Below are 230,686 nucleotides of genomic sequence, written 5' to 3' on the forward strand. Positions count from 1 at the left end.
CGTCTTGTGCAGCCCCCATGTGAGCGCTCACATCAGTTAAAACAGTCGGTTGATAAAACTGACCACCCAAACCATCCACAGACAGCGGTCCACCGCCCAAGACAACTTTCGCACCGGCGGCCTGTGCGGCCTCCACATGTTGGTGAATCTGCGCGTTATGCGCTTCTGTCACAATTGCGCCGACTTGAGTGGCCTCATCCATCGGGTCCCCAAAGCGCACGTTGCGAGACTGAGCGACAACACGGGCAACGAATTCCTCAGCAATGTCCTTGTGCACAATCACGCGGCTGGAGCCGTTGCAGCACTGCCCAACATTGAAGTAGGTGCCGAACACCACCGCGTCCACGGCTTCTTCCAGATCACAATCTGGGAAGATGACCTGCGCGTTTTTCCCACCCAGTTCCAGCGCCACCTTCTTAAGTGTATCCGCGGCCACTTTGCTGATCAGCTTACCCACACGGGTGGACCCGGTGAAGCTGACCATGTCCACGTCCTTATGTGCAGCCATCACGCTGCCAACCGGCTCGCCGTGCCCCAACACGATGTTGCACACACCCGCAGGCAAGCCCGCTTCAATCAGAAGCTCGCCCAACATAACCGTTGTGCTTGGCGTCATCTCCGAGGGTTTAACGACACAAGTACAGCCCGCCGCGAGCGCAAAAGGCAGTTTCTGGCTCAGGATCCAGAAGGGGAAGTTCCAAGGTGTGATAATCGACACAACCCCAATCGGCTGCTTCAAAACCATCGCCACCATGTCTTCGCCAAGCGTATCGTGGCTGTCGCCGTGAACACTCCGCGCGAGACTTGCCGCGTAGCGCCACAAATCCGCAGCCCCGGTCACTTCGCCCCGCGCTTGCGCAATCGGCTTGCCGCTTTCCAGTACTTCAAGCTCAATCATGCGATCAGCATTGGCTTCAATCAGGTCCGCCACTTTAAGCAAAACGGTGGCGCGCTCCTTGCCGGAAATACGGCTCCAGACACCTGCGTCAAAAGCCTTACGTGCCGCCTTGATCGCCGCCTCCGCTTCGGCTTCGCCACCCATCGCGGAACGGCTCACCACAACACCGTGGCTCGGAGACACCCGCTCAAACGTCCCACCATCTGCGCTGGTCTGCCAGGTGCCATCAATCAGATGACGCCCCTCAAAAGGATCCGCTGCGGGCACAAAGCCAACCGAATGCCGTATTGCAAGCTCGTTCATTCTCTATTTCCCTGTAAACTGCGCGGCGCGTTTTTCCATAAACGCCGCCACGCCTTCGTCTCTGTCGTCACTCGCGGCAATGGCGGCGCTGCCCAGCGCCTCAATCATCGCACCGCTGTCCTCACCGCTTCCCGCCAAAATCATGGATTTTGTGATCTCAACCGCACGCGGCGACAGCGCCATCTGCTCTTCTGCCAATGCCTGCGCCGCTTGCAGCGGATCCTCGGAAATCTCCGCCAAAAACCCGGCCTGCTGAGCGCGTTCAGCACTGATCCGACATCCAAACAACGCCATTTCCTTAACCAGCACTTCGCCAATCAACCGCACCAGCCTCTGGGTGCCCGACCAGCCGGGAACAATCCCAACACGCGCCTCAGGCAACGCCAGCAGCGCTTTGGGCGCCGCGATCCGCAGATCACAGGCCGTTGCCAACTCTAAGCCGCCACCAAAGGCATGACCGTTGATTGCAGAGATTGTTGGTTTGGATAGTCTCGCAATGCGATCGAACAGGCGATGCCCGTCCCGCACCCAATGGCGCGCAAATTCAGCCGGGCTCAGGCTGCCCCAGGCCGCAATGTCGGCACCGCTGCAAAAGGCCTTTTGCCCCGCGCCTGTCAAAATCAGCACACGCACGGCGCTGTCCCGCTCAATCGCGTCAATATGGGTCTCAAGAGCCTCCAGCATGGGCACATCCAACGCGTTGTATTTCGCTTCATTCTGAAGCGTCAGCGTGGCGACCCCGCCTTTGACCTCAAGCGCGACCCCGCTCACAGCGACAGCCCCATAGGTGCTTGGCTCAACAGTTTTTTGTCCATGACAACAGCGTTCTCTGCCACGGTCACACGGCCCTCGGTTGGCCCCACGATGTCCGCCTGAGCGTCAATGCCGGGCATAATCTCGGTGGCGACAAGCCCCTGATCGGTCAGCCGGATCACACAGCGCTCGGTGATGTAAAGCACCTCCTGACCCGTCTCGCGTGCCCGTGCACCGGAGAATGTCACATGTTCGACCTGGTCCACCATCTTGGTAAACTTGCCCGGCGTTGCCACCTTCAGCGCATCCTCAGACAGATCCATCTGCGCCCCGGCCTCAAACCAGCCCGAGAAGACGATCTTCTTCGCGCGCGCGGTGATATCAACAAAGCCGCCGCAACCCGCTGTCAAATAAGGCTTCTTACCCAGTTTGGAGACATTCACATTGCCTTCCAAATCAACCTCAAGGAAGGAGAGGAAGGACATGTCAAACCCGCCCCCTTGGAAGTAGATGAACTGCTGCGGGCTCGGCACAAACGCATCCGCATTGGACGCGCAGCCAAAGGCAAAACCAGTCAGCGGTACGCCACCAACAGCACCCTGTTCAATCGCCCAGGTCACCGCCTCCGGGTGGCCTTCTTCAAGCAGGATACGCGGCACCATCGCGCTGATGCCAAAGCCAAGATTGGCCGTCTGCCCCTTGGCGAGCTCCATTGCCGCCCGGCGCGCGATCACTTTCTCAACGCCATAGTCTGCCAAAGCAAAGCTGTCCCACGGGCGCATAATCTGCCCGCTGATCGCTGGATCGTAAGGAGTCTCACAGGTCTGCTTCTGGTCCGCGTCAATCACCACCAGATCAACCAAATGTCCCGGCACCCGCACATCATGTGGCCGCAGGCTCCCGCGCGCGGTCATCCGCTGCACCTGTGCAATCACCAGCCCGCCATTGTTACGCGCGGCAATCGCCTGCTCAAGCCCGCCAAGATAGGCCCCTTCGTGCTCATAGGTCAGGTTTCCGCGCTCATCCGCAGTGGTCGCCCGCAAGATACAAACATCCGGTGTGATATTTGGGAAATGCAGCCATGTTTGCCCGCCGAAGTCTTCCCGGGTCACAATCGGTGCCGCCGCGCCTGTGCCGTTCATCGCGCAGCCTTCGCGCACAGGATCGACAAAGGTCTGCAATCCAACCTGCGTAAGCACCCCGGGCCGTTTCGCCGCCGCTTCGCGGTGCATGTCAAACAGGATACCCGATGGCACATTGTAGGCCGCCACCCGATCTTCAACGATCATTTTCCAGATCGCAGGCATCTCAAGGCTTGAGGGACCAGACGGATAAGACCCTGCAATCACACGCGAAAGCAAACCGTCCTGCGCCAGATAGTCCATTCCCTTGATGCCATACATATCACCGGCAGCAATCGGATGGATTGACGTGATGCTCTGCGGATGTCCCTCGGCTTCAAACCGCGCTCGGATGGCTTTCAAAACAAGATCGGGACAGCCAAGCGACGAGCTCGAGGACACCGTAACAACAGCGCCATCTTTGATACGTGCGACTGCATCGCTTGCGGAAACCAGTTTGCTCATGCCAGATCTCCGTAGTCCACATCCACGGCCTGACCCGTCTGTGCTGCGTCGCGCACCGCCATGGCAACCGCCAAAGACTTCACGCCATCCTGCCCATCCGCTGCGGCGCCCCCGGTCCCGGCGACAGCGCTGTAGAAATCTGCAAGCCCCTGTTCATAAAGGTTGTGTCGAGACACCTCGACAGCTGCACGTCCTGCAGCAGTAACCAGCTCCACATCGCCAACCGGCTCCTGTGTCATCACGTCCTTTGCGAAAATCGACCCTTCGGTGCCATGCACCTCCAATCCGCTGCCCGCAAAAGGATGGGTAAAACTCTCATGGCTCATCACCATGGCACCACTTGGCATGGTCCAGACGGACATGGCGCTGTCCTCCACACCCTCGCCCATGCCCGAGGCCGCCATCTGCGCCACGACGCGCTGAGGGTCTTCACCCAGCAAGAACCGCGCCACATCCGCATCATGTACCGTAATGTCGGGGATCACACCGCCACCCGCAGTGGCGTCATTGATCCGCCACCCCTGCAAATGCGGCGGCAAATGCACCGCATGGAAAATCCTTAGCGACAGCGCTTTGCCAATCTTGCCCTCCGCAATCAGCGCTTGCATCGCACGATGCGTGCCGGAGCAACGCAGGTGGTGGTTCGTTGCAAAGGTAACGCCTGCCGTCTCAGCGGCCTTCACCATATCCGCCGCATCCGCAACGCTCATCGCGAGAGGCTTTTCGCAAAGCACATGTTTGCCCGCAGCAATGGCCGCCATGGCCTGAGGCAAGTGTTTCTCGTTGGTGGAGGAGATATAAACCGCATCGCAGCTCTCATCAGCCAGCGCCTCGGCAAGATCCGACGTGGATTTCGGCACATTGTGGGCCGACGCCCAGTCAGCGCCATGCTGCGCCGAACCGCTCACAACCCAAGCGACGTCACCGCCCTTTTGAGCGCGCACCGCTCCTAACATGTATTGAGATGCGATCGTGCTCGCCCCGACAAAAACCCAACGCATAAGAAACTTTGCCTCCCTGTCAGATCATTCTCAATCGAATTGGAACGATCTAATTTCCGAGTCACACCATAATTGGAACGTTCTAAATTTGACAATCCCCTTTTTCGGACTTTTCTCAGCCAGCAGCAAAGCCCTCAAAAACCCCATTGCTTTCCACGCAGTTTGCGCGGCACTAAGTTCCACAAGAACATGCCGACAGGACACCCACGTGGCTCAGATCAGCTTCAAACAGCTCCAGGCCTTCGTGGCCGTGGCCGACCTGCAAAGCTTCCGCCGCGCAGCGGACAAACTCAACACAACACAGCCCAATATATCCAGCCGTATCACCACGCTTGAGGCGCAAATCGGCCACCGCCTGATGTCGCGCGATGCAGGCTCCGTGCGCCTCTCGCCAATGGGGGAAAAACTGCTCATACAAGCGCGCGCAGTTTTGCAGTCGATGGATGGATTTTTACTGACTGCAGAAGACGATAGCCTGTTTGATGGCACCCTGCGCATTGGTGTCACCGAAATGATCGTACACACGTGGCTGGGCGCTTTCTTCGCCGCCCTCAAGGCCCGCTTCCCCAACATTGACGTCGACCTCACCGTCGATCTCTCCCTCAATCTGTCTGATGCCCTGCTGGAGCGACGCATTGATCTTGCTCTGCAGAATGGTCCCTTTCACCACGAGACAACGGGCAACACGGATCTTGGCCCGCTGCCCATGATGTGGGTGGGCGCGCCAAAGCTGGAGATGGGCACCAAAGTGCTCTCGCTGCGTGACCTTGCGCAACATCCCGTCCTGACCCACGCCCGCGGCACCATTCCCTACCGCCAGATGCAGGAGCACTTTGCCGCCTTCCCCGACATCTCGGTCCGCCATGTATCGTCATCCAACCTTGCGGCATGCCACCAGATGACGCGCGACGGCCTTGGCGTGGCCTGCCTGCCCGAAGCGATGGTGCGCGATGATCTCGCTCAAGGCACGCTCGTGCCCTTGCGCTATCTCTGGGTGCCTGACGCCCTGCAGTTCTTTGCCCGCTTTGATGCGGACACCTGCCCCAGCTTTGTCAGCGCCGCTGCAGAGCTCGCCCAGATTGAGGCCCAAACTCACGCGAGCACCACCAAAGGATAAATTTCCTTTATCCTTCATATTCAATCTAATAATTGGATTCCATGACCCGCCTGCCACTAGGCTGATCTTATTAAGACAGCAAAGAGGCGCATCATGCCCACACCAGCGGCCCGCTTGGGCGTAGATATTGGCGGCACATTCACCGACGTGGTGCTCGAGATCGGCGAAGATCGGCACTCCACAAAGGTGCTGACCACCTACGCCGCCCCGGAAAACGCCATTGTGGACGGGATGCACAAGGTCTGCGCCAAAGCAGGTGTCACCCCAGCGGTTATCACGCAGATCATCCATGGCACCACGCTGGCCACCAATGCTCTGATCGAACGGCGCGGCGCAAAGACGGCTTTGATCACAACCAAGGGCTTTCGCGACGTCATCGAAATGCGCACCGAAAGCCGCTTTGAGCAATATGACCTCAATCTCACGCTCCCCGAACCGCTGCTGCCGCGCAATCGCCGCTATGTGGTCAACGAGCGCATGGACGCCACCGGCACCGCTCTGATCCCGCTGGATCGTGCAGAGATCGAGCAACTGGCCGATGAGCTTGCGGAAGCGGAATATGAAAGCATCGCGGTGGGCTTGCTGCATTCCTACGTGAACGATGCCCACGAGCGCCTGATTGCCAAAGTTCTGGCGGAAAAGCTGCCCGGCGTGATGGTCTCGCTCTCCTGCGAAGTGTCGCCACAGATGCGCGAATACGAGCGTTTCAACACCACCATCGCCAACGCCTACATCAAACCGCTGATGAAGTCCTACCTCGGCCGCTTGAAATCCCGCCTGGCAGACGAGGGCGCGGCTTGCCCTGTCTTTTTGATGCACTCAGGTGGCGGCATCATGTCTCTGGAAAGCGCGGCTGACTTCCCTGTGCGGCTGGTGGAAAGCGGCCCGGCGGGTGGCGCGATCTTCGCCGCAGACATCGCCGCCAACCACGGGCTTTCCAAAGTCCTGAGTTTCGATATGGGCGGCACCACTGCCAAAATCTGCCTGATTAAAGACCAGACCCCAAAAACCGCCCGCGTGTTTGAAGTGGCCCGCACCTATCGTTTCAAAAAGGGATCCGGCATGCCCATCTCTATCCCTGTGATCGACATGGTGGAAATCGGCGCGGGCGGCGGCTCGCTTGCCCATGTCGACGGCATGAACCAGATCCGCGTCGGCCCCGAGAGCGCAGGGTCAGAGCCCGGCCCGGCCTGCTATGGGCGTGGCGGTGAAAACCCAGCTGTGACCGATGCGGATCTGATCCTTGGCAAGCTTGATCCCAACAATTTCGCCGGCGGCTCAATCCCGCTACACCCCGACAATTCTGCAAAGGCTCTGGACACTGTCATCGGCAATACTCTGAACATGGACGCCATGGAGGCCGCCTTTGGGCTGGCCGAAGTTGTCGATGAAAACATGGCCAATGCCACCCGTGTCCATGCTGTCGAAAACGGCGAAGACCTCAGCGAATATACCATGATCGCCTTTGGAGGCGCAGCCCCGCTTCACGCGGCAAGGCTTTGCGAAAAGCTCGGCGTTGCCCGCTGCCTCGTCCCCCAAGGCGCCGGTGTTGGATCGGCCATCGGTTTCCTGCGCGCGCCATTTAGTTTTGAAGCCAACCGCTCTGTGTTCATGCGCCTCAACGCATTTGATCCGGCGCAGGTCAAAACCCTCTTTGCCGAAATGTCTGAAGAAGCCACAGGATTTGTGCGCTCCTGCGATGCAGATGCCGAAATCCTGCGCGACCACAAGATATACATGCGCTATGCGGGTCAGGGCTGGGAAATTCCAATCTCTCTAACCGCCGAACAGGCCGCGGCACCTGACGCCGCCACCTTCCTCCGCCATTTTGAAGCGGACTACGAAGCCCTCTTTGGTCGCGCGGTCGAGGGGATGGAGGTCGAAATCACGGTCTGGAGCGTCAACGCCTACACCGCGCAAACTGCCACAACACCGCTCAATGAACTTGGCGCACTGAACAAAGTTGACGCAACCACAACACGCCCGCTCTTTGATCCGGCACGCGCCGCAACGGTAGAGGCCGCCGCGCTTGCGCGTGCTGATCTGCCTGCAGGCCACATGGCACACGGCCCCGCCCTGATTACAGAGGATGAAACCACCGTTGTTGTCCCAAGCAGCCGCGATGTCTGCACCCACAGCGACGGCACGTTGGATGTCCACCTGAAGGAGACCGCCCAATGAACCGTCCAGAAACCGGGCACAGCAAAGTCGCCTATCAGGTCATGTGGAACCGCTTGATCTCCGTCGTCGAAGAACAGGCACAAGCGCTGGTGCGCACAGCCTTTTCCACATCGGTGCGTGAGGCGGGCGACCTATCCGCCGGTGTCTACAACGCCGCCGGAGATATGCTCGCTCAGGCCGTCACCGGCACCCCGGGTCATGTGAACGCAATGGCAGATGCTGTGGGGCACTTTATCCGCCGCATCGGGCGCGACAACATGCGCGAAAGCGATGTTTACCTCACCAATGATCCCTGGGAGGGCACGGGCCACAAACACGACATCACGGTAGTCACCCCTTCGTTTTATGCAGGCCAGCTCATCGGCTTCTTTGCCTGCACGGCCCATGTCACCGATATTGGCGGTCGTGGCTTTGGCGCAGATGCCAATGATGTCCACGAAGAAGGTCTCTATATCCCGATCATGAAATTCGCCAATCGCGGCGAAGTCGATCAGACCTTGATCGCGCTCATTCGCGGCAATGTGCGCGAACCGGATCAGCTGGTCGGCGACATCTACGCTTTGGCCAATTGCAACGATATCGGCCACCGTCGCTTGATCGACATGGTGCAGGAGTTTGATCTGCCAGATCTGACCGGCATCTCGGATTTCATCCTGACCAATTCGCGCAAAGCCACACTAGAGCGCATCAATGCCCTCGCCCCCGGCACCGCCTCCGGACATCTGCGCATCGACGGCTACGACAAACCGATTGATCTGCACGTCACGCTGACCATCGAGAAAGACCGCATTGTCAGCGATTGGGGCGGCACGTCCGGCCTCGACAAAAAAGGCATCAACGTCCCTCTGGTCTACACCAAGGCCTACGCCTGCTACGCACTCAAATGCGCCATCGCGCCGGAAATCCCGAACAATGCCGCGTCTTTGGCTCCATTTGAAATCAGCGCGCCGGAAAACAGCATTGTGAATGCCAAGTTCCCGGCCCCCGTGGCCCTGCGCCATGTGATTGGCCATATGGTGCCTGACACGGTTTACAACGCGCTCGACAAACTCCTGCCCGGTGTGGTTCCCGCCGAGGGCGCCGGGTGCCTGTGCAATTTCCAACTGTCCCTCCGGCCCCGAATGGACGCCCCTGCCCCGCCAGACGCCACACGCGCCGAAGTGCTCACTTTCAATTCCGGCGGCTCCGGTGCACGCCCGGCTCTGGATGGCATGAGCGCCACGGCCTTCCCATCCGGTGTAATGACCATGCCCGTGGAGGCCACCGAACAGGTCGGCCCGGTGATCATCTGGCGCAAAGAGCTGCGCCCGGACAGCGGCGGTGCCGGTCAGTATCGCGGCGGTCTCGGGCAATATATGGACGTTGGTGCCCGCGAAGGACACGAATTTGATATTTCTCTGATGCTGGATCGTGTGGACCACCCGGCGCTTGGACGCCGCGACGGTCTTGCAGGAGGTGCAACCACCATCCAACGCAATGACGGAACCCCGATCCCGGGAAAAGGCAAGCATTTCATCTCACACGGTGAAGTTGTACAAATGGCCTTCCCCGGCGGCGCAGGCTACGGTAACCCTCAGGCGCGCGATGCCGACATGGTGAAACGCGATCTGGCCCTTGGCTACATCACACCAGAGCACGCCGCACAGCACTACAACCTTTCGGCAGATGACATCGCCGAGGCCCTAGCGCGGGCAAAACTGGGGGACACTCTGTAAATGGCAGCAAGCACTTGGGCGACCAAACCGACCAAAAACTCATATGATGTGGTGATCATCGGGGGCGCCATCATGGGGTCTTCAACCGCATGGTTCCTCTCTGACAATCCGGATTTCACCGGCTCGGTGCTCGTGGTTGAAAAGGACCCAAGCTACGAGTTCAGCTCTACGGCCCACACCAATTCCTGCATGCGTCAGCAGTTCTCCAATCAGCTGAACGTCGAGATTTCACAATTCGCGGCTGATTTTGTAAAGAACCTGCGCAGCTACATGGGCGGGGATGATCGCGTTCCTGCACTCGACATTCAGAGCTACGGCTATCTCTATCTCGCCGACAATGACGCCTTTGCCCAAACACTGCGCGAAAACCAGAAAATCCAACGCGCCGCAGGTGCTGAAACCGAGCTGCTCACAGCCGAAGAGATTGCCGCACGCTACCCGTTTTACAACGTCGAAGACATCAAACTCGGCTCCATCAACACCAAAGATGAAGGCTATTGGGATGGCGGCGTGGTGTTTGACTGGTTCCGCCGCTCAGCACGTGAACGCGGCGTGGAATATGTGCAGGGTGAAGTTGTCGCCATGGCACGCGAAGCAGGCAAAATCACATCCGTGACGCTGGCCTCCGGCGATGTGATCTCATGTGGTCAGGTTGTCAACGCTTCAGGGCCGCGCGCCGCGCGCACCGCTGAAATGGCAGGCATCGCGCTCCCGGTTGAGCCACGCAAGCGCTTCACCTGGATTTTCTCCGCAGAACAGCCTCTGCCAATGGAACTGCCGCTCACAATCGATCCAAGCGGGGTTCACTTCCGCCAAGATGGCCCAGAGACCTATCTCGCAGGCTGCGCTGCCGACCCTGACCCAGCCGTTGCCTATGATGACTTCCACATGGATCACAACCGCTGGCAGGATCATGTCTGGCCGATCATTGCCACCCGCATCCCCCAGTTTGAGGCCATCAAAGTGGTTACCGAGTGGGCCGGGCACTACGCCTTTAACACGCTGGATCAAAACGCCATTCTCGGCCCCCATCCAGAAATCAGCAACTTCCTTTTCCAAAACGGTTTCTCCGGCCACGGGCTACAGCAAAGCCCCGCAATGGGCCGCGCCATGGCGGAATGGCTCACCTACGGCGAATACCGCGCTCTGGACATGTCGCCTTTTGCGTTTGAACGTGTGCTCACCAACACACCAATCGTCGAAAAGGCCGTGATCTGATGGTAGCTCCCAATCCCTTCCTCGCCGAAATTCGCGCAGGCAATGCGCAAATCGGCATCTGGCTCAGCATGGCCAACGCACAGGCCACAGAAATCGTGGCGCATTCCGGCTATGACTGGGCGCTCATTGATATGGAGCATTCCCCCAATGAGCTTTCCACAGTGATGGATCAGCTGCGGGTGCTGGAAGGATTTGAGACCACAGCACTTGTCCGCCCGGATTGGAACGACCCCGTGAAGGTCAAGCGCCTGCTTGATATGGGCGCGCCCGGATTGCTTTTTCCCATGGTCAACACCGTCGAAGAGGCAGAGGCTGCTGTTGCGGCCACGCGCTATCCGCCGCGCGGCGTGCGCGGTGTGGGCGGCACAACCCGCGCCACCGCCTATGGCCGGGATAAGAGCTATTTTGCTGAGGTCGAAAGCCAAACTGCGGTGCTTGTGCAGGTCGAAACCCTTGAAGCGCTGGACAACATCGAAGCCATTGCCGCCGTTGACGGTGTGGACGGGATCTTCTTTGGCCCGGCTGACATCGCCGCAGATATGGGCCATCTCGGTCAGCCGATGCATGATCAGGTTTGGGCAAAAATCCTGCCCGCCGCCATGCGCCTGATTGGCAAGAAGATCCCGGTTGGCACTGTGATCTCTGATATGGCCTTTGCCCGCCGCCTGCTTGGCGCAGGCTTCACCTTTGTCGCCTGCGGATCTGACACGGGCCTTCTTGCCCAGGCCGCAGACCAGCGGCTCGCCGACCTCAAAGCTCCAAACACAGGATCCTGACCATGAAAAAGCTCGTCCTCACCGGTGCCGCTGGCCGCCTAGGCTCCTATCTGCGCGAACCGCTCAGCAAAATGGCGGACGAGCTTGTCTCCACCGATATCGCCGAGGACATCGGAACCCTATACCCCGGCGAGAGCTACATGCAGGCCGATCTTGCCTCTCTGGAGCAAATCGGCGCAGTTTTGGAAGGCGCTGATATGGTTGTCCATTTTGGCGCAATCGTGGATGAAGCCCCTTTTGATGAGATCCTCGGCCCTAACATCATCGGTGCCTACAACGTCTGGGAAGCCGCCCATCGGCACGGCGTGCGGCGCGTGGTTTACGCCAGCTCGGTTCATGCGGTTGGCATGTACCCGTCCGCCGATTGCATTGGCATTGATGCCCCCCACCGCCCCGACAGCTTCTACGGTCTCGCCAAGTGCTTCGCCGAAGACCTCGGACGCCTCTATTGGGAGAAACGCGGGCTGGAAAGCGTGCACATGCGCATCTTCTCCTGCGCAAAAGTGGTCAGCACCCGCTCCCTCGCGACATGGCTCAGCTATGACGACCTGATCAGGCTAGTGACCCGTGCAATTGACACGCCCACAACGGGCTTCTCCATCGTGTACGGCATCTCCAACAACGACCGCATGCCCGTCAACAACGCCGGCGCGTCCCACCTTGGGTATCGGCCACAGGACAATGCCGAACAATTTGCGCCCGAAATCCTCGCTGCCGCGCCACCTGCGGACCCAAGCGATCCGGCTCAGATGTGCATTGGCGGCCCGTTCACCACCATTGAGCTAGGGGAAAGCGGGCTGGCGAAAATGACCATCGTGGATGACCGCAAAAAACTCTAACAACAACGAAGGGCGCATCTCGCGCCCTTTTGTATTCCCAATCTGCGTTGATGCTTAAATAGCGCTAAGCGGCTCTTATGCTTGCAAAAATCTCTACAGGCATTTCTTCATGTGACATGCGGGTCTCAAACCCTTTCACCATGTCTGCCACCTGTGATGTGTCGCGCCGCATATTGTCCACCACGGCGACCACCTCTTCCACCAGCGCAGCGTTCTGCTGTGTGGCCTCATCCAGAAGCCCCAGGCCCTGCGCGATCTCCGAAAGCCCGTCTGACTGGGCACTGGTCGATTGCGCGACTTCAGAGCTTAGCGCTGAGACATTTTCCACGTCTTCCACGATTTCTTCGAGCACATGCCCCGCTCTGTCCACCAGCGTCACACCAGTCTCAACCAGCTCTGACGATGTCTTGATCAACTCGCTGATCTCTTTCGCCGCATCCCCTGCCTTCTGCGCAAGCCCGCGCACTTCAGAGGCCACAACCGCAAAGCCGCGCCCCGCGTCTCCCGCACGCGCCGCTTCAACACCGGCGTTCAAGGCCAAGAGGTTCGTCTGAAAGGCGATGTCATCAATCACACCTGTGATTTGGGAAATCTGGGCCGAGCTCTGGGCAATTTCCTGCATCTTGCCGACCGTCTCCCCCATCACTTCCTGACCGGTTTTGGCCTGCGCATGGGTTTGACGCATCATCACATCAGTCTTTTGCGTCGCCTCAGAAGACGATTGCAGCCGCGTGCTGATCTCCGAGATGGACGACGCGGTACGCTCGAGCGTCGCAGCCTGCGTTTCCGTGCGCCGCGCCAGATCGCCCGCGCTGGAATTCATTTCTGACGCGGTCAGGTTCAGGTCATCTGTTGCGTATTTGATGGTCTTCATCACCGACCGCAGCCCGCGCTGCAGCTCATTAAACGCCACCCGAAGCCCGTCAAAGGCTTCCGGGAATTCACTCTCGTCCGGAGCAGGAATGTCTTCTGACAAATCCTTACGCGCCACCCGCTGCATTCCCGCCTCAAGATAGGCAAATGCCTGCGTCTGCTGTTTTTTTTTCGCAACGGTATAAGCCGCCGCTGCCGCCGCCTGATCCATCTGCATGATGTACAACAAGAGGGCTGCCCGCTTGGCGAGACGCTTTTTGCCGCCCCCAAAAATCATCAGGCCTGCCTTTTGGATCAAGACTTTTTGCAAATAGGACGATGCCCGCGCATGCGCCGCCAAGTAAGCGTCAAGGCTCAGCCCCATTTGCTCAAAATGCAGGGCGCACAGTCGCTCTACAGACGTTGCAAAAGAGGCCTCGGCATCTTTGCTAAACAAGCGCTGCCAATGGTCTTTCATGGCCGCTTTGGCCGCCGCAATCACGGTCAATTCCGCATCGGTCTGGCGATAGAAAATCTCAAGCGCTGCATCCCACTCAGGCGCCAACTTGGCACCAATGCTTTCCAGCAGAGCCAGATCATCCTTATCCAAACGCATATTTGTTGTGAATTCTTCCAACGCGTTGGCCATATCGGCGAGCCCCTTCTTCCCGGACGCTTTTTCTCTTCTCTCTCAGTAGAAGAGAGTTGGTTAACAGAAACCTTAACCAAACCGAAAAGAGGGAGAGCTGGGCAAAAAATCGCAAATGCAATAAAGGCGCTGCAATAAAAAACACCGCCTGCAAAAGCTGCAAGCGGTGTTCTGAAATCTCAGTCTTCGCAGACGAGTGTCTCTTAAGCGGTGGTCTCGATGCGCGCGCCGGCAAACTGGGCCACCATGGCATGTGCGGTGGCTTCATCCACGAGGCACAGCGCTGTGGACAGGCCGTCGGCAACTGCTGCGGATGGCGCAGACACAGATGCCAGCTCAAGCGCGCCTTCCTGGCCGTCGGGGCGGAAGATATGTGCGTCGCTGCCGGAGAGAACGGTCGCCATCGGTGCAGAGGTTGCCAGCGCGCGGTCGGTCAGCTTGACACGTGCAACAACGTCGCCCGCCGGAGTGCTCACGCCTGCGGTCCACTTGGCGCCATCTGCGCGGTGACCCAGCGCTGCAACTTCGCCCATATCCAGCAGAACGTCTTTCAGGCCAGCATCGCGCAGGATCGCGGCAACACGGTCGGTCACATAGCCCTGTGCCACACCGTTCAGCGTAAGCGCCATGCCTTCTGCGCCAAAACGCACTTCATTGGCGTCAAAGGCAACCTTGTCCCAGCCAACACGTGCCTTGGCATCGGTCACATCGCCCTGACCACCTTTCGCCAGCCAAAGCGGCTGAACGGTTGGGTCAAACGCGCCACCGCTGGCTTTGTTCAGCGCATCGCTCAGCTCAAGAACGTTCAGCAGATCAGCGGAAGGCGCGGAAAGCACACCGTCACGGTTCAGCTGGGTCAGCTCGCTGTCACGGTACAGTGAGAAGATGCCTTCAAGACGATCAAGCTCTGCGGTGACAGCTGCCACGATCGGCGCGGCTTGCACTTCGGTCAGGCCGACCAGAGACATCTGAGCAGGCGCGCCCAGCGCCACACCCTGCCATTTGGCGGTTTCGGTAACGGTAGCAGCGTGGCTCAGGCCAGCAGGCACAGCAGCACTGGCTGCGGCGATGGTCAGAAAACGGCGGCGATGCATCCGGGTCATGAAAAGGTCTCCAGAATCGGGTCAAAATCGAGGTGCGCCATGCGCGGTTGGCGGGGGCATATCATCCAATTCCCGGACTGCCCACCCCACCAACCCGCAAAATTCGCGGGAAAACGGCCTTCTTGGCCGCTTTCGTCGGATAATGTAGAATATTAAAGCAAAGGTATAGATGCTGAATGAAAACAAGCAGACGACTGCACGCTCTTCAATAAGAGGCTGCTCTGCCTAGTCAGGCATGCAATGCACAGCATCTGCTGCTTAGTCAGGGAAAAACATGCCCAACCAAAGCACCTTCGAAGACATGGAGTTTAAGGGTTGGACAGACCCCAAGATCGCACGCGGCTACGCCGACGGTTTCGCCACAGCCACCCGATTGACTGCGCGCCATCTTGCGGCTTCGGTTGCGGCTGGACCTGACACACATATTCTCGATCTTTGCACCGGTCACGGTATTGTTGCCGCTGAACTCCTCGCAGCCAGAGCATCCGTCGTGGCGCTGGATTTTTCTGAAGCCATGCTTGCACTCGCCAAAGAAACTGCGCCCGGCGCAACCTTTGTCCGAGGCAACGCAATGGAGATGGCGTTTTCCGATCACTCCTTTGACGCGGTCACTGTCGGTTTCGGGGTTCCCCATTTCCCCGACCCGGCGCGCGGCTTTGCAGAGATCGCGCGCGTTCTCAGACCCGGCGGTCGCCTCGCGTTCTCGATCTGGTGCGGCCAAGGTTCTGCAGGTGCCTTCGGGTGGTTGTTTGACGCTTATGGCCGATTGGCCGACACTTCCATCAAACTGCCTGACGGCCCAGACGCCCACCAATTCACCGATCATGGCCTGGTCAGAGAAACGCTGGAAGCGGCAGGCTTTGAAGACATCACATCACAAGATGTTCCTTCAGAGCTGTTGGTAAAATCGCCCACGGATCTGTTTGACGTTTTCGACAAAGGGGCCGTGCGCGCCGCGGTGCTCTTGAGCGAACAATCCGAAGACACCCGCAACGCCATTCGAGCCACACTTGCAGAACGCGTCCAGATGCTGGGCCGGCACGAGGCCGATGGATACCATGTCCAAGCCCCCTGTGTGATGGTCTCGGCCACCCGCTGTTGACACCAGCGATGAGCCGCCACGCCCTAATTGGTTAACGCGAAAATCCACCGCCGCGATAACGTCGCAATACCGACGCGATACAGACCCTCCATTTTGGCAAGTGTTAACGCTAATCACCTACCCGCTGACCGTCGCCATCAAAGAAATGACACGCCGCTTCTGGGAAGCTCAGCCCCACCTGATCTCCGACACCATGAGGCACATCCCCACCTGTCACGCGCACTACAATCTTCTCTTCCTGACCAACGTCCAGAATAAGGAACATGTCCGCACCGAGGTATTCGACCACCTCAATGGTGCCATCACACTGACCAGCGCCCGTCGCGCAAACCTCAATGTGTTCAGGGCGCACGCCGACCTTGGCCGCCGCTTTGGCTTTGCCAAAGGGTCCGCTGCCAGCGATCGCCAACTGATACTGTGCATCTCCTGCGGCGGCGCGGCAGTCCAGAATGTTCATTTTCGGACTACCGATGAACTGCGCCACGAACAAATTCCCAGGCTTTTCATAGAGTTCGCGCGGGGTGCCCACCTGCGCGATATGTCCATACTCCAGCACCACAATGCGATCCGCCAGCGTCATCGCTTCGACCTGATCATGGGTCACATAGATCATCGTACGCTTCAGACTTTGGTGCAGCTTGGCGATCTCATAGCGCATCTCGACCCGCAGAGCAGCGTCAAGGTTTGACAATGGCTCATCAAACAAAAAGGCTGTTGGATCCCGAACAATCGAACGTCCAATCGCAACCCGCTGTCGCTGCCCCCCAGAGAGGTCTTTCGGGCGCCGCTCGAGATAATCTGTAAGCTTCAGGATCTCTGCCGCCTGCCCAACCTGACGCGCGATTTCATCCCTGCTAACTCCCGCTACTTTCAGGGAAAAACCCATATTCTCGGCAACGGTCAGATGCGGATAAAGCGCATAAGACTGAAACACCATGGTCAGACCACGCTTGCTTGGCGGATGATCGGTGACATCATTTCCATCGATCTCCAGCGCGCCGCGACTGATATCCTCCAGGCCACCAATCATGCGCAGCAAAGTCGACTTGCCGCAGCCTGACGGCCCCACGAAAACCACGAACTCACCGTCCTGAATGTCCAGATCGATCCCTTTGATGACCTGAATGTCACCAAACCACTTTTCTACAGCTTTTAGATGGATACTCCCCATCAGTCTCTCCCCGCCCATGCAAGCCAAACCGCTGCGGTCCAGGTGAAGGACCCGCCGCCCGCAGCATCGCCGCTAAATGGATCAAAATATTCAGCAAATCCGTGTTCCGCAATCAAATCGGCGGTCTTCTTCGCCAAGGCCTGCGCTTCTTTTTCGTGCCCCATGTCCTTCAGGCCAAGGCCAATCAGCATGTTCACAATGGCCCAAGTCGGGCCACGCCAATACCGCCGCACATCAAAGGTTTCGGCGTCGGGATCATTGCTTGGCACCGGATACGGCACCCGTTCCATAACATCACGCAACCGCGCCAGCATCGCCGGGTTCTCGACGCCTGCAAACCAGCAAAGATACGACGCGTTTGATACACACCCCGCCCATTCGCCGCTGTGCACATCTCGGCTGTCAAACCCGCCAAGTTCCTTGTTCCACAACGTGGAGACACCAGCCTCCAACCGCTTGATATCCGCCGCGATCTGCGACACGTCCTTGCCGAGCGCTTCGCCGACTGCATGCAAGTCACGCGCTGCACGTAAAGTGGTAAACGTCATGGTCGGATCTGCCACACGGAACGGGCTTTCCGCCATCATCGCCGCCTGATCCCACTTCAACCGCCGGCCAAGCTGTACCAGCTTGATATAGCGGTCATAATCAAACTTGGTGGGGCGATCTTCGCTGTTCACATGGGCGGTGTCGCGCCGGGTGTATTCCCCCACATCAGACGCATCCATGCGCGCCATGGTCTTGTCCCAGTCAGGCGCATTGTCACGTCCGGTTTCCCAAGGATGCGTTGTGCAAACCGCGCCCATATGCAGACGCCAGCGCATGATCCAATTGTGCCAGGCCAGCATCTTTGGATAGAGGGCGCCCATGCGCGTCTGCCCCATCTCCCGATCCTGCTCCCAGACAAATCTCGCCATTGTGGCCGCGATTGGTGGCTGAATGATACCAGACGAAGGGATCGGCCCCTCACAGGCCCAGACATCCGGGCCTGGGAAATAGCCGGGATCATTCTTGTGAAACAGGATATGCGGCACCATGCCATCGGCCCATTGACCTTGAAACAGGGTCTCGAGCTCGACCCAAGCGCGCTCGACATCAAACTGTGCAAATCCAAACGCTGCCACGGCACTGTCCCAGTTCCACTGGTAGGGGTAGAGCCCCGCCGTCGGCACGGTGTAGCCGCCCCGATCGTTGTCGATCAGGATCTGCTGGGCCTGATCTGTGAGTGTGTTTTCGGAAGTCATTGTCTTATCCTTTGACTGACCCGGCTGTTAGGCCTTTGGTCATGAAGCGTTCGAGCCCTAGGAACAGCACCATGATTGGCAAGGTCGCGATCACCGCCCCCGCCATCAGGTGTTGTCTGGGAATTTCAGAAGAGTTGAGCATCGCCACACCGCGTGTGAGCGTGAATTTCGACGGATCATCCAGCAGCATGAAAGCGAGCAGGAACTCGTTCCACGCAATCATGAAAACGTAGAGCGACACGGAGGCCAGCGCCGGCAGACTGAGCGGCAGCGTGATCTTCCAGATCACCGCGAGACGCGACAGCCCATCCATCAGACCGGCTTCTTCGACTTCGGTTGGCAGTCCCCGGAAGTACCCCTGCAACATATAAAGCGCGACTGGGATCGTGGTGACCGGATAGATCATCACAATGCCAAGGATCGAATTGCGCAGCCCCGTCATCGAAAAGGCGATGTAAATCGGCAGCGCCAAAACGATCATCGGCACCATGTAGATCAGCAGGATCGAGCGCGAGAATGCCTTCTGCCCTTTGAACCGGAACCGCGCCACCGCATATGCCCCAGGCACGCTGAACGCCAAGGTGATGAACACTGTCAGCACCGACACATAGAAAGACGTCCAGAGATAAGTCCCAAAGTTGAAGTCCCGGAACAGCTCCACATAACTCCGGAACAGCTCTGCACCTTTGCTGATTTCAATCGAGAAATCGAGCGGGTTTTGCAGCAAGGCCTGTTGCGACTTCAGGCTGGTCATCACCATCACATAGAATGGGATCAGCACAATCGCGGTGAAAAAGATATAGCCAAAGCCGGTGAGGAAACGGATCACCGCCGCCTCATATTCATGCCGTGTCAGCGCGCCAAACGGCGTGTCCTGCAAGATCGCGGCCATCGCAAAATGCATACCTGCCGCAAGAGCGACCATCGCCACGATGATGGCTGAAAAGGATACACCCTCGCCGGTCACAACCGGTCCAACCGGCGATGCCATGGCAATCGCCATAAGCGCGCTGATCGCAAGCCGCGCGGGCGCATGCTGCGCCGGAAAGCGCACATAGATCAGCCCCGCCGCCGCACCCCACACCAGACAGAGCAACAGCTGCGGACGAAAAGCCGCCCCGGTGGCAAATGACATCGCCACCGCAACCGTTGTTGCTATAACGATCAGCCAAAGTGCCCCAAGCACGGGGCCAGTGATAAACCCTTTGCGCATTTAGAGGCCCTCCTCGCGGCTGATGAATTTGAAGAAGAAGAAGGAGAAACACAGCAGACACAGCAGGATCACCACCGCCACCGCCGCACCCGCGCCGATGTTGGAAATCGCAAACGCCTGCTCATAAACGTTCACCGTCAAAGTGCGCGTACCTGCGTTCCCGCCGGTCAGCAGGAAGATGTCGTCAAACTTGTTGAACGTCCAAATGAACCGCAGCAGGAACAGCACCGACAGAATGCCCAACAGCTGTGGCAAGCTCAGCAACCAGAACTTCTGGAACGGAGACGCGCCATCCATATCCGCTGCCTCATACATCGAGGAATCGATGCTCTGCATCCGTGCAAGAATGAACAGGAACGACAGCGGGAAGTAACGCCAGATCTCAAACACCGTCACCATAATCAGCGCCAGCGGGCGCTCGCCAAAGAAGTTGATCGCACTTTCCGTGACGCCCATCTGAATGAGCAGCGCATTTGCCGATCCGGAGAATGGGTCAAACAACGTCACCCAGGTGAAAGCGACCGCAATCACAGGTGCCACATAAGGGAATAAGTAAAGCCCTCGAATGATGCCCTGTCCGGTACAGCTCTTGTTCAGCAGAAGCGCTGCAAACAGCCCCATCACCAATGCGCCAACCGTGCCAAAAACGGTGTAGAACATGGTCACGCCAAAAACCGTCCAGAACTCACCACCATCAAACAGCCGCTGATAGTTCTCCATCGACAGCTGCGGTGATGCCAGGACACTTTTGCCTGCGCCGGTCATGTCCGGCTCACTGTCTTCCACAGCCGCTTCCAGCGCGTCTTCATCCAGATTGGATGTGATGGGCAAACGAAGCCGTTCCCGCTCTCCACCTTCCAAATCGCCAAAGTCACAGAACAGATCCCGACCAGTCAGCGTACAGGTGTCAGGCAGATCCCCAACAAGCGCAACACCTTCTGGCAGCCGATCGGACAGGGTTACCCCTTTGAGTGTCTCTGCTTGCGACGAGTTCCGCACACGGTACTCAATCCGCAAGTCATCGCCACTGCCGCGCAGGCTCTCACGCACAATCGGCGCAGGCGGGCGCAGGTCAGACAGCGCAAACGGTTTGAAACTGATCCAAATGACAGCCAGCAGGGGCAGCACGACAACCAAAGCAACACTGATCAGCGTCGGAGCCAATAAGCCCCAAGCCAGCCGTGCCTCGCGTTTGGCCAATGCGCCCGTGCCTGTCGGCGGGAGAGCCGTGGACATGGGAAACCTCAAAAGAAAAGAGTGCTTGCGGCCCACCCACTAGGAGCGGGCCGCGGCAAAAACATCTTTGTTTATTGCACCTTGGACAGCTCGTCGTTGATGGCCGCAACCGCAGCAGCTGCATCGATCTCATCATCGATATACTGACGCACAACGCGGTTGATCGCTTGGCTGTTGATGATTTTGGACGCGAGCGACAGCTGGCCTTCCGCAACACCCCAACGCTGCGCCACATCAAGGCCGCCAACGATCTCGTCGATCATCGCCTGATCGTAAAGCTCACCAAGCGGTGCCTTGCGATCTACACCAACCGGCAATTTGGACCAAGCATCCGCAAATGCGGTTGGATTGTCCGCCGTACCACGACGCACAGGGAACTTGCCTTCTGGCGCAATCGACAGCGTCTGGGTGTAGCCGTCATCCATTGCGAACTTCACAAAATCCATCGCCTCATCGGTGTCTGCGTCAGAGGTAATGCCGAAATAACGCACGTCGCCCCAGGCAGCCCCATCCGGATTGGAAGGCCCGGAGAAGTTGGTCACAATACCGGTCATCCCCGCCAGCTTGTTGGAGGTTGGATCGTCGGTAATGGTGGGCGGAGCACTGTCACGCAGACCGGCCAGCTCATCCAAGATGAACGGGGACCAGATGATCATAGCAGCCTTGCCCGCAAAATAGAGCTCGCGGGATTGCTTCCAATAGAGCTCACCCGGAGGCGAAGCTTTGGCGATCGCTTTGTAGAAGTCGAGCACTTCGGTTGTCGCTGCTTCATCCAGCGCTTTGAAACCGTTTTCGTCAACCGGGCTCACGCCATTGGCCAGGAACACATGCTCCAGAACTTGGCTCATGAAGTTTTCGTCCACCTTGGTGGCAGCAACGAAGCCATACATTTCTGGTGGATTGTGGAGTTTTTCCAGTGCGGCCAACACGTTGGCATAGCTGTTTGGCGCTTCAAGACCTGCCGCATCAAACAGATCTTTGCGGTAAACCACCATCTGCGTCCAGCCATCAACCGGCACCGAAGCGGTTTCGCCATTGAAATCTGCCATCGCCACCGCGCCAGGCGCAAAGGTGCCAACACCCAGATCTTCCACGACTTCAGAAGCCGCTTCTGTGTCAAGGATGCCCGCTTCCGCCCAAGGCAGCGCATATTGCAGCGTGTGATAGATCACATCCGGCAGATCGCCCGCAGCAAAAGCGGCCGTCGCACGTGTGCCCAGATCGCTCTCGCTGACCGGGATCACTTCAACAGATGTCCCGGTTGCAGATTTGAACTGCTCCGCCATTTCCTGCTGCTTGGCCAGCCGCTCTGGCTGTTCTTCAGTCGTCCAGAAACGGATCGTGTCGGCCTGTACCGACATCGCCGTCAAGGCCAGGGCAAGCGAGGTGCTTACCATCAGTTTCGAAGTAAAGTGACGTGACATGATTGTCCTCCCGTGTTGTCGTTATTGCGTATTTTTAATCTTTTCAGCGAGTTGATCAGGGCGCAGCGCCGGTGGCCCATCTGACAGCCGCTCCACCAGAATGGCGTCAGATACCTCTCGTAGTGTCTCCGGAGACTCCCCCCGAATCTGGCGGATCAGCAACTCCGCAAGCCGCGCGCCAGCTTTTCGCGTATCAACGTGATAGGTGGTCAAGCCAGGGCGCACATAATCCGCTTCAGGTACCCCATCATAGCCGATGACCGAAACATCCCGCCCGACCTGAAGACCCAAATCGCTGAGTGCATCATAACCGCCAAGCGCCGCCATATCGGTGGCAAACACCACGCCTGTCGGGGGGCGCTCAAGCCGCATCAACGCATGGACTTCTTCAGCCCCTTCTTCGCGCGTCCGCGCTCCTTCTCGCAGAAGCTCGGCGTCATACGTCAGCCCTGCAGCTGCGAGCCCGGCCTTGAACCCTTCTCGGCGCAGATGGGTGTAGTTAAAGTTTGCGGTGCTGCCGACATAGCCGATGCGCTCGTGGCCCAGCCCGGCAAGCCGCGTCACTGCGCTGCACATCGCCGCCTCTCCAAGAATATCATACCAGGAGCTTTTTTGCTGCGCAGTAGGCACGCCATGTTCGGTGCGCCCGAATAAAACGTGCGGCACGCCCCGCGCCTGCAACAGCGAAATCCGCGCGTCCTTCACTTCGGTACGGGGTAGAATAAATCCGTCTGCTTTACGCTCATCAACCAGCCGCCCGAGCACGTTTTGCATATCTGCGTCAGAGGTCGCCGTCGAAACAGTCACTGTCCAGCCAAAACCGCTTGCCGTTTCGCAAGCCCCCATCAGGAACTCTTGCAAAAACGGATTGTGCCGGTCCGGCTCGTCCATTTGCAGGACCAAAGCCAGCGCACGCACCCGCCCGGTGCGGATCGCCTGCGCATGGCTCAGTGGTTGATATCCAAGTTTCTGCGCCGTGCTCGCAACGCGCTTCCGGGTGCTTTCAGAGATATCCGCATAGCCGTTCATGGCGCGCGAAACCGTGCTTTTGGACATGCCCAGATGCGCTGCAAGATCATTGATCGTAACCCGACGCCCCGCGCGGTTCTGCGGCGCGCGCATATCTTTTTCGGAAGGGTGTCGAATCGCTGACATGGCATGACTATTTTTTCCGAAACCGGTTTCGGCAAGCAATATCAGGGCAAGATCTTATGCGCTCAGCCCAAGTTTTGGCCGCAAAAGGCGCAACGCGTCCTGTTTTTCAGGCGCTCTAAAAATCTCCTAACTCAGCGAAACCACCCCGAATGGACCGCAAAACTCTTGCCATCTCAGCGGTTGCACGTAGCGTTCACACAGCCTCACTTTGTCGCGCAGGGACCACTCATGCTCACAGATCACCGCCCGATCCGGTCCATCGCCTGTGTTGGAGAGTGATGATTGAAATGGCCCTGCAAGATCAAGCCACTGCGCGCCTCGGCGTGGCAGGAGACACGTTTAACACGGCCTATTATCTCAACCGGCTTCTTGCAGATTCAGGAGTACCGACCACCTATGTCACGGCTCTGGGGGATGATGCCTTCTCAGATCGCATCCGCAGCACCATCGCAGGGCATGGCATCAAAACCGATTGCATCGAAACCCGCAAAAACCGGATGCCAGGACTCTATGCCATCGAAACCGATGAAACCGGAGAGCGTAGTTTCAGCTATTGGCGCTCCGCCTCCGCCGCCCGCACGCTTTTCTCCGAGCCTTGTGACGTGCCGCTTTCCGCCCTCAATCGCTTTGATCTGGTGCTTCTCACCGGCATCAGCATGGCGATCCTGCCGCCTGAGACTCGCACCGCGATCCTCGACTGGATCGATACCTTTCGCGAGAAAGGCGGACTCGTTGCCTATGACAGCAACCACCGCCCTCGCCTTTGGGAAAGCACCGAGGTCGCCCGCGACATCAACACACAAATGTGGAAACGCACGGACATCGCCCTGCCTTCCGTGGATGACGAAATCGCGCTCTTTGAGGACACCTCCGAAGATGCAGCCCTCGCCCGCCTGCGGTCTTATGGACTCACCTATGGCGCCCTCAAGCGTGGCCCCGACGGTCCATGTGATATCGCAACAGGCGCTCCACTCACAAACTCCGGCCCCGCTTCCAAAATGGAGGACAGCACCGCGGCAGGCGACAGTTTCAACGCAGGCTTTCTCGCCGCCACCTGTCTTGGTAAGGACATCCAAGCCGCCATGCGCGCGGGCCACCAACTCGCCGCCCATGTGGTCACCCAACCCGGCGCGATTGTGGATATTCCTGATCGTTACGTCGTCGTTTTGACCTGATCTATGCAACCCAAAAGCCCCTGCGCCATGGCACCGGGGCTTCTGAAGTGTTTAGGCAGAAAGCTTAAACCGTGCCGCCCAGACTGTCTTCCAGCGCCACTAGTTCCTGACCACCGGCCATCATATCTTGCAGCTCATCCGGCGTGATCTGGCCCCTCTGCGAAGTGCCAAGCGTCTGACCACGATTGAGCACCGTAAAGCGATCCCCTACCGCCAGCGCATGGCGCACATTGTGCGTGATAAACACCACCGCGACCCCCTGCTTGCGCACCTTGTCGATGGTGGCGAGCACATTGGCCGTCTGACGCACCCCCAGCGCAGAAGTCGGTTCGTCTAGGATCAGAACTTTCGCGCCAAAATGCACCGCCCTCGCGATGGCAACCGTCTGCCGCTCACCGCCTGAAAGCGTCCCAACAGCCTGATCCGGTCCACGCAGGTTGATGCCCATCTTGCGCATCTCTTCCATCGTCACCTGATTGGCATAATCGTGATCAAAGAACTTCATCGGACCGATCTGCTTCACCGGCTCATTGCCCATAAAAAAGTTCCGGCTCACCGACATCAGCGGGATCATCGCCAGATGCTGGTGAACAGTCGCGATACCCGCCGCAATTGCATCGCGCGGATCGGCAAAATGCATTTCCTTGCCGTCAAAAAGGATCTGCCCTTTGGTCGGCTTGTGTACGCCGGACATGGTCTTGATGAAGGTGGATTTCCCCGCGCCATTGTCACCAAGCAGGCAATGACATTCACCGGGGTAAACATCGACGGACACACCGGCGAGCGCAATCACGCGACCAAAGTGCTTGGCGATGTTTTGCATCTGAATGATGGGGGCTTTTTCCGGGTTCATATCAACGCTCCCCCGTAATTATGCGACGAATATAGGTGTTCAGGATCACGGCTCCCAGCAAGATAACTCCGAGGAACACGCGGAACAGCGAGCTCTCAACGCCTGCAAAGAACAGCCCCTGCTGGACCACACCAAAGATCAGCGCCCCCAAAGCTGCCCCGATCACGGAGCCATAGCCCCCGGTCAGCAAGGCGCCGCCAATCACCACAGCAATGATAGCTTCAAACTCTTTCAGGAGGCCGCGATCAGAGCCGGCACCGCCAAACTCCATTACCTGACATGTGGCAAAGACGGTTGCGCAGAAAGCGGTGAACATGAACATCAGGATCTTCACCTTGTCGACAGGCACACCAGAGTTGCGCGCTGCTTCTGCATCGCCGCCAGCGGCATAGATCCAGTTCCCAAAGCGGGTCTTGGTCAGGATGATGTGGCCAACAATCACAAGCAGGATCGCCCAGACAATAAGCATCGGCAAACCGTCCACCACGGGTTGGCCCTTGCGGGTGCCACGCTCAAACACGGCAATGATCCCCGCATCGCCCATCCACTGGAAGAATCCAGTGAAGATCTTGCCCCCAAACACGGCCGCCAGCCAATCGCCTTCTGCCGCCTCACCGACACCACCAATGATGGTTTTACGCTCAATGGTCTGCGGCAGATAGATCGCAAAGCCGCGCAAAATAAACAGAAACGCCAGCGTCACGATGAAACTCGGCAGTCCGGTGCGCACCACGATGAAACCGTTCAACGCGCCGATAGAGACCGCAATCGCAAAGGTCACGATAATGGCCATCCAGACCGGCCAGCCCAACGTGACGCTGAAAATCGCAATCAACATCCCGGCAAAACCAATCATCGACCCGACGGAGAGGTCAAACTCACCAGCGATCATCAGCAGACAGGCCCCCACCGCAATGATCATGAACTGTGCCGAGATCTGGCTCCAGTTCATAATGCCCTGGCTGTTGAACATGCCGCTGTCAAAAGCGAACAAAAGGAAAAAGGTGAACACGGCAACGGTGCCGACGATCCCGCCCAGTTCCGGGCGGATCAGCGCTTTGCGGAAACGCGAGATTTCCTTGATGCGCTCATCGGCATTGGCCGCGGGTTGCGTCGCGTTTGTCATGCGACATCTCCCATCTGCTGTGAATTTTGGATTGGTTGTCAGGGTGGGAAAAGGGCACCAGATGTGGCGGCGCCCCTCGCCTATTTTCACTTATCAAGCCAGTGGCTTAGCGGTACTCGCCCGCAAATTCTTCAACTTTTTCAAGACCATCGGCAGTTACAAAACCCGGGCCGGAGTTGATGTTGTTGCCTGGCAGCACGCCATAACGGTGATAGTTGGTCAGGACCACAACTGGCAGGTACGCCTGCAAGAACGGTTGCTGATCGATGCCCCAATTGATCACGCCTGCTTTGATGCCTTTCACGATCTCTTCACCGAGATCGAAGGTGCCAAAGTAGATGTCGCCGGCCATGCCGTTTTCATCCAGCGCCAGCAGAGTCGGGTCAGCAGATGTTGGGCCAAGCGTCAGAACCGCGTCGGTTTCTGGATTTGCGTTCAGATAAGCCAGCACGCGGTTTTTGATCTCCGCAGGGTCTTGGCCGCTGTCGATCATCTGGTCGCCCAGATCAATGCCCAGACCATCCGCAAAACCTTGGCAGCGCTCCGTTGAGGACGGCGAGGAGATGTAGTGGTTCACACAAAGGAAGCTGCCAACACCGTCACCTTTGGCGCGCAGACCTGCAGCGTAACCGGCGTCATACTCTGGCTGACCAACATACATCAGCGCGCCAACTTCGCGCGCCTGATCTGGCGTGCCGGAGTTCATGATGATCACATCCACACCGCTGTCCACAGCCGCTTTGATCGGGCCGGAAAGCACATCATAGTCGCTCAGTGTGGTGATGATTCCATTTGGCCCAGAAGCCGCCGCCTGCTCGATGATCCGCGCCATATCCGCCAGGTCGCCGGTTGGCGGATTGCGATACTCGACGTCGACACCCATCTGGTCGCCCGCCAGCGCGATGCCGTTTTTAATGGTGTTCCACCAGCTGTCACTGTCTGGTGCGTGGCTAACCAGAATATATTTTTCGCCATCTGCGGCAGCAGTGTTGGCCAGCGCAAAGGGCGCAGTCACAACGGCAGCCGCCAAAGCCAGCTTCTTGGTAAATGAAGTCATGTTTTCCTCCCAAAATTACGTCTTCATGGCACGCAGGCGGCTCCAATCCGCCTTCTCCGACCCAAGTTTAAGCACATCCCAATTCACTTTGCAACCGGTTGCAAAAAGTGAATTTCCATTTCATGCTGCATTCACTGAGGAAACAGAGTAGACACGCCAAAACGCAGATTTAAGATCGGAACATTATGGCCGTGACATTGAAAGAGGTTGCAGAACGCGCCGGGGTCTCCCGCTCCGCGGTGTCACGCACCTTCACGGACGGCGCTTCCGTTTCTGACAAGATGCGCCGCAAGGTGGAAAAGGCAGCGCGCGAGCTGGGCTACAGCCCAAATGCGCTGGCATCCTCACTCACCACAGGCCGGACAAAGCTCATCGGTCTTGTTTCCAACAACTTCCACAACCCGATTTTTCTGGAGGTTTTCGATCTCTTCACACGCGGCCTTCAAGATCGCGGTCTGCGCCCCCTGCTGGTGAACCTCACAGACGAAACCGACCCGGAAAATTCCGTGCGTATGCTGCGTCAGTATTCTGTGGATGGGGTCGTGGTGGCCTCCTCCACCCTACCCCCGGGATTTGCCAAAGCGTTCCGTGACGCTGGTGTGCCGGTGGTGCACTCCTTTGGCCGCGCCTCTTCATCCCCCCAAGTGCATGTGGTGGGAATCGACAACGCAGAATGCGGCCGCATGGCCGCCCGAGAGCTTGTTGAACGCGGCTACACCCATGTTGGCTTTATGGGCGGCCCAGAAGGCGCGACCTCGACCCAAGATCGCTACACCGGCTTCATGTCAGAGATGTCAGCGCACCCAAATGTGAAGGTCAGCTATTCATTTGCCGACCAATATTCCTTTGATGCCGGAAGGCGTGAAATGCTTCGCCTGCTCAAGAATAGCCCCGCGCAAGCCTACTTTTGCGGGGATGACGTTCTCTCAATCGGCGCGCTTTCAGCTATTGACGACAGCGGCTTGAGCTGCCCGGAAGATATCGGCCTCATTGGCCTCAATGACATGGAAATGTCGCGCTGGGAGAACATCGACCTCACAACCATCCACCAACCAATCCGGCAAATTGTAACGTCTTCAATTGAGCTGATGGTCGCAATGCTCGATGACCCAGAGCGCTACCCGGAAACGCGGATCTTCCCTTGTTCGATTGTGGAAAGAGGCACCTTAAGACGCCCCCATTAGATCAGCCGCAATGCAGGAAACACGATCAAACACCTAAGCAGGATTTAAACGCGACAACCTGCTGCTCGGAGAAGACACCGCCAGGCACCACACCAACCGCCTGCTGCGGGGTCATGTATCGATATAGATCCCCTTTTACACCAGCCTGCTTCCAGCAGCGCTCAATATCGGCCTCTGTCACACCGGAGACTTCCTTTGACGACGAGCCGGATCCGCAGCCAGCCAACACTGTCGCGCCCAACACCAAGGCGACATGAATCTTCATTTGACTTTCCTTCTTAAGTATACGTCTGCGATCAACCTAACAGAGTTTCTCAGATCAAGAGGGGTACAATAAGAAGAATTTTCAAAACTCCCGAGCACCGCAGGATCACTCAATGCGAGCCCCGCAATGCCCGTTTATCATGGAGCTTACTGAAACATCGGTGGCCGCGCATCCATCCAGGCGCCACCGTCTTTGGCAGAGGCCACGGCGGTATAAACCGCCGCCATGGAGCGCACACCTGCGGCAGCATCCGGCAAACCGTCACGCGCCTCACCCGCAATCGCATCGGCCAAATCGCAGTAGATGTTGGCAACGGCCAACGGGAAGCCTTCAGGATGGGCAATTGCCACACGGCTCAGCCGTTGCGCATCCTCACAGAGCCCTGCCTCACCCTTTTCGATCACCTGCGTGCGGCCACCAACAGGCGTGTAGATCAACTGGTTCGGCTGCTCAGACTCCCAGCGCAGCCCGCCGGTTTCACCAAACACCTGAATATCAAAGCCATGCTGCCGCCCGATGGCCACCGAAGAAGTCCACAGCCGTCCCACGGTGCCACCGCTCATGCGGAAATTGACCATCGCGTCATCTTCCAACTTGCGGCTTGCAATGGTCGACGCGAAATCTGCCGACAGGCTTTCCACTTCATCATCCGCAATGAAGCTCGCCATATGCAGCGCGTGAATCCCGCAATCTGCGAACTGTCCCGACACACCCGCCATCGCAGGATCATAGCGCCAACGCACTCTTGGATTGTCAGCATCCGTGGCATCCCCATGGTGGCCATGACTGAAGTTTGTCACCACCAATCGCACCTTGCCGATCTCACCTGCACGCACCATTGCGCGGGCCTGTCGCACCATCGGATAGGCAGAATAGCAATAGTTCACCGCACAGATCCTGCCCGAGGCAGCGGCAATCTTCACAATCTCCTCCCCCTCCTCCACAGTCATGGTCATAGGCTTTTCGCAAAGAACGTTAAAACCCGCTTCCAGAAACGACTTGGTGATCTCAAAATGAGTGGAGTTTGGTGTGGCCACCGTGACCAGATCGACGCGATCCTCTCGACCCCGCTCTCCCGCCAGCATTTCAGCCCAATCGCCATACGCACGATCTTCAGCCACACCGAGGCGCTGCGCATATTCCCTGCCCACGTCAGGCCGATGATCCAACGCGCCAGCGGTAAACTCAAAGCGCCCATCCGCCAGCGCCCCCAATCGGTGAGCCGGTCCGATCTGACTGCCTTCGCCGCCACCAATCATGCCCCATTTCAGCTTTTTCATGAGCTCTCTCCTCCCCATGATCTCAGCGGAGATGCACCGACATCGCACCCCCGCAATACTGTTACGATACCGCCGCTTTACTGACGCGATACCGACGTCACATTTTAGGTGAAACCAATGGTTTCCAGATACTCTCGGTTCTTACGCGCATCTCCGACAGGGTCTGGATCCAAGAGCGGATCACAATCCTGCTCCACTGTGCACCACCCCTCAAATCCAGCATCCAACAGAACCTGGCGAACAGCCTTGAAATCCACATCCCCATCACCAAGGTTGCAGAAAATTCCTTGCCCGCAAGCGTCATAGAAACCCGTGCGATTGGCGATCACCTCAGCTTTGACCTTCGGGTCTATGTCTTTGAAGTGCATGTAAGAAATGCGCCCCACGTGTTTTTTCATGAAGGCAACCGGATCAAAACCCGCGTAAGAATGATGCCCCGTGTCAAAACAGATCTTCAGAAGACTCTCATCTACTTCATCCAGAAGACGCTCAAGTTCCGGCTCAAAATCCATAAACCCAGCGGCATGCGCGTGAATACCAACTGTGAGCCCATATTCCTCAGAGCCGATACGCGCCGTTTCCGCAATACGGTCACGATAAGCGCTCCACTCAGCCTGATCCATCTGCTCCGCTTCACCCGCACGCCCAGCAGTTGGCGCCCGACGTGGAGAGATTGAGTCAATTAAAACAAGATGTTGGGCACCATGCGCCTTCAGAGCCTTAGCTGTCCGATGGGTGGCGTCGAGCACACCTTCCCAAGCGCTTGGATCATGATAGGCGCGAAACACCACGCCGCCAATCAACTCCAGCTCATGCTCCGCCAAAGCATCCGACAACACGGCAGGATCTTCCGGCATAAAGCCCACCGGGCCCAGCTCAATCCCCTTATATCCCGCTTCAGCGCATTGCTTTAAAACAGTTTTCCAGCTTGGATTGCGGTCATCCTCCGCAAATTCAACACCCCAAGAGCAGGGCGCATTGCCAATTCGCATCGTCATTGCTTGTCACTCCGAAAATTCAGAAGCTGTTGATATCTTTCCAGCTCTTGGCCTCACTTGACGCCAAAGCTGCCGCGATCACGCGGTTTACCTCATGCCCATCGCGGAAGGTCGGCCAGACCGCTTCCCCGGTTTCAATCGCGCGCAGGAAGTCCCGCGCCTCGATGATGATCTGATCCTGATAACCGGTACCGTGCCCCGGCCCTTGGCAGAAGGGCTCATAATCCGGATGTGCGGGACCGGTTAGGATTTTCACAAATCCGCGCGTCTCTTCAGGGCCGTCCATGCGATAAAGCCAAAGCGCATTCTGATCTTCCTGATCAAAACGGATCGCCCCTTTTGTCCCCGTGATTTCATAGGCGTAGCCCATCTTGCGACCCGTTGCGATCCGCGAGAAATACATATGACCCATGGCGCCATTCTGAAACCGACACATGATCTGCGCATGATCGTCGTTGGTCACACGACCACCCGGGCGCTCTGCATGAACCGTCTCGACCTCTCCCATAACTTTTGCAATCGGTCCCGACAAAGCGAGTGCGGCATTCACCATATGCGGCGCCAAATCGCCCATGGTGCCATTGGCCATGCCTTGTGTGCGCCAGCTCGCGGACGCCTCCGGGTCTGCATAGAAATCCTCGGTGTGCTCCCCACGAAACCAGGTCACTTTCCCAATCGCGCCATCCGCAATCAGCTTGCGCGCAAATTGCGTTGCAGGCGTGCGCACATAGTTGAAACCGACCATATTGGCGACACCGGCCGCCTCAGCAGCAGAGACCATAGCCGCCCCATCCGCAATCGACGCCCCCAAGGGCTTTTCACAGAGAACAGGTTTGCCCAGCGCGAAAGCGGCTTCAGCAATGTCACGATGAGTGTCTTGCGGCGTCGCAATGACAATTGCTTCCACCTTCGGATCCGCCACCAGCGCCCGCCAATCCGCCGTCGCCCGCGCAAACCCAAACGCAGCACGATATCGCTCTGCACTCTCAGACCGCGAGGCACAGACCATCTCAAGCCGCGGCCGCAATGCCGTATTAAACACAGCGCCGACTGCGGACATCGCAACCGCATGGGCTTTTCCCATGTAGCCACCGCCACATATGCCTATGCCAATCTCTGTCACCTTTGGCGCTCCGTTTTGAAATTCAGTTTGCAACCGGTTGCAAAACTTGTATCGTGAGAATCGAAAGCTCGCAAGCTGCATTCGAGGGAGGTCGCAAAATTCTCCCCGAAAACTCCAAAGGGTTCGTGCTCAAATGACGACAGAAAACTCCACGATCCGCCTCACAACGGCGCAAGCCATTATTCGCTGGCTCTCCAATCAGTTCATCGAAATTGACGGGCAGGAAATGCGCGTCTGCGGTGGTGGTTTTGGCATCTTTGGGCACGGCAATGTGACTTGCCTTGGTGAAGCCCTGAACGAGGTCCGTGAAGAGTTACCCCTGTATCGCGGACAAAACGAGCAGAGCATGGGATTTGCCGCAGCTGGCTACGCCAAACAATGGCTGCGCCAACGCTTTATGTTCTGCACCGCCTCTGCCGGCCCTGGCACCGCAAACCTGCTCACCGCATCTGGGCTTGCCCACGCCAACCGCTTGCCCATGCTCATGCTCTGCGGTGACACGTTCCTGACCCGCCTGCCCGACCCCGTGCTGCAGCAGATGGAAAACTTCAACGACCCGACTTTCGGGGTGAATGATGCCTTCAAACCGGTTGTGCGCTACTGGGATCGCATCACGCACCCTGCGCAGGTCATTCAATCACTGCCAAATGCCCTAGCCACCATGCTGGACCCGGCCGATTGCGGCCCCGCCTTCCTTGGCTTACCTCAGGACGTACAGGGGTGGACTTACGACTACCCGGCAAAGTTCTTTAAGAAAAAAGTGCATCGCATCCGACGGCAGGCTGCTGACAGCGCGGAGGTTGCAGATGCCGCCGCCGTACTGTCAAAAGCGGAGCGCCCAATGATCATCGCAGGTGGCGGCGTGCAATACGCGCAAGCCACGACAGAACTCGCCGCTTTTGCCGAAAAACACAAAATCCCGGTGGTCGAGACCATCGCTGGCCGCGCCAATATGACGGCAACACACCCGCTCAACTGCGGCCCCATCGGCGTGACCGGCTCTGACAGCGCCAATGCGCTTGCGGCGCAGGCTGATGTGATCCTCGCAGTCGGCACGCGCCTTCAGGACTTCACGACCGGCAGCTGGACAGCATTTGCTCAGGACGCGCAATTCATCTCAATCAACGCCGCCCGCCACGACGCTGGAAAACACATGTCATTGCCTGTTGTCGGCGATGCCAAACTGGCTCTTGAGACACTTGACGCAGCACTCACTGTATCTACCCCCCAAAGCTGGCTGGACCTCGCACAGGAAGAGCGCGCCAAATGGGACGCCTATGTGAAAGACAATGTCTCCTACGGGAACCGCCCCAATTCCTATGCCCAAGCCATTGGTGTGGTGAACGACCTCTGTGACCCACGCGACCGCATTGTTGCCGCCGCAGGTGGCCTACCGGCCGAAGTCACCGCCAATTGGCGGACACTCGACATTGGCACAGTAGACGTAGAATTCGGCTTCTCCTGCATGGGTTATGAAATCGCAGGCGCCTGGGGTGCCCGCATTGCGCAGTCCGAGCGTGAGCCGGATCAAGACACCATCACCTTCTGCGGCGACGGCTCTTATTTGATGCTGAACTCAGACATCTATTCCTCGGTGCTGAGCCGCAAAAAGATGATTGTGCTGGTGTTGGACAACGGCGGCTTTGCGGTGATCAACAAGCTTCAGAACAACACCGGCAACGAGAGCTTCAACAATCTGCTGGAAGACTGCCCCACAATCCCCGAAGCCTTCGGCGTCGACTTCACGGCTCACGCCGCATCGATGGGCGCCACGTCAGAAAAAGTCTCCAACCCTGCTGAGCTGGGCGAAGCCTTCAAGCGCGCCAAGGCCAGCGACAAAACCTATGTGATTGTCATGGGTGTGGACGCCTACGAAGGGTGGACAACGGAAGGACACGCTTGGTGGGAAGTTGGCACGCCACATGTAACCGAAAACGCAAAGGTCCGCGAGAAACATCTGGAGATCGAAGCTGAACGCGCCAAACAGCGCAGAGGTGTCTGATGCGCCGCTTCACCAAAGATAACGCGGACCCCGCGGCAATTGTTGAAGAGCTTCTGCATGGCGGGGGAGCAGTCGGGATCTCTGGCCTGTTCTCGCCAGAAGACATCGCAGAGGCACGTGCCATCGTTATGGCGCACTCAGAGCAAGAGGCGCCAAAGGTCACACATTTTCAAGGTGCTGCCGAAGACGATGGCAAGATCAACTTGCAGCGGCGGGTTTGGAATCTTCTGGCCAAAGGAGAGGTTTTCTCCCGCATGGCCGCGCACCCAACCCTGATGACCATCCTACGCCAATTCCTCGGCTCTGAATTCATTATGGGGTCCATCGCGGCCAACCGTATCCTGCCCGGCGGGCCGGGTCAGGAGCCGCATGTGGACTACCCCTACTGGGATTTTCACAAACCTGAGACCCACCCTATTGGTCTGAACGGCTCTTTTCCTATGAACGCGCAGGTCTCTGTGTTGCTGGATCCCTTCACTGAAGAAAGCGGCGCAACCGCCTATATGCCCGGCTCCCAAAAAGAGCTGCGCTACCCAACGCCTGAAGACAGGTTTTACGACACCTGCGCCCGTATGACCGGAGAGCCAGGGGATGTAGCGCTGTTTTACGGTGTCACCTGGCACTGCGCCATGCCCAACAACGCAGATCACGACCGCAGCGCAATCCTGATCCAATATCTGCCCAAATGGGTGAAACCGATGGAGGACATGCCCGCAGCTTTGTCGCAGTCGTTCATCGACGCCGCGAGCCCGGACATGCGCCAACTTTTGGGCCTCAACTACCCCTACCCCGAAGTGCTGGACGCGGCCAAAGCAGGCAATACCGAGGGTCGCACATGAACTTGATCGACGCCATCACCTCCCGCAAATTTGTGGTCTTTGGCCGCGCGGGGATGGATATGTTTGCCGACCCCGTGGGCACAAAATCGGAACTGGCAGAGACCTTTCGCGCCGACCTTGGCGGCTCCTCCGCCAATATTTGCGCCGGCCTCGTAAAACTTGGGTGCGAGGCCGCCTTGGTGACCTCCATCTCTGATGATGCTGTGGGTCGCTTTGCTCAAAATCGATTAGAGCACTACGGCGTCAACACCCAGTATTTACGGACAGTCGGAGGCGAGCATCGCCTCTCCCTTGCCGTGTATGAAAGCTGCATCGACGACTTTCAAAATGTCATCTACCGCAACGGCGCTGTCGACTTTCAAGTCACCAATGAAGACGTAGACCGCGTGGATTACAATGCCTTTGGCGCGTTGATCACCGCAGGAACCGTCTTTGCCTCCGAGCCGTCCCGCAGCTCCACCTTCCGTGCCTTTGAGAACGCACGCGCCGCTGGCCTGCCCATGATCTTTGACATCGACTACCGCCCCTATTCTTGGCCCTCACCGGAGGTCGCGGCCGAGGTGCTTTCGCGCGCTGGTGACGCCAGCGACTTGATCGTCGGCAATGACGAAGAGTTCGGCTTTATGGCAGGTAGCATCGAAAAAGGGTTGGACAAAGCCCGAGAGCTCGCCGCCTCCGGCAAAATGGTGATCTACAAAATGGGCCAAGAAGGCGCGATCACCCTCGCAGATGGCGAAGAAATCCGCACCGGCATCTACCCGGTCACAGCGGTCAAACCAAACGGTGCGGGCGACAGCTTCATGGCAGGCCTGCTGGCAGGTATCGCTGACGGTCTATCCCTGCGAGACGCCGTCCTGCAAGGCTCTGCCTGCGCGTCCATCGTTGTTTCTCAGCCGGGCTGCGCCCCGGCAATGCCCACACCAGCCGAGCTTGAGGCGTTTCTCGCCGCGCACGCCGGCCCCACGCATCCCTGAAGGAGAGGCCCATGCATATCGCGCCTTATGACAATGAAAACAAACCCATCGTGGACGCAGAACACGATCTGGTGCCGCTGAACTATTTCAACATCGTCAAACTCAAAAAAGGTGAGAGCTTTGAATATGCCGTGCCGGGCTATGAAACCTGCATCGTTCCGGCCACCGGTACCGTGCATGTGGACGTCGAAGGCGCCGTCTATGAAAACCTCGGCAACCGTACGGTTGATGTCTGGGATGGCGAACCGGAAGGCGTTTACGTTCCAACCGGCGCCAAAGTGCGCATCACTTGTGTAACGGACACCACCGAAACTTTCATCGCCGGGGCAAAATACGACAAGGTTCTAGAACCTTTTGACGTGCGCGTGCCAGAGCTGGACCTCGTGCAATACGGCTCTGACGACACCAAAACGCATCGCAAAATCAAGCACATCCTGGGCGCGAACCACCACGACAAAGTGGGCCGCCTTCTGGTAAGTGAGCTCTACACAGTTGGACAAGGCGGCTGGTCCGGTTTCCCAAGCCACAAACATGACACCGACCGCAAAGGCGAAGATGGCGAGATGATCGAAACTCGCCATGACGAAACCTACAACTTCCGCTTCAAGCCCAACTATGGCTCTGGCGTGCAAATGCTTCAGCGTGAAGACAACAAGCCGGGCGATGCCTATCACATCATGGATGGTTCCACGATCCTGCTGGACAAAGGCTATCACCCCTGTGCGGTTCTGCCGGGCTATGAGATGTATTACTTCACCATCCTTGGTGGCCTGTCCCAGCGCAGCCTGAAGCAATACTTCCAGCCGACACACGCGGAACAGCTGCACACCATCCCCGGCATCATGGACATGGTGGCCAAGTTCAAATGAGCCTCGTTACACTCTCTGAAGTGCTTCAACCGGCGTTGAAGCAGGGCCATGCTGTGGCTGGTCTCGTGACACTTGGTTGGGAAGACATGCGCGCCTATGTGGCAGCTGCCGAGGCAGAAAACGTCCCTGTGATTTTGCAAGCGGGCCCGTCCTGTCGCGAGCACACACCTTTGCCGGTCTTAGGCAAAATGTTCACCCACCTTGCAGAGCGCGCCTCCGTGCCTGTGGTCGCGCATCTAGATCATGGCTACACGACCGAAGAATGCCGGATTGCCATCGACAGCGGATTTTCCTCTGTGATGTTTGATGGCTCACGCAAACCACTGGCGGAAAACATCGCTGAAACGGCCGCAATTGTGGAAATGGCCCATGCGGCGGGTGTCTCCTGCGAAGGCGAAATCGGCTTTGTTGGCTATTCAGGCGGTGAAAACTCCGACGGCACCGATCCCGAAGAGGCCGCTCAGTTTGCCCGTGAAACCGGCGTGGACGCCATGGCCATCTCGGTTGGCAATGTGCACCTGCAACAGGACAAAGAGGGCGGCCTCGATGAGCCGCGCATCCGCGCCATCGAAGCCCTAACGGAGATCCCCTTGGTCATTCACGGAGGCTCCGGCGTGCCTGTCGCCCAGCGCACATCGCTGGCGCGGGGCTCCAAGATCTGCAAGTTCAACATCGGCACAGAACTCCGTATGGCCTTTGGCAACGCGATGCGCGAGGCTGTGAATGCTGATCCGGCACGCTTTGACCGCGTTCAAATCCTCAAGGACACCCATGACCCGCTTGTCACGGCCACTCGGACTGTGCTGCGGGCATTCAAAGGGGCTTAACATGCTCAAAATCGGACTTCTGGGGTGCGGCCGCATCGGCCAGGTACACGCCCGCTCCGTTTCTCAACTCGACGGCGTCGCCGTCACCGCGGTGGCGGACGCCTTTGACGCACCTGCCGCCGATCTGGCCTCCAAAGCCAATGCCAAGGTGTTGCCGTCTGAGGATCTGATCCAAAGTGCAGATGTGGATGCTGTTGTGATCGGCACCCCCACCGACACCCACTACGATCTGATCCATGCGGCGTGTGACGCTGGCAAAGCGATTTTCTGCGAAAAACCGGTCGACATGTCTGCCGATCGTATCCGCGAATGCATGACCGCGGTGGAAACATCAGGCGTTGCTTTCATGACCGCCTTCAACCGCCGGTTTGATCCCAACTTCGCGCAGGTTCAGGCGCGGATTTCGGCTGGCGAAATCGGTGGCGTCGAGCTGGTAACCATCCAGTCACGCGACCCCTCCCCACCCCCGGTGTCTTACATCAAAACCTCGGGCGGCCTGTTCCGCGACATGATGATCCACGACCTCGACATGGCTCGCTTCCTGCTTGGCGAAGAGCCATTCAGCGTGTTCGCAGTAGGCTCTTCTCTGGTGGAACCGGAAATCGGCGCAGCTGGTGATGTGGACACGGCGGCTGTCACGCTTACCACCGCAAGCGGTAAGATCTGTCAGATATCCAACTCCCGCCGCGCGACCTATGGCTATGATCAGCGCATCGAAGTGCATGGCGCAAAAGGTATGTTGCGGGCGGAAAACATGCTGGAAACCACCGTGGAAGTGGCAACAGAAAGCGGCTTCCGCCGCGCTCCTGCCCAGCACTTCTTCCTGGAGCGCTACGAAGCTGCCTACCGCGCTGAGATGGCCCATTTTGTGAAAGCCGTTTCAGAGGGAACCGCACCCTCTCCCAACATCACGGACGGGCTCCGCGCTCAGGTTCTTGCAGACGCCGCTGCGCAGTCTCTGGAGAGTGGCGCACCGGTCGCGGTCTAATCACGCTCCTTCGGGGTCTCCCAAAATTTCAAACGCCCGGCAGCATCGCCGGGCGTTTCTGCGTCACTTGCCAAAAAGCTTTGGACGCTCAGAAACACATTTTCGCAAGCACGTCTCACGCTCTCGCCAATGATCCGGCAAAACAGGCGCATCCTCTTTTGCAGCGTCCTGCCCACTCCAAGATTGTTCCCGTGTCGCCACACGCAGCGTATTTGAAAGAATTCCCAACATATCATGCACTCCTAGAGTTCTCCTGCATCCGATATTGCTGGACATTCGCAATTCATGCGATTCAATATGATTTCCATATTGTAAGCTGGAATTACACATGGACTGGTCCACGCTCCCCTCTCTCTCCGCCCTACGCGCATTTGAAGCCGCCGCGCGCCATCAAAGCTTCAGCGCCGCAGCACGCGAACTCAACGTCACCCATGCGGCCATTGCCCAACACGTGCGCCAATTGGAGGCTGAGCTTTCAGAACCGCTGCTCTACAGGTCAGGTCGCGGGGTGGCCACTACAGAGGCTGGCCAACAACTGGCCCGCCAGCTCAGCGAGGGATTTTCCATCATTTCGGAGGGCGTAGACGCCCTGCGCCAACAAACCAACGCGCGCCCACTTGCCGTCAGCCTCACCCCGTCTTTCGCGATCAACTGGCTGATGCCGCGCATGGGCGGCTTCTGGCAGGCGCACCCCGAGGTCACCGTCAGCCTAACCCCCAACTCTGCGCTGATTGACCTCCGCCGCGACGGGTTTGACATGGCGATACGCTTTGGTGATGGCCAATGGCCAGGACTGGAGAGCACGCTGCTTACACGAGGCGAATTCTGGGTCGTCGCATCACCGACACTACTCTCAGGCCAAACACCCCAAACCATGCGGGGTGTCAGCCATCTTCCATGGCTGATGGAAAACCACATGCTGGAGCTGCGCCGCGTCATCGAAGATGCGGATCTCGACCTCTCGACAATCGACCTTACCGTTCTGGAAACCAACGAACTTGTCATCTCCGCCTCCCTGGCGGGTCTTGGCGTTTCAGTACACCCCAGATCACTGGTCGAGCGCGACGTCGCCGCAGGCACGCTCACGCATATTTGCTCCTTGATGCGCGAGGAGCTGGGCTATCACATCGTCACCCTTCCCGGCCGCGACAGCCCAAACCTACGCATTTTTCGCAATTGGCTGATGAAGGCCGCGAAAAGCTGACCATCCGCAAATTGTTCTTTCTTTGTTCCGGTCAGCACGCTAGCGTCCTGCCATGGTTCTACGCATCTCAAACCGCGACGCCCGCCGTATCTGGCTCTCCTTGCAGGGGTTGGCTGAAACGCCGACAGGCCCCGCTGCTCCGCGCGCCACGATCCGCAAGCTTGGCTTTGTGCAGCTCGACAGCATTCAGGTTTTGTCCCGCGCACATCACCACATCTTGTGGTCGCGCAACCAGAACTACCGGGAGCCAATGCTTAACACGCTTCTCGCCGAGGATCGCGCCGTGTTTGAACATTTCACCCATGACGCCTCTGTTTTGCCGATTGAAACATATCCGTACTGGCGCGCGCAATTTGCCCGGCGAAAGGCAAAGATGGATGCAAAAGGCTGGTATGCTGATGCGCTGACCAGCTGTGCCGATCTTGGCATCAAAGACCGCATCACAGCCGAAGGCGCGCTTTCCACCGAGGCATTTGACACCAAAATCGAAGGCCCAAAGGAGATGTGGTCCCGCCCACCACACAAACGCGCTCTCGACTACATGTGGTATGCAGGAGAACTCGCCACCTGCTATCGGCAGAGTTTCAAAAAGTTCTACAACCTACCTGAACGGGTCATTCCCGAAGCCTTTCGCACCCACGACATCCCGCGCACAGACCAAATTGACTGGCTTTGCCGCGAGGCCGTTGCGCGATTGGGCTTTGCCACTTCTGGCGACATCAAGCGCTTTTGGGAAGCCGTTGATACGCCCGATGTCCGCGCCTGGGTCGAAGCATCTGATCTGATCCCCATAGAAATCCAGACGGCCAACCGTGATTGGATCCCCATGCTCGCCACGCCGAATATAGAGGCACAACTGGATAGCGCACCAGCCCCCACCAGCCGCCTGCGCCTCCTTAACCCGTTTGATCCGGTCATCAGGGACCGCGACAGGCTCTCTCGCCTCTTTGGCTTTGACTACCGCATCGAAATCTTCGTTCCCGCCGCCAAACGCATCTGGGGCTACTATGTCTATCCCCTATTGGAAGGCGACCGCTTCGTGGGCCGGATCGAATGCAAGGCTGACCGAAAGAAAGGCGTGTTGACTGTGACGCAGCTTTGGGCAGAACCCGGCGTGCGCTGGACGGAAGCGAGAGCGCGCAAATTGGACGCAGAGCTCGCGCGCATGGGTCGGTTTATAGGAACATCAGACATTCAATGGATGTGCCAAAGGCCCAACGCCCAAACCTCCTAAAGCACCCCATGCCAGCGCAAGAACACGATCAGGCAAGCCGCAAAAAGGATCAGGTTGAAGCTCACAGAACCCAGCACATCCAAAATGCGATCAATGCGCCGTTCACGCACGTCCACCGCTTTCAAATGCGCTTCAATCTCAGCAAAGGCCCGTTTCACCGCCGCGCCATCAACCTGCATCATAAGCTTGGGGTGCTGACCCCGCTTATGAGCCTCCGCGATTACACCGGCTTGTCGATGCAGGCGTGCCGGTGCGCGGCGGCCAATTTTGCGCATGGCGCGCTCAAGTGATTTGGCCCGAACGCCATATTTTTCGCGCGCCAGCTCCAAGAGACGGGCCACTTTTGCTTCGATTTCATCACCTGTCATCATCGGCTTAGCCTAAATCGCAATTCCCGAAGGGGAAACCGATTTTCAGCGTGGATCCGACAAGCGCGTGAGATCGCGACGCCTTGGCAACAGCGCTCTCAACAAACAATATCCAAGCTTTGCACCACCACACTCAGCGCTGGCACCCGCGACCAAGCCGCGCTATCACGCGGTTATGTTGAATTTGATCACCCATGGCACCGCCACCGACGAACCTGATTTGCTGATCGTACACGGCCTCTTCGGCTCAGGCCGCAATTGGGGCGCGGTCGCCAAACGGCTTTCTGCCACACGTCGTGTGGTCTGCGTCGATCAGCGCAACCATGGGCAAAGCCCATGGCACGACAGCCATTCTTACGAAGACATGGCCGCGGATCTGGCTGAGGTGATCAAAGCCCAAGGCGCACCAATGGATGTGCTCGGCCATTCTATGGGCGGCAAAGCGGCCATGGTGCTTGCCCTGAGCCAGCCCACGCTCGTGAACCGGTTGATCGTGGCCGACATCGCACCTGTGGCTTATGCCCATGATCAGAACCAGAACATTGCAGCCATGCGCGCTGTAGATCTTTCTGTGGTCACAAAACGCGCGGACGCGATCGCACAGCTGGCCGAGCACCTTGAAGACACAACGCTGCAGACCTTTTTTACCCAGTCGCTGGACGTAAAGGAACAGCGGTGGCGCTTAAATCTCGATGTTCTGGACAGTGAAATGCCAAAAATCCTCAGCTTTCCAGACATCCCCGGCGCCTTTGAGGGCCCCACTCTTTTTTTGAGCGGCGCAGACTCCGACTATGTCGCAACCGAGTATCGCCCAACCATCCGGGAGAAATTCCCCAAAGCCCGCTTCGCAAAAATTCGCGATGCGGGCCATTGGTTGCACGCGGAAAAACCCCGCGAGTTTATTGCTTCAGTGCAAGCTTGGCTGGATCTTTGACCCGCGACACGCTTGCCCTTACCTCAGCGGGCGTAAAGCGCCTGCGCAACTTTCCAGCTCACCGGGAAAGCCACGAGAAAGCCGATCAGCGCGGCGCCAAAGAGGCCTAGGCCGGTGTTCATGCCAGCAACCAGCGCGGCAATAACGGCTACGCCTGCACAGGTCGAGCCAATGAAAATGTGCAAAATAGTGGCCAATCTCAGCATCGGGAAAGCTCCTTCTCTTGTTCCCCGATGACCTATCACAGGCAGCCCTCAAATCCTTGATTTGGATCAGCTTTGAGCCGCTATTAACAGTTCACTCTGCCAAAAACCGCATCACAACCGCGCCCTGCCCATCCATGAGCACCGTGCCACCATCCATGATACCGACAGAGGAGACTTGTGTCAGTGTTTTGAAGAAAGCCGTTTCCTGCGAGTTCAGCTCATCACTGCACGCCATTCGCGTGCTCGCCAGAGGCCCAAAGCTCAAACGATCACCCGAGCGCGTGTAGCTGCCGGTAAACCGATTGCAGCCGCTGCTCCCGCTCACGCGACCATCTGCGTCAAATTCAATCTGGGGCACACGCTCACTTTGCACGACCTCGCCGTTCATCACGACCACCAGCCAGCTGCCGATGGTCAGGTCCACATCTCCACGAGACGGCATTCGCTCCACCATGACCTCCACCTCCTCCGGCGCATTTTGGGTCAGGGCCGCAAAGCTCTGCGTACTGCGCCACAGCACATCCTCTCCGACCCGGATAATTGCTCTCACCGAATACCGCCCGTTCTCAGCGACCATCCCATCATCATAGGCCAGTCGAAAGGCAATCGGCACCTGCCCCTCCGGCTTCAAGACCTGTCGTGCCAAAACGACGGAGGCCACATCCATCTTGCTCACATCCTCAAGCGTGACTTCCACCAAAGCTTCCGGCGGCAGCGCCACCCGCTCTCGATAGGAAACGCTGCCGAGCAAATCCTGAATTTCGGCCCCCGCGCTCCCGGCGATCAGTGGCAGCGCTAGCCCAGCACCTAAAATCAACTTTGCGACTGTTTGACCAAACAGCATGAAATATGCCCTCCTAGCGCAACACGGCCTCAGGTTTCCATGAGAGAAATCAACCTCTTCCACCACAACCTAAGCACAGCCCCCTCCGCTTTCCAAGCCAACGGGGGCCGAGCGGCGAACCGCCGCCCATCACGCCAAGTCAACGCAGCACATTTTACCTTTTACGACCTTTGGCCCTCTTGGCCTTCTGCATGTCTCTGCTACGCTACCCCCATGCTCCATTCTGACGCGACAACCACGCAAACCCGCTTCTCCAGCGCCCTTGTGGTGGACGATCACCCGCTCTTTTGCGACGCACTTGTGATGACGCTGCAGGCCATCTCGCCAATCAAACAGGTTGCCACAGCTCCGTGCCTCACCGATGCGATCACTTGGCTTTCAACGAACCCAGCACCGGACCTTGTTGTGCTTGACCTCAACCTGCCAGATGTTGACGGTTTTGACGGCCTGCTCCGTCTCGGCAAAGCCACCTCAGCACGGGTTCTGGTGGTCTCCTCAATGGCCGACAGCCGTACGGTCAACGCCGCCCTTCAGGCAGGGGCCGCTGGGTTTGTCCCCAAACACAGCCAGCGCGATATGTTCCGCCGCGCTCTTGAAGCGATTGGATCCGGGCAGACTTTCACCCCGGAAGGCCACGTAAACAGCTCAGAAACAGAGGACGCCACCCAGGACGCCGTGGCCCGCCTCGCCTCTCTGACCACCCAGCAATCGCGTATCCTTGACCTTATCTGCGAAGGCAGGCTCAACAAGCAAATCGCCTATGAGCTCTCCATCGCAGAAACCACAGTGAAAGCACATGTCACGGCAATCATGCGCAAACTTGGGGTCCACAGCCGCACCCAAGCCGTGCTCATCGCCAAAGAAGCCAGTTTTGACGAACACTTGCGCAGCAGCGGTTAGCATGGCTACGTTGTGGAGGTGACCGGGGGAGCGGTCACGGGAGGACATTGCCAGCTATGGACGCCAGCACGCCATTTACGGACGCCACAATTGTGCGCACGGGCTTTGCGGATTGCCGCGCGTCCGATGCCATGGCGCAACTGGCCAACGCACTTGGATCAGACCCTTTGGCACTGGTCATCCTCTTTGTGTCACCCGAAACAAACCTGCCTGAGTTCGTTGCCCAAGCAGAGACCCACTTCAAAGAAACAAAAGTTGTGGGCTGCACCACCGCAGGAGAACTGGGCGCGAAGGGCTACACAGAGGGTGAAATTGTCGCCGTCGGCCTGCCCACCGCGCATTTCGCCATCAAAGCGCTTTTCATTGATGATCTCTCTGAACTGCAGGCTCAGGAGCGGATCAGTGAGATAATCCAAAACCGCAATGCGCTCGCAGCCGATCACCCACGCTGGGCATCAGAATTTGCGTTTCTGCTCGTAGACGGGCTTTCCACCCGCGAAGACGCACTGGCCGCCGAGCTGGCGATGGGCTTGGGGCCAGTGCCGCTTTTTGGTGGCTCTGCAGGTGACGGAGAGGATTTTGGCGTAACGCATGTTTTATATGAAGGTGCCTTTCACACCAACGCGGCCGTTCTCATCCAAATTCGGTCCAACTGCCCCGTGCATGTATTTAAAACCGATCATCTGCGGCCCACCGAGCAAAAGATGGTGGTCACCGCAGCAGACCCTACGACGCGCTTGGTGCATGAAATCAACGCGGAGCCCGCGGCACGGGAATACGCCCGCATTCTTGGCAAAGATCCGGAACAGCTTTCCACATTCACTTTTGCTGCCCATCCCGTTGTGGTCCGGATCGGTGATCAAACCCACGTCCGCGCCATTCAACGTGTGGCGGACAACGGCGATCTGGTTTTTTTCTCAGCCATTGACGAAGGGGTTGTTCTCACCCTCGCGGAACCAGAAGACATGGTCTCCCATCTAGAGCGCGAACTTTCTGCGCTGTCCGACCAGCGCCCCCCCGATATGATCCTCGGCTGCGACTGCCTACTTCGACGCGTCGAAGCCACGCAAAAGCAGATCACCACAGAGATTTCCCGCGTGCTGGCAAAACACAAAGTGGTTGGCTTTTCGACCTACGGTGAACAGATTAATTCCATGCACGTGAACCAAACCTTCACTGGTGTCGCCATCTATCCGCCACTGGACGACTAAACCAATGGCGCCTCAGTCCTTAATCGATCCCGCCGACACACTTGAGCGGCAAAATCAGAAACTGCTGACCATCGTTGACACACTGATGCGGCGGGCAGAAGCCAGCCCGGACAGCACAGGCGTGGCATATGCGCAATTTGAACGCGCTGTAATGCTCGAAGAAGAGGTCCGCGCCCGCACGCTTGAGCTTGAGCGCGCGTTGGATCTTCTGAACACCTCCAACGCATCCCTTGCGCAAGCCAACGCCGAGGCCGAGGCCGCGCGCGCCAACCTCGCCAACGCCATTGAAACGGTGCAGGAAGGATTTGCACTCTTTGATGCGAACGAGAATTTGGTGATGTGCAACAGTCGCTTTGGCAAACACATGCGCGATGTGCACCACCTTTTCAAACCTGGCCTGCCCTTTGCCGAATATGTGCGCATCGTTTCCGAAAGCCCCTATTTGGAACTGCCCCAAGGCACCACCTCGGAGGAGTGGCAGGAACGCCGCATGATCCGCCACCGCGAACAGCACGTGGTCTTCAACGCCCGCATGGCGGGCGACCGCTGGCTGCAGGTGTCGGAGCACCGCACCCGCGACGGCGGCACCGTCGTGCTGCAAACCGATGTCACCGACATGATGCTGATCGAACGTCAGGAACGCGAACGCCTGTTGGACGATCAGGCCCGGCTGGTGAAAGCAACCCTTGAGCACCTCAATCAGGGTGTGGGCATCTTTGATCGCGAAGCCAGACTGGTCGGCTGGAACCGCCGTCTGGGCGAACTTCTGTCGATCCCGCTACGCCGCTTCCGCTTGGGCCTGCCTTTTCGCACGGTCTATGATCAACTCTCCCGCATCGTGACTTTTCGCAATGCTACCGACGCGGTGGACCTCTTTGAATGGTCCGCCCATCAGGGCCGCCGCGCACCACTTTCTTTTGAAGTCGCATTGGGGGAAGACCGCACACTGGCCGTATTTGCCCAGCACATGCCTGATGGTGGCTTCGTGATTTCCTTCACAGACATCACAACCGAACGTCGGGCATTGCGCGCAATCTCTCAGGTGAATGAAACGCTGGAGCGCCGCGTACAGGAACGCACTCTGGAACTGCGCGACGCCCTGGCTGAGGCCGAACGCGCCAACGCATCCAAATCACGGTTCGTGGCCGCCGCCAGTCACGATTTGCTGCAACCGCTTTCTGCGGCGAAGCTATACCTCTCCTCACTGGAAAACGACCTTGAAGCGCCAGATCAGCGCGAACGCCTCGTGAAAGCGACCGGCGCGCTGCAAAGTGTTGAAGACATACTCGGAGCACTTCTGGACATCTCCAAACTTGATTCCGGACGTGTCGCTGTTCATGAGAGCCGCATCCCGCTCAATGAACTGCTGCAGCAACTTCATAGCGAACTGACCCCTGCTGCAGCTGAAAAGGGATTGCGATTTGACCTGCGAACCGCCGACCTCTCCGTCACCTCAGATGCCACTTATTTGCGTCGCATCCTCCAGAACCTGATGGGCAACGCGCTGCGCTACACCAATGTTGGCCGCGTTCTGGTCGGCACAAGGCAGCGGGGCGAAACCGTCGTTGTGGAAATCTGGGACACCGGCCCCGGCATTCCGCCTGAACAACACCAAAAGGTCTTTGACGAGTTCCACCGCGTCAACGCAGCCGCCAGCCCCGCCGAAGGTTTGGGACTTGGCCTTGCAATTGTTGAACGTGCATGCCGTCTTCTAAAACACCCTTTGGAACTTCACTCCACACCCGGCCGCGGCACACGGTTTTGTGTCACACTGCCTCTGGCCGCCGTACATGAAAGCCCTCCTCCTACAGAGGTCCTGCCAGCTCAGTCGAGCGAGCCACTGACCCACCGGATCGTCTTGCTTGTCGAAAATGACGAAGCTCTTAGGCAGGCGATCAGCATGACACTTGAAAACTGGGGCGCCGATGTTTTGTCCTGCGGCAGCGATGTAGAAGCCCTCGATTTGCTGCGGGAAATCGACATCGCCCCCGATGTCGTTTTGGCAGACTACCAACTCGACAATGGTGCGACAGGGACTGATCTCATTTCCATCCTGCGCGAGCTGTTCGGACCTTTGCCAGCCTGCGTTATCTCTGCAAACCGTTCCCCCGATCTGTCCGCGCTCTGTGCCGCCCTGCAGGCGCCACTTCTGCACAAACCACTGGAGCTGGAAGCCCTGCGAGACGCCCTTCAGAACGCCCCAACTCCGTCGACTTAGACACCGACAATACACACCCGCGATACAGACGCGATATTGACGCAATACAGACGTGATACCGACGCGCAAATTTGCCCCTTTCCGCGCCCTGTTTCACCGCCTAAATAAACAATATTGCAGCAGCTCGGAGCCAGCCATGACCCGCCTTCAAACCGCCTTGGACGCCATTGACGAAGCCAACGCAAAAGATCCCAGACTGGATGAAGGCCAACCCGAAGCTCTGCTCTATGGGACGCGGATGTCGGATGAAACCAACCGACTTTTTCCCAATGCTTCCGAAAGCTTACAGATTGCAGCACGGGGTCAGCACATCGAGCGCTGGGTCTTGAAACGGGCCGACTATCCGGAAGGACGCGCAGGTTATCTCAAATGGCGTCGCGACCTCGCAGTGCACCACGCGGATCGTGTTTCGACCATAATGGGCGATGCAGGTTTCTCGGAAGATGAGATATCTGAGACCGGAGCGATGCTGCGCAAAGAAGGCATCAAACGCAACGATCAAGTTCAAGCTCTTGAAGACATTATCTGTTTTGTCTTTTTGAAGTGGTACTTCGCACCTTTCGCAGCCAAGCATCCTGAAGAAAAAGTGCTCGATATCGTGGTCAAAACGGCGCGAAAAATGTCCGCCGACGCCCGCGCCCGCGTGCTCGCTGAATTCAACCTGCCTGCGGATCTTGCCGCAGCCTTCGAAGCCCCCAACGCATGAGCACTCCGCAACGGGAAGCTCTCATCGTAGCACATGGACAGCCGTCTGTGCCCGTCCCTCCCGAACTGTGGCTACAAGGGTTTGCCGCAGCGGTTGGCAAGCATCTGCCCGGCTGGAACATTCGCGCAGCCACTCTCGCAATGCCCGAAGCTCTGGAGCGGCAAGTGGCTGAAATGCCAGCAGGTTCTCCAATTTTCCCTATGTTCATGGCGGACGGTTGGTTTGTCTCGAAGATCCTTCCCCGGCGGCTCAACGGCGCTGATCTCAGCATTCTTCCCCCGCTCGGATTTCACCCTGCTCTACCCGACGTAGCAGCCGCAAGCATCCGAAAGAAGCTCATCTCGTTAGGTTGGGAGAACACCAAGAGTCACTTGCTTTTGGCGGCTCATGGCTCGGCCAAAGGTCCGAAAGCTGCAGCCTCAGCCAATGCCTTTGCTCAACTGCTCAGAGACCGCCTCCAGGACCTGAAAATCACCACAGGTTTTGTCGAAGAAGCGCCCTTCATAGCCGACGCCGCGCGGAACCTACCAAAGCAGAGCCTTTGCTTGCCGTTCTTCGCGCTGGAAGGAGAACATTGCCGGGAGGACATCCCAGAAGCGCTTGAAGAAGCAAATTTTTCTGGACACCTCATGCCCCCGCTCGGCACATGGGACGAAGCGGCAAAAATGGTTGCTGACACCTTCCGCAATTGTGCCTAAAGCGACCCGCCCCGTGTGACTTGTGGCTCCAATTTTACAGTTTGGGCCGGCGAATTCGGCCCCTGTGACGCCAAAATGATCTCCGCCGCCTTCTGGCCGATCTCAAATCGATGGGCGTCCGTGGTTGCCAAGGTCATCGGCAAACCACGCAACAGTTTCAAATTGTTGAACCCAGCCAGCGCCAACTCATCGGGAACCGAAATGCCCTTGGCCAAACAGTGCATATAGGCACCGACACTCAATACATCGCTTGAAAAATAGATACACTCCAACTCCGGCGTTCGCGCCCGCAACATTTCGGTCAACTCATGACCCGTCTCAATCGAAGACACCCCGGAATAAAGCTCTTGATCAACCAATGAAATGCCTGCGTCTTCAAGTGCTTGCTCAAAACCTTTCAGGCGTTTCTCTGCCCGATAATCCTGCGGCATCTTCGTGCCGATAAAGCCGATTTTCTGATAACCCGCATCCAAAATGGTGCGCGCCATCACGCGTCCGGCTTCAAGATGCGAGATCCCAACGCAGTGTTTGACGGGATCTCCATCCACATCCATCACTTCGACAACTGGACAGTCGGCATTCGCCAACATCTTGCGTGCAGCATCATTGTGCTCAAGCCCCGCAACCACCACACCAGTGGGGCGCCAACTCAGCATCTCACGAATGACCTCTTCCTCTTCAAGCAGATCATACCCTGTGACACCAATCACCGGCTTCAGCGGCGTGTCTTTCAGCGTTGAGCTAATGCCCGAGAGAACCTCTGGAAAAACAGAGGAATTGAGGCTCGGCACCACCACGCCCACAAGATTCACTTTGCTCGAAGCCAAAGCTCCGGCAATTCGATTCGGCACATATCCGACTTCACGCGCGATCTGTTCGACCTTTTGACGCGTGGCTTCAGATACGTCCTGAGCACCACGCATGGCGCGCGACGCAGTCATTTCACTCACGCCCGCGAGCTTGGCGATGTCTTTGAGAAGTAGCTTTTTTCCCATGCCCAGATCGTCTGACACAACCACCGCCAACGCAACCCTGAAAGCGCACCTCGCAGAAGTTCGTGAGACCCCTTGATTCCAGAAAGATTAGAGTATACCGATAGCGCTAACGGTGGCGCTACCACAAGCGCTATTTAGGGTGTTGGGAGAAAGACATGACCACCAAGATAGCCATCAACGGATTTGGCCGCATCGGGCGCGGTGTACTGCGTGCCCTGATCGAAAGCGGCGCAGACGATATTGAAGTCGTAGCCATTAACGATCTGTCACCGAACGACCACCTCGTTCACCTGCTGAAGTACGACAGCGTACACGGCCGCTTGAACGCGGATGTGTCGCTGGAAGGCGACGTGATGAAAGTCGCGGGCCAGTCAATCCGCCTTACCGCGATCCGCGACCCGCAGGAACTGCCTTGGTCAGACGTGGACGTAGCCTATGAGTGCACAGGCATTTTCACTGCACGCGATAAGGCGGCTCTGCTGTTGGAAAGCGGTGCCAAGCGCGTATTGATCTCCGCTCCCGGCGCAAATGCTGACAAAACAGTTGTGTTCGGAGTCAACGATGATGCGCTAACCGTTGAAGATGTGATTGTCTCAAACGCGTCCTGCACCACCAACTGTCTTGCCCCCGTGGCCAAAGTGCTCGACGATGCTTTCGGCATCAAAACCGGCTACATGACAACGATCCACGCCTACACCGGCGATCAGCCAACCCATGACACAAACCACAAAGATCTATACCGCGCGCGTGCCGCCGCCCTGTCTATGATCCCAACTTCGACCGGCGCCGCCCGTGCGATCTCTCTCGTATTGCCGCACCTGAAAGACAAACTGGAAGGTTCCGCCGTTCGTGTGCCAACCGCCAATGTCTCTATGGTTGATCTGGTATTTGTGCCTTCTAAAGAAGCTTCTGTGGAAAGCGTGAACGCCGCCGTCAAAGCTGCTGCCGAAGGCCCGCTCAAAGGCGTGCTCGGCTATGAGGAAGCACCGCTTGTCTCCGCGGATTTCAACCATGACAGCCATTCTTCGGTCTTTGCTCCGGCTCAGACCAGCGTAACCGAAGAAGGTCTGGTGCGCGTGGTCAGCTGGTATGACAATGAATGGGGCTTCTCCAACCGTATGCTCGACACAAGCCGCCGGATGGGCGCGCTTCTGAAGGGTTAAATCAGATGGTCGCGCGCGTTATCCCCGTTGCTCCGTTTGATCTGGTGATCTTTGGAGCCACCGGTGATCTGGCCCGTCGCAAAATTTTGCCGGGGCTGTTTCACAGATTTCGCGCGGGCCAAATGCCTGCTGAGGCACGCATCATTGGTGCGGCGCGATCCGATATGGACAACGCCGCATTCCGCGCCTTGATCAAAGAAGCGATTGTTGAATTTGTCGACGAAAGCCTCCGTCCGGGCGACACGGTTGACACGTTTGTTGAGCGGCTCGCTTACTTTCACGTCGACGCAACCGGCGAAGACGGCTGGCAGGCGCTGAATGACTATCTGCGGGATGACACCATCCGCACCTTCTATCTCTCTGTCAGTCCATCACTCTTTGGCGCTATCGCCCAACGGCTGAGCCAGCATAGCATCGCCACGCCCGACAGCCGTATTGTGGTGGAAAAGCCCTTTGGGCACGATCTGGCAAGCGCCCAGGCGCTGAATAAGGATCTGCTGTCGCATTTTGACGAACAACAGATTTACCGCATCGACCATTACCTTGGCAAAGAGACCGTGCAGAACCTCATGGCGCTGCGCTTCGCCAACTCACTGTTTGAACCGCTGTGGAATTCAACCCACATCGACCACGTTCAGATCACGGTTGCAGAGAGCATCGGGGTGGCTGGTCGCGGCGGATACTATGACCAATCCGGCGCCATGCGCGACATGGTGCAGAACCACCTGATGCAGCTGCTGTGCCTGATCGCGATGGAGCCGCCTTCCAAGTTCACGCCCAATTCCGTGCGCGATGAGAAGGTCAAGGTGATCGAAGCGCTGGAACCAGTTGAGCTCAGCGACATCGTGCGCGGCCAATATCTCGCTGGCCGCGATGGCAGAAGCTACCTCGAAGACGTCGAAAACACCGACAGCCGCACCGAAAGCTTTATCGCGATGGAGCTCGCTGTAGGAAACTGGCGGTGGGCTGGGGCGCCTTTCTATCTGCGCACCGGTAAGCGTCTGCGCGGCCGCAGCTCTGAAATCGCCGTTGTCTTCCGCGACCCGCCTCACAACATCTTCCCCAATAAGATGGAAGGACGCAAAGGCAATGCGCTGATCATTCGGTTGCAACCGGACGAAGGCATCACCCTGCGTACCACCATCAAAGAGCCCGGCCCCGGCGGTATGCGCCTGACCGAGGTGGCGATGGACATGTCCTTTGCAGAGGCTCTTGGTGAAAATCTTATCTCACAAGACGCCTATGAGCGGCTTATTATGGATGTCATCCGCGGCGACCAAACGCTATTCATGCGGGGTGATGAAGTGGAAGCCGCTTGGGCTTGGGCCGATCCTCTGATTTCCGCGTGGGAAGAGGCAGGACAGCGCCCGGTGCCATATGATCCGGGCAGTTCCGGCCCCGAAGAGGCACTCATGTTGATGCATCAGGGCGGGCGTCGCTGGCGCCCGATCGGTAACTAAGGCCAATTGGCCCAAGATAGGAAGGATGGCTCCTATGCCGCTCCACCCAACCGTTGAAAAAGTCACCGAGCGCATCATTGCGCGCAGCAAACCACACCGTGGCACCTATCTGGAACGCATGACACAAGCGGCCAGCCAAGGCCCGGCCCGCGCCCATCTCAGCTGCTCGGGCCAGGCCCATGCCTATGCAGGCGCGGGCGCAGATCAATCTGCACTGGCCACCGGCACCGCTGGCAACCTCGGCATCATCACCGCCTACAATGACATGCTCTCAGCGCACCAGCCCTTTGAGCGCTATCCCACGCTGATCCGCGATGCCGCACGTGCGGCCGGTGGCACAGCCCAGGTGGCTGGGGGTGTTCCCGCCATGTGTGATGGCGTCACGCAGGGCGAAGCTGGCATGGAGCTTTCCCTGTTTTCCCGAGATGTGATTGCCCTCGCCGCCGGGGTTGCCCTAAGCCACAACACCTTTGATGCCTCCGTCTACCTTGGTGTGTGCGACAAAATCGTGCCCGGTCTTGTGATCGCGGCACAAAGCTTTGGCCATCTCCCAGCGGTCTTCCTGCCAGCAGGTCCCATGACCTCTGGCATCTCAAACGACGAGAAAGCCAAAGTCCGTCAACGCTTCGCGGCAGGCGAGGCTGACCGTGCGGAGCTGATGGCCTCCGAAATGGCGGCGTATCACGGCCCCGGCACATGCACCTTCTATGGGACCGCCAACACCAACCAGATGCTGATGGAATTCATGGGGCTGCACCTGCCGGGTTCCAGTTTCGTCTCCCCCAACACCGATCTGCGTGATGCGCTCACAGAAGAAGGTGCACGACGCGCGCTCTCTCTTTCGGCGCTCGGCAACAACTACACCCCAACCTGCGATATCCTGGACGAAAAAGCCTTTGTGAATGGCATGATCGGCCTCAATGCCACCGGCGGCTCGACCAATCTGCTGATCCACCTGATCGCCATGGCCCGCGCAGGCGGCATCGTTCTGACATGGGAAGATTTTGCAGAATTGTCTGACGTGACCCCTCTGCTGGCGCGTGTCTATCCCAACGGCCTTGCTGACGTGAACCATTTCCACGCGGCAGGTGGACTTGGATACATGATTGGAGAACTTCTCTCCGCGGGTCTTCTGCACAGCGACACCAAAACCGTCGCCGGCGAAGGAATGAAAAACTACACGCAAGAACCGAAACTGATAGACGGTGCCTTGATCTGGCAACCGGGGACAAAGGTTTCGCTCAACGACAAAATCGTCCGCCCGGCGACTGATCCCTTCCAACCAACGGGCGGTCTTGCACGGCTTACAGGCAATCTCGGCACCTCTGTGATGAAGATCTCCGCCGTCGCCCCTGAACATCGCTTGGTCGAAGCTCCAGTCCGCGTGTTCCATGACCAGGACGAAGTGAAAGCCGCGTTCCAAGCGGGCGAATTGACCGAAGACGTGGTGATTGTTGTGCGGTTCCAGGGCCCCAAGGCCAACGGCATGCCTGAACTTCACAGCCTGACACCGTTGATGTCGATCATGCAGGGCAAAGGTCTCAAGGTCGCATTTGTCACCGATGGGCGTATGTCGGGTGCATCTGGCAAGATCCCCGCCGCAATTCATGTGAGCCCAGAAGCGCTCGACGGCGGCACCATCGCCAAACTCAAAGACGGCGATATCGTGCGTGTGGACGCCGAGGCGGGAGTCCTAGAAGTGCTCACAGAGGGTGTCGAAGAACGCCCCGCTGTTGTCGCAGATCTCACTGCTTATCAATCCGGCACAGGCCGCGATCTTTTTGCCACTTTCCGCAATGCCGTTGGCTCTGCCACGACCGGCGCCTCTATCTTTGAAGGATCACATTGATGCCTATCACCCCAAAGGATGCCAGTGCTCAGGCCCGCGATATCTGCAATGCGGCCCCGATTGTGCCTGTGCTCGTTGTTGAAAATGCCTCTGATGCCAAACCTTTGGCCGAGGCACTGGTTGCGGGTGGCCTGCCCGCACTTGAAGTGACTTTGCGCACACCGGCCGCACTGGATGTGATCCGCGCGATGGCCGAGGTGCCTGGCGGTATGGTTGGTGCTGGTACCCTGCTGACACCGGCAGATGTGAAAGCTGCGAAAGAAGCTGGCGCCACATTTGGCGTCTCCCCGGGCGCCACCGACACGCTGATTGCCGCATGTGAGGCCGAGGGGCTTCCCCTCTTGCCAGGTGCAGCCTCCGCCAGTGAGGCCATGGCGCTTTTGGAACGCGGCTATGACATGCTGAAATTCTTCCCAGCGGAGGCCGCAGGTGGCGCAAAATTCCTCGGTTCCCTGGCAAGCCCGTTGCCGCAAGTTTCCTTCTGCCCTACTGGTGGTGTGAACCCGCAAAACGCTGGTGATTACCTGTCCTTGCCCAACGTGGTTTGCGCAGGCGGCAGTTGGGTCGCCCCCTCAAAGCTTGTCAAAGCAGGCGCATGGGACGAAATCGAAGCGCTGGCCAAAGAAGCATCGCAACTACCGCGCTAGCCCTCTTCACCAGTTCCGACGACCGCTCACATGATGCAGCGTGCTTTCTTCAGCAAACGGATCAACCTGCGCAGGTACACTGAGCCGGTTGATTGTCTTTGAGGCCGCGATCAGCCCAACAAAGGCAAACACTGCGCCCCCAAAGGCCTGACCGAGCAACACCCCTGACGCTCCCCAAAACGCACCGCCAGCGATCACAAAGGGGTAAGTCCCCAATGTATGCCGCCCCCAATTCACATAGGTTGAATAAATCGGATGGCCGAGATTGTTGAAACAGGCATTACACACAAAGATCACACCGTTGAAAAACTGCAGAAGCGCAAGCGGCCCGCAGAAGAGGAAGATCAGCGTACGCATCTCTCCCTCAGCGTCAAAGATATCTGCGATCGGCGCGCGCAGCACAAAAAGGATCAGCGCCGCAAACAGCGTATAGGCGCTCAGAAACTGCAAGCCGGCCTTCAACGTGCCGCGCACCCTGTCAAACTGGCTCGCTCCGAAGTTCTGACCAACGATTGGCCCGATTGCGCCTGAAAGCGCAAATACCACTGCAAAGGCCACCGGCAGCAACCGCCCAATCACCGCCATCGCAGCCACCGCATCGGTGCCATAGCGCGCCATTTCACGGGTTACGATGGCAGTTCCCAAAGGCGAAGCCACATTGGTCAACACAGCAGGCCCTGCAATCCCGCCAATCGCCTTGGCGTCGCGCACAAGAAGACGTGCCGCAGGCCGCGCATAGCCATTGTGAATACGGATCACGCAAAAGAGCGCGTAGCCACACATCACCATCCGCGCCACAACTGAGGCATAAGCAGCCCCATCAAGTCCAAGCCCGACGCCAAAGATCAGAATTGGATCCAGCGTGGCATTCACGAGGCCGCCAAACACCGTTCCCATCATCGACCGGCGGGCATCGCCATATGCCCGCAGCACTGCCATGCTTGCCATCGCTATGCCCATCAGCGGCATGGTTGGCAGTACGATGCTGACGTATCGCTTTGCCAGCGCTAATGTCTCCGCCTCAGCGCCCAGCCAGGAAATGATTGGATCAAGCGAACTCAATACGCCAATCGGCACAAGCACGCCGATCATTGCGACAACGACAGCAACCGAAGTGGCATATTCGCGTGCCATCTGCGGCTGATCCGCGCCCACCGAGCGCGCCACCAGAGAGCCTGAAGAGATCGAGAGCCCGATATTGATCGCGTTGGTGAAGAACAGCAATGTACCGGCATAACCTACGGCAGCCGCAAGTGCTTTGTTGCCAAGCATTGAGATGAAAATCATGTCAACAAAATCGACTGCGAAAATCGCCATCAAGCCGACGGACGAGGTGAGCGACATCACGGTGACATGCCGCATCAAAGCGCCCTGAAGGAAAACTGCCTTAGCCAAATTTATCGCCCCTGTTCCGGTTCATCTGTCTTCAGGTTCGCCGGTGGCGGCACCCACCCGTCCGAGGCTTGAACCCCAAAACCTGTGCTGGCATTGCGCAGCTCTTCTTCCATCTGCTCATTCAGCTCACGCGCCAAGGCTACAAACTCAGGATTGTCGCCTGCCCGCACCCCCGGTTTATGAACAGAAGCCGTGTCCACAAGCAGTTTCCTGTCAGCCTTGGTGAACCTTCGCGCCAAGCGCTCCGCTTGGTAAGGATGAATCCCAAGAGCTTCATAGGCAGAGCGCCCGGCCCGCACCGCACTGTCAAACGTTTCCCGCACGATGTCATTTGCGCCAGCCTGGTACAGGTCATAGACATGCTCCCGGTCGACCGCACGCGCTACGATATGCACGTGCGGGTGATGGCGCGACACATACTCCACCAGATGCGTAATTTGCTCTTTACCGTCGATGGCCACAACCAGCATCTTTGCGTCATCAATGCCCGCAGCATGAAGCATGTCCGGCCTGGTACCGTCGCCAAAAAACACTTTGGTGCCAAACCGGCGAACCATTTCAAGTTGTGTTGCGGAGTAATCCACCAGCACGGGCTGCTCCCCGATCTGCCGCAGCATACGCGCTACCACGCCACCGAAGCGTCCATAACCGACAACAATAATGGGGCTGCTATGATCAATCTCGTCGGCCTCAGCTTCCTGATCATGGGCAAACTTAGACGCAACCACCCGATCGTAGAAAATGAACAACGCCGGCGTCAGCAGCATGGAGAGTGTCACCACAAGCAATGCAATCTGGGCGATCTCCTGAGGCAGCACATTGTTGGCAACAGTGAAACTCAACAGCACAAAGCCAAATTCACCCGCCTGAGCGAGCCCCAAGGTGAAAAGCCAGCGATCAGCGCCTTGCAGCCTAAAGAGCAGGGTCAAAATGTAGAGAACGAAGGCTTTGATCAGCATCACACCAAGCGTGATGCCCACCACCATCCAGAGGTTCTCAGCAAGCAAACTGAAGTTGATCGCCGCCCCGACGGTCATAAAAAACAGCCCTAGCAGAAGTCCTCGAAATGGATCGATGTCGCTCTCTAGTTCGTGTCTGTATTCACTATTGGCCAGAACCACGCCTGCCAAGAAAGTACCCAATGCAGGTGATAGCCCGACGAGGCTCATCAACAGAGCAATACCAATCACCAGCGCGAGCGCGGTTGCCACAAACACCTCCCGCAGGTTCGCCAGCGCCACAAAGCGGAACAGAGGGCGTGTCAAAAAGCTACCGATCACGCCAATTGAGCCTATTGCCGCCAAAGTGATCAGCCCTACCTGCCAGCTCGGGCGTCCATCAACCAGACTGATCGCTGCATGACCATCGCCATGCCCACCCTCATGTCCATCATCGTGACCTCCGCCATGGGCGACATCTGCCCCGAGCCCTGCCAATTCCGGCAACGCCAAGAGTGGTAACAAAGCCAGCATTGGGATCACGGCAATGTCCTGAAACAACAGCACTTGGAATGACGATTTCCCGCCCTGTGCCTGCATCAAGCCCTTTTCGTTGAGGGTCTGCAAAACTATGGCCGTAGAGGACAGCGCAAAAACCATCCCAAGCGCCAATGCGACGGTGGGCTGCAGCCCCAAAAGCATCGCAATTGCTGCAATCAATGCAATGCTCAACCCCACTTGCAAGCCGCCCAGCCCCAACAAGCGCCGCCGCATGGCCCAAAGCATCTTCGGATCAAGCTCCAGGCCCACCAGAAACAGCATCATCACCACGCCAAACTCGGCGAAATGCTGGACCTGAATGATGTCCACATCAAGCCAATGGAGAATGGGTGAAATCGCGATACCTGCCAACAGGTAGCCTAAGACAGATCCCAATCCGAGCTTGGACGCCAGAGGCACAGCAATGACACCCGCAATCAAAATGACGGTGGCAAGCAATAAGAAGCTGGTCATTGGATCACCTCATTCAGGTTTTCGGCTTGTACCACGCCGAGCGCATTGGTCGCTTCAAACGACACTTGATCATCGCGCAACGCGACCAGCCAACGCCGCCATCCTTCCGCATGTGGGCTTAATCCGTGCCCCTCACGCTTGGCCAAAGCGCCGTAAAGCACATAGGGCGAAAGGAATTGCATATGGCACAGCCGTGCCGTTTGCTCCATCGGCGTAAGCAAAGTGCGCAGTGCAAAACCGTTATAGCCATTTGCTCCGTAGGCGTCCTCAGGCGCGCCGCAGGTGATGCCCATCGACCAGATTTTACCCGCCAGTTTGTCTCCGCCCGTTCCATAGGCGAACCCATGTTCCAGCACCAAATCCTGCCATTCCTTGATGATCGAGGGCGTAGAGTACCAAAACAAAGGATATTGAAAGAGGATAACATCGCTGCGAAGCAGCCTCTCCTGCTCCGCCGCTACATCGATATCAAACCGAGGATACTTGGCGTAAAGATCGACAAATTCGATGCCTTCCACTGACTGAGTTGCGGCATTCATAGCCTTGTTTGCCATCGAATGCTGCGCACCCGGATGCGCCTGATAGACCAATACGCGCATATTAGGCGCCTCCCCACGTCAATGCTGTTACGCCACATTGCCACCGCTTGTGGTCAAGACCAACCCAACACAGTCCGCCGAATGCCGAATTCCGTTTTCTCCACACAAAGAAAAACGCCGTCCCAAGGGACGGCGTTTTTGATGTCTCATAGCGTTTGGCTTAGCCACCGAAGTCATCAAGCATGATGTCTTCGCGATCCACACCTAGATCCAACAGCATATTGATCACGGATTGGTTCATGATGGGCGGACCACACATGTAGAACTCACAATCCTCAGGTGCTGGGTGGTTCTTGAGGTATTCTTCAAACAGAACGTTGTGAATAAAGCCGGTGTAGCCCTTCCAATCGTCCTCAGGCAGCGCATCAGAGAGCGCCACGTGCCATTCGAAGTTATCAAACTCCTCAGCCAAACCGTCGAAGTCCTCAACAAAGAACATCTCGCGCTTGGAACGTGCACCGTACCAGAAAGTGATCTTGCGATCGCGGTTTTCCAGACGCTTGAGCTGATCGAAGATGTGGCTCCGCATTGGGGCCATACCCGCACCACCACCGATAAAGACCATCTCTTTGTTGGTATCACGTGCGAAGAACTCACCAAACGGACCCGAAATCGTCACCTTGTCACCTGGCTTCAGGTTGAAGATGTAAGATGACATTTGACCCGGGGGGATGCCTTGGCTGCCCGGAGGTGGCGAGGCCACACGCACGTTCAGCATGATGAGGCCTTTTTCATCCGGGTAGTTCGCCATGGAGTAAGCACGTTCGATTGGCTCGCTCACCGTGGATTCATACTGCCACAGGTTAAACTTGTCCCAATCTTCGTGGTACTCTTCTTCAATCGCGAAGTCTTTGTAAGACAGCTTATGCGCCGGCGCTTCGATCTGAATATAACCACCTGCGCGGAAATTCACATCTTCGCCTTCTGGCAGTTCCAGAACGAGGTTCTTGATGAAGGTCGCAACGTTTTCGTTGGAGCGCACAGTACACTCCCACTTTTTCACGCCGAACACCTCTTCAGGCACTTCGATGTTCATGTCCTGCTTCACAGCCACCTGACACGACAGGCGATCACCGCAAGCCGCTTCACGTTTGGTGATGTGGCTTTCCTCGGTTGGCAAGATCGAACCGCCGCCGGAGTGAATGCGCACACGGCACTGAGCACAGGTACCACCACCACCACAGGCAGAAGGAACGAACAGTTTGTGTTCCGCCAGCGTTTGCAGCAGCTTGCCACCCGCAGGCACAGAGATCGTTTTCTCGCCGTTGATTGTGATGTTCACATCACCGGTAGACACGAGCTTGGAGCGCGCGGCCAAAATGATGGTCACAAGCGCCAGAACGATCAGCGTGAAAAGAATGACGCCTAGTGTAAATGTTTCCATGTCCTTTTCCCCTTCAGAGTTTCACGCCGGAGAAGGACATGAAGGCCAAAGCCATCAGACCTGCGGTGATGAAGGTAATTCCAAGGCCTTGCAGACCGTCAGGAATATCGGAGTACTTCAGCTTCTCGCGCACACCCGCCATCGCAGTGATCGCCAGTGCCCAACCAAAGCCGGAAGACAGACCGTATGTGGTGGCTTCGGCAAAGTTGTAGTCACGTTCCACCATGAAGAGCGAGCCACCGAGGATGGCGCAGTTCACGGTGATCAGTGGCAAGAACACACCCAGCGCGTTGTAGAGCGGTGGGAAGAACTTATCGAGTACCATTTCCAGGATCTGAACCATCGCCGCAATCACGCCGATGTAGCAGATCAGACCAAGGAAGGTGAGGTCCACATTCGGGAAGCCTGCCCATGCCAGCGCACCAGGCGCCAGCAGGTATGTCAGAAGCAGGTTGTTGGTAGGAACCGTGATCGCTTGAACCAGCATCACAGAAATACCCAGACCAAGCGCGGTCGAAATCTTCTTGGACACGGCGATAAAGGTACACATGCCAAGGAAGAAAGAAAGCGCAAGGTTCTCAACAAAGACGGCCTTTACGGCCAGAGAGAGAAGCCCTTCCATTAGTGGCCCTCCACAACTTGAATTTTGTATTCACGCTCTTCCACTTGTTCCGGCTTCCAGCTGCGCACAGCCCAGATCAGCAAGCCGATGATGAAGAACGCCGAAGGTGGCAGCAGCAGCATGCCGTTGGGCACATACCAGCCACCGTTGTTCACGGTAGGCAGGATGGTGAAACCAAACAGGCTACCCGCGCCAAACAGTTCTCGAATGAAGCCAACAACCAGAAGCAATGCCCCATAGCCAAGGCCGTTGCCCGCGCCATCGATGAAACTATCGATAGGCGTGTTTTTCATGGCGAAAGCTTCGGCGCGGCCCATCACGATACAGTTGGTGATGATCAGGCCCACGAACACCGAAAGTGTTTTGGACACATCATAGGCGTAAGCTTTGAGCACCTGGTCCACGATGATCACGAGCGATGCGATGATCACCATCTGCACGATGATACGGATCGAGCCCGGGATCTGGTTGCGCAGCACCGAGATGAACATGGAGCTGAACGCGGTCACAGAGGTCACCGCCAGCGCCATCACAAAGGCCACCTGCAGCGAGGAGGTCACGGCGAGGGCAGAACAAATGCCCAGAACCTGAAGCGTGATCGGGTTGTTGTCGACCAACGGGTCGATCAGAAGGTCTCTCTTGGTTTGCGCCATCAGATCTCTCCCGCTTTGAGGTTTTCAAGGAACGGTGCGAAGCCAGCTTCCCCCATCCAGAAGCGCACGAGGTTGTCCACACCAACCGAAGTCAGTGTCGCACCTGCGAGTGCATCTACATGGTGATCGGCACCCGCAGCCGAGGCAGATTTGGCAACTGTGATCTGCAGCTCACCCGCGTCATCAGCCAGCTTTTTGCCGTTCCACAGCGATTTCCAGCGTGGGTTGTCCACCTCGGCACCAAGGCCAGGGGTTTCCGCGTGGCTGTAGAACTGCAGACCAAAGATGTCGTTGCCGTTCTCTTCCAGCGCGATGAAGCCGTAAAGTGTCGACCACAGGCCATAACCATGGATCGGCAGGATCACCTTATCGAGCGAGCCATCGTCGTTGCGCAGCAGATAAACTGTCACGAACTTGGATTGGCGGCCAATGCCCGCGGGGTCATCGCTCAGCGCCACAGAAAGTTCTGGGTCCGAAGCAGCAGCGCGATCGTCAAAAGTCGCGGCATCAAATGCATCGGTGAAAGTGCCAGTTTCCAGCTCCAGAACATGGGGCTCAAATACGCTGAAACCTTCCAGCACATCCATACCCGGCTCATAGAGACCCGCCACCTGAAGAACGTTGGCTTGTTTGTCCTTGAGCTTGTTTTGCTCCTGCAGCGGGCGCAGCGCAACAGAGACCGCAGATACGATCATCGAAGCCACCAGACACAGGGTCACAGCGATAAAGACTGTTTTACCCACGCTGTCAGGCGGTGCCGCGAGAAAGCGTGCAATCGCGCCTTTGTTTTCGTTGGAAGCGTCAGACATGTTGACGGGCCCTCCGTTTGATATTGGCCTGCACAACGAAGTAGTCGATCAGAGGCGCAAAAACGTTACCGAATAGGATTGCGAGCATCATGCCTTCTGGGAAGGCCGGGTTGATCACACGGATCATGACCACCATGAAGCCGATGAGCGCACCGTAAATGTAGCGGCCAACATTGGTGTGGCTGGCAGAGACCGGCTCGGTCACCATGAACACCATGCCAAAGGCAAAACCGCCCACAACAAAGTGCCAGTACCAAGGCATCGCAAACATCGGGTTGGTATCAGAGCCAATCAGGTTCAGGAGCAGTGAGAAGCCGATCATTCCACCCATGCAGCCAACAACCAGTCGCCAGTTGGCAATCTTGGTGATTAGCAAGAACGCCAGACCAATCAGACACGCCAGCGCCGATGTCTCACCGATGGAGCCCTGAACGGTGCCCACAAAGGAGTTCATCCAGTTCATGCCCTGCGCGGCCAGTTGCTCGTAGCCCTGAGAAGCAGAAACAGACAGGGCTGTCGCGCCGGAGAAACCGTCAACCGGGGTCCAGATCGTGTCACCGGACATGTTGGCCGGATAGGCGAAGTAAAGGAATGCACGGCCTGTCAATGCAGGGTTCAGGAAGTTTTTACCTGTACCGCCGAACACTTCTTTGCCGATCACCACACCAAAGGAAATCCCGAGGGCTACCTGCCAGAGTGGTGCAGACGGCGGCATGATCAGCGCAAACAGCATGGAGCTTACAAGGAAGCCTTCGTTCACTTCGTGGCCGCGAACGGTCGCGAAAATCACTTCCCAGATACCACCCACGACCAATGTCGTGATGTAGATGGGCAGAAAGTACAGCAAACCATGCGCAAAGTTGGCCAGCGGATTGCTCGCATCAAAACCAATGCCCAGTGCAGAGATGATGCTCGCGCGCCAACCGGAAGGCTCGAAGGTCCCGTAAGCAGAGTTGACCTGCAGACCGACGTTATAAAGCCCCATGATGATGCATGGGATGGTCGCGATCACCACATAGGTCATAATCCGCTTCATATCCACGTAAGAACGTGCATGCGGCGCAGCAGTCGTGACAGTCTTAGGCGTGTAGATGAAGCTTTCCACCATCTCATAGAGAGGGAAATACTTCTCGTACTTACCGCCTTTCACAAAATTCGGTTCGATCCGATCAAAGAAGTTACGCAACCCCATTATCAGCCCTCCCGTTCGATTTTGGTCAGGCTGTCACGCAGCGCTTCACCGTATTCGTATTTCGCGGGGCACGCGAAGCCGACCAAACCAAGGTCTTCTTCGTCCAGCTCCAGCGCGCCCAATTTCTGCGCTTCATCGGTGTCCATCACCAGCAGAGCACGCAGAAGCTGCGTTGGCAGGTAGTCCTGCGGCATCAGCTCTTCGAAAGTGCCCAGCGGCACCATCGCGCGACGGCCACCGTTCAGGTTGGACGTCAGCGGGTAGAGCTTCTTGGAGAAAGCAGACCCCAGAACCGGCAAGAAAGAGAACTTGCTTGGCATTGGGCGAATCCAGCCCATTGGAATTTGCTTATGATCTTCCTCGATGATCGTGACCTGGCGCGCGTAGCGGCCAAGGAAAGCCTCGACGCTTTCGCCTACATAGCCGCTCAGGATCGAGCCGGAGACCAAACGCACAGGCGCGTCACCGGCGATCTCGCCTTCGGTCAGCTCTGTCAGAGAGGCACCCTCAATCGTGCGTACAAGACGCGGAGTTTTGCTCAGCGGACCGGTCAGCGCGATCACGCGTGACGAATCGATCTTGCCAGTCTCCAGCAGGCGGCCAATTGCGATCACATCGTGATAACCGATGGTCCAGACAGTCTTGGATGCGCTGGGAGGCTCAAGGAAGTGCATGTGCGTCCCCGCTAGACCGGCCGGGTGCGGACCGGAGAAGGTTGCAACGGTTACACCAGCAACATCGGCACCAGAAATCTGCGCACCATTGGCGTGACACAGATAGGTTTTGCCATCTGTCAGCGCTGTGATTGCAGCCAGACCTTTGGCAAACGCTTCACCAGCATCTGCAATCACAACAGCAGGATCGCCAGCCAAAGGCTCTGTGTCCATTGCATTGACATAGATCGCTGCAGGCTGTGCGTCGCTCGCGGGAACCTTGGAGTAAGGCCGTGTGCGGAAAGAGGTCCAGAGGCCCGCGGCACACAGGCGTTCAACCAGACCTTCGCGTGTGGCGACGTCTCCAACAGCCGAGAAGTCCATCGGTTCTGCCGCGGATGCGTCCACCTCGATCTCAACGCTGAGCAACACTCGGCGCGGACCGCGGTTGATCGCCTTCACACGACCAGAAACCGGTGAAACCACTTTGGCTTCCGGCGAATCTTTATGCGCCATGATCGGCGCTCCTGCAGCCACAACGTCGCCTTCTGCGACGGCAATGCGTGGCTTCAATCCTATATAATCGGCCCCGAGGACAGCCACGGTCTTGACCGCCGCTCCCTCATGTATTCCTTCGCCGGGAGCCCCGGTGACTGGAAGATTCAGGCCTTTTCGTAGCGCAAAATGCTGCACGCCAATGTCATCCTGTCGTTGCTGGTTAGTGTTGCGAATGTCGCGACTGATTGCGGCTGCGTATACGCGGAGTCTCGCCAGACAGCCAGTGCAATTCGACCATTTTTCTATTGTTTCTCGTCCCTCAGAGCAATAATGTGCCGCCGACAAAAAAAAGAGCTCGTTTTTGCCGCGATGCGTCATCGACGACACGTCTCATACCTCCAAGCTCACAACGAAGTGTTAGCAATGCCCTCTCTTTCTCGTCGCAGTTTCATTTTTATGGCGCTGGCCGTTGCGGCATGTAAGCGCGGGGCTGCAGATATTCTGCTCAGCGGACAGACTATGGGGACAAGCTATTCAATTGTCGGCGTGAATTCTTCCGGCATCGCCGAAGCAGAACTCAAAGACGCAATCAACGAGACCTTATTGGATGTCGACACCAAGATGTCCAATTGGAACAGCGCATCAGAGGTCTCCACAATCAACGCGCACTCCTTGAAAACGCCGCTGCCACTCTCTCCGGACATGTCATCGCTTCTGGAAGCAGCCCATCACGTGCACGCAGCGAGCGAAGGTCAGTTCGACATTACACTCGGCCCACTGATTGACCTCTGGGGATTCGGCGCGGCGCGCCCACCCGGCATCATCCCTGCCGATGCGGAGATCACCGCCGCCATGCGCAGCGTAGGTCAAAAGGAGATGCTGCAAGTCAAAGACGGCCAACTTTACAAAGGCCACCCTGACGCAGCCATGTATCTCTCGGCCATTGGCAAAGGATTTGGCGTAGACCGCCTTGGCGATACACTCGCGCAGTTTGGGCTCACCAACTACATGGTCGAAATTGGTGGCGACATCGTCACATCAGGTACCAACGCGCAAGGCCAGCTCTGGCAGATCGCCATCGAGACACCTGACGCCCTTACCCGCAGCATTCATCAAGTGGTTGGTGTGGCAGATTTGGGCATGGCCACATCAGGCGATTACCGCAATTATTTTGAAAAGGACGGCGTTCGCTATTCCCACATCATCGATCGCGACACTGGACGCCCTGTTACCCATGCAACCGCATCAGTGACGGTGCTCGCGGAAAACGCGATGCTGGCAGATGCCTGGGCGACCGCTTTGCTCGCGCTTGGGCAAGAGCGTGGCCTTGATGTCGCAGAAAAACACAAGATCGCGGCTTTGTTTATTGAACGTTCAGCAAAGACAGACCATGTAACCTTCAACGCGACGCCGAGCACAGAGTTCGACGCCATAATCGCTGGCTAAAAGGCACTACTCTTATGGAAACTTTCCTCTTCGCATTTGTACTTTTGATGCTCGTCACGCTGGGCATGTCCCTTGGCGTGATCATGATGGGCCGCACGATCAAAGGCTCCTGCGGCGGGTTGAACGCCATCAGCGGTGCGGACAAATGCGTGGTGTGCAGCAAGGATATCGATCCAGACAGCCCCTTGCGTGAGCGCCTTCAGTGCCCACGCGCGCGCAAAATGCTTGAGCAGATGGAAACTGAGAAAACTGCTGACAGCTGAGCGCTTGGCAAATACCGCCCCCCACAAGCCGCACATTATGTGCGGCTTTTTTGTGACCAGCTTAGCCTGTGGAGACTGGTAGCAAAGCCACCAGTAGCAGGCAGGACGCAGCAACAAGCCCAAAGAGCCAAAGTTGCCACCTTGGCCCCTCTTCTTTCCAAACACGCCGATAGCGGTGCCCCGCCAAACAGGCGAGCACAAACAGAACCGTTGCAACAGCGGGCGAAAGAATCAAATCAGGCAAAGAAAAGTCCCCAAAACGCGGATCTTGCGTATAGGCTGGTGGCATATCGTTAGAATATTGAACACGCAAGGAGCCCAAACATGCCAAGTTCCTATCAGGCCCCAAACCGCCAATCCGAAGAAAAACAGCGGACGCTCAGCCAGACCGCAAGCACGAATACCTCGGCCACGACGGCCACCGTGCAGATGGTACTCGACCAAAAAGGCAAAGACGTCTTCTCGATCCGTCCGCAAGACACTTTGGGAGCAACGGTAAAGGTCCTGAAAGAGCGCCGCATTGGCGCTTTGCTCGTGACGGATGCGAATGGAGCGTTGATCGGCATTTTATCTGAGCGCGATATCGTCCGCAAACTCGCGGAAACTCCCGGCCAAACGCTTCCACAAAAGGTCGAAGATGTAATGACGACAAACGTCCAAACCTGCACGATTGACGACTCGCTGGTCGACGTGCTGCGGCGCATGACAGAGGGCCGTTTCCGCCACATGCCGGTGATGGACAAGACCGGTCTGGCCGGAATGGTCACCATCGGGGATGTGGTCAATTACCGTCTTGTAGAGCTGGAACACGAAGCGCTCCAACTCAAACAGCTTATCGTCGGCTGATAAGCCTACGGAGCCTGCGTATCTGCCGGTTTCAGGTGGTTCCCCTGCCCTTTGGGGAACTGCCGATCGTGTAAAACATATGCGATGCACCAATACCCAACAGCCAACGCCAATTGCAGACGGATGGTCGACAGTACGTCCTGAACAGACGCTCCCATCTGATCCACACGCAAGAACGCATCAATCGCTGACGTGGACGGCACGATATGGGCGGCCCAAGCGATCCACCATGGAATGCTCTCCATCGGCCAGGCAACACCGGCAATGAAGAAAAGCGGCATTCCCTGCACGACAAGGAAGAAGACCACGCTTTCTCGATTTCGGATCAAATGGGTCAACGCGAATCCCATAGCATTCACCGCAATCAAAAAGGGGACCGCGACGGCAAACAGCGTCCAGAGGTTGCCAATCCAGGGAATGCCATAGATCGCAGGCAATGCCAGCTGCGTCACAACGATCCAAACAAGATACAAAAGTATATAGGCGACAGGAGTCGCAACTCGCTGGATACCGGGGCGGGCCGGTTGGCCGGCGTGCATGATGGCGATGCCCATCAACAGGGTCTGCTGCAAAATCAGAACGAATGCTGCTGGCACAACATAGCTGCCAAAACCGCCTTGCGGATTGAATAGCGCCACAGATGTCTGATTAATCGGCGAAATAAGCGTCTGTGCCGTATCCGTATCCAATCCTGCGGATGTCAGCCTCTGCTGTCGAATTTCAGCGCCGAGGCTTTGCGCTGCGTTGTTCGCCGCAGCCACAAATGCGCCATAGATCAAAAAGTAGCCACCATCGCCATAAACGGCCACCGGCGCATTTTGCCCTTTCAGAAGATCATGCTCAAATGACGGAGGCACAATCACAACACCATAAGCCTGGCGATCAAAGAACATTGCCTCTGCCACAGGCAGCCCGTCGACTGTGGCAATGATATCGACGCTATCGCTGTTGTGTATCCGGCGCAAAAACTCACGGCTCGCGGTGGATCCGTCCTGATCAACCGCCACAATCGGCACATCGCGCACCACTTCGCCTCGATAAGGCTGCGGGTACAGGCAAGCATAAATTAGAATGGACACCACCATGGTCATCCGGGCGCCCTTGTTTGCGAAAAGTCGCTTAAGGGCATCCATCATAGCCAACACAAACATCTTCATGTGGCAGCCTCCTTGGACGGCTCAGGACGCGAAGCTTTGCGCTTTAGCAGTAACAGCGCCAATCCGCCGTACACCAGCATTTGTAGCGCCAACCATCCCAAGGTTGGAAGCGACGTCTCAATTGGGGTTCCGCGCAAAACCTGATCGACCCGCAATTGTAGATATGGAATCAAGGGCAGAAAACCGCCCCAGGCCCAGGCAAAGTTGTTCATCATAATGCGTGGAAAGCTGATCCCGGCGAAACCAAAGGCAGGGCCAGTCATGACGCCGGTCATGCCAAGTGCAGCAACCGTATCGCCAGCAACCGTCGCAATGAATGCCCCCAAGCAAAGGGAACTTGCGATGAACAGCAATGAGTACGCCACATGCAGCAGCATACTCCCCTGAAACGGGGCATCAAAGTAGCCAAATAGAATGGCGTCGCCAAAGATGAGCGTCAGCAAAAACGCCAATAGGTAGGGTGTCAGTTTGCCCGCCAAAGCAGGCAGCGCCGAGCCTCCCAAACGCACCAAATTCCGCGCGCCATTGTGCTGTTGAAGATCCCGCGCGACATTCAGCGCGGCTCCCGCGCTGATAAAAATCAAAAGAACCGTCGGCATAAGCGCCGCAAGCAGAAACTGAGTGTAATCCAGCGCCGGGTTGAACAGCGGGCTTTGTTGCAAGGGGATTGGGCGAATAGCTTCAAGCGCCGCCTCTTGGGTCAAGCCATTGCTTGTCAACACACGCACTGAGACACCGGCGGAAAAGGTAGAAAGCGCTTGCCGCGTTGCGCGGGAGACAATGCCACCAATCGTCAAAAGCTGATTGTTATAGAAGGTAACGACTTCTGGCTGACGGGCGCTCAGCAAATCTCTCTCCATGTTTTCGGGAAAGAGGATGACCGCATAGACATCGCCGCGAATGATCGCCTGTTTGCCTTCTGCCAGGTTTGCCAACTGCAGTGTCACCGTGACATCCGGTGTTGCATCCACCATACGGATCGCCTGTCGCGACAACGACGTGCCATCGTTGTCGACAACAGCCACCGACAGATTGCGCGGCAACCCCGCGGAAAAAACCGCGGATAACAGCAGCATCAGAAACAGGGGGAACGGCCCCAGCATAAACGCCAGGTTGGGGCGTGCCTGTATCCGTCTGAGTTCTCTGCGAAAAACGCGCCAGAAACCGGCAGGGAGTGGGTGAGCCATGTCTCAGCGTCTCTTCCAGGCAATCAGTGCACTCATGCCAGGGCGCAACTCCACATCACGCTCAATCGGCTCCAGACGAATAGAGAACGTGCGCAGATCAAAATCACCCGTGGCTTTGGTAGCGCGCCAGTTTGCATAGTTGCCCTCGGCATTGACGGCGGTGACCTTCGCGGGGATCACCCGATTGTTGAGTGCAGGAATTTGAACGTCGAGTTCTTGCCCAACGTTAAGCCCGCTCAACAGATCTTCGCGCAGGTTAAAGGTGAACCAGGCATTATCAATATCCACAATCGACATCAAAATCGCGCCGGAAGAAAACAGCTCGCCAGGTTCCGCAAGACGCGCGGTGACTTGCCCGTTGATCGGTGCCGAAATGGTTAGTTCGGCAATATCCGTCTTTGTGCGCGACACACTCGCATCCGCCTGCAGAACTTGCGCCTCTGCCGCCGCCTTCTGCTCCACGCTGTTACCGTTTTGCGCAAGGCGCAGATTGGCCTCTGTGGCCAGAACATTCTGCTTTGCGGCACTTAGAGTATTGGATGCCTCATCAAGACGCTGAATAGACGCTGTTGAATGCTCTGTCAGCTGGCGGATACGTTCATAGACTTTCTCGGCGAGCACCAGATCCGCTTTCGCACGCTCAAACTCGGCTGCTCGCGCATCAATCGTCTCTGGCCGGGTGGCAAAGATAAGATCTCGATTCGCGACCGCCACACGCTGTGCAGCCTTTGCACTGGCAAGCGAAGCTTCGAGCTGAGGGCTGTTCAAAACAACCACGACATCTCCGGCAGCAACGCGATCACCAAAGTCAGCGTTCACCTCCGCGACACGGCCGGAAACCTTCCCCGCCAAATCGATGCGCGTGGCTTCAACTTCACCCTGCACCACCAAGGCGGCAGGCCCTTGCGTCTCATAATAAAAATATCCGCCAATGGCGGCTGCAAGGATTAGAAAAACTGCAAGAAGTTTTTTTACCGACATGTGATCGTTCCGTCTGTGTTTGCTGCCCCCTGAGCAGCAAACCACCCTACGAGCCAATGAAAGAGGCTGCCGCATGCTCGGGTAGCCTGAAATTAGAGCCCCGATCACCCACGTGGAAGGAAGAGAGAGAGGGTACGTGGATAATCGGGGCGCGGAAGTAAAAAGCTACTGCCGCAAAAGGTGAATTTGGGAAGCTGGTTGAAACGCCCATATTTTTTTGGTGCGATTACAACGAAACACAGCAGATCATTATAGCTCCGCTACGTCGCTCGCTAAGATCAACAGCGTTCTGTGTTGGTACACTCCTTCAGACAAATGCGGTTCGACCCGGCTCAGATCCCCACTTTAAGTTACAGCAAATATGGGCAATTCCATTCACACCGCACATGATTAGGACGGACAAGAGATTAGCACTTTCGGACAGAGCAACTTTGAGATTCGGACCGAACAGAGGTCACCAAATCAAGACACCAGCTCTTCACCGCAGCCCTATGAAGTGGCTGCTACGAACGCGCGCCAAAGTTCAAATATCGCGACACGGTGACTGGCGCGACATACGACACCCAAGTTGCCTTCAGGCGCTTCCAGTAGAACAAGCACGCGATCGTCCGCAACTGATAGCATGTTGAGGGTCGCATTCGCAGGTTTCCAGAGCTTTTGTTGGCTGGTGTTTTCGGAAGCGCGCGAGAGACAGCGGTCAATCAGCCCAAGATCCTCAGGGTTGCCACCTGAGAGTGACTGCCCAGCCACAGGAGCAACATCACGCCAAGACAGAGCTATGGCCTTTAGCTTATCTCTGAGTGTCTCCAAGATTTGCCTCTGCCCGTCTAGTTCCCTCTCCTCATGCACAGCTTTCAAAAGTGACGCATGCGACCAAGAGCGGCCTGTTTCAGGCAGCTCCGGGCTGCGCTCAACGATCTCAAACTTCAGCGCTGCGCATCCGGCGAAAGCTTGGCTCAAAAGCTCCATAACCGCCGCGCTATTCGCATCGTCAAGCTGCGGGCCAACGCCCTCGACATCAACAAGATGGCGGTTGCTCGCGGTCAGAAGCACCCGCACATTTTGCTCTTTCCCAAACACAGCGATGCGACGTGCGAGAACCGTTTCACCTATCTCAGCGACAATTGCCGCCAAAAGATCTTGAGTGCTTTCAAAGGCATGCCACGTGCCATAGTAACCGTCCCGATCATGTGCAAACAATCGGATCGCATCGGCAAAGCCATCGTCGACTTGACTCACCCCAGCCTTATGCCCCTTCCGCGCGGCCATCATGACGGGACCGTCAAAGAAGTAAGCACCTTACGCCCCATAGCCACGACCTGATCAGGGTCGCTCTCTAGGCCACAAACAAAACACAACAAATCGGACGTGCCCGCCGCATCACGCATAAAAATACGCATGTCCTCGGGCGACAATGCAAACGCGTCTTCCGGAATGGAAACGCCCTCACCCGACAACAGACCAAAGCTCTGCGCTGCCTGGATGCAGAGCTGATCAAGCGTTTCACGCCGCACATCAGGTTGGTGAGAGGCCTTGAGCACAAGGCGTGTTTTTAGGTCCGCGAAAGCCACCACACGGCATCCTGGAATTTCTGCGCGTAACACATCAATTTGTGCTGCAATATTCACGCTTGTCGCCCACCTTTCCTCTCACACGACGCACCCGAGACAGTTGATCTTCCCCCGCCAAACAAATCAGTGATCCTCCAATGGCGTGACCACGCTCAAGGGCGGCAGCTCCTTTGGCGGCGCTGGCGGTCGCTCTGGGTTGCTGATTTTCGGGCGCACGCGGCGTGGCACAACACGGTTTTGCGACACAGCTTCTGCGGTTGCCTGCTCTTCGTCTGGAGCATCCTCAATCGCACTGTCAGCATCGAGCGGATGTTCTTCATCCTGCAGCTTACCGCCTGAGTGGACTTCACTCCCTAAATCTCTCTCAGGCTGTGTCAGCGCCACCAACGCTTGCACGATCTGCGCCACCAAATCGGCACCACCGCTTGCTTTCCAGGCCTCTTCATCCTGCCCTGCATTCACTGCGTCTAATGTCGCAATCGGAAGTATGGCTGCAAAAAGCCCTTCTGTTTCCGCATTGAGCCGTGCAAGAACCCGCGCTCGGTCACGCTCGGCACGCAATTTGTCATACTGTGTGACCACCAGATAGTTCGGCCCTTTTACGGCAGCGGAAACCTGTTCCCACAACGCGGCTTCCGACTGTCTCCAAGCCTGCGTTGCATGGGTACACCAAAGGACACAGTCCACCTCATCCAGCAACCCCATCCAGTCTTCGTGCTTCATGTTCGGATCGGAAATTCCGGGAATATCGATGAGATCACAGAGTTGAAGAATGTCCGCATCCATTGCCAGTTGGATCAACCGCGTCCCTTCAACCGGTGCTTCCGCAAACTCCTCCACTTCAAGTGCCTCAGAGGAGCCATCATCAAGAATTCGGGTCGCGGCCTCAGTGCCAAAAGTCACCCAAACGGGCGGAACGCGTGTCGCCGTAATACGCACAGGCAGAGGCTCTCCGCCAAGAAGGAGATTCATCAGCGTGCTCTTACCGGCACTGAATTCGCCCATCAAAGCAATCCGCGGCTTACGGTCAGACACGGCGTCAGTCTGGGTTAGATGGTCGGAATTCGGCTGTGTCATGCGTAGTGTCCCTCAAGCCCAGTCCTGCTTTTATCTCGCAATTCCTCGAATTCTGTTATCAACCGCTCAAGTTTTTCGCGTTTTTGGCCCTCTTCTCCACTGTGGAACAGTTTCTGCAGGTCACCCCCGCGCGGGTCCACGCTAATTTCCTTCATGATGTCCCGGTGTTGCGCAAAGAAATCTTGCAAGGTGACCGCTGCCATCTCACGCACTTGAGCAGTTTGAATTTCCTTGGACTGGCGCATGAAGTCCTCAGTCTCGCGCGCAATGAGGTTCTGGAACCGCTTGGCAAAAGCCTTGTGTCCGCGGATCCGGTTCCACCAGGAAATCCACCAACCATCATTGAAATCAAGCGCGATGGTTTGACCAAACGCAACCGGGGCAGGCATGTTTGGCAGAGCTGGTGGCGCCATCTGTATGCCCTGCACCGCGCTGCCAAACGCATCGGCATAGAGCATGGCAATATCCGTCATGGCCGCCTCAAACCGCCCCTCAGACGCAGATCGTACGTTCGCACCAAACACGGTGTAAGCGGATCTCAACAACATCCGCAGCCCAACGGGGTCGTAGTCCCAGACGATATGATTGCCGTAGTTTTCCAAGTGGCTCAGGAGAGATCGCAAGGCCCGGTCTATAAATTTGGCATGGGCTCGGTCTGCTCTCATATGAAACTCAGCTATCGCCGCACCCAACTCCTTCTGAAACGCATCGGCATGGAAGGCCGCGAGTTTTTCAAAGGCCTGAATTGCATCATATGTCGTCAGCGTTTGCGCACGACTCCCGTCGCTTGAGATATTGAGCATGCCAGCCGCCATTTGGCTGGTCGCAATCGTCAGCGCGGCACTCGTAGTTTTCTCCAGAAAGGGCACGCCCTGCTCTTCTAGTATCCTCTCGGAAACGGCGCGAAACAGCGCGCTCACACCTGAAAGTTCCCACACCATTTCATTGGGATCGGTCTGGCTGTATTGCGGGTCAAGCGCAACTTCGGCCCACTCAAACAGCGCCCGGCTCGACACCTCAGGCATTCCCTCAATGCTGCCGGTCAACACCTTGTTGGCCCAATAAGCGCTGCCAAAGAGAATCTGCGCATCTTCCGGCCCCTGCTTGTCGCGCAGCGTTTGCCGGATGCTCGCTTCGATCTCCGGGATCTGCTGCGCAGGATTGGAGAGTTCGTCAATGCGGTTCACAAAGATCAGAACATTGCGCGATTTAAGGTTCGAAATCAGGCGGATGAGGCCCATGTCCACGGATGTCAGAGCCTGCCCCGCAGACAATACAACCACGCACATCTTGCTGTCGCGAATAGCTTGAATGGTGACCTGCTCACGCATCATAAAGGTGTCATTCACACCTGGCGTATCCCGCAGGCACAAGGGCACCGGCACGGTTTCACAATTCAGGAACAGATCAGCAGAGGAGACAATGTCAGCAAAGCGCCCTTGCTCGGCCTGCGCGTCATCTTCTACGCTAAAGTCATCTCCCATAACGATATAACGCTCGAGCAGATTTTTGTCGAAATAGCCGTAGTCATGGGTTTCCCCAAGCAGCAAATCAAACTTCTTCCCAAGACGGTTTTGCGCTTTGCTCCGCACCTTCTCGATTTGCTCGCCGATCTTTTTGAGCTCACTCTCTGCACCCGCACGGCTGGCCATCTCGCCAATCCGTCCGCCCTGATTGAGGAGTCGGTCCCAATCCGTTTCCTTCATGAAACGAAAGGACGCACCGGTTTCAGATGGTTTTGAAGCTGGCTTCAAATGCAACGACGTTACAACAGAGGTCCAGGGGTTCACATCAGACGGCAGGAGATCGGACCAGCCTGCCAAAGCGTTGACCAGCGTTGTTTTGCCGGATTTCACCTGCCCCAGCACAGTGATCGTAGGTTCGAACCCAGCAATATCTTTACACAAACGCTCCACCGCACGTGTCGCGTTGTCTCCGGTCATTTGCGACAAGTCTTTCAGCAGCTCATCCAAAACGCAAAGATTTGCTCCGAAATTTTCCAGTGTTTCCAGGCCAGAGCGCAGGTTTACAAGCCGTTTTGGAGTGCGCACCTCAGTTTCAGGGGCCTGTCTCAGTTGAACGTTCATGCCTGTGCCCTCGCTCCGATTTCTTTTTTCAGCTGCAACATCAGGAAGATCGCGTCCTCGGCAGCAGTGGGACCTTGCTCCACTTGCAACAGCATCAGCATGTCTTCTCCATCTCTCGCGTCATCAAGCAGAGACGCAAAATCAGCGCTTTGCCCAACCTGAGGTTCCAATGTCCCCACAATCTCACGCACCGCATTTGTGCATTGCTGCAGCACGATCTTGGCATCTGGCGTCTTGCCTTCATCCAGCTCTGCCATGAGACCCTTAGCAAAAGAGACCAGTTGCCCCTGCAACTGCTCCAGCATCTCTGCCTGCTGTTCAGCCGCCGGATCTAAAATCTCGGTTGAGCAGGTAGGGGCGTCAAACGAGGCCTTGGCAGAGCTTCCATTTTCAGACGCCAATTGCGCGAGCAACAAAGCCGCACGATCCAACTCGGCCGCTCTGCCGGAATTCACCTGTGCCTGAACCGCTTCAAACAAATCTTTCCCGCCAGACGCTTCCCAAAGCTCCGGCTGTTCACATTCAGGCATCCGTGCCGTCAGTCCGTGCAGCGCGGCTACAGGATAGAGGCCAAGGAATTCATCCTCGGTGACGGCTTCGAGATCCGCTATTTTCTGAGCCAGATCACCTTTCATGATCTGGCGATCCGCTTTCGTCAGAGCGAGCACACTATGATCTTTGACAGCATCCGGCGCCTTTGCCCAAATGGCTTGCTCAGTCTCATCAAAAGCCTCACTGCACCAGATAAACACCTGGCCTTTTTGCAACGCGTAATCGAACAAATCCGCCTGTTTACTGACGTCTTCTGGCAGGCTCACTTCACAAAAACTGTGTGTTTTTAGCAGCGAGTGCGGAACCGTGGCGATCAGACGGCGCGCATCCCTCTGATGTGCTTGGTTGCCATCTAAGGGCCGTACCGTGCCATCATTCCATTCCGCAGAGACTTGCCTAGTCTCTCCATAAGACACTTCGGTCACAGATGCCCGCGGCAAGCTACCCAACAGGTCCTCACCCAGCATCATATTCACAACAGAAGATTTCCCACTACCAGGTCTTCCGAGCAGCACAACGCGCACGGCATCGGATAGATGATCAATCAGTTGAGCGCCGATGGCTTGATGCCGTCCACCAATACGGCCCTGATCAAGCGCTTCACGCAACTCCTGTACAACGCGTTGCTGTTGACCCCTCATGCGTTTCTCACTTTCCGCGAAAGACTTAAGACAGTGTGGACACGGCCAGCGCGCGCCGTTCGGTCGATATGCATGACTTCGCTGGCCAATTGGCTCTCATCTTCTGAGCGGTCCTCAACAGCACATACCTCAGCATCTTCATCAGGTTTGCGCGTAAGCATGGCCTCGCGGCTTTGCACCTTGATCAAACAAATTGAGAGATTGTCCTGTTCAGGATCTCCAGCTGCATGAACGGCCAGCATAAGAGCCGCGCCGACCTGCTGGCTGGAGGCATCGCTTTGATCGCTCAATACCTCACTGATTTCCTTCTCTGTCAGGGAGAGAAGCCCATCGCTGGCAGCCAGCAGTATGTCCCCTTCCTGCAATCGCATCGGCTCCGTGCGGTAGTCGACCTTGGCAATTTGCCCGCCAGACATCACCGAAATCAGGCAGCTGCGGTCTGGGTGGTTCAGAGCTTCTTCCAATGGGATGACCCCGCGCGCATGAAGCTCATCTATTTGCGCCGCGTAAGAGTGATCTTCGTTCAGCCGGAAAAGCCGCCCGCCTCTAAACAAAAACAGAGGTGAATCCCCAATCGACACCCAATACAGACGATTGCCAAAGAGGATCGGCGCCACAAGGGTTGCCCCCATCCCGCGCGCGTTCGGATTCTCTTTTTCATAGAGCCGAATGCAGTCATTGGCGCCCACCACTGCGGCCTGCAAGGCATCACCGATGTTGGCTTCAAGTGCCACCGGATTTTCAGCGAGCATTTTCAGCTCGCTAAACAGTTCTGTCACCACGATGCCGCTGGCCACGTCACCTGAAGCGTGACCCCCCATCCCATCAGAAAGCACAGCAAAGCCTAGAGGCGACCCAAGAGGAAAATCGGCAATCACCGCATCCTCCTGACGCTCGCGCTTACCGATATTCAGACCGGTTACGACATCAAAGCAAACATCATCCAAATTGGGCATGTCCAGGAACTTCCATATCTTGGGCCACCCAAGAGAACTCTTCGCCGCACAGTGCCACAAAGCGTAGTGTGGTTTCGCCGATGCGGATCACGCTGTTGGTCGCCAAATCTTCTGTGCTCAGAACAGGACGGCCGTTCAGTCGCACCAGATTGGCCTTGCCGCCATGCCCAAAAAAGAACCGACGCTGTTCGCCATCAAAAGCAATGGCCGCATGATTTTCGCGAGAGATCGTATTGTCGCCAAAATCCAATCGGACTGTCTGGCCTTCGCCACGGCCGATTTGGGTCAGCCCGTCAAACAAAGCAAAAGACGCGCCTCTTCCGGGGCCATCGACCACAACAAGCCATCCAACCGGGAATTGCGCCTGCACCGCAGGAGCCGCTTCACGCGATTGGGTCATGGGATCATGAACTGTGCTTTGTGGACCGCTAAACCCGAGCAAGCGCGTTTTGACACGCCCTTTGGAACCACGACCGCCACCGGTGCGATGCGCAGTCACCGAAGACGGCAAGGGAGCCATTTCCGGAGACGGCTTCTGCTCAGATACACTTGGGATCTCCTGCGTTATTACAGTGTCCTGAGAACGCTCAAGTGAGGGGCGTACCACAGCAGGTATTTCTGCCACTGGTTCTGCGACGTGTGGCGCGACATCCTCTGGAGCTTTCTGCAGTACTCGGCCTGGCTCCTCTGCCGCACTCGCAGTCGACGGTTTCTGGGCTGCCCAATTGAACGCATCTGCTTCAACCAGTTTAGGAATCTCGCTTGGCTGCGAAACGCTATCTTCAACATCTGAGAAAACGTCGGGCTCAGCGGTTTCAAGATTCAAACCTTCTAAAGCCCCTTCCTCGATAGAGAGCGCTGCCTCCTGATGCTCCTGAACCGGGGTCTGGACGCTTCCTTGAACCATAGAGGTCTGCGGGCCCAGCGCATCAGCAATGGAAGAGAAATCAATAGAAGGCTCCTCCGAGGGAGCCTCGAACTCGTCTGCCACTGGAGTCGCCTCAGGGACATCAAAAAAGGCGCCATGTTCCAGCTCGGTCTCTGATGTGGACAACTCTTCTTCGACCAACTCCGGCTCTGGTGAGAGGTCAGTGCGATCCTCTTCTCTCAAGCGCAGCGGATAGCGCAGTGCTGAAGCATCACCACTGCTGGCGGCCTGCGTCTTTTCATTGATGATATCTCGAATGAACCTCATGTGCTGTTCCTTCAGGTTTGGAGAATACGGGTTTCGGGGACGTCATGGCGTGCTCTGAAGCGGTCGCAGAAACGGTGGAACAAAGAGGCTTTGCCTGACCTATTTCTTGGAGCTTTCCGGCCGCCAGCAGCGGCGGTCAGCATATCGCCATGTTTTAACGGCGCTTCTGACTGCGGCGCGCGCGCGCTGCACAGTTTGTCTTGCTCAGCCAGATAGGCTTCAACGTCTTCAATCGGATCACCAAAGACATCGACATACTGCTTTTGCTTCAGAGGTTGCGGCGCTATCGGCTGGTCGATCTTCCGCTGCGCTTTGAGCGCCTGCGGCAAGCCAGGTTGCAGCACGCGATTTGTATCACTCACAAGGTCTTTGATGACGCCAACCACTTCGGGGTCAAACGCTGCCAAAGGTTTGGGAACCGGTCCATCCATCACGCGGATCCAGTCATCCGCGCTCCGCAGGCGCTCTGTAGCGTCCAAAGTCAAAGCACGATCTGTTGCGATCAACAGCCGAATATCCAGATCAGAGTTTGTCTTTTCCAATGCCGCATAAGGATCACCCTGATCGGCTTCGATCATCTCAACCCGGGTCTGCGCATCCGGCGGGGGATCCCCCACAAACATCAGATGACAGAGCGCTCCTAGCGAGTAGATGTCACTATATGATCCCTGACTGCCCTCTGCCGAATAGAACTCAGGCGGGGAATAGCCGTCTTTCACCGCCAACATCCGACGCTTTTGACCGTCGTCGTGTTCACTAGAAGCATAGGCCGCACCAAAATCGATCAAGGTGACTTGGCCTGTCTCGCTGAGAATGAGATTGTCTGGCGCTATGTCGCGATGCAAAATGCCTCGATCATGCAAATACCGAAGCGCGTCTAAAACCTGTCGCAAAACGCTGTCGATGGTGCTCCGGGTCAACCGCCCAGGTGCCCGTTCGACCAAATCCAGCAGGTCAACGCCCTCCACAAAATCCATTGCGGTATAAGCCGTGCCGTTTTCGGCAAAGGTCTGGTGGACGCCGACGATACCTGGATGATCGAGTTCCGCGAGACGTAAGGCCTCTCCTTGAAACTGTTCCAAAATGGCGCTGAAATACGGGGCATCCTGCGCCTCAAACGGCTGCACGAAGATGCCATTTCGCCCACAAATCTGAGACGGGAAACACTCTTTGATAACCACCGTGCGGTTCAGGCTGTCATGCGCCAAGTAAGTAAGCCCAAAGCCCCCCTGACCAAGCGGGCGAATGATCTTGTACTGACCACGCAGTAACTCGGTGCCTGACGCCAACGCAGCATATATTTCTTCAGCGTCGTGCATGCACGCTCATCCCCTTGGCTCCTGTGGCTGTTGGCTCAGAAATGCGAGTGCAGATCCCCACCGACAGGGCCAAGTTGTGAACGAAATGTGTTTTGATCGTGTCATCACCGCGCAATGGGTGTGACACTCCATTCAGGTTTGATGCGAATATTTAGAGGCTAGCTCAAAAGCCGCCCAAAGGGAGAGTACCCCCCTGTCGTCGCCCTCAAAGGTGGAACTCACAAAAGAGAGCGTTAACATATACCCAACGGGGCTATTAAAATCGTAACAATCGCAAGTCACAGCTTCTTTAGAAGCGCGTCCTGAACCCGAACAGAATGGCCGTTTCACGCTCTCCGGCGATGTTGCCCCGATTCTGAGCATGCGCGAGTGACACACCAAAATTCGTATGATCGGTGAGCGGCCGCACATAGTTCAGCGCGATCCGCATTTCGCGCTCTTCTGGTGCCAGATCAATCGCAACACTTCGGGTCGAGGCAACACCATTGGCGGACAGCACCGGCAAAGCAACAGAGGTGGAGCCAGATGAAATCGCCGCAGGCAACGACACCGCCACACTCAGCCGGTCATTGTGTGCCCACACCCCATGATGTGACAACCTGAGCGCTCCGGCATTCATAAGAACATCCGCAGCTTGACCAAGGCCAGAGTTCTCCTCGCCCAAGGCATAGCCGAACTCAAAACTAAGCTGCGCCGCCTCAGTGATATCCGCAGACAAGGCCATATCGACTGCAAAGATCGAAGAGTTGGTACCGCCATTCCAGTCCGACAGGAGGGTTGCGGTGTCATCACCGTAGGTCGCGCTGACGTGCAAGCTGGCAAGGCCCAGATCAAACCCGCGCGTGACGCCAAACCCCATATTGTCTTGGCCGTCGCCGGTCGACTGGAAAAGCCGAATGTCAAGGTCTGTGTTGTTTGTGAAGAGCGGGATGCTGCGCCGATCTCCGAAGAACGCAGCGCCACCAGACTGGCGCGTCTCGATCCGGTCAAAAGCTGCGATGTCAGCGAGCGAAAACAGCGGTGCCGACTGGCGCTCCGCCACGAATTGCGCAGCGTTTACCACAAAGTTGGCAGACAACGCATCGCGGCTGACAAGGTCGACATTGCGAAGTGCCCGTGACACCGCATCCCCGCTCGCGCCACCCGCCACAACGAGGGGTTTATCCATATTTAAGACCGTGCCGTTCCCTGTCGTGACGGTGGATTGTCCAATCGGCAAAAGCGCTGCGCCAACATTGAGAAACCCGTGTCCCCATTCGCTGCTATAGGCGTGCTCAAAACCGGGGACCAGTTCCACGGTGCCATCTTGGGAAAAGCCGTCAAACTCGTTGTCGGCGGTGGCGAGCAGCCGAACACGCAGCTCTTTGTTTGTCATCGTTGGAAAGGCTTCTGCCAAAAGCGCCAGTGCCCCTGCTACGGTTGGCGCAGCAAAAGAAGTTCCTGTGCCAAACCCATAGCTGCTGGTTGAATTCGCATTGGCTCCTGTCCAACTGCCGTTGGCAGAAATACACCAGGCTGCAGCTTCAAGGCAGGCTCCCGACACGCGCTCTGCTGCCACGATGTCGTCTCCATTCAAGACGGGAACGCCGTTGACCACTGCGATCCAGCTGTCCTGCAACGTAGGCTCAAAAATAGGCAACCCCGGAAGCAAACCTACATTTGAAATTGTCGAATCATTGGATATCGCAAACAACACGATCCCGTCTTGGGCATACCGCGACAACGCATCCACGTAGTCAGACCCCGCTGACGTACTCACAAGACTATTGTAGTTCGATAGGCTCGCGCGACGGCTAGCAAATCCCCAGGAATTGTTGAGAGCGACCGCACGCGCGTTGCGGGCGGCGTTTGCGGTCTCGGTCAGTTGCCCAAACGTATCAAAGCTCCCAAAGATCACATCAGCGCCCGGCGCAACGCCGATCATATCCGAAGAATTCCCAGTCGCCACCGACGCCACAAATGTCCCGTGATCATCAACAGACAGGCTGGATCCTGTTGTTATCGATTTGCCGGAGAAGGCCTCATGTGAGGTCAGGAACCCATTGTCCGAGAAGGCGATGATCTGGCCTGCCCCGGTGAGCCCGGCGGCATGGGCATAATGAATGCCCGCCGTTTCGATAGGATTGCCCTTCAGCTCAACATCGATACCCGCATCCAGGCGGTTATTGCCATTCCGATCCACATAAACACCCGCAGGAGCATTTTGCAGGCGGTAACGCGCATCGCGGGTCAAAAGCCGATTGGCAGTTCCGCGCACCGCGTCCAAATTGTCAATGAAGGACGCCAGCAATGTCGGGCTGTTTGTAAATGGGAGCGAAGAGCCAGATCCCGCGCTCCCCCCGCCACTGGTGCTGGAGGAGTCGTCCTCTCCGCCACCGCATCCGGCCACGAGTGCCGGTAGCAAAGCAAATGCGATCAGTTTGGACGTGGATATTTTCACTTTGCTCGACCTTCAGTTCAGTAAAATCTGCCGCGCAACAATGCGCCAAAAAAACTAGCCAATGCTTAAACAGAAATACAATCTTAAGACGATCAAAAATCACCATGTGTGGACTTCGTGCACATGCTGGCCTACGTCCTAAAATCGCACATTTCCGACCAAAGCGCGATTGACAGGCTACAGGCTGTGGTCCGACCCTAACGATATGCTCCGCTTCGCTCTTTCCTTCTGTCTGATCACCTCAGCCGCCGCAGCTCAAAATCACTGCCCCGAAGACGCCATGATCGTATTTGACGGCTCTGGCTCTATGGCTGAGATGGGCTTTAACAACATCTCCGAGCCGCGCATCTTCGAAGCTCGCCGTGCGATCAAACGGGCTGTCCCCGACATCGCCCGAACGCGCCGCCTCGGCCTGATTGTCTATGGCCCCGGCGGAGAAAACACTTGCTCCGGCCTCGATCTGCGCTTTCCCCCGACGAGGAATGCCGCTGGGCCTATCATCACAGCCATCGAACGCTTGCAGCCCGCTGGCGAAACGGCGATTGCTGACGCAGTGAGCCTTGCGGCCAAGACGCTCAATGGCAAGGGCACAATTGTTCTTGTGACCGACGGGAAAGAAACCTGCGGAGGCGCGCCATGCCAAGTGGCTGCCGAATTGGCCGCAACCACTGATCTCACCGTGCATGTCATCGGCTTTAAAGTACGCGGGGATCGGTTTAGCTGGGCGGAAGACAGTGACTACGACCAAAAAATCAGCGTGGCACAATGTCTGTCAGAGCGCACAGGCGGATACTATGTCGGGACCGAAACCGTCGATGAATTGGTGAGCGCGCTGCAACGCACACTTGGGTGTCCGCTGCTGTTCTGAATGCGAACGAACTGCCAGAACACTACTTCACCTCTGCGCCCCGCCACAGGCGCGCGCGGGTCTCCCCCGTCTGAACCAGCAAGTACTCAATCAGCAACATCACCGCAACGAAGCTCAAGGAATAGGCCATCACATGCGCTGTCTCAAAGAGCTGGAAATAGAGATGGATCTGAAATCCAACACCGTTCCCACGCCCCAAAAATTCGACCACCAGTACGATCTTCCAGATCATCGCCAAACCGTTGCGCACAGATGTCGAGACATAGGGTGCCAACTGCGGCCAAATCACATGGCGTAACCTCTTCCACAACGACATGCGAAACACCTGTGCCATCTCTGCAATCGCACGGTCTCGCGCCAGCACACCTTCGCGAATGGTCACAATCACCATGGCCGTCTTATTCACAGACACCGCCAAAATGGCTGCAAACTCGTTTAAACCCAACCAGAGATAGGCCAAAACGATCACCACCAAAGCAGGCAGGTTCAAGAACACCACAACCCATGGATCGGCCCATTGGTTCAACCGCGGCATCAGCCCAAGTGCTATCCCGATCACGGTGCCAAAGAGCATGGCGCATGTGAAAGCTGCGGCCACACGCAAGAGTGTCGCGCTCATGTGGTGCCACAAATCGCCGGCACTGGCCTCCGCGACCATCACCTTCATCACCTCCACGGGGGATGGCAGGACCGTTGGGTCCGCCATCCCCAGGGCGCAAGCCCACCAAAGTGTAATCAAACCGCAAAGCGAAATCGCCACCACGACGGGACGTCGCGCGGTGCCTGATGCGCCTGCGTTTTGAAAAGCCTTCGCCATAAGTGCCATCCAGTCCAGAAAGGGCGCCGCTTTGGAATTTAGACAAAGGTCGCATTTAGAGTTGTCCCACCAGAGTTTAGCGTCTCCGACATGCGGGTTCTCGTCACAATTTTCATGCTACTAGTTACCGCCGCTCAGGCCGAAGTTCTAACCAAGGAAGAGCTCTCGGAACTTGTTATTCCCCCTTACAGTCTGGGCGATCAGGTGAACGACAAAGGACTGTGGGAGCTCGATAATTCAGGCGGTCAGCACGCAGGCTACATCTTTGAAACAGAGCCGCTCGCGCCTCTCCCCGGTTTCGCGGGCGCGCCAATCAACGTGTTGGTGACGCTCGATCTTGAGGGCAACTATCTGGATATGCGGCTCTTGCAGCACAACGAGCCCATATTTGTGTCTGGCCTCGGCAACGCGGCTTTCCACAAGTTCTTTGAGCAATACCGCGGTCACAACATCGCATCCTCTCTTGTGGTTGGGACACCCTATGGTGATGCAGGAAGCGCAAGTGGTTCGCTGGTCTATCTTGATGGGGTGACCAAAGCGACGGCAAGCGTGCGGATCGCCCATGAATCCATTCTGGCGGCAACCACACAAATTGCGCGCGAGAAAATGCAGGGTGTCGCCGCCGGTCCGCCTGCCCATCCAACACGGGATTATGTCGAAGACCTGTCTTGGAACGATCTGGTTGAACAGGGCCTCGCCCAGCGCTTTCTGGTCACCAACGCTGAAATCGAAGCTGTGTTTGAAGGCACCCTCTGGGCCGATGACGATCCCGAAGCGCAAGATGATCCAGACGGGGCCTATCTTGACCTCTGGATCGTCGATGTCGGCCCCCCTTCCATTGCGCGTGCAATTCTGGACGAAGACACCTTCGCAGAGCTTCAGGGATTTCTTGAAATCTCAGACTTTGACGAACCGCTGCTTTTGCTGGAAGCGGGCCGTCATGGATTGGTTTCAGAAGACTTCATCCGCAACACCTCGCCGGACTGGCTATCAGCGGAGCAATTTGGCCTGCCAGTCGCCTTGCGAGACAGCGACCTGTTTGTCGATCTCCACCGTGATGTGCCCAATCACCTGCACGACGCCACCGCGATGATCCTGCGCACGGACAGAAGGCTTGGCTTTGACCCCACTTCAGAATGGCAGCTTAATGTGCTGGCATTGCGCGAACACGGCTCCTTCATGCCTCAGATCGGCAGCGAAACACTCTCTATCACACATTCCACCGACGCGCGGTTTTTCACACGCCCCGAAATCCCCAAGCCGTTGCCGCCATGGCGCGAAGCACTTCGCAATCGGCAGACCGACCTTATTGTTCTTGGCGTCAGCCTCATCGCTCTGTTCGCCGCTCTGTTTTCCAAAATGCACGCGCTCGCCAGCTGGCGCTGGTTCACCCCGGCGCGGCTGACATTTCTCGCCGTCATGACCGGCTTTGTCGGGCTCTGGGGACAAGGACAGCTGTCGATTGTCACTGTCATCGGAGTGCTGCGTACCGCTTGGGAAGGAGGCACTTACGCCTTTCTGCTCTACGACCCCTTCTCGCTTCTGGTTTGGGGCGCGGCCATTGTCGGGTTTATCCTATGGGGACGTGCTCTTTTCTGCGGCTGGCTTTGCCCCTTTGGCGCGTTACAGGAATTCGCGCACCATATTGGCCGCGCATTGCATTTGCCAGAAATTGAACCCTCAGCCCTCTGGGACAAACGCCTGAAGGCTCTAAAATATGTCATTCTTGCCAGCTTGGTGGGGTTGATAGTCTTATCCCCTCAACACATCGACAAAGCCGCAGAAGTCGAGCCGTTCAAAACTGCGATCACCACCTTCTTCATTCGCGAATGGTACTACGTTGCCTACGCTGTCGGGCTGCTACTGCTCTCAACCGTGCTTTTCAAAGGCTTCTGCCGCTATGTCTGCCCATTGGGGGCCTGCATGGCGATTGGCGGCCTTCTGCGCGGACGCGACTGGATTGCGCGCCGCGAAGAATGCGGCTCCCCCTGCCAACTCTGCAAAGTACGCTGCAACTACAAATCCATCGCCCCCAAAGGACAGATCCAATATTCAGAGTGCTTCGGCTGTTTGGATTGCGTAACCATCCACGACGACGCTCAGACGTGTGTGCCGCTGGTCCTCGCGGCACGGGCACGCGAACGTATGTCCGCATGACGCGGCGCTCGTTTGCACTTAAATCCTAGCGTTCAGGCGGCAAATGGGTCAGTCCGTAGCCCGCAAAGATCTCTGCGATCCGCCCATCCTGCAAGGCCGCATAAATTGCATCATCAACCGAATAGCTAAGCGGTCGATAGCGGAAGTTCACGCCCAGCCCGATGGTCCATTTGCCAACAGCAAAGCCCGGCAACGGCGGCTGATGCACGCCAACACCGTCCCCTGCTCCGTATTCCAGCTGCGCCAGCGGCCCCATCGCCGCCATCACCTCACCGGCCTGCAAGGCCGCCATCGCCTCGGTCATAGAGGGAAAGCGGTGGATCTTGTCACCACCGCCCCGACCGCCAATCAGGCTCGTCAGGTAGAAGTCCGCGATCGAGTCATTTTCGACCGCCACAGTGTCAAATCGGAAATATGCCGGAACCGGCTTGTCATCGGGATACTTGGCCTCATCATAAGCAATCGCAATTGTTTCCGAGGCATACTGCCCTGTGAACACCACCTGCTCGACGCGGCAAGTGAATTCGCTGTCATAAGGCACCCGCAACATCACATTGGAAACTGCGCCCCCGACAATCGGCCCCTTCCACAGCGTGTTACGCAGATCGGCCTCAAGGTTTTCATCAGGCGACACAAATTTGAACCTGGCTTTGACGCCGAGGTCCTCAGCGATCAGCTCGCCAATCTTAATATCAATCCCGGCAGGCGCGCCATTTTCCTCAAAGGAATAGGGCGGGAAATCCTCGTAGACCGCGAACTCGATCCACCCCCGCTCCTGGATGGTGTCCAGATCTACGCCCACAATATCCCGGCTCGCGTTTTGCGGCTTGGGTTGGGGGACATGGTTCTCACAACGCGCCTGCGCCAACCCGGGAAAGGCCAGCGCAGCACATATCAAAACATGGGAATATTTCTTCACTTACTGTGCCGCCGATAGTCCAATGGTGAGTGCTTCATGAGCACTTTTGACGTCAACGGCCTCTGCCGCAAGATATTTTGCCGCCCGAAACGGCGCGCTGTCGGCCACCGGCGCCCCTGAGCCCGTTTCAACACCAGAAGCAATCTGCGCCAGCTCCACCTGCAACGCACTGACGTCTCCCGCACCACCAGTCTCAATCGATACCAACGCGTCGCGAATTTCCTTGAGTCTTGGCGTCACATCATCAAGCGCGCCATCGTCAGGACGGGCCTCGATATAGGTCCGGATTGCCCAGGCCGCTTTCTGCCCCAGCAACTCGTCAAAAGCAGGCATCTTGGTGATCCCGTTCTGCGTATAGCCATATCGGAACCGCTCAACGTACCACTCATCCCCGTATTCTTCGGCTTCCAGATAGCGCAGATCCGGAGCCAAACCGCCAGAAATCACCTCCAGGCCATGACAGCGCGCACAATTCTGATTGTAGCCTGACGCTCCAATCCGGACGGCCTCAGACCACACCTCTTCGCCCATGGCCCGATACGGGTTTTCGATCAGCCACTCGTCCCCCACATCCGGCAATGCCTCCGTGTTCACCGGCTGCGGGGCCACATCTCCATGCCCAAAAACAGACGTCGCGCTCAGCGCCACCACTGAAAATGCCATCACAACCCGATTTGCCATGAGACCCTCCATAGACAGTTTACACAAGTTGCTCATGTTCTAGAGCGGGGTTTGGGCATGCGGCTATTAGACCAAAGTTTCGATTAGGCACCTCTTTCGACTAAAGTCCTATGGTGCCGCAAATGCGTCTAGATAGCCTGCAGCCATGAGTATTTTGAAACCCATTGCTTTTGGAGCACTGCTAGCCTTTGGATTGAGCGCCACCGCCTCGGCCGAGATCAATGTGAACGTGCATTATCTGAAGATCGAACGCGCGTTGCCCCCGACCTTATCAAACCTCGACCCTGTGCCAGAAGACCTTGGTGTTTCCGGAGCAGAGCTGGCGCTCAAAGACAATGCCACCACAGGTCGCTTTCTCGGTCATGACTACGCCTTGGAAACCACCGAGGTCTATCTGGGAGAAGACCCGCTCGCCAGCGCGAAGCAGGCTCTTGAAACAACCCCGCTCCTCCTCATCGACGCCCCAGCAGGAATCGTCACGGCAATTGCAGATCTACCTGAAGCACAATCCGCGCTGCTTTTTAACGTCGCCGCCCCTGACAATCCGCTTCGCCGCGAAAATTGCCGCCGCAATGTGCTGCACACCGCGCCCAGCCTCGCCATGCGCACCGATGCATTGGCACAGTTCTTCGTCAAACGCCGCTGGGACCGGCTCGCATTAATCGAAGGCACCTATGCGCAAGATCAATCCTACGCAAACGCGCTGCGCGAAAGCCTTACCAAATTTGGCCTCGGTCTGAGATCATCAAAGACATGGGCCTTTGACGCTGACATGCGCCGCAATGCAGCCCAAGAAGTGCCCCTCTTCACACAAGAGCTGAAAGACCATGATGTTCTGCTCGTGGCCGATGAGGTCCATGATTTTGGCCGCTACATTGCCTTCAACACCTGGGAGCCACGCCCCATTGCCGGCTCAGAAGGCATGACCGCCACCGCTTGGGCACCCGTAGTAGAGCAATGGGGGGCTGCCCAGCTCCAGTCGCGTTTTGAAAAGGCGGCAGAGCGTAAAATGCTCCCCCGGGACTACGCAGCCTGGGCAGCTGTGCGCGCGATTGGGGAGGCTGTTACTCGCACTAGCTCCGCAGACTTACAAACCCTACGCGCGTTTATTCTCAGCCCCGAGTTTGAATTGGCGGGTTTCAAAGGTCGCCCCCTGTCCTTCCGCCCGTGGAACGGCCAGCTGCGCCAACCGATCCCGCTGACACATCCCCGCGCCTTGGTGGCCATGGCGCCACTTGAAGGCTTCCTGCACCCTGTCTCCGAGCTCGACACTTTGGGGCAGGACCAGCCCGAAACCACTTGCAAGGCTTTTGAATAGGAGGCCCGCCATGCCTTTGCTGTCCAACATCACCAAAACAACCGCCTTGGCCCTTTGCCTTGCGCTGCCTTTCAGCCATGCACAGGCCGAAGAGATTTGGATCTCCAACGAAAAGGACGACACGATATCGGTCATAGATGTCGCCACTCTAGAGGTCGTCCGCACCATCGAAACCGGAGAGCGCCCCCGCGGTATCACCTTCAGCCATGACCACAAGGTCCTCTACATCTGCGCCTCAGACAGCGATGCCGTACAGGTGATGGACCCTGAAACTGGAAAGATCCTGCACGACCTGCCTTCTGGTGAGGACCCGGAACAGTTCGTGCTGCACCCAGACAACCGCCACCTCTATATCGCGAACGAAGACGACGCGATCACAACAGTGGTGGACGTAGAGACCCGTAAGGTTGTAGCCCAAATTGATGTGGGGATTGAACCCGAAGGCATGGCTGTCTCACCTGATGGCAAATACGCGATCACCACATCGGAAACGACAAATATGACGCATTGGATCGACACCGAAACGCAGGAACTCGTGGCCAATACCCTTGTCGATTCACGCCCACGTCATGCCGAATTTGCGGCTGGCGGCTCCGAACTTTGGGTAAGTGCTGAGATTGGAGGCACCCTCTCTGTCTTTGATGTGGAGAGTAAAGCCGAGAAGGCCAAAATCGAGTTTGAAGTACAAGGCGTTCATCCGGACCGTGTGCAGCCTGTTGGCTTTGAATTTACCGGCGACGAAAAAACAGCCTTCGTCGCGCTTGGCCCTTCCAATCACGTCGCCGTCGTGAATGCCGAAACCTTCGAGGTTGAAGAGTACATTCTGGTTGGACGTCGTGTCTGGCACATGGCTTTCAACACGGACAAATCTCTCTTGTTCACGACAAACGGTGTCTCCGGCGATGTGACCGTGATTGACGTAGCCGAGCGCGCCGCAGTGAAGACCATTAAGGTTGGTCGCTTCCCTTGGGGCGCGGCGCTACGGCCCTAAGCAAAAAACCGACAATGCACCGACGCGATAACGACGCAATACATACGCAATACCGACCATAAAATGAGGACAAAATGACTTTCTTACGCACATTGATTTCCGTGACCGCTATGACCTGCGTGGCTGCAACCGGTGCCTTTGCTGATGACGACGATGATGACGGCTTTGGGCTTGCTGGCATCCTCTCTGCCAAAAACAAAGAGGACTTATCCCCCATCACTCTCAGCGCGGGTGTGCCTCTCTCTGAAGAGAATTGGGAACTAAAATCAGGTACTTATTATGAATTTGAGATCGAGGCCGACGGCAGTCAGGAGCTTGCACTTGTCGGGGCGGAGTTCTTTCGCGCCATTTGGATCGATGAAATCGTGATCGAGGGTTTGGAAATCCGCCCGCTGGGACTGGACTCGGTAGAGTTTGACGAAGCAGGCACAATGGAGATAGGATTTTTGGCAATAAAACCAGGCAATTACCACATGAAAATCCCCGGATCGACTGGCGAAACCCAACGCATTGAAATCGAAATCAAGTGAGCCTGAGTGTAAAAGGACTGTCTTACGCCTACGGCGCAAAAAAAGCGCTGGATGACGTGTCCTTTGACGTCGCATCTGGCACATTCTGCGCTTTACTCGGCCCTAACGGGGCCGGAAAAACCACTCTTTTTTCGATACTTACCAGATTGTTCATAGCACAGTCAGGCACGATTGAAATCGCTGGCCAAGACCTCTCCAATAAGCCTCTTTCAGCGCTGAAACAGATCGGTGTGGTTTTTCAACAGCCAACGCTGGATCTTGATCTGACCGTCTACCGCAACCTCAAGTATTTCGCCGCTCTTCAAGGACTTTCCGGCACCTACGCCGAGAATAAGATCATGGAATCCCTTGAGAAAATGTCGATGATGGAACGTGCAGGAGAGACTGTTCGTAAACTCAATGGAGGGCACCGCAGACGCGCTGAGATCGCCAGATCGCTAATACACGACCCGAAGGTCCTGCTCTTTGACGAACCCACCGTGGGCCTCGACGCTGCCAGTCGCTCAGCAATCACCAAACATGCACACGCGCTGGCGGAAGAGGGCTACACCGTACTTTGGGCAACACATCTAACGGACGAAATGTCTCCAAAAGATCAATTGGTTATCCTCCACCAAGGTGCCATCTTAGCCAACGACAAGGCCAAGAACATAACGGGAGACAGCTCCCTCACCCAAACCTTTCTTGAACTTACCGGAGCTGAAGCGTGAAACCATATTTCATCGCGCTTCAAGCCATCGTCACGCGCGAAGCTCTGCGATTCATACAACAACGCGGGCGTTTTATTGCAGCGCTCGTGCGCCCCCTCGTTTGGCTCTTCGTTTTTGCCGCTGGCTTTCGCGCTGCACTCGGTCTCTCCATCACGCCACCGTACCAAACCTACATCCAATATGAGACCTACATTGTTCCCGGCTTGTGCGGAATGATTATGCTTTTCAATGGGATGCAATCTTCCCTCAGCTTGGTATACGACCGAGAAATGGGGTCCATGCGATTACTTTTAACCGCACCTTTGCCCCGCTGGTGGTTGCTCTTCTGCAGGCTCTTAGGCTCCACAATCATCTCGATTGCGCAGGTCTACACCTTCCTACTAATCGCCGATCTCTACGGGCTGCGCTGGCCCACCTTGGGATACCTTACTGTCTTACCAGCGCTGATCTTGACCGGCCTGATGCTTGGCGCACTGGGGTTGGCATTATCCAGCTTTATCAAGCAGCTAGAGAACTTCGCAGGTGTAATGAACTTCGTCATCTTCCCGATGTTCTTCTTGTCATCGGCATTGTATCCGCTTTGGAAAATGGCCGAGAGCTCGGAGCTTTTGCATGATATCTGCGCCGTAAATCCGTTTACACATGGGGTCGAATTGATCCGATTTGCCCTGCACCAACAGATCAACCTCCAATCGACGCTTTGGGTTTTACTCGCAACGCTCTGTTTTGGCGCCCTCGCGATATGGGGATATGATCCCGCGCGCGGGATGAAACGTCCAAGAGGCTAGCGGAAGGTCGCTGGGCGTCCCTCCAAGCGCAAGATACGATCAGCCAATCGCTCTGCCTCCTTTGGGACATGGGTTACGAGAACCGTCGCCACATCGGTGCCACTGCGCAGTTCCTCAAATAGGCCCATCATCTCTTCCGCCAACGCTTCATCAAGCGAGACAAATGGCTCATCCATAAGCAAAATTTGCGGATCAGCGACAAAAGCGCGAGCAAGCGAAAGTCGCCTTTGCTGTCCGAGGGACAATTGCCCGGGAAAGCGATCTCCTAGCCCCTTCAGGCCGACATCAATGAGCTTTGCTTCAGCCTTTTGCGCACTGACTCCGGTTGCGAGGCACAAATTATCCCGCACGTTACGCCAAGGCAGCAACGTAGGCTCCTGAAAAACCATTGCGACACGCTCAGACCTTTGGACTGTTCCGGAAAACCCTGTTCCCAGCCCAGCCAATATTCGCAATATGCTGGTCTTTCCGATACCCGAAGGCCCCGTTATTGCGACAGTTTCGCCTGCTGAAAGGGTCAAGGACAGATCTGCCAAAATGGGCTGACCAGATAAGGACAGCCCAAGCAGATCTAGGTTAAGAACAGTCTCTGGCACTAGTTGGTGAGCTGCGCGAATAGACCGGGCGGGAGGCTTTTGGCCTCACCAACAAGATCGTCTCCGCCAAATTCAGCCATCAAGCGAAGCATTTTATCGGCAGCGATTTCATCCACAGCGACGCCAGAGGGAATGCCCGCTCGAAACCCTGCTTTCAACGCCTCAAATTGCGCATCCGTTTTGGCGTTCATGCGAGGGCGCAAGCGCTCCCACTCTCCCTCGTCGGCTACCAAAAGCTCTTTCGCACCACGCGACGCGGCCGCTAGCCCATTCACCAGGTCCGGCTGCTCGCGCAGCATCTCACCCCGCACGACGTAACCGAGCAGAGGGGTTTTCGGATCAAGCCCCAGCGCCTGAGCAGCATCAGATACATCGATCAGCTTGCGCATCCCGCCAGCTTCCATCTTTGCCATAAAATGCCAAAAGTTGATCGCCCCACCAAGGTCGCCAGACAACGCGGTCTTAAAGATCAGCGGTGGTGCTCCGAAGACTTGTTCCGTATCTGCGGCAAGATCGACCCCATATTCTTGCTGCGCATAAGCTCTTAGGATCAGCCAGCTTTTATCGAGCGGGCCACCAGCAATACCAATTTTTTGGCCACTGAGGTCCGCAAGGGACTGTGCTGAACTGCGTTCAGGGACCATCAATCCGCCAACTGCAGTTGAGTAAGGAATGAAGACGTAGTCTTTGCCTGCCGCACGCTGCCTCGCGACCCAGATCCAGTCAGACACGATCACATCTGTCTCACCACCTTGGAATGCCACCTTGGCGGCAGAGCCACCGGCCACGCCACTGACTTGAAGCTCAAATCCGTTCGCGGTGTCTAATCCGTGATGCTGGATCGTATCCAACTCCCAGTTCACCGTCCCAAACTTAAGAACTGCCGCGCGTAGAACCTCCGTCTCCGCGATCACCGCACTTGCCGTCATTCCAACGCTCAAACAAGCGCCAGCGACCAAGCCAACCATTCTGTCAAAATATGACATCACATCCTCCCGTTTGCGGCATACTAGCATCCGGGCCTTTCTCCGGAATACGACCAAAGCATGGGCTTTGCCTGTAGAAGACCGAGCGCCCTCAACCCTCCAAACTACATTCATTGCTGCCTTTTCAGATCATTTCACAATGTCTCCAAAGTACCTCCTGAGCTTTACGACCATTGTGCAATTTCACGAACGGGTGATCTCAAAGATAGTGACACCAGAATTTGCGCGGGCATGGACCGTTTCAGCGCATTCTACAGGGAGGACATTATGAGAAGTCTATTGCTGGCCACGACGGCTGCGGTATTTTCGTTCGGCTACGCCTCAGCAGAGGTGACCGATGATGACATCGCCAATGATTCAACGATCACCAACCAGATTGTCACCAATGGTATGGGGCGCGCGCTCCAGCGTTATTCTCCGTTGGATATTCTGAACAAAGACAACGTCAAGAACCTTGTCCCTGCTTGGGCATTTTCGCTCGGCGGCGAGAAGCAACGTGGGCAGGAGACCCAGCCGCTTGTCTACGACGGGGTGATGTATATCACCGGTTCCTACAGCCGGATGTACGCAATTGACATCGAATCCGGTGAAGAGCTTTGGCAATATGATGCGCGTCTCCCTGAAGGTATTCTCCCTTGTTGTGACGTCGTCAATCGCGGCGCTGCACTCTATAAGGACCTCGTGATCTTCGGCACACTCGACGCACGCATTGTGGCGCTCAACAAAGACACAGGTGATGTGGTCTGGCGCGACAAAATCGAAGACTACAAGGCAGGGTATTCTTACACTGCGGCACCAATGATTGTGAACGGATTGGTGGTAACCGGCAATTCGGGTGGCGAATTTGGCATTGTAGGCGCAGTGCAAGCCCGGGATGCAGAAACCGGTGAGATGGTTTGGGAACGCCCTGTCATCGAAGGGCACATGGGGACGCTCAACGGCGAAGAAAGCACCATGACCGGTACACTTAATGCCACGTGGCCCGGCGACATGTGGAAGACGGGTGGTGGCGCCACCTGGCTTGGTGGGTCCTATGATGCCCGCACCGACACCATCATCATGGGTGCGGGGAACCCGGCGCCGTGGAACTCCTGGCTGCGTGATGCCGGACAGAAAAACGATGGCTCTGGCGATAACCTCTATGCAGCTTCCCGCATCGGCATCGACCCGGCAACTGGCGACATCAAATGGCACTTCCAAACCACCCCGCGTGAGGGATGGGACTATGACGGTGTGAATGAGGTTGTCGCCTATGACAATCGCGCCGGTGAGCAGCGATTGGCGACCGCAGATCGCAATGGTTATTTCTACGTACTGGATGCCGCAGACGGCGATTTTGTGCGCGGTGTACCGTTTGTGAAGGACATCAGTTGGTCATCCGGCCTTGATGAAAACGGCCGTCCGATCTGGGTTGAGGAAAATCGCCCGGGCGATCCAGCCGCGGCAGCTGATGGCCAAAAAGGTGAGGTGATTTTCGCAAGCCCCTCTTTCTTGGGCGGAAAAAATTGGATGCCAATGGCGTTTAGCCAAAATACCGGCAACTTCTATGTGCCTTCCAATGAATGGGGAATGGACATTTGGAATGAGCCGATCACCTACAAAAAAGGTGCAGCCTATCTTGGCGCCGGCTTCACGATCAAACCCAACTACGAAGATCACATCGGTAGCCTGAAAGCGATCGACCCGGATACAGGCGAACTGGTTTGGGAATTCAAGAACGATGCACCGTTGTGGGGCGGTGTTATGACCACTGCAGGCGGGTTGGTCTTCACCGGCACTCCTGAAGGCAAATTTATCGCCTTCGATGATGCCACAGGTGAAATTCTCTGGTCGTTCCAAACCGGTTCCGGCATCGTTGGTCAGCCCGTCACATGGGAACAAAACGGCGAACAATATGTCTCAATCATTTCCGGTTGGGGCGGCGCTGTTCCACTTTGGGGCGGAGAAGTTGCCAAGAAGGTGAACTATCTGAACCAAGGCGGCATGCTTTGGACGTTCCGCCTGCCCAAGCAACTGGCCTCTGCGGACTAATTAAGCAAACCTTTACGAAATCTAGACGGCGCGCGTTTGGCGCGCCGTTTGCTTTAAAGAAGTTCACGCGGCGAATGCACCAGCGAAATCTCTAGCCTTCACCAGGCTTCGTCCTTCGCAAATTACCTTACCATCCGGAGTAAGGCAGCTGGCCCACAAGTCCACAAGATGCTTTTCTGGCCGCAAGCGCGTTATCTCCACCTTGGCTTGCAACGCGACCTCAAGTGGAGCTGGCGCTTTAAATACTAGCTCTTGCTTCAGATAGTTTGTCCCAGAACCTGGTAGCTTTAGGCCTAATAAATAGGAAAACAGAGCGGCAATCCGCGGCTCCCGTACGCACTTTGACTGCGCGCCACTCGGCGTCTCGTAGAGCGCAAGATCATCGCGCGTATAAGTGCGTGTGATTTCGGCAGATTGCCCAACACTCAACATGCGATTTCTGCCTCCCCGATCAGGCACTCTGCGCCATCAGCTTCTCTGGTCACTCGCATTTGCAAGTACCTTGCCCTCTCTTCGACTATCCGTAGGCTCAAGGCTGCACCCGCGAAGGCAGGGTTGGGAAACATCATGCTCTGGCTTCCCTGTGCAATCTTTGGGTCATAGCGTTTCAGCATGCCCCAAAGATTGCTGTAGATCAGCATCCCATGGCTCACCGTGCGCCCAAAGGCCGTTGTGGCGCAAAAGTCGGGGTCCACATGGATTGCATTGTCATCACCGGACACTTCGGTAAAGGCATCAAATTCCGCCTGCGTCGGTACCCAACGTTCGAGCAGATCAATCATGGTGAAACATCTCCCTGAGGTCTGGTTTACAGACCTTGCCCGCCGCGGTGCGTGGGAAGTCCCCCACGATGCGGACATGCACAGGAACCTTGTAGCCTGCCAATCGCTCGCGGCACCAAGGGCGCAGCGTCTCCGGCTCAAGTCTCTCCTGAGGGCGCGACATCACAAAAGCGGCCCCTACCTCGCCCCACTTGTTATCCGCGATACCTACGACTGCGGTTTCCAGAATGGCTGGGCGCGCGTTCAACACCCGCTCCACTTCCGCCGGATAGACGCTTTCTCCACCTGAGATGAACATGTCTTTGATGCGGTCTACGATATAGTAGTAACCGTCTCCATCGCGCCGCGCGACATCACCCGTTGCCAGCCAACCATCCTCAGTGAAAGTCTTTGCAGTGGCCTCCGGATTGCCAAAACAACCCGGCGTGATACCCGGACCGCGCAGCTGTAATTCGCCCGCACCGGTCTTGCCATCCGACACGCCAGCAAGCCGCACATCGACCAGGCTCTGCGGTCGCCCCACCGAGCCAATTTTCTTTGCCGCATGAACCTGATCCATCAAAAACACCGTTGGCCCGGTTTCAGTCATCCCCAAACCGTTCAGCACCTTCGCGCCTTTTGCGGCAAAGAAACGGATCAACGGTTCCGGCAAAGGCGCGCCACCACAACCACAGCGGATCGACGCCCAATCCAACGTACCCGCCTCGGGCATTGGCGACAGCGCCTGATAAACCGCGGGGACGCCAAAAAATTGATTGATCCGGTCAGAGACCAGCAGCTCAAACACCCCCTGTTCTTCAAATTTGGGCAGGATTGTCGAACTGCCACCATAGAGAAACACAGGTAGTGTATAGAGATTGATCCCCGCCGTATGAAACAGCGGCAGGAAACACACCGCGCGATCTGTGGACGCAATATCGATGGCTTGCCCGATATTGATCGCATTTGCCCAAGCCATCCGAGCGGTCTGGATCACCGTTTTCGGGAGCCCAGTGGTGCCAGATGTGAAGAGCAGATACCAAGGCCGCTCCATCGGAACCGGCGCATTTAACGGTATACAGCCGGCCTCTATCCATTCTGCGAAGTCACCTTCAATTTTTACTAGCGCCGCGCCGCATTCTGCAGCTACCTCACGCGCGATGCTCTCAAATTCCGCATCCGTGATTATAAGCTTGATGCCAATACCATCCAGCGTTTCGACAAGTTCCGGCATCGGTTGCCGCCAATTGAGTGGGCACAGGATGATCCCAGTTTTCTGACAGGCAAACAGTGTGATAAAAAACTCCGCGCGGTTAAGGCAGATGATTCCCCTTCATTCAGGCCTTGCGCAATAAATCCCGCCGCGACCGCATTGGCCGCTGAATTGATCTGCTCAAAGGTCCAGTCTCGGCCTGTGGTGGTGTCATGAAATGCAAGCGCATTAGGACTTAACTCCGCCCGTTTGGTTGCCATATCTAGGATCACATCAAACATCGCTCTTACCCGGTTGGTTGGGGAAATTTCTGCATGCGCGTCAGGGTTTCCTGCCGCCCAATCAACTGGTGAAAGGCTTCGGCCTCAGCGGTGAGTCCCGCCCGGACGGTGGCCAGGCGCGCGTCGTTCCAGAACATCGCCTTTGTTGCCAATGCAGTGCCAGTATCAACGGCCGACAGCAAAGCCGGCGCGCGCTCCTCGGCTGCCTCATCGGCCGCCTGTACTAGGCCAATCCGCGCCAATTCGACTGCCACGCGTTCGATGTCAACCTTTTCCTCCCAAAGCACGAAGCGTTCCCCAAGGGTCTTTGCAATCCCCATCAGGACCCAAGCGCGCACTTCCGCATCACCCGCGGAAATCTTACCCTTCTGTAGCGCCTGTTCAAGCTGCTCTGCATACGCCTGCACAAACGCCATGTAGTAATCGCCGTAGGCTTTCGGATCGACAAAGCGCGCCTCCTCCACGATGCGGCTGCATCAGGCGGTACCGCACGACGATAAGATAAGCCGCAAGCCCTGCGCGCTCCGCTTCAAGTCGATTGGCGGCACCAGCGATCCGCTCCGCCGCAGCAAGGATCCTGGTGCGGCGCTCGACACCTAGTTTAGTTTTGGGCTGTGCATTGGCTGGTTTGGTCTTCAGATTTCTTCTCGGTATTTCAACGGTGTCGTCAGGTCCTCAACAGCGACAAAACCTCGGATGGCATCAGAAAAAGTTTCTAGCTCTTCCAAATGCGGCGAATGCCCGGGGTGTTCAAAACGTGCCACAGCCGCCCACGGTGCCTTTGCAGTGATCCAATGTGCTACCGCCTCACTGTAAAGTCGGCTCTGCGCCCCCGTGAAAACAAGATAAGGCACATCAATCTGCGAAATCACCTCGCGCTCATCCATCGCCACCAGATCGCCCCAAAGCAGGCGCAACCCGGCTGGGTCTTGCACGCGCAAAAGCGCCTGTGCTGGCTCCCGGCTAAGGGTCCGGGTACTGCCGCGGGCAAACATATTGCGCGAAATACTCTGAGAAAGCCGTGGCCAGGTCGGGATGATCTTCTCGGAGGTTGCAAGGATCGCCTCTGCGCTCTGCCCAATCAGTCCCAAATCCCAAGCCGCATCCGGCAACATGCGCGGGCTCATGTCCATGGTAACAAGCGCGCGTAAAGCCGACGTGCCGTGTCGCGTAACATAACGCCACGCCGCGCCGGCTCCCACCGACAAGCCCACAAGAATAGGTCGATCCAACCGCGCGTCCCACTGCTCTGCAACTGAGCCACAGTCCTCAAGTCTCGCAATGCCATCGCCCCCTTATCAAATCCGGTGCATGGCAGGTGAAATCTGGCCCCAGACGCGCGGCTACATCGTCAAACACCGCCCCATTCATGACCCATCCATGCAGAAATAATACCGGAATACTCATGATGCGCACCGTTCACGCAGGCGATCCACAATGCCCGTCGGGAAGACGGTAGACGCTCAGAATGAACAGAATGCCCAGCCACATGAGCCAGCGATCCGGGTCCAACAGATACGGGATCAACGGCAGGGAAGCGGTGGCCTCGGACGCGCTGCCCATCAGATTTTGCAAATAGGTCTGCGCCCGAATAAACAGCGTTGCGCCCAACACAGCCCCGTACATCATGCCCATGTCGCCAAACACAAGCGTCAACCCAGAGGACATCACAAAAATCATCATGCCCATAGCAAGGCCCGAAACTGTCAACTTCAGCCAGGAGGATGGCACACCAATGGCCTCAAAGCCAAAGACCACCAGCTTCTGGATAAACAGAAGCGGCGTCGCCTCGCTCAGCCTTTCCAAAAGATCTTTGTTTTCTGCCAGTACCGCCATCTCGTCGGTTCAATTGGCGCGTTCGTCACCCATCACCGCCGCTCGATCACCCAGCGCTTTCGCCACCGAAAATTTTGCTCGACCAACAGGATGTAGGCTCTTTGCACCTTCAACTGCCGCAATGCCTGCGCCATAGTCGAGACAATCGCCGGGGCCGAACCATTGGTTGGCTCATCAATCAGACAAAACCCGCGATCCCCTGTCGTCTCCCGCGCGATGGAGAGCATCTATTTCTGCTCGCCAGAAAGGTTTCCCGCCTCGTTTTGCCAAAAGCTCTCAAGCGCCGGCAAAGCGGTTAGCAGCTACTCTTTGCGCTTTGGATCAAGCTGGCCAGGGGTGCAGCCCAGCACCATATATTCTTCCACGGTCATATCGCTGAAAACGCCCATATCCTCAGGCACAAAGCCAATCCCAGCCCGCGCCCGTCTAGAGGACGGCAGGCGGGTGATGTCTGGTCCGTCGTAGAGAATATCGCCAGATTTGGCGGTCCACTGCCCAATGATCGCTTTGCGCGTCGTGGTCTTGCCCCCCCGTTGCGCCTCCAAAGCATGGTCACTTGCCCACCTGGCACTTCCAAATCAACGCCCTGCAGAATGTGATACTGCGCGATATCTGTGTGCACAGCGTTTAGAGAAAAGATCGGATCAGACATCCACCAACTCCTTCCCCAAATAGGCCTCCTGTACCACCGATGACGCCATTACCTCCGCAGGAGGCCCATCTGCGGCCGACGCGCCGTTGTGCAAACAATGATCCGATCTGCGAGACTGCGGATTAAATCAAGCTTATGCTCGATAAGCAGCACAGTGCGCTCCCGATCCACTTTGATCTCTGCAATCAGATCCAGAATGACTGGCGTTTCATCCACGCTCATGACCGCAGTTGGCTCATCAAACATGTAGACCATCGGATCGAACCCGATCAGCAAAGCAACCTCCAGCTTGCGCTGATCCCCGCAGGACAATTCCGACACCAATTGATCTTGCCGCCGATCCGGCCGCACGCATTCCAGAATCGATTTGGCCGCAATCGTCAGTTCCGGGTGGCTGTCCTCCATCGAGAACAGACCAAAGCCCTTGTGCGGGCGCGATTGGATCACCAGCCGCACATTCTCCAAAACCGACAAGCCCGGAAAAAGATTAGTCAGCTGAAACGCACCTCCAAGCCCACGAAGACAACGCTCCGCCGCCCCAAGGCGCGTGATGTCCTCGACCATCAGCTTCACAGTGCCCGCGCTCGCCGGAATTTGCCCTGAAATAATCAAGTTGAAATAGGTGGTCTTCACCGCGCCATTAGGCCACACGATGGCGGTCAGCTCTCCGACATGAAAGCTGAAGGAAACAGCATCCACCGCCACATGGCCGCCAAAGCGGCCAGTCAGCGCCTCTGTTTGCAAAAGTGTCTGGGTCATCTTTCTTTCCCCTGACCACGGGGCGGCACACAGCGGCCCCGTGTTGTGATTGGGCAATACTCCACCGCTTAATTGTTGCGCACCGGAATTTTCATTTCAGCCATGCCAATTTCGCGCACGAGCACCGGCACGCCATAGTCCTGGCCGTCCTGAATTTCCGTGCGGAAATGATTCATGGTGTGCATCGCCTGATGATCCTCAGCGCGGAATTGCATGGTGCCTTTGGGGGTCTCCCATGCCATGCCTTCCATGTCGGCAACCAGCGCATTGGTATCTTCTGCACCACCGGCTTTCTTGATTGCCTCGACAATAGCCAAGCCAGATGCCATGCCACCCGCGGTGAAAAAGTCCGGCGGGCTGTCAAAACGCTCAAAATTGTTCTTCACAAGCCCTTCGTTTACAGGGTTCTTTGGGATTTCATAGTAGTAGTAGGTCGCGCCTTCCATGCCTGGCTGCTCTTTGTAAGCTTTCAGAGCTGCAAGGATGTTGCCTCCAGTCGCATTCTTAATGCCAAAGCGCTCAGGTTCCACGGCGCTGATCTTGCCCATTGGGTTGCCGCCACCGGCCCAGATGATGAAGAGCTTCTTGTCACCTTCCAATTTCCTATCTTGGTGAAAATCCGCTCCGCCGCCGCGGTGAAATCCGTGGTGTCAGTGGGCACATATTCTTCATGCGCAACCTTCGCACCAGTGGGTTCCAGCGCCTTCTTGAAAGCGGCCACGCCATCGCGTCCAAAAGCATAGTCTTGCGCCAGTGTGGCCCTGGTCGCCCCTTCGCCGCCCAGCGTGACCGCATTGGCAATTGCGTCCTGCGAAGAGTTGCGCCCAGTGCGGAAAACATAGGGTTTCCTAGTTGGCCTCGGTGATCGAGTCGGCAACCGCAGTCTCAACAATCGGCAACCGCTCATATTCCTCAGCCACCGGCAACATCGCCAGGGCGACGCCAGAGCTCACTGGCCCCACTGCAATATGCGCGTCATCATCGCCATAAGCTTCTTCAAGCTGCGCCCGACCAATTTCCGGCTTCAGCTGCGTGTCCTTTTTGATCACGACGATCTTCTCGCCGTTGATCGCCATCGTGCCATTGGTGGCATATTCCAGCCCCAACATCAGCCCATTGTGTGGTTAAGCCGCATAAGCCTCAAATGGGTCGATTTAGCCTTAGACATGAGCAATCCGAACTTCTGCAGAGGCCACAGACGTCATCGACGCACCAGCCGCCGTCAACGCAAAAAAGCACAGCATAGGAACACCTCCCTATTTCTCCTCTACGAAATATGAAACATTATTCATATCAATATTCTCCCAAGAACGATGCTAACGACCTGTGCCACCGGACAAAACAAGAAACGAAAAAGGGGGGCTCTCCGATAGCGGAAGCCCCCAATAAATACCGCACCAGCCTAGCCAGTATCGGACGATATTATCTTTCGTTAGGCGGGTACATCAGCGATCGTCTCGCTTTTGGAAGGCCAATGACAAGAGGCCCAGAATTGCCGACGCCACTATAAGCAACAACGAGACCGCGTTGAGAACCGGCGTGGAGCCCTGTTTGAGCTTATCAAACATGGTGATCGTCAGAGGACTGTCAGAACCAACCAAGATCAGCGTCGTATTGAAGTTTTCAAAGCTCATCAGCACGGAGACCACAGCACTGGCAACAATGGCAGGCAGAAGAAAGGGCAACGTTATCTGCCGGATCGCGCCCCACTTGCTGGCCCCAAGATTAAGTGCGGCCTCCTCCAAGCTGGGGTCAAACTTCTGCAGTCGGGCAGAAATCACCAATGTGGCAAAGGTGGTGATAAAAGAAAACTGCCCTAGTATAACCAGCGGCAAACCCGGGCGCAAACCGTCAAACCAAAGCCCTGTGGCGTCCTCAAGCGTGTTGGCGATTGAGCTTGAGAAAACAAGGATCGAAATGCCCAGGATCACGCCGGGAATAATCAGCGGCAGAAGCATCAGCATGTAAAGCAGCGCTTTGCCGCGGAACTCGTGGCGCACAAACAGGAAGGCGTTGCAGGTGCCCACCGCGACCGCAAGGGCAGAGACCCATGCGGCCACAAAGGCGGAGGTGCCAATGGAGCGCAGGATGGCGCGTTCATGGAAGACGCCGACAAAAGGCGCTTCGGTGCCAAAGAACCACGCCAGTGTGAAGCCTTCCCATGGCAGCGACGGGAAGACGCTGTTGTTGAAAGCAAAGACACAGACCACGGCGAGCGGCAGGGCCAGATAGACAAAGAACAGCGCTACATAAGCACGGTAGGCCCAGAGGGTGAAGCGGGATTGGGAAATTGTTGGAATCATGACCGCCCCATCGTTTCAGAAAGCGACTGGCCGGATAGCTTCAGGCCAACAAACACCACCAGCGAGGACAGGCCCAGCAGCAGGAAGCCAAAGGCCGCGCCCAGTTCCCAGTTAAAGCGGGTGATGAACTGGGTGTAGATCATGCCGGTGAACCACAGGCTGTCTTTGCCCCCCAGCAGGATCGGGGTGAGGTAATTGCCGAGTGACAGCATGAACACCACGATGCAGCCTGACACGATGCCGGGCATGGCGTGGGGGATGACGATCTCGCGCATGATGGCGCTGCTGTTGGCGCCAAGGTCATAGCCAGCCTCAATAAGGCTGTCGTCGAGACTGTCCAGCGTGGTCACCAGCGGCACCACCATAAAGAGGATGGAGGTGTAAACCAGACCGACCATGATGGCGGCATCGTTATAGAGCATCTCAACCCCACCGCTTGCCAAACCTAGCGATTGCAGCAGGTTGGAGAACACGCCTGTTTCGCGCAGCAGGATCATCCAGCCAAAGGTGCGCACCAGTTCTGACACCCAGAAGGGGATCATACACATCAAAAACAGCGTGGTTTTGGTGCGCCCTTTGGTGAGTTTTGCGATGTAATAGGCAATCGGAAAGCCCAAGATCAGCGTCAGCGCGGTGGCGAGGATCGACATGATCGCCGTGCGCGCAAAGGTGCGCCAATAAAGCGGCTCGCCAAAGAAAGCGGCATAGTTGCCAAGCCCATATTCATATTCGCGCGGGCCGACTTTCTCGCTGATCGACACAATGAAAAGCCCAACATGGGGCAGGATGATCAGCAGGACCAACCATAACATGATGGGAGCCAGCAAGAGGTAGAACCCAAGCCGGGAGGCGTCAGAACTCATGGCTTAGACCTCCCCGGCGGCATAGCACCGCGCCTGTTCAGCGCTCCAGCTTGTCATCAGGCGGTCACCTTTTTTCAGGTTCGCCAGCGCGCCGGTTTGTGGCAGCGCCGCGCTGATCACACCGCCTGCGGTATCACGCAGGGAGACGGTGCTGTTCGCGCCATTAAACAGAACGGTTTCCACCACCGCTTCGGTGGCATTGCTGCCAGCGGCCTGCTCAGAGCCGAGCGGTAAAAGGTCAATGGCTTCGGGCCGCAAGAAGATTTGCGCCTTTTCGCCAACGGCCAACCCGGCGCTGAGCGCAGAAACCTGCACCTCGCTACCTGCCTCGGTCACAAGCGACAGCATGGCGCCATTTGTGGCGGTCACTTTTGCGGTAAGCTTGTTGGCCTCGCCCACAAACCCCGCCACAAAGGCGGTTTGCGGTGCGTGGTAAACCTCATGCGGCGTGCCGATCTGCTCAAAGCGGCCATGGTTCATCACCGCGATATTGTCGCTCATCACCAGCGCCTCTGATTGGTCGTGGGTGATGTAGACAAAGGTGGTGTCAAAGGCGGCCTGAAGCGCCTTTAGCTCTACTTTCATATGTTCGCGCAGCTTCAGATCGAGCGCGCCAAGCGGTTCATCCAGCAGCAAAACATCCGGCTCCAGCACCATACAGCGGGCAATCGCCACGCGCTGTTTCTGGCCACCAGAGAGCTGATCAACACGGCGTTTGGACACACCGGGAAGCCCGACGCGCTCCAGCGCCTCATCCACCCGCTTGCCAATCTCTTTTTTGCCGACACCGCGCTGGCGCAGCCCAAAGCCCACATTGTCGCCGATGTTCATCGTCGGGAAGAGCGCGAGGTGTTGAAACACCATCGACACCGGGCGTTTGTTGGGCGGTACGCCAATCATGGAGGTGTCTTTGATCCGCAAATCCCCACTGGTGGGTGACTGGAACCCCGCGATCATGCGCAGCAGCGTGGTCTTGCCGCAGCCAGAGGGGCCGAGGATGGAAAAGAACGATCCTTTGGGCACATCAAAGCTGATGCCATCAACGGCGCGGAAATCGGTGAAATCTTTCACCAGATTGCTGCAGGAAAGATCGGGGGTGCTGTTGCTCACTTGGGGGCCTCAAAATTGGTGAAAGGGCGCCCACAAGGGGCACCCTTTGCTTGGATTTAGAATGGTTTACTTGGCTGCGTTCACGCGATCCAGAGTGGCGCCTTCCAGCGCTTCAAGACCGGCTGGCACAGGCGGGTACCATTTGATGTTGTCGATGGCGGCCTGATCAAAGCTGCCCTGATAGCGCGCTTTCAGGTCGGCGTTCACGCCCGCGTCGCCGTCCACAGCCGCGGTGAAGTTGCCCGCGGTGTTGGTGATCATTGCGGCGATGTCAGGACGCATCACAAAGTTGATCCAATCGTATGCTGCGTCATCCGCACGGCCACGCGCGGGCAGCACAAAAGTGTCGATCCAGCCAAGCGCACCAGCTTCTGGGGCAACAAAGGTGATGTCCGCGTCATCCGCGTTCAACTGCCATCCGCCGGTGTCCCAGGCCATGGAGGCGACCACTTCGCCGGAGCGCAGCAGCTGTTTGATTTCATCGCCGCCACCCCAGTAGGTTTTGACGTTTGGCTTACAGTCGATCAGCTTGGCTTCGACCTGATCCAGGATCTCCTGATAGGCGTCTGCATCGCCATAGGCACCAAAGGGATCAAGGCCCATGGAATAGGCAAAGCCGATCAGGGTCGGGCGCTTCAGGCGGTAGGAGACTTTGCCTGCTACGGAAGCTTCGCAGAGATCAACATAGTCGGTCACGTCGCCCGCTTTGGCGGTGTTTACAACCAGACCGCTGGTGCCCCAGACATGTGGCAGACCATAGACTTCGCCGTCAAAGGTGGTGTTGTCTGCGGTGGCGGACAGCATGGACGGGATGAACAGGTCTGCTTCGATGCGCGACATGTCGATGGGTTTGTAGATGCCAAACTCTTCCTGCGCGCTAGTAATGCGGTCTTGGCTTGGCTGCGCCAGATCAAAGCCGCCGCCGTTGGTGGCGCGCAGTTTTGCGATCATTTCTTCGTTGTTGGAGGTGGTCACCTCAACGGTGTGGCCGGTCTCGGCTTCAAATTTCGCGATCACCTCTTCTGGTGCATAGCCGCCCCAGGTCAGCAGGCGCAGCGTGTCAGCACCGGCTGCAATTGGCATTGTATAGATGGCGGTCGCGGTAAAGGCGACGGCTCCAAATTTTCCAAAGTTATCAAACATCATGTCATTTCCCTGTGTTGCTAGCGAGGTACCAACGTGTTGCGGTCTTTCACCGACCTTCTCTTAGCGCATCAGCATTGTGTCATGCCGACCCAAACCAACAGCCCGTGTGAACGCGTTGCACTCCCTTAATACGCCTCAGGTGTGAATCACGCCGACACCTGACTGGACGGGCAAAACGTGCCGCAGCTAGATCTATAATTCAACATTATTATTTCTGTTACATATAGCATAAAGTTATAGTAGCAATTCCGCGTCAAAGCCAAAAGAGAAAGCCAACCTCATGAGCGCCATCGAGCCACTGCGCATTCGACAATTGCAGGCCCTGGGCTTGCTGGGTGAAAGTGGCACCATCAGCCTCACAGCCAAGGCCATGAACATATCTCAACCGGCCGTCAGCAGATTGCTCTCAGACCTCTCTAAAGAGCTGGGCTATCCGCTCTTCAAACGATCGGGGCGCAGGATGGTGCTCACGCGAGAGGCACAATATTTGCTACCGGAAATTGAACGCATTTTCAGCTCGATGGAGCAAATTCGCAGTCTGGGCCACAACGTTCAGGGCGGCACCAGCGGCCATCTCAAGGTGGCTTGTCTACCGGGGTTTTCCACGAGCCATCTGCCCTCGGTGATTGCAGACTTCCTCAAAGCTCGACCAGATGTCACCGTGACAATCGAGCCAGACAGACCAGAGCGCATCTTGGATTGGGTGATTGGGGAGCAATACGACTGCGGGATCACCGACACCTTTCGCACCCACCATGCCCTCAACAGCAAAACCATCCCGATCCGTTGCGTCTGTGTATTTCCGGAAGGCCACCGACTTGAACAACTGGATGTAGTGACCCCCAGCGACCTTGCCGGAGAACGTATCGCCCACGACCGCATAGGTAGTGAGTTCTATTTACGTCTACGCGAATCTCTAAAGAGCCAAGACGTCCCAATGGACAGTTTTATTGAGACCCGACAGTTCACCTGCGCCTGCGAGCTTGCAGCGAAGGGGGTTTGTGTCTCCGTATTGAGCGAACTTGATGCGCGAGAATACGTCGGCCGCGGCGTCTCTTATCGACCCTACTCGGCCAATCTCACCCATCAACTTTCGCTGATCTGGCCAAATCACAAAGCCACATCCGTTCTTACTCTGGAATTCTTGTCCAACTTTGAGAAGAGCTTGCAACCCTTCTCGGTGTGCTAATGAGTAAGGTCGATCAGCGCCTCTCACGCTCGCATCCAACTCGCGGCAATGGCGACCATATAACCTTCCCCGCATGAGGCCTCTACCTACGAAACAAACCCGACATGTCCGTAAGGGTTGCGCGCGACAATCATGCATTTTCTTCGAATCTTACCTTGTCTGAGTGGGAGCTTCAGACAAATTTAAATCCCACTCTGCTATCAACCAATAAGTGTGATTATTAGAGAATAGGCTCCTCTTATGAAACTGCGCGTTGTTATGCTGCTTGTGATCGGCCCAATTTTCGCCCTCGCGGGTTTTTTGATGTTTGACGACATCACTCGACAGAAAGCCTTCGTGGAAAGCGCTCACGATACCACCTTACGGGCAAATGAGGGCGCTGTTGTTGGAGAGGTGATTCATGAGCTTCAAAAGGAGCGTGGGTATTCCGCTGGCTTTATAGCCTCGAAAGGTGCCAACTTCCCTAGCGAGCTCACTGAGCAGCGCATTCTGACTCTGCAAACCCTTAATCAGTTCCAGCAAGGGATCTCCCTTCTCGCGACGCAACGACCAGGACGTCTTGAAGATATCGAAAAACAGCTCTCGCAGCTGAACGGCATGAGGGAGCGGGTCGACGCCCTTGAACTTTCTGTCCCCGAAATGGCGAAGTTCTATACAGCGACGATCAATAACTTGATTGAATTCTCTCGGCCATCAGGCATTCAAGACAAAGACAGCAGGGTCCAAGCCTTACTGAGCGCACGTGCCTTGATTGGCTCAGCCAAAGAGAATGCCGGCCTGGAGCGCGCCATGGGCGCTACGGGACTGGGCGGCGGCTTCTCAACGGTTGTGCATGACCGTTTTATCTATTTGGGTGGCGCTCAGATGGCCTTGATTGGCGAAACTGCCGGCGCGCTGGACGAGCCCGCGTGGCTCGAAGGGCTCAAAGCCACCAGTGAATACAAAGCTGTGCAGTCTGCGCGAGAGATAATCCGCTCTGGATATGAAGCACAGAACTACGGAAACCTCACCGCACCCGAATGGTTCAAGATCTCCACAGCTTGGATCAACCAACTCCGATCCCAAGAACTCGCCTTTGTTGCGGATGTTGCCGAATTGACTCAGCAAATTGAAGCAGAAGCTGATGCAAGTTTTTACAGGCTGATGTGGCTCGGATCCGCTGTGACCGTGCTGGTTCTATCGTTCGCGATCTTCTCCTTTGAGCGCATGGTTGCTCGGATTAAATACCTGATTTCAGTCATCAATGAATTCACCAGCGGCAATTTCGAAGTGTTCGTCGAAGGCATCGAAGGCAAAGACGAACTCAGCAAAATGGCCAAAGCGGTCTATCACTTCAAGCAAGATACATTGCAAATGCGGCGCGACGCAGAGGCGTTGAAGGCGGAACAAGAACGTCTTAAATCGGAACAGGATTATGTGGTCGGCGAAATTCGCCAGGGCCTCGGAGAGATGGCAGATGGCAATCTGGCACATTTCTTCGAAAAGCCTTTCCCGGAAGAATACGAAGGCCTGCGCACAGACTTCAACAAGACTGTCGGTAAGTTGAATGAAACACTCGTCAATGTTGTTGAAGTGACATCCAGCATTCGCTCGGGCACCATCAAGTTCAGCCAATCCTCCGAAGATCTGTCGCGCCGCACTGAAAATCAGGCCAGCACAATTGAACAAACGGCCTTGGCACTGGAAGGCATCACCACAAGCGTTCAATCTGCGGCGTCAGGCGCGCGAGATGTTCAAGATACCACGAATTCTGCAAAAACAGACGCAACTGAAAGCGGCAAAGTGGTCAAAGAGGCGGTAAACGCTATGGCCAAGATATCAGAATCCTCAAGCCAGATTGCTCAAATCATCAGTGTGATTGACGACATCGCCTTTCAAACGAACCTGCTGGCGCTGAACGCCGGGGTTGAAGCAGCAAGAGCTGGAGATGCCGGAAGCGGATTTGCAGTTGTAGCCTCAGAAGTGCGTGCATTGGCGCAAAAATCCTCTGACGCCGCACGTGAAATCCAAGAGCTGATCGGTGAAAGCACCACGAGCGTAAGCAATGGCGTAGGTTTGGTGAATGAAACCGGCGAAGCTCTCGAAGTCATCGTCAACCGGGTCAGTCATGTGTCTTCTTTGGTCTCCAACATGGCTGAAGGCACGGCACAGCAGGCCGAAACCCTGGGCGAAATCAATACGGGCGTCTCACAGCTAGAAGAGGCGACACAGAGAAATGCGGTGATGGCCCAAGATGTCAGCGACACCTGCGCAACCCTTAAAGAAGAAGCCAATGAACTCGAGCGTTTGGTGGCTCAATTCAAGCTGAAGTACGGCAAAGAAATCGGCTCTACTCAAGAAGAAGCCGCATAATCGTCCGAGATCACGCTTGCCCCATCCTGCGTAGCCGTTTTTAGGCTGCGCAGAAACTACAGGACTTCGTTGCGAGCGGGCCGCCAAGCGGACAGCACGTTGATTTTCAAATCGAAAGTTACCCCTAGGAGCTTAGCGTGCAACCCACGTTACTTAACGCTTTCTCCTGCTGAAATTCCTAGAAGGACTGTCGGCACCCTCCCCTCAAATCGCTAACCAGATTTTGAATAGCATTACTTTACATGATGTCGCAGTATACCGCGCAGACCAAGCCATCCCATAAATGGCAGTGCGAAATAGGTAGCCGTGTGACGTCACTTAAATCATCAGTTTTCCGAACCTGGCTGCTCGCCATATGCGCCCTTAGTGCCCTGCAAGCCACCGCCCAACCCGACATATTGGTCTTAGGTGACAGCCAGATCTCCTTTGGAGCAGGCAAAGAATATCTCCGGTTCTTCGAACAACTCCCCGAAAGATGCGAGATGACGCCCAAGCGTAAAAGGGCTTTGGCCGCGCTGGGGAACCGAAAAACCGCAGCTATAGGTGTCCGCTCAACGTCTCTGCAATCCTGGACAACCCCCAAGGGAGCTGCCAAAGGCGCAATTTGCGATGTCGACAAAAAATTTGGTGTAAACGCCGGCGCCTACGGCATTGATGGAAACGACAAGCGGGTTTTCATTCAAATCGGCAAAGGAAAGGCCTACCAGTTTTGCAAGCCAAAGCAGACAGCCTTCGAAGCGATGTTCGCCGACGGCTACTACGCGCCGGAACTGCTTGTGCTAACCTTTCTCGGAAACTCCGCAGATCGCTGGGCAAATTCACCTGAACTCGCCTTAGAGGACGCTCGTCGGACGCTGCAACAAATACCGGATGATGTGCCCTGCGTGTTCATCTCAAGCGTGCCAGTTTACCTCAAGAAAACAAACGACAAGCGCATGAAAGGCCAAACCGAAATCGCGCGCGCATTTCAGAAAGCAGGCAAACAATGCGCAGTGGTGGAAGGCTTCAACGCACGCACCCGCAACGCCATAGAGGGTCAACCAGTCTATTTCCGGCGAAATGATGCTGGAAAGGTCAAGGATCCGCACCATCCGAAACCCGCTGCGATCCGAGCGTTTTTGGACATTAACACAATAGACATTTGCGATGCGGTATTTCGGGTCTTGAAGTAAGACCACTCGCCTGAGGAAGAGGAAACCAATGATCAAGAAGATTGTCGCAACCATTGGCGCTCTCACGATTGGCGTTTCTGCAGCAATGGCTGACAGCTTTACGTCTCCCGAAATTCTTATCATTGGCGATAGCCAAATCTCATTTGGATCGGGGCCTGCGTTTCTGGAATTTTTCAGCGACATCAAAGAACATTGTCACCCCGATAGCGAACAGAAGAAACACCTCAAACGTCTTGGTGAAATGCGCGTTGGTGTGATCGGCGTCAGATCCAGCTCAATTGACTCTTGGACCGCACGGTCGGGTCGCGCAAAAGACACGATCTGCAAAGTGGATCCAAAATGGAAGGTAAACGCCGGAACATATGGGTTTGTGAACAAGTCCGGCAACAAATACGTGCAAATCGGCCAGGGTAAAGAATATCAATTCTGCGCGCCCAGCACCTCACCGCTCGAGGAGATGCTGAGAGAAGGGTACTACGACCCGAAACTGATCCTGATGACGTTTCTTGGCAATTCGGCAAAGCGTTGGGCGAACAGCCCGGAAGCTGCAGTCAGAGATGTGGAGCGTTTGCAGGCGCAATTACCAGCAGATTTGCCCTGCATTTTCATGACCACTGCGCCCGCCTATAAGAAAAAGATCGTAGATTTGCGCTTGCGCGCGCAAAAGAACCTTATGGACGCTTTTAAGACCACTGGGCTGCGATGCTCTTTTGTGCCCGGCGCCACACCAGAGACAGTTGCTGCCAATCAAGGAAACAAAGACTATTTCCGCCTCAATAAGAACGGCATGGTGAAGGACCCCTATCATCCAAATGCTGCCGCTGCGAAGAACTTCTTCGCACTGGAAATGGATCAAATTTGCACAGCGATTTTCGACCAGATCGAACCGTCAAAAGAACAGAGCTAAAGATAGACGCTCCACGTCCGGTAACAATCGATAAACTAGAGCCTGCTTTGTACAGCTCCTGAGTAGTCGGTAATTCTAAGCATAGAATAGATGTCAGCTTCGCAAAGTTTGGACATTCAAGTACAAAAAAACTCAGCTCGTTGCTATCTGAGGTTTGTAGCTCGTCCTCCCCAACCCTTCTTCGAGAAGCTCCAAACCAAGAAAACGCTCAAGTCGCCCGTTCAAAGACGGCGAGAAGCGTGAGTTTTGCACAGATCGCCTCCACGGTTTCTTTCAGCGCAGCCACCACCGCACCGACCTCATTGGGCCGATCTGCCCCCTGTATCATCGGCACACTCAACGCACCGACAACACCGGCGCTTCCTTTCGAAGTGAGCGGCGCCGATACCTCGACGATTCCGGCATTTTCTGCATTTGAAAGCACACAAACGCCATTGGCAGCGCAACGTTCGATCTCCAGATCAAAAGCTGAAAACGCATCCTCGCTGACAAACTCTTCCATCTGCACGAGCAGATCAAAGCGGGCCTCGCGACTTGGCAACCCCGCTAAGAAACATGCTCCGGCAGAGGCGCCAAACATCGGTGCTTGAACACCTTCGCCTAAGGCAAGGCTATAGGATCCGGCAGCCCGAGCAGCGGCACCCACACGCATTTTGTTCTCATCAACGATCCAAAGATGATTGGATTGCTCCGTTTTCTGGGACAGTTGCGCCATGAAAGGTCGGGCAATCTCGATCATTTGCCCCGTCGGGTTGCGCGCGCCGCCAAGCTCGCCGAGCTTCGGTGTTAGAAAGAAAACATCCCCTTCACCACGCCGTATATAGCCGCGCTCCTCCAAGACCACCATCATCCGGAAGATTTCGTTTTTAGACCGGCCAATCCCTTTGGCGATATCCGCATGGGTCAGCGCCACCCCTGGCCTCAGTGACAACAGCTCCAAAATATCCAACCCTTTCTCAAGGGCAGGTGCAGAGTATTTCTGAAGTCTTGTGATCGGTTCGGTCAAGAGGATCGCTAAGCTCTGGAATTTAAAGCAAGTTGCGCAGGAGGCTTAAGCTCCTGCGCAGCTGTTGTCGACCCTTGGGGGAGGGCAAGGGTCGCACTGGGATCACTTCAAGCCATTACGCTTGAGAATATCATCCGCATTTTCTGACGTTACAGCTTCTGTCCCCATAACCACGGACTTCTCAACGCTCGCACCACCCAGATATGCCAGAGCCTGACGCAGCCCTTCTGCGCCCGGGGTCGGATAGAGGAAGGTTGCCGCAAGTTCGCCATTGGCCACCCATGTCACACCTTCACCAGGGAGCGCATCCACACCGATGAACAAGATGTCATCTGCGCGCCCCGCATCTTTGGCGGCCAGATAGGCGCCATAGGCCATTGGGTCGTTGTGGCCATAAACCATGGAGATGTCTTCATAGTTGCGCAGGGCCGTGGACATGATGTCATACGCCGTGTCCTGCTTCCAATCGCCGGATTGCTGATCCAGCAGGAACGTCACACCATCCTCACCCTCAAAAGCCTCATGGAAACCGTTGGCGCGGTCATGCGCCGCCTGAGTACCCAAACCACCCCAGATTTCAACGATGGTGCCAGATGCGCTGCCCGCTCCGCCGAGTTTCTCAAGCGCGAACTGGCCTGCGGCGCGACCGATCAGCTCGTTGTCGCCGCCAACCCACTGCACAAACTTGTCAGTATCTACATTGCGGTCCAGCACAAACACAGGAATTCCCGCGTCGGTGGCTTGCTCAACAACACCGGTCAGACCTGCAGATTCCTTCGGAGAAATCAGGATCGCGTCCACCTCCTGACGGATGAAGTTTTCTACATCCGCCACCTGCTTCTCGGTGCGGTCATTGGCATCGGCAATCAACAACTCCACATTATCATGCAGCGCCGCTTCTGCCCGCAGGTCTTTGTTAAACTGCACACGCCATGGCTCAACAGTTGTTACCTGCGAAAACCCGATAACGTAGTTGTCCGCCGCCAGCAGGGCCGTTGCGCTGGTTGTGAGTGCGAGTGCAGCCACACAAAGGCTCTTGCCGAAAGTTCTTCTTTGCATAATCTTCTCCCTTGTCATGTTTCAGCCATTTGGCTGTTTGGCAAATGCCCTGATCTCCGGTCCTCCAAACTGCGAGGTCAGGGCTATTTCTCTCCACGGATCTTGCGTTTCACCGCAGAGAGGAATTCTTCTATCCGGCCTTCCTGCAACAGGACGGCGGCAATAATGATCACACCTTTCAGAATAAGCTGGGTGTTGCTGTCGATGTTGTTGAGCTGCAAAATATTGCTTAGGAAGCCAAAGATGAGCACACCTACAAAGGTGCCCAAAATCGCGCCTCTGCCCCCCATCAGGCTGGTTCCACCAATCACCACCGCTGCAATCGCATCGAGTTCCAATCCAAGCCCGGCATCAGGTTTCCCCTGGCGGAACTGCGCCACATAGAGGATGCCCGCCAGTGCCGACAACCCACCCGCAATTGCATAGGTCACAATCGTATTGCGCTTTACATTGATCCCGGCCAGACGCGCGGCTTCCGCATTGCCCCCGATTGCCAGCAAATAGCTGCCAAAGGTGGTGAACCGAGTCAGCACAAAGAATATTGCAAGGATTGCGAGAAAGAACAGCCCGGGCACCGGCACCACGCCCCATAGCAAGCTACGCAGCACGTCAAATTCCTGCACCGCATTGCTGCCGGTATAGACCGGATAAACCGCTGTATCCTGCCCTGCGATCACTCGCGCCAGTCCCAAAGCACCCACCATCATTGCAAGCGTCACAATGAACGGCTGCAGGCGACCATACACAATGAGCGCGCCATTGAGTGTCCCCATGATGATGCCCACACAAGGCACTGCAATGAGCACACCCATCACGCCAAACTTGTCATCTACCTGCAAACCCAGCCACAACATCGCTGCAAGCGCCACCACCAATCCAATCGCCATAGATGGCAACTTGGAAGGTGCACTTGGCTGGTCCTTGGTGCCTGCGGCACGCATCTGAGATTGCACAAAGAAGATCAGTGCGGCCACAGCGACAAACAGGATCACTCCTGCGGCGGGTACCGAAAACATGCTCGCTGCGGTCCAACCCGATTGGGTCAACAACATCGCGCAGATCACCGTCCCCAGCGCCATGATCGAGCCGACCGACAGGTCAATCCCGGCAATGAAGATCACCAGCGTCATACCCACAGCCACAATGCCTGTCACGGAGACCTGCCGAAGAATGTCTGTCAGATTCCCTATCGACAGAAAGATATTGTTACCCTTTGACGAAAGCGGCGAGGTCAACGCACCAAAGACAATTAGTGCGACCAGCCCCCAATAGAGCTTGGTTTTGTCCAAAATCTGCAACAACCAGTTGCGGTCAGCCTTATGGCCAGAGCCAGATTTGGAGGCAGCGGGTGGTCGGGCGTCTGTCATACTCATGTCTCGGCTCACGCTTGGTCAAATTGCATCGAAAGGTCTTTGATCGCTTCAACGGTCATTTCGTCCCGCGTCAGATCTCCTGCGACATGCCCGTCACAGAGTACGATCATGCGATCGCAGACCGCCATAAATTCCGGTATTTCTGAGCTCGCAAACAGCACGGAAATCCCTTGATCCGCCAGTTGTCCGATCAGATCGTAGATTTCGTCTTTGGCACCAATATCGATCCCGCGGGTGGGCTCATCCAGAAGCAGGATACTCGGCCCTGTGGCCAGCCATTTGCCAATTACGACCTTCTGTTGGTTGCCCCCGCTCAAGCGTCCAACAACATGCTCGACACCAGTGGCAGCGACGCGTAGTCGCGCAATCGCACTCTGCGCTTCTGCATCTCGCTGCGTCTTAGAAAGCAAACCAAATCGCGATTTCAAGGGCAGGAGCGGCAAGATCACATTGTCTGCGATAGACCTGTCCAGCAGCAGCCCGTTGCCTTTGCGATCCTCGGTGATCAGGGCCAAACCATGGCGCACAGCGTCAGAGGGGGTGGAAAGCCGTACACTCTCACCATGCACCACAATCTCCCCAGAGAAGGTATCCCCCCGCGCGCCGAAAATCGTTTCCAACAGCTCCGTCCGGCCCGCACCCAGCAGTCCGCCAACACCCAGAACTTCTCCGCGACGCAGATCAAAGGAAACATCCTGCAGCACTTTGCGGCCACCAGCTTCAGCTGTCAGGTCACGCACCGACAATACCGTCTCAGCAGACGCTGGCGTTTCGCGGACGACCGGTTTGATTTCAACCGAACGCCCCACCATCATTTGCACCAGTTCCTCCGGCGTCGTATCTGCCGCCAACGTTGTGCCAATCATGTCCCCATCCCGCAGTACTGTCACACGGTCTGAGATCTCAAAGACCTCATCCATACGGTGGGAAATATACACAATCGCTACGCCTTGCTGCGCCAGATCGCGAACCACTTCCATCAGAATATCCGCCTCCGCTTGCGACAGCGCGCTTGTAGGCTCATCCATGATCAGCAAGCGCGCATCCATCAAAAGTGCCCGCGCAATCTCAACCAGCTGCTGTTCTCCCACACGCAAGTCTTTCACCAAGGTGTCAACTTCCAGAGAAAAGCCAAATTTCTTCAGCGCATTTTGCGCTGTCTCGCGCAACGCGTGCTGATCCACCATCACGCCGCCAATCATGGGCTCTTGCCCAAGCATCACATTCTGCGCGACCGTCATCTCCGGGATCAGGCTCAACTCCTGATGCATGATCACGATGCCATTGTCGTTGGCTTCTGCGGGAGAGTTGAACTGCACCTCCTGCCCATCGATCTCAAGTGTACCGAAGCTCTGCCCCTGCACACCGCTGATGATTTTCACAAGCGTGCTTTTTCCGGCGCCATTCTCCCCCATCAGCGTATGGATCTCACCACCGGAAATCTGGAGCGTTACATCACGCAGTACACTCACTCCGGAAAACGATTTTCCGATCCCGTGAAGCTGCATTGTGATCTTGCTGTTCTGCGCAAGAAAATCCTCTTGCGCCAGCGTGGATGCTGGAATCATCCTCCTCCTCCCAAAGGCTGACGTTTCATATATAAAGCCGCTTCAAATATGAAGTGTCAACAAAATTTTGGGAGTTCGGAACACAAATAGGCGGCTTGGATCACGCTTTCCCCAGCTCTCATCAATGGGAAGACGTCACCTTCGAACTGCCAATCAAGGTGAAATCAAGCCGCTAAATAACGGCGCGGCCAGCACAAAGACGCGGCAAGAGCACACGCCACCCAAGCGCCCCAAAGGCGCTTCATCACAACGCTGATTAAGACCTATGTCACGCCAAGCTTACTAACAGCCGATCGCAGCGCAAATCCTTGCACGGTAAGCTGAATTGGCAGCACTTTCTGGTGCAGCAGGCGCCCCTTGTGATGGGCATTCCATCACATAGTTCGCAGCCACGCCTCGATTGACACAATTGGCTACATCCCAACCGGGAGGAATGTCGTTGAGATCCACTTGTTGCCATTTTGAATGGCCATTTTGGCGCAGCTCAGAAAACCGAGTCAAAACCGTATGCGCCACGTCAGAAACAGCTCTACAACTGGCACGGTGGTAACCGTTGCGGCGCGGCTCGTACTCAAAAGTCATCAAAACCGCTTTGACCGCCACCGCGGGAATTGCGCCCCTTTGAAACGGATAGGTCTGTGCTGGAATTTCTGTTGGCACATAGACGGACCGCAAAACAGGGTCTTCAATGGGTACGAGGTGAAAGCGCTCAGGATCGATCTGACCGTTCAGAAAGATCTTTGTGGGCGCTCCAGCAACATAGAAAAATGCATCAAGCTCCCCCGCCAGCAATTGCGTCATCGACTCATCGGGGCCGATTTTTCGCAGCTCTCCGGCATCTATGCCCAACAGGTCCATAAACAACGATGCGGTGAGAAAGGTCCCACTGTCCTCAACGCCGATCGCGATACGTTTGCCATTCAGATCGGATGCTGACGCGATTTCACGCGTCGCAATCAGATGCACCTCCTCATTATAGAGTGGAAATGCGATACGAACGCCGGCGATGGCTCTCGCAATACCACTGTCGCTGGCCGAATAGGTTTTTAGATATTCAAGCACATCACTTTGGACGATACCGAACTGCGTAGCACGTCGCGTCCGAACGCCCAGAAAATTCTCCAACGAACCGGCACTCTCTCGCACATTCAGGGTCTGTCCGCATTCTGAAAGCAAATTTGCAATGTCTTGGCCAAACTGAATGTATGTGCCAGTCGGCCCGCCGGTAAGAATGTTCTTCTCAAACTCTTGCGCCGAGAGCGGCGCCACTTTGCCCACCAAAAGAAGCGAAGCACACAGAACCTGAAACGCAAATACCGCTAAAAACTTCATTTTAACCCCTAAAAAACGTACCAATTAACTCAACACCGCCCAAGACTTCGCACCAGCGACAACAAAGTTTGTCGATTAATGACGTCCATCACCGTTTCAAGGGCCTCATGGACACACATCCCCTCCTGCAAAACCGTCTGAAGCTTCTCAAGATCTTCCGAACGAAGCACTTCCAAGCCAGGAGCTTGGCGCAAAGCTGAGGCAACCAGGCTGGCGGGTTTGGAAGTGCCGTACGCGGCAGGTTCGGATGATGGCACCGGGGGGATCTCGGGAGCGGGCGTAGGCACAGTCTGCATCGAAGCCTTCAACTCCTCCAATTCGACTTTGGCACCTTCAATCCGGCTATAAACTGCTGCAAGCGTATCTTCCGCCTTAACTTGCTCTAGCTCCAGATCGAGAAGGACTTCCCTCTTCAACCGCTCTTCTGCGGCCAGCTGCGCCCGCGCCTCCCCAACGGAGCTGGCAACGGCACTGGCTTCAAAAGCCATTTCACTCGCCATTTTTTCAGCCGCGAGCAAATCCAAATTGGCCGCGACGAGCTGTTGACTTGCGCGCTCCAAACGATCCTGAACATCAACATATTCAGCTCTCGCGACCTTTAAATCCGTTTGGAGAGCCTCGACCTCGATGAGCAGGCTATCTTTGCTTGCACCTACACTTTCGAGGTCAAGGTGGGCCGCGGACTGTAATGCGGCAAGTTCCGAAACCTGCTGCTGCAAATCTTGCTTTTGGCTTTCCAACATTTGCATTTCAGCCTCAGCACGCTTCTGAAATTGACCGAGCTTGTTTTGACGATCCAGAAATTCAGAATTTAGCAAGGCAAGCTCTTCTGTCTTCTCGCGCTTGCGCGCCTCTAAAGCCTCGTGCTCTCTTCGAAGTTGCTCGATCAAACCCTGTCGCTCAGATATTTCCGCGCGCGCCTGATCAAGCTCTGCTCTCAGCGCTGCCGCCTCACTCCGAAGCTTGCCTGAAGATTCTTGCATAGCGGACTCAACAAGCGTACCCGCCCCTGCTGAAACAGCGCTCTGAGCATTCTCTTCTTGCGCACTGACCGGTTCGAACAACAAAACAAACGAAAGGGCCGCAAGCATCAAATTAACCGAGTGACCCACAACCATCACCTGACGCTAACTAGCTAAATAAGCATCAGTATCATTTAGACACGGTTTAAAATCAAGGCGCTGCTGATTTTCCAACTAAAAGATCAAAACAAATCTCTCGTGTTTACAGCGCGGTTTTCGGTGTCTCATCGCATACGAATAACTGGATACCCGCAAAGCCCGTCCAAGCAGTCAAAAAGCCTACCCACTATTTCGTGCCAGTGGGTGGTCACCAAATACACGTGCATTTTGCAGAAAACCGGTCTGGACGCGCAGATGTGCTTTGCAACCAATCTGCTGTTCAGATGCGGCCACTCTAGCGCCTAGCACGGACAGTCAATCCTCTCGTCCGAGCGGGAGGAAACCGATTACATAGGTAGCAAGCAGACTTCAGCACCAGCACTTCGAAGAAAAAGGCTATAGTGGCGGAGGAGGTGTCCGCCATATGTATGTATCGGAACGTTTTTTCAGTTCTCGGATTTTGAGAAAAGGTTCATATTTTTTAATATATTGCAAGCATACCTCATCTCAAATCTTCTCACTAAAGCTCTTGCATTCTTTTGGTTTAGGGGGACAGATAAGGGGGCACTAGAGTATTTTCTATGGGATGCAATACCAATGCCCACTCAATCCTTTCCCCCAGCCTTCACTCTCCGCCCTGCCGCAGCAAACGCATCGGCGCTGGAAGACCCAATCATCCAGACGGCCCAGCACGGCGGCGGCGGCCCGGACAGGATTGTTGGAATTCGGGTGGACGAAACAAATCTTTGTGCGCAGATCGAATGGGCTTCGTCTGTCGCGGACGCGGAGCAGATTATCCTTTCCCCGCGTCAGGCGCTTCACATGCCTCATGGCGCAATGCCTTCAACTTCGATTCATTAAACCGAGACAAAGGCCCTCTACATGTCAGCTAACACTCGCAGCCGCTCCAAGGACCGCCTGTCTGCCCGGAAAGTCGAAACAGCCACGGAACCCGGCTACTACTTTGACGGCGGTGGCCTTCTCCTGCACATCTCCAAAAACGGGGGCAAGCGGTGGCTACTGCGGTTTGTTTCGCCTCTCACCGGCAAGCGCCGTGAAATGGGCCTTGGCCCAGCCGGAAAAGGCGCTGTGAGCCTCGCGGACGCGCGATCCAAAGCAGACGACGCACGGCGTTTGGCGCGTGACGGCACTGACCCAATTGAGCGCCGGAACGCCGAGGCAGAGCGGCTGCGCGCCGAGGGGCTGCAAAAAAAGCCTCAGACCTTTGGTGAATTCTCAGACGATTGGATGCGGGACAACCTAAAGCAATTCAGCAACCCAAAACATCGTGCTCAGTGGCGTATGACACTCACGAAATACGCCGCTCCCCTGCGTCCGATGGCACTGGAGGATATTCAGACGCCTGACGTGGTTGCCGTCTTACGGCCAATCTGGGAAGGCAAGCACGAAACTGCCAAGCGTACTCAGGGGCGGATTGAAAGGGTATTTGACGCTGCAATCGCACAGGGCGCACGGTCCGGTTCCAATCCCGCGCGTTGGCGGGGCCACCTTTCCATGCTCCTCCCCAAAGTGCAGCCGACAGACCGCAACGGAAATCTTGGTGTCGGCCACCATGCCGCGATGAATTGGAAGGACTTGCCGGACTTCATCCCTGCTCTGCGGCAGCGCGCGGGCGTTGCGGCGCGAGCGTTGGAATTCGCCATTTTGACAGCGGCGCGATCCGGGGAGGTTCGAGGAGCAACATGGGCCGAGATTGACTTAGAGGTACGGCGCTGGATCGTTCCAGGCTGGCGCATGAAGGCGCGGCAGGAGCATCGCGTGCCCCTGAGCGCGCGCGCGGTGGAAATTCTGTTGGAAATGGAAACCTACCGCCCTGAAAACGACGAGAACGGAGCCACACTTGTTTTTCCCGGAGCCAAGCCGGGAACCAGCATGTCGGACATGACCCTTTCCGCAGTGCTGAAACGCATGGAAATAAAAGGCGCAACGCCGCACGGGTTCCGTTCCGCGTTCCGCGATTGGGCAGAGGACACCGAGGCCGCGCCCTATGGGGCGATCAAGTCTGCACTGGCGCACACCCTAGGCGACAAGGTGGATGCGGCCTACCGGCGGGGTGACGGTTTTGAGCGTCGCGCTGTACTGATGGAGCACTGGGCAAAGTTCCTAGAGGGCGAGCGATGACAAGATTCCCGCAGTGGCGACGTCGAGCGACGTCAAGGCTGCGGCGACGCCTAGTCGTCGCCTGTGTCATTTTTGTGTCAACCCCTTGATACTTCACTGATTTCTCAATCCGCGCTATAAAGTAAGAAGAATTCTTATCCGCCATCTTACCGGTTCACACAACCGGCCTTGGCGTCAAATCGGAGACTTGAATTGCAGATACGTGACCGCCTCCTGCCGCGCGACGAAGTTGTCCAGATCGTTGGGGCATCCGTGCCCACAATTTACCGCTGGATGGCCGCTGGGCTTTTTCCGCGCCCCATCCCTGTTGGCCCCCGTGCCGTCCGCTGGATGGAAAGCGAAGTTTATGAATGGATCGAAAACCGCAAGCTGTCTCGGGCCGCGTGAAACCGATTGTGGAACAGCCCAGCGGTTCGACAGCGCCTCAAAGGCAAAAAAGGTCTACGGTCCCTCTGCGCGGCATCACCTTTGGTGTGAAAAAGGGGGCGAGCGCATTGGGCCGAGGTTTTCCTGTCCAGATTGTATTTTAAAGCAAATCGCCAACCGGGGAGGCCCTGAAATATATTGCCAAATACTGGGACGGGCTGATCCTGTTCCTCAGTGACGGCCGCATCGAGCTCGACAACAATCCCGTCGAGCGAACCATCCGTCCTGTCGCCCTGAACCGCAAAAACGCGCTCTTCGCCGGGCACGACGCTGGCGCACAGAACTGGGCCGTCATCGCGTCACTGATCGAGACCTGCAAACTCAACGGGATCGAGCCACATGCCTATCTGTCAGGCGTGCTGACAGCCATTGCTGGCGGGCACAAACAAACCAACATCAACGAACTACTGCCCTGGAACTACGACAGACCCGTGTGATCGGCGCACCGCTTACCTTCCAAGTCAACATAGCTGAACAGCGACCCGCTCGTCTCGTCCATCCCGCGCATCATCACCCCCACCATGGCCGTGGGAATGGTGAATCATGTTCTCAAATCGTTGTCGAGACAGGACTATTTCAGTAGCCTGTTAGATATTTGTCGCAGCGGATAACACCCGTCAATTGACAGAGAAACCTTCATCAAATGCCTTTAGGAACTTTATATTCCCTGCAGTCAAAGCACTGTCTCTTAACGCATTAATCTCTGCCTCTTCTTGGGCAAAACGCTTGACCATTCTATGGCATGGGTGAACGGCATTGGCGATATTCCCGTCAATAATGAAGCGAGCAAAAGCGGGATCGTTTTCAAAGAAATAGGTCAAGAGAGGGAAATTTGGCGAGTACGATGCGAGTTTATCGGAGTTGGCAATCTCGCAGTAGGCCCAAAGAAGCCCAGCATCTCCTCCGAAGTCTATTCTGGATGTGAGATGATCAGAGTAATTATACCCACCCGACGAAGTGGTAATTGATTGTATGCCTCGAGGAATGTGCCCATTAAATGTATGCGAGTACTTTACATCGAATTCTACAACTCTACTAACCACGTATAAGAACACTTTGTTTATTGCTCGGGAACCATTTGACTGGACTTCGTAAGGCACGATTGTATGCAGAACGATCAAAGGTACCAAACCTGAACCGACTGCATTGCCAACATCACCATTGATTTCTGCGCCAAGTTTGCTCAACCAGAGCAAATCGTCCTTGGATGTTATACCTCTGTAAGAGACCTCCAATAAAGTGCAACCTTTTCTGAAAGCGTTCATGCTCTCCAATGCTAGTGGTATATGGCCGCTATCGTTACTTAGCCCTCGTGATCTGACCAAGCAAAGAAGATCATCTCTCGAAAGGTCCAATGGTCGGATCTTAGATAAGAGTTTTAGCGCTTCGGGACCGCGTTTGAAGAACGAACTTTCAGATGCGCGTCCAAGAGAAGAATTAGGGTTTCGAGGAGCATGTGAAGCCAACACGAAAACGCTTTCCCAGTCGTAGTCCGTTGGCAATAAGCCGTTGTCAATGTAGTATTCTGCAGAAGAAAAATCGATATCGTCATTATACCAATACGAAAATGCCTTATCTATTTCGGCGATGAACCCATTAATATACTTGGTATCCGATGTAGCCGAATGAGCCACACCCGAAGAAAACAAATACAGCATAGAAATAATAGAAAAAAAACGCTTCACAATTACAACTCCTAAAATTAACCGCGTCGATTCTGTGCCACGCAATGGATTTACGTAATATTGGTTGCATCTCAAGATTGTTAACCCGACATTCCCCAAGTAGCGTGCCGTCTGACGTCAAGATCGCCTGATTTTGCCAGTTGAACAAGCGTTTTTCACCCTGAGCGGTGTCTGTGGTCGCGCAAACGCCTTGAGCTTCGCGGATTGGGCCGCGAACCCGCCTCTTCCTGGCCAGGTGGTGCCGTTTTTCAGCGCTGCGGACAGACCTGTCCTGCGGCTTTCGTTCAGTTTGGGTCGGGATGGTTGTCACGCACATGACGGAGGCGCTCGAAGGCGGCCGATGGCGGCGAGGATGGCGCGCTCCATCGGGCCGGTGACGGCCACCTCGGCCAGCTGGAAGGTTATGGCACGGGCGTGGCGGACAACGCGAGCACCGATTTTGATCAGTTTCAGCTGGAGGCTGGTAAGTGACCAGTCGGCCATCGCCTCGGGCAACTCGATGCAGCGCAGGAAGGTCGCCAGATTGTAGGCCAGCGCATGCAGTTGCAGCCGGACCTCGTTGTCGCGGAACCGCTTGCACGAAAGCCGTGTCCATCGGAAGGCATACTTTCCTTCTTTGATGTGCTGCTCTGCCGTGCCGCGCTGGTTGTAAAACCGCACGACCCAGTCGGGCTCCATTGGTAGGTTGGTAACGATGAAGCCCACGCGGGGAAACAACTCGCCCGGATGCCATTCGATCTTCGCGATCACGCGGCGTGGCTTGTCCCAACTCTGAGCCTGATACTGGAAGTCCTCATAGAACCGCTTCACCTTGGTCAGTGAAGGCCGCCCCACTGGCCGCGTCAGCCGATGCACGATCTTCTCGCGCAGGACAGTGTTGGCGGGCAGCCGGATAGCGTAGAAGTAGCCCGCCTCTTCCAGCCGCGCATAGATCGAAGGGATCGCGTAGGCGGCGTCGGCCCGGAAGAACCGCCCCCCAAGCTCGCGCTCAGCATATCTGGCAATGACGGGGTCGAGGACGTCCCTCCAGCCATCGGCACTGTGGACGTTGCCATTGCGCAGGGCGCAGCGTTCCAGCATGCCGAACTGGTTGAACAGGAAGTTAGGGTGATAGCAGGTGCAGTCGAAATGCCCGTTCCATGCTGACCCTTCCTAATCACCGTGGGTGGGGCTGACCGAGCTGTCCATGTCCAGCACGATATACTTGAGCCCGCTGCGGTCATGGAACCGGTCGATCCATTGACCGTTCAGATCGGCCAGCGCGGCCCGGTTCTCGGGCAAGGCCAGCGTCTCGGTCTCGAACCGCCCCATCTGCGATGTCGAGGCAGCCTGCGCATCGACGGCGCGCCCACCCACGACCTGGCGCATGACCGGATCGACGGCGAGACGGTCGGCGTCGTTGACGTCCTCGTAGCCCGCCAGCCGCCCGAACACCGACTGCCGAAACAGCCCGTCGAGCCGATGGACGGTGTTCTTGCCCCTGCGGTTGTCGCACAGCGCAGCAGACGCCAGATCGGACAGTCCAAGCGCGTCATCCAACTCGCGCATCACCAGAAGGCCGCCGTCGGAACTGAGCTGAGTGCCGCGAAATTCCAGTCGCACGCGAAGGCCAAAATCCACCCGATCTACCCGCTGCAATCCCGCACCCTCTGGGTGATCCATGAAGCACGCCCCTCGCAGCCATCAACACTATGATTTATATGGGTAATGTCGAGTTCAGGACAGCGAAATCAGCGATTTACTTGGGGAAGGCGGGTTTAAGCTAATTGTTTCAGCGGGGTTAAGTTGAAATGTCGTCACAGTCACCACACTCAGGAGGCCATGCGCTCCATTCCGCTTTCTGGCTTTTGCCTGCCGCAATGCTTGTTGTGGCCATCTTCCCTCTGCCCTACGGGTACTACCAGCTCCTGCGCTTGGTCGTCTACCTATGCGCAATTGCGCTTTCAATTTCCCAGTTTCGCGACAAGGGGCGAATATCCGTTCCGCTCATTCTGTTCGTTTTTTTGGCGACACTCTTTAACCCTGTTTTGCCTATCCATCTTAACCGCGCGATTTGGCTGCCGGTCGATTTGATTGCGGCGGCCGTCTTTATTCTTAACTGGCGAAGTGTAAGAAGTAGCAAATTTTGATCTTGCCCGATGCCTCAGCACGTTTGCGGGCCGAAGCCTTCACCCCCCGACGATAGCTCCAACTCGGCCAATAGGAGGCGTTGTGTGCCGACCTGTCCAAGTTCATCGCCTATGCGGTCCCTGCGGCGGCTGCGGACAGTAAGACCATGATGCTGGTGGAGAACCTGCCAGACGGCGCGGCGTGGGTATTTGACCAGTGCGGGGAGGCCAGCGCGTTTGCGGAACGCAAGTATCTGACGATTGCCGAAGTCGCAGATGCAGCGCAAATGTCGGGTCAAGGCCGGTTGTCGGCCAACGTGGTACGCGAGGGCCTGAAAGCGGCGGGTTGTCATAACCACGCGCAAGTCCGGGCAGGGCGGGGCCGCATGTCGGTTTGGTTTGGTCCCGGCATGGATCAGGCGGAGCGCGACGTGGCGAAAGGGCTCAAACCGGCAGAGATCGGACGACAGGCCCAGAAGGAACGCGAGGCGGCGGCGGCTGTTGCCGAGGCCGTAGGCTGATAATCCCGCGCCGCCCCGGTCGATCTGGGGCGGTGCAACGCTGTGAGGTTGAGGCACGTTTTGGCCCTCACTAGGTAGCCCATGAGGCGGTTAAGCCCGGAGCCGAACAAAGACGGGTGAGTGACGGTCACTTTCACTAGGAGACCCGCGCGGGGTGAGAGGCCCGCGACCCCGGCAAAAGCTTCCTATTCGGAGCCTTGCCGCCGTCCTGACGCAAGACAAACCCCTTTTTTCATTGGCTAACGTCTAGGCTAAATTCCTGGCAATTTTTGCCTGTTTTGCTTAGCCGCCGTCCAGACGTCGCTAGACGTCAGATATGTTGTCTGACTGGTTTTGTTGAAAATCGACCCCGCTAGACGGGGTTAAGTGATTGATCTAGCTAATCAATTTAGTGTGTCTAACGGAATAACTACTATAAAAGTATATAGTTAAAAATAGGGCACCCTAGTCTCTCTAGGCACCCCTCCTATATCTCCAGAGTTTTCAGGCCGAAAATAGCGTTTCGCAAGACGGGACAAAACAGTCAGAAACCGTGGGCTTGCGCCTTGGCCACGGCGGCTTGCCACGGGTTGTGATCGCCATGCTCAGCCAGCATGATGTGGCTGTGACGAATTCGAGAGACCAGCATACCCTCCCTTCGATCCGCGCCACCTCTGCTGCGAATTCGCGGGTGCCGTGCTTCACCTCAAACGGGACGCGAAAGAAGGCCGCGCCCAGCCGTCCCCCGGAAAGCGTCAATCTGGATCAACTCGCGCCGGATAGCGCCCTCACGCACGACAAGACGAAGTTCACGTCGCTGAGCTCTATCGCCTGCGAACCGACGGGGGTATTCTCAGAATTGAGCCCGGCGGCAGCCTGTCAAGCCTCGCCAATAGCTTCAACCGGCGCGCGCCGCTCCCCTTCTCACTTCCGGCGGGTATTGGTCAGTAAGAAACGACGTCAATCACGTCCGAATTCGCAATCGTCGGTCTGTTCGACCGGCTCACTTCGGTATTGCCGATGGTGGACCCGGTAAGTTCACGTCCATTCGTTTCCCCTTCTTCCTCGCGTCCGCTGTTATCAATTTTCAAAACGGTCGCGCCTCGGCTGGCTAGGGGCAAGAGATAAGAAGGACTGGACGACGTGCTAGCGCTTTGACTACATCGCCCCCCCTTGTAAGCCGCTCTACAAACTGCGGCTTGGGTTCATGGGCGGCACAATCGTGGCCTGAACGAGCGCAAGCCAACGCTGGTGCGCTCCCGCGTCCTGCGGCGCGTTCAAATGGGCCCGTAGCGTCCGCAGTACGGCCCATTGCCTCGCCTCGCCCACGGTCAACCCCATAATCGGACGCAAAACGCTGACATGGTCGCGATAGAGGTCCATAAGTTCTTGTTGCTCGTCCGCACTCACCGGCTGGACGCGCGGACGTCCAGCGAGCGCGACAACGCCCCTGCGCGTGGGCTTGGGAATGCGCGGGCGGTCCGGCAGGCTACGGCGCGCTGAAGCCCCTGAAGCACCCCTTGAAGGCTGCCACACGGCCCGCGAGCGGTGGCGCTCCCCTGCACCCCCTACGACGGCTTCTGAGTACTGTGCGGCGCGCTCCACGCGGGCCGGAAGCTTATTTAGTCGCACATCCATCCAAGCCGCGTCGTTTCTGGTGTCGATTTGTAGTCGTTGGTAACGCCAGCGCAGCCAATCTGCGACCGCAGGGGCGAGACTGGCCACATCAATGCCGCCCAGGGCCTCCACAAACATCGCCTCGTGCTCGCCAAGGTCAATGGTACTGCCGGGCTGCCAAGGGTTCTTCTTCCAGGCATGGCCAAGGCGGTTGGCCGTTCGCCGCGCTTCGGCCCGGTTCCACTCCTCTGCGGAAACCTGCCCCGCCTCAAAGCGGCGTTTTTGGCGCTCGCGGAAGGCTTTGGCTGCCTTGGGGCCGCAGTGGCTTAAGCAGCGCCCCTTTCCCTCCTTTATCGGCGGGTTGGCACACTCGCCACCGTTTCGGGTGCGAGCGCCGCAAGCTGGAGCCAGCGGCCCGCCGCGCTGAAACAGCTTGGCAGCCGCTTGGAATATCTCGGTTTGGATCGGTACCGTCATGGTCACGCACTCACTATAGCCACGCCGCCGCTCATGGGTGTTACAATATAACGCAACAGTTTCACTCCGTCCACTTCACCTCACCCCGCTCGACTTCGAAAACAACATGAAAAGCGTGCAACTTTTGAGTAGATTGCCGAAGCCAATTTCCAATAGGTTCGTGACGAGAAAAAGAGGAAAATCAAATTGGTACTAGAAATACGAAACTACTTAATCGCGAGCATCTTAGTCGTGTTTTGCTATGTGCTGGGCAATGTCATAGTCTTTTTTTTGTGGGGATTTCAGGCCCCATTCGATACGTGGCGGGGAGGGCTTCGAGCGCTGCTTGGTCTTGGCGCTGGCCTCGGTCTCTACTTTGCCGCCATCGGCTCATTCAGTTTTTTGGAGGATAGGCACGCGGCACTTCCGCCAATAGTAATTTCTGTTGTTTGGGCAACCGTGATCGTTCTGATCTACATTCTCGCGGCAGAACAGGCGGCGCAAGTGTTTCAGAATGGTTGGGAGGCTATGGCAGTGGTAATCCCTCCATTGGGGTGGGCGATTTTCGGATTTCGAATACTCCGAGGTTAGTCAACAGGCCACATCGCAGACAAATGTAGAAACGGCCAATTTTTTCAATTCGACCCCTTAGTTTGACTGCACTGTCCAAAAGTCCAGAAATGCCCCGCTTTGCAGGTGGGGCATATACAACTAACCAGAGCGTTGTCGGGTGAGGATGGGGGGGGAGGAGCACCTGGCGCGGCAGGATGGCACACTTTGAGAGAGCGTTTAGCCAATGTTCAAACCAAGGCAATCCAAGCATAGCGCTGCTCGCAAGGGGGCACGGCAGGGGGCAGAGGGCGCAAGCAAAGGCCAAGCCATTGATTTTCCACAAAATGTGGCGGAGGAGGTGGGATTCGAACCCACGGAGGGCGTTAACCCTCGTCGGTTTTCAAGACCGGTGCATTCGACCACTCTGCCACTCCTCCGACGCCCTCTCCCTAATTGGCCCAGCGCATGGTTTCAAGCGAAAAACCTGCGCAAAAACTCGCAGAGCACTTTGCTCAGACTTTCCATGCAAGGAACCGCAGGCTACACTCCCCCAAAGCGCTCCGGCATCTAACAAAGGAATGGTTACATTCCGCGATGCAACCGGAGCTACAGGCGTGAGCGGGCAGAGGACACAAGATGCATACACAAAAGAGCGTTTTGCGCGACAATTCAAAACGTTGGCTTATTGGCCTCGGCTTAGCCGGAGCGGTATTCTTGTCCGCTTGCTCTGAAATAGAAAACCCTTTCGCTAAGGGCGAGGAAGCGGTATCACCCTCAGACGCTGCGGGGCAGACCACCAAGCTGGTTGAACGCGATGTTGAAGCCCCCGAAGTCTTTTCAGCTTCCGAAGCTGGCCTATGGGATGGTCGCCCTTCACTTGGCGGTGTGTGGGCTGCACACCCCGCCGTGGGAGATCCTGAACGCGTGATCATCCGCAATCAATCCAATGGGAAATTTGTGATCGGTGCTTTGTTCCGTAGGGAGCGAGAAATACCAGGCCCGCGCATCCAAGTGTCATCAGATGCGGCAGAAGCGCTTGGCATGATCGCAGGGCAACCTGTCGAATTAAACGTCACCGCATTGCGCCGTGAAGAGGTGGCTGAGGAACTCCCCGCGCCCGCTCCTGAAGAGGCTAGTGCGGAGCCAAGTGAAATTGCTGAGGTGCCTTTAGAGCCCATCGCTGCAGCAACTGCAGCCATCGCAGCGGCGGAAGCAAGCGCGTCTCCCGCTGCTCCAGAAACAACAGCCCGTTCAGAGGTAGCGCCGCCCCCATCCTCATCGACCCTTGCCAAACCATACGTGCAGATCGGTATCTTTTCCGTGCAAGACAACGCCAAGCGCGCCGCGTCTCAAATGGAATCGGCCGGATTGCCATCACTCGTGCGCAAGACCACATCTGGCGAAAAGACATTCTGGCGCGTCCTCGTTGGTCCTGCGAGCAGCAAATCAGGCCTGAAGACGATGACAGATACTGTGCATGGCATTGGCTTCACCGACGCCTATGCAGTGACGAACTAAGGGAGACCAAGCATTTGTTTCGATCGGCTCTAAAACTCCTATCCGCCAGTGCATTGGCTCTTGGCATCGCCACCTCGATCCATGCCTTCGAAACCAAAGCGAAAGCAGCCTTTGTGATTGACCACACAACAGGCACAGTCCTGATGGCAAAGAATGCGGATGACGCTTTGCCTCCTGCTTCGATGTCCAAACTCATGACGCTTTACATGGCGTTTGAAGCTGTGCGCGACGGTCGTTTGAGCATGACCGAAAAATTGCCGGTCTCTCAACACGCTATGAACTATGGCGGATCGACCATGTTTCTTGACACCACCGATCGGGTATCTGTCGAAGATCTGCTCCGCGGCATTATCGTGCTGTCTGGCAATGATGCCTGTGCTGTGATTGCGGAAACTCTGAGCCCGGATGGCACCGAGGCGGGGTTCGCACGCCTGATGACACGGCGTGCCCGCCAGATGGGCATGACCAATTCCACTTTTGCGAACTCAAACGGTTGGCCAGCGCCTGGTCACCGTATGAGCATGCGCGACCTTGCCTTGCTCGCGAACCATCTGATCACGGATTTCCCTGAATTTTATCCGATGTTTTCAGAGACGGAGTTTGCGTTTGATGGCCGTGCGCCAAAGAACACGCAAAACCGCAACCCTTTGCTTAAGCTGGATATCGGTGCCGACGGTTTGAAAACCGGCCATACCGTTGAGGCTGGCTATGGTTTGGTCGGCTCCGCCAAACAGGAAAACCGTCGCGTGATTTTCGCCTTCTCAGGCCTGGACACTGTTCAGGAAAGAGCCGAGATTTCGGAACAAATTGTCAACTGGGCCTTTCGCCAGTTTTCAGAAACGACGCTGATCCGTCAAGGTGAACGCTTGGCTGAGGCGGATGTCTGGATGGGTAAAATACCGCGCGTTGGCCTCGTACCCGCGGAAGACGTGGAAGTTCTCCTGCCAGTCCTGTCTCGCGGCAAGGTCGAAGGCGAAGTGATTTACAATGGCCCGATAGAAGCCCCCATCGCACAAGGCCAGCGCCTTGCCGAATTGGTTCTCAGCCCCGAAGGACTTCCCAAAATGCGCATTCCGCTCGTCGCAGAAACCGACGTGCCTGAAGGCGGATTCGGAGTGCGCCTACGTGCAGCATCGAGCGTGTTGATGTCTCAGTTTGGCCTTCTGGTTGAGGAAGCGTCGTGACCACTGGCTGCTTTATCACCTTTGAGGGCATTGATGGGTCGGGAAAATCAACCCAGGCCAAAAAGCTCGCGGAAACTCTGAGATCTCAGGGGTTTGAAGTTGTGCTGACCCGTGAACCAGGTGGCTCGGAAGGGGCCGAGCAAATCCGCTCATTGGTGCTGGAAGGAGACCCCGACCGGTGGTCTGCTGAAACAGAGATCCTGCTTTTCACCGCAGCCCGCCGCGACCATTTGGAACGGACAATTTTGCCCGCTATCGCTGCAGGCAAAGTGGTGATCTGTGATCGCTTTGCAGACAGCACCCGGATGTACCAAGGCCTGTCACGCGGCGACCTGCGTGCGTTGGTCGACAAGCTGCACAGTTTGATGATTGGCCGTGAGCCAGACATGACCATTCTTATCGACATGGACCCTTCGGAAGGGTTGAAACGGGCAAAATCGCGAAACACCTCAGAGGAGCGGTTTGAGGACTTCGGCGAAGGCCTGCAACGGCAAATGCGTCAGGGTTTTTTAGAGCTGTCAAAGGAATATGCTGAGCGTTTCATCGTGATTGACGGTGCACGCAGCCAAGATGAAGTGGCTGCTGATGTGCTGAACCACACCACCAACCAGCTTAAAGGTCTGGCCGCGTGAGCGACGAACAAGCGCCGGAACCTGATCGCGTTGAGGGCGCGCCGCATCCGCGCGAGACACTTGCGCTTTTTGGACAGGAGAGCGCGGAGACTGATTTTCTCACGGCGGTGAATTCGCAAAGACTGCATCACGGGTGGCTGATCAGCGGCCCCAAAGGTGTGGGCAAAGCGACCCTTGCCTGGCGGATCGCACGCTTCTTGCTGACGCTGCCACTTGAGGCAGAAGGCGGCCTGTTTGGTGATGCCCCGCCAGAGCACACCTCTTTGAACGTAGACCCCGAACACCCGGTATCACATCGTATCCGAGCTCTGTCTGAACCTGGCGTGTTCCTTCTGCGCCGCGGTTGGGCAGGCAGCACAGACAGCGCACGCGACAAATCCCGACAAGAGGGCAAATTTGCTTCTGAAATCCGCGTAAACGAAGTCCGCGAGCTGACCGGCTTCCTGCACATGTCCATGGCAGATGGCGGCCGTCGGGTTGTGATCGTCGACAGCGCTGACGAGCTGAACGTAAACGCAGCCAACGCTCTTTTGAAAATGCTGGAAGAGCCACCCGCGCGCGCAGTGATGTTGTTGATATCCCATCAACCTTCACGCCTTCTGCCGACGATCCGTTCCCGCTGTCGCGAACTACGCCTAAATCCGCTCACGCCAGAGGATATGCACTCTGCTCTCACTCAAGCAGGGTTTGAGGCCGCAGAGTCTCCGGCACTCTCCGAACTGGCCGGCGGTTCGGTTGGAGAAGCATTGCGGCTGCTGCAGCAGGATGGGCTGACGCTTTACTCCGAACTGCTTGCATTGTTTTCCGCACGACAGGGCTTTGATCGCCCACGTGCTCTAAATCTTGCCAACACGATGGTCGGACGTGGGGCTGAGGCGCGCTTTGAGATGCTGTTGACGCTGCTGGATCTATTTTTGCTGCGCTTGGCGCGCACTGGCGCACTCGGACAACCACCAATGGTCGAAGCAGTACCCAACGAGGCCCAAATCTTGAGCCAACTGGCCCACTCCCCTTACAAAGCGCGCCAATGGGCGCAGGTCGCGCAAGAAATATCAGACAGAACACAACACGGAAAATCTGTGAACCTTGACCCCGCCTCTTTGGTACTCGATACGGTCTTTAAGATTCACGAAACAGCGGTTGCTTGAGTTTTGACTGACCTAACTAAGATCACCGACAGCCATTGCCATCTCGATTTCCCCGATTTTGAGGGCCAGATCGACGACATCATCACGCGCGCCGCCGACGCGGGTGTGACACGCATGGTGACAATCTGCACCAAGCTGCGCAATGAACCTACCGTCCGTGCAATTGCCGAGGCACACGCGCCAATCTTCTATGCCGCAGGCACCCATCCCATGAGTGCAGCGGATGAACCCATGGCAACGGTTGATGAGCTGGTCGCCATCGCGCAACACCCCAAAATGGTGGGTATTGGTGAAACCGGTCTCGACTATCACTACACCGCCGAGAGCAAAGAGGTGCAGCAGGTCTCGTTGCGCATACATATCGAAGCCGCGCGCCAAACTGGTTTGCCTCTCATTATCCACAGCCGCGACGCAGACGAGGACATGGCGCAGATCCTCACGGAGGAGCACAAAACCGGCAGTTTTGGCTGCGTGATGCATTGCTACAGTTCTGGGCCGAAACTCGCGCAGCAGATGCTTGACCTCGGCTTTTATCTTTCCATGTCGGGCATTGCCGCCTTCCCGCGCTCACAAGAAGTTCGAGATATTTTTGCGGCAGCACCCGTCGACCGCATTTTGGTGGAAACCGACGCACCTTACCTTGCGCCCCCACCCTATCGCGGCAAGCGCAACGAGCCGGCATATGTAGAGAAAACGGCCCGTGTTGGGGCCGAGGTTTTTGGCATGGACTATGCCGATTTCGCAGCCCAAACGCAGGCGAACTTTGAACGCCTTTTCAGCAAAGTCTTTCAGAAAGCCAACGCCGCATGAGCGCAACGCTGACCTTCACCATCCTCGGATGTGGCAGCTCAGGGGGAGTGCCGCGCATTGGTGGCCATTGGGGGGACTGCGACCCCAAAAATCCAAAAAACCGCCGCCGCCGCTGCTCTATGCTGGTTGAGAAGCAAACATCCGAGGGCAAGACGACCGTATTGATCGACACATCCCCTGACATGCGTGATCAGCTATTGTCGGAGAATGTCGGCGCTTTGGACGGGGTCGTTTATACCCATTCTCACGCAGACCATGTGCATGGCATAGATGATCTGCGCATGGTGGTCTTTAACATGCGCAAACGGATTTCGGTCTGGGCGGATGGAGCTACACAAAACGATCTGCTTTCGCGCTTTGGCTACGCCTTTGTTCAGCCAAAAGATTCGCCCTACCCCCCAATCCTTGAGATGCACACCATTGGTGATGAGCCCTTTAGCGTCAGCGGCGCTGGTGGTGATATCACATTTGAACCGGTACGCGTAGACCACGGCAGCATCGATGCACTGGCATTTCGCATAAACGACGTTGTCTATATGCCAGACGTCTCTCAAATCTATGAGACATCATGGGGCCAACTCAAAGGCCTCGACTGCCTGATCGTGGACGCCTTACGCAGAGCTCCGCACCCCACACACGCGCATTTGGATCAAGCTCTCGCCTGGATCGAACAGCTTGCCCCCAAGCGTGCTGTCCTCACAAACATGCACATCGATCTGGACTTCGAAACGATCGCCGCCGAAACCGCAGACCACATCGCGCCGGCATATGACGGAATGAAAATTACCGTCGATCTTTAGCGACCTCACCGCCCAAAGGCTCTCACGATGCAAACTTTGATATCGGTGATCATGCCGGTCTTCATCCTGATTGGCTTTGGGTACTTGGCTGCATGGCGCGGCTATTTCAGCGCATCCAACGTCGATGGTCTGATGCGCTTTGCCACGAACTTTGCGGTCCCCGTACTTCTGTTTCGCGCCATCTCAACTCTTGACCTGGCGGCAGAGTACAATCTCAACCTGCTCGGCAGCTTCTATGGTGCAGCGTTTATCTGTTTCACCACCGGCATGCTGGGGGCAAAGTTCCTTTTTGGCCGCGATTGGGAAGACGCCACAGCGATTGCATTTGTTTGCCTATTCTCAAACTCTCTGCTTCTTGGGCTCGCCATTATGGAGCGGGCCTATGGTGCTAACAGCCTGACGGGGAACTACGCTATCATCTCCATCCACGCGCCCTTCTGCTACGGGCTTGGCATTGCCACCATGGAGATCATGCGCGCACGGCGCACAAGCAAGGCGCGGATCGTGCCAACTGTGTTGAAAGCGATGTTCTCCAATGCGCTGATATTGGGCATCGCATTGGGATTTATCGTCAACCTTGGCAATGTCCCAGTGCCTGCACCTGCCATGCACGCCGTGAACCTGTTGGCATCCTCCGCGTTGCCTGCAGCACTCTTTGGGATGGGTGGTGTGCTTTATCGCTATCGCCCGGAGGGAGACATGCGCACAATCCTGTTTTGCTGCGCTGTCTCATTGGGCCTGCACCCAGCGCTCACGTTCCTATTTGGCTCTCTGTCCTCTATCTCCGTCGAAAATATGCGGTCGGCTATTGTCACCGCCTCTATGGCACCAGGCATCAATGCCTATCTCTTTGCCAATATGTATGGCCGCGCGATGAGAGTCGCCGCCTCAACAGTGCTGATCGGCACCGCCTTCTCCGTGCTTACCGTATGGCTGTGGCTCGGCCTTTTGCCCTAAGTCCACCTTCAACTCTTGCATACCAGCACAGGAGCCACCAATTCCTAAGATGTTAAGGAATAGGAAGCGCTCATGACCCAAACTCCCATCCGTATAGACATCGTATCTGATGTCGTTTGCCCTTGGTGCATCGTTGGCTATCGCCAACTTATGAAGGCGGCCGAAACCACGGGAGTTGAGATTGAAACATACTGGCATCCGTTTGAGCTCAACCCAGACATGGTGCCAGAAGGCGAAAACCTTCGAGACCATATCATGCGAAAATATGGATCATCGGCCGAGCAATCCGAGGACTCTCGCAAGCGCTTGTCCGATATTGGCTCTGAGTTGGACATTGCGTTTGCTTGGTCTGAAACCAACCGCATCTACAACACCTTCGATGCGCACCAGCTCATTCACTGGGCCAGTGAACAAGGAAAAGCACAATCCCTAAAGCTCGCGCTCTTTGAGGCCTATTTTGTAGATGGGCGGGACGTGAGCGATAGAAGTTTGCTTATTGAGGTCGCTCAAAGCCTTGGCCTAGACGGCGAAGAAGCGAAAGCCGTGTTGGAGGATCAAAGATTTTCCGATGTGGTGCGCGAGAAAGAACGTTTTTGGACCTCGCGCGGTGTGTCAGGCGTCCCCACGATGATCTTTGACGCCAAACACGCGACATCCGGAGCCCAGGGAGTGGCTGCTTTCGCAAACATCCTCACCCAACTTGCGGCACGTTGAACGGCCTATTTACAGACAGCAAAACCTCTTCAGCCTCAGCCCCAAATGCATCCGGCAGAACAATCCGAGCCGGCCCACTTCCATGCAAAATTTGACACGCCGGAATCAGCGATTCCGGCGTTTTTATTTGGCAGCTCATGCTGCCCCATTCCCCAAAAATTCGATTTTTTTCCTTGAGACTTGTTTCATGCACTAAGGTGCAGAAGGCCAAACGAACCAGCGCAGATCAGGCCGAAAATCCGTCCTTTTTCAAGCTGTTGCCCAGCTCCCTGTCGAACTCTCGCCACCCTGACCGCAGATGTTTCGCATTGTTCAGAAACGCCTCATCCGGACTGTTTCGGGGTAACGCGGTGTTAAGGCCTCCCAGCATAGGTTGCCTTCAATCAGCCAGTCCGAAAACGGTATCGAACCAAACCCATGAACACAGCAAACTCTTCCCCCCAACCAGACTGCATAGCGCTTCCGCAGCAGCTGGATTTCGCCCATTGCTCAGAACTACGCCAGGCTATTGAGGCTTCCCGTGGTCAACCTTTGGCCTTGGATGCGCTCCACGTGGAGTTTCTTGGAGGCGCCGGTGCCGAGCTTTTGCTGGCCACACGTGCCGAATGGGCCGCACGCGGCCTGGCATTCGAAGTCAAACAACCATCCGATGATTTTCTAAAAGGTATGGAGCGGCTCGGCCTGCCCCATTCCAGTCTTCTTGAAAGGGGCAACGCATGACAACCAAGATTCTTGCAGTTGATGATTCCCGCACGATGCGAGCGATGATTCAAACCGCTCTTACCGACGCTGGATTTGACGTGGACTTGGCCGAAGACGGTATCGACGGACTGGACAAACTGTCTGGTTCCGATCCTGATCTGGTGATCACCGACATCAACATGCCACGCCTCGACGGTTTCGGCATGATCGAAGGTGTCCGTGAGCGCCCTGAGTGTGCTTCGCTGCCAATTCTCGTTCTGACCACCGAGAGCGGTGAAGAGCTGAAACAACGTGCCCGCACCGCCGGTGCAACTGGCTGGATCGTCAAACCATTTGATGCCGAAAAGCTGGTTGCCATCATCAATCGTCTGGTTGTCTGAAAGGAACTGAGTGATGTCCGATCTTCGTGACATGTTCTTTGAGGAATGCGACGACCTTCTTGAGGTTCTGTCGACCGGTCTGGATGATCTCCAGAACGGCAATTCAGACGCGGAAACCATCAACGCGATGTTCCGCTCTGTGCATTCCATCAAAGGCGGCGCCGGCGCATTTGGCCTGGATCGCCTGATCAAATTTGCCCACGCATTCGAAAACGTGTTGGACGATTTGCGTTCAAACAAAATCGATGTCGACCCTAACATCACCGCACTGATGTTCTCGGGTTTCGACCACCTGAGCGATCTTGTGGACGCCGCGCGGGAAGACAACGACATGCCAGAGAGCGAAGGCGCGTCAGTGCTTTCCGACCTGAAGCTTGTCACCCAAAATGCCAATGGTGGCGTTGCGGAAGAAGACGACGCCGCAGAAGTGTCCTCTGACGATTTCGTAGCGGTGACGCTGGACATGGGGCTGGACCTCGATCTCGGCGGCGATGGCCCCGGTGATCTTCCGGGCCTGCCTTCCCTTGAGCCAGTCGCAGAAGGCGCCACTCACTTCGTGGTAAAATTCTCTGCAGAACCAGTGCTCTACGCACGTGGGCACGATCCAGCGCTGCTATTCCGTGCCTTGGGTGAAATGGGTGAAATGACCGTTGAGGCTGACACCTCAACAGTTGCACCTCTGGAAAGCCTGCAAGACGCACCTGCGGCCATCGCATGGACGCTTACGCTGCGCCCAGACGACGGGATTGACGAAAGCACGATCCGCGAGATTTTCGAATTTGTGGAAGGCCAATGCAAGCTCGACATCACCGAAGTTGCCGCTGAAGCCGCACCTGTGGTTGAAGCTGCCCCTGTTGTAGAAGAGATCGCCGCTGTGCCGGAAGCTGCCCCTAAGCCTGCAAGCCGTGCAAAGCCCGAACCTGCTGACAAGGAAGCGAAACAGGAGGCCAAAGGCGGAGACGGCGGAAAAAAGTCCTCTGAACCGCGCAACAGCACAATCCGTGTGGATCTGAATCGTGTCGACCGTTTGATTAACCTCGTCGGCGAGCTTGTGATCAGCGAAGCGATGTTGCGCCAGTCGATGAACGAGCTACCGGTTTCGGCCAACAGCGCGGTCAGCGAAGCCATTGGTCAGCTCAAGACGCTCTCCGGCGTTCTTCAGGAAAGCGTTATGGCAATCCGTGCGCAACCTGTACGCGGCCTGTTCCAACGTATGAGCCGCATCGTTCGAGAATCCTCTCGTCAGGCAGGTAAGACCTCTCGTCTGGTCATGGTTGGCGAAGCGACCGAGGTCGACAAGACCGTGACCGAGCGCTTGGTTGAGCCACTGACCCACATGATCCGGAACTCCGTGGACCACGGTCTTGAAAAGGCGGAAGATCGGGTCGCTGCGGGCAAGCCGGAAATGGGCACCATCAAACTGGAAGCTGCACACCGCTCTGGCCGTGTTGTCATCTCCCTGTCTGATGACGGTGCTGGCGTAAACCGCGAGAAAGTGCGTCGCAAAGCTGAAGAAAAGGGTTTGGTACGTCCTGAGGATGACCTGACCGACAGCGATATCGACAACCTGCTCTTCCGTCCGGGCTTCTCCACAGCAGATGAGATCTCTCAGCTGTCTGGCCGTGGCGTTGGTATGGATGTTGTGCGCTCTGAAATTCAGGCGCTTGGCGGCCGCATCAACCTGCAATCCGAACCTGGTAAAGGCACCACGATCACAATCTCCCTGCCGCTCACACTTGCGGTCATGGAGGGCATGCTGATTGAAGTGGCTGGCGAGTCTCTTGTTGTGCCAACTGTGGCGCTGCGGGAAACGCTGCAACCGGGTCAGGCCAATATCCATGACTTCTGCGACGGTGACCGTGGTCTTTCCGTGAACGACTCAATGTTGCCGATTGTGGATCTTGGGGAGGCCTTGGGCTTCCGGACACCGCTGGAAGATCTCAGTGACCAATCGTTGCTGCTGATCGAAGGTGAATCCGGGCGACGCTCCGCTCTTGCCGTGGACGGTATCGTCGAGCAGCGCGAAGTCGTGATCAAAGGTCTGGAGCAGAACTATCACTCCATTCCCGGCATCGCAGCGGCCACCATCCTCGGCAACGGCAAAATCGCCCTGATCGTGGACACCGACCAAATGATCCCCTCACCGGGTAATGGCAACCCAGGACTGCGCAAAGGGTCCGAACTTGTAGAGGTGAACTCCTATGTCTGAACAAGCAACCATTGAAAAGACCGATAACCGCATCGAGATCGTGTCTTTCACCATCGGTGAACAGGCGTTCTGCCTCGACATCGGGCACGTCCTGGAAATCCGCGGCTGGACAAGCACAACCACGCTTCCACATGCCCCCGACTATGTTGTGGGTATGATGAACCTGCGCGGCGCCGTGCTGCCAGTGATTGACCTTTCCATGCGCCTTGGCCTTGGCAAAACCATCCCGGAATCGCGTCACGTGATCATCATCGCGCATATCGATGAGAAGAGCGTGGGCTTCCTGGTGGACGCCGTATCCAACATCATCACGGTCAACACCGAAGAGATGAAGCCAACACCTGAAGTGTCTTCGTCCAAGACTTCGGCCTTCATTCGCGGCGTCTACACTCTTGAAGAGACAATCGTACGCGCAATCGATGTGCACCAGATCATGCCTCAGGAAGCTCTGTCAGCGGCATGAACCAGATGGCGCAACATACCCTTGAAGAGGGAACGATCAGCGATGCGGACTTCACCCGTATTGCGCAGCTTGTGCGGGAAATGATGGGCATCGACCTGCAACCACACAAGCGTACGATGGTTGCCTCTCGATTGTCTAAGCGCCTGCGCGCCACCGGTTTTGAGACCGTTGACGCATACATCGACTATATGCTGTCCCCGCAGGGCAAAGACGAACAATCGCGCTTTGTAAGCGCCTATACGACCAACATGACGCGCTTCAATCGCGAAGGGCATCATTTCGAGCAACTGGCGGAAGAGTTTCTGCCTGATCTCATGGACAAGGCGCGCCGCGGCAAAAGAGTAAGGATTTGGTCTGCTGGATGTTCCAGCGGCGAAGAGCCCTATGGTTTGGCATTCCATGTTTTGGATGCTTGCCCAGAGGCCGCAAGCTTGGATGTGAAAATTTTGGCGACGGATATCGACACCGAAATTCTGGCGACCGCCAAGCAGGGTGTCTATCCGACATCCTCAACCACCGCCCTGCCAAATGGACAGGCAGAGAAATATTTCTCCCCTCACGAAGGGGTGAGAGACCGTAGTTCAGTCAGCGACAAAGCACGCGACCTGATCAGCTTTAGGCGTCTTAACCTGCATGGTGAGTGGCCGTTCAAAGGCAAGTTTGACATCATCATGTGTCGCAATGTTGCGATCTATTTTGATGCACCAACCCAAAGCCGCCTATGGCGCCGGTTTGGTGAACAACTTTGCGACGACGGGCTGCTCTTCTTGGGCCATTCCGAAGGGATCGGTCCGGAACATGCCGAACTGTTTCACACAGTAGGTCGAGGCGTCTTTTCGACAAGCACCTCCCGCGTCGGCGGCACGAACGCTCACGCATCAATGCACATGGGGAACCCAAAATGAGCTTGAAAGATAAGCTACATGTCCTGGTAGTGGACGATATGTCCACCAGCCGTGGTCTAATCACGCAGGCGCTCGATGAAATCGGGGTCGTCAACTACCGCACAGAAAACGATGGTGCAAATGCTTGGCGCAGCCTGGCATCGAAACCTGTCCACCTGATCCTGTCAGACTACAACATGCCTGGCATGGATGGTCTTCAGCTTCTCGAAGGTATCCGCTCCAACAAGGCGACTGCGCGTACAGGCTTCATCCTGATCACCGGCCGTGCAGACCCCGAAACCATCAACAAAGGCGTCAAACTTGGGATGAACAACTTCATCAAAAAGCCATTCCAAACCGCCCAGCTTAAGGCCTGCATCGAAAAGGTCGTGGGGCCCCTGTAAGGGGCTACCATAGAGGATCGCGTATGACAACTCGTACCACCGCAGATGTTTTGGCCACGATTTCCAAGGATGTGGCTGATCTCGCTTCCATCGCTCATGCGTTGGACAATCTGACCAGTGAGTTGGATTTGAGCGGCGCTGATCAGTCAAAAATTCGGGATTTACAGCGCGTGGATGCCTTGTTTCAGCATCTCGATGACATCGCGGTTTTGCTCGGCAACATGTCCAATATGATTGGCGCTGGCCCAGATCTCAATGTGCAGGATCTGAAGGACAGCGTCCGCTTGGACTACCTCAAATCTCGTCTCGCCAACGCGGACCAATCCATCGAAATGTCGCCTGATGCAGGCGCTGTAAACCTCTTCTGATCCACTAAGACTCAGCAACGAATTATTGGGATAACAACCATGAACGCCATGACCAAGATCGCCAACACCGGCGCAGACTCTGCGGAAACAGAGGTCCGTTTTCCAGCTGAAAAAATTCTTGTTTCTGCAACAGATCAGCGTGGCGTTATCACCTGTGTAAGCGAGTCATTTTGCGAAATCGCCGGCTACAGCAGCGATGAGCTCATGGGCGCTCCACACAAGATTGTTCGCCATCCAGACATGCCAAAGGGCGTTTTCTATCTGGTTTGGGAAACACTCAAAGCTGGTCGTCCAATCTGCACCTACGTGAAAAACCAGACCAAATCCGGCGACTACTACTGGGTTTTGGCGGTGATGACAATCACTGAAAACGGCTTCCTCTCTTCCCGGATCAAGCCTGAAGCCGAGCTTTTTGAAAAAACCAAAAAGATTTATTCCACGCTTCTGCGCGAGGAAGCTCAAGGGCTCACTCCAGAGCAAAGTGCGGCAAAGTTCAAGGAAATGCTTGCAGAGGAGGGTTTCCCAAATCTCGAAGCTTATAGCGGATTTGCCCTCAACGCTGAGTTCAAAAGCCGTAACATCATCAGCCCTGAACTTGCCCAGTCGTTCGCATCCATGGATGACTTGGAACTCCTGATCCGCGATATGCAGAATCTTGTCGACAACATCGAACAAGGCTTCGAACGCGTGCGCGGCGAACCGGTTAACCTGCGCATCCTCGCAGGCCGGCTGGAAGGCGCAGGCGCGGCACTTGGGACTATTTCGCAAAACTACGATGCGATGGCCAAAGAGATGCACGGATTGGTCGGACGCCTCCATGACCCTGAAACCGGCGCTCTGCAACAGATGTACAAGGCCGTTGTCTACGGGCGATCAACGCTACAAACATCTCAGCTGTTTGATGAAGCCTTCAAAGCAGCTCAAGCGCAAGAGAACCAATCCGAAGCTGATGCGCGAATGCTCCAAGAGCATGGAGAAAAGCTTCAATCGCTCTGCCGCTCCCGCATCATTGAAATTTCCTCCATTGGCAAATCCATCCCTGATATCTGCCGCAGCCTCCGCCGCCGGATCAACGGTCTCGATGTAGTGAAGCTCCTTTGCAAAGTGGAAAGCGGCCGGATGCGCGATGTCGACAGTGGTCTGGACGGGATCATCGCCCGTTTGGAGAACTTCCACGACAACACCGACCGCCATCTGGCGGAGCTGTCCGGAAAAGCCTCACAGGTCACACAGAAAGGGGCGACGATCTAACAGTCACCCTTTTCTCGATTAGGATTTACCATCAGGGCGCGCACATGATCGGCTTCAAGAAGAAAAACTCCAAGACTGCCAACACGAGCATCAAAACCAAACTTCTGGTCGCTGTTGGCGTTTGCGCCTTGCTGGGATTGGGCGCTGGGACGGTATTTGAGTACTATCTTGAGCAGGGCAACACCGAACGGCGTTTGAGCCAGCGTTATGACTTGGTCGCCGATCTTTTCGCAACGCAGCTCATTGCGCCGACGCAGTTCCAAGATCCTGATCGTATTCGGGCGACGGTCGCCAAACTTCTGGAAAAAGACCCTCAAGTCTCTGCAGTAGATGTACACGCACCTTCAGGCGAGTTGCTCTACAGCTATGATGTTTCAGGTACGCGGGATCAGGCAACAACTGATGCCATCAACGGACTTGACGCGGTCTCTGACACCGCCTCTGGCAAAGCAACTGTTCTTAAGGCTGACGTATACGCGGCTCAACTGCCCATTCAGGCGCCAGGCGCGCGTGGCATCGTGGGGCAACTGAGCTACGCCGTCGACATCTCCGCAGATCGCGCAGCGACGTTACAGGAAGTCATTCTCGACATGGTCCGCACTGCGGTTGCTTCCCTGCTCGCTGTTGGGCTGATCATCTTCCAGCTCGGCAGACTTGTCAGTCGCCCGCTCAAGGACCTCGGAGAGTCCGTCGAGGAAATCGCGAATACAAATTTTGACGCAGAAATATCTCACACCAACCGCGCTGACGAAATCGGTGTAATTGCGCAAAAGCTCGAAACCTTCCGAGATCGCCTAGCAGACGACCAAAAGGCCCGCAAAGAACGCGCCCAAGAAGATGAAACTCAAAAGAAGGTCTTCAACCGTCTGGCCGAAGGGCTTGCAGAAATTGCAAATGGCCAGGTTGGTTGCTCGATCAACAGTTCAGAGTTCGGCGCCCTCAAGGAGGAGCAACTCCGGATCTGTGAAGACTACAATGCATTGCAAGTAAACCTGCACAAGGTGCTGTCAGCGGCTTCGCAGACCGCTGAATCTGTCCGCGCCAGCGCACAGGAGATTTCTGAGAGCGTGGTGGACCAATCCAAACGGTCGGAAGCGCAAGCTGTGACCCTTGAGGAATCTGCAGCAGCCATCGAAACGCTGAGCGCTTCTGTCGAGCAAACTGCTGAAAATGCCGCCGAGGCCAGTGAACGCATTGTGAACAACCGCCATCAGGCGCAGGCCGGTGGCGAAGTGGTCGAGCTCACTGTGGAAGCGATGCGCAACATTGAGCAAAGCTCGGAGCAAATCACAGCCATCATTGGGGTGATTGACGATATCGCCTTTCAAACCAACCTTCTCGCGCTCAATGCCGGCGTTGAAGCCGCACGCGCAGGCGAAGCCGGCCGTGGTTTCGCGGTGGTCGCCTCAGAAGTGCGCGCCCTCGCGCAGCGTGCATCAGAGTCAGCAAACGAAATCAAAGACCTTATCCATCGCTCTGGAGAGCAGGTCACCAAGGGCAGTGAGCTGGTCAACAAAGCCGGTGTGGCCCTGCAGGAGATCATCACCGGCGTGAACCATGCATCCGATCTGGTCGCCCAAATCGCAACGGGGTCGCGTGATCAGGCCGACAATCTCATCGAGATCAAGGAAAGCGTGACAGAGCTGGATCGCGTCACGCAACGCAATGCTGCGATGATTGAAGAAGCCTCGGCCGCAAGCCGCAACCTTTCCGAAGAGGCCAACCGCATGGCCGATGTACTCCAGACCTTCAAACTTTCCGGCGAAGCTGTTGCAACCGCAAGCGCTCCAAAAACTGCAGTGAAAAAACCGCAACAACAGCCCGAACCAGCTCCAGAAGCTGCTAACAAGATGAAGTCCAAAGAGCCGGCCGCTCCAAAACCCGCAAAAGACGCCGAAGCCAAGGCAAAAGAATGGGATGAGGACGCAGCGCGTGATGCGGTTGAGGTCAAATCAAAGGTAAAGAACCCCGCTTCAGCCAAGGCCAAACCGGCCCAAAAGGCCAAAGTGAAAAAGGCGCCGGCGCCAGTTCCCGAAACGAAAACCGATCCAAAGCCCCATAACGTCGCAGCTGCAACGCAGGTCGCGCCCCCAACCTCAACGACAAAGGCCGCGGTTGTGAACCAATCGCCCAACGATCTCTCAAGCGAAGACTGGGAAGACTTTTGACAATCCGTGAGCTGAAAATCAGCACAAATTCCAGGACCGAAACCCTGACACACCAATTAATAGAACGGAACGCGCCATGAGCCTAGCTGAAGCAGAAGCGATCAAAGGATTTAACGTGCAACCCCTGTTGCAGGGCGATGTACAGGTGTCCGATGATAACCAGCTGGTGATGACCACAATCCTTGGCTCTTGTGTCGCCGCATGTATGTGGGACGAAGTCGCAGGTGTCGGTGGCATGAACCATTTCCTCCTGCCGGGTACCGAAAATGACTCCTCCGGCGGCATGAGCCACGGTGTTCATGCGATGGAACTCTTGGTGAACGGCCTCATTCAGGCAGGCGCCCGCCGTGATCGGCTGCGTGTGAAGTTGCTAGGCGGCGCGAAAATGTTCAACAGCCGCATCGACATCGGTACCAAGAACGCGGAATTTGCGACTTGGTTTGTCAAAAACGAAGGCTTTGAGCTGGTGGATTGCTGCCTTGGCGGACAACGCGGCCGCAACTTGCGGTTCTGGCCCGTTGGCGGCCGGATCCAGCGGCGTTTCATGAAAGACACCCGACTTGTCGAAGAAGAAAGCGCACAGCGTATGGCCGCCAAAAAGCCAAAGGTCGACAAAAGCGTTGGCGACGTGCAGCTGTTCTAAACACCGTTTCAAACACATATCTGACTTTGGTTGCCGCCTTTCTGGCGGCAATTTTTTATTGAACTCCAGTCAGTTCGAAGTCGAAGGGATCAGAGCACTCGGGAAAGAAACGCCTTGGTGCGCTCTTCGCGCGGAGCAGAAAACAACTGATCTGGCGGGCCTTGCTCCAAAATGCGCCCTGCCTCAAGAAAACAGACCTTGTCTGCCAGCTCCCGCGCAAAACCCATCTCATGGGTGGCCAGCACCATGGTCATCCCCTGCTTCCTAAGGTCTCGCAGAACGTCCAGCACCTCGCCAACCAATTCGGGGTCAAGCGCGCTTGTGATCTCGTCAAACAGCATGATCTGCGGCTCCATCGCCAAGGCGCGAATGATGGCCACGCGCTGTTGCTGCCCACCCGACAACTGGTCAGGATAGTGGTCCGTGCGATCCCCAAGCCCAAAACGCTCAAACATTTGAGCGACTTTGGGACGAAGTTCTTCTCGCCCATGTCCATGCACGCGACGCGGCGCGAGCATCACATTCTCCAGTGCGGTCATATGCGGAAACAGATTATAGCTCTGAAAAACGATACCGATTTTCTGGCGAATGGGCTGCGGATCCAACCCCGGCTCTGCAATGTCCACGCCATCCAGAAAAATCGCGCCGTCATCAATCGGCTCCAAAAGATTCATACAACGCAGAAGTGTTGATTTTCCGGAGCCCGACGCCCCGATCAAGCAGACCATCTCCCCATCAGCGACATCCAGGTCGATGCCTTTGCAGACCTCGTTTTCTCCAAACCACTTGCGCACACCGCGCAAGGACAACTTTCCCGTCATGTACGCGCCCTATTCTGCTTGTTCATCAGATAATCCGCATATCTGGTGGCCGGTATGGTGAGCGCCAGAAAGATAAGTGCGGCTCCAACATAGGGCGTAAAATTCGCATAAAGCGACTTATAGACACCTGCTTGTCTAAAAATCTCTACCGGCCCAATGAACGACAGCAACGCCACGTCTTTTTGCAAAGCAATGAACAGGTTCATATTCGCAGGCACCACATTGCGAATGGCCTGCGGCAACACCACAAAACGCATGATGTCTCGATCACTCAGCCCCAAAGACGCTGCGGCTGAGCGCTGCGAATGATGAATGGAGTCAATGCCCGAGCGGATGACTTCTGCCACATAGGCCGAGTAAACCAGTACCAGCGCCAAAGTGCCCCAAATGTATGGGCTGTTCCAAGGCCTCGGCAGCCCCAATCCTGGCACCCCAAAGCCTATGATATAAATCACCAAGACAACCGGCAGACCGCGAAAAACATCCGTGTAGGCCATCCCAAACAGGCGTAGCGGAAAGAGCGCAGGCGCGCGCGTGTCCCGGCACAGCGCAATCGCAAGACCTGTCACCGCGATTAGCGGGGCGGACCACGCGAAGATCATCACATTCAGCAAAAAGGCTTCAACAAGGCCGGGAAATGTCGCGGCAAAGACCCGGCCGTTGAAAAACGACCTTTGAACCGCCTCCCACCCCGGTGCCAACGGCACAAGAAAAAAGATGGCCAGCCCCACGCTGATCGTGGAGATGAGCGCAATGCGGGTGGCACGCCGCCGTACATTCGCTTCATAAAGCTCTCGACGTGTTGGCGCTTTGGCGCGACTACTCACCGCGCCGTTGCCGACCTTGGAGGTAGTCATTTACTTGATGACCGGAACGCCAGTGGCTTCGGCAAGCCATTCCGCCTCAATCGCAGCCAGCGCTCCACTTTCGGAAAGGTCCGTGATTGCAGCATCCACGCATTCCCGAAGCGGGTTACCCTCTTCCATCAGCAAGCCAAACTTATCAGGGTTTTCAGACTGCTCCGGCGGAAACTGCCCAAGCAGCGTGCCACCATCAACAACCACGGCAGACAGATAAAGCGCTGTCGGCAGGTCATAAAGCGCTGCATCAATCTGTCCCGCCATAATCGCGGCATTCACGTCAGCATTGTCATTGTAAAGCAAGGGATCACTTGCCGGCTTGACCACTTCGGCCAGGATCGGAAGCGCCGTGGTGGTGGCCACAGCCCCCCATTTGAGGCCTTGCAAACTGTCCAAAGTTGCTTCTGCACCTGCATCCACCACGCTCTGTGTGGTCAGAACAGCCATTGAGGAGACATAGTACGGCAGGCTGAAATCCACCATTTCCTCACGCTCCGGCGTGATGGAATATTGCTGCATGTTGAAATCAAAGTTTTTTGCACCAGGTTGGATTGCCTCATCAAAACTTGTTCGCACCCAGGTTACCTGATCCGCACTGAACCCCATTTTGTCCGCAATGGCATAGGCAACAGCGGCCTCAAACCCTTCGCCGCTCTCAGGAGCGTCGTTCATAACCCAAGGATAATAAGCCGGGTTGCCAGTCGCGATTGTCAGCGTGCCCTCAGAAAGCGTCTTGCCCGCAGCACAGGTGCCCTCCCCCATTGCGAAGGCTGCAACCGACGTGCACATCAACGCCAAAGCTGAACTTGCTATCAATTTCATCAAACATCTCCACGAATTTCTATTTGGCGACAGGTTCTTACGCGCGAAGGGAATTGTCCAGACCAGCACGGGATCAATCGCCCCGACCTGCACTCAACTTCACAACCCGAAAAAATATGCGTCAAAAATCTAAAGATGCGCCATGGACAGCAGAAAACCAAGGGTTCCAAACCCAGCCAAGTACGCACTACTGTCTAGAATGTCTTGTAAGATATTTAGCTGACGACATTTTCAGCTAAATGGTGCGGTCGAGAAGACTCGAACTTCCACTCCGGTTAAGGAACAGCGACCTCAACGCTGCGCGTCTACCAATTCCGCCACGACCGCACTTGCCCTGGTGGGTGAGGGGCTAATACCTAGGCTCGCCGGGGAAGTGAAGCGAAAAATGCCCTTCTTCAGATATTTTTTTGGCTGCCTCTCAGAGCACCAAAAAAGGCGCAGGCCTCAAAGGCCAAACGGTGTGGTTCGCCAATCCTCAATTGAAGCCGAGCCCAAAAACACTTAGGTGCCTATCAACAGCATAGACGGCAGGTTCACATGGTAGAATGGATCCACAGCGACGGTTTGGTTGACTACGAAACCGCTCTTGAATTTATGGAGCAACGCGCAACAGCCATTGCCGCCGGTGAGGCTGAGGAGTGCATCTGGCTGTTGGAACATGCCCCGCTCTATACGGCTGGTACCTCTGCAAAAATTGATGATTTGGTCGATCCAGAGCGCTTTCCTGTGTATCAGGCCAGACGCGGCGGCGAGTACACCTACCATGGCCCAGGTCAGCGTGTGGTTTATGTGATGCTCGATCTCAGCAAACGTGGCAGAGACGTCCGCGCCTTTGTGAAACAGCTTGAGACCTGGGTGATTCAGACCCTCGCGGAATTCAATCTGAAAGGCGAAATTCGCGAAGGCCGCGTGGGCGTCTGGATCGAACGCGATGACAAACCATTGCGCGCTGACGGCTCAAAATCCGAAGACAAGATCGCAGCAATTGGTATCCGCCTCCGGCGCTGGGTCAGCTTTCACGGCATTTCGATCAACGTTGAGCCGGATCTTTCCCACTTTGGTGGTATCGTGCCCTGCGGCATCACTGAACATGGGGTCACCTCACTTGTCGACCTCGGCCTGCCAGTCACGATGGACGATGTCGACGTTGCTTTGAAACGCAATTTTGAGTTGGCGTTCCCCTCCCCTGCAGAAGTTTAAGAGCCTCACACCTCCTTGATCTGAGACCATTGTCGGGATTGCTGCTGAGCCTTTTCTAAGGCCCGCTAGGGGCGCTCGCGGCTCAACAAACGCGATGCCCCACAAAGGCATTAGAAAGCGCGCCGGATCGTCGCGGGTGCTGGAAATAGGGCTTTTTCGCCCCATTTTCAGTTGCACTTGGTCGTCCCTTGCTTGAGAAATTTATCTTGCGCAACGCGTCGAACACCCATTCATCAACGAGGTTACTCTCATGAAATTCCTAGCAGCAGCAACAGCGGCACTTCTCGTCGCTTCGCCAGTTCTCGCAGAAGGCGACGTGGAGGCGGGCGAAAAAGGCTTCAAGAAATGCAAAGCATGCCACACAATCGCTTCTCCTGATGGAGAGGTGATCTTCAAGGGCGGCAAAACCGGTCCGAATCTTTACGGCGTGATCGGCCGCGCGGTTGGCTCTGAAGACTTCAAGTACGGCGCAGGGTTGCAATCCGCCAATGAAGCCGGTGCGGTTTGGACAGAAGAGATGCTGGCGGCTTATGTGGTCGATCCAAAAGCGTGGCTGTCAGACAATGGCTACGAAACCAAGTCCAAGATGACCTTCAAACTCAAAAAGGGTGGCGAAGACGTTGCCGCGTATCTGGCGTCTGTCGCGCCTGCTGCTGAGTAATTCGGAGCACATTGCCACCGGCAACGTCCCCAACTTAACAGAAAGCCCCATGTCAGACCGCTGACATGGGGCTTTTTTGATGTGGTGGCTGAGGCAAATCCCGCCAGCCTGACCGAGAATTACTCGAGTTCTACTAGCAGATCTTTCGCATCGATCTGACCACCTGCAGAGACATGAACGGCTTTGATCACCGCGTCACGTTCAGCATGGATACCGGTTTCCATCTTCATCGCCTCAATGGTCAGCAGAAGGTCGCCCTCTTTGACCTGAGCCCCCGTTACTGCCGCAACAGAGGCAACGACACCCGGCATGGGCGCGCCGATGTGGTTGGCATTGCCAACTTCAGCTTTAGGGCGCGATGCGGTCGACGATTTGACCAGACGGTTTGGCACGCGAATCACACGAGGCTGACCGTTCAGCTCAAAGAACACCTTCACTTCGCCGTTCTCGTCTGTCTCGCCGATGGCTTGCAGACGGATCTCAAGCGTCTTGCCTGGATCGATTTCCGCCGTGATTTCTTCGCCAGGTTCCATGCCATAGAAGAACGTGCGGGTTGGCAGCGACCGAACCGGCCCATACTGACGGTGACGCCCCATGTAATCAAGGAACACCTTGGGATACATCAGGTAGCCGTTCAGATCCTCATCATCCACTTTGAAGCCCTCAAGCTCCGCCGACAGATCTGAGCGGGTTGCCTCCAGATCAATCGGCTTCAGATGCTTTCCGGGACGCTCGGTGTTGGGCTTTTCGCCTTTCAGCACCTTGTCAATGATCGCGGACGGGAAGCCGCCGTGTGGCTGGCCAAGATTGCCGCGCATCATGTCCACAACGCTATCCGGGAAGGCCAGCTCGACGCTTGGATCCTCGACTTCTTCGCGGGTCAGGCCTTGGCTTACCATCATCAGTGCCATGTCACCCACAACCTTTGACGATGGGGTCACTTTCACGATATCGCCAAACATCTGGTTGACGTCCGCATAGGTCTGAGCGACCTCATGCCAGCGCTCCTCGAGACCAAGGCTGCGCGCCTGGGCCTTCAAGTTGGTGAACTGGCCACCAGGCATCTCGTGCAGATAGACTTCCGACGCAGGTGCCGCGAGACCGCTTTCAAAGGCGGTGTACTGCGCACGTACACCTTCCCAGTAAGCGCTGATTTCGCGGATCGCACCAATGTCCAGCCCCGTATCGCGATCAGTGTTGCGTGTCGCCTCCACGATGGAGCCAAGGCATGGCTGCGAGGTGCCGCCAGAGAAGGCATCCATAGCCGCATCAACCGCATCAACACCCGCTTCTGCCGCGGCCAGAATGGTTGCGCCAGCAATGCCGGAAGTATCATGCGTGTGGAAGTGGATCGGCAGGCCGACCTCTTCTTTCAGCGCCTTCACAAGCATGCGCGCAGAGGCTGGCTTCAGCAGGCCGGCCATATCTTTCAGACCCAGCACATGCGCGCCTGCAGCCTCAAGCTCTTTGGCCATACCAACATAGTAGTTCAGGTCATATTTGCTCCGCGCCGGATCAAGCAGATCACCCGTGTAACAAATCGTGCCTTCACAAATCTTGCCGCTTTCAACCACTGCGTCCATGGCGACACGCATGTTTTCAACCCAGTTGAGGCTGTCAAACACGCGGAAAACGTCAACGCCGGTTTCAGCCGCCTGCTTCACAAAGGCCTGCACCACATTGTCCGGATAGTTGGTATACCCAACACCGTTGGACGCACGCAACAGCATCTGTGTCAGCACGTTTGGCATGCCTGTGCGCAGATCGCGCAGACGCTGCCATGGACATTCCTGCAGGAAGCGGTAAGCCACATCAAAGGTCGCCCCGCCCCAGCATTCAACAGAGAACAGCTCTGGCAGGTTGGCCGCGTAGCTTGGCGCGACTTTGATCATGTCGATGGAGCGCATCCGCGTTGCCAGCAGCGATTGGTGACCATCACGCATGGTGGTGTCGGTCAGCAACAGCTTGCTTTGCGCTTTCATCCAGTCAGCAACAGCCTGTGCGCCCTGCTCTTCCAGCAAATTGCGCGTACCCGGCTGCACATCACCGCGCTTCTCTGGCGGCAGCGGTGCTTTCAGATCGGCAGGCGGCATTGGCCGATCCGTTGTTTCCGGGTGGCCGTTGACAGAGATATCAGCGATATACGTCAACACCTTAGTGCCTCGGTCGCGGCGCTTGGCAAATTGGAACAGATCCGGTGTCTCATCAATAAACTTGGTGGTGTATTGATTGGACAGGAAGGTCGGGTGCTTTAGCAGGTTTTCAACAAAAGCGATGTTGGTCGACACGCCGCGCACACGGAACTCGCGCAGCGCGCGGTCCATCCGCTTGATGGCCTTCTCTGGTGTTGGCGCCCAGGCGGTCACCTTGGTCAACAGGCTGTCGTAGTAGCGCGTGATCACGCCGCCTGCATAAGCCGTACCACCATCAAGACGGATGCCCATACCGGTGGCTGAGCGATAGGCCGTGATCCGGCCATAGTCCGGGATGAAGTTGTTCTGTGGGTCCTCGGTTGTCACGCGGGTTTGCAGCGCATGACCATTGAGGCGGATGTCGTACTGGCTCGATTTACCGGTCGCCTCAGAAAGGGATTTGCCTTCCGCGATCAGGATTTGCGCCTGCACGATATCGATGCCGGTGACCTCTTCGGTCACGGTGTGCTCCACCTGAACACGCGGGTTCACTTCGATGAAGTAGAACTTGCCGGTTTCCATATCCATCAGGAATTCAACGGTGCCAGCGCATTCGTAGTTCACATGCGCACAGATCTTACGGCCAAGCTCGCATAGCACCTCGCGCTGAGCTTCAGACAGATAAGGCGCAGGCGCGCGCTCAACCACTTTCTGGTTACGGCGCTGAACCGAGCAATCCCGCTCATAGAGGTGATAGATATTACCTTGCTGGTCACCAAGGATCTGCACCTCGACGTGGCGGGCGCGGGTGATCATCTTTTCCAGATACCCTTCGCCATTGCCAAAGGCGGCCTCAGCTTCACGGCGCCCTTCCAGCACCTTCTCTTCCAGCTCATCTTCGCCGTGGATCGGGCGCATGCCGCGACCGCCGCCGCCCCAAGAGGCTTTGAGCATCAGAGGATAGCCGATCTCGGCTGCCTCTGTCTTGATGGCTTCCATGTCATCGCCAAGCACTTCGGTCGCCGGGATAACTGGCACACCGGCCGCAATCGCCACTTTCCGTGCAGAAGCTTTGTCGCCCAGCGCGCGCATGGTTTCAGCCTTGGGGCCGATGAAGGTGATTCCGTTGGCTGCACAGGCATCCACAAAATCCGGGTTCTCCGACAGCAGACCGTAGCCCGGGTGGATCGCATCTGCGCCGCACTCTTTGGCGACACGGATGATCTCGTCGATGCTCAGATAGGCCGCGACAGGCCCCATCCCTTCGCCGATCCGATAGGCTTCGTCCGCTTTGAAGCGGTGCAGGCCAAGTTTGTCCTCTTCGGCAAACACGGCCACAGTTTTCTTGCCCATCTCATTGGCAGCGCGCATCACACGGATCGCGATCTCGCCACGGTTGGCAATTAGGATTTTGGAAAATTCGGTCATGGGCAGGCTCCCCCTCGCTGGTGTCTGTCCGAGTGTGTGTGAAGGCCTTAAGTCACGCGACCGGGGCCGCGCAATACCAAGGACTGCGTAAACATGTAAGATTTGTGAAAGGATGTGTTCACGAAAACGCCTCAAAATCCGGCAGATTTTTCTGCACCTGCGACACGGAGGGGTCGTCTAGAGGAGATTCTTCGTCACATCCCGCAAATCACTGATCCCAAGTTGGCCCATATTCGCCTCCAAATCCTTGGAGAGAATCTCCAAGAGATGGGCAGGGCCCCGGCTTCCCAATGCGGCCAACGCATGGTGAAAACCGCTTCCCATAAAGACAAAATCGGCTCCAAGTGCGATTGCGCGCAAAATATCGAGACCGGTCTCAACGCCGCTGTCCAGAATGATGGGCAGGTCGCAAGCTGCGCGAATTTTTGGCAGCACATCTATTGTTGCAGGTGCAGCATCAAATTGGCGTCCGGCGTGGTTGGAAATCCAAATAGCGTCCACTCCGGCCTCTTTGAGGCGCGTGGCGTCCTCAGCGCGCATGACGCCCTTAACGACCAATTTGCCGGGCCAATGCTCTCTCAGCCAATGGAAGTAATCCCAATCAGGTGAGGTGCGCAGCAAGTATCCTGCATGGGCCGTGGAGCTGAGACCCGTCACATTGCCTGCATACTCATCAATCAGGCGCATCCGCGGCATGCCCCGCTGCGCCATTCCCAAGGCCCATGTCGGGCGCATCGCCACCTGCGCCAGCAACCTTGGTGTCAATCTGGGCGGTGTCGTGAGGCCGGAGCGCACCTGCCGTTCGCGCCGACTGGCAACCGGCACATCCACCGTAAGCACCAATGTGGTGTATCCGGCCTCCCCGACCCGCTTCAGCATGTCTTTGCGAATCCCTTCATCGCGCGGCGGATAAAGCTGAAACCAGCCGTTCCCATTCAAATGCGGAGCGACCTCTTCAGGTGTCTGCGTGGCCACTGTCGACAAGCAATAGGGAATTTGCGCCTTGGTCGCGGCCTGCGCCAGCAGCCTTTCTGCGTCGGGCCACATAAGACCTGACATACCCACAGGCGCTACCCCGACCGGCAGCGCATATGTCTGGCCCATCAGTGTCGTTTTCAAAGAGGGCGCTATCTCACCATGTAGAATCGACGGCATGAGCTGTACCGCATCAAACTGAGCACGGTTGCGATGCTTGGTACGCTCCTTCCCCGTCGCACTGTCCAAGTACTCCCAAACAAACTTGGGCAAACGCTGTTTTGCGCGTTTCTTCAGGTCACTCAGGGCTGGGTATCTGGCATGTAAGTCCATGATATTTGTGTCTGACGTCTCCACTCAAAAGTCCAGAACAACCTGTGAAAGAAACTGCGTTTCGCCTTTGGAACATAAGCGGAACAGACCTTTTGCATCCTGCCGCTTTGCGGTAAGTTGGCACCATGAGCAGTTTTGACGAATTTGACGCCTTTGAAGGCGCGTCGCTTTCGGCGCGCGCGATGATGGCGCGCGGCGGTGCCCGCCGCGTACCCAGCGAAGATTACCTTAAAGGTTTGAACACCGCGCAACGGGATGCCGTATTGCACATTGATGGCCCGTTACTTTTGCTGGCCGGCGCTGGTACAGGTAAAACAAGAGCGCTAATCTCTCGCATCGCGAATTTGCTCTTCACTGGAGCAGCCCAGTCGAACGAAATATTAGCAGTCACATTTACCAACAAGGCTGCGCGCGAAATGAAGGATCGGATCGCCGAGTATCCAGTCAACCTTCAAGACGGCATGCCTTGGATGGGAACTTTTCATTCCATTTGCGTTAAGTTGCTAAGACGTCATGCGGAGCTGATCAGCGCCCCAACTGCCGATCATTCGAATAATAAAGCGGTGAATTTTGGTGACACCGCATTTGACCAAGGTTCCGTTCCAAATCCAAATTTGGAAAAACCTGTAGAAACACGTGATCTGCACCTGAAGTCGAATTTTACCATTCTAGATACCGACGACCAAATCCGGCTTCTAAAACAGCTGATAAAGATCAACAATCTAGACGAAAAACGATGGCCCCCAAGGCTACTAGCAGGCCTCATTGACGAGTGGAAAAATAAAGCACTGACACCCGAAAAACTGTCGCTGTCTGAAGCGGCAAAGTTCAACAACATTGGGGGTGAACTATACGCTCAGTATCAGCGCCGACTACTGGAACTAAACGCAGTCGATTTTGGCGACCTCATCCTCCACATGGTCACAATTTTCCAGAGCTACCCCGATGTTTTGGCAAGATACCAAAGATGGTTCCGATACATTCTAGTCGACGAGTATCAAGACACCAACGTTGCGCAATATCTCTGGCTTCGGCTACTGGCCCAAGAACACAAGAACATCTGTTGCGTAGGCGACGACGACCAGTCGATCTACGGGTGGCGTGGTGCGGAAGTCGACAACATTCTGAACTTTGAAAAACACTTTCCCGGCGCGCATGTGGTGCGACTGGAGCAGAATTACCGCTCAACCGGCAATATTCTGGCCGCAGCGTCCAACGTGATCCGCGGCAATGAAAACCGCCTTGGAAAGGAACTTTGGACCGAAGCCGACATGGGCGAAAAGGTGCGCCTGATCGGCCATTGGGACGGCGACGAAGAGGCGCGCTGGGTTGGTGAAGAAGTGGAAGCCATGCAGCGCGGCACACGTGGCAGCGCCCCAAAGTCGTTGGAGGACATGGCGATTCTCGTGCGAGCCTCCCATCAGATGCGCGCCTTTGAAGACCGCTTCCTGACCATCGGCCTGCCCTACCGCGTGATTGGTGGCCCGCGATTCTATGAGCGATTGGAGATTCGCGATGCCATGGCCTATTTCCGGCTGGTGGTCAGCCCGGAGGATGATCTGGCCTTTGAGCGCATTGTGAACACCCCCAAACGTGGGCTTGGCAATGTGGCGCAGCAAAAGATCCAGACCTGCGCCCGTGCCAATGGGGTGAGCCTCGTGGAGGGCGCCCGTATCCTACTGGAAGAAAAGGGCATTGGCGGCAAAGGTGCGAAGGAACTTGGCATCCTGCTGGAGGGGCTTGATCGTTGGCGGCGACAAGGCACCCCACCTCAGGTGGAAGTTGCCTTAGACGATGACGCGGTGATTGATGACGGCGCCACCCAGACCGCAATGCGCCTGCAAGAGGGGCATACGGAACTGAGCCACGTGGAACTGGCGCAGGTGATTCTGGATGAATCAGGCTACACCGCGATGTGGCAAAATGACAAAACACCCGAGGCGCCGGGGCGCTTGGAAAACCTCAAGGAACTGGTCAAGGCACTGGAAAGCTTTGACAACCTTCAGGGCTTTCTGGAGCACGTCAGCCTGATCATGGACAATGAAAGCGAGGATGCGGAGCAGAAGATCTCGATCATGACTCTGCACGCCGCCAAAGGCTTGGAATTCCCAGCTGTTTTCCTGCCCGGCTGGGAGGATGGGCTGTTCCCGTCGCAACGCTCCATGGACGAAAACGGCCTCAAGGGCTTGGAGGAAGAGCGACGGCTGGCCTATGTGGGAATCACCCGTGCGGAGGAAATTTGCACGATTTCCTTTGCCGGCAATCGCCGTGTGTTTGGCCAATGGCAAAGCCAGATGCCCTCGCGCTTTATCGATGAGCTGTCTGACGAGAATGTCGAAGTGCTGACCCCACCCGGGCTTTATGGGCACAGCGGCAATACACGGGACAGCGGCGGGTTTGGCACCTCAGGGCTTGAGCAATCGGCCATGCGGGCTGACGGCTACAACTCTCCGGGCTGGAAGCGCCTGCAATCACGCTCGGGTCAGTATGGCACAAGCCAGCCGAAAGAGACCAAAGCCTCCGCCATCGACATGCAAGCCATCTCAAGCTTTATGGTTGGCGATCGCGTGTTCCACCAAAAGTTCGGCTATGGCCATGTGGCTGATATCGAAGGCGACAAGCTGACCGTGGATTTTGAGAAAGCGGGGCAGAAGAAGGTTGTGGCGCGGTTTGTTTCCGCACCAAACGACATCCCGTTCTGACCACGTGTTGGCAGGCGGCCCCCGCCATTGACAGGGCCGCGCACGCGCCATTGAGTGGGCATCAGACAGGAGGATGCACATGATTTTCTATGATTGCAGCACAGCGCCCAGCCCACGCCGGGCCAGAATGTTCATTGCGGAAAAAAGACTTAGCGTCGAGACACGGCAAGTGGATCTGCGCAATGATGCCCACCGAGCGCCGGAGTTTTTGGCGATCAACCCCTGGGGTACGGTGCCTGTTCTGGTGACAGACAGCGGGCAAAGCCTCACCGAGAACATCGCGATCGCCACCTATCTGGAAGCGGCGCATCCGGAGCCGCCTTTGATGGGACGGACGCCAGAGGAAAAGGGGGCGGTGTCGATGTGGAATGCGGTGTGTGAGTTTCATGCCGGGCTCTCCATTGCCGAAGCATTGCGCAACGCCACCCCTGCGCTGAAGGGGCGTGCGCTGCCCGGTGCGGTAGACTATGAGCAGATCCCAGAACTCGCGGCGCGCGGCGCAAAGCGGTTGGGGTTGTTTTATGAGACGCTGGAAACCCGCCTGCAGGACAGCCCATGGCTCGCTGGCGATGCCTTCACCCTGGCGGACATCACGGCCTTTGTGTTCTGCGATTTTGCCCGAATCGTGAAACTCTCTCCTCCGGTAGAGAACACGGCGACACAGGCCTGGTATGCCAAGGTGCAAGCAAGGCCCAGTGCGGCGCTCTGAAATCGCCCTCAAGACAAAAACATCCAAGCGCCCTCAGGGGCGCTTTTTTCATGCCTTACAATGCTTTGAAGGGAGAATGCAGCGGCGACATCAGGGAGGAGGAGAGATGTCGCCGCGCTTCACACAAAACGCTCAGGGAGGAGGAGAGAGCGCCTTGATACCGGTGAGCCGCGTGGCTCGAATTTCGAGGCGGCAGCACCAGGGAGGAGGAGAGGTGCTGCCGCTCTAGTCACAAGCGCCCTCAGGGAGGAGGAGAGAGAGTGCTTGATCTCGCTGGGCTATCGGAGCCCGAATTTTGTGGCGACGACGCCAGGGAGGAGGAGAGGCGCCGTCGCTATGTTCAAGTCCCTCCAGGGAGGAGGAGAGGAGAGACTTGAGCTCTTCGGACCATTTGGTCCGTTGTTCGCCGCGACGATACCAGGGAGGAGGAGAGGCATCGTCGCAGAATTGGAAAGCCTGAGGGAGGAGATGGCTTCCCGAAACTATTTAAGCGTCTTGGCTGGCATCGATGGCCAGACGACGGATCATGGAACGGCTCAGACCGAGGTCGTTCAGTTCACGATCAGACAGCGCGCTCAACTCGTTATAAGTCTCGCGGTAAACGCGGTATTGGCGCAGGCGCTCTGCCAAGTTTGCGATAAAAGCCGAAAAGCCAGAAGCCTTAGGGGCTGCCACCGGGGCGCTGTTTGCTGCATATGCCATAATCGTTACTCTTGCGTTTGAGTGTGTTCGTTCGCTTGTGGAGTTTATATGGGAGCATGCTGCAGATGCACAATAGACAGGTCCGCAATGCAGTTATGCGCGGACGGAATATCAGACGCCACGTCACGAACCGCCGCACAAGAATTGTGCAAATCGCCGAAAACCTTGAAGAAATATGAAGGTTTTACTACATGATCAAAATCATAAGTGCCTGCATTGTGCACTTGCAGCATAGGAGTTCAGCATGCCAGTGACCAAAGCAGATGTGCAGGCCGTATTGTCAAAAATTGCCTTACCGGACGGGAGCGATCTGGTGTCGCGCGATTTTTTGCGGGCCCTTGTGATTGACGGTGAGTCGGTGCGTTTTGTTCTTGAAGCGCCCAACGCAGATATAGCACGGATGATGGAACCGTTGCGCAAAGCCGCGGAAGCGTCCGTTGCACAGCTGCCCGGCGTGTCGCAAGTGCAGGTGGCGCTGACCGCGCATGAGGCCTCCCCTGCCCCAAAACAAGCCGCACCGAATCTCAAGATCGGGGGGCACCCCAAACCACAGGCGGGTCCGATGAAAGTGGCCGGTGTGAAGCGCATTCTGGCGGTGGGGTCCGGCAAGGGCGGCGTGGGCAAATCCACCGTCTCCTCCAACCTCGCCGTGGCGCTGGCCAAACAGGGGCGCAAGGTGGGCTTGCTGGATGCAGATATCTACGGCCCAAGCCAGCCCCGTATGATGGGGGTCAACAAACGCCCGGCCAGCCCGGACGGGAAGACCATTATTCCCCTGCACGCCCATGGGGTTACCATCATGTCGCTCGGCTTTATGCTGGAGGAAGACAAACCCGTGGTCTGGCGCGGGCCGATGTTGATGGGCGCGCTGCAGCAGATGCTGACACAGGTGCAATGGGGCGAGCTGGATGTGCTGATCGTGGATCTGCCGCCGGGCACTGGGGATGTGCAGCTGACGCTGTGCCAGAAAACTGAACTGACCGGTGCCATTGTGGTGAGCACGCCGCAGGATGTCGCCCTGTTGGACGCGCGCAAGGCGCTTGGCATGTTTGATCAATTGAAGACGCCGGTGCTGGGACTCATTGAAAACATGAGCCTTTTCCACTGTCCGAACTGTGGGCATGAGGCCCATATCTTTGGCCATGGTGGTGTGGCCGCAGAGGCGGAGAAACTGGGTGTGCCGCTGCTGGGCGCGCTGCCGATTGATCTGGACACCCGGTTGGCCGGAGACGGTGGCACCCCGATTGCGGCCGGGGAAAGCGATATGGCCAAGGCCTATGGTCAGATCGCAGAGGGCCTTGTGAAAGGTGGGATGGCCTGAGTCATCCCTACCCCACACTAAGCCCCAAGACTCGGCCCACACGCTCAGCTCATGACCTCACCAATCATGATCTGGGGCTGCACATTGGTGAAATTCGGAATGTCCGCCATCACCGGGCCGGCTGCGCCCATGGCGGCATCCATAGCCGCTTGATCTTCAAAGAGAATCGTCGCGATGGCGTGAAACGGGCTGGGCACATTGGGCCCACCTGCAAGCCCCTTGCTGGCCTGCGCGGAGACCATATGCGGCCCATATGCTCGCCAACCAGATCCAAATGTGTGCTGGCATAATATGCGTGGTCAAATGTGGTGCCTTCCCCAACCGGATAGAGCACCTGCAGTGAAACAGCCATAACAACCTCCCAATGTTCAACTGTGTCGCCCCAGCCTAGCGTCTGCGCGCGACTCGGCGAGCGTCTTGTTGGGGCATTAACGTTTTGGGACGCGGCGGAAGGCGCAAAACATCAACGTCGGTATTGCGTCTGTATCGCGGCTGCATTGCGGAGGTGCAATTTTTGACCCTTTGGAAAAACGCCCGCCTTAATGGCCCGCGCGCCGCAACGTGGTGCAGGGCAACGCGAATCGGGTCGATCAGACGCTAGGATTTTGAGTGGCCACCGTGCGGGCCAGAAAATCGCTGAGCTCCGCATAAAGCGTCTTGCGCTCCTCCTCGGACAGGAAGCTGCCAATCTCCACCGTGCGGCCGTTGCCTGACAAAGTCACATAATGGGGCACGGGGCCGCCATGCACATGCATGTCGGCACGCGCCCAATAGACATTGCAGGACCACTCCTGCACCGCGCCACGGGCCGGTTTGTGGCTAAGCGAGAGCGTATCTGCGCGCAGCGACAGCGCCTCAAACACATCACCGTCCTTGTAGGACCTTTGCAAACCAAACCAGAGCGCGCCGACCACCAGCAGGATGAAGGGCAGCAGGCCCCAGAACAGCACCGTGCCAATCAGCCCATAGAGGGGGATGGTGCCTGCGGTGAAGGCAAAGAGCACCATGGCCGCGAATCCCCGGCGCGGCAGGGAGCGGTGCGGCCAGAGGGTGAGCACCGGTTGATCGGGCGCGGCGGGGTCTGTCCAGCGGTGGGGCATCAGCGGGGGCCTTTGGGTTGCAGGGGCCAGCCCCTCTTGCCCTGCGGGCAATTCACCCCGGGATATTGAGGGAATGAGAAGCTTGTGGTTGGGAGACTCATCGCGGGCGGGGTCTCACTTCATGCCTTTGCCGCAGGCCAGCAGGACATAGCGGCCCAGAACGGTGGGATCATTTGGGGTGTAACGCGCATGCGCGAATCCGGCACCTTCCAAAATTTCGAGGTATTCCGAGGGATCAAGGCTGCCGTGATAGACAGGCTCCCCCGCCACCCTGCCTGCGACCTCGCCTTCGCCGTGTCCCACTGTCAGCAACAGGTTGCCGCCCGGGCGGAGCAGAGAGAGCATCTTTGGGAGTGCCACGCGCTGTTCTTCCGGGCTGAGATGAAAGAAAGCGTCCCAGCTTAGGAGGACGTCAAAGCCTTCTTCAAGCGTCAGCGCGCGCATGTCCATCACATGGAAGGTGGCCGCCGGCACATTGCTCTGAGCAAGGGTGATCATGGCGGGGCTTGCATCAATGCCGGTGACACGATGGCCCAGCGCCACCAGATGCGCCGCAAGCGGGCGACCAGCGCCGCAGCCAAGATCCAGCACATCCGCCGGCTGGGGCAGGCCCGCCATGACCTTCGCCAGCCAATCGGCTTCGCGCAGGGACAGATCGCGCTGAGCATCCCAATGGGCGGCATTGCGGTCATAGACCGCGTGCATGTTGGCTTTGACGGTTGAGAGATCTTGGGGGCTGGGCATCGCGGGGATCTGGTATGTATGGCGGCGCGGATAGAAAAGGCCCCGGAGCGGATGCGCCGGGGCCTCTTTGGTTAGGTCAGTGCCGACGCCATGTTAGTGGCTGTGGCCTTTGTCCCAGTCTTCCTGCTTTGGCAGGATTTCAAAGGTGTGCTCTGGCGGCGGGCTCGGGAGGGTCCATTCCAGAGTGTCTGCGTATTCGTTCCAGTAGTTGTTCTCGGTCACTTTCGCGCCGCGGAACAGGGAGTAGAACACCACACCGAAGAAGAACAGGAAGGAGGCAAAGGACAGGAACGCGCCGTAGGAGCTGATCTTGTTCCAATATGCAAAGGCTTCCGGATAGTCGATGTAGCGACGTGGCATGCCCTGACGCCCCAAGAAGTGCTGTGGGAAGAAGGTCAGGTTGGCGCCGATGAAGAACAGCCAAAAGTGCAGCTTGCCCGCCCATTCAGGGTACTGACGGCCGGTCATTTTGCCGAAGTAGAAGTAAATCCCGGCAAAGATCGCAAAGACCGCACCCAAGCTCATCACGTAGTGGAAGTGCGCCACCACGTAGTAGGTGTCGTGGTAGTAGCGGTCCACCGAGGCCTGCGACAGCACGATGCCGGTCACGCCGCCCAGGGTGAAGAGGAAGAGGAAACCCAGCGCCCAGAGCATCGGGGTTTTGAACTCGATTGAGCCGCCCCACATGGTCGCAATCCAGCTGAAGATCTTCACACCGGTTGGCACCGCGATCACCATGGTGGCGAGCATGAAGTAGGACTGCTGTGTCAGGGACATGCCCACGGTGTACATGTGGTGTGCCCAGACAACGAAGCCCAGCGCGCCGATGGCGATGATCGCCCAGACCATTGGCAGATAGCCAAAGACCGGCTTACGCGAGAAGGTGGCAATCACGTGAGAGATAATGCCAAAGCCCGGCAGGATCACGATGTACACCTCCGGGTGGCCGAAGAACCACAGGATGTGCTGATAGAGGATCGGGTCGCCGCCGCCTGCTGGATCAAAGAAGGTGGTGCCGAAGTTCCGGTCGGTGAGCAGCATGGTGATTGCGCCTGCCAGAACCGGCAGCGCCAGAAGGATCAGCCATGCGGTGACAAAGATCGACCAGCTGAACAGCGGCACTTTGAAGAGCGTCATGCCCGGGGCACGCATGTTCAGGAAGGTGGTGATCATGTTGATCGCACCGAGGATCGAGGAGGCACCAGAGACGTGCACCGCGAAGATCGCGAGGTCCATGGACATGCCGCCTTCGCCGGTGGAGAGCGGTGGATAGAGCACCCAGCCCACACCGGAGCCAAGCTGGTCATTGCCGCCCGGGGCCAGCATGGAGGCCACACCCAGCGATGTGCCGGCCACATAGAGCCAGAAGCTGAGGTTGTTCATGCGCGGGAAGGCCATATCCGGTGCACCGATCTGCAGCGGCATGAAGTAGTTGCCAAAGCCGCCAAACAGCGCCGGAATCACCACGAAGAACATCATCAGGACGCCGTGGTAGGTGATCAGCACGTTCCAGAGGTGGCCGTTTGGTGTACAGGGTCCGTCTCCTCCTCCAAGGAAACGTGCGCCTTCCAGACACATATACTGTACGCCGGGCTCCATGAGCTCCATGCGCATCAGAACGGTGAAGAAGACCGCGATAAAGCCGGCCAGCGCCGAAACGATCAGATAAAGCAGACCAATGTCTTTGTGGTTGGTGGACATGAACCACCGGGTAAAGAACCCTCTATCGTCATGGTGCTCGTGGCCTTGTAGGGCTGCGTCTGCCATGCCGCTCCTCCTGTTGTATTATTAGAGTGTGCGGAATCTCGCTGAAACCGCCGTCACCGCAGTTGTAGAACCCCGCAGGCGGTGTCGCAACTTTCCTATTTGACATAGATCAAAATAAATTGTCGCACCCTAGCCCGGCGATCCGGCGGCAAAATTCCGGTCTGGTCCAAGAAAACAGTGGTTTTTGAGGCGCGCTGCGCGAAGACTGGCACAATCAAAAGACGACAAAAACGCTTTGCAAGCGGGGACCGCGCCATGACACGTGCCGAGAAATTTTCCAAGTTTTGCCAATTACATAGCCGCGAAGGTGCCTTTGTGATGCCCAATCCATGGGATGCGGGCACGGCGCGGCTGTTTGCGGATGTGGGTTTTGAGGCGCTGGCGACCACCAGTGCGGGCTGCGCGGTGTCGGCCGGATTGCGCGATGGCACCGCCGCAGTCACGCGGGCGCGGCTTTTGCAGAACGCGCGCGAGATTGTGGCGGCAACCGCGTTGCCGGTCTCTGCTGATCTGGAGGATGGATTCGGCCTCACGCCCGAGACCTGTGCGGAGACCATAGAGATGGCCGTTGAGGTGGGGCTCGTGGGAGGCTCGATTGAGGATGCGACCGGCGGGCCGGAGGGCGGCGTGCATGAGATCGCGCTGGCGGCAGAGCGGGTGCGCGCGGCGGCAGAGGCGGCCAAGGGGCGGCACTTCCTGCTGACCGGTCGAGCAGAGAATTACCTATGGGGCCGTCCCGACCTCAAAGATACGATTGCGCGGCTGCAGGCCTATGAGGAGGCCGGTGCGGATGTGCTGTATGCGCCGGGGTTGCCGGATCTGGAGGCGATCCGCACGGTTTGCGCCGAGGTGGGCAAGCCTGTAAATGTGGTCATGGGGCTGCGCCCGCCGTTTTATTCGGTGCAGGATCTGGCGGAGGCGGGGGTGAAGCGGATCAGCGTGGGCGGCTCGCTGGTGCGGCTGGCGTATGAGACCTTGCAGAAAGCCACGGCAGAGATTTTGCGCACGGGACGGTTTGATTATGCAGAGGGTTTGATGCCGGGGGCGGAGTTGATGGGCCTCATGCGGGATGCGCCGCTTGAGCAGCGGGACGGGTAAGCGCAGGCACGAAGCCCCTGCCCACCCACCCCATGGTCAGCGCCGTTTGGAAAAACTGCTGTCAGCCTTGCCCTTGTGGCAACGTGGAATGGCAGGGAAGGTCTCGGTCAGGAAATAGGCGTAGGTGCCGTTTGGATATTCCGCCGTTTTGACAACAGCACCGTTGCATTCATCCAGACCGCCGGCGCCTGCGACATAGGTGTAGTCCTGCACAAAGGTGCCGTCATGTTTGCCACCGGGACCGCCTGATCGGGCGCCGGATTTGAGACGATAAGAGCTTGTCATCTCGACCACTTTTCCGTTCACGGGTGCGGTGATCGCATAGATCGGAAAGCCGTCAGCCGCATAGCCGATCAGCGGGGACGCGGCTTTGGAAGACCAGCCAAGGCTCTGCAAAAGGCCAATTGGCAAGCCGTGATAGTGGTACGCCCCTGTGGGCTGCACATGCGCGTAGTTGGCATCCAGACCAAGGGGCACCGCGCCGCCCAATGCCTCATATTGCCAGCCGGAGCGGCGGTTGCCCTGCCAGAACTCGGCGGCGCCGGGATCAAATGGCACGCCATTCACTGCGACGCCAAACAGGTTCCTCTCGTTGTAGGTGGCGCGGGAGCTGGCTTTGGGGGCCAAGGACACCGTGAAGCGATAGTTTTGTGCCCTGATGCTGTGCGGATTGCCGCGATTGGGGAAGCGGCCAACCTTATGCGCCGGTATGCCATTGGCAGCGATCACACGGCGGTTTCCCTCGGTGATGATCGAGATTTGATTGCGCCCAGCAGATTGATTGGCCCGCGCCAGAGACAGCGGCTCTGTGCTTGTTGCGGTATGTTTGCGCATTGGCGGGCGGCCCTGCGCTTCGCAATATGCAGCGCCGCCGATAAAAATGGTCATGGCCAACAAAGCCATCTTTAGATTCTCAAGTTGCGTTGGTCTGACCATGCCGATGCCCTTTGTTCCTGTGGTGCGATTTAGAGTTTCACCACCACCGGCCCATGTCCTGCGTCGCCAAAATCCAGCATCAAAGTAAAAATGCCCGGAACGGGACCGGAGAACTGCAACGCAAGCGGCATATCTTCCAAAGCCCCTGACGGTATTTGGGCCCAATAGGCGTTGAGCACTTCTGCGCCCTCAACACTTATGTCTTTCAGCATTGCGGTGTGGGTGCCCTTGTTCAGCATTGTCAGCAGGAGATGTACGGTATTGTCGCGACGTTTAATGACTTCGACACTGACAGATACCTGAGATGCGCCATGACCTTCATGTGCGAAGGCAAATCCTGGCGTGGCCAAAAGGCCCAAGATAAAATTACGTTTCTTCATAGGTTAACTGTGTGCCGACCGGAGGTGGAATTTTAAACTGAAACGTCGTGGGATTTGGATTCCGTCGCGAAAATGAACTTTTTTTGTCACAGGTGCATTTTCCACTTGCAGCCTTCGGTGAGTCTTTATATTCCACGCCTCACCCAAGGATGCGGGCGTAGCTCAGGGGTAGAGCATAACCTTGCCAAGGTTAGGGTCGTGAGTTCGAATCTCATCGCCCGCTCCAATTTCTCCCAATCGGGAGTGCTGAAGAAGGCGCGGATTTATCCGCGCCTTTTCGCGTTTCCGGGTCAAATTTTCGCAAAATCACCGCCTGAAAAATTATCTGCGCCGCGGCGCATTTTTCTCACTTTTTGCTCTTGCAGTCCCCCGGTGGGATCGCTAAATCACGGCCATCCAAACGGTGCGGGCGTAGCTCAGGGGTAGAGCATAACCTTGCCAAGGTTAGGGTCGGGCGTTCGAATCGCCTCGCCCGCTCCAATTGGACAGCCAAAAAGGCGCGAAGGTTTTTCCTTCGCGCCTTTTGCTTTTCAAACCCTCATAGATTTACGGCGCGAGCGCGCGGGCCAGCTGGTTCTGACGCACAATGGCGCTTTGCAGATCAATCGTGGTGATCTGGCCATCGCGCACAATCTGGCGCCCCTCAACAAAGAGATCGCGCACGGTGGTCGGCCCGGCCAGTAGAATCGCCGCCGGATCCCAGCTGCCCGCGCTTTCGATGCCGGACACATCCCAGAGCGCGAGATCGGCGCGTTTGCCCACGGCGATCTGGCCACAATCCGGACGGCCCAGCACCTCTGCCCCGCCGCGCGTGGCAATTTCCAGCGCTTCGCGCGCACTCATCGCGTCCGCACCATTGGCGACACGCTGCAGCAACATGGCCTGACGCGCCTCAAGCACCAGATTGCCCGCATCGTTTGAGGCGGAACCATCGACGCCAAGACCAACCGGTACGCCAGCGTCGCGCATGGCGCGCACTGGTGCAATGCCACTGCCAAGGCGACAGTTGGAACACGGGCAATGGGCCACACCGGTTTTGGTACGGGCAAAGAGCGCGATTTCCGAAGCGTCCAACTTCACACAATGGGCGTGCCAGACATCTTCGCCGACCCAGCCAAGCTCCTCGGCGTATTGCCCCGGACGGCAGCCGAAGTTTTCCAGTGAATAGGCGATGTCTTCTTCGTTTTCGGCCAGATGGGTGTGCAGCATCACGCCTTTGTCGCGCGCGAGCAGCGCCGCATCGCGCATCAGCTCGCGACTGACCGAGAAAGGCGAACACGGGGCCACGCCGACGCGCAGCATACTGCCCTCGGCAGCGTCATGGTGGGTGTCGATCAGGCGAATGGCGTCTTTGAGAATGGTGTCTTCGCGCTCCACCAGCGCATCGGGCGGCAAGCCGCCGTCGCTTTCGCCAATGCTCATGGCGCCCCGTGTGGGGTGAAAGCGCATCCCAAGGCTTTGCGCGGCGGCGATGGTGTCATCCAGACGTGCGCCATTGGGGTAGAGATAAAGATGATCGGAGGTCAGGGTGCAGCCCGACAGGGCCAGCTCGGCCAGACCGATTTGCGCGGAGACATACATCTCCTCAGGGCCAAAGCGGGACCAGATCGGATAGAGCGTTTTGAGCCAGCCAAAAAGCAGCGCATCCTGCCCACCCGGCACGGCGCGGGTGAGGGTCTGGTAAAGATGGTGGTGGGTGTTCACGAGGCCCGGTGTGATCACGCAGTCCTGGGCAAAAACCACCTCTTCCCCGTCAGCGGCTACAAGATCGGGGCCGATCTCAGAAACCACCCCATCCTGAATACGAATGTCCTGCCCCGCCAGCTCGCGGCGGGCATCATCCATCGTCAGGATGGTCTGGGCAGATTTGATCAAATAGCGGCTGTTTGCCGACATGTGCACACTCCCTTGGCCATTTCAGTGGCCCGATTCGGTGCAAGGTCTGAGGCATGGCGACAGAAAGCGGGCAAAGGACTCGTCATGCGCCACGACCCTAACGGCTGTGGCGCACCGGTTTCAAGCCTGAGAAAGCAAGCGAGAGGTGACGCCGCAGCGTCAGCCTGCTGACAAGAGCGCAAGCGCCTGTTCGTGCAGCACTTTATTGGAGGCCGCGAGCACCTGACCACCCTCATGCGCAGGGCCACCCTGCCAGTTTGTGACGATGCCCCCTGCGGCCTCGATCACCGCAATCGGCCCCTGAATGTCATAGGCATTTAGGCCCGCCTCAATCACCAGATCAACCTGACCGGCGGCCAGCAGCGCATAAGCGTAGCAATCCATGCCGTAGCGGGTGAGCTTGACCTCAGGCACCACACGCTCAAAGGCGGCGCGCTCAGCCGGGGTGCCCACTTCGGGGAAGGTGGTGAAAAGGATCGCCTCTGACAGCGCAGCGGTCGCGCGGGTTTTCAGCGGGGTGGCGCCATGCGGGCCATGGGCTTCGGCGACACCAAAGCCGCCTTTGAAGCGCTCCCCGATATAGGGTTGATCGACAATGCCAAAGATCGGGCCGGTTTCGTCAGACACGGCGATCAGCACCCCCCATGTGGGCGTGCCGGAGATAAACCCGCGGGTGCCGTCAATCGGATCCAGCACCCAGGTCAGATCGCTGGTGCCGGATTTCTCGCCAAATTCCTCGCCCAAGATCGCATCCTGCGGACGCATCTGCGCAAGAACAGACCGCATGGCCTCTTCGGCCGCGCGGTCCGCTACAGTGACCGGGTCAAACCCGCCATCCAACTTGTTGTCCGCAGTGAGGGCGTGATGCCGAAAATGGGGAAGAATAGCCCGTCTTGCGGCATCGGCCATGGCATCTGCCACGGCCATCAACTGCGTTTGGTCCTGTGGGGTCATTTGGGTCTTGCCTCCGCCCTGAATTCGCCCATTGGCTAACTCAGAGCGGGACCGGACTCAAGCGACGTCGCTGAGAACGCGCGCCAGCTCGAACAGGCGGCGGCGCTGGTTCTCCGGAATGGCGTAGTAGCTGCGGATCAGATCCAGCGCTTCTTTGTCTGCCATGATGTCGGAAGGAACGGATTGAGTGGTGCCGTCCTCTTTGTCTGTTTCCAAGCCTTCGAAGAAAAAGCTCACAGGCACATCAAGTGCATCCGAGATGTCCCAAAGACGAGACGCGCTGACGCGGTTGGCGCCCGTTTCGTACTTCTGGATCTGCTGGAACTTGATACCAACCTGCTCGGCCAGCTGCTGCTGGGTCATCCCCGTCAGCCAGCGACGCTGCCGTATCTTCTTACCAACATGCACATCCACCGGGTGTGTCATGACTCGTCTCCTTCGAATAAAATTGCCAAGCCACAGACAATCCCTGAGCGGAAGCTCAGACGCGGCTCCAGTTAAATAGTGCAACTATCGCGCATCCCATTCGCGATTGTTTAAGCTTAACAGTTTTCCCCTTATAATCAAGGGATAGAATGTGTTGGTCTCCTAAACATAAAGGCGAACGGATGCCCAAAGGGGTAGGTCCATTCGGATAGGTATGGTGGTAAAATACTCTCATTACGTGATGTTTCATTCCAAATTACCCGTTTCCCAGCGTCAGCTTTGACTTGATTGTGAACCCATGTGAATGCTCGCCAAACAGAGGAGAAGAGACATGCGCGCCTTTCAGGTAGTTTCCCACGACACCGCCCCCCGTTTGGTGGACTTGCCCACGCCGGAACCCGCAGCCGGGCAGATTCGGGTGAAGATCCGCGCCTGCGCTCTGAACTTCGGCGATCTCCTTATGATCAAGGGCACCTATCAGGCAACGCCGCCGGTGCCTTTCACCCTTGGCATGGAAGTCGCTGGCGTGGTCGATGCGCTTGGCCCGGACACCAAAGGCCCTGCAATTGGCACACGTGTGCTGGTGTTTGGCGGCAGCGGCGGATTGGCGGAGTTTGGCGTTTATGATGCGGCCAGCGCGGTGCCAATCCCGGATATGATGAGCTTTGAGGACGCGGCGGCCTTCCCTGTGGCCTATGGCACAAGCCATGTGGCGCTGGATTACCGCGCGCGCCTGCAGCCCGGTGAGAACCTGCTGGTGCTGGGCGCGGCGGGCGGCGTTGGCCTGACGGCGGTGGAGCTTGGCAAGCTGATGGGCGCCAATGTGATTGCCTGTGCGCGCGGCGCGGACAAGCTCGCGGTGGCGCAAAAGGCCGGGGCGGATCACCTGATTGATGCCACCGATGCGGACATTCGCGCGGAGGTCAAAGCGCTGGGTGGGGCTGATGTGGTTTATGATCCCGTGGGCGGCGAACAATTCAAAGCAGCCTTCCGCGCCTGCCGACCAGAAGCGCGCCTGTTGCCGATCGGCTTTGCATCCGGTGACATTCCACAGATCCCGGCTAACCACCTGCTGGTGAAAAACCTCACGGTGATGGGGCTCTATTGGGGCGGGTATCTGGCATTTAGACCAGAGGTGATTGTTGGCAGCATGAAAACCCTGTTTGGCTGGTACGGGGAAGGCAAGCTGTCCCCGCATGTGAGCCATGTTCTGCCGCTTGAGGAATCGGCAGAAGCTTATGAGCTGCTGCGCAGCCGTAAATCCACCGGCAAGGTGGTGGTGGCCATCAACTGACCACCCCAAGTCGCACAGGGGGCTCCGCCTGCGCATGCATGGGCTGGAACCCTTTGCGAATAAGATTAGCCAATTGGGCGATGACGTCGCCCTTGGCCTGATCCGCCCCATACATATTGATGTGCTGCTCTCCGAGATCGGGCAGCGATCCGCCGTGGTCGATCACCTCCAAATGGCGCGGCTCAGTGCCAAGCAACATCTCCCCAATCCCCAGATCAGCGGTGATTGTCGCCTCAACGGTGCGATCAGAATCTGTCTCAAGCGCCGAGTCCCACTCAATCCCCGCACGGTCCAGCGCCGCAATGGCGCGCGGACGGAAGAGGCAGTGGCGGGCAGAGGCAAACTGAATGGGGCGGCGGCGCCAGCTTGCCCCGCCGGGCGCACCGATCCAGACCAAAGGCAGGGTGCAGAGCCCCTCTGCTCCGTCCGGCGTGCTGGATTCCGTGGTCAGGATCAGATCAATCTCGCCCTTCTCAAACATCTGCTTGAGCTCAAGCGTGTAGGAGGAGACCAGATTGACCTTCACACGTGGAAAGGCGCTGCTGAATTGCTGCATCACGCGCGGAATGGCCGGGTAGACAATGTCGTGCGGCACGCCAAGCGTCACCGTGCCCTCAAATTCATCATGGGACAGGCGGCGCATGATTTCATCATTCAATGTCACCATCCGGCGGGCATAGCCAAGCATCTGCTCCCCGTCCGGCGTCAGCGCGATCCCGCGGCCTGAGCGATCCAGCAAGGCAACACCGATCAACTCTTCAAGGCGCTTGAGCTGCATCGACACCGCCGATTGCGTGAGATGCAGAAAGCCTGCGGCCTTGGTGACGCCGCCCATATCGGCCACAGCCACAAAACTGCGCAACGTGGTTACATCAAGATTTCGCATGCCATTCCCCCTATAAATCACGGATTTCGATATATCATCAGAATCTGTGATGCAATACCTCACAAACATTCGCTTTCAAGATATACCCCGCCTCCCATATACATCAAGTAATTTGATGCAGAGCACGAAATCAATCGCAATTTAAGAAAGGATCGACTCAATGGCCTTCATCACCACCTCCGCAGCTGCCTCCGGCACATCCAAATCCCTTTTCTCCCGCGTCGCGAAAGTGTTTGCCGTGCGCCGTCAGCGCCGCCAGCTTGCGCAGCTCGACAAAGCCGCGCTGTTTGACATGGGGCTGACCGAAGCCGATGTGCAGGCAGAGCTGAAACGGTCGGCTTGGGATGTGCCCGCGCATTGGAAAGGCTGACCTTTAGACCGACACCGACAACATCTGGCACCCTTTGGGCCTTGCCCCATTTCGCCAGATCCGCCCCTCACACGAGGCGCATCATCACAACGCTGTGAGCGCAAAACAGCCCCGTGCTTTGCGCTCACAGAGGCTAACCTCCGCCAGCTAGGACCGAATCCATGCTCAAGGCGGAAAGCACGTCACGCAGGCCAGCAAACCGCAGGCCCCGCTTATTAAAAAAGCACCGCAAAAATGCGTCGGATTTCCGCGTCTCTGACACCGGAAATCCTTGAATTCGCTTCAATGCTCACCGATATTTAGTACGGACATCCCGGCAACAGCCGTTGTGGGGAGGGAACGTATTATTCGGAGGCTGAGATGGCTGAATTTGAAACACTGCGCGGCGCTGTTGGCGCACGTTCAGCGGAAATTGACGCGGGCCTGCGCGCCCATATGAACAAAGTCTACGGCACGATGTCCGTGGGCATGCTGATCACCTTTGCCGCGGCATGGGCCATTTCCGGCCTGGCCGTGACCACGGATCCGTCCGGTGCGACTGCGCAGATCAGCGCTGACAAATATCTGACCTCTTTTGGTTACGCGATCTATGGCTCCCCGCTGAAGTGGGTGATCATGTTTGCGCCGCTGCTGTTTGTCTTTGGCTTTGGCGCCGCGATCAACCGCATGTCCGCCTCTGCGGCACAGCTGGTGTTCTACGTATTCGCAGCCGTGATGGGTCTGTCGATCAGCTCGATCTTCCTGGTGTTCACCGGCGAATCCATCATTCAGGTCTTCCTGATCACCGCCATCGCCTTTGCTGGCCTGTCGCTCTATGGCTACACCACAAAGCGTGACCTTGGCCCAATCGGCACCTTCCTGATCATGGGTCTGATCGGCCTGATCATCGCGTCCATCGTGAACATCTTTCTGGCGTCTTCCGCCATGGCGTTTGCGATCTCCGTGATCGGCGTTTTGATCTTTGCTGGCCTGACCGCCTATGACACGCAGAACATCAAGAACACCTACCTCGCACACGCCCACCACGGCGACAGCGAGTGGCTGAGCAAATCCGCCATCATGGGGTCCCTGAGCCTGTATCTGAACTTCATCAACATGTTCATGATGCTGCTGCAGCTGTTCGGCAACCGCGAGTAAGCCGAGCGACAGTTCAAAATGAAGGGCCGGTCACAGCGACCGGCCCTTTTCTTTTGCCCGAAGATGATCGCGCTTTATGCCAGCGCAGGGTCCGCCAGTGTACGGGTCATCTGGATGGCGGGGAAATGCACGCCCGGCGCCAGCGTAAGCTCAATCTCAGCGGCCTCCTGAAAGCCCATAGAGGCGTAGAAATCGCGCGCGGTATAGGTGCTGAGGCAGCTCATCTGGCGCATGCCGTGGGCCTCTGCGGAAGCGAGCGTCACGTCAATCAGCGCCCGCGCCACGCCGCGGCGTAGCCAGTCAGGCCGCGTGGCCACATGGCGCACATGACCAAGGTCGATGCCGCTGACACCCCGCGAAGGCGACAGATCGGTCCAGCCCCCTGCCCCAACGATGGCGTCGGTCTCTGCACATTCTGCAAGAAAATAGGTGCCGCAGGCCAAGAGCGATCCGCGTGCCCGCGTGATCAGGGGCAGCGCATCCTGCAACACATCGGCGCTGTAATCATTGGGCAGCAGATCCGGATAGGACTGGCCAAACAGCGCGGTCACGGCCTGACGGTCGTCAAGCGTGGCGGGGCGGATAAAGAATGGGTGGGGCATTGGGGACCCTCCTGAAGGAAACAGTTTTTTTGTTCTTTCAGGCGCGGCTCCCCTAAAGCAAAAAACCGCGCCTGGTGTGGCGCGGCTTTTGCATGTGTCTCAGAGGGGGATCTTACTTGATCTTGCCTTCTTTGTACTCGACATGCTTGCGCACCACCGGGTCGTATTTGCGTACGACCATCTTTTCGGTCATGGTACGTGCGTTTTTCTTGGTCACGTAGAAATGGCCCGTGCCCGCGGTCGAGTTCAGACGGATCTTGATGGTCGTCGGCTTCGCCATTGTGCTTCTCCTGCGCCGGGGTACAGCTACCCCGTGAAAATCTCTTGAAGCCCGCCTTTTACTGATGGTCTGGCCTGAGTCAATGGGCTTTCCCGAGAATCCTCAAAGAAAGTTGGGCTGCGCGGAAAATTCCCTCCCAGAACGGCTTTGCAGCCCGTCAACGAATGGGTAATTTCGCGCAATTACAGAGAGCGCGCGCTCTTTGATGGGGAAAGATGACATGGTTTGGTTCTGGATCGCAACAACGATTCCCGTGGTCCTGCTGGCGCTGGCCGGGATGCTCGGCGGCCTGTGGGCGGTGGCAGCACTGGTTTACATGGGCACGCTGGTGCATGTGATGGACCGTCTGGTGCGCGGCGCGGCGGCGAAGGCCGGTGCGGACGGTGAATTCCCCTCAGGCCTGCGACTGTCCCTGCTGCTGGGTGTGCTGCATTTTCCCCTGATGGCCATTGGCGTTGCCGCGCTGGCCGGGATCACGGATTTGAGCCATGGCGCCAGGATCTGTGTCTTCATTGCCTTTGGGCTGTTCTTTGGACAGGTCAGCAACGCCAACGCCCATGAGCTGATCCACAAGCCTGCGCGGCTGCCGCGTCTGATTGGCATGTGGGTCTATATCTCGCTGCTGTTTGGGCATCACACGTCAGCCCACACCAAGGTGCATCACGTCTGGGTGGCCACCAACAAAGACCCCAATTCGGCGCGCGATGGCGAGAGCTTTTATCACTTCTGGCCGCGCGCCTGGCTGGGCTCTTTCCGGGCCGGGCTGCGGGCGGAGACCGACATGCGCGCCAGAGCCAAAGGCCGCGCCAAGGGGATGCACCCCTATGTGGCCTATGTGGCGGGTGGCGCGCTGATGCTGGCTTTGGCGGCGATCTATGCCGGCCCCAAGGGGGCGATCGCCTATGTTGGGCTGGCGAGTTACAGCACCATGCAGCTTTTGCTGTCTGATTATGTGCAGCACTACGGCCTGCGCCGCGCCAAGAGGGCCAATGGCAAGCCCGAGCCCGTGGGGCCGCAGCACAGCTGGAATGCGCCGCAGCTCTACACCTCGGCTCTGATGCTCAATGCGCCGCGCCATTCCGATCACCATATGACCCCGACACGCGATTATCCGGCGCTGCGGCTCGACCGCCACGAAATGCCCATCCTGCCGCACTCTCTGCCGCTGATGGCCACGCTGGCGCTTTGGCCGCGCATGTGGCGGCGGGTAATGGACCCGCGCGTGGCAAAACTGCGCGCAACACGGCATTGAGACTGGATTGGGCAGCGGTTGTCAGGCAGCATTGCTTTCATGAAACGCCTTGCCCTGATCGCCACCGCCTTCTCCCTTGCACTGCCCCACCCCGCGCAGGCGCAAAGCGCCATGTCAGGCGCGGAATTTGAAGCCTATGTCACCGGCAAGACGCTGTTCTTTGAGGCGGACGGGCAGCGCTATGGCGTGGAGGAATACCTGCCCAACCGCCGTGTGCGCTGGTCCTTTCTGGACGGGCAATGCAAAGAGGGAGAGTGGTTTGAGCAGGGCGCGCAGATCTGCTTTGTCTATGAGGACAATCCCAGCCCGCAATGCTGGAGCTTTTTTGAAAGCGCGCGCGGGCTGACCGCCACGTTTGAGAATGAGCCAAATGGCACGGTGCTCTATGAGATCGACCCGGCAGCGGGTGAAGAGATGCTGTGCCTTGGCCCGGAGGTGGGTGTGTAGTGTTTAAAACAAGCTGCCCTGCTCCGGCGTGTCAGGCTTCTTGGGTTTTGGCTTGGCCGCAGCTTTTGGCACGGGTTTGACCGGCTCAGCCGCTGTTGCGGATGTGGGCGCTGCAGTCCCCTCGCCCACGGTGACACGCCCGTCTGCAAACTCGATCTCAAGCGATTTAGCCGCACTGGCGGCGGCGGAGGTTTTCACCAGTGCCCCATCGCCGCGCACCACGGCATAGCCGCGCTCAAGTGTGGCGGTGTAGCTCAGGGTTTCGCGCATGCGATCCAGCGAGGCCAGACGGTCCTTCAGGGTTTGCACCTGACGAGTGCCTGCATCGGTCAGGCGGCGCGACAGCTCAGTGACTTTCTCACGGCGGCGGGTGATGTCGCGCTGCAAGCCCACCGGCGTGAGGCGGTCGGCACGGCGGCCCAGCGCTTCGCGGCGGTTTTCGATCATGCGGGTCAGGGTGGAGGCGCGCAGGCTGCCGGATTTCTCAGACAGCGTCACGCGGCGGGTCTGTACACCGGCTTGCAGCGCGCGGGGCAATGCGTCTGCCGCCGCATCCAGCCGCTGGCGCGGGGTTTGCAGCAGCATATCGGCACGCGGCAGAGCGCGGGAGAGATCGCGCAGGCGTTGATCGCGTTGGCGCAGGCCTTGCTCCAGCCCGCGTGTCAGCCGTGCGCCCTGCTCCTCAACCCAAGCCAACAGCTCCAGCCGCACAGGCACAGCAAGTTCGGCGGCGGCGGTCGGCGTGGGCGCGCGTTTGTCAGACACAAAGTCGATCAGCGTCGTATCCGTTTCGTGGCCCACGGCGGAGATCAGCGGAATGTCAGAATCTGCGGCGGCGCGGGCCACCACCTCTTCGTTGAAGCCCCAGAGGTCTTCGATACTGCCCCCGCCCCGCGCAACGATAATCAGGTCGGGGCGTGGCATGGCACCACCGGGGGTGAGCTTGTTGAAGCCCTCAATCGCGTTGGCAACCTGCGGCGCGCATTGCTCGCCCTGCACGGCAACCGGCCAGATCAGCACCTTGCGCGGGAAACGATCGCGCAGACGGTGGAGAATGTCGCGGATCACCGCGCCACTGGGCGAAGTCACCACGCCAATGATTTCTGGCAGATAAGGCAGCGGCTTTTTGCGCTCAGGTGCAAACAGGCCCTCGGCCTGTAGCATCGCCTTGCGCTTTTCCAGCATCGCCATGAGCGCGCCAACGCCCGCAGGCTTCAGATCCTCGATCACCAACTGGTATTTGGATTGGCCCGGAAAGGTGGTGAGCCGCCCGGTGGCGACCACTTCCATGCCTTCTTCGGGCCGGGTGGAGATGCGCGCGGCGACGCCTTTCCACATCACGGCGGCAATCACCGAGCGGTCGTCTTTCAGATCAAGATAGACATGGCCTGAGCGGGGAAAAGACACGCGGCCAATCTCGCCTTTGATGCGGACATGGGCGAACTCGCCCTCGATCATGCGTTTGATCGCGCCGGAGAGCTCTGAGACGCTGAATTCCGGGGCGTTTTCGCCTTCTCTTGGATCGTCGATGAGGTCAGACATGGGGCGGCGGCTCAGTTCTCTTGTTTCCTGCGTCGACGCACCTTAGAACGCCCCAAAGCGAAGGCCAAGCGGAAGGCGGCGACATGAACATTCTTATTCTCGGCAGCGGCGGACGTGAACATGCGTTGGCATGGGCAGTGATGCAGAACCCGAAGTGTGACAAGCTGATTGTGGCGCCGGGGAATGCCGGGATTGCACAGATCGCCGATTGTGCGGATTTTGACACCGAAGACGGTGGCGCGGTGGCGGATTTTGTGGCGCAGAATGCGATTGATTTTGTGATCATCGGCCCGGAAGCGCCGTTGGCCGCAGGCGTTGCGGATCGTCTACGCGAAGCGGGTGTGCTGGTGTTTGGCCCCTCCCAAGCGGCGGCGAAGCTCGAAGCCTCCAAGAGCTTCACCAAAGAGATTTGTGATGCGGCGCAGGCTCCGACGGCGGGCTATGGCCATTTCACCGATGCCGAGGCCGCCAAAGCCTATATCCGCGAACAGGGCGCGCCGATTGTGGTGAAGGCCGATGGGCTTGCTGCCGGCAAAGGCGTGATCGTCGCAATGGACGAGCAAACCGCGCTGGACGCGGTAGACGATATGTTTGGCGGTGCCTTTGGTGGCGCAGGCGCGGAAGTGGTGATCGAAGAGTTCATGGAGGGCGAAGAGGCCTCCTTCTTCATCCTGTGTGACGGCAAGACCGCACTGCCGGTGGGCACCGCGCAGGACCACAAGCGCGTTGGCGAAGGCGACACCGGGCCGAACACGGGCGGCATGGGCGCTTACTCCCCCGCGCCGGTTCTGTCTGATGAGATCGCCCAAAAGGCGCTGGATGAGATCATTCAGCCAACCATTGATGAGATGGCCAAGCGCGGCACGCCGTATCAGGGCGTGCTGTATGCGGGCTTGATGATCAAGGACGGCCAGCCGCGTCTGGTGGAATACAATGTGCGCTTTGGCGATCCGGAGTGTCAGGTGCTGATGATGCGCCTTGGCGGGCAGGCGCTGGACCTGATGCATGCGGCAGCTGAAGAGCGCCTGCATGAAGCGCAGGTGAACTGGGCGGATGACCATGCAATCACCGTGGTGATGGCGGCCAATGGCTATCCCGGCTCTTATGAAAAAGGTTCGGTGATTGGCGGGCTTGAGGCGCTGACCTCTGACAGCAAGAACATGGTGTTTCACGCAGGCACCACCAAAGCGGATGGGCAGATCACCGCAACCGGTGGCCGCGTGCTGAACGTGACCGCGCGCGGGGCAAGCCTGCAGGAAGCGCGGGATCGGGCCTATGCCATGGTGGATGGCATCAACTGGCCCGGTGGGTTCTTCCGCAAGGATATCGGCTGGCGCGCGCTGTAAGCGCGGGCGGTTTTGAGAAACACAAAAGGCGGTGCAGAGGATGCACCGCCTTTTTCGTGTGAAGCTTTTGCCTCTTAAAGAACCGTGTCGAGCACAGCCTTCAGCCGCGCGGTGGTGGCGGGCACGTCATAAAGCTTGTCCAGACCAAAGAGGCCAAGGCGGAAGGTCATGAAGCCCTCAGGCTCATCACAGGCGAGCGGCACACCGGCGGCGATCTGCATGCCTTCGGCCATGAACTTGCTGCCGTTCCGAATGGCCGGATCAGCGGTGTAGCTGACCACCACGCCCGGTGCGCCAAAACCTTCTGCGGCGACGGATTGGATGCCTTTGTCCTTGAGCAGCGCACGCACGCCGTTGCCCAGCGCCCATTGCGCCTCGCGCAGCTTGTCAAAGCCATAGTCGCGTGTTTCCAGCATGGTGTCGCGGAAGGCGCGCAGGGCATCGGTGGGCATGGTGGCGTGATAGGCGTGGCCGCCGTTTTCATAGGCCACCATGATGTCGCGCCATTTCTTCAGATCGAGCGCGAAGCTGTCAGACTGTGTTTCCTCCAAACGGTTCAGCGCGCGTTCTGACATCATCACAAGGCCCGCTGAGGGCGAGGCGCTCCAGCCTTTTTGCGGGGCAGAACACAGCACATCGACACCCAGCGCTTTCATGTCGACCCAGACACAGCCCGAGGCGATGCAATCCAGCACCATCAGCGCGCCAACTTCATGGGCGGCAGCGGCCATGGCGGCGATATAGTCATCGGGCAGGATCACACCGGCGCTGGTTTCCACATGGGGTGCAAAGACCACCTGAGGTTTTTCTGCGCGGATCTTGGCCACCACATCGTCGATCGGGGCTGGTGCAAAGGGTGCGGTGGCATCGTTGCCGGTCTGGCGCGCTTTCATGACGGTGCTTTCCGCAGCAAAGCCGCCCGCCTCAAAGATCTGGCTCCAGCGGTAGGAGAACCAGCCGTTGCGCACCACGAGGGTTTTCTGACCTGCCGCGAACTGACGCGCGACGGCCTCCATGCCATAGGTGCCGCCACCGGGCACAAGCGCCACGCCATCTGCGTTATAGACCTCTTTCAGCAGATCGGAGATGTCGCGCATCACCTGCTGAAAGGTCTTGGACATGTGGTTGAGGGAGCGGTCGGTAAAGACCACGGAAAATTCACTCAGCCCACCGGGATCAATGTCATGTGCCATATGCACTCTCCTATATCTGTTGCCCCGGATGTATCCTGCAGCCTGTAAAAAGCAAAGTCACATGACGGCGACGCAGCCGTTGTGCCCCCGCTTACAGCGGACCGGGGCGGCGCTCTTCACTGAGCAGAACATTGGCCTCCACATTGCCCACCCCGGGCAGGGTCATGACGCGGCGACGCAGGACGCGCTCAAAGTCAGAAATATCTCGCGCCGTGACGCGCAGGCGGTAGTCATACATGCCCAGCACGTGCTCGACAGTCTGCACCTCAGGAATGGCGGTCACCGCACGCTCAAAATCTTCAAGGCTGACACGGCCCTTGGTGGCCAGTTTGATGCCCAGAAAGACCGTCACCCCGAAGCCAAGCTTTTCACGATCCAAATCCAGTTTGCGCCCGGCAATGGCGCCGCTGTCCTGCAGCCGCTTGATACGACGCCATGTGGCCGGTTGCGAGAGGCCAAAGCGCCGCCCCAAGGCCCCTGCGTTCTGGGTGGCATCCTCGGCCAGCGCCTTCAGCAGCGCGCGGTCGATATCATCCAGATCAATCATATGGGCAGGCTCTCATCCGATTTGATGCGCGCCACATGCATGAGCGCCTCAATGTCTGCGATATGGGGCAACGTCAGGATGCGGCGGCGGTAGATCTCCTGATAATGGGCCATGTCTTTGGCAATCACCGAGAGGCGCACATCAACCTGCCCCAGAAAGGTCTGTATCTCGATGACCTCGGCAATATCGCGGGCGGCCTCCAGAAAATCGTCAAAGGCGCGGGATTGGGTTTTATCAAGGGTCACACGCAGGCTGACCTCCACCGCATAGCCCAAGGTCTGCCAGTCGATCACCCCGCGCTGGCCGCGCAGAATGCCCGCTTCGCGCAGCTTGTCGATTTTGCGCGACATGCGGGAGGTGGTGAGGCCAAGACGGTCGGCAAGCTCCGGCACCGACTGACTCGGATCGCCCTGAAGGTGGCGCAGTATGCGTCTATCGAGATCATCAAGCATGAAATTGACGATAAATCACACATGAAAGAATAGAAACCTCGAAATCGCCCCTGATTTTGCCGATCACAACACTCTCTTTCCCCAGAGGAATGCCTATTGTGGCCGCAACATCAAACAGAGGAGCGTTCATCATGCGCGTTTATTACGATCGCGACTGCGACATCAACCTGATCAAAGACATGAAAGTGGCCATCCTGGGCTACGGTTCCCAAGGCCACGCACACGCGCTGAACCTGCGCGACTCCGGCGCGAAGAACGTTGTTGTGGCGCTGCGCGAAGGCTCCCCTTCCGCGAAGAAAGCCGAAGGCGAAGGCCTGCAGGTGATGGGCATTGCCGAAGCAGCCGCTTGGTGTGACGTGATCATGTTCACCATGCCCGATGAACTTCAGGCAGAAACCTACAAGAAATACGTACACGACAACATCAAGCCAGGTGCCGCGATTGCGTTTGCCCACGGCCTGAACGTGCACTTTGGCCTGATCGAGCCAAAAGAAGGCGTGGACGTGATCATGATGGCGCCTAAGGGCCCAGGTCACACCGTGCGCGGCGAATACACCAAAGGCGGCGGCGTGCCTTGCCTCGTCGCGGTTGACACCGACGCAACCGGCCGCGCGCTGGAAATCGGCCTGTCCTACTGCTCCGCCATCGGTGGCGGCCGCTCCGGCATCATCGAAACCAACTTCCGCGAAGAGTGCGAAACCGACCTGTTCGGCGAACAAGCTGTTCTCTGCGGTGGTCTGGTTGAGCTGATCCGCTGTGGTTTTGAAACTCTGGTGGAAGCAGGCTACGCGCCTGAGATGGCCTACTTTGAGTGTCTGCACGAAGTGAAGCTGATCGTGGACCTGATCTACGAAGGCGGCATCGCGAACATGGACTACTCCATCTCCAACACCGCAGAATACGGCCAGTATGTCACCGGCCCACGCATCCTGAAGTACGACGAAACCAAAGCCCGCATGAAAGCGGTTCTGGAAGACATCCAGCAGGGCAAATTCGTACGCGACTTCATGCTGGAAAACGCGGTTGGTCAGCCAACCATCAAAGCGTCCCGTCGTGCAAACGACGAGCACATGATCGAAGAGACCGGCGCAAAACTGCGTGGCATGATGCCTTGGATCTCTGCCGGCAAAATGGTCGACAAAGAAAAGAACTAACGTCTTTTCAGAGACTTCAAAGGGCGCCCTTCCGGCGCCCTTTTTTGTCTAAACGCCTAACTTGTGAGCCCCTATGTCAGAGCAAACCAGCCCACAGATCACTGCCGCCAGCTGGCTTATGGTGGCCACGCTTGGCCTTGTTTGGGGCGGCACGTTCATGGTGCAGAAACTGGCGCTGGAGCATTTGCTGCCGCTTTGGGTGGCGGCAGGCCGCATTGGCTTTGCCGCGCTGATCACCACGGTGATCTGGCAGATGCGTGGCGGCGGGATGTTTCGCTCAGAAGAACGGGACTGGGGCCGGTTGATCTGGGTGTCGATGCTGAGCGCGGCGGTGCCGTTCATGTTCCTCGCCTGGGCGCAGCAATATGTGACCTCTGCTTTCACAGGCGTCTCGATGGCCGCCGTTGCACTGATCGTTTTGCCACTGGCGCATTTTCTGGTGCCGGGCGAGCGCATGACGCTGCGCCGGACATTGGGCTTTCTGATTGGATTTGCAGGGGTTTTGGTGCTGATCGGCCCCGCCGCTTTTGCCTCAAGCGGCAGCCCGCTTGAAGGCTGGGGGCAGCTGGCCTGCTTGTCGGCAGCCGCCTGCTATGCGGTTTCCTCGATCCTGATGCGGCGCTTGCCCCCGCTGGATCCGGTTGGCCTGTCGGCCACCACATTGCTGTTTGGCGCAGCTTTGGTGATCCCGCTGGCCGCGCTGCAGCACGGCTTGCCCCCGATGCCCTCGGCCGAGGGGCTGGTGATTGTCGCGGTGCTGGGCTTGGTGCCGACGGCGGCGGCGGGCCTGCTGCGCATTCTGGTGATCCGCACGGCAGGGCCGGTGTTCATGAGCCTCACCAATTATCAGGTGCCACTGTGGTCGGTGGTCTTTGGTGTGACCGTGATGGGAGAGCCACTGCCCGGCTCTCTGATCTGGGCCACATTGCTGATCCTGTCAGGCGTCGCGCTCAGCCAATATGGCGCGTTGCGACGCCTCTTCTTCCCGCGTGGCGGCTGAGCCCTAGGCGACGGCGTCCTGCACCGCATCCACCACGCTGTCCACGGTGCGCTCCAAGAGCTGCGCATCTTCGCACTCCGCCATCACACGCACCAAAGGTTCGGTGCCGGATTTGCGAATGAGCAGACGCCCTTGCCCGGCCAGCGCCTGTTCTGCCGAGGCAATGGCGGTTTGCACGGAGGAGGTCTCCAGCGGGGTCTGCCCTTCGCCGTAGCGCACGTTCTTCAGAAGTTGCGGCACGGTTTCAAAGACTTGAGAGAGCTTGCTGGCGGGGGCGTTGCTTTCCACCATCGCGGCGATGAATTGCAGACCCGCCATCAGCCCGTCGCCGGTGGTGGCATAGTCGGTCATCACGATATGGCCGGATTGCTCGCCACCGAGGTTGTAGCCGCCCTTGCGCATGGCCTCGACCACATAGCGATCCCCCACGGCGGTGCGCTCCAGCCGCAGGCCTTCGCCCTCCATGAACCGCTCCAAACCAAGGTTTGACATCACGGTGGCAACCAAAGCGCCGCCTTTCAGCTTGCCTGATTTGGCCCAGCGGGAGGCCAGAAGCCCCATGATCTGATCGCCGTCAGCCACCTTGCCGTTTTCGTCAATGATCATCACCCGGTCCGCGTCGCCATCCAGGCAGATGCCCACATCCGCGCCGTGGGTCACCACCGCTTCCTGCGCGGTGCGGGTGCTGGTGGAGCCGCAGTTTTCATTGATGTTGTGGCCATTGGGAGAAACCCCGATGGAGATCACCTCTGCACCAAGTTCCCAAAGCGCCTCTGGCGCGGCGCGGTAAGCTGCTCCGTTGGCGCAGTCGATCACCACTTTCACGCCGCGCAGTGGCAAGGCGCGGGGCAGCGAGCTTTTGACCCGCTCGATATAGCGGAAGCGGCCGTCATCGATCCGTTTGGCGCGCCCGATGTTCTGCGCCTGTGCGGGCTCCACCCCGGTTTCAATCAGATGCTCAATCTCGGCTTCAGCCTGATCGGACAGTTTAAACCCGTCTGGCCCGAAGAACTTGATGCCATTGTCTACGGCAGGGTTGTGGCTGGCGGAGATCATCACGCCAAGATCGGCGCGCATGGAGGTGGTCAGCAAGCCGACTGCCGGCGTTGGCACCGGGCCAAGCAACAGCACGTTCATACCGGTGGAGGTCAGACCCGCGGTGAGCGCATGTTCAAACATGTAGCCGGACAGACGGGTGTCTTTGCCGATCACCACGCGGTGTTCCGTGCCGCCGTCGTTGCGGAAGTACCGCCCCACGGCCGCACCGATCCGCAATGCCATCTCGGCGGTCATCGGATAGGTGTTGGCGGTGCCGCGCACCCCGTCGGTTCCAAAAAACTTACGCGTCATCTGCGTCTCCTGTTGTCACGGCCTGCCACAATTTCAGGGCCTGACGGGTCTCTTCTACGTCGTGGACGCGGATAATCTGCGCGCCTTGCGCGATGCCTGCAAGGGCAACTGCGATGGATCCCGGCGCGCGCTTGTCCGCAAGCGGAGCGTTGCCGATGGTGCCAATAAAGCGTTTGCGAGACGCGCCCAGCAAGATCGCGCAGCCAAGGCTGTGAAACAGGCTCAGACGGGCCAACAAAGCAAGGTTATGCGCCTGCGTTTTGCCAAAGCCGATGCCTGGGTCCACCACGATGTTCGCACGCGGAATGCCGAGGCTTTGCAGATGCTCAATTTGTGTTTCAAGGAAGTCGTAAACATCCAGAAGCACGTCATCATACTGCGGGTCCTGCTGCATCGTCGCCGGATCGCCCTGCGCATGCATCACACAGACCGGCGCATTCTGCGCCGCCGCGAGGGGGGCCAGCGCGGCGTCAAAGGTGAAACCGGACACATCGTTGATCAGGGCCGCGCCTGCGGACACAGCGGCCTGAGCCACCTCAGCCTTGCGGGTGTCGATGCTGATCGGCACCGAAAGCGCAGCCGAGATTGCGGCAATGGCCGGGGCCGTGCGGGCAATCTCTTCGTTAATCGGCACAAAGGCGGCGCCGGGGCGGGTGGATTCTCCGCCGACATCAATCATGTCAGCGCCCGCCTCTGTCATGGCACGCGCATGGTTGAGCGCGGCCGCGGCACCTTCATGGGCGCCACCATCAGAAAAGCTGTCGGGCGTGACGTTCAGAATGCCCATCAGGTTGGGGCGCGCCATCGACAGGCCGGTCACAGCGGTGCGGGGCGCCACCATACGCTGCAGCATCTCATCAGGCACAACATCAGCAGAGACAATCTCCGCCGACTGGCCCCGGGTGAGGCGTTCAACATGGGTGAACCAGCACCAGCCATCCGCCAAGCGATGCGCGTTGGCGGGGCGGGCCACGTCATATTGCGGGATGGCTCGATAATACACAGTCATGCGCGCTGCATGACCAATGCGCCCTCAAAAGGCAAGCGGTTCAACGCGCTTCGGCATCCAGAGACTGGTGACGCACCGGAATGTCGGTCTCAAGCGCATGCGCGCTGCCTGATCCAAGCACCACAAACTCCACCGCCTGCATCTCTTCGGCGAACCAAAGCGCAAGCGCAAGCGCGTCGCTCGGGGGGGCCGTTGGGCCATCCACCGCATCGAGCACAATTTTGGACGGTGCCCAGACGCAGGTCTGGTCATTTTTCATCGCCCAATCCAGCTCGGTGCGGGTGTCGACCACCACACAGCGGGAATCACGGGCCGCCAGCATCCATGCGTTTTGCTCAATGGCGAGCAGATCCACACGGCGTTGGGTCATGGCGTGGCCGGTTTTGGGCGCTGCCAGATCAGGTGCACCCACACAGAGGATCAGCGGCACATCGGTTTGCAGGAACCCGTCGATAGAGCCCGCAAGCTGTTCGGACATGCGCGCCTCATTAGACACAAAGACAACGCGCGGCTGCGGGGCCTCTTCTTCAATGATCTCCTCAACAGGCGCGAGATGCGCCTTGCGGCTGCGGACAATCTCGACCCCCAGAGCACCGGGGCCGCGATCCAGCTTCTCGATGCGCACAAAAACCCGATGGGCCTGCGGCTCAAGCAGGATGCGGTCGGCAACGCGGGCCGCGAGGGTTTCCAGCAGGTTCAGACGCTCGGCAGAGAGTTCAAAGGCAATCGCCTCGGTGACTTTGTCATAAGACAGGATGCGATCCACATCGTCCTCGACCACCGGGCCAAGCGGCAACACCTCTACCACCACGTTGAAGCAAATCCGCTGGGTGGTGCCTCGCTCCGCCTGAAACGCGCCGATTTCCACCTCAACGGTGTGGTCGCGCAGGGAAATGCGATCGAGCGGGTCATCTGACGAGGTGGCCTCGGCACGCTCAGAAGGATGGGCAAACGCCAATCGGATTTCGTTGCTCATGATCTCTCTTCCACGCGCTGTTGTTTCGATCCCGCCACCGAGCGGTGGTGCGGCCTTTATCAGGCCATGTGCCGCGCGGCCATAGGGCAAACGCGGCACATCAAATCGCGAAACCGAAAGAAGCGTCAGTTCTGAGACAACCGTGTGGGCATCCGGTAGAAGTGATGAACACCAATGGTTGTGGTGCGTTCATAGACACGCGACCAGCGCGGGTTCACCGCCTTGGTGTGATAGTGGGTCGCCCCAGCCGTGAGCTCCGCAGGCGCGCCGGCAAGCAGAAGGTCGGCCACTTTGCCAACCCGCTCATAGGCGCCGTGTTCGCGGATTTTATCGGACAGACCATCGCAGTTGTAGGTGAACTGGCACTGATATTTGCGACCGCTCGCAGTGCCCTGATTGATCACGCCACAGACGCTTCCGGGAAAGGCCGAGTGTTCGGCGCGATTGAGGATGACTTCGGCCACAGCGAACTGGCCTTTGACGCTTTCACCGCGCGCCTCAAAATAGAGCGCCTCGGCCATGCATTGCCATTCCGCTGTGCGTTTCTCATCGTTCACCTTTGGCAGGCTGTCGATAAACGCGCGGCTGTAGCTGATTTCGGTTGGCTTAGGCTTTTTCGGCGCGAAAATATCGCGCAAAGTCTTGCCATCAAAAAGTACCAATTGTCGTGGTTTGGTGGAGGCAGATTCGGTCGCTGGTGTCGTCTCCGCGTAGCTGTTGCCCACAGTCAGGGCCGCAGCCAAAAAGGATGCAATCAAGTAGCGCATGATGACCTCGTTTTATGGGGTTTATGACCCCGGCGGCTTTAAAACGGGGTGTTGTTAACGAAAAATAAACGAAACGTCCACTCACAGGCTTGTCACAGCCAAAACACTGCGCTGGCTCCTAAAGAGATTTTGTGAAAAAGGTGTTATTTTACTGGAGCTTATCTTTGATCGCCAGTTGGGCTGCTGCCAGTCGCGCCACGGGCACCCGAAACGGGGAGCATGACACGTAATCAAGCCCAATCTGCCGACAAAAGGCAATCGATTCGGGACTGCCGCCATGTTCACCGCAGACAGACAGCGTCAGATCAGGCTGCGCACGGCGGCCACGCTCGGCTCCCAATCGCAGCAATTCGCCCACCCCTTCCTGATCCAATGTGTGGAACGGATCTTCGGGGAAAACGCCCTGCTGCACATAGGGGCTCATGAAGCGCCCGGCGTCGTCGCGTGACAAGCCGTAGGTCATCTGTGTGAGGTCGTTGGTGCCAAAGCTGAAGAAGTTGCAATGCTGGGCAATATCCTCGGCCCGCAGCGCGGCGCGCGGTGTCTCCACCATCACGCCAAGGCGGTAGTCAAAATCGCGCGCGCGCTCGGTGCGCACGGCGGCGGCCACCGCATCAATGCGGGTTTTCACCAGCTCCACTTCGCGCTTGGCCGAGACCAGCGGAATCATGATTTCCGGCACAAAAGGCTCGTTGTCGCCACAGGCATCCAGCGTCGCCTCAAAAATCGCGCGCGCCTGCATGTCGAGAATTTCCGGCACCGTGATGCCAAGGCGCACACCGCGCATGCCCAGCATCGGGTTGTATTCCCCCAGCGCCTCCACGCGGCGGGTCACATCGGACAGCGGCAGGTTGAGCGATTCGGCCAGATCGCGCAGGCCAGCGCGGTCGGTGGGCAGGAATTCATGCAGCGGCGGGTCAAACAGGCGGATGCAGACCGGGCGTTTGCCCATGATGTTGAACAGCTCGACAAACATCTCCCGCTGCATCGGCAGCAGGGCCTGCAAGGCAACCGCGCGGTCCGCCGAGGCATTGGCAAAGATCACCTCGCGCATCGCGATCAGCTGGTCGGCCTCAAAGAACATATGTTCGGTGCGACAGAGGCCGATGCCTTCGGCCTCAAACATCAGCGCGGTTGTGGCGTCTGCCGGGGTGTCCGCATTGGCGCGCACGCCGATGTCGCGGCTGAGATCGGCCCAGCTCATCAGGGTTTGAAAGGCATCATCCAGCGCGGCTTCCATCATTTTGGGCTCACCGGCGAGAATATTGCCGGTGGTGCCATCTACAGTGATCACATCGCCTTCGCGGAAAACCCGGCCATCGGTTGCGATGATCCGCTTTTTGCGAATCTGAAACCGCATGGAGGTGGCCCCAACCACGCAAGGAAGACCAAGGCCGCGCCCGATCACTGCCGCGTGGCTGGTCATGCCGCCGCGTTCGGTCAGGGCGGCGCTGGCGGCGTGCATGCCGCGAATGTCCTCGGGGTTTGTCTCCCGGCGCACCAGAACACAGGCCTCACCGCGGGCCGCGCAGGCCTGTGCCTCTGCCGCGGTGAACACGATCCGGCCGGTTGCCGCGCCGGGGCTGGCGGCAATGCCGCTGCCGATCACATCGCGCTCCGCTTCGCTGTCGACCTGACGGTGCAGGAGTTCATTGAGCGCGCGCGGCTCGATCCGCATCACCGCCTCTTCGCGCGTGATGATCTTGTCTTCGGCCAGCGACACGGCAATGCGCACCGCCGCGCGGGCGCTGCGTTGTACGCGCACACCGTCCAGAATGTGAATCTCGCCGTTTTCCAGCGTGAATTCGATCTGCATCTCTTCGCGCAGGCGGGCCCGCATCAGCCCGGCGTATTCAGTCAGCAGCGCAAAGGCGTCCGGCACCTTTTCCTCAAGAGAGGCACCGCGCGCATCCTTTTGCAGAAACAGCGCCCCTGCCCCGGATTTCATCGCGTCCCGGCCCTGGCTCTGGCTCATGTAGCGCCCGGTGATCTGCGGCAGACCTGTGTCGCTGTTCACCAGCTGGAGCACGCCGCTGCCGCTTTCGCCGTGGCCGACACCCAGCGCCATCGCCTGAATCACAAGACCCAGCCCCGCATCCGCAGGCGCGCCTTTAGCCTGACGCAAGAGCCGCGCGGTGGTGCCTTCCCAAGCGCGCGCCATGGAGCGCAACACCCCGATCAGCTGTGCGCTGCGGTCCTGCGGGAAAGGTTCTTCGGCCTCGTCCTCATAAGCTTCGAGAAAATCCGCGACCGCGTCGGGATCGGAATTGTCCAGATCATCAAAGATGTCGGGATCCAGTCGCGCCACATGGGTGGAGTAAGACTGAATGAATTTCAGATAGAGTTTGGCTGCTGCTTCCGCGCCAATGGTCTCGCTTAAAGAGGCAAGCTGTTCATCGTTCATGCCGATGTTCAGGATCGCGCCGGGGCCACCCCAATCGGGATCTTCGGAACTTGGGCGTACGCACAACAGCTGCCCATCTTCAAACGGCGCAAGCACCTGCGCCATATCGGGCTGTTCGCCCGCCGCAAGCCCATGCACCGCATCAAAGGACAGCGCGACGGTTGTCGGCAGCGGCAGATCAAGCCGCGCCAGACGTTGCAGACATTTGGCCCGCCCGCCATGGGTTGCAGGCGCCATGGGCGCTGTGGGGGTGATCAGGGTGATATGCGGGTCATTCTGCTGCACTGCGGCACCTATTCATTGCGCGTCGCAGCATAAACCGCATGGGGCGCGAGGCAAGTCTTAGCTGCCTCGCACGTAGAACTACACCTTAGCCTTCCACACGTGTCAGATCTGCGGCCTGCAGACAGATTGTGCGGATGCGCGACAGCAGGTTGAGGCGGTTGCGGCGCACAACTTCGTTGTCGCTGTTGACCTGAACCGCCTCAAAGAACGCATCAATCGGCGCGCGCAGGGAGGCCATGTTTGACATGGCTGACACAAAATCTTCGGTCTCGATGGCCGAAGAGATCGCCCCTTCTGCCCCATCAAGCGCGGCAAAGAGGGCTTTCTCGCTCTCGTCCTCGGCAAATTTCACATCTGCGCCAAAGGAATATTCCACGCCGTCTTTCTCTTCGGCCTGGCTCAGAATGTTGTTGGCGCGCTTAAAGCCCTGCAGCAGGTTCTCGCCATCCTCGGTGGACATGAAATCCTGCAGCGCGCGGGCGCGGGCCACCAGAAGCGCCAGATCATCGTTGCCCGGCATCGCGATGCAGGCGTCAATCACATCATGGCGGATGCCCTGATCGCGCAGATAGACCTTGAGACGGTCATGGAAGAAAGTGAGCAGATCCTGAGGCGCAGCATTGGCAATGCCACGGGCCTGAGCGGCGTGCATTTCCATGTGTTTGGCTTCGTCGCCCTCAGCCGCCTTGGCCGCCGCTTCCCAGTCCTCGACTTTCAGCAGAGCCGCAACAGCGGTCTGGGTGATATCCAGCAGGTTGATGCGCAGGCCGTTTTCCAGAACCAGACGGATCACACCCAAGGCCGCACGGCGCAGGGCAAACGGGTCTTTGGAGCCGGTTGGCTTTTCATCAATCGCCCAGAAACCTGACAGCGTGTCGAGCTTGTCCGCCATGGCCACAGCCACAGAAACAGGTGCTGTTGGCACGTCATCGGATGGGCCCAGCGGGGAGTAATGCTCTTCGCTGGCCTGACCAACTTCCGCAGGAAGCTCGGCCGCCTGCGCATAATAGCGCCCCATCAGCCCCTGAAGTTCCGGGAACTCATAGACCATTTCCGAGCTCAGGTCGGCTTTACAGGCTTGCGCGGCCATCTGTGCCAGCATCGGATCGGCGTTCACCGATGGGGCCACCGTGGTCGCGAGATCCGCAATCCGCATCACGCGCGCGCCCTGGCTGCCGATCTGGGCGTGGAAGGTCACGTTTTCGAGCTTCTCAACCCAAGGCTCAAAGCCCTGATCCTGCACCGTGCGCACGTCGTTTTCCCAGAAGAACTTCGCATCGCTCAGACGCGCAAACAGCACCTTCTGGTTGCCTGCCAGAATGGTGGCGCCATCGTCTTTGGTTTCACGGTTGGCAACGGTCACAAATTTCTCGATGCGGCCGGTTTTCGGGTTCATCACGGAGAAGAACTTCTGGTGCTCTTTCATCGAGGTCTGCAGCACCTCAGGTGGCAGGCCGAGGAAATCCTCTGCGATGTCGCCCATCAGCACCACTGGCCATTCAACCAGACCGGCCACTTCGGCCAGAAGGCCTTTGTCTTCCACCACTTCGAGACCTTGGGCAAAGGCCATGTTGGTGGCGTCGTTCCAGATGGATTCGGCGCGCTCTTCGGCGTTCAGAACCACTTTGCTGCGCTTGAGCTTGACCTCATAGTCCTCAAAGCTGGTCACGGCAAAGCGGCCCTCGCCCATGAAGCGGTGGCCTTCAGTGGTGTCGCCAGAGGTGATCCCGTCGATGTCGAGCGGCACAATGCTGTGGCCGTCCTCTGCGGACAGAATGCATAGGATCGAATGCAGCGGGCGCACCCAACGCAGGCTGCCTGCACCCCAGCGCATGGATTTGGGCCATGGGAAATTGCGAATGGTGTCTTCGAGCACCTCGGCCACGATCTCTGCCGCCGGGCGGCCCGGCTTGGTGATGGTGGCAAAGTAGACCGCGCCTTTCGGGGTCTCACGCTCTTCCAGATCTTCGCGCGCCACACCTGCGCCACGCAAGAAGCCTTCGATGGCTTTGTCAGGCGCGCCAACTTTCGGGCCTTTACGCTCTTCATTCACGGTCGGGCTTTCGGCCAGCAGGCCTTCGAGCGCCAGTGTCAGACGGCGCGGCGTGGAATAGGCGCGTGCGTGGGCATAGGTCAAACCGGCCTCGACCAGACCATCCGTCACTTTCTTTTTCAGGTCTTCAGCGGCCCGCGCCTGCATGCGGGCGGGGATTTCCTCAGAAAAGAGTTCGATCAAGAGATCAGGCATGACGGATCCTTAGAAGTTCACGATGGTCTGAATAACTACCGCGTTGGCAATATCGACGAAAAACGCCGAAACCAAGGGCAAAACGACAAAAGCGATGGGGGCCGGGCCATATCTCTTGGTCACGGCGGTCATATTGGCGATGGCGGTGGGGGTTGCGCCCAGTGAGAAGCCGGCAAAGCCCGCTGCCAGCACCGCCGCCGTGTAGTTGCGCCCGAGGGCATAGAACAGGATCACAATCACCAGCGCGATGGTGGCCGCGGTCTGCACCACAAGGGTGACAACAATCGCCCAGCCCGCCTCGCTCAGGGTGGAGAAATCCATGGTCATCAGCGAGATCGCCAGAAAGGTGCCAAGCGCAAATTCCGAGACAATGGCCAAGCTGGGCGTGCGCGCAACAGAAGGGATCTTGGGTGCCAGAATGGGCCGCAGGTTGGCCAGAATGATGCCGCTGATCAAACAGGGCACAAACAATGGCAGCATCAGCCCCAGCTGTTGCAGCACGCCATGCATGGCGTAGCCCAAAATAATCGCCAGATGCAGCGCCAACATTACCCGCATCAGGCTCACATGGGTGATTTCCAGGCCGTCGCGCTCATCCTCATAAGCCACGCCGACCACGTCGCCGTCATCGGGGCGGCTGGGCGAGAGATTGTGGCGCGAGATCAGATATTTTGCGACAGGGCCACCAATCAGCGAGGCGGCAATCAGCCCGAGGGTCGCCATCGCCACACCCAGCTCCGGAGCGCTGGCAAAGCCGGTGACTTCGGCCACATTGGGCGACCAGGCAATCGCCGTGCCATGCCCGCCAATCAGCGAAGCCGAGCCAAAGAGCACGCCGGTTTGCGCCGGTAGACCAAAGAGCTGCGCGCCTGCGATTCCGACGACATTCTGAATGAGGATCGTGCCAAGCGTCAGTACCAGCAGCAACAGCAGCACCCGTCCGCCCAGCAAAAGGTCAGACAGGCGCGCATTAAGACCGATACCCGCAAAGAAGAGCACCAGAAGATAGTCCCGCGCAGCGACCTCAAAATGCAGCGACTGCCCTGACAGCGCGGCATAGATCGCAAAGCAGGTCGAGGCGATCAGCCCGCCGGTGACAGGCTCGGGAATGTTGAACTCCCGCAGAAAGGCCACTTCGCGCGTCAGACGCGCGCCCAGCAGGTAAACTGCAAAGCCAAGTGTCGAGGTGATGAATTCGGGGAAGACAAATATCTCAGGCACTTGGCTGTGCTCCTACTGTTTTGGCGGGCAGTGATCCGGCAAAGGTTTTCCGTCAAAGGCGATTTCGCCACAGGCGTTGATTTCGTTCCAGGCAAATCCACGCCCATCGGGCAGAATGGCGACGATGCGGTCAATACCGTATTGCACCTCTTTTTCACCCAAAAACGCGAGCGCCTCACCACTTTCCAACGCCGCGCCAATCTCTTTGGCGTCAAAACAGTCAAACCAGCCCGGCGCATTGCGCGGCTCTGCCTTCTCCAACAGCATGTAGGTTTCTGTCAGCAGAGGTGCGCTCATGGGGGTGGTGAAACAGGCGCGGTAGCGGATCGGGGAGCTTTCGCTGTCGATCGCCTTGAAGTCCTCATAGAGAATGGGCTCCGGCTGTTCGCTGACCAGCAGGGTGAGCTGCACATCATCTTTGAGGTCAGACACGCGCACCTCGTCGTAGTAGCCATAGATTTGCAGCCAATACATGGCGATCCCGCCCACCAAAGCCGTCAGCACGATCACACCTCCCAGCAATTTGCCCGTCATGCGGTTGCCCCCTGAATTTCCGTCAGGCTTATGTTGCGCGAAACCGCTGCGCGGCGCACAGTCAAAGCCAAGTGATTGAGTTGATTTGAACCTACCAAGAGATTGAGATGCCCGATAGCTTTGCCGTGGCCATGTTCGGGGCCCTTTTTGCGGTCATGAACCCGTTTGTTAATCTGCCGATTTTCCTGAGCCTGACGGAGGAGCTTGCGCCCCCCGCGCAGCGCAAAACCGCGCTTCAGGTGGTGGTCTACACCAGCATTGCCTGCGCGATTGTCGCCGTGGCGGGCTCCGCCATCCTCGATTTCTTTGGCATTTCGGTGGACGCGTTTCGCGTCGCGGGTGGGCTGGTGCTGTTGCAGATCGGCTTTCACATGCTGAATGGCAACAACAGCAGCGCGCATCATGGCACCGAACATGAGCAAGCCGCCGTGGCCAGGGCGCCGGTGGAGAGCATCGCGTTTTATCCGATGACCTTCCCCATGCTGGTTGGCCCCGGCACGATGACCACCCTGATTCTCTATGCCCATCAGGCCAATGGCGCGACCGGCTGGGCGATCTATGCGGCCTGCGTTGCGCTTGTGGTCGGGCTGTTGGCGGTGGTGTTCCTGTTTGCAGGCAATATCGGCAAGCATCTGAGCGCCACGGCGCGCACCATCATGACGCGCCTCATGGGGCTGATCCTGATCGCCATCGCGATTGAAATGGTCGCGGACGGCGTGAAAGTGCTGTTGCCGGGCTTTGCCTAGCATAAGCCTCACGCCGCGTAGCCACCTGCCTCTGTCTGCACAAACGCATCCGCGCATTGCTTGGCCAGCGCGCGCACGCGGCCGATATAGGCCTGACGCTCGGTGACCGAAATCACCCCACGTGCATCGAGCAAGTTGAACAAGTGGGAAGCCTTGATGCACTGGTCATAAGCCGGATGCGCCATGATGATGCGCTTGCCGGTTTTGGGATCCATATGCTCCTGCGCGAGGATCTTCTCGCACTCGGCCTCAGCCTCTTCAAACTGTTTGAGCAGCACGTCGGTGTTGGCCACGTCAAAGTTCCAGCGGCTGTATTCCTGCTCGGTCTGCTTGAAAACATCGCCATACTTCAACGCAATAGGCGCATCTGGGCTGTTGAAAGGCATATCCATCACATGATCGACGCCCAAAACATACATGGCCAGACGCTCCAGACCATAGGTCAGCTCACCGGACACAGGATGGCAATCGTGCCCGCCGACCTGCTGGAAATAAGTGAACTGGCTGACTTCCATCCCGTCACACCAGACTTCCCAGCCGAGGCCCCATGCGCCGAGGGTCGGGCTTTCCCAGTCATCCTCAACAAAGCGGATGTCGTGCATCTCCATGTCGATACCGATGGCCTCAAGGCTGCCGAGGTAAAGCTCCTGCAGGTTGGGCGGGCTCGGTTTGATCAGCACCTGATACTGGTAGTAGTGCTGCAGGCGGTTTGGGTTCTCCCCATAGCGCCCGTCGGTCGGACGGCGCGACGGCTGCACATAGGCTGCGGCCCAGGCTTTGCTGCCCAGAGAGCGCAATGTGGTGGCCGGGTGGAACGTGCCTGCGCCCACTTCCATGTCATAGGGTTGCATGATGGCACAGCCTTTTTCGGCCCAGTAATTCTGAAGCCGCAGAATGATCTCCTGAAAGCTGCGAGGTTTGCTGTCGCTATGTGCCATTTTTATGCCCCTTACAAACGCGGGTCTTGCTTATGCGCAACCCTTCGCGGGGTCAATTGCAGCATGGCGTAAAATAGAGGTGCATGAGTGCAAGAACCTGTTAAACAGGCCGAGAACTACCAACGTCACGAGTTTTAGGGACTACGACCACTATGTTGCGCACTGTTTTGTCGCTGTTTGCGGCGCTCATTTTCAGCGTTTCCGCCCTCTTCGCACAGTCTTCTCAGGATGACATCGTCTGGGTCCAGCTGGAAGCCCGCCCAAGCCTCACCGAAGCCAGCGCCAATATTCGCGGCTATGCCCAACGGATGGATGACGTAAACGGATTCTCGCTTGGCGGCGGCTGGTATGCGGTGGCACTGGGGCCATACCGCCGGGAAGACGCCGAGAACGTGCTGCGGGTGTACCGCTCTGAAGGGTTGATCCCGATTGACAGCTACATCGCCCTGTCCCGCGACTATCGCAGCCAGTTCTGGCCTGTTGGTGCCAATCTGCTGACCAACCCGGAAAGCATCACGCCGGGTGCGCAGCCAGAGCAAAGCGCCAGCGTGGAGATCACCGAACAGCCGGTTGAAGCCGCTCCTGAGCCAACACAGCCTGTGGTGCAGCAGCTGCCGGATGAAACCGTGGGCCAAGCCCGCGCCAGCGAAGCCCAACTGACCCGCGCAGAAAAGATGCGCCTTCAGGAATGGCTGCAATGGGCCGGTTACTACAATTCCGCAATTGATGGCGCCTTTGGCCGCGGCACCCGCGCCTCCATGGCGAATTGGCAGGCCGACAACGGGTTTGACGCAACCGGCGTTTTGACCACGCGTCAGCGCGACACGCTGCGCCAACAATTTTACGCGGTGCTGGAAGGCATGGACCTTCAGGTGGTGCGCGATCTGGACGCGGGCATTGAGATGCTGGTGCCTCTGGGCGCGGTGTCCAAGACAGGTGCGGAATATCCGTTTGTGCAATATGAGGCGGCAAACGGCCCTGCGAAGGTGCTGCTGATCAGTCAGGCAGGCGATCAAAACACGCTGTTTGGCCTCTATGACATCATGCAAACGCTCGAAATTGTGCCGCTGAACGGCCCGCGTGAGCGCAAGAAAAGCAGCTTCGTTTTGACCGGTCAGAACGGTCAGGTGATCAGCCACACAGAGGTGTCGCTGGAGGATGGCGAAGTCAAAGGCTTCACGCTGGTCTGGCCCGATGGCGATGAAGAGCGCCGCAAACGCATTCTTGGCGAGATGCGCGCAAGCTTCACCCGTCTTGGCGGCACTCTGGATCCGGCTGCGGGCGACAGCGCGGCGCAGGACATTGATCTGCTGGCGGGGCTTCAGATCCGCAAACCCAAGCAATCACGCTCCGGCTTCTTCATCGACCGCAACGGCCATGTTTTGACCACTGCGGAGGCGGTGCAGAGCTGCTCCAAGATCACCATCGAGGAAGATTACGACGCCAAGGTCGCCGTGCTGGATGAGGCGCTTGGCGTTGCCATTCTCGCCCCCGTAAGCCCGCTCGCGCCGATTGATGTGGCCGCATTGCGCGTCGGTGCGCCGCGCATCCAATCGGATGTGGCAGTGGCTGGCTACTCCTTTGAAGGCGCGCTGGGAGCCCCCACCGTGACCTTTGGCAAACTGGCGGATGTGAAAGGCCTGCGCGGTGAGCGCGAGCTGGCACGGCTGGCGCTTGAGATCGAGCCCGGCGACTGGGGCGGCCCGGTGTTTGACGCAGGTGGCGCGGTCTTTGGCATGCTGCTGCCACGGGATGCCAAGAGCGCCCAGCAGCTGCCAAGTGACGTGAACTTTGCGGTCAACTCTGACGCGCTGCGCGCCTTGCTGGCGCAAGAAGGCATCAACGCGGGCCTGGCAAGCAGCGCCCAAAGCCTCGCGCCAGAGGATCTCAGCAAACGCGCCAGCGACATGACCGTGCTGGTCAGCTGCTGGTAAGACCTCTCCCCCTCACATGCAAAAGGCGGCCCCAAATGGAGCCGCCTTTTTTGTTTAAATACGCTCCTCTTAGCGCGCGGACAATGCGGATGTCATGCGGATCAGGGTTGGGCGATCGGCTTCAAACGCCTCGGTCAGAGCCTGCTGGAGCTCTTTGAGCGAAGCGGGTTCCTGCGCCAGACAGCCATAGCTTTCCGCGAGCTGACAGAAATTCGGATTGTGCGCGATCACCGCATTCGGGGCGATCTGGCTTTCGACCATACTGTCTTCGATCTCTTTGAGCTTGTGGTTGTCCCACAGAAGGATCGGGATCGGCAGCTTCATCTCTACGGCGGCGCCAAGTTCCTGCACGGTGTACTGAAAGCCATAATCACCCGCGATGCAGACCGTGGGTTTGCCAGGACGCGCCATTGCGCCGCCAATGGAGGCAGGCAGCGCATAGCCCAGCGTCCCAAAGCCGGTGGGGTGATGCCAATACCCAGAGCAAGGCATGTCCCAAACCTCTTTGGCGACATAGGCAAACTGTGTCATATCCGAATAGATCATCGCCTCATCCGGCATCACATCGCCAAGCGCATCGCAGATCTCTGCAATTCCGGGACGCTCCGCATCCGTTTCAGCGCGGAAGCGGGCCTTGGTTTTGGCGATCTCTGCGACATCCCATTTGGGCCTTGCGGTTGCCTCCGGGAGAGTGCTCAACAAGGCCTCGACAAATTGTTTGCCGTCACATTGGAAGGTGATGTCAGCGCGGTGGCGGTCGGCCAAAACTTCTGGGTCGATATCGACTCGCACCAAACTGCCGTGATGGCCCAATGTGTCGCGCCACAGGTCACATTCAGATAGTTCCGTCCCAATGGCGATCACCAGATCCGCACCACCAATGATGCGCTCGCTTTTGCCGCGACCGAGATAGGTGCCAAAGCTCAGAGGCTCATCCGCAGACAGCAGGCCACAGCCCGCGTAGGTCATAAACGCCGCTGCACCGCTGCGTCGCAGCAGCTCGCGCACGGCGGCATCCACCGTGGCGTTGCGTGCATGCTGCCCGTGCGCCACCAATCCGCCGCCAAAGACAAAGAGCGGTTTTCGCGCAGCTGCGAGCTTATCCTCCAAACCTGCCAGATTTGGCACGCCAGAAATGCTGGACACTGCGCTGGCGGCACCGGGGGCATGCACGCTCGACTCAACCGCCAGGCTGCCAAGAAGACCAATGGGCACCTGTATGTGTTTGGGGCGCTGCCGTTTGCCCTCAAACTCCACAAAGGCACGGTCGATCAGATCATAGGCGGCGCGGGCTGTGCGCGCCTCTTCAGACCAGTCACACACGGTGGCAGCTGCCCCGCGCTGATCGCGCATCTGGTGAAGCTGCCCGCGATGGCCGACGTGTTCGTCCAGACAGCTGGAAAGAGTCAGCACCGACACGCTGTCAGAATAGGCCTGCCCTAGGGGGGTCAGAATATTGCAAAGCCCCGGACCGGTGATCACATAGGCCACCCCCGGCTTGCCGCTCGCACGGGCATAGCCGTCAGCCATAAAGCCCGCGCCCTGCTCATGGCGCGCCAGCACATGGGTGATGCCCGCCTCCTCAATGCCGCGGTACATCTCCACATTGTGCACGCCGGGGATGCCAAAAATCACATCCACGCCACGCGCTTTCAACATGTGCGAAATCTGCGCTCCCAAGGGGCGCATCTCCTGCCCAGTCGTTGCCATCAGGCCCTCCAGAATTGAACTGTAAAGAGAACAAACACCGCCAGCAGCTCCAACCGGCCCAGCAACATGCCAGCCGACAGAAGCCATTTGGCCGTGTCATTGAGAGATGAGAAATTGCCCGCAGGGCCGATGATGTCGCCAAGCCCCGGCCCGATATTGGCAATCGCGGAGGCCGCGCCGGAGAGCGAGGTGACAAAATCAAGTCCGGTCATGCTCAGTAGCACAGCCAGCGCGCCAAGGCTCACAGTGAAGAAAACAAAGAAGGTCATCACCGAGTTCAACGCCTCTTCGTCCACCTTGCGGCCCTGATAGCGCAGGATGAAGACACCTGAAGGGTGCTGAATGCGGCGCAGCTGTACGCGGATCGCAGAGAAAAGCAGCTGATAGCGGAAGATTTTCACCGAACAGGCGGTGGAGCCCGCGCAGCCGCCGATCAAGCCGATAAAGAAGAACATGGCGACGATGAAAGAGCCCCAGTTCATGTAGTCGACACTGGCATAGCCGGTGCCGGAGATGATCGAGGTGATGTTAAAGAGCGCCTCGCGGAAGGCCTGTTCCCAGCTGTGAGGGAAGAAAGTGGTCAGGATCAGCGTGAACATCACCACCAGAATGGCAATGGTCAGCAGAAAGAGACGCACCTGACTGTCTTTGAACAGCGGCGTGGTGTTGCCGTTGACCATTTGCACATAGCGCACAAACGGCAGGGCGGAGAGGATCATGAACAGCGTTGCGACATATTCCAGCGGGCCGGAAAACGCCCCAAAGGACGCATCATAGGTGGAAAAACCACCCGTGGAGATCGTAGTCAGCGCATGCACCAAAGCATCAAAGGGGGCCATGCCCATGACGATGTAGGCCAGCATGCAGGCAAAGGTCAGACCCGCGTAAATGGTTGAGATTTGGCCCGAAATGGCCGTGGCACGGGGCAGGATCTTGCCCATGGTGTCAAAGCCCTCAGAGCGGAAGATCTGCATCCCGCCGACGCGCAATTCGGGCAGAAAGACCATGGCGACCACAATGATGCCGATGCCGCCAAGCCATTGCAGCAAGCCCCGCCACAGCAGCATGCCGCGTGGCAGCTCCTCCAGACCGGAAAACACGGTGGCGCCGGTCGTGGTCAGCCCGCTCATCGATTCAAAGACCGCATCCACCACACGCGCCTCTGTTGCGCCAAACATGAAAGGCAGCGCGCCAAACAGCGGCAGGGCCAGCCAGACGCCGGTGGTCAAAAGGAAGGTCTGTTGCAGGGTCAGCCCGTTGCCGCGCCCGTTGTGACAGGACAGCGACACAAGCACACCCGTCAGACAGGTGACAACAGCACTGACAAAAAAGGCTTCCCAATGGCGGGTGCCGTCAATCAGGTCCACCGCCATGGGCACGAACATGGTCGCCCCCAAAATGGCCACCAGCAGGCCGATAACATATCCAACAGGTCGCAAGTCTAGCATGGGCGCAGCGTTGGCGTTTGCCAAAGCCGCTGTCAAGCAACTAGAGCGGTTTGCGCTTGGCGGAAACAGTCTATGCGCCGCCCTTTTCAGCCGGTGCCCAGGCTACATGGTTTTGTCAGCCCACGTGGAACAGCGTGGTGAAAAGCTTGGGGTCAAGGCTTTCAGCAGCAAAGAGCGGCCCGTCCGTCAGCACCGACACCGCATCGTGGCTGTGCAGGCTTTCCTGATGGCTGGCGATCACTCGGAAATCTCCGATGCGCGGATCGGCTTTCAGCTGTTCACAGAACAGGCGCGCGGCGTCTTCAACAAAGATTGGATTTGCGGCGTTGAGCTCGGCAAAGGCCTGTTCATCCTCGCGCTTTACCATCACCTGCGTCTCTGTCGGAACCGCGGCGCGGGCCAGATCAATCAGATCCTCAAACCAGAGCTTTGGCTGATCCACCACTTCCACAGAGATCCGCGCCACAGAGCGTTGTGAATGCGGGGTGGCAAGCTGACCACGGGACATGCGTGCGTGCTCGCTCAGCTCCAGAGAGCAGGGACAGGTTGAGGAGTAGACATAGTCCAGATGCATGATCTTATGCATCGTGCCGCCATTCTGCACCTTCTCCAGCGCGATGTCGTAGTACTGGTACCCTGAAAGGCCAGAGCGCAGGGACTCGATCTTCATCGGATAGGAAAACCGCATCTGCAGGCGGGCGTCAAAGCTCTCCAGATCGGTGATATAGTCCGCCAGCGCGGCCTCCATCACCGAAAAGCTGAAGGTTTTTTCGGCGTGTTTGTAGAACGAGCGCATGATCCGGGACATGTTGATGCCCTTTTTGTCGGCCTCAAGGCTCACCGTGCCGGTGACGCTGGTTTCCAGCGAGATGTCGCCATTGTCGCGGGTGTGAAACCGGATCGGTAGGCGGAAATTGGAAATCCCGACGTGCTGGATCTGCTGCTTCTCACCTTTGATCAGGCTGGAAGGGCCGTTTTGCAGATCCGGCAGGGTGGCGCGGTAGTCCGGGGTCGCTTCAAAATCATGCGGATATTCGCGTGAGAGCGACGGGTAATTCACCAAAGGCTGATCGGGCAGCAGGCGGGAAATGGCAGGATCAAGCTCTGCGATCTCGGTCACCGAGGCAGTCTGGGCCCATGAGCGCAGCCGCGCAAGCGCGTCTTCGGCTTCTTCCAGCGTCACTTTCCCGTCATTCTTGGGAGACTGAATGTTCATGACCAAGCACCCTTTGCGTCCTGACCCTGACTACCTTAGTCCGTCAGGGAAAAAATAGCTAATTTCGAATTCCAATACGCGTAAAACGGCATCTTGGTTCATACTTCGCGCCTCAAAGAAAAGAGCGGCGCCCGAGTGCCTGCCTCAAGCGCCGCTCCTGCATCACGATTACATGGGCTTAGCTTTGGGCTGCTTCAAGTGCGCGAGAAATATCAGCAATCAAGTCCTGCGTGTCTTCCAGACCAACCGAGAAGCGCACCAGACCCGGCGTGATGCCAAGCTCGTCTTTCTGCACATCAGACAGACGCTGGTGCGTTGTGGTGGCCGGATGGGTGGCAATGGATTTGGCATCGCCCAGATTGTTGGAAATCACGGCAATTTCCAGCGCGTTGAGGAATTTGAATGCCGCCTCACGCCCGCCTTTGAGGTCGATGGACAGCACAGTGCCGCCTTTGCCATCCAGCTGCTTCTGTACCAGAGCCGCCTGCGCGTGGCTTGCCAGCCCCGGATAGATGGTGCGTGCCAGCGCCGGATGATCCTGCAGCGCCTCGGCAATGGCCAGCGCGCTTTCCGCCTGTGCCCGCACCCGCAGATCAATGGTTTCCAGCCCCTTGAGCATCACCCAAGCATTGAACGGGCTCATGCTGCCGCCGGTGTGCTTCATGTAGGGCTCAAGCGTGCCGCGGATGAAGTCTTTGGTGCCAAGCACCACACCACCCAGAGCGCGGCCCTGACCGTCGATATGTTTGGTGGCGGAGTAGATCACCACATCGGCACCCTGCTCGATCGCGCGGCTGAACACTGGCGTGGAGAACACATTATCCACCACAACCAGCGCGCCAACCTCATGGGCGATCTGCGCCACGGCGGTGACGTTGATCACCTCAAGCGTCGGGTTGGACATGCTTTCAAAGAACACCGCCTTGGTGTTGGGCCGCATCGCCGCCTTCCAGGCCGCGAGATCGGTGCCATCCACAAAGGTCACCTCAACACCGTAGCGGGTGAGGATGTTCTCCAAAATATAGAGACAGGAGCCAAACAGCGCCTTGGCGGAGACCACGTGGTCGCCGGCCTGCAGCATCGAGGTTAGCGCGCCGCTGACAGCCGCCATACCGCTTGCGGTGGCAAAGGCATCCTCTGCCCCTTCCAGCGCGGCAATACGCTCTTCAAACATCGCAACCGTCGGGTTGCCATAGCGCGCATAGATGAACTCATCCGGTCCGGTCTCGATAAAGCGCGCCTCGGCCTGCTCTGCGGTCTCGTAAACAAACCCCTGGGTGAGGAAGATCGCCTCGCTCACCTCGTTATACTGGCTGCGCCGCGTGCCGCCGTGCACAAGCTTCGTGCGTTTGTTCCAATCGCTCATGTCATCGTCTCCCGGGCCGTCTCTGGCTGGCCCAAATAAAAAGCCCCGTTCCGGCCAAGCGGAAGGGGGCTCCTTCATCCTGACCTCTTTAGCGGCATGTTTTACGTGGCCCGCAATCCGGTAACAAATCGCCACGCCCGCGCTTTACGCCTCAGCTCTATAAAGGTCAAGGCTGCAGCGCTGCGGTCACATTTGCTTTACTCCCTGCCGCCTCAAAAGGATGTCTCAGCACCCCCTCTTGCGGCACCGCGCGAAACCGGCATCATGGCGCACATCTCAGGAGGAGCGCCCATGTCATCTGACCCGATTGATCTTTACTACTGGCCCACGCCAAACGGCTGGAAAATCTCCATCGCGCTGGAGGAGATGGGGCTGCCCTATACGACCCATCTGATCAACATCGGCAAAGGCGATCAGTTTGCGCCCGATTTCCTGCGCATCGCGCCCAACAACCGGATGCCCGCGATTGTCGACCCGGACGGCCCGGATGGCAAACCCGCCTCGGTGTTTGAAAGCGGCGCGATCCTGACCTATCTCGCCCGAAAAACCGGCCAATTCATGGGACAAAGCGAACGCGACCGGATCGCGGTGGAAGAATGGCTGATGTGGCAGATGGGCGGCCTTGGCCCCATGGCCGGACAGACCCACCACTTCCTCAAATACGCGCCTGAAGACATTGCCTATGCCAAGGACCGCTACCGCTCCGAGGCGGCGCGGCTTTATGGCGTGCTCGACCGGCGTCTGGCGGACAACGAATATGTCGCCGGAGATTTCTACTCGATTGCGGATATGGCGATCTGGGGCTGGGCCTCGCTCTGGGAGGGGCAGGAACAAACCCTTGAGGACAAACCCCATATGGCGCGCTGGCTCAAAACCCTGTGGGAGCGCCCTGCCCTGCGCCGGGGCCGCGCCCTGCACGCAGATTTGCGCGCAGACCGCTCTGACACCTGGGTGCAGGCCGACCTGTTTGGGACCGAGGCCTAAGCCGGATCAGGTTTCTTTGGTGTCTTCTTCAATGGCGTAATCCTGAAAGATCTTGCCCTGCGTCATGAAGAAGACAAACACCGCCGCCGTCAGACCGAAGGTCTTGAAATAGACCCAAGTGTCGGTGGTTTGGGTGCGCCAGATGATTTCGTTGAGTGCCGCGAGACCAAAGAAGAAATAGGTCAGCCGCTTGGTCAGCAGCAACCAGCCTTCTTCCTTGAGCGGCATCATCTCTTCCATGACCACCTTCAAATAGCTCTGCCCGCGCAGCAGCCCAAAGCCAAGGATGCCGCCAAACAGCAGGTAGATCATGGTGGGCTTGATCTTGAAGAAGCGCTCGTCATTGAGCCAGACCGACAGGCCGCCGAACACCACAACCAGCACCAGCGTGGCGATTTGCATCTTGCTGATCTTGCCGGTCAGACGCCAGAGGATCACCGTCGTCAGGGTCAGCAGCGGGATAAAGCCGGCGGTGGCCAGAATGAAGCCGTCATAGTCGGTGCCGCCAACGGTAAAGGTCTGATCGCGCATCCGCAGATAGGCCACAAAGAAGGCCACGATCGGGCCCATCTCCAGCACCATCTTCAAAACCGGATTGATCTTCTTCTCTGCCATCGCGCGTTTCCTCTCCAAGGGCGTCCTATCCGCCCATTTCCACTATCACAGCCCCGGCTGCAATCAATGCCATCAGGGCAATCCGGCGCGGGCCAACGGTCTCTTTCAGCACCAGCCAGCCAATCAGCGCCGCAAACACAGGCGAGGTCTCCCGCAGTACGGCGGCCTCGCCGACCTTATCAAGCCGCGTGGCCAGCATCACTGAGCCAAAGCTCGCAAAGGCCACCAGCCCGCCAAAGAAGCCCCGCGTCATGAGCGGGCCCAGGGTGGGCGGGTTTTCCATCCGCCGCCAGCGCCGCGCGGCAATGACCGGAAACACCAGACCGTCGATGAAAAAGAACCACGCCAGAAAGGTAAATGGGTCTGCAGTCGCACGAATGCCATAGGCGTCATAAGTGGTGTAAAGCGCCACAAACAATCCGGTGAAGACGGCGATCACCATGGCAGAGACGAGCGTGTCCCGCCCCTCGGTCATAAAGACCATGTTATAGACCGCCAGCCCCAGAATGCCCGACATCAGGACGGCCACCCCCAGCCACTGCACCGCGCTGAAGGTTTCGCCAAAGATCAGATAAGCCCCAATCACGGTGAAAAACGGGCCAGTGCCGCGCACCACCGGATAGACCACGGTGAAAGCGCCTTTGGTATAGGCCCAGCCCTGCAACAGCTTGTAGCCGGTGTGGATCACGAAGGCCCCGGCAAAGATCGGCCACATATGCGGCTCCGGCCAAGGCACCACAAAGAGCGCGAAGGGCAGCGCCATGGCGCCATAGCTGAAATCAATCGCGCCACGTGTCAGCCAGGGATCATGCCGCCCCTTCTGAAGCGCGCCAAAAACCGCATGCAGGAAGGCGGCGGACACGGCCAGGATCAGCGCGAGCTGCTGTCCGGCCTCGGTCCCTGCGAGCGACACAAGCCATGCGCTCATTCTGGGTCATCCGCCGCGCGCAAGCGCCGGGGGTTTTCCACCCCCGGACCCCCGGAGGATATTTCAGGCAAGAGGAAGATCAGCTCTGCTCCACGCCGATCAGGGCCGTGGCAAACTCTTCTGGATCAAAGGGTTGCAGATCATCAATCTGCTCCCCCACGCCAATGGCGTGGATCGGCAGGCCGAATTTATCTGCCAGCGAGACCAGAATGCCACCTTTGGCGGTGCCATCCAGTTTGGTCATCACAAGGCCGCTGACGTCTGCAAGCTTCTGGAAGGTCTCCACCTGGCTGATCGCGTTCTGACCGGTTGTGGCATCCAGCACCAGAAGCGTATTGTGCGGCGCATCCGGGTCTTTCTTGCGGATCACACGCACGATCTTGGCGAGTTCCTCCATCAGATCCTGACGGTTCTGCAGACGGCCAGCGGTGTCGATCATCAGAAGATCCGCCCCTTCGGCCTCCGCTTTGGTCATGGCATCAAAGGCGAGGCTTGCCGGATCAGAGCCTTCCGGCGCGGTCAGCACCGGCACACCGGCGCGTTCGCCCCAGACCTGAAGCTGCTCCACGGCGGCGGCACGGAAGGTGTCGCCCGCGGCAATCACCACAGATTTGCCTGCCGCGCGGAACTGGCTGGCGAGCTTGCCAATGGTGGTGGTTTTGCCGGAGCCGTTGACGCCCACCACCAGCACAACCTGTGGCTTTGACGGATAAAGTGGCATCGGGCGCGCCACGGTTTCCATGATGCGGGACACTTCGCCCGCCAGAAGGCCTTTGATCTCCGCCGTGGAAACCTTGCGCCCCATGCGGCCTTCGGCGATGTTCGCGGTGACGCGCAGGGCGGTGTCCACCCCCATGTCAGAGGCGATCAGCAGCTCTTCAAGCTGCTCCAGCATGTCGTCGTCAAGCTCACGCTTCACCACAGGCGCGCTGCGGCCCTGTCCGGTCAGGCGCGACAGCAGACCCGGCTTGGGGGCCGGTGCGGCTTGCGGCTCAGGTGTGGGTGCTGGCGCTGGGGCCGGGCTTGGCGCGGGGGGTGAAACGGGTGTTGGCGCTTCAGCAGGCGTTTCAGTGGCAGGGGCGCTGGCCGCTGCCGGTGCCGCAGGGGATGGCTCCTGCGCAGCGTGGGATTCTGCGGGGGCTTCTGCCTCCAGTTCACCGCCATCTTCGACAATCGCTTCCAGCCCCTCCTCCAGTTTGGAAGAGGATTTGAACAACCTGTCCTTGAGCTTTGAGAAAAACGCCATGTGGGTCTCCGAAACTGTTGGGACTCAGTTAGTCTGAATTTGCAGGATTTAAAAGAGCGGCGTCTGCCAGCCGACCCCGGCCACGATGAGAAACTGCCCGACCGCATAAAACGCCCAGACCGCGACGGAGGTGAGATGATGCAGACCGGTGTTTGGTTTCATCCGGAAAAGCTGCATCGCGAGAATGGTGTCTGACAGGATAAAGCCCATCGCTCCGATCATCGCCCAGACCCGCATGTCGAGCCCAAGGGCGGCCACGCCCATGGCGCAGATCAGCACCACATAGCCGCGCACAATCCAGCGCAAGGTGCCTGTGTAGGGGCTGAGCCAGATCTCGGTGGAGAGGCCAAGCGCCACGATCGCGGGAAACAGCAGCGACGCTGTGATCGCACTGCCCCCCAGCATCCAGAAATGCACGGTATAGGCCACATGCACCAAGCCAAAGGCGGCAAGCCCCCAGAGAAACGGCCGCTCGCCATCCCGTGACAGCACCAGATCGCCAATGGCTGAGAGCACAAGCGCAACCACAATGGTGCCGGCCCCGAAACTGACCGCCACAGCCCCGGCCCAGGCCAGCAGCGGGATGGTTTTGACAATGGATTTTGCAAGGCTTTGCGGCCGATAACAGTAAAACACACCGTAGATCAGCGCGGCCAGCACACCCACCGCCAACAAAATCAGACGCAGATTTTGCCGAAAGGCGATTTCCTCAATAACACTCATACCAACTTTGGTCCGTTTTTCTTGTATTCTAGCCATGCGAAGGCTGCGCGCCGCAAGCAGATTTCCTGCATAACGCTGGGGCAAACCAACGAAGACCAAGATATTTGCACAGAGGGCCTGTAAGCCGGATTCTGTCGCGCCAGGTTGCCCCGGCGCTGATGACCATTCATCTAGGATGCCTGTTACCAGACACCTCCAGCTGCCAACCCGGATCTGCTCGGGGCAAGACACCCCTGTGACTGACGCCACGCGCGATCCCTATTTGGCATTGCTCCCGGTGGGGCTTGCCGTGCCGCTGCTGTTGCCAGCCGCGCGGTGGGCTCTTACCCCACCGTTTCACCTTAACCCTGACGGATCAGGGCAGTCTGTTCTCTGTGGCGCTTTCCCTCGGGTTGCCCCGGCCGGGCGTTACCCGGCACCGTTGCCTTGTGGAGTCCGGACTTTCCTCACGGGCTTGCGCCCCTGCGGCCATCCAGCCCTCTGTGCAAGGGCGGTGTAGGGGGTTGCAGCGGAGAGGTCAATCGCCCCCCGTTTGCGGCGCATTTGGGGGAGATGATGCGCAGTGAGTATTTTTGGCAGAATGAAGTCAGGACAGCTCTGCGGAGGCAAGCCGCGCGGCGATGCGGCCGTCCTCGGCGTCGCAGGGGCCGGAAGCCCAGGGGCGAAACCGGTCGCGGAAGGCGGCAAAGCTGGCCGCGTTGTCGACATCATAGCCAAAACACGCCGCACCTTCCGCCCAATCCTGCGTTGCGGGCGCATCATCCGGCCAGACCGCCAGACCCTGACGCGCCAGCCTGCGCCAATCAAAGCGCGGGCCTGGGTCTATTTTGCGGCCCGGTGCCAAATCGGAATGGCCAATGACGCCTGCCGGACCAATATCCCAGCGCTGCATGATCCCGCCAAGAAGCGCCTCCAGCGCGGCCATCTGGGGCGCGGCAAACGGATGGTCGCCGCGATTTGAGAGCTCAATCCCGATGGAGCGGGAGTTCACATCCCCCTGCCCCCGCCATTGCCCGGCTCCGGCGTGCCAGGCGCGCTGCTCTTCTGCCACCAGCTGGGTCACATCCCCTTGGGGAGAGATCACATAATGCGCCGACACTTCCGCTTCTGGATTGCACAGCCAGTCTATGGCGGCCTGTGTGCTCGCCATCGCGGTGTAGTGGATCACAATCAGCTCCGGGCGCGCCTCATCGCGGCGCGGGCCGAAATTCGGGGAGGGGCATTGGGCGATCTGCGAGCGCGATACCAAGAGATCAGTTCCGCGCAGCCTTGCGGAAGGGGCTTGGATCCCATTCACAGGCATAGCCGTCGCCATCCGGGTCAACGCCGAGGCGATCCACACGCGGGCCGCCGCGTTCCAGAAATGCCAATTGGGCGGCCTGATCGCTGGAGAATTTGGCGCAGGCTTTTTGATAGCGTGAGGCGCTGGTCAGCCCCAGACGGCTGTGCACTTTGGTGCCGCGCGGATGGTTTGTCGCCAGCGCATAGGCCACCACATTAGGGCCCTGCTCGCCAGAGCGTGTCGGCACGGCGGTGGGCGCAATCACGGTGTAGTTGGCCTGATTCTGTGCGCGCAAGGCGGCGTCTGCCTCAATCGAGCGGCGCTCGCCCACGGCGGCAAAATCATTTTCATCCGAAATGCCGGGGTTGGAGAACACCTGCGGTGCCGGGTTTGATGGGCTGGCCTCAAGCGGCAAGACGCCGGAGTTGGCCGAAGCCGCCGCCAGCGCCGCGGTGGTTTCATTGGCGATGGCTGCCGCCTCCGAGGCAGGCTGTGGCGCTGCCGTGGCCGTGGTGGCCAGCGGGGTCGCTGGCGCAGACGATGCAGCCGGTAGAGCGGTTTGCGAGGTGGTGACCTGAGGGGCGGCAGGCACGGTCTCGGTTGAGACCGCCTGCGCGGGTGGCAGCGCGCCACCGGCACGGGCTCCGTCATACTGTGATCGCGATTGTGGCGCGTTCACCGCATTGTCAAAACCCACGCCTGCCGCGCTGTCGGGAATGCGCGGCTGACATGCCGCCAGCGCCACAACGGCGCAGATTGCCCCAAATGTCCGTGTCATCTCTGCTCTGCCTGCTTATTGCTTGGCGGCAGACTTACCACCATTTGCCGGGTTTGGCCACAAATCCGGCGGCCTGCTCCAGCGCGTAAGCGGTGTTCAGCAGATCGCCTTCTTCCCATGGGCGCCCGATGAGCTGCAGACCGAGCGGCAGACCTTGGGAATCGAGGCCCGTTGGCACGGAAACACCCGGCAGACCGGCGAGGTTCACAGTCACGGTGAAGACGTCGTTCAGATACATCTGGATCGGATCGGCTTCAGACATTTCGCCCAGACCAAAGGCCGCAGACGGGGTGGCCGGTGTGAGAATCGCGTCGATGCCTTGGGCAAAGACGTTCTCGAAGTCCTGCTTGATCAGCGTGCGCACGCGGCGGGCACGGTTGTAGTAGGCGTCATAGAAACCGGCGGACAGCACATAGGTGCCAACCATCACACGGCGCTGCACCTCGTGGCCAAAGCCTTCGGCGCGGGTCTTTTCATACATCTCGGTGATGCCGTCCCCTGCCGCCAAAGTGGCGCGGTGGCCGTAGCGCACACCGTCATAGCGCGCGAGGTTGGAGGAAGCCTCCGCAGGCGCAATCACATAGTAAGCTGGCAGCGCGTATTTGGTGTGCGGCAGAGAGATGTCGACGATCTCAGCACCGGCCGCTTTCAGCATGTCGATGCCGTCCTGCCACAGCTTGTCGATCTCCACAGGCACGCCATCAAGGCGGTATTCTTTTGGGATGCCGATCTTTTTGCCGCGAATGTCGCCGGTCAGCATGGCTTCAAAGTTTGGCACAGCAAGTTCCGCGCTGGTGCTGTCTTTGGCGTCATGGCCACACATCGCTTCCAGCATAATCGCCGCGTCGCGCACGTCTTTGGTCATTGGGCCTGCCTGATCGAGCGAGCTGGCAAAGGCCACGATGCCCCAGCGGGAGCAACGGCCATAGGTTGGCTTGATGCCGGTGATGCCGGTGAAGGCCGCAGGCTGACGGATGGAACCGCCGGTGTCGGTGCCGGTGGCTGCAAGGCAGAGGTCTGCCGCCACAGCGGCTGCGGAGCCGCCGGAAGAACCACCCGGGGTCAGCGCGGTGTCATCATTGCCGCGACGCCATGGGTTCACCGCGTTGCCATAAACAGAGGTCTCGTTGGAAGAGCCCATCGCAAACTCATCCATGTTGAGCTTGCCGAGCATCACTGCACCAGCGTCCTGCAGCTTCTGGGAGACGGTGGATTCATACTCAGGCTTAAAGCCTTCGAGAATGCCGCTGGCCGCCTGGCTGGCGACACCTTTGGTGCAGAACAGATCTTTGATGCCAATCGGCAGGCCGCACATGTCCGGCGCGTCGCCTTGTGCAATGCGCGCATCCGCCGCCTTGGCGCGCTCAAGCGCGATTTCCGGCGTCTTGTGCACATAGGCGTTCAGCGCGTCCGCCTCGTCGATGGCTTTCAGGAAAGATTCGGTCAGCTCAACAGAGGTCACATCGCCCGCACGCAGTTTGTCACGTGCTTCTGCCAGCGTCAGTTTGGTCAATTCGGTCATTTCGGTCGCCTCTCTCTGGGGCAAAATTCGGGTCAGGTGGTCAGGATCGGATCAACGGCGTGGGCCGGATCACTCCACCACTTTGGGCACGGCAAAGAAGCCTTCGCGCGCGTCCGGCGCGTTCTTCAGGATTTTCTCCTGCTGATCGCCATCGGAAATCACATCCTCGCGGCGCTTCAGGCGCATCGGGGTGACGGACACCATCGGCTCCACACCCTCAACATCCACTTCGTTGAGCTGCTCAATGAACCCCAGCACAGCGTTGAATTCCTGCGCCAGCGCGGGCAGGTCTTTCTCTTCAACCTTGATGCGGGCCAGTTTGGCCACTTTGGCGGCGGTGCTTTCATCAATCGACATGGGGCAAGACTCTTTTGTTGCGGGCTTTCTGCGAACGTATGCTCAGCCTTTAGCGCGCGCACCGCAGCGGTGCAAGCGCTTGGCCTCACTGCGCGCGCGGATCGGCCTGTTGCACAAGATGGCGGCGCAGAACCTCGATCATCCAGCCCAGCATAATCCCGTTGAGCACATGCCACATGAAATGGGTGCCAAAGGGCACCGCCTCGCACATTGGCATATCGAGCGAGCGGAAGGTGAGAGAGGCGAGCAAAAGGCCACCGCCAATCGCCAAGCCGCGCGCCACGGTGGGCAAGCGCCCTCTCAGCGCGCGTGCATAGGCGAGTATCATCACGGGCACAGGCATATAGGCGGCCGAGACCCCAAGCAGCGGCAGATGGGAAAACAGCGGGATGGTCAGCGCGGCATAAGGAAAGAAGCCGAGCGTGGCGACAGCGGCCCAGAGCGGGCGCAGCCGCCAGAAGTGCCGGTTGGCCGCGTAAATATAGAGCAGCACATAGATCGCAATCGGCGCCACATCCGCCACTCCGGCCCAGCGCGTCGCGTAGGTGTGAAACAGAAAGCTGCCAATGCCGATGAGCGCGAGAATGACACAGAGCGTGCGCGCCAGTGTTTTCCCGCCAACCACCGGCACATCGCGCAGACGCCCCCACATCCAGAGCGCGGCCAGAACAAAGGCGGCATTTGTCACCGCATTCACGGGTTCCGCCCAAAAAGCCGGGCTCATGCGCTCACAATAGGCGTCCACCTGCGCTGTCCAATCCATGCGGCCTGCCCCTTCCGTCCTGATCTCTTTTCTTGTCACGCGCCCGTGCTAGTCTGACCATACATCAGAAGGAGAAACAGTATGAAAATCATCTGGCTGGGGCATGGCTCCTTTCGCATTGAAACCGCCAATCTGGTGCTGCTGATCGATCCTTGGCTGACGGGCAATCCGATGTTGCCTGAGGATCAGCATGAGGCCGCTGTTGCAGGGGCGACGCATCTCATCCTGACCCATGCGCATTTTGACCATGTGGCCGATATGCTGCCGCTGGCGCGCAAGCTGTCCTGCCCCATCGTTGGCCAATATGACTTGATGGCCTATTGGAATGAACACGAACATCTGGAAACAGTCGGTTTTAACAAAGGCGGCACGGTGGAGCTTGGCGAAGGCGTGACCCTCTCCATGGTTGCGGCATCCCACAGCTCCACCTTCGGCAGCGATGAAGGACCAAAGGCGGCAGGCTCGGAGGTGGGCTATATGCTGAAGGCAGAAGGGCGCACGGTCTATATCTCCGGTGACACAGACATCATGGCCGATATGGACTGGATGGGAGACTATTATCAGCCCGACATCGGCATCCTCTCCGCCGGGGGCCACTTCACCATGGACATGAAAGGCGCAGCCTATGCAGCCAAGCGCTATTTCAACTTCAAAACCGTGATCCCTTGCCACTACCGCACCTTCCCGATTCTGGCGCAATCCGCCGATGATCTGCGCGCGGGCCTGCCGGATGTGGAGGTCATCGAACCCGAGGTCATGCAGGCCATCGACATCTGATGCCCGCCACGGACTTTTCCGCTGAAGAATACACTGCGCGCCTCACCAAGACGCGCCGCGCCATGGCGGCGCAAGGGGTCGACACGCTGATTGTGGCGGACCCTTCGAACATGGCCTGGCTCACCGGCTATGACGGCTGGAGCTTTTACGTGCCTCAGGCGGTGATTGTCCCTGCGACGGGTGATCCGATCTGGTGGGGCCGCCCGCAGGACAAGGCAGGCGCGGCGCAAACCACATGGCTGTCGGCAGAGAACCTCCTTGATTGGCCCGAGGCGCATGTCCAACACCCTGACCATCACCCTTATGAGGCGCTGGTGACGCATCTTCAGGCGCGCGGGCTGACCCGCAACATCGGCGTGGAGATGGACAATTATTATTACTCTGCCAAATCCCATGCGGTGCTGATGGAGGCGTTTGGATCGCTCACCGATGCGACCAGCCTCGTGAACTGGCAACGCGCGGTGAAAAGCCCTGCCGAACTGGCGATGATGCGCAAGGCCGGACGACTCACCGCGCATATGCATGCCACTTTGCGTGCCGGTTTTTGCGCAGGCCGCCCTAAAAACGAGCTGGTGGCAGAGGTGCAAGCCGCCGGGATTGCGGGCATTGACGGTATTGCAGGTGACTACCCCGCCATCGCCCCCATCGCACCCTCGGGCACAGAGGCCTCTGCCGCCCATATCACGTGGAACGACCGCCCGCTGCGCTCTGGCGAAGCGACCTATTTTGAAATCTCAGGCTGCTTTCACCGCTACCATTGCCCCGCCAGCCGCACGCTTTATATGGGCACGCCGCCTGCAGACATCCGCCGCGCCGAAGAGGCTGTTTTGCGAGCCATTGAGGATGCCTTTGGTGCGGCCAAACCCGGCGCCACCTGCGAAGAGGTCGCCGCCTGCGTCTATGACAGCTTTGCGCGTGCGGGCTACAAAAAAGACAACCGCACCGGCTATCCCATCGGCCTAAGCTATCCGCCGGATTGGGGGGAGCGCAGCATGAGCCTGCGCCCCGGCGATACCACGGAGCTGGAAACAGGCATGACCTTTCACCTCATGCCCGGTCTCTGGACACCGGATTGGGGCGTGGCGATCACCGAAAGCTTTGAGGTCACCGAAACTGGCGGTGTGCCGCTGGCCGAGATCCCGCGCGAGATTTTTGTGGCAAAGACTTAGGCAGCTCAACGGCGCGCGGCAAAGAAGCCTTTGAGAAGCGCTTCGCTTTCCGCCGCTGCGAGGCCGTCATAGATTTCGGGCACATGGTGGCATTGCGCGTGAGCAAAGACGCGCGGTCCCTGCGCCACGCCGCCGCTTTTGGGATCGCCCGCGCCATAATAGAGCCGCGCAATCCGCGCCTGGCTGATCGCACTGGCGCACATCGGGCAAGGCTCCAGCGTCACATAGAGATCACAGCCGACCAGCCGCTCGCTGCCAAGCGCCGCGCAGGCCGCGCGCATGGCCAGAATTTCGGCATGTGCGGTCGGGTCATGGTCTTCGCGTGTGCGATTGCCTGCTTTTGCCAGCACCTGCCCATCCGGACCAACAACCACCGCCCCCACGGGCACCTCGCCGCGAGTAGCGGCGGCGCGGGCCTCAGCCAGCGCAAGATCCATATGGGAGGTAAATGTCATATCCCTGACATGCCTTGCCACGCGCTGCTGCGCAATCCCCCTTCCCCGCTTGCGCTTTCCCCGTTACATGGGGGCCATGACCCAAAAACCGCCCTCCTCCCGCCGCGCTGGCAAACCACAGCGCCCTGATCGCCCTGCGAAAGCGCCTCACAAATCCGGCCCGCGTGGTGCAAAGCCCGGCACGGCAAAGCCCGCCGCTGCAACGCCCAGCCCGGATGGCGACCGCATTGCCAAGGTTCTGGCACGCGCCGGTGTGGCCTCGCGCCGCGATGCGGAGCGCATGATCGAGGCGGGTCGGGTCAGCGTGAACGGCAAAAAACTCACGAGCCCCGCGCTGAATGTGACCGATAAAGATCGCATCACGTTCGACGGCAAAGCCATCGGCACGCCGGATCACGAGCGGCTTTGGCTCTATCACAAGCCGTCGGGCCTTGTGACCACCAACCGGGACGAGAAGGGCCGCGAGACCATCTTTGACAAGCTGCCGGAAAACCTGCCGCGTGTGATGACTGTCGGGCGGCTTGACCTCAACTCCGAAGGCCTGCTTTTGCTGACCAATGATGGCGGGGTCAAACGCAAGCTGGAGCTGCCAAGCACCGGCTGGCTGCGCAAATACCGCGTGCGCATCAATGGCCGTCCCACCGACGAGACATTTGCGCCGCTGCGCAAGGGCATCGAAGTTGAGGGCGAGCGTTTCCAGCCGATGGACATCACGCTGGACCGTCAGCAGGGCGCAAACGCCTGGGTCACGATTGGTCTGCGCGAAGGCAAAAACCGCGAAATCCGCCGCGCGATGGAGGCCATCGGCCTCACCGTGAACCGGCTCATTCGCACCTCCTATGGCCCGTTCCAATTGGGCCAGCTCAAACCCGGCGAGGTCGAAGAGGTGCGCCGCCGCGTGGTGCGCGACCAGCTTGGTCTTGAGGATGCGGTGGCCCCGGAAACCCGCCGCAAACCCACGCGCCGCCGCCGCTGACCCTGCCTTGGCGCCCAAGCTCTGCGCTTTAGGCAAAGTTCCGCAAGAATGAGCCATACCCGCAGAACTTCCCCCTAGCCTTTGGGGGGCAGAGTTCTTAAGTTTCTCTGTAACTTAGCGAGGGTTGGAGCCACATGTCCTCAAGCGGTTTGCAACGGCTGGCCTTTGGTCTGCTTGTCATGTTGATCTTATATGTCTCCGTGACAGGAGGCGCATGATGGCGCAGAAGTTCGGCGGAAAATACAGCCCTGACGGGCATCAGCAAGCACCACAACCCGCGTCCAGCGGGGGGGTTCGCGGTGCCAAACGCAGCCGCGTCGGTGGCCGCGTCAACCTGCTGTTCATCGCGCCTTTGCCCTTGATTTGGCAGGCTTTTACCTCAGAGCCGGTGGTTATGCTGCAATATCTCGCAGCGCTTGGTGTCTTGCTGTTGGCGGCCTGGATGACCCGCGAAGGGCTGTTTGCCCAAGAGGCCTATGACGCCCGCAAGGTGGCCCGCCGCCCTGCCCTGCCACGCAAGATGCTCGGCTCTGTGCTGACCGCCGCTGGCCTTGGTCTGGCGGGCATCGCAGGTCATGGCCCGCTGGATGCCATTATCTTTGCGGTGATTGGCGGCGTGCTGCATGGCTTTGCCTTTGGCCTTGATCCCATGCGGGACAAAGGCATGGATGGGGTCAACAGCCACCAGACTGACCGCGTGGCGCGTGCCGTGGAAGAGGCCGAAGCGCATCTGGCTGCCATGCGTGAGGCCATCATGCGGGCTGGCGACCGGGCGCTGGAGCGGCGTGTGGATGCGTTTCAAACCACCGCACGCGATCTCTTTCGCACGGTTGAAGAAGATCCCCGCGACCTGACCGCGGCACGGCGCTATCTTGGCGTCTATCTGCTTGGCGCACGTGACGCGACGATCAAATTTGCCGACCTCTACAGCCGGACACAGGACGCCAAAGCGCGTGCCGACTATGCCGCGCTGCTGGATGATCTGGAAAAGAACTTTGCCGCCCGCACCCAAAAGCTGCTTTTGGAGGATCGCGGGGACTTGAATGTGGAAATTGATGTCCTGCGGGAGCGCCTGGAACGCGAAGGCCTGCATCAGGACACTCTGTAAGCGATTACCGACCGGAAAGGTGGATTTAAATGTCTGAGACCGTGCGCAAAAAAGCCCAAGCCGCTGTGGCGGAAATCACCGAAGCAACCATTTCTCTGCCCGAACCTGTGGAGGCCAACGCGGTTGTGCCGCTCGCCGAGGCAGACGCGCCTGTGTCTGTGGAAATCAGCAAACGCATGGCTGAGCTCGATATGGACAACACCACGTCCATTGTGTCTTTCGGCTCTGCGGCACAGGCGGAACTGCAAACGATTTCGCAGGCCATGCTGCAGGATGTGCGCAACAAGGATGTTGGCCCCGCCGGAGACAGCCTGCGCAATATCGTGACCACGATCCGGGGCTTTTCCGTCTCTGAGCTGGATGTGCGCCGCGAGCGCAGCTTCTGGGAGAAGCTTGTGGGACGGGCTGCGCCCTTTGCCAAATTCACCGCGCGGTTTGAAGAGGTGCAGGATCAGATCGACCGGATCACCGACGATCTGCTGAGCCATGAGCACACGCTGCTCAAAGACATCAAATCGCTCGATCTGCTCTATGAGAAAACCCTCAACTTCTATGACGAGCTGGCGCTTTATATCGCAGCAGGCGAGGCCAAGATTGCGGAGCTGGATGGCACCGACATCCCTGCCAAAGAAGCTGAGGTCGCCGCAGCGGATGAAAATGCCCAGGTGATGAAAGCCCAGGAGCTGCGCGATCTGCGCGCGGCGCGTGATGATCTGGAGCGGCGGGTGCATGACCTGAAACTGACCCGTCAGGTCACCATGCAGTCCCTGCCTTCGATCCGCCTTGTGCAGGAAAACGACAAATCTCTGGTGACCAAGATCAACTCCACCCTGGTCAATACGGTGCCGCTCTGGGAAACCCAGCTGGCGCAGGCGGTGACCATTCAGCGCTCTGCCGAAGCGGCGGCTGCGGTGCGCGATGCCAATGACCTGACCAACGAGCTGCTGACCGCCAACGCCAAGAACCTGCGCGACACCAATAAAGCGGTGCGCACCGAAATGGAGCGTGGCGTGTTTGACATTGAGGCGGTCAAAACCGCCAATGCCGAGCTGATTGCCACCATCAATGAATCGCTGCAGATCGCAGATGCGGGCAAAGCCAAACGCGCAGCTGCGGAAGAGGACATGAAGAAGATGGAAGCGGAGCTGCGCGACACGCTGGCCTCCGCCAAAGCCCGTCAGGACGGTCTGGGGGACACCGCCGCAACCTCCGTGCCCAAAGCGTGAGGCGCGCCACTGCCATAGCGATGGGGCTCACCTTGGGCCTGCTGGCCGCCTGCGAGGAAGCAGGCGTCTCTATTCCTGCGCCCAAAGCGCCCAAGCCCAAGCCCGTGCCAGTCGAAAGCGAACGGCTTGCCACCTACTACAGTCAGGTGCAGGCCGATCTGCTGGCGCGCGGGCTGCTGCGCACCGACGGCGGCGGGCCGGACACGCCATTCACGCCAGACATGCTGGCGCGCAACTTCGAACAGATCGCGTTTTACGACGAATACGTGCTGGATGCCGGTCTTGAGCGCGCCGCCGCCACGCCGGGACAGCTGCGCCGCTGGGAAGGACCAGTGCGCGTGAACCTTGAATTTGGCCCCTCGGTGCCGGAAAGCCAGCGCGCCACGGATCGCGAAACCCTTGCCGCCTATGTGCCAAGGCTGGCCCGCGTCACCGGGCATCCGATCCGCCAGACCAGCGGCTCTGCCAATTTCCATGTGCTTGTGATGGGCGCCAATGACCGCGCAACGCTTGAGAAGCGACTGGATGTTCTGCTGCCCAATGCATCGCCTCAGACCCGCGCGCTGTTCACCAATGCGCCGCGCTCGATCTATTGTTTTGTGGTGGCGCAGGCCTCTGGATCCACGCCCAATGCCTATACGTCCGCAGTGGCGCTGATCCGTGCGGAACATCCTGATTTGATGCGCAAATCCTGCCTGCAGGAAGAGATCGCGCAGGGTCTGGGCCTGACCAATGACAGCCCGCGCGCCCGGCCCTCGATCTTTAATGATGACGAGGAGTTTGCGCTTCTGACCACCCATGACGAGATGCTTCTGGGCATGCTCTATGACCCGCGCCTTGCCATTGGTATGAGCGCGGAGGACGCCCGCCCTGTGCTCTACATCCTGGCCCGCGAGCAGACCGGCCAAGGATTTTAATGCGCCCATTGAAAGGACTAAAAAATGGGAATTTTTGATTTTCTCACCGGCGAATTTATCGACGTCGTCCATTGGGTGGATGACACCCGCGACACGCTGGTCTGGCGCTTTGAACGCGAGGGCCATGAGATCAAATACGGCGCCAAACTCACCGTGCGCGAGGGACAATCTGCGGTGTTTGTGCATGAGGGCCAGTTGGCGGATGTGTTCACGCCGGGGCTTTACATGCTTGAAACCAACAACATGCCGGTGATGACCACGCTGCAGCACTGGGATCACGGCTTCAAAAGCCCGTTCAAATCCGAGATCTACTACGTCAACACCACCCGCTTTGCCAATCTGAAGTGGGGCACCAAGAACCCGATCATGGTGCGTGATCCGGAATTCGGTCCGGTGCGCCTGCGCGCCTATGGCACCTATGCAATCCGTGTGGTCGATCCGGCGCGGTTCCTCACCGAGATTGTGGGCACCGACGGCGAATTCACCATGGATGAGATCAGCTTCCAGATCCGCAACATCATCGTGCAGGAATTCTCCCGCGTGATCGCAGCCTCTGGCATTCCGGTGCTGGACATGGCCGCCAACACCGCCGATCTGGGCAAGCTGGTGGCGGCGGAAATCTCCGGCACCATTGCCGAATACGGCCTCGCCATCCCCGAGCTTTATATCGAAAACATCTCGCTGCCCGCCGCTGTGGAGGCCGCGATGGACAAGCGCACCTCCATGGGCATTGTCGGCGATCTGGGCAAATACACCCAGTTTTCCGCCGCAGAGGCGATGATCGCCGCCGCGCAGACGCCAAACTCCGGCATGGGTGCAGGCCTTGGCATGGGGATGGGCATGGGGATGGCGCAACAGATGGCGGCACAAACCGCGCAGCCCCTCGCCGCCCATCAGCCCGGACCATGGGGCGCGCGCCCTGCCGCGCAGGCAGCGCCTGCTCCGCAAGCGGCCCATGCGGCCCCTCCCCCGCCGCCACCGGTGGAACATGTCTGGCACGTTGCCGAAGACGGGCAGACCAGAGGCCCGTTCTCCAAGGCCGCGCTGGGCCGGATGGCCACCGCTGGTGAGATCACCCGCCAGACCCATGTCTGGACCGCCGGTCAGGACGGCTGGAAACACGCTGAAGACGTGGCAGAACTGGCCCAGCTCTTCACCATTCTTCCGCCCCCGCCACCGGGAAGCTGAACTGAAAATCTCCTGTACCCGGCTGCGCACACGTTCTTGATACCGCAGCCGGGCGCAGCACTTTCTCTGCCACACACGCGCTCCAACCCAGACAGCACCGACCTTTCAGATGACCGCCACACCGCCGCCCGCCCCCCAAGAGACCACCCGCTTCCCCTGTCCACAGTGCGGGGCGGACTACAGGTTTGCGCCCGCGCAGGGCAAGTTGATCTGCGATCATTGCGGCCATGAGGAAGCCACCGAACAGGGCGACCGTGCCGCTGCCATCACCGAGCTGGATTTTCGCGCCGCTCTGGCAGAGCAGCTTCCGGCGGCGGAAGTTATGGAAACCCGCGCCACCACCTGCCCCAATTGCGCGGCCCATGTGGTTTTTGACGGGGACACACACGCCACGGAATGCGCCTTTTGCGCGACACCTGTGGTGGTGGATACCGGCACCCACCGGCAGATCAAACCGCGCGCGGTGCTGCCGTTTCAACTCGCCGAGCCTGCGGCCCATGACGCCATGAACGACTGGCTGGGCGGTCTCTGGTTTGCCCCCAACGGCCTGCAGGATTACGCCCACAAAGGGCGTAAGATGGACGGCATCTATGTGCCTTACTGGACCTATGATGCGGACACGAAATCCAGCTATCGCGGCGAGCGCGGCACAGTTTACTACGTCACCGAAACCGTGATGCGTGACGGCAAGGCGGAGCAGCGCCGGGTGCAGAAAATCCGCTGGCGGCCTGCCTCCGGCCATGTGGCGCGCTGGTTTGACGACATTCTGGTGCTGGCTTCAAAAGCGCTGCCCAAAAAATACACCGATGCGCTGCAGCCCTGGGATCTCTCTGCGCTGGAGCCCTACAGCCCGGAATTTCTCGCGGGATTTCAAGCCGAAGGCTACACGGTCGAACTCACCGAAGGCTATGAGGAGGCCCGCGCCCATATGGATCGTGTGATCCGGCGCGATGTGGCTTTTGACATCGGTGGGGACCGCCAGCGCATCCACAATGTACAAACCGCTGTCAGCGATGTGAGCTTCAAACACATCCTGCTGCCGGTTTGGCTGGCGGCTTACAAATACCGCGGTAAGTCCTATCGGTTTGTGGTCAACGGCCAAACCGGTCGCGTTCAGGGCGAACGCCCCTACTCAACTTGGAAAATCGCCTTTGCCGTTGCGTGCGCAGCCCTTGCAGCCGCGGCCTTTGGCTATATCATCGCCCAAAACCAGTAAGTTTTGAGAGACAAGTGATGAGCCCCCACGCCGCATTACAGGCGTTGCTGCACGCCCGCCATTCCTGCCGCGCCTTTCGGCCTGATCCGGTGCCGCAGGACACCATTTCGCAAATTCTTTTGGATGCAGGCCGCGCGCCCAGCTGGTGTAACGCGCAGCCCTGGAAGGTCACCGTGACCTCAGGTGCTGAAACCGATGCGTTTCGTGCCACCATGGCCCAAGCCTTTGACAGCGGCGCGCCTGCGCCGGACTACCCTTTCCCGGAAACCTACACCGGCGCGCATCAGAAACGCCGCCGCACCTGCGGCATGCAGCTCTATGAGGCGGTTGGCATCGGACGTGGAGACCGTGATGCCCGCGCCCAGCAGATGCGGGAGAACTACACTCTGTTTGGCGCGCCCCACGTGGCGGTGATCTCCTGCCCCAAGGAGCTTGGCCCCTATGGTGTGCTGGATTGCGGCGGTTTCATCACCGCCTTTTGCCTCTCGGCCAAAGCACAGGGCATTGGCACCGTGCCACAGGCGGCCTTATCGCTCTTTTCCGATGTGGTGCGCCGCCATTTTGACATCGCTGAAGACTACAACATGCTGGCCGCGATCTCCTTTGGCTTTCCCGATGATGCCGCCGCGATCAACACCTTCCGCACCGAGCGGGCCGCGCTTGACGAATTTGTGGACTGGCGCGGCTGACCAATGCGATGACGCGGGGCTTAATCCTGCGCCGCAAGCGTACCTTGCTGCTCTGGCAGACGCGCCTTGGTGTCACCTGCATTCACGAAGGGCTGCGCCGTTGGGTGAATGCTTTCTGAGCGATCCGCGCTGACCAGACGCCGCGCCCGAAACAGGAAAAACTTGCCCCAGTGCCGCCAGGTGCCAACGGAGGGCGCATGCGGGTCCATGATAAAGCGATCCCGCCAGCCGTCCGGTAGCTTCAAATCACACATCTCCAGCCGCTCCAGCATCCAGACCAGCGGGATATTGGCCAGCGGGCGCGCCTCCTCAAACGCCCCGAGCTGGCCGCCAATGTCACCATGGGAGCCGCGAAACCAGACCTGCTCGATCCGCGCATCCCAGCGGGTGGGGCACATCCACATTTCCGGCTCAAACACCTCGCGGGTTTCATCCAACGCCAACGCCTGAAAGCCGTGGCGCACGATTGGTGACAGATGGTGGTTGTGAAAGGCATGACGCCGTTCGGTGAACCGCCACAGCAGCGGCACCCGCGCGCCCAGCGCCTTGACCGTGTCCCATACACCGATCATCTCGATGTCGACGCTCTCATGGCAATGGGCCTGCGCAAAATCGGCGGCGGCGGCGCTGTCAGGCGTCAGCTCATAATGACGATAAGCGGTGCGGATATTGCGCTCTGTGGCGCAGCTTGCTTTCAGCAGCCCGACCCGGTCAATCACACCCGCAAGCGAGCGCACCGCAAACGCACCCCGTGAATAGCCCATCAGGAAGATCCGGTCGCCGGGGCGGTAGCGGCTGGCGAGATAGCCATAGGCGCGACGGATTTGGCGGTTGATCCCGCGCCCCATCATCACATCCAGCGTCTGCCGCCAGCTGTGCCACTGCACCCCCGCCTCATAGTAAAGCGACACGCCAGCGCCCAGCTCCTGCAACAGGCGGTAGGTGCGCCCGGCGTTGGTCTCCTCTCCATCCATCAGAGAGGACATGGTGCCATCCAGAATAATCACATGGGTGACGGGGCCGCGACGCGGGGCCGTGGGCGAGTGGCGGGCCGCAAATTTACCGGCCAGCCAAGAGGTTATGCGTTCATGCAGCCGTATCTTGTGCCTCATTCAACATTTGCCAGACGCGGTGCGGCGTAAACGGCATATCTGCCTGACGCACGCCGCGCTCCCAGAGCGCATCCTGAACCGCATTGGCCGCTGCGGCCATGGCCCCAACCGTGCCAGCTTCGCCACAGCCTTTCATACCCATGATATTGGCGGTCGAAGGCACGGCCTCCGTGGTAAAGCCAATCATCGGCACATCGCTGGCGCGCGGCATCGCGTAATCCATGAAGGTGGCGGTCAATAGCTGACCTTCCTCATCATAGACCACATGCTCCATCAGCGCCTGACCAATGCCCTGAGCCACGCCACCGTGGACCTGCCCTTCCGCGAGCATCGGATTGATCAGATTGCCAAAGTCATCCACCACAGTATAGCGCTCCAAAGTCACCTGACCCGTTTCCGGGTCGACCTCGACCTCCGCCAGATGCGCCCCGTTGGGGAAGCTGCGCGCGGGCAGCGTTGTGCGTTCTTCATGCACCATCAGATCAGTGCGCCCATCCGCGCGCGCCATCTCTGCCGCCTCAAGGAAGGTCGGATGTAGATTAGAGCCTTCTGCGCGGAATTGCTCATCATCAAATGTCACGTCCTCGGCATCCACACCCATCTTCTCTGCAAGATACGGGGTAAATGCTTTAATCATGGTTTCCACGGTCGCCAGTGTCGCAGTATTTTGCACCGTCACAGAGCGCGAGCCGCCGGTGCCGCCGCCCTGTTTGATCCGGTCGCTGTCGCCCTGCACCACCTCAATGAGCGCGGTCGGGATGCCGGTCTGGTCGCTGAGGAACTGGGCGTAAACTGTCTCATGGCCCTGTCCATTGGACTGCGTGCCCACATAGATCGAGACCGTGCCATCCTCATTGAACTCCACCCGCGCGCTTTCGCTGGGATCGCCAAGGATACTTTCAATATAGTAACACAGCCCCGCGCCGCGCAACTTGCCCGCAGCCGCGCTGGCCGCCTTGCGCGCGGCAAAACCTTCCACATCTCCAAAGACTTCCATCCGGCTCAGCACGCGGTCAAAATCGCCCACATCATAGGTTTCATCCGTGGCGCTTTTGTAAGGAAACGCCGCATTCGGGATGAAATTGCGCCGCCGCAGCTCCCAGCCGCTCACGCCCAGCTCCCGTGCGGCGCGGTCCATCAGCCGCTCCAGCGCATAAATCGCTTCCGGTCGCCCAGCGCCGCGATAGGCATCCACAGGTGTGGTGTTGGTGTAGATTCCGTCCACCTGCAGCCAGGTGGTCTGCACATCATATACGCCCATGAGAACACGGCTGAACAATGTGGTCTGGATCGCTTGGGCAAACTGCGAGTTATACGCCCCCATATTGGCGGTGGTTTTCACGCGATAGGCAGTGGCTTTGAGGTTTTCATCAAACGCCATTTCCACCAGCGAGGTCAGATCGCGCCCGGCATTGTCAGACAGCATCGCCTCTGTGCGCTCCGCCATCCAGCGCACAGGCTTGCCAACCACGCGCGCCGCATGGGCAATCACCAGAGGCTCCTGATAGATCATGCCTTTCATGCCAAACCCGCCGCCGGTGTCGGGGTTGGTGACCCGCACATTGGCCGTATCGATTTTCAGCGCGCGCGCCACTTCGTTTTTTGGCCCCCAGACGCCCTGACCATTGTTGGCCACATGCACCTTATCGCCATCCCATTCCGCATAGGCGCCGCGCGGCTCCATGGAGTTCACGATGATGCGGTTGTCGCCCACCTCCAGGCTGACCACATGCGCCGCCTTCGCAAAGGCTGCCTCGGTTGCGGCCTCATCGCCAAGCCCCCAGTCAAAGGCGAGGTTGTCTGAGGCTTCCTCATGCAGTTGTTCTCCGCCACGCGCCAGCGCGATATGTGCCGGGCGGTCTTCATAATCAAACAGGATCATCTCGGCCGCGTCACGCGCCTGATCCAGCGTTTCCGCCACAATCACCGCCACCGGCTCACCAACATAGCGCACACGCCCATTTGCGAGCAAAGGGCGCTCCGGTTTTGCGCCCATGCTGCCATCGCGGTTTTTGACCTGTGTGCCGGGCAGAGTGGCGTCGAGCCCAGCGGCCACCAGATCGGCTTGGGTGAGCACACAGGCCACGCCTTCCGCCTCTCGCGCATCCGCCACATCCAGTTCCGTGATATCCCCATGCGCCACAGGGGAGCGCAGGAAATAAGCGTGCAAGGCCCCCTCCGGCGCGATGTCCTCAACATACTGACCCTGGCCTGTCAAAAACCGTGTGTCCTCGACCCGTTTGACCGGCTGACTCTTCCCGAACTTTTCCATGGCTGGCTGCTCCCTGCGCGTGGCTCCAGAGGTGACTGTATCGCCCCGCCCGCCCGTGTCCAGCCCATGTTACGCACGACGACGTTGCGACCGTCACCATATTGTGAGGCAATCTGCGCGTCGGGCAAGACGGCTCAGTCCCAGCCCTGCGTGGCCACCCAATCCAGCAGCCAGTCGCGAAACTGACGCGCCGGTTTGCGCAATCCACGCAGATCCTCATAGATCAGGTGATAGGCTTGTGAGCCACGCACACAAAAGCCCTCCAGACAGGGCTGCAAGCCCGCGCCGCGCATCTCGCCATCGCTCGCCGGGGCGCGCGCCAAGGCGATCCCGCGCCCTTCACGCGCCATCGACATGGCCATAATCGTGCTGTCGGCAAACACCATGCGCCCAGCGTCCGGCCGTACCCGCGCCTCCTCCAGCACCTGCCGCCAACCGGAGCGATGGGTGCCCACCTCAATCAACGGCCATTGCAGCAAATCGCCGGGCTGTGAAATCTGCGCGGCGATCTCCGGCAGGGCCACCGGGAACAGCCATTCCCCCATGATCCGGTCACTTTCGGCCCCGTAAGCATGCGGATTGCCGAAGATGATTTTCAGATCGCTGAACCCGCTCTGCAGATCTCGCGCGGAATTGCCGGTGCTCAGCATGACCGAGACACCGGGATGCTGCGCCTCAAAGTCCTTCACCCCCCGTGCCAGAATGCCATGGGCAAAGATCAGAACACACTGCAGGTAAAGCCCTTGTTCCCGGCTCTGGCCAAAAATGCCTTCTGTGGCCTCCTCCAGCGTCATCAGCGCCTGCTGCACCGGCGGCAGATAGGCTCGACCCGCCTCTGTGAGCTGCACTGAATGGGCATGGCGCTCAAACAGCGGCGCGCCGAGTTTTTCCTCAAGGCTGCGCACCTGCTGGCTCACCGCCGCCGCCGACATATTGAGCTGCTCCGCCGCCCGCGCAAAGCTCTCCGCCCGGGCTGCTGCCTCAAACACCCGCAGCCAGTTCAGTGATGGCACCCGTTTCTGCATGGATCGAGCATAAGAAAAACTTAGCCTCCCCGTCCACAACCATCATGCTGCGATTTTGCCCCCTCTGCGTATCGTTTTGGCAAGCAGCCACGGGAGGCCCCATGCCCCAAGACACCCTCAGCCAGCACCAACAGAGCCAATATTGGGAAGACGGCTACCTCTTCCCGCTGGATGTCATGCCCGCCGCCGAGGCCGCCGGTTGGCGCGCAGAGCTCGAAACCATCGAGCGGGACTGGCTCACCGCCGACCTGCCGCTGCCGCTCAACAGGTGGCCGACAAAGACTACGCCATGCTGGTGCGCGGCGTGGACCGCATCGGCAACTTCATCCATGTTGCACCGCCCCCGACCGCTTTTGCGCCAGAGGCCGTGCGCCTTTACGAAGAAATCAGAACCGCCCAAGCCGCCGCCCTCATGAAAGGCAGCAAAGACACCAAAAGGCTCTACGGATGACACAAGAACCCAAGCAGGAACCCAAAATGGACAAAGTGGCCTTCACCCAGATGAAGGACGGCACCAAAGAGGAATATGAATTCCTCAACGCGCTGGAAATTGACCACACCAAACACACTGCCGACCGGCTGATGAAGGCGCTGGTGGAGCTTGATGAAAGCCTGTCAGGCTATCAGATCACGCGCCTTGGCCATTCCCTGCAATCCGCCACCCGCGCCTGGCGCGACGGCGCGGATACGGACTGGGTTGTTGCCGCTCTGCTGCATGACATCGGCGACATCTACGCGCCCTACAATCACGACGAATACGCCGCCACGATCCTCAAACCCTTTGTCCGGGAGCAGTGCAAATGGGTGGTGGAGACCCATGGCGATTTCCAGATGGTCTACTACGGCCAGCACCTTGATGGCTACGACCAGAACAAACGCGAGCGCCACCGCGGCCATCCCTATTTTGAGGACAACGAAGTGTTCTGCGAACGCTGGGATCAGGCCAGCTTTGATCCGGAGTATGACACGCTGCCGCTGTCGTTCTTTGCCCCGATGGTGCGCGAGGTCTTTGACCGCCCCGCCTATGACCCCGAGGTGATCCGCCCCGGCGAGCGCGTGCCGCTGACCGATGCCGCCATCGCTGCCGAGCGCGCGGACGCTTAGGGCAGCGCATTGGGCATTTTTGACCTGTAAGAAGAGCGCGCCCGCCCCATGCCCTCTGGCACAGCAATGGGGCGGGGGCGCTCTTCCGCCATCCCGCACAAAACACCCCGCAAACCCGTCCTTTGCGGTGCAGATGCACCCGATCACCACGCTTTAAGCAATTCTCCCCGCTTCACGCTTCCCCTTTGCCTGCGCTTTCGCTAGAGACAGGTCCGATTGATAAACGGCCCGACCGACAAAAGGGATCAGACCAATGGCGATGGAAAAGACCTTCAACGCAGCCGAAGCCGAAGGCCGGCTCTATGACGCATGGGAAAAAGCAGGCTGCTTCACCGCAGGCGCCAATGCAAAGCCCGGGGCCTCCACCTACTGCATCATGATCCCGCCGCCCAATGTCACGGGCGTGCTGCACATGGGCCACGCCTTCAACAACACGTTGCAGGACATCCTGATCCGCTGGAAGCGCATGCAGGGCTTTGACACGCTCTGGCAGCCGGGCACCGACCACGCGGGCATCGCCACCCAGATGGTTGTGGAGCGCAAGCTGGCCGAAACCCAGCAACCCTCCCGCCGCGAGCTGGGCCGTGAAAAATTCCTTGAGAAGGTCTGGGACTGGAAAGGCGAAAGCGGCGGCACCATTGTGAACCAGCTCAAGCGCCTTGGCGCGTCCTGTGACTGGGACCGCGAAGCCTTCACCATGTCCGGCGCGCCCGGTGCGCCTGCGGATGTGGCGGGCGGCAACTTCCACGATGCGGTGCTGAAAGTCTTTGTTGAGATGTACAACAAGGGCCTGATCTATCGCGGCAAGCGCCTCGTGAACTGGGACCCGCATTTTGAAACCGCGATTTCCGATCTCGAAGTGGAAAACATCGAAGTCGCAGGCCACATGTGGCACTTCAAATACCCGCTCGCAAATGGCGCCACCTACACCTACGTCGAGAAGGACGAGGACGGCAACGTCATGCTGGAAGAAGAGCGCGACTACATCTCCATCGCCACCACACGGCCTGAAACCATGCTGGGCGACGGCGCTGTGGCCGTGCACCCGTCTGATGAGCGCTATGCGCCGATCATTGGCCAGCTCTGCGAGATCCCGGTTGGACCGAAAGAGCACCGCCGCCTGATCCCGATCATCACCGATGAATACCCGGACAAAGACTTCGGTTCCGGTGCGGTGAAAATCACCGGCGCGCATGATTTCAACGACTATCAGGTCGCCAAGCGCGGTGGCATCCCGATGTACCGCCTGATGGACACCAAAGGCGCAATGCGCGCGGATGGCGAAGACTATGCCTCTGCCGCCACCCTT

The 230,686-nt window shown here is 57.7% G+C and carries 208 protein-coding genes, 4 tRNA genes, 1 other RNA gene, 5 pseudogenes and 1 riboswitch (1 of these 219 cut by a window edge); of the genes and pseudogenes, 95 read left to right on the forward strand and 123 right to left on the reverse strand.

The window, feature by feature from the left end; genetic code table 11:
- From J7400_RS15680 to J7400_RS15695, 4 genes are all read right to left on the reverse strand, one after another.
- Positions 1–1,201 (reverse strand): aldehyde dehydrogenase family protein (locus J7400_RS15680; protein WP_209065024.1); only part of this gene is annotated, 1,201 nt, incomplete at its 3' end.
- A gap of 3 nt (positions 1,202–1,204) precedes the next feature.
- Entirely contained in the window at positions 1,205–1,972 is a 768-nt protein-coding gene (locus J7400_RS15685; RefSeq protein ID WP_209065026.1) for an enoyl-CoA hydratase/isomerase family protein, read from the reverse strand.
- The gene (locus J7400_RS15690; protein WP_209065028.1) at positions 1,969–3,540 is read right to left on the reverse strand and encodes a CoA-transferase; all 1,572 of its coding nucleotides are present in this window, start codon (positions 3,538–3,540) and stop codon (positions 1,969–1,971) included. Before J7400_RS15690 ends, J7400_RS15685 begins: the two co-directional genes overlap by 4 nt.
- Complete coding sequence (locus J7400_RS15695; RefSeq protein WP_209065030.1) at positions 3,537–4,541, reverse strand: Gfo/Idh/MocA family oxidoreductase; 1,005 nt, start codon at positions 4,539–4,541, stop codon at positions 3,537–3,539. Before J7400_RS15695 ends, J7400_RS15690 begins: the two co-directional genes overlap by 4 nt.
- 208 nt (positions 4,542–4,749) lie before the next feature.
- On the opposite strand from J7400_RS15695, the gene J7400_RS15700 reads away from it, so the two are divergent.
- The 6 genes from J7400_RS15700 to J7400_RS15725 all read left to right on the forward strand — a co-directional run bounded on the left by J7400_RS15700 (position 4,750) and on the right by J7400_RS15725 (position 12,387).
- Complete coding sequence (locus tag J7400_RS15700) at positions 4,750–5,658, forward strand: LysR family transcriptional regulator (protein WP_209065032.1); 909 nt, start codon at positions 4,750–4,752, stop codon at positions 5,656–5,658.
- 93 nt (positions 5,659–5,751) lie between these two features.
- Positions 5,752–7,839 carry a hydantoinase/oxoprolinase family protein gene (locus tag J7400_RS15705; protein ID WP_209065034.1) on the forward strand — a complete coding sequence of 696 codons (2,088 nt, stop codon included), beginning with the start codon at positions 5,752–5,754 and terminating at the stop codon, positions 7,837–7,839.
- Complete coding sequence (locus tag J7400_RS15710; RefSeq protein WP_209065036.1) at positions 7,836–9,554, forward strand: hydantoinase B/oxoprolinase family protein; 1,719 nt, start codon at positions 7,836–7,838, stop codon at positions 9,552–9,554. Before J7400_RS15705 ends, J7400_RS15710 begins: the two co-directional genes overlap by 4 nt.
- Positions 9,555–10,772, forward strand: coding sequence for an FAD-binding oxidoreductase (locus J7400_RS15715; RefSeq protein WP_209065038.1), 1,218 nt, complete (start codon positions 9,555–9,557; stop codon positions 10,770–10,772). It abuts the gene before it with no gap.
- Positions 10,772–11,548: an HpcH/HpaI aldolase/citrate lyase family protein gene (locus J7400_RS15720; protein WP_209065040.1), complete on the forward strand. Its 777-nt coding sequence runs from the start codon at positions 10,772–10,774 to the stop codon at positions 11,546–11,548. Before J7400_RS15715 ends, J7400_RS15720 begins: the two co-directional genes overlap by 1 nt.
- A gap of 2 nt (positions 11,549–11,550) precedes the next feature.
- Positions 11,551–12,387, forward strand: a complete 837-nt coding sequence (locus J7400_RS15725) for an NAD(P)-dependent oxidoreductase (protein ID WP_209065043.1) — start codon at positions 11,551–11,553, stop codon at positions 12,385–12,387.
- Positions 12,388–12,451: 64 nt separating this feature from the next.
- On the opposite strand, the gene J7400_RS15730 is transcribed toward J7400_RS15725, so the two are convergent.
- Together J7400_RS15730 and J7400_RS15735 are read right to left on the reverse strand one after the other, a co-directional pair.
- The gene (locus J7400_RS15730) at positions 12,452–13,888 is read right to left on the reverse strand and encodes a globin-coupled sensor protein (protein ID WP_209065045.1); all 1,437 of its coding nucleotides are present in this window, start codon (positions 13,886–13,888) and stop codon (positions 12,452–12,454) included.
- Positions 13,889–14,091: 203 nt separating this feature from the next.
- The gene (locus tag J7400_RS15735; RefSeq protein ID WP_247738846.1) at positions 14,092–14,991 is read right to left on the reverse strand and encodes an FAD:protein FMN transferase; all 900 of its coding nucleotides are present in this window, start codon (positions 14,989–14,991) and stop codon (positions 14,092–14,094) included.
- A gap of 274 nt (positions 14,992–15,265) precedes the next feature.
- Between J7400_RS15735 and J7400_RS15740 the strand changes: the two genes are divergently transcribed.
- Positions 15,266–16,093, forward strand: a complete 828-nt coding sequence (locus J7400_RS15740) for a methyltransferase domain-containing protein (protein WP_247738847.1) — start codon at positions 15,266–15,268, stop codon at positions 16,091–16,093.
- Positions 16,094–16,202: 109 nt separating this feature from the next.
- On the opposite strand, the gene ugpC is transcribed toward J7400_RS15740, so the two are convergent.
- The 6 genes from ugpC to J7400_RS15770 form a co-directional block, all read right to left on the reverse strand.
- On the reverse strand, positions 16,203–17,264 hold the full coding sequence (ugpC, locus tag J7400_RS15745; RefSeq protein ID WP_209065048.1) for a sn-glycerol-3-phosphate ABC transporter ATP-binding protein UgpC: 1,062 nt from the start codon (positions 17,262–17,264) through the stop codon (positions 16,203–16,205).
- Positions 17,264–18,508 carry a hypothetical protein gene (locus J7400_RS15750; RefSeq protein ID WP_209065050.1) on the reverse strand — a complete coding sequence of 415 codons (1,245 nt, stop codon included), beginning with the start codon at positions 18,506–18,508 and terminating at the stop codon, positions 17,264–17,266. Before J7400_RS15750 ends, ugpC begins: the two co-directional genes overlap by 1 nt.
- 4 nt (positions 18,509–18,512) lie before the next feature.
- On the reverse strand, positions 18,513–19,721 hold the full coding sequence (locus tag J7400_RS15755; RefSeq protein WP_209065053.1) for a carbohydrate ABC transporter permease: 1,209 nt from the start codon (positions 19,719–19,721) through the stop codon (positions 18,513–18,515).
- Positions 19,722–20,957 carry a sugar ABC transporter permease gene (locus tag J7400_RS15760; RefSeq protein WP_209065055.1) on the reverse strand — a complete coding sequence of 412 codons (1,236 nt, stop codon included), beginning with the start codon at positions 20,955–20,957 and terminating at the stop codon, positions 19,722–19,724.
- 71 nt (positions 20,958–21,028) lie between these two features.
- Positions 21,029–22,381, reverse strand: a complete 1,353-nt coding sequence (locus J7400_RS15765) for an extracellular solute-binding protein (protein WP_209065057.1) — start codon at positions 22,379–22,381, stop codon at positions 21,029–21,031.
- Between the two features lie 21 nt (positions 22,382–22,402).
- Positions 22,403–23,536, reverse strand: coding sequence for a LacI family DNA-binding transcriptional regulator (locus tag J7400_RS15770; protein ID WP_247738848.1), 1,134 nt, complete (start codon positions 23,534–23,536; stop codon positions 22,403–22,405).
- A gap of 287 nt (positions 23,537–23,823) precedes the next feature.
- Between J7400_RS15770 and J7400_RS15775 the strand changes: the two genes are divergently transcribed.
- Positions 23,824–24,711: a sugar kinase gene (locus tag J7400_RS15775; RefSeq protein WP_247738849.1), complete on the forward strand. Its 888-nt coding sequence runs from the start codon at positions 23,824–23,826 to the stop codon at positions 24,709–24,711.
- Positions 24,712–24,775: 64 nt separating this feature from the next.
- Here the strand turns inward: J7400_RS15775 and J7400_RS15780 are convergent, their stop codons facing one another.
- From J7400_RS15780 to J7400_RS15790, 3 genes are all read right to left on the reverse strand, one after another.
- Positions 24,776–25,564, reverse strand: a complete 789-nt coding sequence (locus tag J7400_RS15780) for an ATP-binding cassette domain-containing protein (RefSeq protein WP_209065059.1) — start codon at positions 25,562–25,564, stop codon at positions 24,776–24,778.
- 1 nt (position 25,565) lies between these two features.
- The gene (locus J7400_RS15785) at positions 25,566–26,690 is read right to left on the reverse strand and encodes an ABC transporter permease (RefSeq protein ID WP_209065061.1); all 1,125 of its coding nucleotides are present in this window, start codon (positions 26,688–26,690) and stop codon (positions 25,566–25,568) included.
- Between the two features lie 106 nt (positions 26,691–26,796).
- Positions 26,797–27,747: a sugar ABC transporter substrate-binding protein gene (locus J7400_RS15790; RefSeq protein ID WP_209065063.1), complete on the reverse strand. Its 951-nt coding sequence runs from the start codon at positions 27,745–27,747 to the stop codon at positions 26,797–26,799.
- 185 nt (positions 27,748–27,932) lie between these two features.
- Between J7400_RS15790 and J7400_RS15795 the strand changes: the two genes are divergently transcribed.
- Positions 27,933–28,931: a LacI family DNA-binding transcriptional regulator gene (locus J7400_RS15795; protein ID WP_209065064.1), complete on the forward strand. Its 999-nt coding sequence runs from the start codon at positions 27,933–27,935 to the stop codon at positions 28,929–28,931.
- Positions 28,932–28,956: 25 nt separating this feature from the next.
- Here J7400_RS15795 and J7400_RS15800 read toward each other — a convergent pair whose 3' ends face one another.
- The 4 genes from J7400_RS15800 to J7400_RS15815 all read right to left on the reverse strand — a co-directional run bounded on the left by J7400_RS15800 (position 28,957) and on the right by J7400_RS15815 (position 32,597).
- A complete protein-coding gene (locus tag J7400_RS15800; RefSeq protein ID WP_209065065.1) occupies positions 28,957–29,196 on the reverse strand; it encodes a 50S ribosomal protein L20 in 240 nt (79 codons plus the stop codon).
- Positions 29,197–29,342: 146 nt separating this feature from the next.
- On the reverse strand, positions 29,343–30,476 hold the full coding sequence (locus tag J7400_RS15805; protein WP_209065066.1) for a Gfo/Idh/MocA family oxidoreductase: 1,134 nt from the start codon (positions 30,474–30,476) through the stop codon (positions 29,343–29,345).
- 104 nt (positions 30,477–30,580) lie between these two features.
- The gene (locus J7400_RS15810) at positions 30,581–31,474 is read right to left on the reverse strand and encodes a TIM barrel protein (protein ID WP_209065067.1); all 894 of its coding nucleotides are present in this window, start codon (positions 31,472–31,474) and stop codon (positions 30,581–30,583) included.
- Positions 31,475–31,493: 19 nt separating this feature from the next.
- Positions 31,494–32,597, reverse strand: a complete 1,104-nt coding sequence (locus J7400_RS15815; RefSeq protein WP_209065068.1) for a Gfo/Idh/MocA family oxidoreductase — start codon at positions 32,595–32,597, stop codon at positions 31,494–31,496.
- A gap of 133 nt (positions 32,598–32,730) precedes the next feature.
- On the opposite strand from J7400_RS15815, the gene iolD reads away from it, so the two are divergent.
- The 8 genes from iolD (at position 32,731) to J7400_RS15855 (ending at position 41,534) form a co-directional block, all read left to right on the forward strand.
- Positions 32,731–34,599 carry a 3D-(3,5/4)-trihydroxycyclohexane-1,2-dione acylhydrolase (decyclizing) gene (gene iolD, locus J7400_RS15820; protein WP_209065069.1) on the forward strand — a complete coding sequence of 623 codons (1,869 nt, stop codon included), beginning with the start codon at positions 32,731–32,733 and terminating at the stop codon, positions 34,597–34,599.
- Positions 34,599–35,438 carry a phytanoyl-CoA dioxygenase family protein gene (locus J7400_RS15825; RefSeq protein ID WP_209065070.1) on the forward strand — a complete coding sequence of 280 codons (840 nt, stop codon included), beginning with the start codon at positions 34,599–34,601 and terminating at the stop codon, positions 35,436–35,438. Before iolD ends, J7400_RS15825 begins: the two co-directional genes overlap by 1 nt.
- Positions 35,435–36,412 (forward strand): PfkB family carbohydrate kinase, encoded by a 978-nt coding sequence (locus J7400_RS15830; protein ID WP_209065071.1) that lies wholly within the window; start codon positions 35,435–35,437, stop codon positions 36,410–36,412. Before J7400_RS15825 ends, J7400_RS15830 begins: the two co-directional genes overlap by 4 nt.
- Before the next feature lie 11 nt (positions 36,413–36,423).
- The gene (locus J7400_RS15835; RefSeq protein WP_209065072.1) at positions 36,424–37,281 is read left to right on the forward strand and encodes a 5-deoxy-glucuronate isomerase; all 858 of its coding nucleotides are present in this window, start codon (positions 36,424–36,426) and stop codon (positions 37,279–37,281) included.
- On the forward strand, positions 37,278–38,108 hold the full coding sequence (locus J7400_RS15840; RefSeq protein ID WP_209065073.1) for a class II fructose-bisphosphate aldolase: 831 nt from the start codon (positions 37,278–37,280) through the stop codon (positions 38,106–38,108). Before J7400_RS15835 ends, J7400_RS15840 begins: the two co-directional genes overlap by 4 nt.
- A gap of 1 nt (position 38,109) precedes the next feature.
- The gene (iolG, locus tag J7400_RS15845; protein ID WP_209065074.1) at positions 38,110–39,096 is read left to right on the forward strand and encodes an inositol 2-dehydrogenase; all 987 of its coding nucleotides are present in this window, start codon (positions 38,110–38,112) and stop codon (positions 39,094–39,096) included.
- Positions 39,097–39,424: 328 nt separating this feature from the next.
- Entirely contained in the window at positions 39,425–40,300 is an 876-nt protein-coding gene (locus tag J7400_RS15850; RefSeq protein ID WP_209065075.1) for a LysR family transcriptional regulator, read from the forward strand.
- Between the two features lie 52 nt (positions 40,301–40,352).
- On the forward strand, positions 40,353–41,534 hold the full coding sequence (locus J7400_RS15855) for a crosslink repair DNA glycosylase YcaQ family protein (RefSeq protein ID WP_209065076.1): 1,182 nt from the start codon (positions 40,353–40,355) through the stop codon (positions 41,532–41,534).
- Here the strand turns inward: J7400_RS15855 and J7400_RS15860 are convergent.
- Positions 41,531–41,905, reverse strand: a complete 375-nt coding sequence (locus tag J7400_RS15860) for a hypothetical protein (RefSeq protein ID WP_209065077.1) — start codon at positions 41,903–41,905, stop codon at positions 41,531–41,533. The genes J7400_RS15855 and J7400_RS15860 overlap by 4 nt on opposite strands.
- Positions 41,906–42,077: 172 nt before the next feature.
- On the opposite strand from J7400_RS15860, the gene J7400_RS15865 reads away from it, so the two are divergent.
- Entirely contained in the window at positions 42,078–42,836 is a 759-nt protein-coding gene (locus tag J7400_RS15865) for an alpha/beta fold hydrolase (RefSeq protein WP_209065078.1), read from the forward strand.
- Between the two features lie 23 nt (positions 42,837–42,859).
- On the opposite strand, the gene J7400_RS15870 is transcribed toward J7400_RS15865, so the two are convergent.
- Positions 42,860–43,042 (reverse strand): CTP synthetase, encoded by a 183-nt coding sequence (locus tag J7400_RS15870; protein ID WP_209065079.1) that lies wholly within the window; start codon positions 43,040–43,042, stop codon positions 42,860–42,862.
- A gap of 91 nt (positions 43,043–43,133) precedes the next feature.
- On the reverse strand, positions 43,134–43,886 hold the full coding sequence (locus J7400_RS15875) for an META domain-containing protein (RefSeq protein WP_209065080.1): 753 nt from the start codon (positions 43,884–43,886) through the stop codon (positions 43,134–43,136).
- 213 nt (positions 43,887–44,099) lie between these two features.
- Between J7400_RS15875 and J7400_RS15880 the strand changes: the two genes are divergently transcribed.
- The 5 genes from J7400_RS15880 (at position 44,100) to J7400_RS15900 (ending at position 49,619) form a co-directional block, all read left to right on the forward strand.
- A complete protein-coding gene (locus J7400_RS15880) occupies positions 44,100–44,786 on the forward strand; it encodes a response regulator transcription factor (RefSeq protein ID WP_209065081.1) in 687 nt (228 codons plus the stop codon).
- A gap of 56 nt (positions 44,787–44,842) precedes the next feature.
- Entirely contained in the window at positions 44,843–45,997 is a 1,155-nt protein-coding gene (locus tag J7400_RS15885; RefSeq protein WP_209065082.1) for an FIST N-terminal domain-containing protein, read from the forward strand.
- Between the two features lie 4 nt (positions 45,998–46,001).
- Entirely contained in the window at positions 46,002–48,215 is a 2,214-nt protein-coding gene (locus tag J7400_RS15890; RefSeq protein WP_209065083.1) for a PAS-domain containing protein, read from the forward strand.
- A 136-nt stretch (positions 48,216–48,351) separates the two neighbouring features.
- Entirely contained in the window at positions 48,352–48,921 is a 570-nt protein-coding gene (locus tag J7400_RS15895) for a DUF4202 domain-containing protein (RefSeq protein ID WP_209065084.1), read from the forward strand.
- Entirely contained in the window at positions 48,918–49,619 is a 702-nt protein-coding gene (locus tag J7400_RS15900; RefSeq protein WP_209065085.1) for a CbiX/SirB N-terminal domain-containing protein, read from the forward strand. The genes J7400_RS15895 and J7400_RS15900 overlap by 4 nt, the downstream gene beginning before the upstream one ends.
- On the opposite strand, the gene J7400_RS15905 is transcribed toward J7400_RS15900, so the two are convergent.
- Positions 49,616–50,614, reverse strand: a complete 999-nt coding sequence (locus J7400_RS15905) for a LacI family DNA-binding transcriptional regulator (protein ID WP_209065254.1) — start codon at positions 50,612–50,614, stop codon at positions 49,616–49,618. The genes J7400_RS15900 and J7400_RS15905 overlap by 4 nt on opposite strands.
- A 155-nt stretch (positions 50,615–50,769) precedes the next feature.
- Between J7400_RS15905 and gap the strand changes: the two genes are divergently transcribed.
- From gap to eda, 4 genes are read left to right on the forward strand one after another with little or no spacing between them, the layout of a single operon-like run.
- A complete protein-coding gene (gene gap / locus J7400_RS15910) occupies positions 50,770–51,777 on the forward strand; it encodes a type I glyceraldehyde-3-phosphate dehydrogenase (RefSeq protein ID WP_209065086.1) in 1,008 nt (335 codons plus the stop codon).
- A 5-nt stretch (positions 51,778–51,782) separates the two neighbouring features.
- Positions 51,783–53,237 carry a glucose-6-phosphate dehydrogenase gene (zwf, locus tag J7400_RS15915; RefSeq protein ID WP_209065087.1) on the forward strand — a complete coding sequence of 485 codons (1,455 nt, stop codon included), beginning with the start codon at positions 51,783–51,785 and terminating at the stop codon, positions 53,235–53,237.
- 34 nt (positions 53,238–53,271) lie between these two features.
- Complete coding sequence (edd, locus tag J7400_RS15920) at positions 53,272–55,086, forward strand: phosphogluconate dehydratase (RefSeq protein WP_209065088.1); 1,815 nt, start codon at positions 53,272–53,274, stop codon at positions 55,084–55,086.
- Entirely contained in the window at positions 55,086–55,733 is a 648-nt protein-coding gene (eda, locus tag J7400_RS15925) for a bifunctional 4-hydroxy-2-oxoglutarate aldolase/2-dehydro-3-deoxy-phosphogluconate aldolase (protein WP_209065089.1), read from the forward strand. The genes edd and eda overlap by 1 nt, the downstream gene beginning before the upstream one ends.
- A gap of 6 nt (positions 55,734–55,739) precedes the next feature.
- Here the strand turns inward: eda and J7400_RS15930 are convergent, their stop codons facing one another.
- The 9 genes from J7400_RS15930 to J7400_RS15970 all read right to left on the reverse strand — a co-directional run bounded on the left by J7400_RS15930 (position 55,740) and on the right by J7400_RS15970 (position 65,685).
- Positions 55,740–57,128 (reverse strand): MATE family efflux transporter, encoded by a 1,389-nt coding sequence (locus J7400_RS15930; protein WP_247738850.1) that lies wholly within the window; start codon positions 57,126–57,128, stop codon positions 55,740–55,742.
- A 2-nt stretch (positions 57,129–57,130) separates the two neighbouring features.
- The gene (locus J7400_RS15935) at positions 57,131–59,080 is read right to left on the reverse strand and encodes a cation:proton antiporter (RefSeq protein ID WP_209065090.1); all 1,950 of its coding nucleotides are present in this window, start codon (positions 59,078–59,080) and stop codon (positions 57,131–57,133) included.
- A complete protein-coding gene (locus J7400_RS15940; protein WP_209065091.1) occupies positions 59,077–59,679 on the reverse strand; it encodes an NAD(P)H-dependent oxidoreductase in 603 nt (200 codons plus the stop codon). Before J7400_RS15940 ends, J7400_RS15935 begins: the two co-directional genes overlap by 4 nt.
- A gap of 160 nt (positions 59,680–59,839) precedes the next feature.
- On the reverse strand, positions 59,840–61,063 hold the full coding sequence (gene nqrF, locus J7400_RS15945; RefSeq protein WP_209065092.1) for an NADH:ubiquinone reductase (Na(+)-transporting) subunit F: 1,224 nt from the start codon (positions 61,061–61,063) through the stop codon (positions 59,840–59,842).
- A gap of 13 nt (positions 61,064–61,076) precedes the next feature.
- Complete coding sequence (gene nqrE, locus J7400_RS15950; RefSeq protein WP_209065093.1) at positions 61,077–61,685, reverse strand: NADH:ubiquinone reductase (Na(+)-transporting) subunit E; 609 nt, start codon at positions 61,683–61,685, stop codon at positions 61,077–61,079.
- Positions 61,685–62,338, reverse strand: a complete 654-nt coding sequence (locus J7400_RS15955; protein ID WP_209065094.1) for an NADH:ubiquinone reductase (Na(+)-transporting) subunit D — start codon at positions 62,336–62,338, stop codon at positions 61,685–61,687. Before J7400_RS15955 ends, nqrE begins: the two co-directional genes overlap by 1 nt.
- On the reverse strand, positions 62,338–63,147 hold the full coding sequence (locus tag J7400_RS15960) for a Na(+)-translocating NADH-quinone reductase subunit C (protein ID WP_209065095.1): 810 nt from the start codon (positions 63,145–63,147) through the stop codon (positions 62,338–62,340). The genes J7400_RS15955 and J7400_RS15960 overlap by 1 nt, the downstream gene beginning before the upstream one ends.
- The gene (locus J7400_RS15965; protein WP_209065096.1) at positions 63,140–64,339 is read right to left on the reverse strand and encodes an NADH:ubiquinone reductase (Na(+)-transporting) subunit B; all 1,200 of its coding nucleotides are present in this window, start codon (positions 64,337–64,339) and stop codon (positions 63,140–63,142) included. The genes J7400_RS15960 and J7400_RS15965 overlap by 8 nt, the downstream gene beginning before the upstream one ends.
- A 2-nt stretch (positions 64,340–64,341) precedes the next feature.
- Complete coding sequence (locus tag J7400_RS15970; protein WP_209065097.1) at positions 64,342–65,685, reverse strand: Na(+)-translocating NADH-quinone reductase subunit A; 1,344 nt, start codon at positions 65,683–65,685, stop codon at positions 64,342–64,344.
- On the opposite strand from J7400_RS15970, the gene J7400_RS15975 reads away from it, so the two are divergent.
- The 3 genes from J7400_RS15975 to J7400_RS15985 all read left to right on the forward strand — a co-directional run bounded on the left by J7400_RS15975 (position 65,677) and on the right by J7400_RS15985 (position 68,045).
- A complete protein-coding gene (locus J7400_RS15975) occupies positions 65,677–66,936 on the forward strand; it encodes an FAD:protein FMN transferase (RefSeq protein ID WP_247738851.1) in 1,260 nt (419 codons plus the stop codon). The genes J7400_RS15970 and J7400_RS15975 overlap by 9 nt on opposite strands.
- A gap of 14 nt (positions 66,937–66,950) precedes the next feature.
- Positions 66,951–67,199, forward strand: coding sequence for a (Na+)-NQR maturation NqrM (gene nqrM, locus J7400_RS15980; RefSeq protein WP_209065098.1), 249 nt, complete (start codon positions 66,951–66,953; stop codon positions 67,197–67,199).
- Between the two features lie 324 nt (positions 67,200–67,523).
- The gene (locus J7400_RS15985; RefSeq protein ID WP_209065099.1) at positions 67,524–68,045 is read left to right on the forward strand and encodes a CBS domain-containing protein; all 522 of its coding nucleotides are present in this window, start codon (positions 67,524–67,526) and stop codon (positions 68,043–68,045) included.
- A 5-nt stretch (positions 68,046–68,050) separates the two neighbouring features.
- On the opposite strand, the gene J7400_RS15990 is transcribed toward J7400_RS15985, so the two are convergent.
- From J7400_RS15990 to J7400_RS16045, 12 genes are all read right to left on the reverse strand, one after another.
- On the reverse strand, positions 68,051–69,202 hold the full coding sequence (locus tag J7400_RS15990) for an ABC transporter permease (protein ID WP_209065100.1): 1,152 nt from the start codon (positions 69,200–69,202) through the stop codon (positions 68,051–68,053).
- Complete coding sequence (locus J7400_RS15995; protein ID WP_209065101.1) at positions 69,199–70,389, reverse strand: ABC transporter permease; 1,191 nt, start codon at positions 70,387–70,389, stop codon at positions 69,199–69,201. Before J7400_RS15995 ends, J7400_RS15990 begins: the two co-directional genes overlap by 4 nt.
- Before the next feature lie 3 nt (positions 70,390–70,392).
- Complete coding sequence (locus J7400_RS16000; protein ID WP_209065102.1) at positions 70,393–71,370, reverse strand: efflux RND transporter periplasmic adaptor subunit; 978 nt, start codon at positions 71,368–71,370, stop codon at positions 70,393–70,395.
- A 489-nt stretch (positions 71,371–71,859) separates the two neighbouring features.
- Positions 71,860–72,609 carry a hypothetical protein gene (locus J7400_RS16005; protein ID WP_209065103.1) on the reverse strand — a complete coding sequence of 250 codons (750 nt, stop codon included), beginning with the start codon at positions 72,607–72,609 and terminating at the stop codon, positions 71,860–71,862.
- A gap of 29 nt (positions 72,610–72,638) precedes the next feature.
- Positions 72,639–72,998: a hypothetical protein gene (locus J7400_RS16010; RefSeq protein WP_209065104.1), complete on the reverse strand. Its 360-nt coding sequence runs from the start codon at positions 72,996–72,998 to the stop codon at positions 72,639–72,641.
- Positions 72,999–73,064: 66 nt separating this feature from the next.
- Positions 73,065–74,018: a dynamin family protein gene (locus tag J7400_RS16015; RefSeq protein WP_209065105.1), complete on the reverse strand. Its 954-nt coding sequence runs from the start codon at positions 74,016–74,018 to the stop codon at positions 73,065–73,067.
- The gene (locus J7400_RS16020; RefSeq protein WP_209065106.1) at positions 74,015–76,105 is read right to left on the reverse strand and encodes a dynamin family protein; all 2,091 of its coding nucleotides are present in this window, start codon (positions 76,103–76,105) and stop codon (positions 74,015–74,017) included. Before J7400_RS16020 ends, J7400_RS16015 begins: the two co-directional genes overlap by 4 nt.
- On the reverse strand, positions 76,102–77,298 hold the full coding sequence (locus tag J7400_RS16025; RefSeq protein WP_209065107.1) for a hypothetical protein: 1,197 nt from the start codon (positions 77,296–77,298) through the stop codon (positions 76,102–76,104). Before J7400_RS16025 ends, J7400_RS16020 begins: the two co-directional genes overlap by 4 nt.
- Positions 77,295–78,254 (reverse strand): protein phosphatase 2C domain-containing protein, encoded by a 960-nt coding sequence (locus J7400_RS16030; RefSeq protein WP_209065108.1) that lies wholly within the window; start codon positions 78,252–78,254, stop codon positions 77,295–77,297. The genes J7400_RS16025 and J7400_RS16030 overlap by 4 nt, the downstream gene beginning before the upstream one ends.
- The gene (locus J7400_RS16035) at positions 78,238–79,449 is read right to left on the reverse strand and encodes an FHA domain-containing protein (protein ID WP_247738853.1); all 1,212 of its coding nucleotides are present in this window, start codon (positions 79,447–79,449) and stop codon (positions 78,238–78,240) included. Before J7400_RS16035 ends, J7400_RS16030 begins: the two co-directional genes overlap by 17 nt.
- A gap of 11 nt (positions 79,450–79,460) precedes the next feature.
- The gene (locus J7400_RS16040; protein ID WP_209065109.1) at positions 79,461–80,768 is read right to left on the reverse strand and encodes a serine/threonine-protein kinase; all 1,308 of its coding nucleotides are present in this window, start codon (positions 80,766–80,768) and stop codon (positions 79,461–79,463) included.
- Between the two features lie 289 nt (positions 80,769–81,057).
- The gene (locus tag J7400_RS16045; protein ID WP_209065110.1) at positions 81,058–83,208 is read right to left on the reverse strand and encodes a S8 family serine peptidase; all 2,151 of its coding nucleotides are present in this window, start codon (positions 83,206–83,208) and stop codon (positions 81,058–81,060) included.
- A 205-nt stretch (positions 83,209–83,413) separates the two neighbouring features.
- Between J7400_RS16045 and J7400_RS16050 the strand changes: the two genes are divergently transcribed.
- The gene (locus J7400_RS16050) at positions 83,414–84,076 is read left to right on the forward strand and encodes a VWA domain-containing protein (protein ID WP_247738854.1); all 663 of its coding nucleotides are present in this window, start codon (positions 83,414–83,416) and stop codon (positions 84,074–84,076) included.
- Between the two features lie 22 nt (positions 84,077–84,098).
- On the opposite strand, the gene J7400_RS16055 is transcribed toward J7400_RS16050, so the two are convergent.
- The gene (locus tag J7400_RS16055; protein ID WP_209065111.1) at positions 84,099–84,893 is read right to left on the reverse strand and encodes an ABC transporter permease; all 795 of its coding nucleotides are present in this window, start codon (positions 84,891–84,893) and stop codon (positions 84,099–84,101) included.
- A gap of 114 nt (positions 84,894–85,007) precedes the next feature.
- Between J7400_RS16055 and J7400_RS16060 the strand changes: the two genes are divergently transcribed.
- Complete coding sequence (locus tag J7400_RS16060; RefSeq protein ID WP_247738855.1) at positions 85,008–87,050, forward strand: 4Fe-4S binding protein; 2,043 nt, start codon at positions 85,008–85,010, stop codon at positions 87,048–87,050.
- Positions 87,051–87,075: 25 nt separating this feature from the next.
- On the opposite strand, the gene J7400_RS16065 is transcribed toward J7400_RS16060, so the two are convergent.
- Both J7400_RS16065 and pedF read right to left on the reverse strand, forming a co-directional pair.
- Entirely contained in the window at positions 87,076–87,969 is an 894-nt protein-coding gene (locus tag J7400_RS16065; protein ID WP_209065113.1) for a transporter substrate-binding domain-containing protein, read from the reverse strand.
- Positions 87,970–88,632 (reverse strand): cytochrome c-550 PedF, encoded by a 663-nt coding sequence (gene pedF, locus J7400_RS16070; RefSeq protein WP_247738874.1) that lies wholly within the window; start codon positions 88,630–88,632, stop codon positions 87,970–87,972.
- 163 nt (positions 88,633–88,795) lie between these two features.
- On the opposite strand from pedF, the gene J7400_RS16075 reads away from it, so the two are divergent.
- The 5 genes from J7400_RS16075 (at position 88,796) to J7400_RS16095 (ending at position 92,987) form a co-directional block, all read left to right on the forward strand.
- Positions 88,796–89,968 (forward strand): ABC transporter substrate-binding protein, encoded by a 1,173-nt coding sequence (locus tag J7400_RS16075; RefSeq protein WP_209065115.1) that lies wholly within the window; start codon positions 88,796–88,798, stop codon positions 89,966–89,968.
- 10 nt (positions 89,969–89,978) lie between these two features.
- Positions 89,979–90,959 carry a YVTN family beta-propeller repeat protein gene (locus J7400_RS16080; protein WP_209065116.1) on the forward strand — a complete coding sequence of 327 codons (981 nt, stop codon included), beginning with the start codon at positions 89,979–89,981 and terminating at the stop codon, positions 90,957–90,959.
- Positions 90,960–91,069: 110 nt separating this feature from the next.
- Positions 91,070–91,489 (forward strand): hypothetical protein, encoded by a 420-nt coding sequence (locus J7400_RS16085; RefSeq protein ID WP_209065259.1) that lies wholly within the window; start codon positions 91,070–91,072, stop codon positions 91,487–91,489.
- Positions 91,486–92,199 carry an ABC transporter ATP-binding protein gene (locus J7400_RS16090; protein WP_209065117.1) on the forward strand — a complete coding sequence of 238 codons (714 nt, stop codon included), beginning with the start codon at positions 91,486–91,488 and terminating at the stop codon, positions 92,197–92,199. Before J7400_RS16085 ends, J7400_RS16090 begins: the two co-directional genes overlap by 4 nt.
- Complete coding sequence (locus J7400_RS16095; protein WP_209065118.1) at positions 92,196–92,987, forward strand: ABC transporter permease; 792 nt, start codon at positions 92,196–92,198, stop codon at positions 92,985–92,987. Before J7400_RS16090 ends, J7400_RS16095 begins: the two co-directional genes overlap by 4 nt.
- Here the strand turns inward: J7400_RS16095 and J7400_RS16100 are convergent.
- Together J7400_RS16100 and J7400_RS16105 are read right to left on the reverse strand one after the other, a co-directional pair.
- Positions 92,984–93,583 (reverse strand): ATP-binding cassette domain-containing protein, encoded by a 600-nt coding sequence (locus tag J7400_RS16100; RefSeq protein ID WP_348540184.1) that lies wholly within the window; start codon positions 93,581–93,583, stop codon positions 92,984–92,986. The two genes, J7400_RS16095 and J7400_RS16100, sit on opposite strands and share 4 nt — an antisense overlap.
- Complete coding sequence (locus J7400_RS16105) at positions 93,583–94,512, reverse strand: ABC transporter substrate-binding protein (RefSeq protein ID WP_247738877.1); 930 nt, start codon at positions 94,510–94,512, stop codon at positions 93,583–93,585. Before J7400_RS16105 ends, J7400_RS16100 begins: the two co-directional genes overlap by 1 nt.
- A gap of 324 nt (positions 94,513–94,836) precedes the next feature.
- Between J7400_RS16105 and J7400_RS16110 the strand changes: the two genes are divergently transcribed.
- Positions 94,837–96,600, forward strand: a complete 1,764-nt coding sequence (locus J7400_RS16110) for a PQQ-dependent methanol/ethanol family dehydrogenase (RefSeq protein ID WP_209065119.1) — start codon at positions 94,837–94,839, stop codon at positions 96,598–96,600.
- Positions 96,601–97,025: 425 nt separating this feature from the next.
- Here J7400_RS16110 and J7400_RS16115 read toward each other — a convergent pair whose 3' ends face one another.
- From J7400_RS16115 to J7400_RS16170, 14 genes and pseudogenes are all read right to left on the reverse strand, one after another.
- Positions 97,026–97,382: a MaoC family dehydratase gene (locus J7400_RS16115; RefSeq protein WP_209065120.1), complete on the reverse strand. Its 357-nt coding sequence runs from the start codon at positions 97,380–97,382 to the stop codon at positions 97,026–97,028.
- A complete protein-coding gene (locus J7400_RS16120; protein WP_348540189.1) occupies positions 97,375–98,658 on the reverse strand; it encodes an AMP-binding protein in 1,284 nt (427 codons plus the stop codon). The genes J7400_RS16115 and J7400_RS16120 overlap by 8 nt, the downstream gene beginning before the upstream one ends.
- Entirely contained in the window at positions 98,547–98,855 is a 309-nt protein-coding gene (locus tag J7400_RS21215) for a hypothetical protein (RefSeq protein WP_247738857.1), read from the reverse strand. Before J7400_RS21215 ends, J7400_RS16120 begins: the two co-directional genes overlap by 112 nt.
- A 5-nt stretch (positions 98,856–98,860) precedes the next feature.
- A complete protein-coding gene (locus J7400_RS21220; protein ID WP_247738858.1) occupies positions 98,861–99,319 on the reverse strand; it encodes a hypothetical protein in 459 nt (152 codons plus the stop codon).
- 171 nt (positions 99,320–99,490) lie between these two features.
- Positions 99,491–100,087 carry an alpha/beta hydrolase gene (locus J7400_RS16130; RefSeq protein ID WP_247738859.1) on the reverse strand — a complete coding sequence of 199 codons (597 nt, stop codon included), beginning with the start codon at positions 100,085–100,087 and terminating at the stop codon, positions 99,491–99,493.
- A gap of 187 nt (positions 100,088–100,274) precedes the next feature.
- Positions 100,275–100,691 carry a hypothetical protein gene (locus J7400_RS21225; RefSeq protein WP_247738860.1) on the reverse strand — a complete coding sequence of 139 codons (417 nt, stop codon included), beginning with the start codon at positions 100,689–100,691 and terminating at the stop codon, positions 100,275–100,277.
- A 32-nt stretch (positions 100,692–100,723) separates the two neighbouring features.
- The gene (locus J7400_RS21410; protein ID WP_348540185.1) at positions 100,724–100,918 is read right to left on the reverse strand and encodes a hypothetical protein; all 195 of its coding nucleotides are present in this window, start codon (positions 100,916–100,918) and stop codon (positions 100,724–100,726) included.
- Positions 100,919–100,993: 75 nt separating this feature from the next.
- On the reverse strand, positions 100,994–101,236 hold the full coding sequence (locus J7400_RS21415) for an ATP-binding cassette domain-containing protein (RefSeq protein WP_348540186.1): 243 nt from the start codon (positions 101,234–101,236) through the stop codon (positions 100,994–100,996).
- Positions 101,237–101,335: 99 nt separating this feature from the next.
- A pseudogene (locus tag J7400_RS16145) lies at positions 101,336–102,102 on the reverse strand (ATP-binding cassette domain-containing protein).
- Positions 102,103–102,170: 68 nt separating this feature from the next.
- Positions 102,171–103,346, reverse strand: a pseudogene (locus tag J7400_RS16150) (substrate-binding domain-containing protein).
- A gap of 201 nt (positions 103,347–103,547) precedes the next feature.
- Positions 103,548–104,405 carry an ABC transporter permease gene (locus J7400_RS16155; protein WP_209065121.1) on the reverse strand — a complete coding sequence of 286 codons (858 nt, stop codon included), beginning with the start codon at positions 104,403–104,405 and terminating at the stop codon, positions 103,548–103,550.
- Positions 104,402–105,268 (reverse strand): ABC transporter permease, encoded by an 867-nt coding sequence (locus tag J7400_RS16160; RefSeq protein WP_209065122.1) that lies wholly within the window; start codon positions 105,266–105,268, stop codon positions 104,402–104,404. Before J7400_RS16160 ends, J7400_RS16155 begins: the two co-directional genes overlap by 4 nt.
- Positions 105,269–105,271: 3 nt before the next feature.
- Positions 105,272–106,378, reverse strand: a complete 1,107-nt coding sequence (locus J7400_RS16165) for an ABC transporter ATP-binding protein (RefSeq protein WP_209065123.1) — start codon at positions 106,376–106,378, stop codon at positions 105,272–105,274.
- 66 nt (positions 106,379–106,444) lie between these two features.
- Positions 106,445–107,461: an extracellular solute-binding protein gene (locus tag J7400_RS16170; RefSeq protein ID WP_247738880.1), complete on the reverse strand. Its 1,017-nt coding sequence runs from the start codon at positions 107,459–107,461 to the stop codon at positions 106,445–106,447.
- 343 nt (positions 107,462–107,804) lie between these two features.
- On the opposite strand from J7400_RS16170, the gene J7400_RS16175 reads away from it, so the two are divergent.
- From J7400_RS16175 to J7400_RS16190, 4 genes are all read left to right on the forward strand, one after another.
- Positions 107,805–108,713, forward strand: coding sequence for a LysR family transcriptional regulator (locus J7400_RS16175; RefSeq protein ID WP_209065124.1), 909 nt, complete (start codon positions 107,805–107,807; stop codon positions 108,711–108,713).
- 240 nt (positions 108,714–108,953) lie between these two features.
- On the forward strand, positions 108,954–111,065 hold the full coding sequence (locus tag J7400_RS16180) for a methyl-accepting chemotaxis protein (RefSeq protein WP_209065125.1): 2,112 nt from the start codon (positions 108,954–108,956) through the stop codon (positions 111,063–111,065).
- A gap of 242 nt (positions 111,066–111,307) precedes the next feature.
- On the forward strand, positions 111,308–112,237 hold the full coding sequence (locus J7400_RS16185) for an SGNH/GDSL hydrolase family protein (protein ID WP_209065126.1): 930 nt from the start codon (positions 111,308–111,310) through the stop codon (positions 112,235–112,237).
- 28 nt (positions 112,238–112,265) lie between these two features.
- Positions 112,266–113,144, forward strand: coding sequence for an SGNH/GDSL hydrolase family protein (locus tag J7400_RS16190; RefSeq protein WP_209065127.1), 879 nt, complete (start codon positions 112,266–112,268; stop codon positions 113,142–113,144).
- Positions 113,145–113,352: 208 nt separating this feature from the next.
- Here J7400_RS16190 and J7400_RS16195 read toward each other — a convergent pair whose 3' ends face one another.
- The 6 genes from J7400_RS16195 to J7400_RS16220 form a co-directional block, all read right to left on the reverse strand.
- Positions 113,353–114,150 carry a helix-turn-helix domain-containing protein gene (locus J7400_RS16195; protein WP_209065128.1) on the reverse strand — a complete coding sequence of 266 codons (798 nt, stop codon included), beginning with the start codon at positions 114,148–114,150 and terminating at the stop codon, positions 113,353–113,355.
- A gap of 102 nt (positions 114,151–114,252) precedes the next feature.
- Positions 114,253–115,209 carry a substrate-binding domain-containing protein gene (locus J7400_RS16200; RefSeq protein ID WP_209065129.1) on the reverse strand — a complete coding sequence of 319 codons (957 nt, stop codon included), beginning with the start codon at positions 115,207–115,209 and terminating at the stop codon, positions 114,253–114,255.
- Between the two features lie 83 nt (positions 115,210–115,292).
- Positions 115,293–116,582 (reverse strand): ABC transporter permease, encoded by a 1,290-nt coding sequence (locus J7400_RS16205; protein WP_209065130.1) that lies wholly within the window; start codon positions 116,580–116,582, stop codon positions 115,293–115,295.
- An 8-nt stretch (positions 116,583–116,590) separates the two neighbouring features.
- Positions 116,591–118,150, reverse strand: a complete 1,560-nt coding sequence (locus J7400_RS16210) for a sugar ABC transporter ATP-binding protein (RefSeq protein ID WP_209065131.1) — start codon at positions 118,148–118,150, stop codon at positions 116,591–116,593.
- 282 nt (positions 118,151–118,432) lie between these two features.
- Entirely contained in the window at positions 118,433–119,482 is a 1,050-nt protein-coding gene (locus J7400_RS16215) for a TAXI family TRAP transporter solute-binding subunit (protein WP_209065132.1), read from the reverse strand.
- 29 nt (positions 119,483–119,511) lie between these two features.
- Complete coding sequence (locus J7400_RS16220) at positions 119,512–120,573, reverse strand: hypothetical protein (RefSeq protein ID WP_209065133.1); 1,062 nt, start codon at positions 120,571–120,573, stop codon at positions 119,512–119,514.
- A 912-nt stretch (positions 120,574–121,485) separates the two neighbouring features.
- Here J7400_RS16220 and J7400_RS16225 point away from each other — a divergent pair.
- From J7400_RS16225 to J7400_RS16235, 3 genes and pseudogenes are all read left to right on the forward strand, one after another.
- The gene (locus J7400_RS16225) at positions 121,486–122,745 is read left to right on the forward strand and encodes a site-specific integrase (protein WP_209065134.1); all 1,260 of its coding nucleotides are present in this window, start codon (positions 121,486–121,488) and stop codon (positions 122,743–122,745) included.
- Positions 122,746–122,937: 192 nt separating this feature from the next.
- A complete protein-coding gene (locus J7400_RS16230) occupies positions 122,938–123,132 on the forward strand; it encodes an AlpA family phage regulatory protein (protein ID WP_209065135.1) in 195 nt (64 codons plus the stop codon).
- A 158-nt stretch (positions 123,133–123,290) separates the two neighbouring features.
- Positions 123,291–123,608, forward strand: a pseudogene (locus tag J7400_RS16235) (transposase); the annotation flags it as partial.
- Between the two features lie 180 nt (positions 123,609–123,788).
- On the opposite strand, the gene J7400_RS16240 reads toward J7400_RS16235, so the two are convergent.
- Together J7400_RS16240 and J7400_RS16245 are read right to left on the reverse strand one after the other, a co-directional pair.
- Positions 123,789–124,856 (reverse strand): hypothetical protein, encoded by a 1,068-nt coding sequence (locus J7400_RS16240; protein ID WP_209065136.1) that lies wholly within the window; start codon positions 124,854–124,856, stop codon positions 123,789–123,791.
- Positions 124,857–125,162: 306 nt separating this feature from the next.
- Positions 125,163–126,518 (reverse strand): annotated as a pseudogene (locus tag J7400_RS16245) (IS1380 family transposase).
- 547 nt (positions 126,519–127,065) lie between these two features.
- Between J7400_RS16245 and J7400_RS16250 the strand changes: the two are divergent.
- Positions 127,066–127,485: a hypothetical protein gene (locus J7400_RS16250; RefSeq protein WP_209065137.1), complete on the forward strand. Its 420-nt coding sequence runs from the start codon at positions 127,066–127,068 to the stop codon at positions 127,483–127,485.
- A gap of 1,164 nt (positions 127,486–128,649) precedes the next feature.
- Here J7400_RS16250 and J7400_RS16255 read toward each other — a convergent pair.
- Together J7400_RS16255 and J7400_RS16260 are read right to left on the reverse strand one after the other, a co-directional pair.
- Positions 128,650–129,558, reverse strand: a complete 909-nt coding sequence (locus J7400_RS16255) for a hypothetical protein (RefSeq protein ID WP_209065138.1) — start codon at positions 129,556–129,558, stop codon at positions 128,650–128,652.
- Positions 129,559–130,436: 878 nt separating this feature from the next.
- A tRNA-Ser gene (locus J7400_RS16260) sits at positions 130,437–130,526 on the reverse strand.
- A 295-nt stretch (positions 130,527–130,821) separates the two neighbouring features.
- On the opposite strand from J7400_RS16260, the gene J7400_RS16265 reads away from it, so the two are divergent.
- The 18 genes from J7400_RS16265 (at position 130,822) to J7400_RS16350 (ending at position 147,324) form a co-directional block, all read left to right on the forward strand.
- Complete coding sequence (locus J7400_RS16265) at positions 130,822–131,607, forward strand: SPOR domain-containing protein (RefSeq protein ID WP_348540190.1); 786 nt, start codon at positions 130,822–130,824, stop codon at positions 131,605–131,607.
- 14 nt (positions 131,608–131,621) lie between these two features.
- Complete coding sequence (locus J7400_RS16270) at positions 131,622–132,791, forward strand: D-alanyl-D-alanine carboxypeptidase family protein (RefSeq protein WP_209065140.1); 1,170 nt, start codon at positions 131,622–131,624, stop codon at positions 132,789–132,791.
- Positions 132,788–133,423: a dTMP kinase gene (tmk, locus tag J7400_RS16275; RefSeq protein WP_209065141.1), complete on the forward strand. Its 636-nt coding sequence runs from the start codon at positions 132,788–132,790 to the stop codon at positions 133,421–133,423. The genes J7400_RS16270 and tmk overlap by 4 nt, the downstream gene beginning before the upstream one ends.
- Complete coding sequence (locus J7400_RS16280) at positions 133,420–134,571, forward strand: DNA polymerase III subunit delta' (protein ID WP_209065142.1); 1,152 nt, start codon at positions 133,420–133,422, stop codon at positions 134,569–134,571. Before tmk ends, J7400_RS16280 begins: the two co-directional genes overlap by 4 nt.
- Positions 134,572–134,574: 3 nt before the next feature.
- A complete protein-coding gene (locus tag J7400_RS16285; protein WP_209065143.1) occupies positions 134,575–135,381 on the forward strand; it encodes a TatD family hydrolase in 807 nt (268 codons plus the stop codon).
- A complete protein-coding gene (locus tag J7400_RS16290; protein WP_209065144.1) occupies positions 135,378–136,181 on the forward strand; it encodes an MBL fold metallo-hydrolase in 804 nt (267 codons plus the stop codon). Before J7400_RS16285 ends, J7400_RS16290 begins: the two co-directional genes overlap by 4 nt.
- Positions 136,182–136,208: 27 nt before the next feature.
- Positions 136,209–137,138 carry an AEC family transporter gene (locus J7400_RS16295; protein ID WP_209065145.1) on the forward strand — a complete coding sequence of 310 codons (930 nt, stop codon included), beginning with the start codon at positions 136,209–136,211 and terminating at the stop codon, positions 137,136–137,138.
- A gap of 72 nt (positions 137,139–137,210) precedes the next feature.
- Positions 137,211–137,852, forward strand: coding sequence for a DsbA family oxidoreductase (locus J7400_RS16300; protein ID WP_209065146.1), 642 nt, complete (start codon positions 137,211–137,213; stop codon positions 137,850–137,852).
- A 417-nt stretch (positions 137,853–138,269) separates the two neighbouring features.
- Positions 138,270–138,572, forward strand: coding sequence for an STAS domain-containing protein (locus tag J7400_RS16305; RefSeq protein WP_209065147.1), 303 nt, complete (start codon positions 138,270–138,272; stop codon positions 138,570–138,572).
- Positions 138,569–138,934 (forward strand): response regulator, encoded by a 366-nt coding sequence (locus J7400_RS16310; RefSeq protein WP_209065148.1) that lies wholly within the window; start codon positions 138,569–138,571, stop codon positions 138,932–138,934. The genes J7400_RS16305 and J7400_RS16310 overlap by 4 nt, the downstream gene beginning before the upstream one ends.
- Before the next feature lie 13 nt (positions 138,935–138,947).
- Positions 138,948–141,143, forward strand: coding sequence for a chemotaxis protein CheA (locus J7400_RS16315; protein ID WP_209065149.1), 2,196 nt, complete (start codon positions 138,948–138,950; stop codon positions 141,141–141,143).
- Positions 141,136–141,606: a chemotaxis protein CheW gene (locus J7400_RS16320; RefSeq protein ID WP_209065150.1), complete on the forward strand. Its 471-nt coding sequence runs from the start codon at positions 141,136–141,138 to the stop codon at positions 141,604–141,606. The genes J7400_RS16315 and J7400_RS16320 overlap by 8 nt, the downstream gene beginning before the upstream one ends.
- Positions 141,603–142,511 (forward strand): protein-glutamate O-methyltransferase, encoded by a 909-nt coding sequence (locus tag J7400_RS16325; RefSeq protein ID WP_209065151.1) that lies wholly within the window; start codon positions 141,603–141,605, stop codon positions 142,509–142,511. The genes J7400_RS16320 and J7400_RS16325 overlap by 4 nt, the downstream gene beginning before the upstream one ends.
- Positions 142,508–142,894 carry a response regulator gene (locus tag J7400_RS16330; RefSeq protein WP_209065152.1) on the forward strand — a complete coding sequence of 129 codons (387 nt, stop codon included), beginning with the start codon at positions 142,508–142,510 and terminating at the stop codon, positions 142,892–142,894. The genes J7400_RS16325 and J7400_RS16330 overlap by 4 nt, the downstream gene beginning before the upstream one ends.
- A 23-nt stretch (positions 142,895–142,917) precedes the next feature.
- Positions 142,918–143,262 carry a hypothetical protein gene (locus J7400_RS16335; RefSeq protein WP_209065153.1) on the forward strand — a complete coding sequence of 115 codons (345 nt, stop codon included), beginning with the start codon at positions 142,918–142,920 and terminating at the stop codon, positions 143,260–143,262.
- Positions 143,263–143,301: 39 nt separating this feature from the next.
- Positions 143,302–144,513 carry a PAS domain-containing protein gene (locus J7400_RS16340; RefSeq protein WP_209065154.1) on the forward strand — a complete coding sequence of 404 codons (1,212 nt, stop codon included), beginning with the start codon at positions 143,302–143,304 and terminating at the stop codon, positions 144,511–144,513.
- Positions 144,514–144,557: 44 nt separating this feature from the next.
- Positions 144,558–146,681, forward strand: a complete 2,124-nt coding sequence (locus J7400_RS16345) for a methyl-accepting chemotaxis protein (RefSeq protein WP_209065155.1) — start codon at positions 144,558–144,560, stop codon at positions 146,679–146,681.
- Between the two features lie 76 nt (positions 146,682–146,757).
- Positions 146,758–147,324 (forward strand): chemotaxis protein CheD, encoded by a 567-nt coding sequence (locus J7400_RS16350; RefSeq protein WP_209065156.1) that lies wholly within the window; start codon positions 146,758–146,760, stop codon positions 147,322–147,324.
- An 89-nt stretch (positions 147,325–147,413) separates the two neighbouring features.
- Here the strand turns inward: J7400_RS16350 and J7400_RS16355 are convergent, their stop codons facing one another.
- From J7400_RS16355 to J7400_RS16370, 4 genes are all read right to left on the reverse strand, one after another.
- The gene (locus tag J7400_RS16355) at positions 147,414–148,145 is read right to left on the reverse strand and encodes an amino acid ABC transporter ATP-binding protein (RefSeq protein WP_209065157.1); all 732 of its coding nucleotides are present in this window, start codon (positions 148,143–148,145) and stop codon (positions 147,414–147,416) included.
- Entirely contained in the window at positions 148,142–149,002 is an 861-nt protein-coding gene (locus tag J7400_RS16360) for an amino acid ABC transporter permease (protein WP_209065158.1), read from the reverse strand. The genes J7400_RS16355 and J7400_RS16360 overlap by 4 nt, the downstream gene beginning before the upstream one ends.
- On the reverse strand, positions 149,003–149,830 hold the full coding sequence (locus tag J7400_RS16365) for an ABC transporter substrate-binding protein (protein ID WP_247738862.1): 828 nt from the start codon (positions 149,828–149,830) through the stop codon (positions 149,003–149,005).
- 237 nt (positions 149,831–150,067) lie between these two features.
- Positions 150,068–150,154: transfer RNA gene (locus J7400_RS16370), tRNA-Leu, on the reverse strand.
- Between the two features lie 201 nt (positions 150,155–150,355).
- On the opposite strand from J7400_RS16370, the pseudogene lipB reads away from it, so the two are divergent.
- Together lipB and J7400_RS16380 are read left to right on the forward strand one after the other, a co-directional pair.
- A pseudogene (lipB, locus tag J7400_RS16375) lies at positions 150,356–151,027 on the forward strand (lipoyl(octanoyl) transferase LipB); the annotation flags it as partial.
- 250 nt (positions 151,028–151,277) lie between these two features.
- Positions 151,278–151,688 (forward strand): cytochrome C, encoded by a 411-nt coding sequence (locus tag J7400_RS16380; RefSeq protein WP_209065161.1) that lies wholly within the window; start codon positions 151,278–151,280, stop codon positions 151,686–151,688.
- A 119-nt stretch (positions 151,689–151,807) separates the two neighbouring features.
- Here the strand turns inward: J7400_RS16380 and J7400_RS16385 are convergent, their stop codons facing one another.
- Together J7400_RS16385 and J7400_RS16390 are read right to left on the reverse strand one after the other, a co-directional pair.
- Positions 151,808–155,248, reverse strand: a complete 3,441-nt coding sequence (locus J7400_RS16385) for a pyruvate carboxylase (RefSeq protein ID WP_209065162.1) — start codon at positions 155,246–155,248, stop codon at positions 151,808–151,810.
- A gap of 177 nt (positions 155,249–155,425) precedes the next feature.
- Positions 155,426–156,556, reverse strand: coding sequence for an alpha-hydroxy acid oxidase (locus tag J7400_RS16390; protein ID WP_209065163.1), 1,131 nt, complete (start codon positions 156,554–156,556; stop codon positions 155,426–155,428).
- Positions 156,557–156,681: 125 nt separating this feature from the next.
- Here J7400_RS16390 and J7400_RS16395 point away from each other — a divergent pair, with 125 nt between their 5' ends.
- Both J7400_RS16395 and J7400_RS16400 read left to right on the forward strand, forming a co-directional pair.
- A complete protein-coding gene (locus J7400_RS16395) occupies positions 156,682–159,258 on the forward strand; it encodes a UvrD-helicase domain-containing protein (protein ID WP_209065164.1) in 2,577 nt (858 codons plus the stop codon).
- Between the two features lie 79 nt (positions 159,259–159,337).
- On the forward strand, positions 159,338–159,967 hold the full coding sequence (locus J7400_RS16400) for a glutathione S-transferase (protein WP_209065165.1): 630 nt from the start codon (positions 159,338–159,340) through the stop codon (positions 159,965–159,967).
- A 486-nt stretch (positions 159,968–160,453) separates the two neighbouring features.
- Here the strand turns inward: J7400_RS16400 and J7400_RS16405 are convergent, their stop codons facing one another.
- A complete protein-coding gene (locus tag J7400_RS16405; RefSeq protein WP_209065166.1) occupies positions 160,454–160,669 on the reverse strand; it encodes a DUF1127 domain-containing protein in 216 nt (71 codons plus the stop codon).
- A 244-nt stretch (positions 160,670–160,913) separates the two neighbouring features.
- Between J7400_RS16405 and J7400_RS16410 the strand changes: the two genes are divergently transcribed.
- On the forward strand, positions 160,914–161,990 hold the full coding sequence (locus J7400_RS16410; RefSeq protein ID WP_209065167.1) for an Mrp/NBP35 family ATP-binding protein: 1,077 nt from the start codon (positions 160,914–160,916) through the stop codon (positions 161,988–161,990).
- Positions 161,991–162,034: 44 nt separating this feature from the next.
- Here J7400_RS16410 and J7400_RS21420 read toward each other — a convergent pair whose 3' ends face one another.
- From J7400_RS21420 to ctaD, 4 genes are all read right to left on the reverse strand, one after another.
- A complete protein-coding gene (locus J7400_RS21420) occupies positions 162,035–162,232 on the reverse strand; it encodes a hypothetical protein (protein WP_348540187.1) in 198 nt (65 codons plus the stop codon).
- Between the two features lie 348 nt (positions 162,233–162,580).
- The gene (locus tag J7400_RS16420; protein WP_209065168.1) at positions 162,581–163,090 is read right to left on the reverse strand and encodes a DUF2244 domain-containing protein; all 510 of its coding nucleotides are present in this window, start codon (positions 163,088–163,090) and stop codon (positions 162,581–162,583) included.
- Between the two features lie 114 nt (positions 163,091–163,204).
- The gene (locus tag J7400_RS16425) at positions 163,205–163,834 is read right to left on the reverse strand and encodes a class I SAM-dependent methyltransferase (RefSeq protein WP_209065169.1); all 630 of its coding nucleotides are present in this window, start codon (positions 163,832–163,834) and stop codon (positions 163,205–163,207) included.
- Between the two features lie 93 nt (positions 163,835–163,927).
- Positions 163,928–165,601 (reverse strand): cytochrome c oxidase subunit I, encoded by a 1,674-nt coding sequence (ctaD, locus tag J7400_RS16430; RefSeq protein ID WP_209065170.1) that lies wholly within the window; start codon positions 165,599–165,601, stop codon positions 163,928–163,930.
- 255 nt (positions 165,602–165,856) lie between these two features.
- Here ctaD and J7400_RS16435 point away from each other — a divergent pair, with 255 nt between their 5' ends.
- Complete coding sequence (locus J7400_RS16435) at positions 165,857–166,699, forward strand: isocitrate lyase/phosphoenolpyruvate mutase family protein (RefSeq protein ID WP_209065171.1); 843 nt, start codon at positions 165,857–165,859, stop codon at positions 166,697–166,699.
- Between the two features lie 36 nt (positions 166,700–166,735).
- Here the strand turns inward: J7400_RS16435 and J7400_RS16440 are convergent, their stop codons facing one another.
- Positions 166,736–167,587 carry a YHYH protein gene (locus tag J7400_RS16440; RefSeq protein WP_209065172.1) on the reverse strand — a complete coding sequence of 284 codons (852 nt, stop codon included), beginning with the start codon at positions 167,585–167,587 and terminating at the stop codon, positions 166,736–166,738.
- 77 nt (positions 167,588–167,664) lie between these two features.
- Positions 167,665–168,015 carry a hypothetical protein gene (locus J7400_RS16445; protein ID WP_209065173.1) on the reverse strand — a complete coding sequence of 117 codons (351 nt, stop codon included), beginning with the start codon at positions 168,013–168,015 and terminating at the stop codon, positions 167,665–167,667.
- 151 nt (positions 168,016–168,166) lie between these two features.
- On the opposite strand from J7400_RS16445, the gene J7400_RS16450 reads away from it, so the two are divergent.
- A tRNA-Gly gene (locus J7400_RS16450) sits at positions 168,167–168,241 on the forward strand.
- Between the two features lie 179 nt (positions 168,242–168,420).
- Positions 168,421–168,495, forward strand: a tRNA-Gly gene (locus tag J7400_RS16455).
- 66 nt (positions 168,496–168,561) lie between these two features.
- Here J7400_RS16455 and J7400_RS16460 read toward each other — a convergent pair.
- From J7400_RS16460 to J7400_RS16470, 3 genes are all read right to left on the reverse strand, one after another.
- Positions 168,562–169,911 (reverse strand): 8-oxoguanine deaminase, encoded by a 1,350-nt coding sequence (locus J7400_RS16460; protein WP_209065174.1) that lies wholly within the window; start codon positions 169,909–169,911, stop codon positions 168,562–168,564.
- A gap of 159 nt (positions 169,912–170,070) precedes the next feature.
- A complete protein-coding gene (gene hisN, locus J7400_RS16465) occupies positions 170,071–170,865 on the reverse strand; it encodes a histidinol-phosphatase (RefSeq protein ID WP_209065175.1) in 795 nt (264 codons plus the stop codon).
- A 57-nt stretch (positions 170,866–170,922) separates the two neighbouring features.
- Positions 170,923–171,291: a helix-turn-helix transcriptional regulator gene (locus tag J7400_RS16470; RefSeq protein WP_209065176.1), complete on the reverse strand. Its 369-nt coding sequence runs from the start codon at positions 171,289–171,291 to the stop codon at positions 170,923–170,925.
- A gap of 331 nt (positions 171,292–171,622) precedes the next feature.
- Here J7400_RS16470 and J7400_RS16475 point away from each other — a divergent pair, with 331 nt between their 5' ends.
- Positions 171,623–172,585: an NADPH:quinone oxidoreductase family protein gene (locus J7400_RS16475; RefSeq protein WP_209065177.1), complete on the forward strand. Its 963-nt coding sequence runs from the start codon at positions 171,623–171,625 to the stop codon at positions 172,583–172,585.
- On the opposite strand, the gene J7400_RS16480 is transcribed toward J7400_RS16475, so the two are convergent.
- Positions 172,578–173,471 carry a LysR family transcriptional regulator gene (locus J7400_RS16480; RefSeq protein WP_209065178.1) on the reverse strand — a complete coding sequence of 298 codons (894 nt, stop codon included), beginning with the start codon at positions 173,469–173,471 and terminating at the stop codon, positions 172,578–172,580. The two genes, J7400_RS16475 and J7400_RS16480, sit on opposite strands and share 8 nt — an antisense overlap.
- A gap of 160 nt (positions 173,472–173,631) precedes the next feature.
- Between J7400_RS16480 and J7400_RS16485 the strand changes: the two genes are divergently transcribed.
- Positions 173,632–173,841 (forward strand): DUF1127 domain-containing protein, encoded by a 210-nt coding sequence (locus J7400_RS16485; RefSeq protein ID WP_209065179.1) that lies wholly within the window; start codon positions 173,632–173,634, stop codon positions 173,839–173,841.
- 360 nt (positions 173,842–174,201) lie between these two features.
- Positions 174,202–174,978, forward strand: a complete 777-nt coding sequence (locus tag J7400_RS16490; RefSeq protein WP_209065180.1) for a Bax inhibitor-1/YccA family protein — start codon at positions 174,202–174,204, stop codon at positions 174,976–174,978.
- Positions 174,979–175,052: 74 nt separating this feature from the next.
- On the opposite strand, the gene J7400_RS16495 is transcribed toward J7400_RS16490, so the two are convergent.
- Both J7400_RS16495 and rpmG read right to left on the reverse strand, forming a co-directional pair.
- Positions 175,053–175,580 (reverse strand): GNAT family N-acetyltransferase, encoded by a 528-nt coding sequence (locus J7400_RS16495; protein WP_209065181.1) that lies wholly within the window; start codon positions 175,578–175,580, stop codon positions 175,053–175,055.
- A gap of 112 nt (positions 175,581–175,692) precedes the next feature.
- Positions 175,693–175,860: a 50S ribosomal protein L33 gene (rpmG, locus tag J7400_RS16500; RefSeq protein WP_007814563.1), complete on the reverse strand. Its 168-nt coding sequence runs from the start codon at positions 175,858–175,860 to the stop codon at positions 175,693–175,695.
- A gap of 220 nt (positions 175,861–176,080) precedes the next feature.
- On the opposite strand from rpmG, the gene J7400_RS16505 reads away from it, so the two are divergent.
- Both J7400_RS16505 and J7400_RS16510 read left to right on the forward strand, forming a co-directional pair.
- A complete protein-coding gene (locus J7400_RS16505; protein ID WP_209065182.1) occupies positions 176,081–177,112 on the forward strand; it encodes an alkane 1-monooxygenase in 1,032 nt (343 codons plus the stop codon).
- A 39-nt stretch (positions 177,113–177,151) separates the two neighbouring features.
- Positions 177,152–177,559 carry a hypothetical protein gene (locus tag J7400_RS16510; protein ID WP_209065183.1) on the forward strand — a complete coding sequence of 136 codons (408 nt, stop codon included), beginning with the start codon at positions 177,152–177,154 and terminating at the stop codon, positions 177,557–177,559.
- 3 nt (positions 177,560–177,562) lie between these two features.
- On the opposite strand, the gene xseA is transcribed toward J7400_RS16510, so the two are convergent.
- Complete coding sequence (gene xseA, locus J7400_RS16515) at positions 177,563–179,101, reverse strand: exodeoxyribonuclease VII large subunit (RefSeq protein ID WP_209065184.1); 1,539 nt, start codon at positions 179,099–179,101, stop codon at positions 177,563–177,565.
- Between the two features lie 83 nt (positions 179,102–179,184).
- Here xseA and purD point away from each other — a divergent pair, with 83 nt between their 5' ends.
- Positions 179,185–180,447, forward strand: coding sequence for a phosphoribosylamine--glycine ligase (gene purD / locus J7400_RS16520; protein WP_209065185.1), 1,263 nt, complete (start codon positions 179,185–179,187; stop codon positions 180,445–180,447).
- Positions 180,448–180,521: 74 nt separating this feature from the next.
- On the opposite strand, the gene J7400_RS16525 is transcribed toward purD, so the two are convergent.
- From J7400_RS16525 to J7400_RS16535, 3 genes are all read right to left on the reverse strand, one after another.
- Positions 180,522–181,640, reverse strand: coding sequence for an aminotransferase class V-fold PLP-dependent enzyme (locus tag J7400_RS16525; RefSeq protein ID WP_209065186.1), 1,119 nt, complete (start codon positions 181,638–181,640; stop codon positions 180,522–180,524).
- A gap of 91 nt (positions 181,641–181,731) precedes the next feature.
- Positions 181,732–182,187 carry an Lrp/AsnC family transcriptional regulator gene (locus J7400_RS16530; RefSeq protein WP_209065187.1) on the reverse strand — a complete coding sequence of 152 codons (456 nt, stop codon included), beginning with the start codon at positions 182,185–182,187 and terminating at the stop codon, positions 181,732–181,734.
- Positions 182,184–182,639 (reverse strand): Lrp/AsnC family transcriptional regulator, encoded by a 456-nt coding sequence (locus J7400_RS16535; protein ID WP_209065188.1) that lies wholly within the window; start codon positions 182,637–182,639, stop codon positions 182,184–182,186. Before J7400_RS16535 ends, J7400_RS16530 begins: the two co-directional genes overlap by 4 nt.
- A 131-nt stretch (positions 182,640–182,770) precedes the next feature.
- Between J7400_RS16535 and ilvC the strand changes: the two genes are divergently transcribed.
- Positions 182,771–183,793: a ketol-acid reductoisomerase gene (gene ilvC, locus J7400_RS16540; RefSeq protein WP_209065189.1), complete on the forward strand. Its 1,023-nt coding sequence runs from the start codon at positions 182,771–182,773 to the stop codon at positions 183,791–183,793.
- Between the two features lie 73 nt (positions 183,794–183,866).
- A complete protein-coding gene (locus J7400_RS16545) occupies positions 183,867–184,793 on the forward strand; it encodes a DMT family transporter (RefSeq protein WP_247738863.1) in 927 nt (308 codons plus the stop codon).
- 3 nt (positions 184,794–184,796) lie between these two features.
- On the opposite strand, the gene glmM is transcribed toward J7400_RS16545, so the two are convergent.
- The 8 genes from glmM to J7400_RS16585 all read right to left on the reverse strand — a co-directional run bounded on the left by glmM (position 184,797) and on the right by J7400_RS16585 (position 195,587).
- A complete protein-coding gene (gene glmM / locus J7400_RS16550) occupies positions 184,797–186,143 on the reverse strand; it encodes a phosphoglucosamine mutase (protein WP_209065190.1) in 1,347 nt (448 codons plus the stop codon).
- The gene (gene folP, locus J7400_RS16555; protein ID WP_209065191.1) at positions 186,133–187,152 is read right to left on the reverse strand and encodes a dihydropteroate synthase; all 1,020 of its coding nucleotides are present in this window, start codon (positions 187,150–187,152) and stop codon (positions 186,133–186,135) included. The genes glmM and folP overlap by 11 nt, the downstream gene beginning before the upstream one ends.
- Before the next feature lie 40 nt (positions 187,153–187,192).
- Entirely contained in the window at positions 187,193–188,128 is a 936-nt protein-coding gene (locus J7400_RS16560; protein WP_209065192.1) for a dihydroneopterin aldolase, read from the reverse strand.
- Between the two features lie 125 nt (positions 188,129–188,253).
- On the reverse strand, positions 188,254–188,895 hold the full coding sequence (locus tag J7400_RS16565) for a cell wall hydrolase (protein ID WP_209065193.1): 642 nt from the start codon (positions 188,893–188,895) through the stop codon (positions 188,254–188,256).
- 148 nt (positions 188,896–189,043) lie between these two features.
- Positions 189,044–191,536: a putative PEP-binding protein gene (locus J7400_RS16570; RefSeq protein WP_209065264.1), complete on the reverse strand. Its 2,493-nt coding sequence runs from the start codon at positions 191,534–191,536 to the stop codon at positions 189,044–189,046.
- A 133-nt stretch (positions 191,537–191,669) separates the two neighbouring features.
- Positions 191,670–193,832, reverse strand: coding sequence for a glycine--tRNA ligase subunit beta (gene glyS, locus J7400_RS16575; RefSeq protein WP_209065194.1), 2,163 nt, complete (start codon positions 193,830–193,832; stop codon positions 191,670–191,672).
- 9 nt (positions 193,833–193,841) lie between these two features.
- Positions 193,842–195,053, reverse strand: a complete 1,212-nt coding sequence (gltS, locus tag J7400_RS16580; protein WP_209065195.1) for a sodium/glutamate symporter — start codon at positions 195,051–195,053, stop codon at positions 193,842–193,844.
- A 12-nt stretch (positions 195,054–195,065) separates the two neighbouring features.
- Positions 195,066–195,587, reverse strand: a complete 522-nt coding sequence (locus J7400_RS16585; protein WP_209065196.1) for a DUF6446 family protein — start codon at positions 195,585–195,587, stop codon at positions 195,066–195,068.
- 107 nt (positions 195,588–195,694) lie between these two features.
- On the opposite strand from J7400_RS16585, the gene J7400_RS16590 reads away from it, so the two are divergent.
- Positions 195,695–196,333: a MarC family protein gene (locus J7400_RS16590; protein ID WP_209065197.1), complete on the forward strand. Its 639-nt coding sequence runs from the start codon at positions 195,695–195,697 to the stop codon at positions 196,331–196,333.
- Positions 196,334–196,341: 8 nt separating this feature from the next.
- On the opposite strand, the gene J7400_RS16595 is transcribed toward J7400_RS16590, so the two are convergent.
- On the reverse strand, positions 196,342–197,271 hold the full coding sequence (locus tag J7400_RS16595) for a glycine--tRNA ligase subunit alpha (protein WP_209065198.1): 930 nt from the start codon (positions 197,269–197,271) through the stop codon (positions 196,342–196,344).
- Between the two features lie 152 nt (positions 197,272–197,423).
- Here J7400_RS16595 and J7400_RS16600 point away from each other — a divergent pair, with 152 nt between their 5' ends.
- Complete coding sequence (locus tag J7400_RS16600) at positions 197,424–199,205, forward strand: serine protease (RefSeq protein WP_209065199.1); 1,782 nt, start codon at positions 197,424–197,426, stop codon at positions 199,203–199,205.
- Between the two features lie 69 nt (positions 199,206–199,274).
- Here J7400_RS16600 and J7400_RS16605 read toward each other — a convergent pair whose 3' ends face one another.
- The 4 genes from J7400_RS16605 to metZ form a co-directional block, all read right to left on the reverse strand.
- Complete coding sequence (locus J7400_RS16605) at positions 199,275–200,915, reverse strand: 5-guanidino-2-oxopentanoate decarboxylase (protein WP_247738864.1); 1,641 nt, start codon at positions 200,913–200,915, stop codon at positions 199,275–199,277.
- Positions 200,915–202,363, reverse strand: a complete 1,449-nt coding sequence (locus J7400_RS16610) for a TrkH family potassium uptake protein (RefSeq protein WP_209065200.1) — start codon at positions 202,361–202,363, stop codon at positions 200,915–200,917. The genes J7400_RS16605 and J7400_RS16610 overlap by 1 nt, the downstream gene beginning before the upstream one ends.
- A gap of 115 nt (positions 202,364–202,478) precedes the next feature.
- Positions 202,479–203,579 (reverse strand): GTP cyclohydrolase FolE2, encoded by a 1,101-nt coding sequence (gene folE2, locus J7400_RS16615; RefSeq protein WP_209065201.1) that lies wholly within the window; start codon positions 203,577–203,579, stop codon positions 202,479–202,481.
- A 178-nt stretch (positions 203,580–203,757) separates the two neighbouring features.
- Complete coding sequence (gene metZ / locus J7400_RS16620) at positions 203,758–204,945, reverse strand: O-succinylhomoserine sulfhydrylase (protein ID WP_209065202.1); 1,188 nt, start codon at positions 204,943–204,945, stop codon at positions 203,758–203,760.
- Positions 204,946–205,012: 67 nt separating this feature from the next.
- Positions 205,013–205,090, reverse strand: a riboswitch (SAM riboswitch).
- A 146-nt stretch (positions 205,091–205,236) separates the two neighbouring features.
- On the opposite strand from metZ, the gene J7400_RS16625 reads away from it, so the two are divergent.
- Positions 205,237–205,929: a glutathione S-transferase N-terminal domain-containing protein gene (locus J7400_RS16625; protein WP_209065203.1), complete on the forward strand. Its 693-nt coding sequence runs from the start codon at positions 205,237–205,239 to the stop codon at positions 205,927–205,929.
- A 6-nt stretch (positions 205,930–205,935) separates the two neighbouring features.
- Here J7400_RS16625 and J7400_RS16630 read toward each other — a convergent pair whose 3' ends face one another.
- The 10 genes from J7400_RS16630 to J7400_RS16675 all read right to left on the reverse strand — a co-directional run bounded on the left by J7400_RS16630 (position 205,936) and on the right by J7400_RS16675 (position 214,143).
- On the reverse strand, positions 205,936–206,544 hold the full coding sequence (locus J7400_RS16630) for an inner membrane-spanning protein YciB (RefSeq protein WP_209065204.1): 609 nt from the start codon (positions 206,542–206,544) through the stop codon (positions 205,936–205,938).
- Between the two features lie 25 nt (positions 206,545–206,569).
- Positions 206,570–207,472 (reverse strand): EamA family transporter, encoded by a 903-nt coding sequence (locus J7400_RS16635; RefSeq protein WP_209065205.1) that lies wholly within the window; start codon positions 207,470–207,472, stop codon positions 206,570–206,572.
- A 79-nt stretch (positions 207,473–207,551) separates the two neighbouring features.
- Entirely contained in the window at positions 207,552–208,718 is a 1,167-nt protein-coding gene (gene ftsY, locus J7400_RS16640) for a signal recognition particle-docking protein FtsY (protein WP_209065206.1), read from the reverse strand.
- Positions 208,719–208,766: 48 nt separating this feature from the next.
- On the reverse strand, positions 208,767–209,441 hold the full coding sequence (locus J7400_RS16645; RefSeq protein ID WP_209065207.1) for a lysoplasmalogenase: 675 nt from the start codon (positions 209,439–209,441) through the stop codon (positions 208,767–208,769).
- Positions 209,442–209,545: 104 nt separating this feature from the next.
- Positions 209,546–209,925: RNase P RNA component class A (gene rnpB / locus J7400_RS16650), an RNA gene on the reverse strand.
- Between the two features lie 102 nt (positions 209,926–210,027).
- A complete protein-coding gene (locus J7400_RS16655) occupies positions 210,028–210,690 on the reverse strand; it encodes an N-acetylmuramoyl-L-alanine amidase (RefSeq protein ID WP_247738865.1) in 663 nt (220 codons plus the stop codon).
- Positions 210,691–210,694: 4 nt separating this feature from the next.
- Positions 210,695–211,501, reverse strand: a complete 807-nt coding sequence (locus J7400_RS16660) for a hypothetical protein (RefSeq protein WP_209065209.1) — start codon at positions 211,499–211,501, stop codon at positions 210,695–210,697.
- A gap of 34 nt (positions 211,502–211,535) precedes the next feature.
- Positions 211,536–213,023 carry an Asp-tRNA(Asn)/Glu-tRNA(Gln) amidotransferase subunit GatA gene (gatA, locus tag J7400_RS16665; RefSeq protein WP_209065210.1) on the reverse strand — a complete coding sequence of 496 codons (1,488 nt, stop codon included), beginning with the start codon at positions 213,021–213,023 and terminating at the stop codon, positions 211,536–211,538.
- 69 nt (positions 213,024–213,092) lie between these two features.
- Complete coding sequence (gene gatC, locus J7400_RS16670; protein WP_058239744.1) at positions 213,093–213,380, reverse strand: Asp-tRNA(Asn)/Glu-tRNA(Gln) amidotransferase subunit GatC; 288 nt, start codon at positions 213,378–213,380, stop codon at positions 213,093–213,095.
- Positions 213,381–213,465: 85 nt separating this feature from the next.
- A complete protein-coding gene (locus tag J7400_RS16675) occupies positions 213,466–214,143 on the reverse strand; it encodes a ceramidase domain-containing protein (protein ID WP_209065211.1) in 678 nt (225 codons plus the stop codon).
- Between the two features lie 81 nt (positions 214,144–214,224).
- Here J7400_RS16675 and J7400_RS16680 point away from each other — a divergent pair, with 81 nt between their 5' ends.
- Together J7400_RS16680 and J7400_RS16685 are read left to right on the forward strand one after the other, a co-directional pair.
- On the forward strand, positions 214,225–214,920 hold the full coding sequence (locus J7400_RS16680) for a metal-dependent hydrolase (RefSeq protein WP_209065212.1): 696 nt from the start codon (positions 214,225–214,227) through the stop codon (positions 214,918–214,920).
- Positions 214,920–216,089 carry a M24 family metallopeptidase gene (locus J7400_RS16685; RefSeq protein WP_209065213.1) on the forward strand — a complete coding sequence of 390 codons (1,170 nt, stop codon included), beginning with the start codon at positions 214,920–214,922 and terminating at the stop codon, positions 216,087–216,089. Before J7400_RS16680 ends, J7400_RS16685 begins: the two co-directional genes overlap by 1 nt.
- 5 nt (positions 216,090–216,094) lie before the next feature.
- Here the strand turns inward: J7400_RS16685 and J7400_RS16690 are convergent, their stop codons facing one another.
- A complete protein-coding gene (locus tag J7400_RS16690; RefSeq protein WP_209065214.1) occupies positions 216,095–216,544 on the reverse strand; it encodes a nucleoside deaminase in 450 nt (149 codons plus the stop codon).
- Between the two features lie 76 nt (positions 216,545–216,620).
- Here J7400_RS16690 and J7400_RS16695 point away from each other — a divergent pair, with 76 nt between their 5' ends.
- The 7 genes from J7400_RS16695 to J7400_RS16725 all read left to right on the forward strand — a co-directional run bounded on the left by J7400_RS16695 (position 216,621) and on the right by J7400_RS16725 (position 223,864).
- Positions 216,621–217,520: a pseudouridine synthase gene (locus J7400_RS16695; RefSeq protein ID WP_209065215.1), complete on the forward strand. Its 900-nt coding sequence runs from the start codon at positions 216,621–216,623 to the stop codon at positions 217,518–217,520.
- 217 nt (positions 217,521–217,737) lie between these two features.
- Positions 217,738–218,628 (forward strand): 5-bromo-4-chloroindolyl phosphate hydrolysis family protein, encoded by an 891-nt coding sequence (locus J7400_RS16700; RefSeq protein WP_209065216.1) that lies wholly within the window; start codon positions 217,738–217,740, stop codon positions 218,626–218,628.
- Between the two features lie 29 nt (positions 218,629–218,657).
- Positions 218,658–219,854 (forward strand): toxic anion resistance protein, encoded by a 1,197-nt coding sequence (locus J7400_RS16705; RefSeq protein ID WP_209065217.1) that lies wholly within the window; start codon positions 218,658–218,660, stop codon positions 219,852–219,854.
- A gap of 20 nt (positions 219,855–219,874) precedes the next feature.
- Complete coding sequence (locus tag J7400_RS16710) at positions 219,875–220,771, forward strand: DUF2927 domain-containing protein (RefSeq protein WP_209065218.1); 897 nt, start codon at positions 219,875–219,877, stop codon at positions 220,769–220,771.
- A 24-nt stretch (positions 220,772–220,795) separates the two neighbouring features.
- Entirely contained in the window at positions 220,796–221,959 is a 1,164-nt protein-coding gene (locus J7400_RS16715; RefSeq protein ID WP_209065219.1) for an SPFH domain-containing protein, read from the forward strand.
- Between the two features lie 109 nt (positions 221,960–222,068).
- Positions 222,069–223,175: a TFIIB-type zinc finger domain-containing protein gene (locus J7400_RS16720; protein WP_209065220.1), complete on the forward strand. Its 1,107-nt coding sequence runs from the start codon at positions 222,069–222,071 to the stop codon at positions 223,173–223,175.
- 17 nt (positions 223,176–223,192) lie between these two features.
- Positions 223,193–223,864: a nitroreductase gene (locus J7400_RS16725; RefSeq protein WP_209065221.1), complete on the forward strand. Its 672-nt coding sequence runs from the start codon at positions 223,193–223,195 to the stop codon at positions 223,862–223,864.
- A gap of 20 nt (positions 223,865–223,884) precedes the next feature.
- Here J7400_RS16725 and J7400_RS16730 read toward each other — a convergent pair whose 3' ends face one another.
- The 3 genes from J7400_RS16730 to J7400_RS16740 all read right to left on the reverse strand — a co-directional run bounded on the left by J7400_RS16730 (position 223,885) and on the right by J7400_RS16740 (position 228,273).
- Entirely contained in the window at positions 223,885–224,976 is a 1,092-nt protein-coding gene (locus J7400_RS16730; protein ID WP_209065222.1) for a DUF2235 domain-containing protein, read from the reverse strand.
- Entirely contained in the window at positions 224,951–227,248 is a 2,298-nt protein-coding gene (locus tag J7400_RS16735) for a xanthine dehydrogenase family protein molybdopterin-binding subunit (protein ID WP_209065223.1), read from the reverse strand. Before J7400_RS16735 ends, J7400_RS16730 begins: the two co-directional genes overlap by 26 nt.
- Positions 227,249–227,382: 134 nt before the next feature.
- Complete coding sequence (locus tag J7400_RS16740; RefSeq protein WP_209065224.1) at positions 227,383–228,273, reverse strand: LysR family transcriptional regulator; 891 nt, start codon at positions 228,271–228,273, stop codon at positions 227,383–227,385.
- A 268-nt stretch (positions 228,274–228,541) separates the two neighbouring features.
- Between J7400_RS16740 and J7400_RS16745 the strand changes: the two genes are divergently transcribed.
- The 3 genes from J7400_RS16745 to J7400_RS16755 form a co-directional block, all read left to right on the forward strand.
- Positions 228,542–228,724: a hypothetical protein gene (locus J7400_RS16745; RefSeq protein ID WP_209065225.1), complete on the forward strand. Its 183-nt coding sequence runs from the start codon at positions 228,542–228,544 to the stop codon at positions 228,722–228,724.
- 26 nt (positions 228,725–228,750) lie between these two features.
- Complete coding sequence (locus J7400_RS16750) at positions 228,751–229,377, forward strand: HD domain-containing protein (RefSeq protein WP_209065266.1); 627 nt, start codon at positions 228,751–228,753, stop codon at positions 229,375–229,377.
- A 253-nt stretch (positions 229,378–229,630) separates the two neighbouring features.
- Positions 229,631–230,686: the 5' end (the start) of a valine--tRNA ligase gene (locus J7400_RS16755; RefSeq protein ID WP_209065226.1), read on the forward strand. Its footprint extends 2,079 nt past the window's final position; 1,056 of the gene's 3,135 nt are visible here — the first part of the coding sequence; it begins with the start codon at positions 229,631–229,633; the stop codon falls past the right edge of the window.

The organism is Shimia sp. R9_2 (assembly GCF_017743735.1).
GTDB lineage: Bacteria > Pseudomonadota > Alphaproteobacteria > Rhodobacterales > Rhodobacteraceae > Shimia.

Bases quoted from the DNA above. Each gene is read 5' to 3' on its own strand.
- nqrF (WP_209065092.1), bottom strand. From the start codon at position 61,063: ATGGAAACATTTACACTAGGCGTCATTCTTTTCACGCTGATCGTTCTG.
- J7400_RS16060 (WP_247738855.1), top strand. From the start codon at position 85,008: ATGCTACTAGTTACCGCCGCTCAGGCCGAAGTTCTAACCAAGGAAGAG.
- J7400_RS16300 (WP_209065146.1), top strand. From the start codon at position 137,211: ATGACCCAAACTCCCATCCGTATAGACATCGTATCTGATGTCGTTTGC.
- J7400_RS15800 (WP_209065065.1), bottom strand. From the start codon at position 29,196: ATGAAGATTCATGTCGCCTTGGTGTTGGGCGCGACAGTGTTGGCTGGC.
- J7400_RS15875 (WP_209065080.1), bottom strand. From the start codon at position 43,886: ATGCTGTTTGGTCAAACAGTCGCAAAGTTGATTTTAGGTGCTGGGCTA.
- J7400_RS16305 (WP_209065147.1), top strand. From the start codon at position 138,270: ATGAACACAGCAAACTCTTCCCCCCAACCAGACTGCATAGCGCTTCCG.
- J7400_RS16495 (WP_209065181.1), bottom strand. From the start codon at position 175,580: ATGCCCCACCCATTCTTTATCCGCCCCGCCACGCTTGACGACCGTCAG.
- J7400_RS16000 (WP_209065102.1), bottom strand. From the start codon at position 71,370: ATGTCGGTAAAAAAACTTCTTGCAGTTTTTCTAATCCTTGCAGCCGCC.
- J7400_RS16595 (WP_209065198.1), bottom strand. From the start codon at position 197,271: ATGGCACATAGCGACAGCAAACCTCGCAGCTTTCAGGAGATCATTCTG.
- J7400_RS15995 (WP_209065101.1), bottom strand. From the start codon at position 70,389: ATGGCTCACCCACTCCCTGCCGGTTTCTGGCGCGTTTTTCGCAGAGAA.
- J7400_RS16160 (WP_209065122.1), bottom strand. From the start codon at position 105,268: ATGAGTTCTGACGCCTCCCGGCTTGGGTTCTACCTCTTGCTGGCTCCC.
- J7400_RS15750 (WP_209065050.1), bottom strand. From the start codon at position 18,508: ATGACTTCCGAAAACACACTCACAGATCAGGCCCAGCAGATCCTGATC.
- metZ (WP_209065202.1), bottom strand. From the start codon at position 204,945: ATGAGCGATTGGAACAAACGCACGAAGCTTGTGCACGGCGGCACGCGG.
- J7400_RS15840 (WP_209065073.1), top strand. From the start codon at position 37,278: ATGAGCCTCGTTACACTCTCTGAAGTGCTTCAACCGGCGTTGAAGCAG.
- gatA (WP_209065210.1), bottom strand. From the start codon at position 213,023: ATGACCGAATTGACCAAACTGACGCTGGCAGAAGCACGTGACAAACTG.
- J7400_RS16660 (WP_209065209.1), bottom strand. From the start codon at position 211,501: ATGACACGGACATTTGGGGCAATCTGCGCCGTTGTGGCGCTGGCGGCA.
- J7400_RS15785 (WP_209065061.1), bottom strand. From the start codon at position 26,690: ATGACAAACGCGACGCAACCCGCGGCCAATGCCGATGAGCGCATCAAG.
- J7400_RS16115 (WP_209065120.1), bottom strand. From the start codon at position 97,382: ATGATTGATCTGCTCGAACGTTGGGTACCGACGCAGGCGGAATTTGAT.
- J7400_RS15985 (WP_209065099.1), top strand. From the start codon at position 67,524: ATGCCAAGTTCCTATCAGGCCCCAAACCGCCAATCCGAAGAAAAACAG.
- nqrM (WP_209065098.1), top strand. From the start codon at position 66,951: ATGGAAACTTTCCTCTTCGCATTTGTACTTTTGATGCTCGTCACGCTG.
- J7400_RS16190 (WP_209065127.1), top strand. From the start codon at position 112,266: ATGATCAAGAAGATTGTCGCAACCATTGGCGCTCTCACGATTGGCGTT.
- J7400_RS16715 (WP_209065219.1), top strand. From the start codon at position 220,796: ATGGGAATTTTTGATTTTCTCACCGGCGAATTTATCGACGTCGTCCAT.
- J7400_RS16480 (WP_209065178.1), bottom strand. From the start codon at position 173,471: ATGCGAAATCTTGATGTAACCACGTTGCGCAGTTTTGTGGCTGTGGCC.
- J7400_RS16600 (WP_209065199.1), top strand. From the start codon at position 197,424: ATGTTGCGCACTGTTTTGTCGCTGTTTGCGGCGCTCATTTTCAGCGTT.
- J7400_RS15720 (WP_209065040.1), top strand. From the start codon at position 10,772: ATGGTAGCTCCCAATCCCTTCCTCGCCGAAATTCGCGCAGGCAATGCG.
- xseA (WP_209065184.1), bottom strand. From the start codon at position 179,101: ATGTCTGACCTCATCGACGATCCAAGAGAAGGCGAAAACGCCCCGGAA.
- J7400_RS16330 (WP_209065152.1), top strand. From the start codon at position 142,508: ATGAGCTTGAAAGATAAGCTACATGTCCTGGTAGTGGACGATATGTCC.
- J7400_RS16030 (WP_209065108.1), bottom strand. From the start codon at position 78,254: ATGCCCAATTTGGATGATGTTTGCTTTGATGTCGTAACCGGTCTGAAT.
- J7400_RS15775 (WP_247738849.1), top strand. From the start codon at position 23,824: ATGGCCCTGCAAGATCAAGCCACTGCGCGCCTCGGCGTGGCAGGAGAC.
- J7400_RS16360 (WP_209065158.1), bottom strand. From the start codon at position 149,002: ATGACTACCTCCAAGGTCGGCAACGGCGCGGTGAGTAGTCGCGCCAAA.
- iolG (WP_209065074.1), top strand. From the start codon at position 38,110: ATGCTCAAAATCGGACTTCTGGGGTGCGGCCGCATCGGCCAGGTACAC.
- ftsY (WP_209065206.1), bottom strand. From the start codon at position 208,718: ATGGCGTTTTTCTCAAAGCTCAAGGACAGGTTGTTCAAATCCTCTTCC.
- J7400_RS15725 (WP_209065043.1), top strand. From the start codon at position 11,551: ATGAAAAAGCTCGTCCTCACCGGTGCCGCTGGCCGCCTAGGCTCCTAT.
- J7400_RS16680 (WP_209065212.1), top strand. From the start codon at position 214,225: ATGAAAATCATCTGGCTGGGGCATGGCTCCTTTCGCATTGAAACCGCC.
- J7400_RS16425 (WP_209065169.1), bottom strand. From the start codon at position 163,834: ATGCCCAGCCCCCAAGATCTCTCAACCGTCAAAGCCAACATGCACGCG.
- J7400_RS16735 (WP_209065223.1), bottom strand. From the start codon at position 227,248: ATGGAAAAGTTCGGGAAGAGTCAGCCGGTCAAACGGGTCGAGGACACA.
- J7400_RS21215 (WP_247738857.1), bottom strand. From the start codon at position 98,855: ATGTTTGATGTGATCCTAGATATGGCAACCAAACGGGCGGAGTTAAGT.
- J7400_RS15990 (WP_209065100.1), bottom strand. From the start codon at position 69,202: ATGAAGATGTTTGTGTTGGCTATGATGGATGCCCTTAAGCGACTTTTC.
- folP (WP_209065191.1), bottom strand. From the start codon at position 187,152: ATGACTGTGTATTATCGAGCCATCCCGCAATATGACGTGGCCCGCCCC.
- J7400_RS16225 (WP_209065134.1), top strand. From the start codon at position 121,486: ATGTCAGCTAACACTCGCAGCCGCTCCAAGGACCGCCTGTCTGCCCGG.
- J7400_RS16700 (WP_209065216.1), top strand. From the start codon at position 217,738: ATGGCGCAGAAGTTCGGCGGAAAATACAGCCCTGACGGGCATCAGCAA.
- J7400_RS15780 (WP_209065059.1), bottom strand. From the start codon at position 25,564: ATGAACCCGGAAAAAGCCCCCATCATTCAGATGCAAAACATCGCCAAG.
- J7400_RS16490 (WP_209065180.1), top strand. From the start codon at position 174,202: ATGGCTGAATTTGAAACACTGCGCGGCGCTGTTGGCGCACGTTCAGCG.
- J7400_RS15965 (WP_209065096.1), bottom strand. From the start codon at position 64,339: ATGGGGTTGCGTAACTTCTTTGATCGGATCGAACCGAATTTTGTGAAA.
- J7400_RS16255 (WP_209065138.1), bottom strand. From the start codon at position 129,558: ATGACGGTACCGATCCAAACCGAGATATTCCAAGCGGCTGCCAAGCTG.
- J7400_RS16020 (WP_209065106.1), bottom strand. From the start codon at position 76,105: ATGAACGTTCAACTGAGACAGGCCCCTGAAACTGAGGTGCGCACTCCA.
- J7400_RS16585 (WP_209065196.1), bottom strand. From the start codon at position 195,587: ATGACGGGCAAATTGCTGGGAGGTGTGATCGTGCTGACGGCTTTGGTG.
- J7400_RS16610 (WP_209065200.1), bottom strand. From the start codon at position 202,363: ATGCTAGACTTGCGACCTGTTGGATATGTTATCGGCCTGCTGGTGGCC.
- zwf (WP_209065087.1), top strand. From the start codon at position 51,783: ATGGTCGCGCGCGTTATCCCCGTTGCTCCGTTTGATCTGGTGATCTTT.
- J7400_RS15895 (WP_209065084.1), top strand. From the start codon at position 48,352: ATGACCCGCCTTCAAACCGCCTTGGACGCCATTGACGAAGCCAACGCA.
- J7400_RS16345 (WP_209065155.1), top strand. From the start codon at position 144,558: ATGATCGGCTTCAAGAAGAAAAACTCCAAGACTGCCAACACGAGCATC.
- J7400_RS16355 (WP_209065157.1), bottom strand. From the start codon at position 148,145: ATGACGGGAAAGTTGTCCTTGCGCGGTGTGCGCAAGTGGTTTGGAGAA.
- J7400_RS15755 (WP_209065053.1), bottom strand. From the start codon at position 19,721: ATGCGCAAAGGGTTTATCACTGGCCCCGTGCTTGGGGCACTTTGGCTG.
- J7400_RS16390 (WP_209065163.1), bottom strand. From the start codon at position 156,556: ATGGACTTACATGCCAGATACCCAGCCCTGAGTGACCTGAAGAAACGC.
- edd (WP_209065088.1), top strand. From the start codon at position 53,272: ATGCCGCTCCACCCAACCGTTGAAAAAGTCACCGAGCGCATCATTGCG.
- J7400_RS16380 (WP_209065161.1), top strand. From the start codon at position 151,278: ATGAAATTCCTAGCAGCAGCAACAGCGGCACTTCTCGTCGCTTCGCCA.
- J7400_RS16350 (WP_209065156.1), top strand. From the start codon at position 146,758: ATGAGCCTAGCTGAAGCAGAAGCGATCAAAGGATTTAACGTGCAACCC.
- J7400_RS15835 (WP_209065072.1), top strand. From the start codon at position 36,424: ATGCATATCGCGCCTTATGACAATGAAAACAAACCCATCGTGGACGCA.
- nqrE (WP_209065093.1), bottom strand. From the start codon at position 61,685: ATGGAAGGGCTTCTCTCTCTGGCCGTAAAGGCCGTCTTTGTTGAGAAC.
- J7400_RS16705 (WP_209065217.1), top strand. From the start codon at position 218,658: ATGTCTGAGACCGTGCGCAAAAAAGCCCAAGCCGCTGTGGCGGAAATC.
- J7400_RS16035 (WP_247738853.1), bottom strand. From the start codon at position 79,449: ATGAGGTTCATTCGAGATATCATCAATGAAAAGACGCAGGCCGCCAGC.
- J7400_RS15935 (WP_209065090.1), bottom strand. From the start codon at position 59,080: ATGACCAGCTTCTTATTGCTTGCCACCGTCATTTTGATTGCGGGTGTC.
- J7400_RS15885 (WP_209065082.1), top strand. From the start codon at position 44,843: ATGGACGCCAGCACGCCATTTACGGACGCCACAATTGTGCGCACGGGC.
- J7400_RS16475 (WP_209065177.1), top strand. From the start codon at position 171,623: ATGCGCGCCTTTCAGGTAGTTTCCCACGACACCGCCCCCCGTTTGGTG.
- J7400_RS15810 (WP_209065067.1), bottom strand. From the start codon at position 31,474: ATGACGATGCGAATTGGCAATGCGCCCTGCTCTTGGGGTGTTGAATTT.
- J7400_RS16215 (WP_209065132.1), bottom strand. From the start codon at position 119,482: ATGAAGTTTTTAGCGGTATTTGCGTTTCAGGTTCTGTGTGCTTCGCTT.
- J7400_RS16740 (WP_209065224.1), bottom strand. From the start codon at position 228,273: ATGCAGAAACGGGTGCCATCACTGAACTGGCTGCGGGTGTTTGAGGCA.
- J7400_RS16685 (WP_209065213.1), top strand. From the start codon at position 214,920: ATGCCCGCCACGGACTTTTCCGCTGAAGAATACACTGCGCGCCTCACC.
- J7400_RS16155 (WP_209065121.1), bottom strand. From the start codon at position 104,405: ATGATTCCAACAATTTCCCAATCCCGCTTCACCCTCTGGGCCTACCGT.
- J7400_RS16470 (WP_209065176.1), bottom strand. From the start codon at position 171,291: ATGACACACCCGGTGGATGTGCATGTTGGTAAGAAGATACGGCAGCGT.
- J7400_RS15865 (WP_209065078.1), top strand. From the start codon at position 42,078: ATGTTGAATTTGATCACCCATGGCACCGCCACCGACGAACCTGATTTG.
- J7400_RS16175 (WP_209065124.1), top strand. From the start codon at position 107,805: ATGAGCGCCATCGAGCCACTGCGCATTCGACAATTGCAGGCCCTGGGC.
- J7400_RS16400 (WP_209065165.1), top strand. From the start codon at position 159,338: ATGATTTTCTATGATTGCAGCACAGCGCCCAGCCCACGCCGGGCCAGA.
- J7400_RS16185 (WP_209065126.1), top strand. From the start codon at position 111,308: ATGATGTCGCAGTATACCGCGCAGACCAAGCCATCCCATAAATGGCAG.
- J7400_RS15850 (WP_209065075.1), top strand. From the start codon at position 39,425: ATGGACTGGTCCACGCTCCCCTCTCTCTCCGCCCTACGCGCATTTGAA.
- J7400_RS15795 (WP_209065064.1), top strand. From the start codon at position 27,933: ATGGCCGTGACATTGAAAGAGGTTGCAGAACGCGCCGGGGTCTCCCGC.
- folE2 (WP_209065201.1), bottom strand. From the start codon at position 203,579: ATGAACATTCAGTCTCCCAAGAATGACGGGAAAGTGACGCTGGAAGAA.
- J7400_RS16040 (WP_209065109.1), bottom strand. From the start codon at position 80,768: ATGCACGACGCTGAAGAAATATATGCTGCGTTGGCGTCAGGCACCGAG.
- J7400_RS16325 (WP_209065151.1), top strand. From the start codon at position 141,603: ATGAACCAGATGGCGCAACATACCCTTGAAGAGGGAACGATCAGCGAT.
- J7400_RS15830 (WP_209065071.1), top strand. From the start codon at position 35,435: ATGAACTTGATCGACGCCATCACCTCCCGCAAATTTGTGGTCTTTGGC.
- pedF (WP_247738874.1), bottom strand. From the start codon at position 88,632: ATGGCATTTTCAGTGGTGGCGCTGAGCGCGACGTCTGTTTTTGGGCAT.
- J7400_RS16015 (WP_209065105.1), bottom strand. From the start codon at position 74,018: ATGACACAGCCGAATTCCGACCATCTAACCCAGACTGACGCCGTGTCT.
- J7400_RS15730 (WP_209065045.1), bottom strand. From the start codon at position 13,888: ATGGCCAACGCGTTGGAAGAATTCACAACAAATATGCGTTTGGATAAG.
- J7400_RS16290 (WP_209065144.1), top strand. From the start codon at position 135,378: ATGAGCGCAACGCTGACCTTCACCATCCTCGGATGTGGCAGCTCAGGG.
- eda (WP_209065089.1), top strand. From the start codon at position 55,086: ATGCCTATCACCCCAAAGGATGCCAGTGCTCAGGCCCGCGATATCTGC.
- J7400_RS16075 (WP_209065115.1), top strand. From the start codon at position 88,796: ATGAGTATTTTGAAACCCATTGCTTTTGGAGCACTGCTAGCCTTTGGA.
- J7400_RS15805 (WP_209065066.1), bottom strand. From the start codon at position 30,476: ATGAAAAAGCTGAAATGGGGCATGATTGGTGGCGGCGAAGGCAGTCAG.
- J7400_RS16025 (WP_209065107.1), bottom strand. From the start codon at position 77,298: ATGAGGGGTCAACAGCAACGCGTTGTACAGGAGTTGCGTGAAGCGCTT.
- J7400_RS16605 (WP_247738864.1), bottom strand. From the start codon at position 200,915: ATGGCAACGACTGGGCAGGAGATGCGCCCCTTGGGAGCGCAGATTTCG.
- gap (WP_209065086.1), top strand. From the start codon at position 50,770: ATGACCACCAAGATAGCCATCAACGGATTTGGCCGCATCGGGCGCGGT.
- J7400_RS16750 (WP_209065266.1), top strand. From the start codon at position 228,751: ATGGACAAAGTGGCCTTCACCCAGATGAAGGACGGCACCAAAGAGGAA.
- J7400_RS16080 (WP_209065116.1), top strand. From the start codon at position 89,979: ATGCCTTTGCTGTCCAACATCACCAAAACAACCGCCTTGGCCCTTTGC.
- J7400_RS16535 (WP_209065188.1), bottom strand. From the start codon at position 182,639: ATGCTTGATGATCTCGATAGACGCATACTGCGCCACCTTCAGGGCGAT.
- J7400_RS16695 (WP_209065215.1), top strand. From the start codon at position 216,621: ATGACCCAAAAACCGCCCTCCTCCCGCCGCGCTGGCAAACCACAGCGC.
- J7400_RS16675 (WP_209065211.1), bottom strand. From the start codon at position 214,143: ATGGATTGGACAGCGCAGGTGGACGCCTATTGTGAGCGCATGAGCCCG.
- J7400_RS16505 (WP_209065182.1), top strand. From the start codon at position 176,081: ATGGTTTGGTTCTGGATCGCAACAACGATTCCCGTGGTCCTGCTGGCG.
- J7400_RS15740 (WP_247738847.1), top strand. From the start codon at position 15,266: ATGCCCAACCAAAGCACCTTCGAAGACATGGAGTTTAAGGGTTGGACA.
- J7400_RS16435 (WP_209065171.1), top strand. From the start codon at position 165,857: ATGACACGTGCCGAGAAATTTTCCAAGTTTTGCCAATTACATAGCCGC.
- J7400_RS15695 (WP_209065030.1), bottom strand. From the start codon at position 4,541: ATGCGTTGGGTTTTTGTCGGGGCGAGCACGATCGCATCTCAATACATG.
- J7400_RS16625 (WP_209065203.1), top strand. From the start codon at position 205,237: ATGTCATCTGACCCGATTGATCTTTACTACTGGCCCACGCCAAACGGC.
- J7400_RS16565 (WP_209065193.1), bottom strand. From the start codon at position 188,895: ATGCGCTACTTGATTGCATCCTTTTTGGCTGCGGCCCTGACTGTGGGC.
- J7400_RS15770 (WP_247738848.1), bottom strand. From the start codon at position 23,536: ATGTCAGCGATTCGACACCCTTCCGAAAAAGATATGCGCGCGCCGCAG.
- hisN (WP_209065175.1), bottom strand. From the start codon at position 170,865: ATGACCCCACAGGACCAAACGCAGTTGATGGCCGTGGCAGATGCCATG.
- J7400_RS15760 (WP_209065055.1), bottom strand. From the start codon at position 20,957: ATGTCCACGGCTCTCCCGCCGACAGGCACGGGCGCATTGGCCAAACGC.
- J7400_RS16320 (WP_209065150.1), top strand. From the start codon at position 141,136: ATGTCTGAACAAGCAACCATTGAAAAGACCGATAACCGCATCGAGATC.
- J7400_RS16410 (WP_209065167.1), top strand. From the start codon at position 160,914: ATGCCAGTGACCAAAGCAGATGTGCAGGCCGTATTGTCAAAAATTGCC.
- J7400_RS16460 (WP_209065174.1), bottom strand. From the start codon at position 169,911: ATGTCGGCAAACAGCCGCTATTTGATCAAATCTGCCCAGACCATCCTG.
- J7400_RS16690 (WP_209065214.1), bottom strand. From the start codon at position 216,544: ATGACATTTACCTCCCATATGGATCTTGCGCTGGCTGAGGCCCGCGCC.
- J7400_RS15860 (WP_209065077.1), bottom strand. From the start codon at position 41,905: ATGATGACAGGTGATGAAATCGAAGCAAAAGTGGCCCGTCTCTTGGAG.
- J7400_RS16635 (WP_209065205.1), bottom strand. From the start codon at position 207,472: ATGAGCGCATGGCTTGTGTCGCTCGCAGGGACCGAGGCCGGACAGCAG.
- J7400_RS15765 (WP_209065057.1), bottom strand. From the start codon at position 22,381: ATGTCACGTCACTTTACTTCGAAACTGATGGTAAGCACCTCGCTTGCC.
- J7400_RS16085 (WP_209065259.1), top strand. From the start codon at position 91,070: ATGACCTGCGTGGCTGCAACCGGTGCCTTTGCTGATGACGACGATGAT.
- J7400_RS15735 (WP_247738846.1), bottom strand. From the start codon at position 14,991: ATGACCCGGATGCATCGCCGCCGTTTTCTGACCATCGCCGCAGCCAGT.
- J7400_RS16545 (WP_247738863.1), top strand. From the start codon at position 183,867: ATGTCAGAGCAAACCAGCCCACAGATCACTGCCGCCAGCTGGCTTATG.
- J7400_RS15710 (WP_209065036.1), top strand. From the start codon at position 7,836: ATGAACCGTCCAGAAACCGGGCACAGCAAAGTCGCCTATCAGGTCATG.
- J7400_RS15705 (WP_209065034.1), top strand. From the start codon at position 5,752: ATGCCCACACCAGCGGCCCGCTTGGGCGTAGATATTGGCGGCACATTC.
- J7400_RS16210 (WP_209065131.1), bottom strand. From the start codon at position 118,150: ATGATTCCAGCATCCACGCTGGCGCAAGAGGATTTTCTTGCGCAGAAC.
- J7400_RS16220 (WP_209065133.1), bottom strand. From the start codon at position 120,573: ATGCTTGCGGCCCTTTCGTTTGTTTTGTTGTTCGAACCGGTCAGTGCG.
- J7400_RS16590 (WP_209065197.1), top strand. From the start codon at position 195,695: ATGCCCGATAGCTTTGCCGTGGCCATGTTCGGGGCCCTTTTTGCGGTC.
- iolD (WP_209065069.1), top strand. From the start codon at position 32,731: ATGACGACAGAAAACTCCACGATCCGCCTCACAACGGCGCAAGCCATT.
- J7400_RS16170 (WP_247738880.1), bottom strand. From the start codon at position 107,461: ATGCCAATTGCAGCCGGTGCTGACACGCTGCGCCTGCTGACCTGGGGC.
- J7400_RS16180 (WP_209065125.1), top strand. From the start codon at position 108,954: ATGAAACTGCGCGTTGTTATGCTGCTTGTGATCGGCCCAATTTTCGCC.
- J7400_RS15690 (WP_209065028.1), bottom strand. From the start codon at position 3,540: ATGAGCAAACTGGTTTCCGCAAGCGATGCAGTCGCACGTATCAAAGAT.
- J7400_RS16340 (WP_209065154.1), top strand. From the start codon at position 143,302: ATGAACGCCATGACCAAGATCGCCAACACCGGCGCAGACTCTGCGGAA.
- J7400_RS16645 (WP_209065207.1), bottom strand. From the start codon at position 209,441: ATGAGTGTTATTGAGGAAATCGCCTTTCGGCAAAATCTGCGTCTGATT.
- J7400_RS16570 (WP_209065264.1), bottom strand. From the start codon at position 191,536: ATGGCGCCTGCAACCCATGGCGGGCGGGCCAAATGTCTGCAACGTCTG.
- J7400_RS15880 (WP_209065081.1), top strand. From the start codon at position 44,100: ATGCTCCATTCTGACGCGACAACCACGCAAACCCGCTTCTCCAGCGCC.
- J7400_RS21420 (WP_348540187.1), bottom strand. From the start codon at position 162,232: ATGGTCTCCGCGCAGGCCAGCAAGGGGCTTGCAGGTGGGCCCAATGTG.
- J7400_RS16310 (WP_209065148.1), top strand. From the start codon at position 138,569: ATGACAACCAAGATTCTTGCAGTTGATGATTCCCGCACGATGCGAGCG.
- J7400_RS16510 (WP_209065183.1), top strand. From the start codon at position 177,152: ATGAAACGCCTTGCCCTGATCGCCACCGCCTTCTCCCTTGCACTGCCC.
- J7400_RS16315 (WP_209065149.1), top strand. From the start codon at position 138,948: ATGTCCGATCTTCGTGACATGTTCTTTGAGGAATGCGACGACCTTCTT.
- J7400_RS16205 (WP_209065130.1), bottom strand. From the start codon at position 116,582: ATGAGTATGACAGACGCCCGACCACCCGCTGCCTCCAAATCTGGCTCT.
- J7400_RS15905 (WP_209065254.1), bottom strand. From the start codon at position 50,614: ATGGGAAAAAAGCTACTTCTCAAAGACATCGCCAAGCTCGCGGGCGTG.
- J7400_RS15955 (WP_209065094.1), bottom strand. From the start codon at position 62,338: ATGGCGCAAACCAAGAGAGACCTTCTGATCGACCCGTTGGTCGACAAC.
- J7400_RS16050 (WP_247738854.1), top strand. From the start codon at position 83,414: ATGCTCCGCTTCGCTCTTTCCTTCTGTCTGATCACCTCAGCCGCCGCA.
- J7400_RS16105 (WP_247738877.1), bottom strand. From the start codon at position 94,512: ATGACGGCAAGTGCGGTGATCGCGGAGACGGAGGTTCTACGCGCGGCA.
- J7400_RS16530 (WP_209065187.1), bottom strand. From the start codon at position 182,187: ATGATTGATCTGGATGATATCGACCGCGCGCTGCTGAAGGCGCTGGCC.
- J7400_RS16445 (WP_209065173.1), bottom strand. From the start codon at position 168,015: ATGAAGAAACGTAATTTTATCTTGGGCCTTTTGGCCACGCCAGGATTT.
- ctaD (WP_209065170.1), bottom strand. From the start codon at position 165,601: ATGGCAGACGCAGCCCTACAAGGCCACGAGCACCATGACGATAGAGGG.
- J7400_RS16630 (WP_209065204.1), bottom strand. From the start codon at position 206,544: ATGGCAGAGAAGAAGATCAATCCGGTTTTGAAGATGGTGCTGGAGATG.
- J7400_RS15790 (WP_209065063.1), bottom strand. From the start codon at position 27,747: ATGACTTCATTTACCAAGAAGCTGGCTTTGGCGGCTGCCGTTGTGACT.
- ilvC (WP_209065189.1), top strand. From the start codon at position 182,771: ATGCGCGTTTATTACGATCGCGACTGCGACATCAACCTGATCAAAGAC.
- gatC (WP_058239744.1), bottom strand. From the start codon at position 213,380: ATGTCGATTGATGAAAGCACCGCCGCCAAAGTGGCCAAACTGGCCCGC.
- J7400_RS16405 (WP_209065166.1), bottom strand. From the start codon at position 160,669: ATGGCATATGCAGCAAACAGCGCCCCGGTGGCAGCCCCTAAGGCTTCT.
- ugpC (WP_209065048.1), bottom strand. From the start codon at position 17,264: ATGGGGAGTATCCATCTAAAAGCTGTAGAAAAGTGGTTTGGTGACATT.
- J7400_RS15870 (WP_209065079.1), bottom strand. From the start codon at position 43,042: ATGCTGAGATTGGCCACTATTTTGCACATTTTCATTGGCTCGACCTGT.
- J7400_RS15890 (WP_209065083.1), top strand. From the start codon at position 46,002: ATGGCGCCTCAGTCCTTAATCGATCCCGCCGACACACTTGAGCGGCAA.
- J7400_RS15825 (WP_209065070.1), top strand. From the start codon at position 34,599: ATGCGCCGCTTCACCAAAGATAACGCGGACCCCGCGGCAATTGTTGAA.
- glmM (WP_209065190.1), bottom strand. From the start codon at position 186,143: ATGACGCGTAAGTTTTTTGGAACCGACGGGGTGCGCGGCACCGCCAAC.
- rpmG (WP_007814563.1), bottom strand. From the start codon at position 175,860: ATGGCGAAGCCGACGACCATCAAGATCCGTCTGAACTCGACCGCGGGC.
- J7400_RS15940 (WP_209065091.1), bottom strand. From the start codon at position 59,679: ATGCGCGTATTGGTCTATCAGGCGCATCCGGGTGCGCAGCATTCGATG.
- J7400_RS16295 (WP_209065145.1), top strand. From the start codon at position 136,209: ATGCAAACTTTGATATCGGTGATCATGCCGGTCTTCATCCTGATTGGC.
- J7400_RS15855 (WP_209065076.1), top strand. From the start codon at position 40,353: ATGGTTCTACGCATCTCAAACCGCGACGCCCGCCGTATCTGGCTCTCC.
- glyS (WP_209065194.1), bottom strand. From the start codon at position 193,832: ATGCCTGATCTCTTGATCGAACTCTTTTCTGAGGAAATCCCCGCCCGC.
- J7400_RS16560 (WP_209065192.1), bottom strand. From the start codon at position 188,128: ATGAGCAACGAAATCCGATTGGCGTTTGCCCATCCTTCTGAGCGTGCC.
- J7400_RS16730 (WP_209065222.1), bottom strand. From the start codon at position 224,976: ATGAGGCACAAGATACGGCTGCATGAACGCATAACCTCTTGGCTGGCC.
- J7400_RS15975 (WP_247738851.1), top strand. From the start codon at position 65,677: ATGCTGCACGCCAATGTCATCCTGTCGTTGCTGGTTAGTGTTGCGAAT.
- J7400_RS16485 (WP_209065179.1), top strand. From the start codon at position 173,632: ATGGCCTTCATCACCACCTCCGCAGCTGCCTCCGGCACATCCAAATCC.
- J7400_RS15715 (WP_209065038.1), top strand. From the start codon at position 9,555: ATGGCAGCAAGCACTTGGGCGACCAAACCGACCAAAAACTCATATGAT.
- J7400_RS16110 (WP_209065119.1), top strand. From the start codon at position 94,837: ATGAGAAGTCTATTGCTGGCCACGACGGCTGCGGTATTTTCGTTCGGC.
- J7400_RS21225 (WP_247738860.1), bottom strand. From the start codon at position 100,691: ATGGCGGTACTGGCAGAAAACAAAGATCTTTTGGAAAGGCTGAGCGAG.
- J7400_RS16725 (WP_209065221.1), top strand. From the start codon at position 223,193: ATGAGCCCCCACGCCGCATTACAGGCGTTGCTGCACGCCCGCCATTCC.
- J7400_RS16710 (WP_209065218.1), top strand. From the start codon at position 219,875: ATGGGGCTCACCTTGGGCCTGCTGGCCGCCTGCGAGGAAGCAGGCGTC.
- J7400_RS16335 (WP_209065153.1), top strand. From the start codon at position 142,918: ATGACAACTCGTACCACCGCAGATGTTTTGGCCACGATTTCCAAGGAT.
- J7400_RS16525 (WP_209065186.1), bottom strand. From the start codon at position 181,640: ATGGCACATGACATTGATCCCGGTGGGCTGAGTGAATTTTCCGTGGTC.
- purD (WP_209065185.1), top strand. From the start codon at position 179,185: ATGAACATTCTTATTCTCGGCAGCGGCGGACGTGAACATGCGTTGGCA.
- J7400_RS15900 (WP_209065085.1), top strand. From the start codon at position 48,918: ATGAGCACTCCGCAACGGGAAGCTCTCATCGTAGCACATGGACAGCCG.
- J7400_RS16440 (WP_209065172.1), bottom strand. From the start codon at position 167,587: ATGACCATTTTTATCGGCGGCGCTGCATATTGCGAAGCGCAGGGCCGC.
- J7400_RS16720 (WP_209065220.1), top strand. From the start codon at position 222,069: ATGACCGCCACACCGCCGCCCGCCCCCCAAGAGACCACCCGCTTCCCC.
- J7400_RS16395 (WP_209065164.1), top strand. From the start codon at position 156,682: ATGAGCAGTTTTGACGAATTTGACGCCTTTGAAGGCGCGTCGCTTTCG.
- J7400_RS16420 (WP_209065168.1), bottom strand. From the start codon at position 163,090: ATGCCCCACCGCTGGACAGACCCCGCCGCGCCCGATCAACCGGTGCTC.
- J7400_RS16055 (WP_209065111.1), bottom strand. From the start codon at position 84,893: ATGGCGAAGGCTTTTCAAAACGCAGGCGCATCAGGCACCGCGCGACGT.
- J7400_RS15960 (WP_209065095.1), bottom strand. From the start codon at position 63,147: ATGTCTGACGCTTCCAACGAAAACAAAGGCGCGATTGCACGCTTTCTC.
- J7400_RS16200 (WP_209065129.1), bottom strand. From the start codon at position 115,209: ATGCAAAGAAGAACTTTCGGCAAGAGCCTTTGTGTGGCTGCACTCGCA.
- J7400_RS21410 (WP_348540185.1), bottom strand. From the start codon at position 100,918: ATGCTCTCCATCGCGCGGGAGACGACAGGGGATCGCGGGTTTTGTCTG.
- J7400_RS16385 (WP_209065162.1), bottom strand. From the start codon at position 155,248: ATGACCGAATTTTCCAAAATCCTAATTGCCAACCGTGGCGAGATCGCG.